At 69.7% G+C, this 165,651-nt stretch carries 159 protein-coding genes and 1 tRNA gene (1 of these 160 cut by a window edge); 71 read left to right on the top strand and 89 right to left on the bottom strand.

All coding sequences use genetic code 11. From position 1 onward, the window contains the following. The 11 genes from KXC43_RS23915 to KXC43_RS23865 form a co-directional block, all read left to right on the top strand. Nucleotides 1–857, top strand: an 857-nt coding sequence (locus KXC43_RS23915; RefSeq protein WP_255644636.1) for a MarR family transcriptional regulator, incomplete at its 5' end; no start/stop codon positions are given. Between the two features lie 78 nt (nt 858–935). Beyond that, nucleotides 936–1,571, top strand: coding sequence for a hypothetical protein (locus KXC43_RS23910; protein ID WP_221378344.1), 636 nt, complete (start codon nt 936–938; stop codon nt 1,569–1,571). Beyond that, nucleotides 1,568–2,140 carry a hypothetical protein gene (locus tag KXC43_RS51175; RefSeq protein ID WP_308129221.1) on the top strand — a complete coding sequence of 191 codons (573 nt, stop codon included), beginning with the start codon at nt 1,568–1,570 and terminating at the stop codon, nt 2,138–2,140. Before KXC43_RS23910 ends, KXC43_RS51175 begins: the two co-directional genes overlap by 4 nt. Nucleotides 2,141–2,312: 172 nt before the next feature. Further along, nucleotides 2,313–3,299 (top strand): DUF932 domain-containing protein, encoded by a 987-nt coding sequence (locus tag KXC43_RS23900; protein WP_221378343.1) that lies wholly within the window; start codon nt 2,313–2,315, stop codon nt 3,297–3,299. 269 nt (nt 3,300–3,568) lie between these two features. After that, nucleotides 3,569–4,129 (top strand): hypothetical protein, encoded by a 561-nt coding sequence (locus KXC43_RS23895; RefSeq protein WP_221378342.1) that lies wholly within the window; start codon nt 3,569–3,571, stop codon nt 4,127–4,129. Nucleotides 4,130–4,212: 83 nt separating this feature from the next. Further along, nucleotides 4,213–4,683 carry a hypothetical protein gene (locus tag KXC43_RS23890; RefSeq protein WP_221378341.1) on the top strand — a complete coding sequence of 157 codons (471 nt, stop codon included), beginning with the start codon at nt 4,213–4,215 and terminating at the stop codon, nt 4,681–4,683. Continuing rightward, on the top strand, nt 4,680–5,018 hold the full coding sequence (locus tag KXC43_RS23885) for a hypothetical protein (protein WP_221378340.1): 339 nt from the start codon (nt 4,680–4,682) through the stop codon (nt 5,016–5,018). Before KXC43_RS23890 ends, KXC43_RS23885 begins: the two co-directional genes overlap by 4 nt. 16 nt (nt 5,019–5,034) lie before the next feature. Next, nucleotides 5,035–5,439, top strand: a complete 405-nt coding sequence (locus KXC43_RS23880; RefSeq protein WP_221378339.1) for a hypothetical protein — start codon at nt 5,035–5,037, stop codon at nt 5,437–5,439. A gap of 99 nt (nt 5,440–5,538) precedes the next feature. Then, nucleotides 5,539–5,937 carry a hypothetical protein gene (locus tag KXC43_RS23875; protein ID WP_255644635.1) on the top strand — a complete coding sequence of 133 codons (399 nt, stop codon included), beginning with the start codon at nt 5,539–5,541 and terminating at the stop codon, nt 5,935–5,937. Further along, a complete protein-coding gene (locus KXC43_RS23870) occupies nt 5,934–6,302 on the top strand; it encodes a hypothetical protein (RefSeq protein ID WP_221378337.1) in 369 nt (122 codons plus the stop codon). Before KXC43_RS23875 ends, KXC43_RS23870 begins: the two co-directional genes overlap by 4 nt. Before the next feature lie 250 nt (nt 6,303–6,552). Continuing rightward, a complete protein-coding gene (locus tag KXC43_RS23865) occupies nt 6,553–7,191 on the top strand; it encodes a hypothetical protein (protein ID WP_438870909.1) in 639 nt (212 codons plus the stop codon). Nucleotides 7,192–7,256: 65 nt separating this feature from the next. Here KXC43_RS23865 and KXC43_RS23860 read toward each other — a convergent pair whose 3' ends face one another. The 16 genes from KXC43_RS23860 to KXC43_RS23785 form a co-directional block, all read right to left on the bottom strand. After that, nucleotides 7,257–7,427, bottom strand: a complete 171-nt coding sequence (locus tag KXC43_RS23860) for a hypothetical protein (protein ID WP_221378335.1) — start codon at nt 7,425–7,427, stop codon at nt 7,257–7,259. An 80-nt stretch (nt 7,428–7,507) separates the two neighbouring features. Further along, nucleotides 7,508–7,924, bottom strand: coding sequence for a DUF6907 domain-containing protein (locus KXC43_RS23855; RefSeq protein ID WP_221378334.1), 417 nt, complete (start codon nt 7,922–7,924; stop codon nt 7,508–7,510). A gap of 51 nt (nt 7,925–7,975) precedes the next feature. Next, the gene (locus KXC43_RS23850; RefSeq protein WP_221378333.1) at nt 7,976–8,929 is read right to left on the bottom strand and encodes a DUF2637 domain-containing protein; all 954 of its coding nucleotides are present in this window, start codon (nt 8,927–8,929) and stop codon (nt 7,976–7,978) included. After that, nucleotides 8,926–11,817 (bottom strand): BTAD domain-containing putative transcriptional regulator, encoded by a 2,892-nt coding sequence (locus tag KXC43_RS23845; protein ID WP_221378332.1) that lies wholly within the window; start codon nt 11,815–11,817, stop codon nt 8,926–8,928. The genes KXC43_RS23850 and KXC43_RS23845 overlap by 4 nt, the downstream gene beginning before the upstream one ends. A 29-nt stretch (nt 11,818–11,846) precedes the next feature. Further along, entirely contained in the window at nt 11,847–12,236 is a 390-nt protein-coding gene (locus KXC43_RS23840; protein ID WP_221378374.1) for a pilus assembly protein TadG-related protein, read from the bottom strand. A 65-nt stretch (nt 12,237–12,301) separates the two neighbouring features. Then, nucleotides 12,302–12,760, bottom strand: a complete 459-nt coding sequence (locus tag KXC43_RS23835; protein ID WP_221378331.1) for a TadE/TadG family type IV pilus assembly protein — start codon at nt 12,758–12,760, stop codon at nt 12,302–12,304. 131 nt (nt 12,761–12,891) lie between these two features. Beyond that, on the bottom strand, nt 12,892–13,371 hold the full coding sequence (locus KXC43_RS23830; protein ID WP_221378330.1) for a TadE family protein: 480 nt from the start codon (nt 13,369–13,371) through the stop codon (nt 12,892–12,894). Between the two features lie 3 nt (nt 13,372–13,374). Next, a complete protein-coding gene (locus KXC43_RS23825; RefSeq protein WP_221378329.1) occupies nt 13,375–13,566 on the bottom strand; it encodes a hypothetical protein in 192 nt (63 codons plus the stop codon). A 33-nt stretch (nt 13,567–13,599) separates the two neighbouring features. After that, nucleotides 13,600–14,496, bottom strand: a complete 897-nt coding sequence (locus tag KXC43_RS23820; RefSeq protein WP_221378328.1) for a type II secretion system F family protein — start codon at nt 14,494–14,496, stop codon at nt 13,600–13,602. Further along, the gene (locus KXC43_RS23815; protein ID WP_221378327.1) at nt 14,493–15,398 is read right to left on the bottom strand and encodes a type II secretion system F family protein; all 906 of its coding nucleotides are present in this window, start codon (nt 15,396–15,398) and stop codon (nt 14,493–14,495) included. Before KXC43_RS23815 ends, KXC43_RS23820 begins: the two co-directional genes overlap by 4 nt. Next, complete coding sequence (locus tag KXC43_RS23810; protein WP_221378326.1) at nt 15,386–16,807, bottom strand: TadA family conjugal transfer-associated ATPase; 1,422 nt, start codon at nt 16,805–16,807, stop codon at nt 15,386–15,388. Before KXC43_RS23810 ends, KXC43_RS23815 begins: the two co-directional genes overlap by 13 nt. Then, nucleotides 16,807–17,607, bottom strand: coding sequence for a CpaE-like family protein (locus KXC43_RS23805; protein WP_221378325.1), 801 nt, complete (start codon nt 17,605–17,607; stop codon nt 16,807–16,809). The genes KXC43_RS23810 and KXC43_RS23805 overlap by 1 nt, the downstream gene beginning before the upstream one ends. 1 nt (nt 17,608) lies before the next feature. After that, nucleotides 17,609–18,208: an SAF domain-containing protein gene (locus KXC43_RS23800; protein WP_221378324.1), complete on the bottom strand. Its 600-nt coding sequence runs from the start codon at nt 18,206–18,208 to the stop codon at nt 17,609–17,611. A gap of 168 nt (nt 18,209–18,376) precedes the next feature. Next, the gene (locus KXC43_RS23795) at nt 18,377–19,300 is read right to left on the bottom strand and encodes a hypothetical protein (protein ID WP_221378323.1); all 924 of its coding nucleotides are present in this window, start codon (nt 19,298–19,300) and stop codon (nt 18,377–18,379) included. Next, nucleotides 19,294–19,719: a hypothetical protein gene (locus KXC43_RS23790; protein ID WP_308129220.1), complete on the bottom strand. Its 426-nt coding sequence runs from the start codon at nt 19,717–19,719 to the stop codon at nt 19,294–19,296. Before KXC43_RS23790 ends, KXC43_RS23795 begins: the two co-directional genes overlap by 7 nt. Before the next feature lie 89 nt (nt 19,720–19,808). Beyond that, nucleotides 19,809–20,033, bottom strand: a complete 225-nt coding sequence (locus KXC43_RS23785) for a hypothetical protein (protein ID WP_221378322.1) — start codon at nt 20,031–20,033, stop codon at nt 19,809–19,811. Nucleotides 20,034–20,382: 349 nt separating this feature from the next. On the opposite strand from KXC43_RS23785, the gene KXC43_RS23780 reads away from it, so the two are divergent. Together KXC43_RS23780 and KXC43_RS23775 are read left to right on the top strand one after the other, a co-directional pair. After that, a complete protein-coding gene (locus KXC43_RS23780; protein WP_308129219.1) occupies nt 20,383–21,612 on the top strand; it encodes an SAM-dependent methyltransferase in 1,230 nt (409 codons plus the stop codon). A 360-nt stretch (nt 21,613–21,972) separates the two neighbouring features. Beyond that, nucleotides 21,973–22,449 (top strand): prepilin peptidase, encoded by a 477-nt coding sequence (locus tag KXC43_RS23775; RefSeq protein ID WP_308129218.1) that lies wholly within the window; start codon nt 21,973–21,975, stop codon nt 22,447–22,449. A 205-nt stretch (nt 22,450–22,654) separates the two neighbouring features. On the opposite strand, the gene KXC43_RS23770 is transcribed toward KXC43_RS23775, so the two are convergent. Both KXC43_RS23770 and KXC43_RS23765 read right to left on the bottom strand, forming a co-directional pair. Next, entirely contained in the window at nt 22,655–23,107 is a 453-nt protein-coding gene (locus tag KXC43_RS23770; RefSeq protein ID WP_308129224.1) for an SLOG cluster 4 domain-containing protein, read from the bottom strand. Nucleotides 23,108–23,151: 44 nt separating this feature from the next. Further along, on the bottom strand, nt 23,152–24,567 hold the full coding sequence (locus tag KXC43_RS23765; RefSeq protein WP_221378319.1) for an NsdA family TPR-like regulatory protein: 1,416 nt from the start codon (nt 24,565–24,567) through the stop codon (nt 23,152–23,154). 311 nt (nt 24,568–24,878) lie between these two features. Between KXC43_RS23765 and KXC43_RS23760 the strand changes: the two genes are divergently transcribed. The 15 genes from KXC43_RS23760 to KXC43_RS23690 all read left to right on the top strand — a co-directional run bounded on the left by KXC43_RS23760 (nt 24,879) and on the right by KXC43_RS23690 (nt 39,331). Further along, a complete protein-coding gene (locus tag KXC43_RS23760; protein ID WP_221378318.1) occupies nt 24,879–25,502 on the top strand; it encodes a hypothetical protein in 624 nt (207 codons plus the stop codon). Between the two features lie 244 nt (nt 25,503–25,746). Continuing rightward, nucleotides 25,747–26,568 carry a GPP34 family phosphoprotein gene (locus KXC43_RS23755; RefSeq protein WP_221378317.1) on the top strand — a complete coding sequence of 274 codons (822 nt, stop codon included), beginning with the start codon at nt 25,747–25,749 and terminating at the stop codon, nt 26,566–26,568. Between the two features lie 121 nt (nt 26,569–26,689). Then, nucleotides 26,690–28,180: an APC family permease gene (locus tag KXC43_RS23750; RefSeq protein ID WP_308129217.1), complete on the top strand. Its 1,491-nt coding sequence runs from the start codon at nt 26,690–26,692 to the stop codon at nt 28,178–28,180. 18 nt (nt 28,181–28,198) lie between these two features. Continuing rightward, complete coding sequence (locus tag KXC43_RS23745; protein ID WP_221378316.1) at nt 28,199–28,849, top strand: GNAT family N-acetyltransferase; 651 nt, start codon at nt 28,199–28,201, stop codon at nt 28,847–28,849. A gap of 202 nt (nt 28,850–29,051) precedes the next feature. Further along, nucleotides 29,052–29,816, top strand: coding sequence for a hypothetical protein (locus tag KXC43_RS23740; protein ID WP_221378315.1), 765 nt, complete (start codon nt 29,052–29,054; stop codon nt 29,814–29,816). Next, complete coding sequence (locus KXC43_RS23735) at nt 29,813–30,640, top strand: SAM-dependent methyltransferase (RefSeq protein WP_221378314.1); 828 nt, start codon at nt 29,813–29,815, stop codon at nt 30,638–30,640. Before KXC43_RS23740 ends, KXC43_RS23735 begins: the two co-directional genes overlap by 4 nt. A 308-nt stretch (nt 30,641–30,948) precedes the next feature. Continuing rightward, nucleotides 30,949–31,980 carry an NAD-dependent epimerase/dehydratase family protein gene (locus tag KXC43_RS23730; RefSeq protein WP_221378313.1) on the top strand — a complete coding sequence of 344 codons (1,032 nt, stop codon included), beginning with the start codon at nt 30,949–30,951 and terminating at the stop codon, nt 31,978–31,980. Further along, the gene (locus KXC43_RS23725; protein WP_221378312.1) at nt 31,968–32,933 is read left to right on the top strand and encodes a thymidylate synthase; all 966 of its coding nucleotides are present in this window, start codon (nt 31,968–31,970) and stop codon (nt 32,931–32,933) included. The genes KXC43_RS23730 and KXC43_RS23725 overlap by 13 nt, the downstream gene beginning before the upstream one ends. Next, on the top strand, nt 32,933–34,651 hold the full coding sequence (locus tag KXC43_RS23720; RefSeq protein WP_221378311.1) for a carbamoyltransferase family protein: 1,719 nt from the start codon (nt 32,933–32,935) through the stop codon (nt 34,649–34,651). The genes KXC43_RS23725 and KXC43_RS23720 overlap by 1 nt, the downstream gene beginning before the upstream one ends. Then, the gene (locus KXC43_RS23715) at nt 34,645–35,679 is read left to right on the top strand and encodes a CgeB family protein (RefSeq protein WP_221378310.1); all 1,035 of its coding nucleotides are present in this window, start codon (nt 34,645–34,647) and stop codon (nt 35,677–35,679) included. The genes KXC43_RS23720 and KXC43_RS23715 overlap by 7 nt, the downstream gene beginning before the upstream one ends. Nucleotides 35,680–35,732: 53 nt before the next feature. After that, a complete protein-coding gene (locus KXC43_RS23710) occupies nt 35,733–36,251 on the top strand; it encodes a P-loop NTPase family protein (RefSeq protein ID WP_221378309.1) in 519 nt (172 codons plus the stop codon). Nucleotides 36,252–36,255: 4 nt separating this feature from the next. Next, on the top strand, nt 36,256–37,098 hold the full coding sequence (locus tag KXC43_RS23705; protein ID WP_221378308.1) for a class I SAM-dependent methyltransferase: 843 nt from the start codon (nt 36,256–36,258) through the stop codon (nt 37,096–37,098). After that, nucleotides 37,095–37,811 (top strand): phosphotransferase, encoded by a 717-nt coding sequence (locus tag KXC43_RS23700; RefSeq protein ID WP_221378307.1) that lies wholly within the window; start codon nt 37,095–37,097, stop codon nt 37,809–37,811. Before KXC43_RS23705 ends, KXC43_RS23700 begins: the two co-directional genes overlap by 4 nt. A gap of 12 nt (nt 37,812–37,823) precedes the next feature. Continuing rightward, nucleotides 37,824–38,477 carry a histidine phosphatase family protein gene (locus KXC43_RS23695; protein WP_221378306.1) on the top strand — a complete coding sequence of 218 codons (654 nt, stop codon included), beginning with the start codon at nt 37,824–37,826 and terminating at the stop codon, nt 38,475–38,477. After that, entirely contained in the window at nt 38,474–39,331 is an 858-nt protein-coding gene (locus KXC43_RS23690; RefSeq protein ID WP_255644632.1) for a phosphotransferase family protein, read from the top strand. The genes KXC43_RS23695 and KXC43_RS23690 overlap by 4 nt, the downstream gene beginning before the upstream one ends. A gap of 105 nt (nt 39,332–39,436) precedes the next feature. Here KXC43_RS23690 and KXC43_RS23685 read toward each other — a convergent pair whose 3' ends face one another. The 5 genes from KXC43_RS23685 to KXC43_RS23665 all read right to left on the bottom strand — a co-directional run bounded on the left by KXC43_RS23685 (nt 39,437) and on the right by KXC43_RS23665 (nt 45,156). Continuing rightward, nucleotides 39,437–39,655 (bottom strand): hypothetical protein, encoded by a 219-nt coding sequence (locus tag KXC43_RS23685; protein ID WP_221378305.1) that lies wholly within the window; start codon nt 39,653–39,655, stop codon nt 39,437–39,439. 61 nt (nt 39,656–39,716) lie between these two features. Beyond that, complete coding sequence (locus tag KXC43_RS23680; protein WP_221378304.1) at nt 39,717–41,171, bottom strand: type I restriction-modification system subunit M; 1,455 nt, start codon at nt 41,169–41,171, stop codon at nt 39,717–39,719. Then, on the bottom strand, nt 41,168–42,031 hold the full coding sequence (locus KXC43_RS23675) for a hypothetical protein (RefSeq protein WP_221378303.1): 864 nt from the start codon (nt 42,029–42,031) through the stop codon (nt 41,168–41,170). Before KXC43_RS23675 ends, KXC43_RS23680 begins: the two co-directional genes overlap by 4 nt. Nucleotide 42,032: 1 nt before the next feature. Next, nucleotides 42,033–43,685 carry an AAA family ATPase gene (locus tag KXC43_RS23670; protein WP_221378302.1) on the bottom strand — a complete coding sequence of 551 codons (1,653 nt, stop codon included), beginning with the start codon at nt 43,683–43,685 and terminating at the stop codon, nt 42,033–42,035. After that, a complete protein-coding gene (locus tag KXC43_RS23665) occupies nt 43,672–45,156 on the bottom strand; it encodes a restriction endonuclease subunit S (protein WP_255644683.1) in 1,485 nt (494 codons plus the stop codon). Before KXC43_RS23665 ends, KXC43_RS23670 begins: the two co-directional genes overlap by 14 nt. 1,557 nt (nt 45,157–46,713) lie before the next feature. On the opposite strand from KXC43_RS23665, the gene KXC43_RS23660 reads away from it, so the two are divergent. Continuing rightward, entirely contained in the window at nt 46,714–46,914 is a 201-nt protein-coding gene (locus KXC43_RS23660; protein WP_221378300.1) for a hypothetical protein, read from the top strand. Here KXC43_RS23660 and rlmB read toward each other — a convergent pair. Genes rlmB through KXC43_RS23640 form a run of 4 tightly spaced genes read right to left on the bottom strand, consistent with a single transcriptional unit; the run spans nt 46,908 to nt 53,840 of the window. Beyond that, nucleotides 46,908–48,026: a 23S rRNA (guanosine(2251)-2'-O)-methyltransferase RlmB gene (gene rlmB, locus KXC43_RS23655; protein WP_221378299.1), complete on the bottom strand. Its 1,119-nt coding sequence runs from the start codon at nt 48,024–48,026 to the stop codon at nt 46,908–46,910. The genes KXC43_RS23660 and rlmB overlap by 7 nt on opposite strands. Further along, complete coding sequence (gene cysS, locus KXC43_RS23650; protein ID WP_221378298.1) at nt 48,026–49,438, bottom strand: cysteine--tRNA ligase; 1,413 nt, start codon at nt 49,436–49,438, stop codon at nt 48,026–48,028. Before cysS ends, rlmB begins: the two co-directional genes overlap by 1 nt. Before the next feature lie 29 nt (nt 49,439–49,467). Then, on the bottom strand, nt 49,468–50,823 hold the full coding sequence (locus KXC43_RS23645; protein ID WP_438870911.1) for a class II fumarate hydratase: 1,356 nt from the start codon (nt 50,821–50,823) through the stop codon (nt 49,468–49,470). 38 nt (nt 50,824–50,861) lie between these two features. After that, nucleotides 50,862–53,840, bottom strand: a complete 2,979-nt coding sequence (locus KXC43_RS23640) for an AfsR/SARP family transcriptional regulator (RefSeq protein WP_221378296.1) — start codon at nt 53,838–53,840, stop codon at nt 50,862–50,864. Nucleotides 53,841–54,140: 300 nt separating this feature from the next. Between KXC43_RS23640 and KXC43_RS23635 the strand changes: the two genes are divergently transcribed. Both KXC43_RS23635 and KXC43_RS23630 read left to right on the top strand, forming a co-directional pair. Next, nucleotides 54,141–54,653 carry a hypothetical protein gene (locus tag KXC43_RS23635; RefSeq protein ID WP_221378295.1) on the top strand — a complete coding sequence of 171 codons (513 nt, stop codon included), beginning with the start codon at nt 54,141–54,143 and terminating at the stop codon, nt 54,651–54,653. A 99-nt stretch (nt 54,654–54,752) separates the two neighbouring features. Further along, complete coding sequence (locus tag KXC43_RS23630; RefSeq protein WP_221378294.1) at nt 54,753–54,863, top strand: zinc-binding dehydrogenase; 111 nt, start codon at nt 54,753–54,755, stop codon at nt 54,861–54,863. Between the two features lie 135 nt (nt 54,864–54,998). Here the strand turns inward: KXC43_RS23630 and KXC43_RS23625 are convergent, their stop codons facing one another. Beyond that, nucleotides 54,999–56,108 (bottom strand): ROK family transcriptional regulator, encoded by a 1,110-nt coding sequence (locus KXC43_RS23625; protein ID WP_221378293.1) that lies wholly within the window; start codon nt 56,106–56,108, stop codon nt 54,999–55,001. Between the two features lie 50 nt (nt 56,109–56,158). Here KXC43_RS23625 and KXC43_RS23620 point away from each other — a divergent pair, with 50 nt between their 5' ends. Beyond that, nucleotides 56,159–57,376 (top strand): MFS transporter, encoded by a 1,218-nt coding sequence (locus tag KXC43_RS23620; RefSeq protein WP_308129215.1) that lies wholly within the window; start codon nt 56,159–56,161, stop codon nt 57,374–57,376. Here KXC43_RS23620 and hisC read toward each other — a convergent pair. From hisC to hppD, 4 genes are read right to left on the bottom strand one after another with little or no spacing between them, the layout of a single operon-like run. Beyond that, nucleotides 57,373–58,455 carry a histidinol-phosphate transaminase gene (hisC, locus tag KXC43_RS23615; RefSeq protein WP_221378292.1) on the bottom strand — a complete coding sequence of 361 codons (1,083 nt, stop codon included), beginning with the start codon at nt 58,453–58,455 and terminating at the stop codon, nt 57,373–57,375. The two genes, KXC43_RS23620 and hisC, sit on opposite strands and share 4 nt — an antisense overlap. Nucleotides 58,456–58,494: 39 nt before the next feature. Next, entirely contained in the window at nt 58,495–59,607 is a 1,113-nt protein-coding gene (locus tag KXC43_RS23610) for an RDD family protein (RefSeq protein WP_221378291.1), read from the bottom strand. Further along, nucleotides 59,604–60,197, bottom strand: a complete 594-nt coding sequence (locus KXC43_RS23605; protein WP_308129214.1) for an RDD family protein — start codon at nt 60,195–60,197, stop codon at nt 59,604–59,606. The genes KXC43_RS23610 and KXC43_RS23605 overlap by 4 nt, the downstream gene beginning before the upstream one ends. Before the next feature lie 10 nt (nt 60,198–60,207). Further along, nucleotides 60,208–61,362: a 4-hydroxyphenylpyruvate dioxygenase gene (gene hppD, locus KXC43_RS23600; protein WP_221378290.1), complete on the bottom strand. Its 1,155-nt coding sequence runs from the start codon at nt 61,360–61,362 to the stop codon at nt 60,208–60,210. Between the two features lie 207 nt (nt 61,363–61,569). Here hppD and KXC43_RS23595 point away from each other — a divergent pair, with 207 nt between their 5' ends. From KXC43_RS23595 to KXC43_RS23580, 4 genes are all read left to right on the top strand, one after another. After that, on the top strand, nt 61,570–62,874 hold the full coding sequence (locus tag KXC43_RS23595) for a PQQ-binding-like beta-propeller repeat protein (RefSeq protein WP_221378289.1): 1,305 nt from the start codon (nt 61,570–61,572) through the stop codon (nt 62,872–62,874). A gap of 70 nt (nt 62,875–62,944) precedes the next feature. Further along, nucleotides 62,945–64,612 (top strand): fumarate hydratase, encoded by a 1,668-nt coding sequence (locus tag KXC43_RS23590; RefSeq protein ID WP_221378288.1) that lies wholly within the window; start codon nt 62,945–62,947, stop codon nt 64,610–64,612. 106 nt (nt 64,613–64,718) lie between these two features. Further along, nucleotides 64,719–64,792, top strand: a tRNA-Arg gene (locus tag KXC43_RS23585). Between the two features lies 1 nt (nt 64,793). Further along, nucleotides 64,794–66,983 carry a hypothetical protein gene (locus KXC43_RS23580; protein ID WP_221378287.1) on the top strand — a complete coding sequence of 730 codons (2,190 nt, stop codon included), beginning with the start codon at nt 64,794–64,796 and terminating at the stop codon, nt 66,981–66,983. 7 nt (nt 66,984–66,990) lie between these two features. Here KXC43_RS23580 and KXC43_RS23575 read toward each other — a convergent pair whose 3' ends face one another. Together KXC43_RS23575 and KXC43_RS23570 are read right to left on the bottom strand one after the other, a co-directional pair. Beyond that, complete coding sequence (locus tag KXC43_RS23575; RefSeq protein WP_221378286.1) at nt 66,991–67,575, bottom strand: dihydrofolate reductase family protein; 585 nt, start codon at nt 67,573–67,575, stop codon at nt 66,991–66,993. Nucleotides 67,576–67,651: 76 nt separating this feature from the next. Then, nucleotides 67,652–68,536: a LysR family transcriptional regulator gene (locus KXC43_RS23570; protein WP_221378285.1), complete on the bottom strand. Its 885-nt coding sequence runs from the start codon at nt 68,534–68,536 to the stop codon at nt 67,652–67,654. Nucleotides 68,537–68,611: 75 nt separating this feature from the next. Here KXC43_RS23570 and KXC43_RS23565 point away from each other — a divergent pair, with 75 nt between their 5' ends. After that, entirely contained in the window at nt 68,612–69,922 is a 1,311-nt protein-coding gene (locus KXC43_RS23565; RefSeq protein WP_221378284.1) for an aspartate aminotransferase family protein, read from the top strand. Here the strand turns inward: KXC43_RS23565 and KXC43_RS23560 are convergent. Genes KXC43_RS23560 through KXC43_RS23545 form a run of 4 tightly spaced genes read right to left on the bottom strand, consistent with a single transcriptional unit; the run spans nt 69,915 to nt 73,422 of the window. Further along, entirely contained in the window at nt 69,915–70,976 is a 1,062-nt protein-coding gene (locus tag KXC43_RS23560) for an outer membrane protein assembly factor BamB family protein (protein ID WP_308129213.1), read from the bottom strand. The two genes, KXC43_RS23565 and KXC43_RS23560, sit on opposite strands and share 8 nt — an antisense overlap. Nucleotides 70,977–70,990: 14 nt before the next feature. Further along, on the bottom strand, nt 70,991–71,449 hold the full coding sequence (locus tag KXC43_RS23555; RefSeq protein ID WP_221378283.1) for an SRPBCC family protein: 459 nt from the start codon (nt 71,447–71,449) through the stop codon (nt 70,991–70,993). A gap of 33 nt (nt 71,450–71,482) precedes the next feature. Next, on the bottom strand, nt 71,483–72,580 hold the full coding sequence (locus tag KXC43_RS23550; RefSeq protein WP_221378282.1) for a fumarylacetoacetate hydrolase family protein: 1,098 nt from the start codon (nt 72,578–72,580) through the stop codon (nt 71,483–71,485). Further along, the gene (locus KXC43_RS23545) at nt 72,577–73,422 is read right to left on the bottom strand and encodes a hypothetical protein (protein ID WP_221378281.1); all 846 of its coding nucleotides are present in this window, start codon (nt 73,420–73,422) and stop codon (nt 72,577–72,579) included. Before KXC43_RS23545 ends, KXC43_RS23550 begins: the two co-directional genes overlap by 4 nt. 75 nt (nt 73,423–73,497) lie before the next feature. Here KXC43_RS23545 and KXC43_RS23540 point away from each other — a divergent pair, with 75 nt between their 5' ends. Continuing rightward, nucleotides 73,498–74,655, top strand: a complete 1,158-nt coding sequence (locus KXC43_RS23540; RefSeq protein WP_221378280.1) for a homogentisate 1,2-dioxygenase — start codon at nt 73,498–73,500, stop codon at nt 74,653–74,655. Here the strand turns inward: KXC43_RS23540 and KXC43_RS23535 are convergent. Together KXC43_RS23535 and KXC43_RS52385 are read right to left on the bottom strand one after the other, a co-directional pair. Continuing rightward, nucleotides 74,652–75,320, bottom strand: coding sequence for a hypothetical protein (locus KXC43_RS23535; RefSeq protein WP_221378279.1), 669 nt, complete (start codon nt 75,318–75,320; stop codon nt 74,652–74,654). The two genes, KXC43_RS23540 and KXC43_RS23535, sit on opposite strands and share 4 nt — an antisense overlap. A gap of 836 nt (nt 75,321–76,156) precedes the next feature. Continuing rightward, a complete protein-coding gene (locus KXC43_RS52385) occupies nt 76,157–77,365 on the bottom strand; it encodes a chitosanase (RefSeq protein WP_221378278.1) in 1,209 nt (402 codons plus the stop codon). 202 nt (nt 77,366–77,567) lie between these two features. Here KXC43_RS52385 and KXC43_RS23525 point away from each other — a divergent pair, with 202 nt between their 5' ends. The 6 genes from KXC43_RS23525 (at nt 77,568) to KXC43_RS23500 (ending at nt 84,250) form a co-directional block, all read left to right on the top strand. Then, nucleotides 77,568–78,749 (top strand): ROK family transcriptional regulator, encoded by a 1,182-nt coding sequence (locus tag KXC43_RS23525; RefSeq protein ID WP_221378277.1) that lies wholly within the window; start codon nt 77,568–77,570, stop codon nt 78,747–78,749. Between the two features lie 96 nt (nt 78,750–78,845). Next, on the top strand, nt 78,846–80,114 hold the full coding sequence (locus KXC43_RS23520) for an ABC transporter substrate-binding protein (RefSeq protein ID WP_255644631.1): 1,269 nt from the start codon (nt 78,846–78,848) through the stop codon (nt 80,112–80,114). 50 nt (nt 80,115–80,164) lie between these two features. Then, nucleotides 80,165–81,100 carry a carbohydrate ABC transporter permease gene (locus tag KXC43_RS23515; protein WP_221378275.1) on the top strand — a complete coding sequence of 312 codons (936 nt, stop codon included), beginning with the start codon at nt 80,165–80,167 and terminating at the stop codon, nt 81,098–81,100. Continuing rightward, a complete protein-coding gene (locus KXC43_RS23510) occupies nt 81,097–81,981 on the top strand; it encodes a carbohydrate ABC transporter permease (protein WP_221378274.1) in 885 nt (294 codons plus the stop codon). The genes KXC43_RS23515 and KXC43_RS23510 overlap by 4 nt, the downstream gene beginning before the upstream one ends. Further along, the gene (locus KXC43_RS23505) at nt 81,978–83,234 is read left to right on the top strand and encodes a family 4 glycosyl hydrolase (RefSeq protein WP_221378273.1); all 1,257 of its coding nucleotides are present in this window, start codon (nt 81,978–81,980) and stop codon (nt 83,232–83,234) included. Before KXC43_RS23510 ends, KXC43_RS23505 begins: the two co-directional genes overlap by 4 nt. Further along, on the top strand, nt 83,231–84,250 hold the full coding sequence (locus KXC43_RS23500) for an N-acetylglucosamine kinase (RefSeq protein ID WP_221378272.1): 1,020 nt from the start codon (nt 83,231–83,233) through the stop codon (nt 84,248–84,250). Before KXC43_RS23505 ends, KXC43_RS23500 begins: the two co-directional genes overlap by 4 nt. Here KXC43_RS23500 and KXC43_RS23495 read toward each other — a convergent pair. From KXC43_RS23495 to KXC43_RS23480, 4 genes are all read right to left on the bottom strand, one after another. Beyond that, nucleotides 84,237–85,409, bottom strand: coding sequence for a tetratricopeptide repeat protein (locus KXC43_RS23495; RefSeq protein WP_221378271.1), 1,173 nt, complete (start codon nt 85,407–85,409; stop codon nt 84,237–84,239). The two genes, KXC43_RS23500 and KXC43_RS23495, sit on opposite strands and share 14 nt — an antisense overlap. A 67-nt stretch (nt 85,410–85,476) precedes the next feature. After that, entirely contained in the window at nt 85,477–85,953 is a 477-nt protein-coding gene (gene ispF, locus KXC43_RS23490; RefSeq protein ID WP_221378366.1) for a 2-C-methyl-D-erythritol 2,4-cyclodiphosphate synthase, read from the bottom strand. A gap of 6 nt (nt 85,954–85,959) precedes the next feature. After that, on the bottom strand, nt 85,960–86,655 hold the full coding sequence (gene ispD, locus KXC43_RS23485) for a 2-C-methyl-D-erythritol 4-phosphate cytidylyltransferase (RefSeq protein WP_221378270.1): 696 nt from the start codon (nt 86,653–86,655) through the stop codon (nt 85,960–85,962). Nucleotides 86,656–86,702: 47 nt separating this feature from the next. Beyond that, nucleotides 86,703–87,188, bottom strand: a complete 486-nt coding sequence (locus tag KXC43_RS23480; RefSeq protein WP_026206027.1) for a CarD family transcriptional regulator — start codon at nt 87,186–87,188, stop codon at nt 86,703–86,705. Between the two features lie 335 nt (nt 87,189–87,523). On the opposite strand from KXC43_RS23480, the gene KXC43_RS23475 reads away from it, so the two are divergent. Then, nucleotides 87,524–88,294, top strand: coding sequence for a hypothetical protein (locus tag KXC43_RS23475; protein WP_221378269.1), 771 nt, complete (start codon nt 87,524–87,526; stop codon nt 88,292–88,294). Nucleotides 88,295–88,306: 12 nt separating this feature from the next. Here KXC43_RS23475 and KXC43_RS23470 read toward each other — a convergent pair whose 3' ends face one another. The 4 genes from KXC43_RS23470 to KXC43_RS23455 are packed head-to-tail and all read right to left on the bottom strand — an operon-like array spanning nt 88,307 to nt 91,745. Continuing rightward, nucleotides 88,307–88,765 carry a DUF6023 family protein gene (locus tag KXC43_RS23470; protein ID WP_221378268.1) on the bottom strand — a complete coding sequence of 153 codons (459 nt, stop codon included), beginning with the start codon at nt 88,763–88,765 and terminating at the stop codon, nt 88,307–88,309. After that, nucleotides 88,762–89,823 (bottom strand): type III polyketide synthase, encoded by a 1,062-nt coding sequence (locus tag KXC43_RS23465; RefSeq protein ID WP_221378267.1) that lies wholly within the window; start codon nt 89,821–89,823, stop codon nt 88,762–88,764. The genes KXC43_RS23470 and KXC43_RS23465 overlap by 4 nt, the downstream gene beginning before the upstream one ends. 45 nt (nt 89,824–89,868) lie before the next feature. Next, entirely contained in the window at nt 89,869–91,023 is a 1,155-nt protein-coding gene (locus KXC43_RS23460) for an acyl-CoA dehydrogenase family protein (RefSeq protein ID WP_221378266.1), read from the bottom strand. Then, on the bottom strand, nt 91,020–91,745 hold the full coding sequence (locus KXC43_RS23455; protein ID WP_221378265.1) for a methyltransferase domain-containing protein: 726 nt from the start codon (nt 91,743–91,745) through the stop codon (nt 91,020–91,022). Before KXC43_RS23455 ends, KXC43_RS23460 begins: the two co-directional genes overlap by 4 nt. A gap of 46 nt (nt 91,746–91,791) precedes the next feature. Between KXC43_RS23455 and KXC43_RS23450 the strand changes: the two genes are divergently transcribed. The 6 genes from KXC43_RS23450 (at nt 91,792) to KXC43_RS23425 (ending at nt 97,747) form a co-directional block, all read left to right on the top strand. After that, complete coding sequence (locus tag KXC43_RS23450; RefSeq protein ID WP_221378264.1) at nt 91,792–92,619, top strand: UbiA family prenyltransferase; 828 nt, start codon at nt 91,792–91,794, stop codon at nt 92,617–92,619. A gap of 87 nt (nt 92,620–92,706) precedes the next feature. After that, nucleotides 92,707–93,447 (top strand): hypothetical protein, encoded by a 741-nt coding sequence (locus tag KXC43_RS23445; protein WP_221378263.1) that lies wholly within the window; start codon nt 92,707–92,709, stop codon nt 93,445–93,447. Between the two features lie 29 nt (nt 93,448–93,476). Next, nucleotides 93,477–94,895 (top strand): DNA repair protein RadA, encoded by a 1,419-nt coding sequence (gene radA / locus KXC43_RS23440; RefSeq protein WP_221378262.1) that lies wholly within the window; start codon nt 93,477–93,479, stop codon nt 94,893–94,895. 73 nt (nt 94,896–94,968) lie between these two features. Then, on the top strand, nt 94,969–96,159 hold the full coding sequence (gene disA, locus KXC43_RS23435) for a DNA integrity scanning diadenylate cyclase DisA (protein WP_221378261.1): 1,191 nt from the start codon (nt 94,969–94,971) through the stop codon (nt 96,157–96,159). 292 nt (nt 96,160–96,451) lie between these two features. Next, entirely contained in the window at nt 96,452–97,018 is a 567-nt protein-coding gene (locus KXC43_RS23430) for a hypothetical protein (protein WP_221378260.1), read from the top strand. 111 nt (nt 97,019–97,129) lie between these two features. After that, the gene (locus KXC43_RS23425) at nt 97,130–97,747 is read left to right on the top strand and encodes a DUF6518 family protein (RefSeq protein ID WP_221378259.1); all 618 of its coding nucleotides are present in this window, start codon (nt 97,130–97,132) and stop codon (nt 97,745–97,747) included. Between the two features lie 58 nt (nt 97,748–97,805). Here the strand turns inward: KXC43_RS23425 and KXC43_RS23420 are convergent, their stop codons facing one another. From KXC43_RS23420 to KXC43_RS23405, 4 genes are all read right to left on the bottom strand, one after another. Continuing rightward, a complete protein-coding gene (locus KXC43_RS23420) occupies nt 97,806–98,321 on the bottom strand; it encodes a 2'-5' RNA ligase family protein (RefSeq protein ID WP_221378258.1) in 516 nt (171 codons plus the stop codon). Beyond that, nucleotides 98,322–99,101: an adhesin gene (locus KXC43_RS23415; RefSeq protein WP_221378257.1), complete on the bottom strand. Its 780-nt coding sequence runs from the start codon at nt 99,099–99,101 to the stop codon at nt 98,322–98,324. Between the two features lie 83 nt (nt 99,102–99,184). Continuing rightward, complete coding sequence (gene def, locus KXC43_RS23410) at nt 99,185–99,721, bottom strand: peptide deformylase (RefSeq protein WP_221378256.1); 537 nt, start codon at nt 99,719–99,721, stop codon at nt 99,185–99,187. Then, entirely contained in the window at nt 99,718–100,221 is a 504-nt protein-coding gene (locus tag KXC43_RS23405; RefSeq protein ID WP_221378255.1) for a glycine cleavage system transcriptional repressor, read from the bottom strand. Before KXC43_RS23405 ends, def begins: the two co-directional genes overlap by 4 nt. Nucleotides 100,222–100,242: 21 nt before the next feature. Here KXC43_RS23405 and KXC43_RS23400 point away from each other — a divergent pair, with 21 nt between their 5' ends. The 3 genes from KXC43_RS23400 (at nt 100,243) to KXC43_RS23390 (ending at nt 105,202) form a co-directional block, all read left to right on the top strand. Continuing rightward, nucleotides 100,243–101,139: an HhH-GPD family protein gene (locus KXC43_RS23400; RefSeq protein ID WP_221378254.1), complete on the top strand. Its 897-nt coding sequence runs from the start codon at nt 100,243–100,245 to the stop codon at nt 101,137–101,139. 149 nt (nt 101,140–101,288) lie between these two features. After that, nucleotides 101,289–103,790: an alpha-L-arabinofuranosidase family protein gene (locus KXC43_RS23395; protein ID WP_221378253.1), complete on the top strand. Its 2,502-nt coding sequence runs from the start codon at nt 101,289–101,291 to the stop codon at nt 103,788–103,790. Between the two features lie 11 nt (nt 103,791–103,801). Then, nucleotides 103,802–105,202 carry a glycoside hydrolase family 43 protein gene (locus KXC43_RS23390; protein ID WP_221378252.1) on the top strand — a complete coding sequence of 467 codons (1,401 nt, stop codon included), beginning with the start codon at nt 103,802–103,804 and terminating at the stop codon, nt 105,200–105,202. A gap of 122 nt (nt 105,203–105,324) precedes the next feature. On the opposite strand, the gene KXC43_RS23385 is transcribed toward KXC43_RS23390, so the two are convergent. From KXC43_RS23385 to KXC43_RS23340, 10 genes are all read right to left on the bottom strand, one after another. Further along, nucleotides 105,325–107,847, bottom strand: a complete 2,523-nt coding sequence (locus tag KXC43_RS23385) for an ATP-dependent Clp protease ATP-binding subunit (protein WP_221378365.1) — start codon at nt 107,845–107,847, stop codon at nt 105,325–105,327. Between the two features lie 363 nt (nt 107,848–108,210). Then, nucleotides 108,211–108,567, bottom strand: coding sequence for a histone-like nucleoid-structuring protein Lsr2 (locus KXC43_RS23380; RefSeq protein ID WP_221378251.1), 357 nt, complete (start codon nt 108,565–108,567; stop codon nt 108,211–108,213). A gap of 165 nt (nt 108,568–108,732) precedes the next feature. Continuing rightward, nucleotides 108,733–110,241 carry a lysine--tRNA ligase gene (gene lysS, locus KXC43_RS23375; protein WP_221378250.1) on the bottom strand — a complete coding sequence of 503 codons (1,509 nt, stop codon included), beginning with the start codon at nt 110,239–110,241 and terminating at the stop codon, nt 108,733–108,735. A gap of 94 nt (nt 110,242–110,335) precedes the next feature. After that, nucleotides 110,336–111,094, bottom strand: a complete 759-nt coding sequence (locus KXC43_RS23370; RefSeq protein WP_221378249.1) for a type III pantothenate kinase — start codon at nt 111,092–111,094, stop codon at nt 110,336–110,338. Nucleotides 111,095–111,168: 74 nt separating this feature from the next. Further along, nucleotides 111,169–112,020 (bottom strand): carboxylating nicotinate-nucleotide diphosphorylase, encoded by an 852-nt coding sequence (nadC, locus tag KXC43_RS23365; RefSeq protein ID WP_221378248.1) that lies wholly within the window; start codon nt 112,018–112,020, stop codon nt 111,169–111,171. A 14-nt stretch (nt 112,021–112,034) separates the two neighbouring features. Then, on the bottom strand, nt 112,035–113,678 hold the full coding sequence (locus tag KXC43_RS23360; RefSeq protein ID WP_221378247.1) for an L-aspartate oxidase: 1,644 nt from the start codon (nt 113,676–113,678) through the stop codon (nt 112,035–112,037). A 61-nt stretch (nt 113,679–113,739) separates the two neighbouring features. Further along, nucleotides 113,740–114,645 carry a septum formation family protein gene (locus KXC43_RS23355; protein WP_221378246.1) on the bottom strand — a complete coding sequence of 302 codons (906 nt, stop codon included), beginning with the start codon at nt 114,643–114,645 and terminating at the stop codon, nt 113,740–113,742. 72 nt (nt 114,646–114,717) lie between these two features. Beyond that, on the bottom strand, nt 114,718–115,155 hold the full coding sequence (panD, locus tag KXC43_RS23350) for an aspartate 1-decarboxylase (protein ID WP_221378245.1): 438 nt from the start codon (nt 115,153–115,155) through the stop codon (nt 114,718–114,720). Beyond that, nucleotides 115,155–115,982, bottom strand: coding sequence for a pantoate--beta-alanine ligase (gene panC / locus KXC43_RS23345; RefSeq protein ID WP_221378244.1), 828 nt, complete (start codon nt 115,980–115,982; stop codon nt 115,155–115,157). The genes panD and panC overlap by 1 nt, the downstream gene beginning before the upstream one ends. Next, nucleotides 115,979–116,845, bottom strand: a complete 867-nt coding sequence (locus KXC43_RS23340; protein ID WP_221378243.1) for a Rossmann-like and DUF2520 domain-containing protein — start codon at nt 116,843–116,845, stop codon at nt 115,979–115,981. Before KXC43_RS23340 ends, panC begins: the two co-directional genes overlap by 4 nt. Before the next feature lie 304 nt (nt 116,846–117,149). On the opposite strand from KXC43_RS23340, the gene KXC43_RS23335 reads away from it, so the two are divergent. Both KXC43_RS23335 and KXC43_RS23330 read left to right on the top strand, forming a co-directional pair. Next, on the top strand, nt 117,150–118,118 hold the full coding sequence (locus KXC43_RS23335; RefSeq protein WP_221378242.1) for an SAM-dependent methyltransferase: 969 nt from the start codon (nt 117,150–117,152) through the stop codon (nt 118,116–118,118). A gap of 62 nt (nt 118,119–118,180) precedes the next feature. Then, on the top strand, nt 118,181–119,305 hold the full coding sequence (locus KXC43_RS23330) for an NADH-quinone oxidoreductase subunit D (protein WP_255644630.1): 1,125 nt from the start codon (nt 118,181–118,183) through the stop codon (nt 119,303–119,305). A 28-nt stretch (nt 119,306–119,333) separates the two neighbouring features. Here the strand turns inward: KXC43_RS23330 and KXC43_RS23325 are convergent, their stop codons facing one another. From KXC43_RS23325 to KXC43_RS23310, 4 genes are all read right to left on the bottom strand, one after another. Continuing rightward, nucleotides 119,334–120,950 (bottom strand): hypothetical protein, encoded by a 1,617-nt coding sequence (locus tag KXC43_RS23325; RefSeq protein WP_221378241.1) that lies wholly within the window; start codon nt 120,948–120,950, stop codon nt 119,334–119,336. A gap of 93 nt (nt 120,951–121,043) precedes the next feature. After that, on the bottom strand, nt 121,044–122,042 hold the full coding sequence (locus tag KXC43_RS23320; protein ID WP_255644629.1) for a glycine betaine ABC transporter substrate-binding protein: 999 nt from the start codon (nt 122,040–122,042) through the stop codon (nt 121,044–121,046). A gap of 126 nt (nt 122,043–122,168) precedes the next feature. Then, on the bottom strand, nt 122,169–122,882 hold the full coding sequence (locus tag KXC43_RS23315; RefSeq protein ID WP_221378240.1) for an ABC transporter permease: 714 nt from the start codon (nt 122,880–122,882) through the stop codon (nt 122,169–122,171). Next, entirely contained in the window at nt 122,879–123,598 is a 720-nt protein-coding gene (locus tag KXC43_RS23310) for an ABC transporter permease subunit (RefSeq protein WP_221378239.1), read from the bottom strand. The genes KXC43_RS23315 and KXC43_RS23310 overlap by 4 nt, the downstream gene beginning before the upstream one ends. Before the next feature lie 2 nt (nt 123,599–123,600). On the opposite strand from KXC43_RS23310, the gene KXC43_RS23305 reads away from it, so the two are divergent. Beyond that, entirely contained in the window at nt 123,601–124,608 is a 1,008-nt protein-coding gene (locus KXC43_RS23305) for an ABC transporter ATP-binding protein (protein ID WP_221378238.1), read from the top strand. 5 nt (nt 124,609–124,613) lie between these two features. On the opposite strand, the gene KXC43_RS23300 is transcribed toward KXC43_RS23305, so the two are convergent. From KXC43_RS23300 to folP, 7 genes are all read right to left on the bottom strand, one after another. Next, nucleotides 124,614–125,105 (bottom strand): hypothetical protein, encoded by a 492-nt coding sequence (locus KXC43_RS23300; RefSeq protein WP_221378237.1) that lies wholly within the window; start codon nt 125,103–125,105, stop codon nt 124,614–124,616. A gap of 61 nt (nt 125,106–125,166) precedes the next feature. Continuing rightward, the gene (locus KXC43_RS23295) at nt 125,167–125,451 is read right to left on the bottom strand and encodes a hypothetical protein (RefSeq protein ID WP_251797252.1); all 285 of its coding nucleotides are present in this window, start codon (nt 125,449–125,451) and stop codon (nt 125,167–125,169) included. A gap of 31 nt (nt 125,452–125,482) precedes the next feature. Beyond that, nucleotides 125,483–126,730 (bottom strand): ABC transporter permease, encoded by a 1,248-nt coding sequence (locus KXC43_RS23290; protein WP_221378235.1) that lies wholly within the window; start codon nt 126,728–126,730, stop codon nt 125,483–125,485. Nucleotides 126,731–126,882: 152 nt separating this feature from the next. Continuing rightward, complete coding sequence (locus KXC43_RS23285; RefSeq protein WP_221378362.1) at nt 126,883–127,362, bottom strand: DUF3180 domain-containing protein; 480 nt, start codon at nt 127,360–127,362, stop codon at nt 126,883–126,885. A 35-nt stretch (nt 127,363–127,397) separates the two neighbouring features. Beyond that, nucleotides 127,398–127,925: a 2-amino-4-hydroxy-6-hydroxymethyldihydropteridine diphosphokinase gene (gene folK, locus KXC43_RS23280; RefSeq protein WP_221378234.1), complete on the bottom strand. Its 528-nt coding sequence runs from the start codon at nt 127,923–127,925 to the stop codon at nt 127,398–127,400. Then, nucleotides 127,922–128,284, bottom strand: coding sequence for a dihydroneopterin aldolase (folB, locus tag KXC43_RS23275; RefSeq protein ID WP_221378233.1), 363 nt, complete (start codon nt 128,282–128,284; stop codon nt 127,922–127,924). Before folB ends, folK begins: the two co-directional genes overlap by 4 nt. A 5-nt stretch (nt 128,285–128,289) precedes the next feature. Then, the gene (folP, locus tag KXC43_RS23270) at nt 128,290–129,141 is read right to left on the bottom strand and encodes a dihydropteroate synthase (protein WP_308129223.1); all 852 of its coding nucleotides are present in this window, start codon (nt 129,139–129,141) and stop codon (nt 128,290–128,292) included. A 341-nt stretch (nt 129,142–129,482) separates the two neighbouring features. Here folP and KXC43_RS23265 point away from each other — a divergent pair, with 341 nt between their 5' ends. The 7 genes from KXC43_RS23265 (at nt 129,483) to KXC43_RS23235 (ending at nt 138,043) form a co-directional block, all read left to right on the top strand. Further along, on the top strand, nt 129,483–129,776 hold the full coding sequence (locus KXC43_RS23265) for a hypothetical protein (RefSeq protein ID WP_221378232.1): 294 nt from the start codon (nt 129,483–129,485) through the stop codon (nt 129,774–129,776). 1 nt (nt 129,777) lies between these two features. Continuing rightward, the gene (locus KXC43_RS23260; protein WP_221378231.1) at nt 129,778–130,140 is read left to right on the top strand and encodes a hypothetical protein; all 363 of its coding nucleotides are present in this window, start codon (nt 129,778–129,780) and stop codon (nt 130,138–130,140) included. 103 nt (nt 130,141–130,243) lie between these two features. Further along, nucleotides 130,244–133,798, top strand: coding sequence for an ATP-binding protein (locus tag KXC43_RS23255; RefSeq protein ID WP_308129212.1), 3,555 nt, complete (start codon nt 130,244–130,246; stop codon nt 133,796–133,798). 1 nt (nt 133,799) lies between these two features. Further along, nucleotides 133,800–135,779 (top strand): MraY family glycosyltransferase, encoded by a 1,980-nt coding sequence (locus tag KXC43_RS23250; RefSeq protein WP_221378229.1) that lies wholly within the window; start codon nt 133,800–133,802, stop codon nt 135,777–135,779. A 4-nt stretch (nt 135,780–135,783) separates the two neighbouring features. Then, a complete protein-coding gene (locus KXC43_RS23245; protein ID WP_221378228.1) occupies nt 135,784–136,326 on the top strand; it encodes a hypothetical protein in 543 nt (180 codons plus the stop codon). Further along, the gene (locus KXC43_RS23240; protein WP_221378227.1) at nt 136,323–137,441 is read left to right on the top strand and encodes a M23 family metallopeptidase; all 1,119 of its coding nucleotides are present in this window, start codon (nt 136,323–136,325) and stop codon (nt 137,439–137,441) included. Before KXC43_RS23245 ends, KXC43_RS23240 begins: the two co-directional genes overlap by 4 nt. Further along, entirely contained in the window at nt 137,438–138,043 is a 606-nt protein-coding gene (locus KXC43_RS23235) for a hypothetical protein (RefSeq protein WP_221378226.1), read from the top strand. Before KXC43_RS23240 ends, KXC43_RS23235 begins: the two co-directional genes overlap by 4 nt. Here KXC43_RS23235 and KXC43_RS23230 read toward each other — a convergent pair whose 3' ends face one another. After that, entirely contained in the window at nt 138,044–138,454 is a 411-nt protein-coding gene (locus KXC43_RS23230) for a hypothetical protein (protein WP_308129211.1), read from the bottom strand. Nucleotides 138,455–138,734: 280 nt separating this feature from the next. On the opposite strand from KXC43_RS23230, the gene KXC43_RS23225 reads away from it, so the two are divergent. After that, a complete protein-coding gene (locus KXC43_RS23225; RefSeq protein WP_438870910.1) occupies nt 138,735–141,320 on the top strand; it encodes an FtsK/SpoIIIE domain-containing protein in 2,586 nt (861 codons plus the stop codon). Then, the gene (locus KXC43_RS23220; protein WP_221378225.1) at nt 141,317–142,000 is read left to right on the top strand and encodes a hypothetical protein; all 684 of its coding nucleotides are present in this window, start codon (nt 141,317–141,319) and stop codon (nt 141,998–142,000) included. The genes KXC43_RS23225 and KXC43_RS23220 overlap by 4 nt, the downstream gene beginning before the upstream one ends. On the opposite strand, the gene KXC43_RS23215 is transcribed toward KXC43_RS23220, so the two are convergent. From KXC43_RS23215 to KXC43_RS23205, 3 genes are all read right to left on the bottom strand, one after another. Then, nucleotides 141,993–142,394 carry a RidA family protein gene (locus KXC43_RS23215; RefSeq protein ID WP_221378224.1) on the bottom strand — a complete coding sequence of 134 codons (402 nt, stop codon included), beginning with the start codon at nt 142,392–142,394 and terminating at the stop codon, nt 141,993–141,995. The genes KXC43_RS23220 and KXC43_RS23215 overlap by 8 nt on opposite strands. Before the next feature lie 97 nt (nt 142,395–142,491). After that, nucleotides 142,492–143,115 carry a chloramphenicol phosphotransferase CPT family protein gene (locus tag KXC43_RS23210; protein WP_308129209.1) on the bottom strand — a complete coding sequence of 208 codons (624 nt, stop codon included), beginning with the start codon at nt 143,113–143,115 and terminating at the stop codon, nt 142,492–142,494. A gap of 21 nt (nt 143,116–143,136) precedes the next feature. Further along, a complete protein-coding gene (locus KXC43_RS23205) occupies nt 143,137–143,604 on the bottom strand; it encodes a MarR family winged helix-turn-helix transcriptional regulator (RefSeq protein ID WP_221378223.1) in 468 nt (155 codons plus the stop codon). A 79-nt stretch (nt 143,605–143,683) separates the two neighbouring features. Here KXC43_RS23205 and KXC43_RS23200 point away from each other — a divergent pair, with 79 nt between their 5' ends. Then, nucleotides 143,684–144,187: a carboxymuconolactone decarboxylase family protein gene (locus KXC43_RS23200; RefSeq protein WP_221378222.1), complete on the top strand. Its 504-nt coding sequence runs from the start codon at nt 143,684–143,686 to the stop codon at nt 144,185–144,187. 5 nt (nt 144,188–144,192) lie between these two features. Here the strand turns inward: KXC43_RS23200 and folE are convergent, their stop codons facing one another. The 6 genes from folE to dacB all read right to left on the bottom strand — a co-directional run bounded on the left by folE (nt 144,193) and on the right by dacB (nt 151,367). After that, nucleotides 144,193–144,840, bottom strand: a complete 648-nt coding sequence (gene folE, locus KXC43_RS23195; protein WP_221378357.1) for a GTP cyclohydrolase I FolE — start codon at nt 144,838–144,840, stop codon at nt 144,193–144,195. Further along, a complete protein-coding gene (gene ftsH, locus KXC43_RS23190) occupies nt 144,837–146,852 on the bottom strand; it encodes an ATP-dependent zinc metalloprotease FtsH (protein WP_221378221.1) in 2,016 nt (671 codons plus the stop codon). Before ftsH ends, folE begins: the two co-directional genes overlap by 4 nt. Nucleotides 146,853–147,153: 301 nt before the next feature. Next, the gene (gene hpt / locus KXC43_RS23185; protein WP_221378220.1) at nt 147,154–147,729 is read right to left on the bottom strand and encodes a hypoxanthine phosphoribosyltransferase; all 576 of its coding nucleotides are present in this window, start codon (nt 147,727–147,729) and stop codon (nt 147,154–147,156) included. Between the two features lie 137 nt (nt 147,730–147,866). After that, a complete protein-coding gene (gene tilS, locus KXC43_RS23180; protein WP_221378219.1) occupies nt 147,867–148,796 on the bottom strand; it encodes a tRNA lysidine(34) synthetase TilS in 930 nt (309 codons plus the stop codon). Continuing rightward, on the bottom strand, nt 148,796–149,857 hold the full coding sequence (locus tag KXC43_RS23175) for a zinc-dependent metalloprotease (RefSeq protein ID WP_221378218.1): 1,062 nt from the start codon (nt 149,855–149,857) through the stop codon (nt 148,796–148,798). Before KXC43_RS23175 ends, tilS begins: the two co-directional genes overlap by 1 nt. 52 nt (nt 149,858–149,909) lie before the next feature. Beyond that, nucleotides 149,910–151,367: a D-alanyl-D-alanine carboxypeptidase/D-alanyl-D-alanine endopeptidase gene (dacB, locus tag KXC43_RS23170; RefSeq protein WP_255644623.1), complete on the bottom strand. Its 1,458-nt coding sequence runs from the start codon at nt 151,365–151,367 to the stop codon at nt 149,910–149,912. Between the two features lie 998 nt (nt 151,368–152,365). Between dacB and KXC43_RS23165 the strand changes: the two genes are divergently transcribed. Further along, entirely contained in the window at nt 152,366–152,869 is a 504-nt protein-coding gene (locus KXC43_RS23165) for an inorganic diphosphatase (RefSeq protein ID WP_221378216.1), read from the top strand. Between the two features lie 110 nt (nt 152,870–152,979). Here KXC43_RS23165 and eccD read toward each other — a convergent pair whose 3' ends face one another. Then, the gene (gene eccD / locus KXC43_RS23160) at nt 152,980–154,416 is read right to left on the bottom strand and encodes a type VII secretion integral membrane protein EccD (RefSeq protein ID WP_221378215.1); all 1,437 of its coding nucleotides are present in this window, start codon (nt 154,414–154,416) and stop codon (nt 152,980–152,982) included. Nucleotides 154,417–154,578: 162 nt separating this feature from the next. Here eccD and eccCa point away from each other — a divergent pair, with 162 nt between their 5' ends. Further along, a complete protein-coding gene (gene eccCa, locus KXC43_RS23155; RefSeq protein ID WP_221378214.1) occupies nt 154,579–158,529 on the top strand; it encodes a type VII secretion protein EccCa in 3,951 nt (1,316 codons plus the stop codon). 174 nt (nt 158,530–158,703) lie between these two features. Beyond that, the gene (gene mycP, locus KXC43_RS23150; RefSeq protein ID WP_255644621.1) at nt 158,704–159,939 is read left to right on the top strand and encodes a type VII secretion-associated serine protease mycosin; all 1,236 of its coding nucleotides are present in this window, start codon (nt 158,704–158,706) and stop codon (nt 159,937–159,939) included. Between the two features lie 531 nt (nt 159,940–160,470). Here the strand turns inward: mycP and KXC43_RS23145 are convergent. The 5 genes from KXC43_RS23145 to KXC43_RS23125 form a co-directional block, all read right to left on the bottom strand. Further along, nucleotides 160,471–161,649, bottom strand: coding sequence for a MarP family serine protease (locus KXC43_RS23145; protein WP_221378212.1), 1,179 nt, complete (start codon nt 161,647–161,649; stop codon nt 160,471–160,473). Nucleotides 161,650–161,683: 34 nt separating this feature from the next. Further along, nucleotides 161,684–162,409 (bottom strand): NUDIX hydrolase, encoded by a 726-nt coding sequence (locus tag KXC43_RS23140; protein WP_221378211.1) that lies wholly within the window; start codon nt 162,407–162,409, stop codon nt 161,684–161,686. Between the two features lie 64 nt (nt 162,410–162,473). After that, the gene (locus KXC43_RS23135) at nt 162,474–163,088 is read right to left on the bottom strand and encodes a TlpA family protein disulfide reductase (protein WP_308129208.1); all 615 of its coding nucleotides are present in this window, start codon (nt 163,086–163,088) and stop codon (nt 162,474–162,476) included. After that, a complete protein-coding gene (nth, locus tag KXC43_RS23130) occupies nt 163,085–163,879 on the bottom strand; it encodes an endonuclease III (RefSeq protein WP_308129222.1) in 795 nt (264 codons plus the stop codon). Before nth ends, KXC43_RS23135 begins: the two co-directional genes overlap by 4 nt. Before the next feature lie 53 nt (nt 163,880–163,932). Then, the gene (locus KXC43_RS23125; RefSeq protein ID WP_221378210.1) at nt 163,933–165,120 is read right to left on the bottom strand and encodes a CapA family protein; all 1,188 of its coding nucleotides are present in this window, start codon (nt 165,118–165,120) and stop codon (nt 163,933–163,935) included. 205 nt (nt 165,121–165,325) lie between these two features. Here KXC43_RS23125 and KXC43_RS23120 point away from each other — a divergent pair, with 205 nt between their 5' ends. After that, nucleotides 165,326–165,651, top strand: the beginning of a protein-coding gene (locus tag KXC43_RS23120) for a Crp/Fnr family transcriptional regulator (protein WP_020515203.1). 352 nt of this gene lie beyond the right edge of the window; only the first 326 of its 678 coding nucleotides appear in the window; the start codon lies at nt 165,326–165,328; the stop codon falls past the right edge of the window.

Raw genomic sequence — 165,651 nt, 5'->3', positions numbered from 1 at the left:
CGGCCGATGAGACCCCGGCGGACAGCCCGGCTGACACGGCGGCGGAGGTTGCCCCGGTGTCGGGTGCGCCGGTCGGCCCGCGTCAGCCCGATCTGAGGGTTCTGATCATGGCCGGTGTGCTGGGGGGTCACCCGGACGGCATCACCGCCGACGCGGCGATCAACGAGAGCGGCCTGTCGGTCGCGATGGGTGACACGGTCCTCGCCGCGATGGAGGCGGCCGGTGCCGCCCGCCGCCTGCCCACCGCTGAGGACGGCACCGAGTTGTGGGTGGTGGTCGCCGACGCCGACCTCGCCACGGTGGACCCGGCGAACGCCCCGACGACCAGCACGTGCCCGACGTGCGGGCACACCCGCAAGATCCGCCGCCCGTCGGCGCGGCGCACCACCGGTACCGGCACCGGCCGCACCACTGGTGAGATCAACTCCGACGGGTCGGCGAAGCTGGCGAAAAACGGGCTGCGCAACCAGGTTGAGGCGTTCATGCGCGACCTCGGCACCGGCCACGACGTGACCCCCGGCATTGTCGCCCGGCAGCTCGGCGGGCGTAGCTCCGGCGCGGTCGGTAACGCCATGGCCCGGCTGACCGAGCCCGGCGTGCTGGTCCTGGTCAGCGAGGCCCCGGTGAAGTACGCCCTGGCCGAGGCCGCGCCCGAGCCGACCGCCGACGTGGTCGCCTTCATGACCCGGCCGCTGACCGACGAGGCCGAGACCACCACCGCCGACACCGCCGACGCGGGCGAGGCGGGCGAGGCGGGCGAGGCGGGCGAGGCGGGCGACGTCAGCACCGCCGCCGGGGCGGCAGATGACGACGCCCCCGCCGACACCGAGGCCCACGCCGTGCCGGTTGCGGCCTGACACATCACCCCCGCCGGGGCCGGGCACCACGCCCGGCCCCGGCACCCGCACGCCCACCCCGAACGGAAGGCAGCAACGATGACCACCCCACCGCACCACCACGACCGCCCCGCCGAGCCGGGCTCGCTGCGCTGCCCCGAATGCGGCCAACCGGCCCGCCCGGTGCCGCCGCACGAGTGGCCCCTCACCGGATTCGCACCCCGCCCCGGCGCATCGCACCTCGACGGCACACCGTTGTGCCCGGTGTACGGCCCGCATGGCGCGCGACCGGCCGAGCCGGTCGGCGCACCGGCCCGGCTCACGATGTGGCAGGCCGTGCGGCAGAGCTGGCTCGTCCATCCCGAGTGGACGAGCGCGGATCATCTGGCGTGGCTCGACGGCGAGGGATACGACACCGACCTCGTTGACGGTGATCCGGACGAGGTCATCGGCCGGTGGCTGGCCGAGCACGGCCGTACGGCCCGGCTGATCGTGCCGCCCACCGCCGCCGACGGGCGGGTGTACGTGGTCGCCGGAGGCGACATGGTGGCCGTGTTCGCCAACCCCGACGCGGCCGGGACTCAGCGCATGGTGATGGAGGCGGCGGGGCTCGACACCATCGCCTCAGCGATGACCCCGGCACAATGGGACACCGCGCGGGCGATCCTGCGCGCCGAACACCCGCACCTCGTCATCAGCGACGCACGCCCCGACGTGACCGGACCGACGGCGTGACCGGGCCGTCTGCCCCGCCGCCGGGCATACCCGCCGACATGCCCAAGGCGCTGGCCGCGCGTCCCCGCGACGTACGGCGTGGCCTGCCGATTCCGCCGGTCAACGTGCACCCCGACCCGCGCGGCGGTCGTCGGGCGCACGTCGACTTCACGACGATCAACACCTCGATCTCGACTCAGCTCGCCGCCGGCCGCCGGTGCTCGTTGTGCGGCGAGTCGATGGAGTACTGGGTGGCGTTCCTGGGCACCCCTCGTGCCGCCGAGCTGCTCCGGTACACCGACCCGCCCGGACACCCCGAGTGCCTTCGCGCGGCATTGACGTTGTGCCCACATATCGCCCTCGCCCGGCACCGCCGCGCCCGCGCCGACCGGCCGAGCGCGGGCACTATGCCGCCCGGCGCGCACGGGAGCAAACCCGACGGGTGGACATTGGGCATCACCCGGTCGTACCGGTCGATGATCCTGTCCGCGCACGGGTTCACCGTGTACCTACCGGCCCCGTTCCGCACCGTGCACGCCTATGTGTACGGCCCGGACGGGCGACTGTCCGCGCACCCGGCCACCGGGTGACCCGGCCGCGACGGCGGGGCGTCACATTGCTGCCAGAAACCTCGATCGACTCCAGCCGATCGCCTTGATCGGCCCGTGGAGGTAGGAAACATTACCTGTGACGGCGTCGCCGGGCGCGAAACCCCGGCGTCGCCGCCGCCACCCGAACGCTCTACGAAAGGAAACACCCGTCATGGCACACGAACTCGAAACCCTTGCGAACGGCCAGACCGCCTTCGCCTCTGCCCGCCTGTCGGCCTGGCACCAGCTCGGGCAAGTCACCGACGACTGCATGACCGCCGAGGAAATCATGGCGAAGGCGTGGCTCGGCGGCTGGGAGGTCCGCAAGATCGCGTTGCAAGGCATGGAGATCACCGACAAGGGCGTCACGAAGGTCGACTGCCCCGACAAATGGATGACCGTGCGGACCAACCCCCAGACCGGCGTCACCGAGTATCTCGGCGTGGTCGGCGACGACTACACCACCGTGCAAAACGAGCAGGTCGCCGAAATGCTCAACCTCCTGGTCGACGAGTCCGGGGCGCACTTCGAGACGGCCGGCTCGATGCGCAAAGGCAAGAGCGTCTTCGTCACGATGAAGCTGCCCAACGCGATGGAGATCGCCGGAGTCGACCGGATGGACCTCTACCTGGCCGCGACGACCTCGCACGACGGCACGGCGTCGCTACGGGTGGACGCGACTCCGGTGCGGATCGTCTGCGCGAACACGCAGCGCATGGCCTACGCCCGGTCGGAAGGTTCGTACACATTCCGGCACACCTCGAATGTCCAGGTGCAGATCACCGAGGCGCGCCACGCAATGAATCTGGTGTGGAAGCACTTCGGCGACTGGCAGGCCGACGCGGAGAAGATGCTCAACGAGGCGATGACCATGGGCGAGTTCGAGAAGATCGTCGCCCAGGTGTGGCCGATCGAGGACGCGGCCTCGGACGTGGCGAAGAACAACGCCAAGAAGCGCACCAACACGTTGCGGTACCTCATCCGCGATGCGGACACGCAGAAGGCGATCAAGGGCACCCGGTGGGCCGGGTTCCAGGCCATCACCGAGTACGTCGATCACTTCGCCCCGGCCAAGACCGACGCGGTCCGGGCGACTCGGGCGCTGACCGGTGCGGGCGCGGACGTGAAGGCCCGCGCGTTCGATCTGCTGGCTGTCTGATGGGCCTGCGGCACCGGGGCCGCCACCGCCGCCACTGGTGGCGCACGGCGGCCCCGGCCCCCGCCCCGGCGGACACCACCGCCCGGCGTCCCGCACGCGGCCCGGCTGCCGTCCGGCCGCCCAGCCCGTCCGGCTCACGCCGCCCACCCGGCCCGATCGGCGGCGGCCCGGCACCCGCACCGGCGCGGTTACGACCGGCCGCCCCGGGCCTGCCTGCGACTTCACCTGTTCAACCTCGATCCGGCCCTGCGCCGACGGAGGCACCCGCCATGACATCCGACGAGCTGATGAACCTCATCGGCCACCTGGTAGAGGCGTACCAGAACAGCACCGCGCACCGCGTCATCGCCTCGTACGAAACCGACTACGACGAGCAAGGCGTACAACTCGCCCACCAGCAGCAATGGGACGAGATCGCCGCGCACCGGCTCCGCGAGGTCGAACGAGCAGTCCGCGCGGCCTTCCCCCTACAGGCCACCGTCGAAGGGTTCATGCCGGTCCGGGCACTGCCGGACGGCAAAGTCGAACTCCGCGCGATCGACACCGCCTCCCGGCCCATCGCGGTCCACTTCACCGGCACCGAGGCACTCAACCTCGGCGGCCGGCTCACCGCCTGCGGAGCCGTGGCCCTCGACCGCATCGGCTTCAAACCCGACAACGAACTCCGCCCCGTCTCCGGCAGCCCCGTCTCCGGCGGTCCTGTGTCCGGCATGCCGGTCTCGGACGGTCCGGTGTCCGACGGTCCCGCGTTCACCGGTCCGGCCATCGGCACCGCACCGGTACGGCCGCCGGTCGTGCCCGGCCCGGCCACCCCGGCGCACCGTCGCTAACCCGGTCGGCCCCGCCGCGCGGCCAGACCCGGCCGCGCGGCCCGCACGCCGCACCCGCAACCCCTCTACTCGAAGGAATCGCTGTGAGAGAACTGATCGCCCTCGTGCAGGAATACGCGACCGCACACGGCGCCGCCGAACGCCACCGCGCCCTCCTCGAATGCCTCATCGACGACAACGACGGCTTTCTCGCCGCGAAGATCGCCGAATACGAAGGCGCTGCCACCACCGCACACGCCCGGCTGATGACCGCCTATGACCAGCTCACCCGCACCACCGTCCGCGCCGTCGCCGACGAGCAGCTACCCGTGTGCACATGGCAGAAAGGCGTGGTGGAGGCGCGCGGCGTCCTGCCCGACGCCACGCGCAGCGTGCGGGTGCGCTACACCCCCGGGCAGGCCATCGCCGCCGGAGCCGCGTTGATCGCCTGCGCCGCCCTCGCCGACCGAGACACCGGCGGCACCCTCACCCCGCTCCTGCCGCCGTTCCCGATCAATGACCTCGGCCACGACTCGACCGCGGCCGGCACCAGCACGAAGGACACCGAGTCATGACCATCAACCCCGACCTCACCGCACGCCCGGACACCATGAGCGACGGCCAGCACGCCCTCGCCGGTGCGCGCCTGCTCGCCGCATTGACCCTGATCGGTGACCTCGATCCGGTCATCGCTGGCGTCCTGCGAAACCTGCACTTGCGGGTCTACCCCGGTCAGCCGGGCGACGGAGACCGCAGCGACTACATCGTGCTTGACCTGCACGGCGTCTCCATCGGCGCCCGCCGCCGCGAACACGACTTCTACCTGCACGCCGACACCACCGAAACCTCGGATCGCGTCATCGCGTTCGAGGTCAACGGCTCCGGCGAACACGACCACCCCACCCGATAGCGGCGAAGGAGCCCCGATGACCAGCACCGACCCTGCGCCCGCCCCGGCCCTGCTCGACGTCGTGTCCACCCGCCACTCCCTCGAAGCCGCGCACAGCCATCCCGGCGTCGTGATCGACATCTTCCGGCAGTCGCGCATCATCGACGGAGACCGGTACCGCGTCGAGTTTCGCGGCGGGATCACCGAGTGGTTCTGGCGCGACGAACTGACCGTGCACCCGTGGGCCGACGAGCGCGACATCGTGCTCACCGACCTCGCCGCCGTGCGCACGATCCTGCACCACGCCATCACCACCGCTGAACACCACGACGTGCTGCACACCAAGCTCAGCGAGATCTTCGACGCCCTCAGCGCCACCGCGAACACCTACCTCGGCGGCAACCTCGACACCCTGACCCCGGCCGCCGCACCCGCCGACTGAGCAGCGAGGCCGAGACCGCGTCACCAGCTACCCACGCCCCGGCGGTCTCGGCCCGCAACCCACCGTCACCACCCCCAGAACTCGTTAATGGAGCTTCCGATGGACCTCAACGACACCGCCCGGGTACGCCAGCCCCGCGACGGCATCGAGTACCGCCTCGCCACGATCACCGACATCACCTACTCGACCCCGCACACCACCCACATCCGCCAGCTAGAGCTGCGCTTCCCCAGCGGCGAGCACCGCACCTACACCCCGGCCGAGGTCGTCGCCTGCACCCGCACCGACGATCACGCCGCCCTCGTCGCTGCCTTCACCGACGCCTGCCGGTCGCTGCGCGACGCCTGCCGCATCGCCCACGACTACGACGAAGGGACCAACACCGACGTCATCGGCCTCCTGCTGGCCATTCACACCACGGTTGCCACGCGGCTCGGCGTCAACCTCGACCCGGCTCACTTCGATGCGCCGGCCACCATCGAGCAGGCGAACTCGTGACCGCCCGCTGGACCCACGGCCGCTCCGCGCGACACGACGGAGCCGTCTGCGGAGCCGACGGGCCGCGTACCCGCATCACCGACGAGCCGCATCTGGTGACCTGCCCCGACTGCCCCGACGCCGCCGAGAACGAGACCATCCCGGACGACGCCGCCACCGGCGACCCGCACGTGATCGACATGCTGCGCGAGGCGAAGGCCGGAAACGCCCGCAAGATCAGCGGCGTCATCGTGGACGCCACCACCGCGAACGCCATCCTCACCGTCTACGACGCGGCCACGCCGAAAACCCAGGCGAAGATCGCCTCGCTGCCCATCGCCATCATGGCGTCGTTCGCGTGGCGGGTACTGAACCCGGACTCCTGACCGCCACCGTCGAACACGGGGAGTCTTTGAGCAGCCGTAGGCGTGGGTCGGTGGCCGGTGGGACACACCGGAATTGGTGGTGTGGCGAAACCCCACCGGCCACCTCGCTCGCGTCGGGCCACCCACGGCCCCTACGAGGCCGTATCTTCCCTCAGCGGGCGTAGCGGCGATCCTAGCGAGCCACAGCACCCGATGGGCGGCCCACCGAACAGAGGGCATCGAGGAACAGAGGGCAGGGAGGATGGTCATCGTGAGTCGACACACCTTCGACGGCCGGGTTGCCCTCGACCGTGCCGGGGTCGCCGCGCACACCGGCGCGGCGCGAAGGACCGTCAACCTCTGGCACCGCAACCGCGCGACCACCGGTTTCCCCGACGCCTTCACCGACGAGGCCGGCCGCGAATGGTTCTGGCTCGACCGCATCGACGCCTTCCACACCGCCCACCAGAAGGCGAAGCTCGCCGTACTGACCGCCGTCGACCGTAGCGGCGACCCGAACGAACTGGTCGGTTCCGGCGAGGCCGCCAAAATCCTGCACTACGGCTCGTACCGCAACCTGCCCGACGAGCTTCGGGACCGGCCTGACGACGTGGAGATTCTCTCCGATGGCAGGTTGCGGCGGCGTTGGTACCGGCGCACGGTGTGGGCCATTGCCGCCGCCCGGACCGGTCGTCAGTCCACCGGGCGTACCCCCGGGACCGCCACCGGCCCGCTCAAACCGCACCCGTACGCCGACGATCCCCGCCTCCAGGTCGCTGTGGAGCTGCTGGCTGAGGCGCGGCAGGACGGCCGGGATCGGCGTGGTCTGGGCGTGGAGCTGGCCCGCCGCCTCGGTGTCGCGCAGCGGACCGCGCAACGGTTGCTCACCGTCGCTGACGCCCTCGACTAAACGCGTTCGTCAAGCACAGGGGGCGCCGCCCGGTCCCCCGTCCGGCGGCGCCCCCTCGTGTGAGCTCACTCCTCGTCGTCGTCCTGCGAGGACACGGCGGTGACCACGGGGGCTTCGAGCAGGTACTTCAGCACACCGTTGATGTCGGTGTCCCTCGACCTGGCGGTGCGGGCGAGTACGTCGTAGACCTGCTCATCGACCTCGATCGTGCGGGCAGCGGGCGCGGGTGATGCCATGTCGGGTCCTCCTGATGATCATGGCGGGTGCCCGACGGCCGGGCACCCGCAACCCATCCATGCCGACTAGTGCCGAGGCATCAAGGCTGCGGTAACGGCGCACTGGCGGGCACAACGGTCGAGGTCACGCCGGGCGGCACCGGTGTGCGGTAGAAGGCTTCGGTCTCGGCGGCGTCAGCGGCGCGCCCGAGGGCGGCTGCGAAGCTGCGGGCCTGCCCGGGGGTGAGATACATCGGCACGCCGCCGCCTCCGCCGGGCACGCTGACCAAGACGTGGGGGCGTTCCAGGTCGGCCGGGTCGGTGCCGATCCACTCCGGTGCCTTGTCCCAAAACGCGGCCCGTACGTGCGCGGCGACCAGCTCACAAGCCTCGTCGTACACGGCCACGGTCGCGGGCGGGTCGAGGTCGGGGTGCAGGCCATCGGTACACCACGGCGGGCAGGACACCGGACGTGGCCGGGCCACGGCGGCGTCGAGCGCGGGAGCGGACTCGTCCATGTGCGGTCTCCTCAAGTCCATCGAGCGGTGGGGGTGTGGGCCGGTGCGGCGTCACGCCAGCACCTTCAGGCTTGCACCGTCGGCCTCTTCCCGGCGCAGCGCGTTGAGCAGCTCCGACACGCGGTTGTTGCGGATGGCGGCGCCGTTGCGGCGAAGACGTTGCGCGAGGGCGTCACGGCTGACCGTGCGACCCTCGCGGATCAGCTCGTCGCGGGCCGTGCGGGCAGCGGGCAGCAGCGGGACGAGGTCGGGGGCGAGATCGACACCGTCGTCGTCCTCGTCACCGTGGTCTTCGTTCTCTCCGTCCGGGTCCTGGTCACCGTGGTCTTCGTCCTCGCCGTCCTGGTCTTCGTCGTGGTCCGGTGATAGGTCAGGCCGGTCACCGGGCGGTGGATCCGTTCTAGCTGGCGAGTTGCTGTCCACGGTGACACTCGGCTGCTCGGGCTCGGGTGCAGTGGCAGGCTGATCCACTGGTTCGGCTACCGGCTCGGGGTCGGCTTGTGCCGTCGGGGACGGCGGCGTGGTTGCTGGTGCTGGGAGTGGCGCGGCAGGCATGGGCGTGGCAGGCGTCTCGGCCGCGGTCGTCGTCGTGCCAGCCGGAGCCGGTGGGGGCGGCGGGTCGGGGCGGCCGGAGAGTTCGATCAGGGATATGGAGGCGACGACGATGAGTCCGTCGACCGACAGGGGCAGCAGGTACGGCACCGTCCCGGTCTCGCCGTAGCGGGCGACCACGCCGACCATGTGGTGATAGCTGATCCACGCGGCGATGGCGGCGATGGCGGAGGTCGCGGCGATCCGCAGCACCCCGAGGGTCTTGCGGAGGACGGGAATGCGGGTGACTAGCTCGACGGTGACCAGCAGCGCCAGGGGTGGCCATGCTGCGATGGCCTGCGAGATCAGATTGTCGCGGGCGTGCAGGATGTTGGCGGTGACGGAGGCGGCGACTCCGGCGGTGAGGGTGAGCCGAACGGCCCACCGTGTCCACCGTTGCGGCGACGGGGTCATGAGCGTGCTCCGCTGGTGGCGGCGGGGCGCAGTTGGCGTTCGGCGACCCGGCGGGTGGCCTCGGACGGTTCGGCGTCGCCGAGGTCGGCAAGGCGTTCCTCGAGGCGGCGCAGGGCGCGCCGGACCGCGTCCGGGCGTCCGGCCCGGCCGTGGATCCGCATGACGCGCTGGTACAACTCCTCGTTGACCGGGTCCAACTCCAGCGCGCGTTCCAAAGCGGCAACGGCCTGGTCAGGGTGGTCGGGTTCGAGGATCTCGGCGATGCGGGCGAACACGGACAGGATCTGGTGGCGGTAGGAGTTGGCGTAGTCGGTGATCCAGGTCTGGTCGACGCCGTCGGCGAAGTCCCCGCCATACAGCTCGACCACCTCGCGAAGCAGGGCAAGGGCCTGGAGGTCGTCGTCGGAGGTGTTCGCGGTCTCGATGGCGGTGAGCATCTGCCACAGGTCCACAGCAATGAGCTCCGCGTCGAGGCGGTAGCGGCCGGTCGCCGGGTCGTAGACGACGAACATCGCCTCCGAGTTGCCGGTAGCGGCTCGCAACACCCGCCGGGTGGAGCTGATGTCGGTCCGGATGCGTTTGCCTGCGGTGCCCGGGTCGGTGTCGGGATGCAGGTCGGCGGCGAGCTGGCCAAGGGTGCGCCCGCCCGGGTGCACGGCCAACGAGGCGAGGACGGTGTAGGAGCCGCTGCGCATCCCGGTCGCCACCGGCCCCGCCAGTGTTTCGAGCAGGACCGGGCCGAGGACCCGCAGCCGCACCGGGGCCGCCGCCTCGTGTGCTTGGGCGGGCACCGGCTCCGCCTGTTCGGTAGGAGCCTCGTGCCCGGCCGCGGCCGGGTCGCTCGGGTCCGGGTCGAGGTCGATGTCGTGGCCGGGCTCCGGCCGGGGGGCGGCGTCGGTGAGCATGGCGAGAACGGCGGCGAGGTCGTGCGCCGCGAGGGTGGACAGCCGCGCCAGCCCGGCAGCCTCGCTCCTTGTGGTTCCGTCGGCGGCGATCTCGACGGTGGGCAGGCCGTCGAGTCCGCCGAGGACGACCGGGTGCAGGTGCAGCGCCCGGCGGTGCGTGCCGACCGCGCGCAGGCGGGCGGCGTGCCGGGTGGTGGCCTCGATGAGCAGCACGTACGGCGGCTGCATTTCGGCGTGGTCGGTGCGCTCGTTCAGTGCGGTGACCGTGTCGAGGTTGAAGGTGTCCAGTAGCCGGCGCCGCACGATCATCTCTTCTTCGGCGTGGGTGGTGGCCGCGGTGGCGTCGGAGAGCACGATGAGGCGTTCTCCGTCGTAGCTGGTGCCGTCGGGGTCCAGGCCGACCAGCGGTGCACCGGCGGGCAGGAGCCGGGCGAGGACCTCGGTGGTGGTGACCGCCACCGGCCGCGCCTCGGCGCTCTGCGTGGCGCCGGTGGCGAGCACAGCGGCCAGCACTGCACGGGCGGCCGGTTCAGCGCCGTCACCGGTGAGGGCAAGGCCGGGGCCGGGCAGGTCGAACAGGCTCACCTCGCTTCCGGCGTGGTCGAGGCCGACGGGGGCGGGCACGACCGGTGCGGCGGGCCGGTGCGGCTCCTCGTCGGTGGTTGGGTGGCGGGCACCGACCACGTCGACGGGGGCGAGGATGTCGAGTACCGGCGCAGGCTGCGGGCCGATCCGAGACGGGATGGGATAGATCAGCCGGGCGCGGCGGCGTCGTTGCAGGCGCAGCAGAGAGGCAACGGCGGCGATGAGCGCAGCCAGGCCGAGGCTGACCCAGCCGTCCGAGGGCAGGCTGATCCCCACCTGGCCGTCGTCTGCGCTATCCGAGCCGTTGTCGGGTGCAGCGGGCTCAGCCGCCGGCGGGCGCCCCTCGGTGGGTGTGACGGTTGCCGAGGCGCCCGGCGACGGGGTAGCGCTGACCGTCGGGGAGGCCGGGGTCGCGGTGGCCGGTGGGGTGCTCGGCGTACTCGTCGCCGGGGCGGGGGAGGCGTTCGGGGCAGCGCTTCCCGACGGGGGCTCGGTTACGCCATCGTCGGACGGAGTCGTGTCCGATGGTGGTGTGGGGGTGGCCGAGTTCGGCCGTGCGGGTGTGGTGTCGCGGGCGGGCATGGCGAGGACCCAGCCGACGTGGATCTCGTCGGGGTCGGTCAGGGCGTAGCCGTTGGCCTGCTGATGGCCCCGGTTCAGGGTGTAGATCTCGCGCCAGCGGTGCGGGTCACCAAGCTTGTCGGTGGCGATGTCCCACAGGTTGTCTCCGGCCTTGACGGGGTGGATCCCGCCGGGGGCGTCGCGCGCCCATGAGGGGACGCCGGTGCCATGGTGGGCGGCAGAGGCGAGCCTCGGCATCGCCGTGGCCGCGTCGCGGTGGACGGTGATGGCCGGGCGCGGGCCTATGTGCGCCACCGTCGCGGCCACGGCTGGGGCCGGTGCCCCGACGGTGACGGCGGGGCGGCGCGCGGCGGCGTCAGCAGCAGCGGCGGCGCTGGTGCCGGTGGTGCCGGTGACGGCGCGGGCGGCGTCGAACAGCACCGCGCCGATGATCGCGCCGACCAGCACGGCGGCCACCCAGCGGATCGGGCCGCGCCCGCCGACCGGCGCTCGGAGCTGTCCGCGCCGCGCGGTAGCGGCGTCCGCGCTCGCCTCAATTGTCTCGATGATGACGTGGCGGACGAAGATCAGCCACAGCACCCAGCCGATCGAGGCCAGCATGGCGAGGATCATCTGATCCGACCAGGGATTCGTCACCGCGCCGATCAGGTCGGCCAGCCCGGGGACCTGGGCGGGGTGCGGCCAGCCGACCCAGCTCAGCGGCCACCCGGACGAGGCGGTCAACAGCCACGGCACCCCGGCGGTGAATCCGGCCAGCACGGCTAGTGCAGCCACGGCCCGAAGCAGCCGGCCGACCGTGGCGAAGGCGCGCATCATGCTCGAACCCCCTTGTTGTCGAGAGCGGGTCAGGCGTTCGGGCCGGTGACGCCATGCACAGCGGTTGCGGTCGCAGTAGCGGACACGTGCAGGCCGCTTACGCCGACCAGTTGCAGGATTTGAGTGCGGCTGGTCCGCCGGACGGCGACGGTGACGGTGGTCGCCGTCGCGGAGGCGTCCCCGGAAACTCCGGCCGACGCAAGCCAGGAACGGGCGGTCGACGTGGCGCGGCCGGTGTCCAGGCGGGTGATACCGCTGGTGCGGTAGGCGTACAGGTCGAGCTGCTGGGCTCCGGCACGGGCGGCCGACTGTGCGATGTCGAGGGCCTGCACCTTGGCGGAGATGGCCAGTCCGGCGTCGAGGACCAGCCCGGCCACCGCGAGCAGGGCGACGCTGAGCAGGACCACGAACGGGGTCACCTGCCCGGCGTCTGATCCTCCAGTGCGGTCCTGCAGCCGCCGGGTCACCGTGCGGATGCGTCGCCTCACGGGGCGCCTCCAATCCACTGGTCGATGGGCGAGGTAGCGCTGGACTGGACCACCCGGCTCCCCGGCACGTTCAGCAGCACCAGGTCCGACAGGCGAACTCGGCATGAGACGGTGACGGTGACCGCCCCGCCCGGCCGCAACCCGCCGGTGCTCACGCTTACCTCGGTGGATTGGCACGTCACGCCTTGGGCGGCGAGGCTGGCGCGGGCGGTGCGTTCCGCGCCCGCGACCGCCGCCGCCTGGCTGCGCGCCAGCGACCCGGAGCGGGCGCCGCTACTCGCGGCGGCGTCCGTGTCGATCTGCGCGGACGCCAACCGGCCACACAGCACCACCAGCAACAGCAGCATGATCAGTAGCGGGGTGAGCAGCGCCATTTCGGCGGTGCTGGCTCCGGCGTCGGGTGTCGCGGCCAGCGTCCGCCACCGGGCGGACACGGTGGCTCGAAGTCGAGTCATGACACCGCCCACAAGTGCGTTTCCGGGCATCGGTGACCTTCCTCGGTGTGATCGTGGGCGTGGGCCGCGACGAACGCGGCGAAACTCCACGTCGTCGGATGCGCCGGGCGACTGCTGGGAGCCCGGGGTCGTCATTGGTCGGCTCCGGTCCAGCGCTCGACGGGCCGCACGACCACGGTGGACACCCGCCAGCGGATGCCGGGGACGACTGTTTGGGCGGTCCCTCGGATCTCGACGCGGGCTTCGGTGGCGGTGCGGGTGACCGACACCTGCGGGTTCTTCAGCACGCCGCTGCCGATCGCGGCGAGGGTGTCGGCCCCGGCGCCCTGCCCGGCTCCGGCATTGGATTGGTAGGCGGCGGCGGTGCTCGCTGCCCTGGTCGCTGCGGCCTGGGCGATGTGGGTGGCGTGCATCCACACTCCGGCCTGGATGACGAACATGACGATGAGCAGCAACAAGGGCATGGCGATGACCAGCTCGGCCGTGGCCGCGCCCGCGTCGGGTTGGTCGGCGACGCGCCGCCAGCGAGCGCGTAGCCGCCCGGCCGTGCCGCGCGCTCGGGAGGAGGTGCGCGCGGCATGGCGGTCTCGGAAGGTGGTCATCGTGGGCATGGTTCAGCCGAGGTTGATCGTGTTGGCTTTGCCGGTGACCTTGGTGACGATGATGCTGATCACTGCGATGGCCGCGAGGACGAGCAGGGCGGTGACCAGGACGGCTTCGGTGGAGTAGCCGCCGTCTTTGGTGTCGCGGACCGCCGTCCAGCGGTGCCGGATCTCGGCAGTCAGGTAGCTCAACAGGGCGGACATGACAGGACCTCCGGGATGGGTGAACTGACGGGTTCAGAGGCCGCCGAGGACGGCGGCCAGGGCGGGATAGCCGAGGAAGATCAGGAACCCGGCGAACAGGGCGACGATGGGTAGGCTCATGCGTTCGGTCGCGGCGTTGGCCTCACCTTCGGCGTCTGTGATCCGCCGGTCGCGCATCGCGACCGCGCGGGAGCGCAGTGACGAGCGGACCCGAGCGCCCTCGCTGCCGGCCATACCGACGGTCGCGGCGAGCTGCTGCAACTCCGGCACCGCGAGGCGTTGCCCGAGCAGGGCGAGGGTGTCCCACGGCGGAACCCGGGCCAACCTCGCTTCGGTGAGGGCGTAGCGCAGCTCCGCGTACGCCGGCCCGGATCCCACCGAGGCGGCCTCGTCCAGGGCCTGGTCAACGCCGGATCCTGCGGCGAGGCTGATTACCACCAGATCCAGGAACGAGCTGAGGGCGTCACGAAACGCCATCCGGTGCTGTGCCGCCTCGCTGCGGACCGACAGTTCCGGAGCCAGGAACCCGGCTACGCCAAGGATGAGACTCGCGGCGGCGGGCAGGGTCAACCCGGGGCCTGTCCCGGCGAGGGTCAGCAGCATGGCGAATACCGGCGGGACGAGCAGGCCGAAGACGGTGGCTGTGGCCTGCTCCGCGAGGTGGATATCCACAGGCTTATCCACAGTCGCCAGGTCGCGGCGGGTGCCGGTGGTGGGCAGGCCGAGGCGGCGTAGCCAGCGCACCGCTGGGCGGCCCCACCGTCCGGCCCACCCCGCCCCGGCGGTCTCGGCGTCGACCTGCGCCTGCCGGGTCAGCCCGTACGGGGCGTCGAGGGCCTGATCGAGGCGTGGCGGGCGGGGAAGCCAGCCCACGACGATGAGCCACAGCCCGACGCCGGTGCCGAGGCCGAACACCAAAGATCCGATCACGACCGCACCACCGCCTCCCCGTGCGCGTCACCGGCGACGTTCTGCAGCACCCGCGCGTTGTCGCGGTCACGCATCAGCTTCGCGAGCCAGAAGAACGCGAATCCGAAGCAGCCTCCGGCCGCGAGCAGGACGAGTTGCCCGGTCGCGGTGTCGAACGGTGCCAAGTAGCCCCGGTTGGCCAGAGTGAGGAACGCGGCCATGGCCAGGGTGACCCCGACGATGACCCGGGCACTCGTGCGGTTGCTTTTGCGGCTGGCCGCGATGCGCTGCCGGGAGGCGACCTTCGCCCGCGCGGAGGCGGCCAACTCGCCCAGCACCTCGCCGAGCTGCCCGGCGCTACCCCGCGCGGCCATGAGCAGGCCGGCGACAACGAGGTCGGCGGTCGGGTCGGCCAGCTCGGCGGCGAACGCCCGCAACGCTGCCGTCAGCCGCCAACTGCGCTGCAGGCGGGTAGCCAGCCGGGTCACCTCGTCCCGGATCGGCTCCGGGGATTCGATGGCGCTGGTGGTGATGGCCTGCTCGAGCCCGGCCGCGCCCGACAAGTTGTCCCGTAGCGCCTCGGTCCAGGTGGCGATGGCTTCGATCCGGGCGACCCGCCGGGCGTGGTCACGGTCCGGACCGATGACCGCCGGTAGTACCCAAGCCCCGATAGCGCACAGCACGGCCGCGACCGGCCAGCGGGTCAGCACAGCCGCCAGCACACCCACGGCCACACACACCGCTACCCGGCGGCGGTCGACCGGGCCACGGCCAGAGGTGAACCTCGACAGCCACGACTCGGTGTCGAGGTCCGCGGGCCCGTTGTCACGGCCCGACAACCCGACCGCCACCAGCATCGCCCCGAACGCGGTGCCGAGCCCGAGCATCGCGGCCAGGGGCACCGTCAACGTCACCACGCCCACCCCCAGCCCGGTGCGGCGCGGGCCTCGTCGAACAGGCGCGGGTCGAACCCGGCACTCACCAGAGTGCTCAGCAGGGCGGTCGACGGCGGCGAGGCGGGTACGGCCCGCCCGTCCGGGCCGGGCCGGAAGATCTCGTTCGAGGCCACCGACAGCCCGTCGGCGTCCACGACTTCGCGGACCGAGGTCACCACGCGGCGGCTGTCGGCGGTGAGGCCGAGGTGCACCACCAGGTGCACCGACTCCGCCACCAGCAGGTTCGTGGTCGCAGGGTCAAGGCGCTCCGGGGACTGCGCCGCGTACAGGGCGAGCTTCTTGAACACCCCGGCCGACGACGAGGCGTGGATGGTGCCCAACGATCCGTCGTTGCCCTGACTCATCGCGTTGAGCATCGGGATGACCTCGTGGCCCCGAATCTCACCGACGATGACCCGGTCCGGCGACATCCGCAGACCGGAACGGAACAGCTCACTCATGCCGATGGCGCCTTCGCCTTCGACGTTGGCCTCGCGCGACTGCAACGGCACCACGTCGGGGTGCAGCGCCTTGTCCGCGTTGAGCGCGAGCTCGTAGGTGTCCTCAATGGTCACGATCCGCTCGTGCTGTTCGATATGCGTGGCCAGGGCACGCAGGAGCGTGGTCTTGCCGGCGCCGGTACGGCCAGCGGCGAGGGTGTTCAACCGAGCGCGGACCGCGGCGGCGAACAACTCGCGCAGCACCGAGTTGAGGGTGCCGAGCTGTTCCAGGTCAGCGAGGGTGACCTTGATGTAGTGGTGACGACGGATCGACAACGCCGGGCGCGGGGTGACCGACATGATCGCGTGCAGGCGAGAACCGTCGGGCATCTGCAGCTTCAGGATCGGCGCGGCTCGGTCCCAGCGGCGTTCCTCGCCGCCCTCCCCGCCGGTCTCAGCGCGGCCGGCGTCGGCGGCGAGGCGGCGGATCAACTCCACCATCTCCGCGTCCGTGTCGGCGATCGGGGCGACCTGACGGCGAGTGCCGTCGGTGTAGCGCACGAAGACCTGGTCGCAGCCGTTGGCGTGGATGTCCTCCACCCGCTCGTCGTTGAGCAACGGTTGCAGGCCACCCGCGCCGAGCAGCATGTCCGCCACCGCCCGCCCGACCCGCGACTCCGCATCGGGGCGCAGCGGCGGGCGGCCCGCCCTCATCTCCTCGGCGGCGTACGCGTCCAACGCGGCGGTGATCAGGTCGCGGGTGGTCGCCTGCTGCTCAGCGGCCGACATCACCTCGCCCGTGACACTCTCGTGCGCCCGGGTAGCGCGGGTCAGCCGCTCGGCCACCTCCCGGCGGATGCGACGGACCACGGTGATCTCACTGGCATCCGGGGCCAGCTCGGACGTAAACCCGTCCCGACGGCCCGAGGGCTGCCGAGCTGCGAGAGAGTAGCTCATCAGGCGGCCTCCCCACTGACGGCAGGCTGCGGGCTGATCGGCAGGTCGGCGGCAAGGTCGTTGAGCAGATCGGCGTAGGCGCGCATCAGTGGCAACCGCCGCCATTTCCGTCCGGCAACCAGCTCCCCTGCGAGCACGCCCGCCGCCTTATGGTCGGTCGGCAACGGCCCGAGCACCCCCAGTGACGCGGGGTCGCGGGCCAGTTCCTCGGCCACATGGGTCGACAGCACCTCAGCCACGTCAGCAGCCGGATACACCCCTCCAGCGGCCAGAAGCACCACGAGGCGTCCCGCGCCGACGTCCACCAGCTCAGCCAGCGCCTCGCGCAGATGGGCCAGCTCGTCCGTGCGGGCTCGAGTCATCACCAGGACCACGTCAGCCAGGCGCAGCAGCGGCCACACCGCCGAATCAGGGGTAAGGCGCCCGCAGTCGGCGACGACGAGGCGCTCGGATGTGGTCAACACCGCCCGTCCGGCCCCGGTCAGCTCCGGCAGCGCGGCGCGGGTCTGCGCCCCGCCTGCCGGGGCCACCACCAACGGCACCAATTCCCCGGCCACCATCGCCGTCTGTCGGCTAGCCACGATGGCGGACTCGACGTTCGTGGCGCCTCGCGCCGCAGCCGCCAGATCCACCAGGCTTGGTGCCGCGGCCAGCTCGAGGCGACGCATCAAATCCCCACCCGCAGGGTCGCACTCCAGCACGACCGGCCGCGCGTCGGCCGGGGCGACGGCGGCCAGCCCAAGCGCCGTCGTCGTCGCACCAGGACGCCCCTTGACGTAAGTCACGGCAACGAGCGGCATGTCAGTCACCTCCGGGAGCGGCCTGCATCAGCACCACTCCACCCGCCGGCGCCGCAGCGAGGCGGCCACCGTCGGAGGCGTCCAGCAACAGCGTGATCACGGTCGCGCCCTGACCGTCACCGGCCAAGTCGACCCCGAGCACTACCGCCTGCAGCCGGGTCGAAGCCGACCGCGCCCGGGAGGCGTTCGACGGGGCGGCCTGCCCGTCGCCGCTCGACCCGGCAGCAGAGACGTACACCGCGACCCGCGACCCGTTGGCCAAGCCCTGCGGGTACTGGCCAGGCTTGAGCGCCAGAGAAGCGGCGACCTTCCCGGCGGGCGGGAACCCCGCCTCGCCCACCAACGACGGCGTCAACAACGTCCCCGGCAGCAACGGCACCACCGCCATACGGCCGATCACCTGCTGCGCCTGCCCAGCGGGGATCAGCTGCACCCCCGGGCCCTGCGCCGCCGAAACCTGCCGAAGGTCAGCACCGGTCAAGGCCTGCCCGACCGCGACCGACCGAGCCACAGCCAGTACCTGGACCCGATCACCGAGACGCACCGCACCCCAGGCGTAACCCAGCACACACACGACGACCAACAGGCCGCCCAACGCCACGAACGGCAACCGACGGCGACGGCGGGCCGCCCGCCACGGTCCCCGCCCCGCACGCGGCGCGGCAACCGTCGGACGATCTTCCGGCCCTGATTTTGGGCGCACGGAATCTAGCGCCATGACTAATGTCCTCCCCGACGTGGCGCGCTTCGACAAATGAACTTGCTGGTACTAGCGGCTGACGACCGCCTGAGACTCCTGCACGCGGGTCTGTACGCGACCCGTCGTCTCCAATCCCGGCACCGTGCCGGACTGACCTGCTCCCACCCAGGTGACCTCCCACCTCACCGTGGCAGCAACCGTGTACGCGCCGCCCGATGCGCCCGCCGAAGATCGCCTGTAGACATGACCGCAGTCCGGCGACACAGCCTTCGGATCGGTGCCCGCCGACCACACCGTCCCCGGCCCCTCGCAGGTGCGCGTCGTACCGTCGCCCATCGACCAAGCCACCTGCACCGGCCGCGCCGTCGCGGTCACACTCACTCCGGGCACGGACGCGGTCGCCGACTGCGGCCTCCACGACGCCGGACTGAGGGCCAACCAGATCGGCAAGTTGACGAGCTGATCACCCGGCGGGTTCATGCGAATCGTGACCTCGGGCAACCGCAGCTTCGCCCGCGCCCGCCGGGCAAGGATTTCCGGTGATACCGAAGGAGGAGCTCCCGCGATCCATTCCGGCCCGCCGAAACCGGTTGTCACCTGCCCGTCCTCGCCGTAGCAGACCTTCTGGTACCAGCCGCCCTCCCCAGCGGGCTGACCACCGAGGTTTTCAATCATGGTCGGTGACAGGTCGACCGGCTTGTAGTAGCAGCCGTCCGACCCGGCCCAGCCCCCGTCACGCTCGCACGGGATTACCTTGCCTTCGGGATCGCGGCACTTGCCGTCGCCGCCCCGGCCACCGCTGCCACCACCATTGCCGCCGTTGCCGGGCCGTCCTGGAGTGCCTACACCTACATTGCACTCGGGACGAGGGTCGCCGGTGCTGCACTGGACGCCACCTGTGCCCGGATCGGCGTAGGCCGCAATCGGCGCAGCCACCAGAACGGCTACAGCGATGATCACAACGACAGCCATACGGCGGCCGAGCTTTAGCATGTCCCCTTCTCTCTCAAGATGAAGGAAGCTACCTTCCAGCCGTCGGTGGTGCGCTTGACCGTGGCGGTGGTGCGGTGCTTGCCGCCCGGCACGTCGTTCACGAGTTCTCCGGACGCCTTGTACTTCAACCACTTCTCGTCGTTGACGCAGTCGACGATCGTCGCTTCGGTCGGCACGTCGGTGGGCTTTAGCGCGGTCACCTTTGGATCGGTCAGCAACTCGCCCTTGGTCACCTGCTCGTTGCTGCGGTCGGCGTACAGCGAGCCGGAGATCAGCTTCAGCGCCTGCTCCGAGGCGTACTTGCGCAGGTCCGGTGCCTCTGGATCCGACGATTTCGCCGCCTCCTGAAACGCCTGCCACATGCCGCGGTAGGCGGCAAGGGCATCCCGTTCGCCCGTGGCGCTCGGTGCGAGACTCACCGAAACAGAGGGCGCAGGTCTAGCCGAAGCACCTCCACCTTTGACGCCTTCTGACTGACAGCCTGCCGGCGCCAACGCCAAGACCGCCGTCAACCCGATAACCCCCGCGCGTCGGTGCACGCATCCACCTCCGTCGTCTCCGAATCGATGTTCGCCTTCCGGTGTACCCCACCGCCGACGATCGTGCTACGGCGTTGATATTGCGCAGGAAGATCGACGCAACTTGAGTAGCGCTCTTTGATCAGCGCATTGGGAATTGCGCATTCGGCAGTGCGCATCCCGCCGTTGGGCGGCCAGTCGTCGAACGGCTCCACTTTGGGGTGTCGCGGGTGCGCACAAGATGATCTTGGGTGGAGCGCGCTAGCCGTCGCACGAACAATCTCGTCTTGACGGGTCGGGCCATAGCCCGACCCGTCCCCACGTCGTCCCCCGCGTGGCCTTTCCGCATCTCACTTCGAACGGAGGTTCGCTGAGGTGCACGAAGCGGACATAGCTGACGAAAGGCCGGAAGGCTGAGTTATGGCCATCTCATATGCCTTGACAGGCACTCGGGTCCTTGGTGGACACTGTTCGCTTCCGCGAGATCAGCATTGGGTGATCAGGCGTTCGGCAGGGTGACCCGGCGGGGACCTGCGGCCTGCGACGGGGGGATGGGACGACGGCGTGACGCTTTCACCCGAAGATCTAGTCCGAGAAGTTCTCACTCACAAGTGGCGTGCGCCGATCCTGCGTGTCATCACGAGCGGACCGGCGCGCTATAAGGAGATTCGCACCAGGTTGATCGAGCAGAAAGGCGAATCGCCTGGCGATGGCTCCATCAGCGCAGAGCTTCGCGGTCTGCACGAGCTTGGACTTGTGAGCCGCAAGCATGTGCCAGGCTCCCGCCGACCCGCGTGGATTCTAACTGACCTGGGTTCGATGGCTGTTAATATCGTCGACAACATCGGGCGTCCAGGTAGCGGCGTGTCCGATAAGTCCAACGACGATTCAGGCGATCATGCGAGGGTGGCTTCGGCCGACCAAGGCCCAGCGGGCGGGGTCGCGCCTCACCGAGGTTTGTGGGGGAAGCCAGTGGATGAGTCCAACCGGGTTGCCGCGATCGATCCAGACAAGCCTCACCCGGCGCGGCGATACAACTACTGGCTCGGAGGAAAGGACCACTTCGCCGCCGACCGCGCTTCCGGCGATGAATTCGAGCGCATCCTCGGGCCGGGGGTACGCATCGGGGTCCGAGTCAACCGTGATCTGTTACGTCGAGCGGTGCGATACCTGGCCGCCGAAGAGGGGATACGTCAGTTCCTCGATATCGGCACGGGCCTACCAACCGCAGACAACACTCACGAAGTCGCGCAATCCGTGGCACCCGAGAGTCGCGTCCTATATGTCGATAACGATCCGCTCGTATTGGCGCACGCCCGGGCTCTGCTGACAAGCAGCGCAGAGGGTAAGACTGCCTACGTCGAGGCAGATCTGCGTGATCCGGACGCGATCTTGCAGAATCCGGCATTGGCCGACACGCTGGATCTGACACAGCCAGTAGCGTTGATACTGGTCGCCGTCCTTCACTTCATCCCCGGCCACGGAGCGGCCCAGCCTATTGTCCGACGTCTGATGGACACACTCCCGGCAGGTAGCTTTCTGGTCGTCACGCACGCCACGACCGATTTCGTCCCTCCGGAGATAGCGGCGGCACATCAGAAGATGTACGACGAGGGCCGGTCCGACATCTGGGCACGCGACAAGAAGGAGGTCACTGCCCTGTTCGAAGGCTTGGAACTCATCGAGCCGGGGATCGTCCCGAACAGTGAATGGCGGCCTGAGCCTGACGCTCCGGAAGTCGACCTTCGGCACGTGGCCGGATGGACCGGCGTCGGGCGCAAAGGAACCTCCTGACCGAGCGGAAGCTAACGCTCGCCTTCCCCCGGAGCACGACCTCGTGGCAGACCAACAGGATGAACAAAGCCCCGGACTATCGGGTGACGACCGGTGGCTCCGGTCTCGTCGAGCTGTCGGAACTCGAGCGTTGGACTTCCCGGCACCGCAACTCCGACGAGCGTTGACACGGCACCACGAGTGAGCTGCCTGGCCGTCAGCGCCGGCGTAGCGGGCGCAATCGCCGGAGTCCCTATGGCCGCAATCGCGTTCGCCACGCCACGGGAAGGCCGCTTACGTTTACCTCCGGGATGGTGGCGTGCGGCGTCCACGCGACCTGCCGCAGTTGCTGCCACCGTAACGCTCACCGGCGCAGGGACCGTGTCCGTCGTCGCCATGCTGCCAAACTCACCGGCTCTACCCGCGTACTGGCTCTTCGCCGTCGTGGGAGTCGGTCTGGCCATCATCGACGTACGTTGCCAGCGGCTGCCCTACGTGTTATCCGGAACGTTGTTGATCATGAACGTCAGTGCCTTCAGTGTGACTGCGGCAAGCGCGGGGGACGTCAGCCCCCTATTGCGCGCGGTGGTCGCCGGTGTTGCAACTGCCACAGCCATGTTGATGATCGCGCTTCTGCTTCCAGGCCAGCTCGGCCTTGGTGACGTGGTGCTCGCGGGTGTGATTGCCACCAGCCTCGGCCCGCTGGGCTGGCAAGCCGTTCTTCACGGCGTCGTCAGCGGCTTCGTGGCGCAGGCCGTCGTGACGCTCGCCCTCCGAAGTAGGCGGAGGGACGCCTATCCGATGGGACCGGCCCTGATCGCTGGCTGGTTAACCGCTATTCTGCTGCACTCTATGTAGGTGGCATGACGACCACACCCCAAGCATCCCCCACCAGTGACGAAACATTCGGACGCGCGCCGCACTCTGCACCCCGGGAGTGCTCCGAGACGGCCAGATGGAACCTAGACAAGTCCCGTCGTTCCATATAAGAAAGCAATTTTCGGGTTCTCGGCCACCGCCGCCCTTACCGAAGGGCCGTGGCTAACTCTTAATGATTGTCGGCTTAGGACCCGAGCGCTTCGGCAATTGCCTCTTCCGGTGTACCCACATGGCGGATGCCGGGTACCGCCGTGCCGTCCGCTTCGACGACCCGCCAGCCGCCAAGCGCTATCACTGGCACGTCACCACGGCGCATGGCCAGGGCCACCTCGCTGAGTGTGCCCCAAGAGCCCCCGATGCTAATCACCACGTCCGCGCTCCAGACGATGATGGCATTTCGTGCCTCGCCCATGTTTGTCACGATGGTGGCCGACAGGTCAGCTGACGCGCCCTCCTTGGTGCCATTCGGCCGTATGCCGATGACCAGGCCGCCCTTCGCGCGTGCGCCGGCTGCTACTGCGGCCATGACGCCCACTCCACCACCGCAGACAGTCACGGCACCTCGCTCTGCAAGTAGTTCCCCCACGCGCCGAGCATTTTGAGCATCCTCTTCCGTGCAGTACCGAGGTCCACACACAGCTACTTGAAGAGCCACGTTTCGATGCCTCCATAGGGCAGTGGTCAGTTGGGCAGGGCTGGCACGTCGCGGGTGGCGGTATAGGCACAGAATAGGTGGATCCGCTCACGCAGCTCAGCGCCAAGTGCGACCTGGGCGAATCGTTGGCTAGCAAGTGCACGATCCGTTGTTTTCACGCGCTCCACCACGGGGAGTGTTCGGCTCTCAGTCGGCAGCGCGAAGACAGGCAGTAGATGCTGCCCTGCGCCATCGAGATCATCCAACGCCAAGTGTGCCGCTACAAGGTCAAGTTGAGCTGCGGCGAAAAACTCAGGCGATCGGTCACTATCGGGTTGAGCTTCGAACAGGTCTAGGGCGTCCTGGGCGTGTGACGCGGCTTGCTGGAAGTTGCTTTTACCGCCAAGCGCTAGGCACACCTCACTGGCGTAGTACGCAGCCTTGCCAGCGGGGAAGTGAAAAACGCCACCCGGCCCATCCCCGCCTATTCCGAGGTGCGACCGAGCCGCTTGGGCTGTGGCGAGTGCCCTACTGGCCTCACCGTGGTCCGCTGCTGCGGCATATGCGCGCGCCTCCTGGCTCGCAAGGCGAAGCAGGCTCGTACCTGTGGTGGCATAGCGCTGTCCATTATGGGCTAGTTCGGCGGCTCGCCGGTACTGACCGTTCCAGTAAGCGACGTTCGATTGAACCCATCGGACATAAGCACGGAGGGGGTCGTCCTCGGCTAGATCCGCACAGAGCCAAGCCGTGCGGGTGTGGGTGTCGGCGGCATACGCCTGCCCGAGATCCGAGGAAGCGTGTCCGAGCAGGGCGCACAGTTGGCCCGCGACTCTATAAAGACCCGGCAGAACCGTGGGTCTTTGACGTTCATCAAGCAGCTCGAACACCTCCGCTCTCAGTTCCGAGAGAGGGCGGAACATCACGAAAGGCGGCCGGACTAGATAGTCGTGCGCCATCCGGCCTACGTCGGCGTCCAGTTGGTCGAGGACATCTTGGTCTACAGCACCGCGCGCCTGTCGCACGAAGCGTGCGGACTCCTCCGCAGCCATTGCGATCTCCTCGGTCAGCGTACCGTCAGTGGTCTGGCGCACCTCTTCGATGTGCACGCTTTCAGACGGTACGTCGCGCGGAGCAGTCAGTGTCCCGAAAGTCGACGGCATCACAGAGTTATGCCCTGATTGTTCCGTTTTGTCTTGGGAGCGGGCGGCATTGCTAGTAGCGAAGAGCTGAGCGGCAGCCAAGCCTGGAAAGAGGCCCTCGAGGATTCGGCATGCGTCCGGATGGGGCAAGGTCTTCAGTTCACCGGCTTGCCAGCGGGCGAGCTGCGAGCGGCTTGGGTACGAGCCGACAAGGTCACCGTCGATTTTGCGCGCGACTCTGTCCCACTCCTTGCAAAAGGTGGCGTACTTCTGCCAGTGCCGCTCTCGCAACAGCGCCTTCAGCAAATTCGGTGCCTTGGTCACGGTATCCGTCCTTTGGCCGCCCTCGTCCGGTGTCCACAGCGTAACGGCGCCGTAGCTCATCGGTCGCCGTCGACAGCCCTCATGCGCAAGGTGCCACACAAACGCGACAAGAGCGCGACAGTAACGCGGTGGCCGCGACTAAGGCGCAGTCGAAAGGAAGCGCAGTGTCGATCCACTGTGTGATGACGCGGCTACGTCGCCGTTCCACTGCTGTCCACGGTTTGCAAGTTGGGTCGAGTCTGTGTCAGTCCCAACGGCCGACTGCAGCCGCGTTGGTGGGTTCACGAAGGTAGAGACATCGAGGAGATCCCATGCTGACTTCATCTGCGGCGTTGGTCGTTCGTGATGCCACCGTCCGGGACGCGTTCGAGGTGACTCAAACGCTCGTTGCCGCGCTCACGGATAGTCGGTTGGGTAGCTGGCTCGGAATGGACGACGGATCTCTCTCGGGCAGTCTGCTGCCGTGGGTCGCTGCGGTGGTAACTCAGGCGACGGACTCTGGCATCGTGCGAGTGGTCGAGGAAAACGGGCGCGTTGTCGCTGCTGCCCTATGGTCGTTGGAGACGGCTAGGCCGGTCGGCGTGAGGCGTGCCTTCTGGCCTGTAAACAACGCTCAACCGGACGTGCGGAGTCGGTGGAAGCTGCTGGAAGAGGTGGCTCAGACCCGCCGGCCGCTGCATCCGGCGCATCAGCGCCTTGCGCTGCTCGGTGTTCACCCGGATCGGCAGGGCGAGGGTTTGAGCAATTACCTGCTTATTGGCCATCACGCGCTGTTGGATGTCATGGGCGTTGCGGCGTACGCGCTGGCCGACGAGTCGAGCCGCGGGTTGTTGTCGCGGCACGGCTACACGGCAGTCGGTGAATCACGTTTGCTGCCGGGGCGGATGCCTGTGTGGGCAATGTGGCGTCCCCCGGCGCCTGCCGATCGCGGATGAAGACTCCTCGGTGCCTGTTCTGGCCGGATGAGGCGAGTGCGGGCCTGGCAGGCAGGAGTCCAGTTGTGCATCGGGCCGCGACGTTACTGAAACGCATCGGATGCGGGCGGGACTCGAGCCTGCTGTCAGCGCCGCGATCGTCCAGGCGCCCTGGCTCGCATCTTGCCTCTCGTTTGCTAACTCGGTTGCTTTGTAGAAGGGGTTGGTCATGCCGTCAGCGGAGCCGATGAGGCTCACCGATGATTTGTGGCTCACGGCGTACGACAGCGTGAGCGGTAGGCCACGCATTGGTGCTTGGCCGTTAGGGGTGGGGCTGGCGGCGGGTTTGATCGCTGAGCTGATCGGCGGCCGGTTCGTGGACTTGCGTGAGGGGGAGTTGTTCCGCACCGGGGCCGAACCGCCGGATGATCCGGCGTTGGGTCCGGTGCTGGTCAAGATGCAGGCCGAGGAACAGGACCGGGCGGTTCCGGCCTCGTCGGCGATGGCGAGCAGGCATGCGTGGGCGTTGGGGCAGCCGACGGTGAGCGGTGAGGGCTCGGTGTGGCCGCCGCGGCAGCGAGACAACCGAGACGCCGGATGGCGGGACTCGGACGAGTCTCTGGCATGGCCGGCGACGCTGCGCACGCAGCAGCGGTACGAACCAGACACTCGGCATCGCCAGCGTGGCCATGAGCTGCGGATGTGGCTGTCGTATCTGGCGTATGAGGGCCGAGCGGAGCAACGGGTCCTTGATCGGCTGACCCGGACGGGTCTGGTTCGTAGAGAGGAACGCCGCCGGTTGCTGGGCGGTAGGTCGGTGCGGTTCGAGCCGTGCGACTCGGTGGCCGCCGGGAATCCGGCGAACAAAGTGTGCATCGACGTGCAGGGCCGGCGCCGTCTGACCGACACGCAGGTGCTGCTCGCAGGTCTATACCTGGCGACGGGCTTGCACCACCATGCCCTCGCCACCCTGAGCCCGAACGAATGGTCGTGGCTGGCCGACGAACTAGGCCGCCGCCTGGACGACACCTGGCGGGAACTGCTGCAGGCTGCCGACTCCGCTGTTGGTGAGGCCGCCATGCGCTGACCCCGCCCGAAGGAGTCACCCACCGATTCCGTGGCGGTACAGCCCGCTGCGCTGCTCCGCCCATCCCTGTGTTGGCCGGCCCCCCCTTTTCATCCCCTCGTTTGTGCAGGAGGACCTCGTAGTGCCCGTCACCTCCACCCCTGTTTCCGCGCAGGGCAGCGTGTCGCACGCGCTGGCCCGGAACCGGCTCGGCCCGTTCGCGATCGGATCGGCGATCGCCTCGTCGGTGGCGCCGCTGACCGTCATCACCCTGGTCGTACCGCTCGCGCTCGCCGCGACCGGCCTGATCGGTTTCCCGATCGCGATCCTCGCCGTCGCCGCCATCCTGATGATCTACGCGGTCGGCTATCTCGCGATGGCCCGGCACATCCCGAACGCCGGAGCCTTCTACGCCTACGTCGCTCACGGCCTCGGCCGCCCAGCAGGTGTGGGAGCGTCCTGGTTCGCGCTGCTGACATACAACAGTTTCCAGCTGTGTTGCTACGGCGCTTTCAGCGCTGCCATCGGCGCCCCTTTGCTCAGCGAGTGGACCGGTCTGCAGATCCACTGGCTCATCCCGGCGTTGCTGGCCTGGGCGCTGGTCGCGGTCCTCGGCGCGAACGAGGTCAAGCTCTCCGGTCACATCCTGGTGCTGCTGGTCATCGCCGAGACGATTCTGGTTGTCGTCAACAGCATGGCGATCATGCTGACCCCTGGGTTCGCGTTCAATGTCGCAGCAGTGTCAGTCAGCGAACTGTCCGGGCCAACCCTGGGTGTGCTGATCGTGCTCGGCGCGACCTCGTTCGCCGGGATCGAACAGTCCGTGGTGTACATCGAGGAAAGCAAAAACCCGAAACGGACCATCCCGGTAGCCACCTACGTCACGATCGCCATCATCGCCGCGGTGTACGCACTGGCCTCGTGGGTGCAGATCTCCGCCGCCGGCCCGAACCCGGTCGAGACCGCGGAGAAGCAAGGCCCGGAACTGTTCTTCAACCAGGCCGCCGTCGTGCTCGGCCAAGGCTCCATCACCATCGGCAAGATCCTGCTCGGCACCGGCACGTTCGCAGCAGCGCTGGCGTTCCACAACGCCATCACCCGCTACACCTTCGCCCTGGGCCGCGAAGGTGTCCTGCCCCGGCTGTTCGGCCGGACCACGGCCAGAAACGCACCCCGCAACGCCTCGTTCGCCCAAACCGCGCTTGCGTTCGTGGTGCTGATCGTGTTCGCGGTGGCCGGCTGGGACCCGCTCATCCAGTTGTTCTACTGGGGCTCCACCACCGGAGGCCTCGGCGTGTTGCTGCTCTACACCCTGACCAGCGTCGCCGTGCTCGCCTTCTTCGCCCGCAACTCCCGCGGCGAAAACCTGTGGCAACGCCTGATCGCCCCGCTGATCGCCTCAGCCGTGCTGCTGGTCGTCTCGGTCCTGTCGCTGAACAACCTGGCCCTGCAATACGGCGTGGATCCCGGCACCGGCCCGGCCCGGATCGTGCCCCTCGCCATCCTGACCATCTTCGCCGCCGGGACCTGCTGGGGACTGATCCTCAAACGCCGCAAGCCTGAGGTCTACCAGGGCATCGGCCGCGGCACCCGCAGCACCACCGCCGCAACGGGCCTGTCCGCCATCCTCTGACTCGAAGGACATCACGTCATGACCAACACCGACGCGACCGGCACGAACACCGGCACCATCCCGGCCCTGCGCGTTGCTGGACCCGACGACATCGACACCGTCGCCGACATCGTCACCGAGGCGTTTGACCACCTCGAGGTGATCCGCTTCTTGGTACCAGACGCGCACCGACGCCGGGTAGTCGTCCGGGATTGGTATCGGCTCTACATCGCCCACGCCATCAGCGGGGCCGGGCAGGTCGTCATGACCGACGACAACACGGCCGCCGCTGTCTGGTTCGACCGCACCGGCCAGCCGAGCGAACCGGACGGATACGCCACACACCTGGCCGAGCTCGCCGGTGACGACCTGCCACAGTTCCAGCACCTCGACGCACTGATGGACGCCCACCACCCCAGCGACGCGCACTGGCACCTGCTGTTCCTCGCCGTGCGCCCCAGCCGGTGGAGCCATGGCTTGGGCAGCCAGTTAATGGACTACACGCACACCCGGCTCGACGCCGAGGACATCCCCGCCTACCTGGAAGCCACCGGCGAACAGAACCGGGCGCTGTACCAGCGGCACGGCTACACCAACATGAACCCGCCGACCATCCCGGTCACCGGCGACACCGTCCTCTACCGCATGTGGCGACCCGCCGGCCAACCCGAACCTGACTCCACCCGATAAGCGGGAACGCCGCCCGGGGTGGGTGAGCTCCACCCGCCTGCCCGGACGGCCCAGCTGCGGGGTCCCGACCGTTGCGACCCCGCACCCGGGCGGTGCACCCAGACCGCTGCCCACGCCCACTGTGGTGCACCGCCCGGCCCGACGCGATCACCTAGTCACCTAGCCCGCAACCCGACATTCCTGCTGGAGACCAGTGAGTTCGATGGCATCTGACCGCAACACCGACTCCAACGCCGACGCGAGGCGGGCCAGGCTGACCCGCCTCGATCCCGCCACGGCGACACCCGCGGTCGAGTTGATCGATGCTGCCCTGGGGTTCGTCGGTGAAGACCGCACCTACGGCCAGTTGTGGCTGCCCTGGGCGCACTACGCCTATCGAGCCGCCCGGCAGCTCCACCATGCCGGATACGACCGGGTCGTGGCGGCCACCCGCACCTACGCCGAAACACTGCGCGGCGAAGGCCATCGGCAACACGCCATCGGAATCTGGCAGGAACTACTCGGCCTGCGCGGGCAGTCGGCCGATCCCGCTGACGTCGAGGACCGGATCGCCCTGGCCGCCGACCTGCACGCGGTCGGCCGCTGCGGGCAGGCCACCCGCGAGATGGGTGACGCCCTCGCCCACGCCTACAACCACCACGGCCAGCAACTCGGATTGGTGGTCAGCTGCACGGTCGTCTACCAGGCGATGCTGGCCGCCTGCCGACGTGACGGTGAGGCGGCCCGCGTGCGCGCTGGGCTGCCCGATGTCTACCAACCCGGTAGACCGCGGTATCGGCTGCTGGTCACCGATTACCTGCCCGGGCTGGAAGAACACCGCGACGTGTGTGCGGTACGCCTCGACGCGCTGATCGACCACGCCCCAGCCGCCTCACCCGGGCAACGCCGAGCGGTACTGGCCCGCCTGACCGCCAACATGAACCCCGACCACTGCTACGGCGGCCTGTGCGAAGGCGAGCAGTCATGACCCCGCCAGGGTTCGACTACGACCGTCCCGCACCCGCGCGTCGGTACGACGTGCTGCTCGGCGGCAAAGACAACTTCCCAGCCGACCGCACCTCGGCCGCAGAAATCCGCGAAGAACTGCCCTCCGTCGGTCAGGCCGCCCGCGAGCTACGCGCGTTCCTGCACCGTGCCGTCAACTTCCTGGCCGACGACTGCGGCATACGGCAATTCCTCGACATCGGCTGCGGCATGCCGCACAAGCCCAACGTCCACGAGACCGCCCAAGCCGTGCACCCCGACGCGCGGATCGCCTACGTCGACCCCGATCCCCTGGTCACTGTCCACGCCCGCGCTCTGATGATCAGCGATCCGCTCGGCGCGGTCTCCGTCACCGAAGGCGGCCTCGACGACATCGACGCTGTCCTGAACGCGCCCACCGTCCGCGAGTTCATCGACTTCGACCAACCAGTCGCGGTCCTGCTCCTCGCCGTCCTGCACTTCGTCGTCGACGACCAGCACGCCCAACGAGCCCTCACCCGGATCATCGACGCGCTACCACCCGGCTCCTACCTTGCCCTATCGCATGTCACCTTCGACCCGCTCACCCCTGAGCACATCGAACGGCTGACCAAGCTCGCCGAGCCCGGCGCCGGCCATGGCCCCTTCCGCCCCCGCACCAAGGCCGAGATCACCGCGTTGCTCGGCGGTCTTGAGCTCTTACCGCCGAGCCTGGTCTCGGTCGTGAACTGGCACCCCGACCGCCAACCTCATCCGCGCATCACCGAACAGGAGGCAGTCGCCTACGGCGTCATCGTTCGCAAGCTCAAAGACCCCCGAATGTCATAGCGGCCATTGAACCGGATCGCCCATAGTCGCCGATCGCTTGTACTCGCAACGTGTGCGACTACGGCGCCACGACATCGACTGCATAGATGATCGCCAGCCTCACCAGTGCGCTCACGACCTGGCGAGCTGGCGTACGCGCCGACCCCGTGCACCTACCACCCGACGACCCCAGCACACAGCAGCGACCACAACCTTGTCATCGCGGCTTTCGACCATGTGAGAGAGCGGCGATCCGGTGGGTCACGTGTTTCCTCGCTCACACCCATACCGCCAATGACGAACCGGTCCCAGGAAAGGCAGCCCCGTTGATGACTAGTAGATCCATTCAAGGGCCAAGGGTTGTGGTCACAGGTGCGGCAGGCTTCATCGGCTCCCATCTGGTTCAGGGCCTTCTCGACAGCGGTTTCGATGTTGTCGGTATCGACCGCCGGAGTCCGGGGACGGACACGGTGGCCCGCCTGAACTTGCACGACGTCGCGTCCCATCCACGATTCTCGTGGGTGGACGGCGATCTACGCGATACCGACATGAACGTCCTGGTGAGGGATGCGGCGTGCGTGTATCACCTGGCGGCGGTGCCGGGCGTACGGTCCTCGTGGAGCGGGTTCGAGCGTTATGTCGCGGCGAACGTCGTCGCGACGCAACTGCTGCTGAGCGCGTGCATTCAGACGGGCGTGCCCAAGGTGGTCTACGCCTCCTCGTCCAGCGTCTATGGCGAAACCGCTTCGCCGAGCAGGGAAACCGATCTGACTCAGCCGATTTCACCGTACGGAGTCAGCAAACTCGCGGGTGAGCAACTCTGTCTGGCCTACGCGAAGCGGCCCGGTAGCCGGCTATCGGTGACGGCGCTGCGGTACTTCACGGTGTACGGGCCGAGGCAGAGACCGGATATGGCGATCGGTCGGATTCTAGCGGCGGCTCTGACGGGAGAGCAGTACACAATCTTCGGCGACGGTGCGCAGCGGCGGGAGTTCACCTACGTCGGTGACGTCGTGGAGGCCACCATGGCAGCGGCCCTCGTCGAGGTACCCGCGGCAGTGACCAACGTCGGTGGCGGCTCCAGCGTCGCCATGATCGATGTCATCGGTATGGCCCAGCAGATCACCGGCAACTCGGTGCCGTTGACTGCCGTCCCAGCTCAGGCTGGCGATGTACCGGCCACATCCGCCGACCTGACCCGCGCCCGACTTCTGCTCGATTATCAGCCACGCACCGATCTACGTACCGGCATGACGCGACAAGCGGAATGGCTGCGCGGGCTTCCTCCGGACCTGCTTCGCGCCTACGCGTCACCGCCCACGACAAACGAGGACCAGAAGGTACCGGCATGTTCGTCGTGACCGCCGATTCAGCAAACGATCTGTATACGGCGGTATGCCGCGGGGTACTCGAGCAGGGCCGTCGCGCAGCGCCTCGCGGCATGGCCACTACGGAGGTGCTCGACGCGCACCTGAAGCTCACCCAGCCACGCCGCCGGTTCGTAAGCGTGCCGCCAGCGCGGGTGCTCAATCCGGCCTTCGCCGTAGCAGAGGCGCTGTGGATCCTGTCCGGCTCGGACGACCCCTGGATCTTCACGTACAACCGAAGGCTGGAGCAGTACACCGACGAGGGCCGGTTGCAGGGTGCGTACGGGCCGCGAATGCGCCGCTGGCAGGGGGCGGTCGACCAGCTCGACCACGTCCGTCGGCTCCTGGGTGCCGACCCGGACAGCCGTCAGGCCGTCATCCAGCTCTACGACCCACAGCGCGACACCGCCGGGCACCGTGACGTGCCCTGCACGCTGAACTACCGGTTCTTCGTCCGGCGCGGACGGCTCGATATGCACACCACCATGCGCAGTAACGACGTGTGGCTCGGCCTGCCCTATGACCTGTTCACCGCCACCATGCTGCACGAACTCATGGCCGATTGGCTCGGTGCGGAGCTGGGGACCTACCACCATCACGTCGACTCCCTGCACCTGTACGCGCAGCACGACGACGCCGCCGCCGAGGTGGCCGCCTCGGTGGCCATGCCGTCTCCGACGATGGCGGCGCTCTCGGCCCCCATCGACAGGCTGACCGAGTTTCTGACGGCTGTCGTGACCGGCGGTCTGTGCACGGATGCTGGTGCACCGTGGCGCGAGATGGCCGCGGTCCTGGCCAGCTACCGGCGGTGGACGGCCGAGGACCGGCCCACCGCACGTGCCCTTGCCGCCGACATCGACGGTGACCTGGGAGAGGCGCTGCGCGGCTGGTACGCCCACCTCATTCGCACGGCTGAACTAGCCGCCCTGACGACGGGAGGTGCCTGATGACCGGCGCCCAAGTCGTGCTCGGCCTGTGCGCGTTCACTCACGATTCGGCTGCCGCGCTGCTGGTCGATAACCGGCTAGTCGGGTTCGCCGAGGAGGAGCGCCTCACCGGCGACAAACACACCGCCGCCTTCCCCGAGAAGGCCGTGGAATGGCTGCTCGATACCGCCGGCCTGGAAGCATCGGTGGTCAACGTGGTGGCTTATAACTTCGACGGGCGGCACTACCTCGACGCTCTTCCCGCCACCGACCTGTACGCCCAGCTGCCCGCGACGCGGGATCGGGCGAAGCCACGAGCCGAGAGCTTCCGCAAGGTGTACGACCGGTTCGGCACGCGCATGGCGGATCTCCGCGAGCGGTTTCCCCTAGCTCAGGTGGCGCCGGTACTGCACCACCGTGCTCACGGCCTGTATGCCTTTGCCTCCAGCGGCTATGACGCCGCCGCTGTGCTGGTCGTGGACAGCCTCGGCGAGGTACAGACCACGACTATCGGCACCGGCCTACGGCTGAACGGCGGAGGCTGCCGGACCAGCATCGCCGAGGACATTTCTGATCCGGCCTCGCTCGGCTATGCCTACGGGGCGGTTACCGAACACCTCGGCTGGCGCCGCGGTGATGAAGAAGGCACCGTCATGGCCCTGGCCGCCCTCGGCGACCCGAGCCGATTCCGCCTCTTGATGCGGGAGGCGATCCCGATCACGGATCGCGGGTTCAGGCTCGATCCGCAGTGGTTCCCGCTACGCGTCCTGGCCCGCGACTACCCGCGCGTGAGCACCGCCTTCGCCGCCGCCACCTGCCCGGCCCGAGACCCGGCTGCACCCGTCGAGCAGGTTCACGCCGACCTGGCCGCCGCGCTTCAGGAACGCACCGAACAGGTCATGTTGCACCTGGCCCGCCGCGCCCGCGCGGTGACCGGCATACGGCTGCTGTGCCTCGGTGGCGGCGTCGCCGCCAACTGCGTCGCCGTGGGCAAGATCGTGGAGGCTGGCGTCTTCGACGAGGTCCACGTGCCACCCGCACCTGGCGACTCTGGCACCGCGATCGGCGCCGCACTGGCCGCCAACCTCGACACAAGCCGCAACCTCGCGACCGGGGTAACCGACCGCTGCTACCTCGGTCCGGCCTACCCACACGTGGAGTTGCCCCAGCATCCCCGCCCGGGGCTGACCGTCCACCGGCCCACCGCACCGGCCAAACATCTCGCGATCAAGCTCGCTGAGGGGCAGACGGTCGGGCTGTTCCAGGGCGGGCTGGAAGCCGGGCCACGGGCGTTGGGAAACCGATCCATCCTGGCGTCGCCGCTGCTGCCCGACGTTGTCGCAAACCTCAACGCCACGGTGAAGTTCCGCGAGCCGTTCCGCCCGTTCGCGCCGGTAGTGCTCGCCTCGGCGGCGGCCAACTATTTCACGCTGCCGCAGCCGGCTCCGTTCATGTCCATCGCCTCGAGCGTGACCGAGCTGACCCGCGAGCATCTCTCGCCGGTCGTGCACGTCAACGGCACTGCCCGAGTCCAGACGGTTACTCCCGAGGCGAATCCGTTCCTGGCCGAGGTGCTGACCGAATTCGCCGCGATCACCGGCCACCCGGTCCTGATCAACACCTCGCTCAACATCAAGGGCAAACCGATCTGCGGCACCCCGGACATGGCGCTGGACTGCCTGACCAGCAGCGGCCTCGACGCGCTGATGCTGGAAGGCTGGTGGGTGGCCAAATGCTGATCGGCTACAGCTTCTGGGGCTTCCTCGGCGACGGCATCACCGACACCCCCGACGGTGGACGCAGCCACCGCCGGACACTCATCGACGGCCTGCGCAGCTACGGCCGCGAGATCGTGTTCCTCCAAACCAACCGCGACCTTGCCGAAGCCGGAGTGGACCTCACCAGCACCTACCAGTGGGATGATCAGCTTCCCGAAATCGAGGCGCTGTTCCTGGAGTGGCGATGGCCCATCCCCGGCCGTAACGCCACCGAGTGCGGCGCCCCGGGACACACCTGTGACCTGCACCGCCAGCAACAGCTCCTCGACCACTACACCACCGCTGGCATCCCGACACTGCTGTGGGACAAAGACCGTCGACTGCCGGTCGAGGATCCGCTGCGCCGCGCCGCGAACGTGGCGGTGTGTGAACCGGCGCTGCATCCCACGCCCGGCGCAGTGACGTTGCTGTTCCCCGTCGGCGACGAGGCTCTTGATAGCGCAGACCCTGTGGCGTTGACCGCTTTCGAGCGGGATCTGCCGTTGGTCTACGTCGGCAATCAGTACGACCGGGACGACGCCTTCGATCGCTACTTCGTTCCGGCCGCTGCCGGGCACCCGCACCTGGTCGCAGGCAAGTGGACTCGCACACAGCGGTGGCCTGACGTCAACTTCCAGGGTCGGATGCCGTTCACCCAGGTCGACTCCCTGTACCGCCGCTCAGTGTCCACCATCCTGCTTCTGCCCGATCGGTACGCCCACGTCGGGCACATGACGCAGCGACTGTTCGAGGCAGTCCTGGCCGGCTGCCTGCCGCTGACGCCGAGCACGATTCGCGATGCGGCCCGCTTCACCCCAGCCGAGCTGCATGTCAGCGATGGTGCCGACGCCGCACGGACGATCACTGAGCTGTTGACCGTCATCGGCACGGACGCCCATGCTGAGCTGTTGACGGCCTGCTTGCAGCGGTTGGACCCGTTCCGCCTCTCCGAACAGCTCGACGTCATCGACTGGCAGTTGTCGGGCCTGCGCCGTAGCCCGGTCGGCTGATGCCCGGCCTGCCGCCCCGCACCCGTAACGGTGGGGGATTACCGTCACCGCCCATGAACAGAATCGCCATCATCGGCTGTGGCGGCTCCGGGAAAACCGTCCTCGCCCGCCGCCTCGCCGACCGGCTCGGATTGAGCGTCACCAACCTCGACGCGCTGTACTACGACGACGCCTGGAATACCCTTCCGCAGGACAAGTTCGCCGCCCTGCAACACGAACTCGTCGCCGCCGACCGGTGGCTTATCGAAGGCAACTATGCGTCCACCCTGCCGATCCGGCTGGCCCGCGCCGACACGGTGATCTTCCTCGACCTACCGGCCCGAACCTGCCTCTGGGGCATCGCCCAACGGCGATGGCGCTACCGAGGCGGCCAGCACGCCGACGGCGTCTACGACCGCATCACCTGGTCCTTCGTGAAATACATCCTCGGATACCGGCGCACCATGCGTCCGCGCGTGACCAACCTGCTCGCCGAGCATGGCCGACACGTGCGCTTCCTGCAATTCACCAGCCGCAGGCGCGCCAACCAGTTCCTCCACCAACTCGACACCGCCGCCCAACCTGGCCCGTGATCCCTTGGAGGCGACCCTGTCCACCTCGCGCGCGCCCTTCACCGACCCCGCCCTCATCCGAGGCCCCCTCTACGCCACCGCGCACCGCCTCGCCCAGCGCACCCGCGCCCTGCACCGAGCAAAGACCACCGGCGCGGACGCCACGACCACCATCACGACCTTGGCGGCAACCACCAACCCGTTCCCGGACCGGCTAGCCGACATCGGATGCGGGCGGGGCACCACCACCGTCGGGCTGGCCCGCCAATACCCGTCAGCGGCCATCGTCGCCGTCGATCAGTCCCCGGCCCTGCTGGCGGTCGTCGCCGACCGATTACGCGCCCAGAATCGCGAAGCGCTGCTCGTCACCGCCGACTTTCACCGGCTTCACGGGATCGTCGCCGACATCGACCTGGCCGTCGCGGGGTTCTGCCTCTACCACTCCGCCCACCCCGAGCAGGCGCTCGCGGAGATCGCCCGCTGCCTCACGCCCGGTGGGTCCATCATCGTCACCACCAAGTCGGCCAACAGCTACCACGAGATCGACACCGCCCTCGCCACCGCCGACCTGGATCCCGGGGTACCCCAACGACCGAGCCTCTACCAGAGCTTCCACACCGACAACGCGGAAAGCGTTCTCACCATGGCGGGGCTGGTCCTGGACCGTCGGGTCGATCAACAGCACACCTTCCGATTCGCCGACGCCGACCACCTTGCCGACTATGTGGCCACCTGTCCGAAGTACCAGCTCGGCCCCGAGCTGACGGCGGACTCGAAAGCTCTGGCCGCCGCCCTTCGCGACCGCTTCCCAGATTGCGCAGTCACGGCAACATCCACCGTGACGTACCTGGTAGCGAGGCGCCGATGAGCCCGGCGGTGGTCGTCAAGCGCTACACCGACCCCGCTCGAGGCGTCGCCGCCCAAGCACACCTGCGGTGGTTTCAACAACTCGACAGCGGCGTCCGGTTACCCCACCAGTACCCCAGCACCGCCACACACCTGCTGCTCGAACGGCTCGACGGCCGCCCACCCGAACCAAACGACCTGCCCGACCTGGCCGCCGCTCTCGGGAAACTACACGGCAGCGCCTACGCCCGGGAATTGCACGTCGCACGCCTGGACCGGCCCTTCGACACCACCATCGGCACCACCATCCCGGACTTCGGCGCCAACCGCCGACACGTCCTGAGCCAGCTTCGCTTGACCTTCACTCACCTGCCAGCAGCCGTCTACAAGGACGCCAACGTCCGCAACTTCATCCTCACCGCGTCCGGGCCGGCACTGGTGGACTTCGACGACCTCACCCTGGCCCCGTTCGGCTACGACCTGGCCAAGCTCGTCGTCTCCACTGCCATGACCTACGGCCTGCTCTCCGGCACGCAGATCGAGCAGACCCAGGCCGCTTACACCCAAAGCGTCGAGAGCGCCGGCGGTCCCGCCGACTCGTGCACGCCCGCGCAGCTCGCCGACTACGCCGAGGTCCACCACCGGCTCACCGCTCGATACCTGCACCGCAACGGCTACCAGCACTCCTGGCCCACCGTGCGCCCCTGGACAACCCCGGAAACCCGCCCCCGGTAAGGAGCGCCTGCCATGGCCATCACCACCGAACTCGTCCTCGCCCGACACGGCGAGGCAAACAACAACGCCACCGGCACCGTCGGCGGTGAACGCGGCTGCACCGGCCTCAGCCCGCAAGGCCGCGAGCAGGCACACCGCCTCGCCCTACGCCTCGCCGACGAACACGCCGAGCACCCCTTCGAAGCGTTCTACGGCACACCACGCCGCCGTGTGCGCGACACCGCAAACATCATCGGCCAAGCCCTATCCCTCACCGCCACCGTGGTCGACGCGCTACGCGGCCCCGACCACGGCGACGCCGATGGCCGCCCCTGGCACGAGATCAAAACCGCGTTCGGGGGACCACCTCAACACGACCCAGACCGGCCGTACGCCACCGGCTCCGAAACCTGGAACCAGTACCTCGAACGGGCGACCACCGCCCTACGGCAGATCCTCGCCCGGCATGCCGGGCGACGCATCCTCATCGCCGCCCACGGCGAGACCATCGAAGCCGCGCACGTGTTGCTTCTTCAACTGCCTCTCGAAGTCCGTCTCGGGCTCGGGTTCGTCACCGACCATACCGGCGTCACTCGCTGGCAGCACCACGTCAACCGGTTCGACCGACGCGTCTGGATGCTGGCCGCCCACAACGACATTCGCCACCTCACCAACCCGCAGGGATGAACGAGGTCGACGTCCTGCTCGCCCTATGCCGGCGGCTGGTCGACCCCCACGCCGAGCCCAGCACCGTGCATGCCGGGCACAACGGCACCGTCGCCCTCCGGGCCATAACCGCCGTCGGCGAGGTCATCATCAAGCTTCATCGCGGCCCCGACCGCCACCGACAAGAGGTATACGCCTACCGCTACTGGGCACCAGCACTAAACGATCAGGCACCGCGCCTGCTGGCCATCAGCGAACAACCGCTCGCCATCGTGATCAGCGCACTACCTGGCCGACCCCTCGCCGAAACGCAACTCACCTCCCGATCTGAGGTTAAGGCGCACCGTCAAGCAGGCGAATTGCTCTACCGCCTCCACAACGCCGCACCTCCCGACACCGAGAAGGACATACCCGGCTGGCTGGCCGAACGCGGCGAACACTGGCTCGCCCTGGCCAAGGCACTCCTACCCGCCAAACGACGCGCCGAGATCCACGCCCACCTGCGCGCCCTGAGCACCCTCGGTCCCATTCCAGCCGTTCCCTGCCACCTCGACTACACGCCCCGCAACCTGCTGTGCGTCACACCGAGCCCACGGGAACAGCGGCCTCGGGATCAACAGCACAGGGCGGGCACCTCCGGGGCGCCCAGAATCTGCGCGATCGATTTCGAGCACGCCCGGTACGACCTTGCCGCCCGCGACCTAGTCCGCTTCGCTACCCGCACATGGCACCATCGCCCAGACCTCCAACACGCGTTCCTTAAGGGCTACGGAACTCTCAGCGACCTGGACAAGCAGGTAATCGAACACTGCTCGCACCTTGACTCACTAACCAGGACAGTCCGCGCTGCCCAACAACGCGAACAGAGAAAGTGACCAGCGTCAGAACTACCTTTCCAACCCGCCCACCCACGCAACGATCAACGGCGGGGGCCGGGCTGGCGGACGCAGCCATTGTGCCGTGCGTCCGGTGTACAGCAGTTAGGCGGCAGCTCGCGTCTTGCTGACCGTTTCCACGTCTCGACGGCTCATCCCAAACGTAGCGCTCGGGCCGCCGTCGTACCGCATGGGATAACCAGCCATCAGGGCGGCGGCGATGAGTTCGCCATTAGCAACGTACTCGCCGAGTACATCCTCAACCACGTGTTTCATCCCGTAGCTGCCCGTCGCCGGAGTCTTGATCGCGGCGACGTTGATCACGAGCCGGTCCTGGATTCGCCATACCATCTCCTCGCCAGGTCATCCCTCCACATGCATGAAGTCACTCTCCCCGGCCTGCACTACGAATGTGCGCCAAGGCCCGTTCTAGGTCATCTTCGATCATCATCGAAAGCTCATCGAGCCGGCCTACCCCGCGGTCTGGCGTCGCCTGTACTTCGCTTTGCCATTTAAGGTCAAGCGACGCGTCAGCCGACATTGTAAGCGACTGAAGGTCGAACGCACGCCAGCGCGTGGTTTGTCGGGAGAGGTCGCGCTTCCTCTCCCGTCCCCCGTACAACTCAACGAAATCTGCAAGATCTTCAAATCCGATTGGACGGGTTTTCAAAGAAAATCTGTTATCGGAACGCAAATCATATACCCACAGATTTCTAGAGTTGGTCATCTTACGCTTTGGCTTATCGAAAAATAGGACGTTGGCTTTAACGCCCTGAGCATAGAATAAACCGGTTGGCAACCGCAAGAGAGTATGCACGTCGAAGTCTTCAAGCAAGCGACGACGAATTGCGACAGCTGGCCCGCCATCATAGAGAACGTTATCTGGCAGAACAACCACCGCTCTGCCGCCGGGACGAAGAAGCGATACTACGTGCTGAACAAAGTTGAGTTGCTTATTTGCTGTCCGGACCCAAAAGTCGGGACGAGCCACCTGCAAGTCCTCGCCAGCACGATACAGCTTAGCCTCATCGGACCCGTACGTGACACTTCCCTTTATACCAAAAGGCGGATTTGTAAGGACGACGTCTACCAACGCATCGGGCATCCGCTCAAGGCTGTCGGCACACGTTACCGGCAATTCGCTATCCGACCGGCCACCTACGCCGTGCAACAACAAGTTCATCGCAGCAAGCCGCGCGACTTCTTGCACCAGTTCGACGCCGTGGATCGCCCTTGTCCTGAGGTGAGCCAACTGCGACTTGGTCAAACCGGGATTGGCCTCTTTGATATGCGCATGTGCCGACAACAGGAACCCTGCGGTCCCGCAGGCTGGATCGCAAACGACCTCACCCGGCCTGGGGTCAACGCATTTGACGATCGCATCAATCAAGGGCCTCGGTGTAAAGTATTGACCCGCGCCGCTCTTCGTGTCACGGGCATTCTTTTCGAGTAGCCCTTCGTACGCATCACCCTTGAGGTCCGAAGAAAGGCCACTCCATTCCAGCTGGCCGATCAAATCATTCACTAAGAGCCGAAGCTTAGCCGGATCACGAATCTTATTTTTCGCGTCACGAAAAATGAGACCGAGCATCCCGTCCATTTTGCCGAGCGCCGCTAGCGTCGCATCATACTGGTCTTGCATTTCCGATGCATCAAGGCCCGTAAAGGACTGCCAGGAATATTGAGGGGGTACAAAGCCGTCCGGTTGCTCGTCAGCCATCTTCAGAAAGAGGAGATAGGTGAGCTGCTCGACGTAGTCAGGATACGACAAGCCATCGTCCCGCAAGACGTTGCAGTACTGCCAAAGGCGGCGAACGAGACTAGCAGCAGAAGTTTTCAATTTAGACCACCTGGAACATATGGAACTACGTTTCGCTTGACCCAATCGCGATCGCGATAGTGTAAGACATAAGTCTGCGCGGCTCTGGAATATGGTTGATCGTCACGTGTTAGCCGGATCAGGTCCCGAGCTATAGCTTTTAGCGTTTCTTTAGCGGTAACGGGTTCATGAACCAACCGCGCGACCGCTCGATCGCCATCCGCGATCTTCGTATAGATCAAGGTATAAAGACGGCGGCGCGCCGCCACGAATGCAGGCCAATCCAGATGTAGATAGATGCGGCTGTCTTCCACTTTGCGGTGTGCGACAGGATCATTGCGATAGGCGGTCGACAGCGCGGTGTAGCCATTAGTGTCGAAGGTCAACAGAGGCGGATCTTCTGGATCAGTTGGATCCAACAGCGTTGGCGCTTCACAGCAGATATATCCTGGCCCGGCCCACCGATGCGCCTCATCAAGAAGCGGAAAATGGTCCGCCTTACCATGAGTCCTACCGGTATCCGGATTGATGCGCATACGGTTCGCACGATGGGAGCTCAACCGAAAGTTGCGCCAGCTTAGCGCTTCCCACCAGTAGCCGCCGTGCGCTCGCGACTCCGCGATACGGCCCTTCGGTCGATAGTGGTCAACATCTTCGTCGGTTCCCGGATTCTCCGACTCGGTGTACCAGCACTTCTGTCCAAATACCGCGTGGAAACGTTCCCGAAAAGCAACCCACTTGTCTCTGTTCTCATCTATCAGCTTCTTACGCTCTGCCGGATCAGGCTCATCCAGGACCTTCTGTAACGCGTCATCCGCTGACATAATCAAAGATTGCGACTCTGCATCAGCCAGAAGAAGGTCCAAGTCGATGTACCTCATCTCAAATCCTCCTCTCGGCGGCCATCTCGGCGGCGATCTCCTCCGCAATTTCCGCAGCGAGCGCTTCACGCGCCTCCAACTGAGCGGAGGATAGCTGAACGTTGAGATCCGTCTCCCGCATCGGATTGCGGGCAGTCCACGCGGGGATAAACCTTTGAAGGAATGCTTGATAGACAGGATCGCGATCGCTTTTCCAGAAGTCGAGCTCGTTGAGCTCATCTGTTACGCGGCGAAGTAGGGACTCTTCGGCCGGCGTTAAGTCATCCCGAGTCGACAATTGATGTTGTTGGTCCAGCAACCGAAGGGTGTCAGCGTCAAGGCCACCGGATCGAAGCCGAAAGAGGTCACTTGCCAAAATCGCCTGGATTCCCATTCCTCGAGGATCGTTAAGCGGCTCGTCCGCCCACGCCCATCCAGTATCGTTCCGGCCGAACAAACGAACTTGGGCCCGAGTTAACCGCGAGAACACGAGCGGGTCATGGGTGGTCATCAGAATATGGCAAGAATCGCGGTCAGCGATGAATCTATCGAGGAAGTCGAGATACTGCGTACTCCATGCCGGATTCAAATGCGTATCCGGTTCATCCAACAGAAACAAGGCCTCAGCGCGTGCGGTGAACTTCAAAAGGCCGAGCACCAAGAGAAGTTGCTGCTCCCCCTCACTCAAATCTCGGTATGTAACTTCTCCCCCGCCAGCGTCAGCGGTCATCCTGATGCGGGTTCTTACTTCTGCAAGTAGCTTTGAGAGATGGGTGCTTTCGAGCGCCGAGAAGAACGCATATTGGTTTGCATACTTCTGATAGACAGCTTCCAGCGAAACGGCGGAGGGTAAGAAGAGGTACAAACTCTCGACCGACGGATTTTTAGTGAGATCCACCGAGATGCGGCGCTCCATCCTGAGGGGCAGCAGCGCAGTTTCATAGAGATTGCTTAAAAAGTCGCGTACCTCACCGACGGCGTTCCAGAAGCGTTGGTCCCCACCTTTGCGACGCCAAGGTGGCCGCTTCAAGGCGAAAAGAACACTGTCCAAACCCTCGATCTGCAGGAATTCCCTCAGGAACTCTCTGTCACTACGGGCACTCTCTGTTGAATCCATGAAAAAAGCGATGAGCGCAAATTGCCCATGAAGGTTTTCAGCATAGAATAGGCGCCGCAGTGCGTTCGGGTCTGTGAGCGCCCGCGTACGTTGCTCACGCGCCTTGATGATGAAATTGTAGTATCGTTCTCGATGCTTCTCGTAAAGAGACGAAAGCCGATCACTAGGCCCAGAATAGTAACCGAAAACAAATGCCGGTCGATATTTTGGGGCCCCATCCGACGCATTCTCCATGAACCGCCGGCGAGGCAGCTCCTCGTATACGCCGTCGGGATCAGTTAAAGTCGGGCCGCGAAGGATGCTGAACTTCGGAATACGATTTGCCTCCGCATCAACTCTCAGCTGCGTACCGCGGCATTCGTACCAGAGTTGATACGCGAAGGGAGCTTCGATATCGAGGTCCAAGTTCCGAAAGATTAAAGTTATGGCCTCCAGTAAGTTGGACTTACCCGCACCATTCTCGCCAACCAGCACCGTGTACGGCGAAACCTCGTCAAACATGACCTCGAAGTCGCGAAGGTTTTTGAAGTCTCCAATATGCAGCTTATTGAGGCGCATCGTCGATCATCCTCAGGGCGGTGTTCTCCGGTCGATCGTCTGCGGCCGTGACGGCGGAACCATAGGCCTCTCTGACCCCGAGGTAAAAGGTCTCCACGTCGGCGATAGAGTCGCGACTGTACCCCGCCTTCGTGAATAACTCCGAAAGTGGCATTGGACCCTCAGCGTCTTCAAGGGCGCCGACAATGGCCGAAGATGCTGACTGACCTTCGCTTTCCGTTGCCCTCGTATCCACTTTCTCCTCCGCTGATTGAGTTTCGGTTTGCGTCGACTGCTCAGCCGGTGGAACTGCCGCTTTAGGAGGCTCGCCGAGCCGATCTAAGAGGTTCGCCGCTGGCTCATCGTCGGGACTTTGCGGAAGCAGTTTCCCTCTCACCGCGGCTGTCAACACTTCCTTCAACATGTCGGGAATCCGGGCCAAGGAACTTGCGATAAGTTCTTCCTGGACTCTCAGACTTTCCATCCTGGTCTTGAACTCCGCCACAATTTGGTGTTGCTCCGGTAGCGGCGGAACCGGAAACTGCATCGCGGATAAGCGTTTCCGAGAAAGATGGACGATATTTGTGGAGCCCTGAGCTACTCTACGAAACTCGCCAGCGTGGAGATAATGTCTAAAAACAATGAGCGCGAACTCCGGCAACACATCTAAGTTGGCTCTGAATCGGAGAAGTGTCATTTGGAAGCACGCATCACTAGGATCACCCCGATACATTGCGGGCCGACCGACAAGTTCAGGACTCTGTCCCTCGTTCAAAAGCACGTCGCCAATCTGAAGCGAGAGCTTATCAAACTCGTCGGGAGAGAAGTTCATTTCCTTGACGTCGGTGGTATCGATGTAGTCTTCGTGAACGTTAGCAACGCGGAGATATGGCCGCATATTAGGGCCATGATGGCTGGTAGGCTCGCGCTTCTTCCCCAGGTCTACGTACCCGGCCTCGTCTACTCTGACCCAGCGCCAACCGTTAGACGGAGCGCCAGCAACGTGGGCGGAGCTTTCTGACTTGCTGTCTTCGGCACCGGAAAGGAGCTGTCCGCCAACCGCCAAGCGAAGGATCTCGCGTCGTTGCTCTGCGATCCGCTCCTGAGCACTTCGTAGCGCTGTCTCGGCCTTACGAAGCTCGGTCCGACGCCGATCTACCTCCGCTGCGATACGCTCTTGTTCTGAAAAAGGGGGTACTGCAATGGAAAGGGAGGACAGTCGGATCGCGCCCAGATGCAAAATCCCGACACCACGTGCTAGCCGGCCAAAAATACCGCTCACGCTGTTGTACTCGAACCACATGAGGGCAAAGCGAGGGGCAACCGCATGAGGGCGGAAGCGAATAACGGTGTTCTGAAAACAGCATTCCGGGATCTGTTGCTCCCAAAGGGCGGCTCTTCCCACATGCGCCGCGCTTCCCGAGGCCTCCGTCAGGACTACATCCCCACGCTGGAGTCCGTACACCGCCCGCTCGTGCGGCGTGAAATCCATCTCGAGCACGTCTGAAAGATCGAGCCCGCCTGGCGCAATATTAGCGGCTCTGAGATACTTTGTTGAGAATAGTCCGCTTTGCCTATCTGGGGAGCGTTGCCTTCCAGCCCGGATAGAACCCACCCGGCTGAGCGCTACTCGGACCCACCCGGCCGGAAGTGCGTCTTGATCTGCGGACACGTTAGGTACAGTAACGGGCTATCCCAAGATCAATGCGCCAGCACACCCCCTCCACGCCGTGTAGTTTGCACCGGCCGAAGCGCAGGCGAACGAGTTGCGGCGCATCAACCGCTTCGCGTGCTCAGTCGACGAAGGCCGCCTCCGCCATCTGTCTTCGTTTCTGCTGGGTATGGGGCGCGGCGAAGCCTACGACTACCGGCAGTCGGTGCCTAGCGTGCCGTAGATCAGGAGGAGGCCAAGAGGCCCCCGACCACACTATCGAAGCGGTCGGCACCGGGCACCGGGCACCGGGCACCGGGCACCGGGCACCGGGCACCGGGCATGGTAGGGACCTTGGTAGGTAACCGTACGGAACGATCCGCCCGGCCCTGGAACGCGCCGGAACATAGCTGGAACGAACAGCACGTCATGGGCGCTATCAGGGTCCGGGCGGGACCATCCGGGATGATCGACTTCCTTCTTGTAAACGGGAGGTCGTCGGTTCGATCCCGACCGGGGGCTCGTCGGGGGTCTTCCTGTCCGCAGAAAGCGCGGACGTGCCTCCTCGCATTTCTTCCTGGGGGCCGAGCCCCCAGACCCCACGTCACGGTGCCTGCGGTGGTTGGGGGCTGGGCTGGAAAGCCCTTCGGGCTCTGGGGTGGGGCTTTGGCGGCTGCGCCGCCTTGCCACTGGGGCGGGAAACAAACCAACTGACGGGCCTGCGCCGCAAACGCAATCGCGGATCTGTACCGGCTCGCTTGATAGTCGCGCGAGCGGGGGCAAGGCCCGGTGTCGGGTGCGGCTCGGCCAAGGGCGGAACTGCCCGGCACGCAGCGCGCCCTATCAGGCGACTCGACCCGCGCGTGTTCAACAGGGTCTTTTCGCCCATAGCGCCCACTGGCTTGGGGATCTCGTTGCGACGGCGGCCTTGGCTCATCGTGAGGTGAGGGGAGCCGCAACCGGGGTGTGGTTGCGGTTCCCCTCACCTTGCGATTCGCTACGGCCGCCGTCGCAACGAGATCCCCAAGCCCACCCACCGCAACCATCGCCAGGGAGATCTCCGCAGCGATGGCCGGGGTTTGGGGCAGCGCCCCAAGGTCTTCGCCCGATAGGCAACAGCCCACCAAAGCGCTCGCCGCGATGAAGCAACAGCCCACCAAAGCGCTCGCCGCTATGAACCAGCTACCTGTCAAAGCGCTCGCCGCCACCGGAGCAGTAACCACCCGTCGAGGTGCTCGCCGCGCTTGGGGCGGCCTCGGCCAGAACGTGAGTCAGGACCGGAAGCGGCGCAGACCTAGCGCCCATGAGGGACAAACCCGCAGGCCACCAGCTCCATGCCGGGTCAACCGAGGGGATCTTGACCGGCACCACGATCGAGGGATCGTCGTTGGGCTGGACATGAAGATCAAGTTGTATGTGGCGGTCGTGACGCTGGTTCTGCTGCCGGCGCCGGCGGCGGCGATGGCCTCGTTCAGCGAACCGGCGACCACCTTACGAGCGGGCAACAGCTACGGCTGCTGGCAACGGGCGGCTGCCGGCGATTTTCCGTTTACGGGGCCACCCGCCCGTGATCCCGGGCGGGTGGCTCTATGTCACTGACCGTACGTGCGGCGGCGGGAAACCTCGGCCAGGGTCACCGCGGCGGCGACGCTGGCGTTGAGGGATTCGACGTCGGAGGCCATCGGGATGCTGACTCGCAGGTCGCACGTCTCGCCGACCAGGCGGGACAGGCCGCGGCCCTCGGAGCCGACGACCACCAGCAGCGGGCCGATCGCGGCTTCCAGGTTGTAGAGGTCGGTCTCGCCGTCGGCGTCCAGCCCGATCGCGGTGAAGCCGGCCTGCTGCGCCGTCTTGATCGCGCGGGTCAGGTTGACGACCTGGGAGACCGGCACGCGGGCGGCCGCGCCGGCGCTGGTGCGCCAGGCGGTCGCGGTGATGCCGGCGGCGCGGCGCTCGGTCATGAAGACGCCGTGGCCGCCGAAGGCCGCGACGGAGCGGATGACCGCGCCGACGTTGCGAGGGTCGGTCACGCCGTCCAGCGCGACCAGCAGCGGGGCGGTCTGCTCGAGCGCGGCCGCGACCAGGTCGTCGAAATTCTCGTACGCGAACGGCGGAACCTGCAGACCGATGCCCTGGTGCAGGACGCCGCCGGTCATCCGGTCGAGCTCGTTGCGCCCGATTTCGAGGATCGGGATGCCGCGGTCGCCGGCGGTGCGGATGATCTCGTTGATCCGGTCGTCGATGTCGATGCCCTGGGCCACGTACAGGGCCGTGGCCGGCACCGCGGCGCGCAGCGCTTCGACCACAGGATTGCGGCCGAGCAGCAGCTCGGGGCCCTCTTTGGTGGGGTTGGAACGCCGGCCCGGCGCGACCCGCGGGCCGCCGCGGCCGGGGACCTTGCCCCGCTGCGGGGCCTGCTTCCCGTACGCCCGGCCGCCGCCCCGGCCCCAGGTGGTGTCCTTGCTGCCGGGGACGCCGACCTTGGGGGCACGCCCCTCAGCGGCCGCCGCGCGGCGCTCCTTGTCCTGCTTGCGGGCCGTCTTGTCGGGCAGCTTCTCGGTGCCCGAGTAGCCCTTGTGCCACGGACGCTCGTCGGCCGGGAGGGTCTTGCCGCGGCCCTTGAGGCCCGACCGGTTCTTGCCGCCCGAGCCTGCGGGGGCACCCTTCTTCGACACGGTCCGCTTGCTCACGTTGCGCGAATTTCCTGGCATCAGTGCTCTCCTACCGTCCAGCGCGGCCCGGCCGGAGTGTCCTCCACCTGAATTCCCGCGTTCTTGAGCTGGTCGCGGACCGAGTCGGCCGCCGCCCAGTCCTTGCGTGCCCGCGCCTGCGTACGCTGCTCGAGCGCGAGCTTGACCAGCGAGTCGACCACCGGCTTGAGGTCGTGCTGGGGCGCGTCGCCGGTCCACATCCCGTCGAGCGGGTCGAGGCCGAGCACGCCCAGCATCGCGCGGACGGCGGTCAGCGCGCCGCGGATGCCAGCCTCGTCGCCGGCGGCGAGCGCGGTGTTGCCCTCGCGGATGCAGTCGTGGACGACTGCCAGCGCGGCCGACGTGTTGAGGTCGTCGTTCATGGCCTGGGCGAACGCCGGCGGCACGTCCTTGGGGCGGCCGGGGCCGACGACCTCGAGGGCACGCTGCACGAAGCCCTCGATCCGGCGGTAGGCCACCGCCGCCTCGCGCAGCGACTCGTCGGAGTAGTCGATGCGGGAGCGGTAGTGCGGGGTGCCCAGGTAGTAACGCAGCTCGACCGGGCGGATGCCCTGTTCCCGTACGGAAGCGAGGTCGATGACGTTGCCGAGCGACTTGCTCATCTTGGCCTCGCCCAGGTTGAGCAGCGCGTGGTGCACCCAGTGACGGGCGAACGGCAGCCCGGCCGAGCGGGACTGGGCGATCTCGTTCTCGTGGTGGGGGAACGTGAGGTCGAGCCCGCCGCCGTGAATGTCGAACTCGTCACCGAGGTAGCGGCGCGCCATCGCGGAGCACTCGATGTGCCAGCCCGGACGGCCCTGACCCCACGGCGACGGCCACGAGGCATCGGCCGGTTCGTCGGCCTTGACGCCCTTCCACAGAGCGAAATCGCGGTAGTCGCGCTTGTCGGGCTCGCCGCCGTCGCTCGGCGGGCGCATGTCGTCGGGGTTCTGGCCGGACAGGGCGCCGTACTGCGCGTACGAACGCACGTCGAAATACACGTCGCCGGTGCCGCCGGCCGCCGGGTAGGCGTGGTCGGTGCGGATCAGCTCGGTGATCAGCTCGTGCATCTCGGGGATGTGGCCCGTGGCGAGCGGCTCGTACGTCGGCGGCAGCACGTTGAGCGCGCGGTAGTCGGCGTCGAGGGCCAGCCTGTTCTCGTACGCGATGGACCAGAACGGGCGGCCCGTCGAGTGCGACTTCTCGAGGATCTTGTCGTCGACATCGGTGACGTTGCGGACGAAGGTGACCTCGTAGTTGGTGTGGAGCAGCCAGCGGCGCAGCACGTCGTAGTTCACCGCGGACCGCAGGTGACCGATGTGTGGCCTGGACTGCACGGTGAGCCCACACAGGTAGATACCGACCTGGCCAGGCGTCATCGGGACGAAGTCCCGGACCGATCGGGTCGCGGTGTCGTACAAGCGCAAACTCACCGCACAAGACTACCGGCACTGGGAAATTGCTAGGGACGCGTCATCCTCAGGACATCCAGAGCCTCGTCGAGCTGCTGTTCGGTCAGCTTGCCGCTCTGCAGGTGGCCCCGCTCGACCACGACCTCCCGGATCGTCCGGTTCGAGGCGAGGGCGGCCTTGGCGATCGCGGCGGCCTCGTCGTAGCCCAGGTACCGGTTGAGCGGGGTGACGATCGAGGGCGAGCCTTCCGCGTACGCCAGGGCGACCTCGACGTTCGGTTCGAGGCCGGCGATGCAGCGGTCGGCCAGCAGCCGCGCCGAGTTGGCCAGCAACCGGATCGATTCCAGCACGTTGCGCGCCATCACCGGCAGCATCACGTTGAGCTCGAAGTCGCCCTGCGAGCCGGCGAAGGACACCGTGGCGTCGTTGCCGATCACCTGGGCGCAGACCTGGCGGACCGCCTCGGGCACGACCGGATTCACCTTGCCGGGCATGATCGACGAGCCCGGCTGCAGGTCGCGCAGGCGCAGCTCGCGCAGGCCGGCCCGCGGACCCGAGCCCATCCAGCGGATGTCGTTCACGATCTTGTAGAGCCCGACGGCGATGACCTTGAGCTGACCGGACGCCTCGACCAGCGCGTCGCGGGCGCCCTGGGCCTCGAAATGGTCGCGGGCTTCGGTGACGGGCAGGCCGGTGCTCTGGCGCAGCCGCTCGATCACGGCCGGGGCGAAGCCGGGCGGGGTGTTCACGCCGGTGCCGACCGCGGTGCCGCCCAGGGGCAGTTCGCCGAGGCGCGGCAGGGTGGCGGTGAGCCGCTCGATGCCGTTGGCGACCTGTCGCGCGTACCCGGAGAATTCCTGCCCCAGGGTGACCGGCGTGGCGTCCATCAGGTGGGTGCGCCCGCTCTTGACCACCTCGGACCAGGCCTCGGCCTTCTCGAGCAGCGCCGAACCGAGGTGTTCCAGGGCCGGGATCAGCTCGCTGGTGACCGCCTCGGTCGCGGCCAGGTGGATCGACGAGGGGAAGACGTCGTTGCTGGACTGCGACGCGTTGACGTGGTCGTTCGGGTGCACCGGACGGCCCAGCTCGCGGGCGGCCAGGGTGGCGATGACCTCGTTGGCGTTCATGTTGGACGAGGTGCCCGAACCGGTCTGGAAGACGTCGATCGGGAACTGGTCGTCGTAGCCGCCCTCGGCCACGTGCGCGGCGGCCTTGGCGATGGCCTGGGCCAGGTCGTCGTCGAGCACGCCGAGCGCCGCGTTGACCTGCGCGGCCGCGCCCTTGATCTGGGCCAGCGCCTTGATGTGGGCGGGCTCGAGGCCGCGGCCCGAGATGGGGAAGTTCTCGACCGCCCGCTGGGTCTGCGCCCGCCAGAGGGCGTCGGCCGGCACCCGGACCTCGCCCATCGTGTCCTTCTCGATCCGGTAACCGCTCGCGTCAGTAGTCACCGCTCCATCGTCCCTCCGACCGCGCCGGACCGCAGATGATCCTCGGCACGCAGGGCGGCCAGGGACTTCTCGACGTCGTGCAGTTCCGGGGCCTCGAGGGCGGCCAGACTGGTCGCGGCCTGTTCGAGCAGCCGCCGGGCCTCGGCCTCGTCGTGGCCGATGAGGGAGTCACCCAGCCGGGCCTGGGCCACCGCGATCGAGTGCGGCACGCGCGACTCGTGAGCGGCTCGCAAGGCCTGCTCGAACATGGCCCGGGCGCCCGTGACATCGCCGGTGAGCAGCAGTGTCGTGCCCAGGCCGCAGCGCATCCTCGACTCCTGCTCACGGTTGCGCATCTGTTCGGCGATCTTGAGGGCCTGTTGGTGAGCGTTCACCGCCTCGGCCGGGCGGCCCGCCGAGGCGAGCAGCAACGCCAGCGCATGCTGCGCCTCCGCCTCCCCGTGCAGGTGGCCCGCCCGCTGCGTCAGACGCAGCGCCACCCGTACCTGGCGGCACGCGACAGCCACGCTCACTTCGCCCAGTTGATGCTTGATCACGGCGATGTTGAGCAGCGTGTCGCCCAGCTTGGTGGGCTCGCGGATGTCGAGCTGGGCCATCAGGCGCAGGCGGTGGTAGCGCAACGCCTCTCGGTAGAGGCCGAGCCGCTGATAGTTGTTGGCCAGGACGTTGAGGTCGTCGCGGCCGTGCTTCACCGTGACCGTCCGGCGCACTCCGAGGGCAAGCTCGATGCTCCTCCGCCACCGTCCCGAATCGGAATGCACGACGGCCAGGTTGATCTCCACCGAGGCCAGGGCGTGCTGGTCGTCCATCTGCCGGCGCAGGGCGATGCACTGCTCGAGCAGCCGGGTCGCCTCGTCCATCCGGGAGTGCCGGTAATGCACCGAGGCCAGATAGTTGAGCACCGTCGCGGTCGCCGCGCGGTCATCCGCACGTTCGAGGACCTTCAGGGCGCGCAGGTTCATCCGGTAGACGTCGTCGAGATAGCCCCGCATGAAGAGCTGACGCCAGGCGGCCCGGGCCAGCCGCCAGGTGAAGTGCGCGAGTTCGGGCACGAGAGCGGCCGCGTCGACATAGTCGCTCAGGCGGGGCTGCTCGCGTTCCAGCCGGGCGTACGGATCGGTCACCGCGTCGAGCAGGTCACGCCGCAACGGCGTGAGCCGGCCGATGTCGCGCTCGACCGCCTCCCGATAGACCGGCAGGTTGGTCGCCGCGGCCGCGTTCAGTTGCTGGTCGAGCAGTCCGCGGAGCGCCTCGACACGAACCGGCGGCGGGAGCTCGGCGGCCAGCGCGGCCGCGTACTCCCGCAGCAGGTCGTGCAGTCGGTAGACGCCCGGCTCGGGCTCGTCGACCAGGTGCACGTCGACCAGGTCGTCCAGCTGGTCCTGCGCCTCCGGCAGCGGCAGCCCGGTGAGAGCAGCCGCGGTTATGGCGTCGAACTCGTTGGCCGGGTTGATCCCGAGCAGGCGGAACACTCGTCGGGCGGGTTCCGGAAGTTGCTCGTAGGACACCGCGAACGCGCTCGCCACCGACCGATCCTCCGCTGCCAGCTCGGGCAGGGCCGACTCGCCGAGGCGGCGCACCAGATCGGCGACCCGCCAGCGCGGGCGGTGGGCCAGTCGCGAACCGGCGATCCGGATCGCCAGCGGCAGGCAGCCGCACCGGCGCACCACCTCGGCGCCCGCCTGGGGCTCGGCCCAGACCCGGGCGCCGGCTATCCGGGCCAGCAGGGTGACCGCCTCGTCCGGGGTCAGCACGGACAGCGACACCGGGTGGACGCCGTCCAGGCCGAGGAGCCGCCGCCGCCCGGTGACCAGGGCCAGGCTGCCCGGCGCGGTCGGCAGCAGGTCGGCCAGCTGCGCACTTGAGGCAGCGTTGTCGAACAGGATCAGAGCCCGGCGCCGGGCCAGCTCGGTGCGCCACAGGCCGATCCGGTCGACCAGGGCGGACGGGATGCGTTCGGTCTCGACCCCGAGCTGGCGCAGCAGCACGAGCAGCGCGGCCGCCGGATCGAGCGGCTGCTCGGCGTCGTGGCCGTGCAGGTCGACGAAGAGGTGCGCGGGGTAACGGTCGCCGAGCAGCGCGGCCACGTGCAGAGCCAGCGTGGTCTTGCCGCTGCCGGCCATCCCGTCGATCACGGCCACCGTCGGACCGTCCGCCGCGGAAAGGTCGATGGCGGTGACCAGCCGGCGGACCTCCTCGATCCGGCCGGTGAAGTCGCCGACCGTACGCGGAAGGCAGCGGATCACCGCGCCGGACACCGACGGCGCCGGGAGCTGACCGGTCAGGATTGCCGTGTGCAGTTGCTGGAGCTCGCGGCCGGGGTCGAGGCCCAATTCGTCGCGCAGCGCAAGCCGGACCCGCCGGTATTCGGCGAGCGCGTCGGCCTGCCGTCCGGACCGGTGCAACGCCCGCATGAGCAGGCCGCTCAGCCCCTCCTGCAGCGGGAAGCGGTCGACCGCGGCGGCCAGCTCACCGGTCGGATCCCGCTCGAGCCCGGCGGCCATCTCGAGCTCGGCCCAGCTCTCGACGGCGGCCACATGCTCCTGGTCGAGGACGGCGGCGGCCAGGCGTACGGCGTGCGCCTCGATGCCGGCGGCCGCGTCGCCGTGCCAGAGGTCGAGCGCCTGCCGATAGAGCCTCGGATCGTTCCGGGCCCGCGCCTCGGTCACCAACCGGCCGAACTCGGCGGCATCGAGCTCACCCGAGCCCGGCGTGAGGCTGTAGCCGGCCGGGTCGCTGCGGATCGCCCCCGTCGGAAGAGACCGCCGCAAACGGGACACACAGGTCTGCAGCTGGCCGCGGGCCGTCGCGGGTGGATCCGCGCCCCAGACCGCTTCGGCAAGGGCGCCGACGCCGAGTACGCGACCCGGGTGAAGCAGCAGCATGGCCAGCACAATGCGATCACGGCCCGCTGTGATCGCGACGTCCCGCCCGTCGACGGTGACGGACAGTGGCCCGAGGATGCGATACCGCATGCCGTCCCCCACAGCCTCGGTGAGGCATCGAGCCTAGCCGAGGTCGTGAGAGCGGAACGAGAGCCGGACGACAGCGTGGTCCGCGACCCTTGACCAGGGCCGCCGCACCGGGGATGTATCCACATCGCCCCAGCTCGGTGCGGCGGTCGCTCGAGATACGGGGGATGTGCGGCCCGCCCGGGTTCCCAGGCCCGGGCGGGCGGCTCGTATCCCGGCGATGACTGTGGGTTGGACGATGTGGCAGCCGGAACGTACCGTCGGCGGAGCGTGCCCCCGTCCCCGACTGAACAGGATCACCCCATGCGACGCGCCCTCCTGGCCGTGCTGGCCGGCAGCGTCATGCTGACCGGCGCCGCCTGCGACAGCGACGCTGAGAGCACCGGGGCAGCCCCCGAGGCCACTCCCGCGAGCACCGCCCCGAGCAGCCCGCCCCCGCCGGACTACACGGCCAACACCAAGGTCGTCTGCAGCAAGCTCCAGAGCCTCTACACCGTTGAGCTGCGCGACTTCGGCGCCGCGATGGGCAAGATGATCACCTACCGCGAGGCCAAGCAGACCGCCGAGGCCACCAAGGCCCAGGCCACTGCGGTGACCGAGCTCAAGCAGGTGGCCGCGAAGATCCGCAAGGAGACCGCCGCGGCGCAGAACCCCGAGTTCAAGGCGGCCGGCCTGACATCGGCCGCGAAGGTCGACGCGAGCGCGGCCAACAAGGCGTACATCAAGAAGGCGACCACCCTGAAGGTCCTCAACTCGACCATCGAGGGCCAGTTCAAGGAGTGGCTGAGCCCCGTCGCCGGCTACTGCGCCGCCTGACCGGCGGCGGCGCGCACCTGACCGCGAAGCAATCGGGACGACGCGTCCTCGTCGAGCCGACGGTGACATCGACGGTGGGCAGGGCCACGGGATACGGCCGTGAAACTGCGTGTCGTCGTCGCCGCCACCTATCCCCTGGCCCAAACCGCCGAAGCCCACCGCGGCGGCCAGGCCGGACACGCCTCCGGCAAGCTGGCCCTCATCCCCTGAGCGCTGGTCGATCGAGACGATTTCCTGGAACCGATCGCACAGCCAGCCGGCCGCCAGGCTGCTCAGGTGTCAGCGGATGTGAAGAAGTACCGGATCCCCGGCGTTGAGGCGCCCCTAGCGTCTTGTCGACGGGCCTCAGGCGAGTTGACGGAGCAACGTGCTCCAAGCGGCTTCGGCGGCGCCCGCTATCGGGCCGTCGGCGCCGAGGGCGGCGGGTAGCAGCGGGGGTGGGGAACTGCGGCGGATTGCCATCAAGCCTGACTGGTAGGCCGCGTGGAGTTCGGCGGGGGCAGCGGCCAGCAGGTCGGCGGCGATGCTGCCCAGAACCACCAGGTCGGCGTCCAGGCCATTGACCAGGCCGGCGATTCCCCGGCCCAGGGCGGCGGCGGCCATCGCTACGGCGGCCCGTTCGGCGGGAGCGGGGGAAGCGATCACAGCTTTCGCGTACGAGACTGGATCGGCCGGCGAGGGCTGGCCGAGGTGGCGGGCCAGGGCCGTGCCGTCCACGGCGGTGCCCCAGCAGCCGCGGGCTCCGCACGGGCAGATGACTGCGGGGTCGCCGAAGGGCATGTGGCCGAACTCGCCGCTCGCACCGTGGGCGCCGATCACCAGGCGGCCGTGATCGACCACCGCGCCGCCCAGGCCGTATTCGATGAGCAGGTGCAGGGCGACCGCGGCGCCGGCGGCAGCGCCGCGGGCTGATTCGGCGGTGGCGGCCAGGCTGGCGTCGTTGCCGGCGACCAGCAGTGGCGCTTCGGGCCACAGGTCGTGCAGGTCGACGTCGTGCCAGCCCGAGGTCGTGGCGTCCAGTCGCCGGTCCGATGTGACGGGGCCGGGGGCGGCGATGCCCAGGGCGCGCACCCTTGCGCCGTACGTCTCGCGCATCCGCTTGATTCCGCTGGTCACGCCGGCGACCACGTCGGGCCACGCGCTGCCCGAGTGGCCGGCGGAGACGGTCGCTACGACTTGGCCGCCCAGTTCGACCGTGTCGAGCCGCCAGGCGCGGTGGGTGATCTGCGCGGCCAGCACGACCGGGCCGGACGGGTGGGCGACCAGCGCGGTGGTCGGGCGGCCGCGGGCGCCGCTGCGGGCGGCCGGGGCCTCGGCCAGCAGGGACGCCTGGGTGAGGCGGGCGACCAACTCGGTGGCAGCGCCGGTGCCTATGCCCAGGTGGCGCGCGGCATCGGCCCGGGTGACACCGGGATGGGCGTGGACCACCCCGAGCAGTTCGGTCGTGCGCGTCACAGTCGGTCGCTCCTCTTCTTTTGCTCTGGATCAGAGCTTATTCTGCGAAGGTGACACTGAACCGCCCGGCCCTGGCCGTTCTCGGCGCCTCCTCGTTCTTCTACGTGACCGCGGAGACCATTCCGGTGGGGCTGCTGCCCGAGATCGCGGTGGGGCTCGACGTGGCTGAATCCGACGTCGGCCTGCTGCTGACCAGCTACGCCGTGGTGGCCGCGGTGAGCACCATCCCGCTGACCGCGCTGACCATGCGGGTGCCGCGCCACCTGCTGCTGGCGATCACGATGGCGATCTTCGTGGTGTCGCAGGCGGCGGCCACCTTCGCGCCGACCTTTCTGGTGCTGGTGCTGGCCCGGCTGATCTGCGCGCTGGCCCACGGCGTCTTCTGGTCGGTGATCGGGCCGGTCACCGCCCGGCTGGCGCCGCCGGGGCAGGCCGGGAGGGCTACCGCGCTGGTCTTCGTCGGCAACTCGCTCGCGATCGTGCTGGGTGTTCCGCTCGGCACCGCGCTGGGTCAGTGGCTGGGCTGGCGGACGGCGCTGGGCGCGATGGTCGCCGGCGGGGCGATCTGCGTGATCGGGCTGATGAGGGTGCTGCCCAAGCTGCCGCCGCGGCCGCACGACCTGAACGTGCGCCCGGTGGCTCAACTGCGCGCCGCGATCGCCCTCGGCCGGGACCGGCAGGTGCTGCTGCTCTGCCTGATCACTGCCGTACTGGTGATCGGCCACTTCTCGGCGTACACGTACATCGCCCCCCTCGTGCGGCGCGACGCCGGGCTCGAGGGCGCCGGGCTGAGTGTGCTCCTGCTCGGGTACGGCTTTGTCGGGCTGATCACCAACTACGCGGTGGGCCGCTTCGTCGACCGGCGGCCGGGCACGATGCTCGTCGGCCTGCTCGCCGTGCTGGCCGTCTCGGTCGCGCTGCTCGCTCCGGTGCTGGGCCTGGCGCCAACCGTGATCGTGACCCTGTTGTGGGGCGGCGCCTTCACCGCCATCCCCGTGCTGCTCGCTGCGGCCCCGCTGCGCATCGCGCCGCGGGCCCGGGACGCGGCCTCGGCCCTCTACGTGGTCGCCTTCCAGATCGGGATCGGCGGCGGAGCCTTCCTCGGCGAGCGGATGATGCGCACCGGCCACCTGGGCGTCCTGCCCCTGGTCACGGCCGGCTTCGCGGTCGTTGCGATCGCGGTCATCGTGACCGTCGGCCGGCGGACCTTCCCCGCTCGGCTGAGCGAGGAGGACCACCACCGGACCGAGGCGCAACTGATCGGTTAGCTCTTCAGGGCCACTTCCGCCGCCGCGAGGAAGGCGTCATTTTCCTCAGCCGTGCCGATCGTGACGCGGACGCCGTCGCCCTGGAACGGCCGGACGATGACTCCGCGCGACTCGCAGACCTGGCCGAACGCGATCGCGCCGTCGCCCAGCGGCAGCCACACGAAGTTGGCCTGACTGGACGGCACGTCCGCGCCCATCGACCGCAGCGCCTCGGTCACCCGGTCACGCTCGGCCACGACCAGGGCGCAACGGCGGCGGACCTCCTGCTCCTGGGCCAGCGCGGCGATCGCCGCGGCCTGCGCGACCAGGCTGGTCGAGAACGGGGTGAGCACCTTGCGGATGGCCGCCGCCACCTCGGGCTGGGCCACCAGGTAACCCATCCGCAGGCCGGCCAGGCCCCACGCCTTGCTCATGGTGCGCAGCACGAGAACGTTGGGCCGGTCGCCGTACGTCTCCAGCCCGTCCGGCACCTCGGGGTCGGTCACCAGTTCGCGGTACGCCTCGTCGAGCACGACAAGCACGTCGGAGGGCACCGAGGCGAGGAACCGGTCGAGCTCGGCCTTGCGGACGCTCGTGCCGGTGGGGTTGTTGGGGTTGCAGACGATCACCAGCCGGGTCCGGTCGGTGATCGCGCCGGCCATCGCGTCGAGGTCGTGCCCGTGGCCGTCCGTGTTCGGCACCCGCACGCTGGTCGCGCCCACCCCGGCCGAGATGATCGGGTAGGCCTCGAACGAGCGCCACGAGTAGACGATCTCGTCGCCCGGCAGGCAGGTCGCCTTGACCAGGATCTCGGCCAGCGCCACCGACCCGCAGCCGGTCACGATGCGCTCGGTGGCGACCCCGAGCCGCTCGGCCAGCGCGTCCCGCAGGGCCGTCGCGCCCATGTCGGGGTAGCGGTGCGAGTGCAGCATGGCGTCGGTGACCGCCTCGACCACGCCGGGCAGCGGGCCGTACGGCACCTCGTTGCTGGCCAGCTTGATCGCCTCGGCGATGCCGAGCTCGCGGGTCAGGTCGGCCAGGCTGCGGCCGGGCACATAGGCGGGCAGGCCGTCGAGGTCGGCGCGGGTGAGGCGGGTCATGGCATCAGCCTTCGGTCCGGTTGGCGGGCGGTGTGTAAGTCATCCCTGATGGGAGGTGCCGTTTCCGCCGCCGCTGGTGGTGGCGTCGACGGGCCGGCGGTCGTCGGGCGGCAGCGCGACCACGACCGTGCGCGCCGTCTTGTCGTGGAAAGCCTGGCGCAACTGCTGGTCGAAGACCGGCGACACGCAATCGATGAGCTGCAGCACGAAGCCGATCCCGGCGCAGCCCCAGGCCGGGGTCCACAGGCCCAGGCGGGCCCAGCGGCCGAACGCGCGGCCGAAGCCGAGTGGCTTGGTGTCCTCGACGGCGACGACCTTGATGCGCATGAGGCGTTTACCCAGCGTCTGGCCGCTGCTGCCGATCGCCGGGGCCTCATAGGCCAGCCAGAGCAGGGTGGCGATGATCAGCATGGCCCAGAGCAGACCGTCCATGCGGCCCGAGGCCTGCACGTCCCACGCGCTGCCGCCGTTGGCCATCTCGTCGATGGTGGCCCGGTACATCGGCACGAACTCGCGGGCCCACTGGTACGCGAACCAGCCGTTGATCACGATGTTGAGCAGCAGCACCGCGAGGATGTCGATGAGCCGGGCGAGCAGCCGCGGACCCAGCCCGGCCAGCGCGAACCCGTGCGGGCGGGCCTGGATCGGCGGGTACATGCCCGCGCGCATGCCGGGCGGCATCTGCTGCCAGCCGGGCGGCGGCTGCCACCCCGGAGGCGGCTGCCAACCGGGCGGCGGCTGTGAACCTGGCGGCAGTTGCGAGCCGGGCGGCGCCTGCCAACCCGGGGGAGGCTGCGCGCCGGGCGGCGCCTGCCAACCCGGGGGAGGCTGCGCGCCGGGCGGGGGCTGCCACGCCGGTGGCGGCTGCCAGCCGGGGGGAGGCTGCCAGCCCGGCGGAGGCGGCGGCTGCGGGCCCCAACCGGGCGGCGGGGACTGGGGGGTTGTCGACGCGGGCGGGGTGGCCTGAATCCCCGACGTCGGAGTTTCCGATGCCGGGGCGGCCGGCGGCGGCTCCTCCTCGACCGGGGGCGGCCCTTCGGGCGGGACCGCGTCGGCTGGGATGGCCTTGCCCAGCCATCCTTCCCCGTCCCAGTAACGCTGGGTATCGGGCTCGGCGGGGTCTTTGTACCAACCGGCGGGCAGCGAGCTCATGGAGAAACCTTAACGACCACCGTCTGGGCGAACTTGTCGTGCAGGGTCTGCTGGTACGGCTTGTCCCACAGTTGCCACAATCCGTCGATCCAGCTGAAGGCCGGCACGAACATCCCGGCGATGTACTCGATGAAATAACGCTTGGCGGCGATGCCCCGGGTGAGCGTGCGGTTCGGGTCGAGCGGCACCACGCGGATCTTCATGGCCTTCTTGCCCAGGGTCTGCCCGCTCCGGTGCATGTACTCCACCACGTACAGGTAGTAGAGCAGCAGCGAGACCACCAGGAAGCCCAGCTCGAACAGCAGCACCGGCAGGAAGAAGTCGTTGAACACCTCGCCGAACCCGGCCTCGGGGCCGTACGACGCGGGATCGGTGGCGTCGAGCTGGTTGATGAAGACCAGGAAGGCGGGGAGGAACAGCACGATGCTCACCACCAGGAGCAGCCCGACGTCGATCATGTACGCCAGCAGGCGCTGAGCGAAGTCGGCGAGGGGAACGCCGGCCGGACTCAGGAGCGGCGGCGGGGGCGGCAGATAGCCGGGCCCCGCCGGATAGCCCGGCGGCGGCCCGTACCCAGGTGGCTGGTTCACGCGAACAGTGTCACAGATTGCCGCGGAGCTCCTGCTCCCGCTCGATCGCCTCGAACAGGGCCTTGAAGTTGCCCTTGCCGAAACCGAGCGACCCGTGCCGCTCGATCAGCTCGAAGAACACCGTCGGCCGGTCCTGCACGGGCGAGGTGAAGATCTGCAGCAGGTAGCCGTCCTCGTCCCGGTCGACCAGGATCTTGCGGGCCTTGAGCTCCTCGATCGGCACCCGCACCTGGCCGATCCGGGCGCGCAGCTCGGGGTCGTCGTAGTACGAGTCGGGAGTGTCGAGGAACTGGACGCCGGCCGCGCGCATGGCGTCCACGCTGGCGATGATGTCGTTGGTGGCCACGGCGATGTGCTGGGCGCCCGGGCCGTCGTAGAAGTCGAGGTACTCGTCGATCTGCGACTTGCGCTGCGAGACGGCCGGCTCGTTGAGCGGGAACTTGACCTTGCGGGTGCCGTCCGCCACGACCTTGGACATCAGCGCCGAGTAGTCGGTGGCGATGTCGTCGCCGATGAACTCGGCCATGTTGGTGAAGCCCATGACCCGGCCGTAGAACTCGACCCACTCGTCCATGCGGCCCAGTTCGACGTTGCCGACCACGTGGTCGACGGCCTGGAAGAAGCGCTTGGGCTGGAGGCCGGCGTTGATCGCGGGCTGCCGGTCGACGATCGGCGCGCGGGTGACGAAGCCGGGCAGGAACGGCCCGTCGTAGCCGGACCGGTCGACCAGGGAGTGCACGGTGTCCCCGTACGTCGCGATGGCCGCGATCCGCACGGTGCCGTGCTCGTCCTTCAGATCGTGCGGTTCGGTCACGCCGCGGGCGCCGGCCGCGATCGCGTGGGCGTACGCCTTGTCGACGTCGGGCACCTCGAGCGCGATGTCCTGGATCCCGTCGCCGTGCCGGGTCACGTGGTCGGCCCCGGGCGCACCCGCGTGCACCGCGCCGGTCAGCACGAAGCGGGCGCCCCCGCTGACCAGAACGTATTCGGCGTGGTCGCGGTAGCCCTGTTCGGGCCCGCGGTACGCCACGCAGGTCATGCCGAAGGCGGTGGAGTAGTAGTGGGCCGCCTGCTTGGCGTTGCCCACGAGGAACTTCAGGTGGTCGACGCCCTTGACCGGAAAGACGTCGTCGGTGCGGGTCCCCTGTGCCATCGTCTGCGTCATTGACCGAGGTTGTCGCAGGTCATGGCCCGATTCAACATGTGCTCGCGCAACTGCGCAGCCTGCCCGGTCGGGCCCGGGCCGGATGGTTCGCCCGGTGCAACTTGCACAATCCCCGACCGGCCATGGCCGCTATATCCGGCAAATACCATCGACACGGGCAAATCAAGATCCTTCGTCCGGGTGATTGACCTGGCTAGCGTGTCGCGCATGGCGTCGGGTGGCAGCCCCTGGAAGGGGTACGCGCTGGTCGCGATCGTGATCGTGATCGTGCTGGCCACCACCGGCGTGTGGAATCCCTGGCCACAGGTCTGGGCCTGGGTCAACACGAGCGAGCCGATCGCCGGCGGGGCGGCCCGGTGGCAGCAGCGCATCGGCGGCAGCCCGCAGAGCGTCGCGGTGGTCGGCGACGCGGTCGTCGTTGAATACCGGACGTCGATCGAGGCGTACGGGATCACCGCCGGGATCAAGCTCTGGGACAGCGACGCCGACTGGGCCTCGATCTCGGGCAGCGGCAACGACGCGGTGGTCGCCACCGGCCGGCTGCTGACCAAGGGCTACCAGGTGCTCGACCCGCGCAGCGGCGCCGTGCTGCGGGCCGACACCGAGGCCACCGCGGTCTGGACCTACCGCGACGCGCTGCTCGACCTGCACTGCGCCGGGGGTGGTGACTGCCGATTGACCTCGTGGGCCCCGCGCGGCGCCAAGCCTCTCTGGACCGTCGACACCGGCGGCATCGGGTTCGTGCTCAATGCGGCCAACCCCGACCTGCCCGACACCAAGCAGCTCACGGCCGACCGGGTCGACGACGATGTGGCCCGGCCCCGCCTGATGCCCAGCCTGATCGGGCTGCCCGACGACGGCAAGATCCGCGTGATCGACACCGCCACCGGCAAGGTCGTGCAGGTCGCCGAGCCGGGCGCCGATCAGCGCGTTGCCATCGCCGGCGGACGGGTGCTCACGGTGACCGGCACGGCACAGGACGGCACCTGCTACTACGGCGTGGTGGCGACCGACCCGCCGTCATCGGCGGCGGTCTGGCGGCGCGAAGGGCTCAATCTGCGTACCGCCGACAACGGCTCGAATTGCAAGCAGGAACACGACCCGGCGGGCGGCGAGGACGTGATCCTGGGCGTCGACCCGACCGGCCGGCAGGAGCTGCTGGCGGCGCACGACGGGCGGCTGCTGTGGCGCGGAGCCAAGGGCGAGACTGTGCTCGCGGTCAACGACAACCACGCCGTGATCCGCAGCGCCGACGGCCGGACGCTGCGCGGCTACGGCTTCAGCCGGGGCCGGACGACCTGGTCACGGCCGGTCGGCGAGGGCGGGGCAGCGGCGATCACGCCGTACGCGGCGGTGATCACGAGCCGGAAGCCGGAGCGCGTCGTGGCCGTGGCGCCCGGCACCGGGCGGGTGCTGGCTGATCTTCGTACGGGCGCGGAGGTCTTCGCCGTCGGACCGGGCGGCCTGATCGCCGTCGCCGGGCGCGAGATGGCCTATATTCCGTTTACTTGACCGAACTGGTATGCGCGCAGGGGCGGAGTGGTTCGCCGATGCCCCGGTGGCTTGTCTAGGCTTTCCGCTCATGAGCAAAGGGGCCGCATTCTCGTACTCGCCGCTGTTGCCCATCGGCGACGACCTGACCGAATACCGACTGGTCACGGACGAGGGTGTCGACGTCGTGCACGGGCCGGGCGGGCGCCGGTTCCTCACCGTCGAGCCGGCCGCCATGACGCAGCTCACGGCCGAGGCGATGCACGACATCGCGCACTATCTGCGCCCGGCTCACCTGGCCCAGCTGCGCGCCATCATCGACGACCCCAAGGCGTCGCCGAACGACCGGTTCGTCGCGATCGACCTGCTGCGCAACGCGAACATCGCGGCCGGCGGGGTGCTGCCCATGTGTCAGGACACGGGCACCGCGATCGTGATGGGCAAGCGCGGGCGGCACGTCCTGACCGACGGAACCGACGAGCGAGCCATCGCCGAGGGCGTCTACCAGGCCTACACCCGGCTCAACCTGCGGTATTCGCAGCTCGCGCCGCTCACCATGTGGGACGAGCGGAACACCGGCTCGAACCTGCCGGCCCAGATCGAGCTGTATGCGGAGGACCCGGGCGGCGCCCCCGACGCGTACAAGTTCCTGTTCATGGCCAAGGGCGGCGGCTCGGCCAACAAGTCGTACCTCTATCAGGAGACGAAGGCGCTGCTCAACCCGGCGCGGATGATGGAGTTCCTGGACGAGAAGCTGCGGCTGATCGGCACCTCGGCCTGCCCGCCCTACCACCTGGCCGTGGTCATCGGCGGCACCAGCGCTGAATACGCTCTGAAGACCGCCAAGCTGGCCAGCGCGAAGTACCTCGACAACCTGCCCCGGCACGGCACGATGTCGGCCCACGGCTTCCGCGACGTCGAACTGGAAGCGGCCGTCCTCGAACTGACCCGCGACTTCGGCATCGGCGCCCAGTTCGGCGGCCGCTACTTCTGCCATGACGTACGAGTCATCCGCCTGCCCCGGCACGGCGCGTCCTGCCCGGTCGCCATCGCCGTCTCGTGCTCGGCCGACCGCCAGGCCCAGGCCAAGATCACCCCGTCCGGGGTCTGGCTGGAACGCCTCGAGACCGACCCGGCGCGCTTCCTGCCCGAGGTCGACCTGGACAACGAGCCGGTGGTCAAGGTCGACCTCAACCGCCCGATGGCCGAGATCCGGTCCGAGCTGGCGAAATACCCGGTGAAGACCCGCCTCTCGCTGACCGGTCCCCTGGTCGTGGCGCGCGACATCGCCCACGCCAAGATCGCCGAGCGCCTCGATGCGGGCGAGCCGATGCCGCAGTACATGAGGGACCACGCGGTCTACTACGCCGGACCGGCCAAGACCCCCGAGGGGTACGCGTCGGGCTCGTTCGGCCCGACCACGGCCGGCCGCATGGACTCGTACGTCGAACGCTTCCAGGCCGCCGGCGGCTCCCTGGTCATGCTGGCCAAGGGCAACCGCTCGGCCCAGGTCACCCAGGCCTGCAACTCGTACGGCGGCTTCTACCTGGGCTCGATCGGCGGCCCCGCGGCCCGCCTGGCCCAGGACTGCATCCGCCACGTCGAGGTGCTCGAATACCCGGAACTCGGCATGGAAGCGGTCTGGAAGATCGAGGTGGAGGACTTCCCGGCCTTCATCATCGTCGACGACAAGGGCAACGACTTCTTCGCCGACGTGACCCGCCCCAACCCCCTGCTCCGCATCGGCGCCCGCCCCTGATCCGGGCCGAGCGGCCCGTTCTGCTGACGCCCCATTGCCGTGCGGACAGTCGGCGGTGGGGCAAACTCGATGACAGCGAGTAATGCTCTGTCTTAAGGTCTGCGGGCGGCGTGTAGCTCAGTCAGCCAGAGCATCGGGCTACGGACCCGGAGGGCGCAGGGGCGGAACCTGCCACGCCGGCATGCAGAGTGAGCAGGCGGGCGAGTCGTACCCGCAGGAGCAGCTGGCGGCCGCGTTCGTCACCGCGCTGACCCACGAGGACGCGGCGACCCGGTCGCGCGCGGAGACGCGGGTCGCCCGCTGGATGCGGGTGCTGACCGGGATGGCCGCCGGCGCGTTGCGGATCGGCTCGCGTACGCCAGTGGCGGGGCTTCCGGCCTGGGTCACGCCGGAGGTCGTCCGAGGTGGCTTCGCGACCGGCACGGCGGCTGCGGGCGGGCCGTTGCGCCCGCACGAGGCGGCGGTCGCCGACGATCGAGCAGCGGTGTTCGCGTACTACCTGACCAACGTCGGGCAGGCCGAGTTGTGCTCTCGGCTGGATACCGGCCACTACCGGCTCGAGTTCGCGGAGCAGGCGGCCCTGCTCGCGGTGGCCTGGCTGCTGCGCTCTGGTGACCGGACGCGCGCGCTCAGCCTGCTGGAGGAGATCGGTCCGTACGGCGGGCAGTTGAGTTTCAGCCCGGTACCGGCGGACGCGGGCGAGCAGGACCCGTCCGTGGTGTGGCGGGCCGACGCCGGCGAGGTGCGGGCGGCCTTGGCCGCTCGGCGCGAGAACTCTCAGGTCGAGGCGATGCGCGAGGCCATGACGGTGTGGAATCCGTTCGCCGACGAGCTGCTGACCCTGTGGCTGACGACCGGCGACCCGGTGGCGACGGTCTTCCCGGCCGGTTGGCACGGTCGCGCCGAGGAACTGCTCGCTCGCTACGACGCTCTCGCGGTCGCGCACACCCGCTGCAGCAAGCACCGGAAGCCGAAGGAGAACCTGCCGGTCCTGCGTGCCGCGGCTCACGACGTCGTCCGTGGTAACGAGCTCACACCCAGGCAGCTTGGTCTGCTGCGATCCGTCGTGACCGCCATGGTGTCGCGCCGGGGCCGGCCCGGGTCGCCGGAGCACACCGCGCTCCGCCTCGTCCAGGCCCGGGTGGCCGCCCTCCCCGGCCATCACCAACTGGCCCGGGTGGTGGTGTCCCGGGTGGCGGCCCTCGACCCCGCGATGGGCATTCGCAACGTGGTCGCCGTGTGCGAGCCGCCCGACGAGGTCGAGGCCCGCGAGCACGGGGTGGTGGCGGGCCGGCCGATCCCCATGTCGATCCAGCGGGTCGTCCGGCGCGCGACGGCCGGTCGGGTGGACGATCTGATCGCGGCCGGGGTGCTGCCCTCGGCCGAGGTGCTGGCCGAGCTCGTGCCTCAGCTCGCGGCACAGACGAGCGCGGCGGCGTATCCGGATCCGGCCTTGCAGACGTTGATGGCCGCGACGTACCGAGCCTTCCGCCAGCGGCGCTCCCTGCTGCTGGTGAACCTGCAGCACCAGGTGCGGCTGACCGAGCTGCCCTGGGTGCAGGCCCTGCGCCCGTACCGGGAGGAGGGTGACGAGACTCGCCGCGACGCGCACGAGACGTTGCGCCGGCTCGGGGAGCTCGCGGTGGACGGGTTCCCGGCGACGCTGCTGCCCAACCCGCTCATGCGGGAACTCGCGGGCCTGTCCCAGGAGGCCGGTCTGCAGCTGCCGTGGGTGGAGGAGCTCGCGGCCGACATCTTCATGGGACGGTTCTCGCTCAAGTTCCTGCGTGCGGCCCACCTGGCCGGGGATCTCCTGACCGGCGGCCTGTACGCCCGCTACTACGGCATCGACTACCGGGTCCTACCGGCGCCGGACAACAACGGCGCCGCGTTCGACGCGTTGTGCCGGGCCCGGGCCGCCGTGCCCCGCCGGGAATTCTCCGTGGCGGCCAACGGCATGGTGATCGAGCAGGCGCAGATCCTGACCACCCACAACCTGGCCACCCTCGTCCACGCGGTCGGCATCGACTCGGCAGGCGGCTGGGCCGGGCCGGCACGGCGTAGTTTCGCCACCGTGCTCAGGCTGGCCGCCCGGATCGAGCGCAATCCCCGCCCGCTACCGGTGATCAAGGACGTCGCGTACGCGTGGCGGCACTTGATCTTCTTCTTGTCGCTCCCCGACGCCGGCGACCCCGGGCCGCTGCTCGAGGAGTTCCAGGCCGAACTGGCCAAGGCGCCGGCCGGCGTGCGGACAAGGATCGAGCCGGCTCTGACTGGGCTCCGGCGCGTCGCCATGGGCGGCCGGATCACCGACGAGTTGCGGCTCCTCGGCTGGACCACCGGTCGCCACCGGCTGCTCACGTCCGCCTGAGTGGGGGTCAGCCCGCTCGGCGGTAGCGGATGTGGGTGGTCAGGGGTGAATGCAGCACCTCGACCGGCTCGAAGCCGAACGACTCGACCCCGTCGAAGATGCGCTCGCCCGAGCCGAGCAGGACCGGGGCGATGTCGAGGGTGAGCTCGTCGATCACGTCGGCGATCAGGGCCTGCCGGACGGTCGAGGCGCCCCCGGCGATGTCCACGCCCTTGCCGTCAGCAGCCTTGAGCGCCGCCGCATACGCAGCGTCGAAGCCCTCGGTGACGAAGTGGAAGGTCGTCCCGCCCTCCATCTCGATCGGTTTGTGGGCGTGGTGGGTCAGCACGAACACCGGCGCGTGGTACGGCGGTTCGGCGCCCCACCAGCCCGACCATTCCTCGTCCCAGTCGCCACGGATCGGGCCGTACATGTTGCGGCCCATCACGTACGCGCCGCGGGGGCGCATGAGCCAGGACGCCGCGAGCTTGTCGGCCTCGGTGGCCCGTGGGTCGCCGATGTGCCAGCCGTGCACTTCGCGTCCCCGCACACCCAGGGGGTTCTCGCGGCTCTGGTCCGGCCCGGCGACGAAGCCGTCCAACGAGATCGACATGTGGCAGGTGGTGTCGAGCACCGCGAACCTCCAGAGCGATTGCGATCTGCAAGCGGTTTCGAGGACCATAGCAAACTTATCTACTGCGCAGGGCGGTCAGCACCGCGGTGACTTCGGGCCGGCTGTCCACTCCGCGGCGAGCCGCGGCCGTGATGCGCCGGGAGACCGCGGGCGTCAACGGCCTCGTGACCACCCGGTAGCGCGGATCCACGGCCAGGGCGGGCAGCAAGGCGATCGAGCGGCCGGCTTCCACGTGCCGCAGCGTCAGCATGTAGTTGTTGAAGCGACAGATCACCGTCGGCTCGAAGCCCGCCTCGCGGCACAGGCGGGTGGCCAGTTCCGACATGTACGAGCCGGCCACGTCGAAGGTCCAGCGCTGGTCGGCGCACGCTTCCAGGCCGACCGCCTCCAGCGCGGCCAGCGGGTGCCCGGCCGGCAGCACCAGAACGACCTCGTCCTCGGCCAGGGGCACCAGATCGATCGCCGGGTCGAGTTCGGCGCCCACGAAGTCGGTGGTCGTCACGATGACGTCCACGTCGCCGCGGCGCAGGGCCGGCATGCTCACGTGCGGTTCCATCTCGAGCAGCACCACGGTGACGTCGGGATGCCGTGCGGCCAGCCGGGCGACGGCCGGCTCGGCCAGCGCCGGGATCGCGCTCTGAAAAGCCCCGAGCGTCACCGTGCCGGCCGGCTCGTCCCGCAGGCCGCGCAGCGACGCCTCGGCCGCGTCCATGGCGGCCAGGATCTCGCGGGCCCGGCCGGCCAGCAGCACCCCGGCTGCGGTGAGCCGCACGCGGCGGCCGGTGCGTTCCAGCAGGGCCGTGCCGGTCTCCCGTTCCAGGGTGGCCAGCTGCTGGGACACCGCGGACGGACTGTGATTGCCGCGCTGGGCGACCGCGCGGACCGTGCCGTACATGGAGAGGTCGACCAGCAGCCGAAGGCGCCACGGATTGAGCGTCACTGTGCGGCTCTCCTTAACAGCAGGCGCGGAAATGTGAGATGGACCCGATGCTAGATCACCTCTTAGCGTCGAGACATGACAGACACGTTCTGGTCGGACGCCGAGCGCCACCTCGTCCGCTACTCCGGCGCTGGGCGGTTCACCCCCGAGATCATCGAGCGCGCCGAGGGCAGCTTCGTCTTCACGGCGGACGGCCGGCGACTGCTCGACTTCACCTCGGGGCAGATGAGCGCGATCCTCGGGCACTCGCACCCGGCCGTGGTAGCCACCGTGCAACGCCAGATCGCCTCGCTCGACCACCTGTTCAGCGGCATGCTCAGCCGCCCGGTGGTCGACCTGGCCCGGCGCCTCGCCGAGTCGCTGCCCGATCCCCTCGAGAAGGTGCTGCTGCTGACCACCGGGGCCGAGTCGAACGAGGCCGCCATCCGGATGGCCAAGCTGGTCACGGGACGGCACGAGATCATCTCGTTCGGCCGCTCGTGGCACGGCATGACCCAGGCGGCCGCCGGCGCCACCTACAGTTCCGGGCGCAAGGGGTACGGGCCGGCGGCGCCCGGCAATTTCGCGATCCCCACGCCGAACGCGTATCGCCCCGACTTCACCGACCCGAACGGTGAACTGGACTGGCGGCGGCAGCTGGACTTCTCGTTCGAGCTGTTCGACGCGCAGTCGGTGGGCAGCCTGGCCGCCTGCATCGTCGAGCCGATCCTCAGCTCGGGCGGCGTCCTCGATCTGCCGCCGGGCTATCTGGCGGCACTGCGCGACAAGTGCCACGAGCGCGGCGGCCTGCTCATCCTCGACGAAGCACAGACAGGTCTGTGCAGAACGGGCGACTGGTACGCGTTCCAGCGCGACGCCGTGACGCCGGACATCCTGACGCTGAGCAAGACCCTCGGCGCCGGGCTGCCGCTGGCCGCCGTGGTGACCACCGCCGAGATCGAGCAGACCGCACACGAGCGGGGCTTCCTGTTCTTCACCACGCACGTCTCCGATCCGTTGGTGGCCGCCGTCGGCAACACGGTGCTGGACGTCCTGGAGGCCGACAAGCTCGACCACCGGGCCGCCGAGCTGGGCACGCACCTGGCCGACGGCCTGCGCGAGCTGCGGACCCGCCACGCGGTGATCGGCGACGTGCGCGGCCGCGGCCTCCTGGTGGGCCTCGAACTTGTGCTCGACCAGCAGACCAAACAGCCGGCCGACGAGCTGGGCGCGGCGGTCACCCGGCGCTGCCTCGAGCTCGGCCTGCACATGAACGTGGTGCAGCTGCCCGGCATGGGCGGCGTCTTCCGGATCGCTCCGGCGCTGACGTCGTCGGCCGACGAGCTCGACCTCGGGCTGGGGATCCTCGATCAGGCAATCGGCGACGTCGCGCCGCGGTTCACCTGATCGACGCGATGATCACGGTGTCGACGGTGAAGTAGCCGTCGGCGCTGTCCTCGTCCAGCCGCTCGATCGCCACATAGTCGTCGGTGACCTGCGACAACCCGGGCTTCCAGGTGAGCGCTTCGGTGCCGACAGCCAGCGGGAAGTCCGGCCCACCGTCGATACGCAGGTGCCGATCGGCGGTGAGCGTCACCAGCCGCCCGCGAGAAACACCCAGCGCCTGTACGCCGGGAGGAACGCTGACAACGCGACCGTCGATCACGGTTGCGTCCGTTTTGTCCAAACTGGGAACTCGGCGAAGTGCTGGGCCATCGGCCAGATAGCCTTGCCCGCCCTTGTCGCGCAGCCCGGCGCAACCGGAACGCCCAACCTCGCAAGCAACAGGGACAAAAGGCCCAACTGGGTACGGCGTGAGTGCCGCCCCGCTGGACAACGAGTACCCGCCGCTGGAGCAGAAGAACTGCCCGCCCAGCGTGGTGAAACCGTCCGCGCAGGGCACGTCGGCCGCCCAGCGCTGCGCTCCGCTCGCCACCTCGTACGCGACCAGCCGACCACCCCCGGCGACCAGCACCGCCCCGTCGCCGACGTACAGCCCCACCGGCGCCCAGACGATCGAGGCTCCGGTTCGGTGCCCCTCGGCGGCCGGCGCCGGCAGATCCGTGCCGACCCGCCACGCCTCCCGCCCGGTACGCCCGTCGATCGCGATCAGCTCGCCGTCCGACCACCGGGTGATCACCGTCGGCCCCGACGCCACCACGCCCACGACCCGGGCCGGCCAGCGCCGCAGCGACCAGCGCGCGGTGTTCACACTCTTCGCGTCGACCGGGGAGTCGGCCCGCACCTGCCGCTTGCCGGCGTACACCCGCAATCGCCCGTCGACGATGAGCGGCGCCATGTTCGTACGCCCGGTGACTCCCGGACCGCTGCTGACCGGATCGGGATAGGCCGCCGACGCGGGCGACAGCACCTCGGCCGGGCCCAGCACCCGCCAGCCGACCAGAGCGGCCGCGGCCACCAGCACGACCGCCACCAACGATCGCAGCAGCACCCGGGACACCCGGGCAGCCTATGTCAGGCGACCGCGGCCAGATCGTCGAGGTCGCGCCGCAGGGCGCCCTCGGCCGTCTCGGCGGCCAGACCCCCGAAGATCAACGCCAGGATGCGGCCGGCGGGGGCGGTGGCCGAGCCGTCCTGCTTCACGGTCACCATCGTGCCGCCGCGATGACGGCCCGACATGATCGGCACGAACGAATACGTCATGCGATAGTCGGCCCCGATGCCCGGCGACGTCACCACGAACCGCTCGGGCACCTCACACTCGCGGACCCGGAACTCCTCGGTGACCTCGCCGCCGTCGGCCATGCTGCGGGTCTCGCGCCACACCGTGCCCGCGCCGAACGGCCCGTGGCTGCGCACCTCGACCCTGGTGACCGCGGTGAGCCACTCGCGGCGCCGGCCCAGATCGGTGAACACCTGCCAGACCGCCGCGACCGGCGCGTCGATCAGGCGGGTCACCACGACCGTCGACATAGCGTCACCCCCGCGTACACCGTACGACAGAACTCAGGCGACGACCGTCCCGGAAACCGAGCCGAGAGATATCTCTGTGCCGGCCGCCGAGCGCGCAGTGCCCGCGATCCGCACATGGTCGCCGTCTTCGAGGAAGCCACGACGCGTGCCGTCGGCCAGTTTGACCTGCTCGGTGCCGTTCCAGGTGAGTTCGAGGAACGAGCCGGCCTGGTCGCGTTCCGGGCCGCTGACGGTGCCCGACGCGTACAGGTCGCCCGTCCGCACGGCGGCGCCGTTGCTGGTCAGGTGGGCCAGCTGCTGGGCCGCCGTCCAGTACATCGAGGCGAACGGCGGGCGGCTGACCGGGGTGTCGTTCCATTCGACGCTCAGGCGCAGGTCGAAGCCGGGGCCGGACGGACGCAGGTAGTCGAGCGGCTCGGGATCCTGCGGAACCGCCGGGACGGTGGCCAGCGCGTCGAGCGGCACGACCCACGGGGAGATCGACGTCGCGAACGACTTGGCCAGGAACGGGCCGAGCGGGCGGTACTCCCAGGCCTGCAGGTCGCGGGCCGACCAGTCGTTGACCAGCGTGAGGCCGAAGACGTGCTCGGCGAAGTCGGTGGTGGCGAGGCGCCGGCCGGGCACGCCGACCACGAAGCCGACCTCGGCCTCGACGTCGAGCCGCCGGGACGGACCGAAGACCCCCTCGGCGATCTGGCCCGACGGCCGCCGGATGGGGGTGCCGGAGACGACCACGGTGGCCGACCGGCCGTGATAGCCGATCGGCAGGTGCTTCCACTGCGGCGGCAGGCCGGGAGCGTTCGGCCGCAGAATCTTGGAGACGGTCAGCGCGTGCTGCTCGGACGAATAGAAGTCGGTGTAGTCGGCCACCTCGAACGGCAGGTGCAGGGTCACCGCGCTCAGCGGGATCAGCGGCGGACCGGCCGTCACGTGCGCGATCACGGCCTCCCGCGCGGCCCGCCATTCCGCGCGCCCGGCCGCCATCAGCGGGTTGAGCGAGCCCGCGGCCAGGTGCCCGCCCAGGCTCGAAAGATCAACGACGTCGGTCCCCAGCCGTACGCCGAGACGCCGCTCACCCCCGGGCCGGCTGAACACGCCGTACGGCAGATTGTCGAGCCCGAACCCGCTCACTCGTAGCCCCCGTTGATCAGCCCGAGCCGCACCAGCTCGGTGAGCGGCTCGACGACGCCGACCGCCCCGAACCCGGCGAACAACGGCCGCGGCTCACCACGCCGGGCGCGGCAGGCCTCGACCAGCGGCACCGGGTGGGTGGCGGCGAGCACCTCGGCCACCTCGGCCACCTCGCCGCCGTCGTGCGCGCTGATCGCCGCGGTGAGCACGTTGAGGAAGCCGTGGTGGGTGAAGCCGGTCTCGGGGTCGGTGTGCCGGATCGCGTGGCGCAGGCCCGCGGCCAGCCGGAACGGCAGCTGCCGGTCGCGGCACGCGCAGAGCACAGCGGCCAGTTCGACCGGGGTCGGGAACAGTTCGGCGGCGAGCCCGCCGACGCGGAACTTGGGCGCCATCGGCAAACCGGCGGCGCGGGCCTCCATCACCGTGTCCAGGGCGCCCAGCAGGCCCCAGCTCAGCGGGATCTCGGCGTACACCAGAAGCTCCCGATCGCCCTCGGACACCGTGCGCAGACCGGCGAGACCGGGTTGCGGGTCCTCACCGCGGCGCGCCACGGCGGCCTCGATGTGCAGGACGCGCCCGCCGGCCGCCCGCAGCTTGTCGACCGCGATGGGCAGCGCGCCCAGGCTGACATCACCGACCAGGGCGAACGGCACGTCGTGGGCGATCAGGTCGGCGCCGATCAGCGAGGCGGGCACGAGCAAGGGACCGAGCAGGCCGGCGAACCAGCCTGCACGGTGCTCGTCGTGCTTGGCGACGGCCTCGGCGACGCCAGTGGGGCTCGGCGGCAGCAGGGACGCGTCGTCCACCAGCCCGGCGAAGAGCGGAGGAACCAGCGTTGACACGAATCCGAACCTAATGGAGTCTTCGAGAAGCGGACAACCACGTCCTGAATGTCGTAATTAAGGTGGGTGGCAACGATGCCCTACTACCGCAGCGTCGGCGAGGTGCCCCACAAGCGGCACACGCAGTTCCGGCGACCTGACGGCGGCCTCTATTCCGAGGAGTTGATGGGACAGGAAGGCTTCTCGTCCGACTCGTCGCTGCTCTATCACCGGCACCCGCCCACAGCCATCGCTTCGGCCGAGGTGTACGAGACCCCGCCGCTCGCCCGGTCGGCCAACCACCCGCTCAAGCCGCGCCACCTGCGCACCCACAAGCTGGATGCCGGACCGGCCGACGCGGTGCTCGGCCGCCGCCCGCTGCTGGCCAACGACGACGTGCGGATCGGCTACGCGGTCGCCGACCGGCCGTCCCCGCTCTACCGCGACGCCGTCGGCGACGAATGCCTCTACGTCGAGGACGGGCGGGTGATCGTCGAGACCAGCTTCGGCGCGCTCGAGGCCGGCCCCGGCGACTACGTGATCATCCCGACCTCGGTCGTCCACCGGATCGTCCCGCAGGACGGACCGGCTCGTCTCCTCACCATCGAGGCGACCGGCCACATCGGACCGCCGAAGCGTTACCTGTCGGTGCGCGGCCAGTTCCTCGAGCACGCGCCGTTCTGCGAGCGCGACCTGCGCGCACCCGCCGCGCCGCTACTGGTCGACGAGACCGACGCCGAAGTGCTGGTGAAACACCGTGCGGGCTGGACGAAGCACGTCTACGCGCAGCACCCGTTCGACGTGGTCGGCTGGGACGGCTGCCTCTACCCGTGGGCGTTCTCGATCCACGACTTCGAGCCCATCACCGGCCGCGTGCACCAGCCGCCACCGGTCCACCAGACGTTCGAGGGCCCGAACTTCGTGATCTGCTCGTTCGTGCCCCGCAAGGTCGACTACCACCCGCTGGCCATCCCGGTGCCGTACAACCACCACAACGTCGACTCGGACGAAATGATCTTCTACACCGGCGGCAACTACGAGGCCCGCCGCGGCTCCGGCATCGAGCAGGGTTCGATCTCGCTGCACCCGTCCGGCTTCACCCACGGCCCGCAGCCCGGCGCGGTCGAACGGGCCCTGGGCATCGAGGCCTTCGACGAGCTGGCCGTCATGGTCGACACCTTCCGCCCCCTCGACCTGTGCGACGCCGCCGTCGCCGTCGAGGACACGGCGTACGCCTGGACCTGGAACCGCTAGACGCCGATCACCGACATCTCGACGTCGATCCTGGCCGGGAGTGGCTTCTCGGCCGGGAACGACGGAATCCGGAAGACGAACAGTTCACCTTCGTCGCCGGTCTTGTGCAGGCAGTAGGCGCGCCCCGCGGCCAGCTGAAGATACCCGTCCTGATACTTGACCCCGTTGCTCTCGGCACAGGCCGCCGGATCGGCGAACGGATCGCCGCCGGCCACCCCGATCGTCGCGCGCCCCTCCAACGGCTCGGCGCTCCAGACCCGCTCATCCCCGCCCGTGCAGTTCTGCACCTTCTCAGCCTTGCCCGGCGTAGCGCACAGCAGCGAGATGTCGCCGGTGTAGGCGTCGGTGCCCGGCCGCGGCGGCTGAAGCCAGAGCGCCCCCTGTGGATACTTGTCGCCCGTACCCATCGGAACCTGAATCTTCAGAACCGCCGTGCCCAGTCCCTGCTGGGCCGGTGCCGTTGACCCGATGACTCGCGGCAGTTCCTGCGCGGGGTCATCGGCCTGGCTGCGATAGAGCGTGACCGCAAAAGTGCCCGCGGCGACGACAGCCACCGCCAGCGCCGCCGAAATGCCGGCCCGGCTCAGCCGCCGCGCCCGCACGAGCACAACCGCCACCACAACCAGCACAACAACCGCACCAACAGCGACCACCAGATCCACCATGGCGGACAAGGTAGCCGACCCTTCACCGACCTGATGGCATGCGATGGGCAGCAACGAGGACGCGGCTATGTCGGCTGCCCCATCTCGTAGCAGCGCCCGGTCAGCTAATCAGAGTCAAGACCCTGGGGCTCTGCCCCAGACCCCGGCCATCGCTGGAGAGCATCTCTGGCGATGGTGACGCTGGGTGGGCTTGGGGGCTCTCCGACCAACGGCCGCCAGAAGCGAATCGCAAGGCCGGGGAGGACGCAAGCAAAGAGCGGCTTGCGTCCTCCCCACCCTCACGATGAGCTGCGACTGCCGTCGCCCGGAGAGCCCCCAAGCCAAGGGCCCACTGTGGAGAAGAAACGGAAGGGCAACAACCCGCCATTCCACCACCGATGTGAGGCCAAGTAGCCACTGAGCACCACAGGCCTCCCCAGCACTCAAATACTTCCTTCCCCTACCCTCCCTCCCTCCCCATGCCCGCCGCAGGCCATGCCGAAGGCAAGCGCAACCGGCACGGTGCGAACGCGCGCCCCACCACCCAGCCCGGCCCGAGTAAGAAAAAGTCCTGGTTCCGTCCCCAACGCGGAAGCCAGACCACCAACCCGCACGGGTTTCCCCAGCTCAGCCAGGCACCCAGAGAAGCGCCAACCCCTCACTCACCGCAAGGTGAACCCCCGGCAAGGCCGGGGCCGAGGGTGTTCTATCACTGCGTAAAAACGCTCTTAAAGCAGTGATAGAACACCCTCGGCCCCGGCCGTCCCACCGCAAGAAAGCCGCGGTTTAAAGCAGCAAACCGGCGGGGCCGGAGCCGCCAACAGGCAACCCCGACCCCAGATCCCCGGAACAAAGACTCAGCCGATGCGGAAATTCTCGCCGTAAACGGCGAAGTCCAACGGCGTATTCAGATCGAAATTGCCGGCGTTGAGGAAGCGGCGCTGCGCGGTGTCCACACGGGACGTATCCGAGTGCGCCTCCTCCTTTTTCATCTCGATGACGCGCTCGTCCAGGAAGACGTTGAGCCACGCCCTTTCGTCGCCGCCCTGGGACGGGGGCTTGGCCCGCTTCAGCGCCTGCGTACGAATGGCTCGCATGCCCTCGTACCCATGCATCACCGCCGCGTCGTAGTAGGCGAACTGGCCCAGGGCGCGCACCCCGTCGTTCTTGCCGTCGCGTACCGAGGGGTTGAAGTAGACGCGGTCGCGTTCCGATTCCTGGGCTGCCTGGAAGCGGCTGTCGTTCGCTGCCGTACGCCAGTCGTTGGTGAAGTTGGGGTCGAGTCCGGCGTGTGAGTCCGTGCCGTTGACGTTGCGCAGCGCGGGCAGGTATTTGGCCAGCACGTTGCCGGGCGCGGCGTTGGTGTACGCCTGCACGAGTTCCAGCATGTCGCCGGTGCCGGAGCAGAAGCCGATGATGCCGGCCGTGTAGCCGCGCCCGTCGTTGATGTCTTCGATGTAGCGGAACTGGGCCCGCCAGTCCAGCGACGAGTTCTCGGCCGCGGACACGAGTTGCATCGCGACGTCCTTCTTCGCGGGGTTGTCCAAGTTGACTCCGGACGGGGTGGTCGGCGGCGTGGTCGGGGCGGAGCCGCCGGGCAGGGTCCAGCTCTGGTTGGCCGTGGCGGAGCACGTCCAGATCTGGAGCCGGGTGCCGTTGGCGCTGCTGCCGCCGGTCACGTCCAGGCATTTTCCGCTGCCCGAATTGACCAGGGCATTGCCCGAAACGGTCCATTTCTGGGCGGCGGTGTTGTTGCAGTCGTACAGCTGGATCTTGGCGCCGTTGGTGGTTGCGGCGGCCGTGACGTCCAGGCATTTGCCTAGCGCACGGATGCTGTTGTCGGTGTTGCCGACGGTCCACTGCTGGGCGCCGGTGTTGTTGCAGTCGTAGAGCTGGATGGCGGTGCCGTTGGCCGAACTGGCGGCCGCTACGTCGACACACTTGCCGCCCAGGCCCTTGATCGGACCGGCCGTCGCGGCGCTGGCCGGGAGCAGCCCATAGATCAGGGCGGCGCCGGGGACGGCCAGGGCGACGGTGGCGTACAGGACTCTTCTTGCGCGGATCATGGCGCTCCTCGAAGAGGGTGATCGTGGGGGATGGATCGCGCGATGAGTCGAGACGCTACAACTGTTAAAAAGCTTTATCAATAGGCCTCGATGGACTGCTCTAGGCTGGCGGCCGGACCCTTGACACCGGAATGTGGTCCGCCTACCGTCCGGGCTAACTGTTAGCCAGTTTGCCTATCGCTACTTCGCACCGGGAGCCGCCGTGACCCGTCTGGCCGGTTCGTCCAAACTGCTGCGTGCCATGAACGAGAGCGCGGCTCTGGCCCACCTGCTGGACCCCGGCATGCTCACGCGGGCCGACCTGCGCAAACTCACGGCGCTGTCGACGCCGACGATCTCCGAGGTGCTGCGCCGGCTGACCGACGCCGGCCTGGTCAACGTCGTCGGCCACAACAGCGGGCGGCCCGGGCCGAACGCCGAGATCTACAACGCGAACCCCGACGCGGCCTATGCGGCCGCCGTCTCGGTGCGCGACATCGGGGCGAGCGGCGCCCCCTCGGTGGTCGCCGCGCTCTGCGACCTCACCGGCGAGGTGCGCGGACGCATCGAGTCGTCCATCGACTTCCTCACCACCGACCCGCTGACCGCCCTGGTCGAGGTCGTGGCCCGGCTGAGCGACGAGGCCGGCGTCCCGGCCGAGCGCATCCGGCACGTGCAGTTCGGCGTGGCCGGCTCGTACGACCCGCACACCGCCACGATCCGGCACGTCGACGTGCCCGGGTTCGGGCGTACGGGCCTGGTCCCGCAGCTGGCGGCGGCGCTCGGCACCCACGTGGGCGTCGACAACGACGTCAACCTGGCCGCCATCGCCGAGCGGCAGCGGGGCGTGGGCCGCGACGCCGACGGCTTCGCCCTGCTCTGGCTGGGCGAGGAGGGCCTCGGTCTGGCCATCGACATGGCCGGCACCCTGATGCGCGGCGCCCGTGGTGGCGCCGGCGAGATCGGCTACATGCCGCTCTACTCCCCCGATTCCTCGCATCGCAAGCTCGACCTGCAGGACCTCTTCGGCGGCGCCGCGATCCTCGAACTCGCCCGCGACAGCGGCGTTCCGGGGCGCACACCGGCCGACGTGGTCCGGGCCGCGGCGGCCGACCCGGCCAACGGCGGCGACTTCCTGATCGCCCTGGCTGACCGCATCGTGATCGGCCTGGCCGCGGTGATCGCCGTGCTCGACCCCTACCTGGTGGTGCTTTCCGGCCCGATCGCCCAGGCCGGCGGTGCGCCGCTGCTGTCCGCGGTGACTTTCGCGGTGCGCCGCGCGGCCCCGCTGGAGAGCTCGATCGCCGTGACCGCCATCGACGACGACGCGGTGCTGCTCGGCGCGCTCGACGCCGGTCTCACGGCGGTGCACGAAGCCCTCATCGACTCGATCCGCTCTTCATAAGCCTCATCTGAGATCCGCTCCTCTTAACCCCCACCTGAGAGGCCCACAGTGAACAAACGGCTCCCGCATGTCCTTTTTGCCCTAGCAACGACCGCTTTGCTGGCGACCGCCTGCACTCCGGCGCCCAAGGAAAACAAGATCGCCGACCCGGGTACGGAGGTGTCCGGCACCGTCGAGCTGTGGCACTTCTTCACCGAGCGCGAGGCCGACGCGATCGACCAGGTGATCAAGGACTTCGAGAACAGCCATCCCAAGATCAAGGTGACGGTCAAGCCGGGCCAGGACGACTCCAAGGTCACCCAGGCCATCGGGGCCGGCAACGGACCGGACGTCGGGCTCTCGTACTCGACCGACATCGTCGGCAAGTTCTGCTCGTCCGGCGCGTGGGTCGACCTCAAGCAGTACATCGACCGCGACAAAGTGGACCTGACCAAGCTCAACGCGACCACCCGGTCGTACACCGAGTTCGACGGCAAGCGCTGCGCGATGCCGTTCCTGGCCGACGCGTACGGCATGTTCTACAACAAGGACATGTTCGCCAAGGCCGGACTGACCGGGCCGCCCAAGACCCTCGACGAACTGACCGAGTACGCGAAGAAACTGACCGTCAAGAACGCCGACGGCTCGCTCAAGACCGTCGGGTTCCTGCCGCTCTACGACTTCTACGAGAATGCGGCCTCGCACCTCGCCCCGGCCGTCGGCGCCAAGTGGCTCACCGACGACGGCAAGTCGGCGGTCGGCAGCGACCCGGCCTGGAAGACGCTGATCACCTGGCAGAAGCAGCTCGTCGACTGGTACGGCTACGACAAGCTCCAGAAGTTCCGGGCCGGCCTGGGCGACGAGTACAGCGCCGACAACGCGTTCCAGAAGGGCCAGGTGGCGATCAACATCGACGCCGAGTACCGCCTGGCGTTCGTCAAGGACCAGGCCCCCGGCCTCAAGTACGGGGTGGCGCCCATTCCGGTCAGCGACCCCGCCCACTACGGCGGCGGCTACGTCACCGGCAACATCCTCGGCATCAGCAAGAACGCCAAGAACCCCGAGGCGGCCTGGGAACTGATCAAGTATCTGACCACGGACGACCAGGCTGTCATCAAGCTCTCCGGGCTGCTCAAGAACATCCCGACCACGACCGCGTCGATCGCCGACCCGGGGCTCAACGCGGACGCCGACTTCAAGACGTTCATCGACATCTTCAACAATCCGAACTCGTTGACGACGCCGCCGTCCGCCTCCGGCCCGGCCTACCAGGAGACATTCGGGCAGTTCCTGAACAGCTACCAGGCGGGCAAGGTCAAGGACCTCGACGCGGGGCTGGCCGACGCGGACAAGCAGGTCAACAGCGTCATGACGCTGGGCGGCTGACGAAGGTGGCTGTGCTGATCCCGCGGCGGAAAACAGAAGACCAAATCGCGATGAGCAAACCCCTGGGCATACGAGTCAGGAAGGGCGCGACCACGCTCTCGTTCCTCGCGCCCGCCCTGATCGGCATCGCCGTGTTCTTCCTCTACCCCCTGGGTTCGGCGGTCTACTTCTCGTTCACGAAGTTCGACCTGCTCTCGGTCCCGGAGTGGGTGGGGCTGGACAACTACCGGCGGATGGCTGACGACCCGTTCCTGCTCCAGTCGATCCGCAACACGTTGTGGATGGTGGTGGTCTTCGTCCCGGTACGGATCATCGGGGCGATCGGGCTGTCGATGCTGCTCACCCAGCTGCGACGCGGCGCCGGCTTTTTCCGGACGCTGTTCTACCTGCCCGCTCTGGTTCCGCCGGTGGCCGCCACCATCGCCTTCGTCTACCTGCTCAAACCGGGCACCGGGCCGGTCAACCACTTCCTGGCGACGATCGGCATCGAGGGCCCGCTCTGGTTCAACTCTCCGACGTGGGCCAAGCCGTCGCTGGTGCTGCTCGGCCTGTGGGCGATCGGCGATCTGATGGTGATCTTCCTGGCCGCGGTGCTGGGCGTGCCGGCCAGCCTCTACGAGGCCGCGTCACTGGACGGCGCCAATGCGTGGCAGCGCTTCCGGTCGATCACGCTGCCGACGATCCAGCCGGTAGTGCTGTTCGCCGCCGTCACCGGCGTGATCTACACGTTGCAGTACTTCGACCAGGCGGCGGTGGCCGGCTCGATCGCCAGCGGGCAGGCCACCGTCGGCGGCGGGATCTCGTCGAACTTCGGCTTCCCCGAGGGCTCGACGTTCACGTACCCGCTCTGGCTCTACACCGTCGGTTTCCGGTACAGCGCCCTCGGCTACGCGAACGCGCTGGCCATCGGGCTCTTCGTGGTCGCCTTGGCGGTCACGCTGATCCTGCTGCGCCGGGCCAAGGCCTTCTCCGGGGAGGAATCGTGACAGCCGTCCTCGACACGCCGCCGGTGCTGAGCGCGCCGGCGCCGGACCGGCGGATCAAGCGGCAGCGGCGGCTCGCCTGGATCGCCAAGCACAGCATCGCGATCGCGATCGGCGTCATGTTCCTGACGCCGGTGGTCTATCTCGTGCTGCTCTCGCTGATGACCAGCGACCAGGCGCTGACCGCCGACTACTGGCCGAACTCGTGGCACCCGGAGAACTACGTCCGGGTCTTCGAGGTCACCCCGCTGCCGCACTACCTGCTCAACACGGTGGTCTACGCGGTGTCGTCGACGGTGCTGGTGCTGCTGTCGAGCGTCCCCGCCGCGTACGCGCTGGCGAAGTTGAAGTTTCGCGGCAGCAACGCGCTGTTCCTGCTGGTGATCTGCGTGATGATGCTCCCGCCGCAGGTCGTCACCGTGCCGCTGTATCTGATGTGGGCCAACGCCGGCCTGACCGGGTCGCTGTGGCCGCTGATCATCCCGGCCCTGTTCGGGGACGCGTTCTGCATCTTCCTGCTGCGCCAGTTCCTGCTCACGATCCCGAGCGAATACCTGGACGCGGCCCGGGTCGACGGCTGCGGCGAATGGCGCACATTGCTGCGGGTGGTGCTGCCGATGGCCCGCCCGGGGATCGCGGCGGCCGGCCTGTTCCAGTTCTTCTACTGCTGGAACGACTACTACGGCCCGTTGCTCTATACCAGCGAGAATGAGAGCTCGTGGACGCTCTCGCTCGGGCTCGCCTCGTTCCACAGTGTCCACCACGTCGACTGGAACCTGGTCACGGCAGCAACGGTGCTGGCGATGGCCCCGCTCATCGTCATCTTCTTCTTCGCTCAGCGTGCCTTCGTCCAGGGCATCACACTGACAGGATTCAAAGGTTGAAAATCGCTGTTGTCGGGGGTGGGTCCACCTACACCCCGGAACTCGTCGACGGATTCGCCCGGCTCGGCTCGATGGTCACCGAACTGGTGCTGATCGACCCGGCCGCCGACCGGCTCGAGGTCGTGGGCGCGTTCTGCGCCCGCATCCTCGAGCACTACGGCCATCCCGCCAAGATCTGGTGGACCACCGACCTCGACGCCGGCGTGACCGACGCCGACGTGGCGGTCGTCCAGTTGCGCGTCGGTGGCCAGCAGGCCCGGATAGGCGACGAGACGTTTCCGCTCGACTGCGGCTGCGTCGGTCAGGAGACGACCGGCGCGGGCGGTCTGGCCAAGGCGATGCGTACGGTGCCGGTGGTCCTCGACGTCGCTTCACGCATCAGGGACAGGGCCAAACCGGGCGCGTGGATCGTCGACTTCACCAACCCGGTCGGCATCGTCACGCGGGCGCTGCTCGACGCCGGCCACCGCGCGGTCGGGCTGTGCAACGTGGCGATCGGCTTCCAGCGCCGCTTCGCCGCCCACCTGGGGGTGGAGCCGTCGGCGGTCACCCTCGAACATGTCGGCCTCAACCACCTGACGTGGGAGCGCGCGGCCTATGTGGACGGTGTCAACCGGCTGCCCGAGCTGCTCGAATCGCACCTGTCGGAGCTCGCGGCCGAGGTCGACCTGCCCGCACAGGTGCTGCGCACGCTGGGCAACGTTCCCTCGTACTACCTGTCCTACTTCTACGCCCACGACCGGCACGTCCGGGAACTGCTGAACTCCCCGACACGCGGGCAACGGGTGGCCGAGATCGAGGCGACCCTGCTCGAGATGTACCGCGATGTCGCGCTGGTCGAGAAGCCGGCGCTCCTCGGTGAGCGGGGCGGCGCCTACTACTCCGAGGCGGCGGTCGGGCTCATCGCGTCGCTGCACGGGTTCGACGACCGGGCTGTGCACTCGGTCAACGTACGCAACCAAGGAACTCTGCCCTTCCTGCCGGACGACGCGGTCATCGAGGTCTCGGCCCGCGCCACCACGGCCGGCCCCGCGGTGCTGCCGCTCAACCCCCTGCCACCCGACCTCTCCGGTCTTATCGCGCACGTCTGGGGGTACGAGGAACTGGCGCTCGACGCCGCGCTGCGGGGCGGACGCGAGCGGGTCTACCACGCCCTGCTGGCCCATCCGCTGGTCGGGCAGCACGAGAAGGCCGAGCAGCTCACGGACCGCCTGATCGCCAGCGGCCGCGCCCATCTCGCGTGGGCCCGATGAGAGCGCTCTATCTGGCCATCGACGGGGGCAATTCCAAGACGGACGTGGTGCTCGGCACGGCCGACGGTGACGTGCTGGCGTCAGTCCGCGGCGGCACGTCCTCGCCGCACAACATCGGCCTGGCCGGCACGGTCAGCGTCCTCGACCAGCTCGTCGAGACCGCCCGCGAGCAGGCCGGACTGCCGGACGACGAACCCATCGAGGTGGCCGCGGCCTACCTGGCCGGCGCGGATCTTCCGGCCGAGGTGGCCGAGCTCCAGACGGCCCTGTCCGCACAGGCGTGGGCCCGGCGCATCGTTGTCGACAACGACTGTTTCGCCCTGCTGCGATCGGGCACGTCGATGCCGGACGCGGTCACCGTGGTCTGCGGCGCCGGGAACAACTGCGTCGGGCGGGCGGCCGATGGCCGTACGGCCCGGTTCGTGGCCTTGGGCCCGATCTCCGGCGACTGGGGTGGCGGACATGACCTGGCCGATCACACCCTGCGCCTCGCGGCGAGGGGCGAGGACGGCAGGGGGCGGCCCACCGCCCTGAGTGCCGCGGTGGCCGCACACTTCGACCGGCCCACGGTCGAGGCGGTCTCCATCGCGCTACACGTGGGCGAGATCGACCGGGACGAGATCCCGCACCTGTCGCATCTGCTGTTCGAGGTGGCCGCGAGCGGTGACGAGGTGGCGGGCGCCCTGATCACCCGGCAGGCCGAAGAGATCCTGGGACAGCATCGGGTCGCCGCCGGTCGCCTCGGCCTGCTGGACCGTCCGCACGCGCTGGTGCTGGGCGGCAGCGTCCTGCGGGCCCGCCACCCCCAGTTGCACAGCCAGGTGCTGGCCGGGGCTCGCCGCCAGGCCCCGCCGGTCGAGATCTCGGTCCCCGAGGTTCCGCCCATCACCGGCGCGGCCCTGCTGGCTCTGGACGCGCTCGGGCCCACACCGCCCTCCGTCGAGGCCAAGCTGCGGGCCGGACTGGCCCGGCCGCGGACGCCGATCGGTTCCGTCAGCGGCCTTACCGCCGGCTGAGGATCAGCAGTTCCGCCACCGCGGCCAGAACCAGGGCCGCGACCAGCGTGACGACGCCACCCACCAGCGCATAGACCAGGAGGACGAGCGGCGCCACGAAGCCGATGTAGGTCGCGCCCGCCAGGGGCCGGTTGTGCGCCCGCAGCCGGCCCAGGGCGGCCCCCAGCGGCTCGGGCACCATCCGCTTGAGCGCGATCAGGACACCCACCACGATCAGCACCCCGACGGGGCCGGCCCACACCCGCGAGATCCCCTCGCTGGTCAGCGTCATGAACCCGGCCATGACCCCGGTGACCAGGGTCGCGTTGGCGCCGTAGAGCACGCCCCGCCGCACGGCCTCGGCCGACGGCTCGGACGGGTCGAGCACCGGACCCGACGGCCGGCTGATCGCGGGCTCCCCGGTCCAGCTGCTCGAACCGCGCTTCGGCTCCTCCGGCTCGGGCCGGTCGGGCGCCGGATACTTGCGCGGGAACGGCTCGGGATAGTCGCCGACCTGCTCCGCCTGCGCCTCGGGTTCGCCCTGGGCGGGCAACGCGGCCTCGTCGGCCAGCGACTCGAGGGCCTTGGCCCAGCGCCGCCGCTCGAACCGCACGATCCCCATGTCGTGCTGGGCGTCACCGATCGCCGAGTCCAGGTCGAGAGCCTGCGCGTACGCCCGTTGGGCCAGGTCGAAGAGCCGCAGCCGCGCCGCCACGACGGCCAGCACGAGGTGTGCCTCGGCCTCGTCGGGCGCGACCCGGACGGCGTTCCAGGCGGCGTTCAACGCCTCCTGCCCGTTGCGTGACTCGCTGAGCAGGGCGGCGCCCGTCCGCTGGGCGTAGGCGTCGGCCGGCCACTGGCGCAGGATCTCGCCCGCCACCCGGGCCGCGTCGCCGTACTGCCGGCTGTCGGTCAGCGCCATGGCCCGGACGACCAGGTTGGTGATCGTCTCGGGACCGGCCGCCACGGCCTTGTCGGCGGCCCGCAGAGCCTCGCCCGGTTGCTCGGCCGCGAGGTGGATGCGGGCCAGGGTGGCCAGCAGGCTGGGTTCGTCGGGCGCGGCCGTCAGCCCGGCGGCGACCTCCTGGGCCGCCTCGTCGTACCGGCCGAGATCGGCGAGCAGAAGCGCACGCTGGCGGTACTCCTCGGGGGTGGTCTCTGGTTCCAGGGGCGCGGCCACACTTCGAGCGTAGGCGGTACCACGAAATGCCGCGGTCCGGGGCTTGCCTCGGATCGCGGCTTCGTGCTCAGACCCGGGCGATCAGGGCAATAGCCGTCGCGGCCAGGCCCTCGCCGCGCCCGGTGAGCCCGAGCCCGTCGGTCGTGGTGCCGGAAACCGTGACCGGCGCCCCGACCGCCGCCGACAGCACGTCCTGGGCCTCGGCCCGCCGCCGGCCGATCTTGGGGTGGTTGCCGATCACCTGGATCGACACGTTGCCGATCTCGAACGACGCCGCCCGAACGAGCCGCGCCGTCTCGGTCAGCAGCGCCACACCCGACGCACCCGCCCATTCCGGCCGCGAAGTGCCGAAGTTGCTGCCGAGGTCACCGAGCCCGGCCGCCCCGAACAGCGCGTCACAGGCCGCGTGCGCAGCAACGTCGGCGTCCGAGTGCCCGGCCAGCCCCACCTCGCCGGGCCAGACCAACCCAGCCACCCAGCAGGCCCGCCCCGCCTCGAAGGCGTGCACATCCGTCCCGATCCCGACCCGGTGGTTGATCACCAGGTCAGGCTACCCAGGCAGTTGGAGCAGGGCTTCGGCCAGGATCAGGTCGAGCGGACGGGTGATCTTCATGGCCAGTTCGGAGCCGGGGACGCAGGTGACCGGGAGGCCCGCCTTCTCGACCAGACCGGCGTCGTCGGTGAGCGGGTCGGCCGCGGCCGCGTGGGCGTCGGCCAACACGCTGTGACGGAAGCCCTGCGGGGTCTGCACGCTGCGCAGCACCGAGCGGTCGACCGTGCCCAGCACGGTCTCGTCGGGGGTGACCTCTTTGATGGTGTCGACCACCGGCAGTACCGGGATCACCGCGGGACGGCCCTCGCGTACGGCCGCCGCCACCGCCTCGATGACAGCCGGTGGGGTGAGGGCGCGCGCGGCATCGTGAACAAGCACGATGTCGATCTCGGGCGGCACGACGGCCAGGGCCCGGGACACGGATTCCTGCCGCTCGGCCCCGCCGGCCACCACGGTGACCGGCGCGACCGGCGCCAGAAGGGAACGCACCGCCTCGACCTCGGCCGCGGGAGCGGCGACCACGATCAGGCGGACCGACGGCGAGGCCGCCACCCGGCGGACCGCGTGGACGAGCAGCGGCTCGCCGGCGAGCAGGCGCAGAGCCTTGGGCCCGCCCGGGCCGAGCCGCAGGCCGGCACCGGCCGCCGGAACCAAGACCGCGACGTCACCGCGGGCATTGAGCTTCGCGGTCACGTCGCGGTCCTGTGCGCACACATGTTGTTGCGCCGAGGCGGGATGGATCAGGCCTCGGTGAGGACCTTGTCGAGGAGAACCTCGGCCTCGTCCTTGGTGCTCTTCTCCGCCAGGGCAACCTCACCGACGAGGATGTCGCGAGCCTTCGCGAGCATGCGCTTCTCGCCGGCCGAGAGGCCACGCTCACGCTCACGACGCCAGAGGTCACGAACAACCTCGGCAACCTTGAGGGGGTTGCCGGAAGCAAGCTTCTCGAGATTGGCCTTGTAACGCCGCGACCAGTTCGTCGGCTCCTCGGTGTGCGGAGCGCGGAGGACGTCGAAGACCTTGCCCAGGCCTTCCTCGCCAACCACTTCGCGCACGCCGACGATTTCGGCGTTCTCAGCGGGCACCCGCACGGTCAGATCGCCCTGGGCGACGCGCAGCACGAGATACTGCTTCGGCTCGCCCTTGATGACCCTTGTTTCGATTGCCTCGATGAGTGCGGCCCCGTGGTGGGGGTAAACAACGGTCTCGCCGACACTGAAAACCATAGGTTCGAAGCCCCTTTCGCTGTGTCTAGGGTAACACGCTCAGGCAGCTATGTCCCGCCCAGCCGGTGACTGTTAGTGCAGCTCAGAGGCCCTGTGATGGGCGTTTCTGCGGCTTGACATAAGCGCCGCAAGCTGCCTCAGTAACACACCGTGACGAGTTGGTGACGGCATTACCGCCGGAGTCGGATATTTCGCACCTACGGCGTTTGTGTGGTCAAGCTTATCGCTAAGGTCCGGAAGCGCACACCACTGGCGGTCAAGCCCCGCCGGATGGAAGGCTGGGCGCAAGGTCCCCGACCGAAGAACGACTGGTCGGCCCGGGGGGAGGGTGAGTCATGGCTGGTGCGGGCGACAACGGCGCGTGGTCGTCGGATGGTGGTTCGCCGGACGACCTGCCCGACCTGCCTGAGGAGTGGGGCGTGATCGTCATTCCCGACGATCTGTCCGAGCTGTCCGACGAGGTCGACGCCGTCCGGGCCGAGCTGCGCCTGACCGGGCCGCCGACCCGCTGGCAGCGGTTGATGCGCCGGCCCGCGGCCCGCCGGCTGCGCCGCGTCGCCGCCACCGCGCTGCGCGCTCCGGTCCTGATCATCTCGTTGGCCGTGCTGGTCACCGTGGCCAGCCTGTTCGCCTCCGCGTGGCCCGGCCCGCCCCGCCAGCCCGCGGCCCAGCGCACGGCCACCACCACGCCCGAGCGGGTCACGACCCTGCCCGCACTCGAGCTGCTCGCCGCCGACGGGCAGACGGTGCCTCTGCGAGGGCGGCTACCGGCTGTCATCCTGCTGACCGACGGTTGCGCCTGCACCGCGCTGATTTCCGACACGATCGACGCGGTCGGCCCCGAGATCGCTGTGATCGCCGTCTCCACCCTGACCGCCTCCGCGTCCGCCGCCGGCACGCCGCCGACCGGCGCCACGCCCCCGGCGAATGGCAAGACTGTGCGCATGCTGAACGATCCGGCAGGCAGCCTGCGCACCCATCTGCGCCTCGCCGACCCCGACACCACGGCCGCGGCCGTCCTCGTCGACCGTGGCACCAACATCCTCCGGGTGGTTCCGCGCACCCTGTCGATCGAGGATTTCCGGTCCGACCTCGCCCGGCTCTGACCGCCGAAGGCCTCAGTCGAACACAGGCTGTACGTGATAGCGGAACACCACCGGGCCGTTGTCGCTGACCACGACGTTGAGGCGCACCACGTCGCCCAGGCCGACCTTGAAGCTGTCCGGCGGGCGCTCCCCCGAACAGCGCAGGCCCCGGCCGGAATCCCGCCCGAACTGGCTCAGGCTGACCCGGACCAGAGACTCGGGGCCGCCCCGGCAGATCATCGACACCAGGTATTCGCCCGTGGCGACCGACGTCTCGAAGGACTGGTCGGCCCCGGCCCGCAGCACCGACGTCGCCGCGTCGGCCTGGTTCTCGGTGTCGGGCAGCTGCTCCTCGACGGTCGCGCGCCACTCGTCGACCTGGCCGTTGTCGCGCCCGGGCGGCGCCGACCCGGCCCACCAGGCCGCTCCGCCCGCGACCAGCAGGCCGGCCGCCGCATAGAGGACGACACCCCGCGCCCGCTCACCCGTCACGCTGTGACTGTAGAGGCCTCGAGCAGGGTGCCATAGAGCGTGAGCCCCGGCCCGAACGCCAGCATCACCACCCGTCGCGGCGGGGCCGGGCGGCGGCGCAGCGCGTCGAGCACCAGTAAGACAGTGGGCGACGAGCAGTTCCCGTACGCCGAAAGCACGCCCCGCGAGGCGGCCAGGGCCGCGTCATCGAGACCGAGTTGTTGCTGAACCACATCCAGGATCTTGGGGCCGCCGGGGTGGATCGCCCAGCCGTCGACCTCGGCGATGCTCAGCCCGTGCCGGCCGAGCAGGTCGTCGACGAGCTTGCGGACGTGCAGCTCGAGCACCGCCGGCACGCGCGGGGACAGGCCCATCCGGAAGCCCAGGTCGGTCACCTCCCACGTCATGTGGTCGGCAGTGGTGGTGTCGGTGACGGCCACGACGTCGCGCACGGCGTAGCCGGGGCCGCCCGGCATGACCACGACCGCGGCCGCCGCGTCCGAGAACAGCGCGTGCGACACGATCTGCTGCAGATCGGTGCGGGCGCTCGCCGGCTGCAGGTGCAGGCTGGTCAGCTCGGCGCAGAGCAACAGGGCCGGGCGGCCCCGGGCGACCACGAAGTCGGCCGCCGTGCCCAGGCCCGGCAGCGCCGCGTAGCAGCCCATGTGCCCCACGAAGAGCCGTTGGACGGACGGCGACATGCCCAGGTCGCGGGCGAGCAGGATGTCGAGCCCGGGGGTGGCGTACCCCGTGCACGAGCAGACCGCGAACAGCCCGAGCTCGTCGGCCCGGATGCCGGCGTCGGTCAGCGCCCGGCCGACCGCCTCCTTGCCCAGCGGCACAGCCTCGACCTGATAGCGGCGCATCCGCTGCTCGGTCGTCCACTCCGACACGTCCTCAAGCAGCGGGCTGACCGCCGCCTGACGGGTGCGCACCCCGGAGTTGGCGAAGATGCGCTTTCCGAGTGCCCGCTTCTCGGCGGTGTAGTGCTTCGCGAAGAAGCCTTCCCACAGATCTTCCTGCACGGCAGGCGGCGGCAGCGCTGTTCCCAGCCCTGCGATGGTCGCGTTGCGATTCACTTGTGCCTCCCCGGCCTGAACCCCGCCGCCCTGCCTCTGTTGGTGTTACCAGCGCGGCGCCGAACCCTCGGAATCCGCGTCTCCGCCGAGGGCATCTACCCCCAGCCAGTCCGCACACACATCACTGGTCGCCGGCTGTAGTGATCCGGCTCTCGCGTCCCGGTAGAGCCGCTCCAACGGATGGCCGCGGCGCATGGCCGACGTGCCTGCCGCCTCCAGCATCGAGGCGGCCACCTCGGCCGCGGTCGTGCCGGCCAGCAGCTTGGCCCGCCACACCCAGCGATTGGTCTCGGCGTCCCCGGGCTGCTCGTCGACCCGGCGCGCCGCCTCCTGGACGGCCAGCCGGGCGGCGGCGACGGCGGCGTCGGCCCGCCCGATCCGCGACCGGATGGCCGGCAGGTGGCCCAGCTTGCGCTCGTTGACGTGCTCGACCGCCGCATCCACGGCCGCGCGGGCCACCCCGACGTAGACGGCGGCGTAGCTGGCCACCATCCAGTGCGGGGCGAGCTGGGCCACGACCAGCGCCAGGCCCTCGACCCCGCCGAGCAGCGCACCGGGCGGCACGGTGACGTCGACGTGCAGGTCGTGCGAGCCGGTGGCGCGCATCCCGAGCGCGTCCCAGGTCGGCTCGACGCGCAGACCTTCGCCCGCCGGCACCAGGAACTGCGAGACCTGGGACGGGTCGGCGGCGCTGCGCGCGGCGACCAGGTAGGCGTCCGCGTGCCCGGCCCCCGAGCAGAACGTCTTGGCGCCCCGGATGCGGTAACCCCCGTCAACCACCTCGTACGACGTAGTTAGCTGCGACAACCGGGAGCCGGCGCCCCGCTCGCTCATCGCCACGGCGTACCACTTGCCCTCGGCCGCGGCCCGCAGCGCGTCGTCGCGGGCCTGGAGCGCCTCGGGCGGCAGGCCGAGGGTGTCGGCCAGTTCGTCGGTGACGCCGGCCAGCGCGCCGGTCACCGAGGCGTGCATGTTGAAGACGAGCGCGGTGGCCCCGTTGCCCCGGGCCAGCTCGTAGGCCGTCGCCGCGTACTCCGCGAAGCCGGCGCCGGCGCCACCCAGCCGGGCCGGGACCATCAGCCCGAACAGGCCGGCGGCGCGCAGGTCGGCGAAGTCGTCGGCGGGAAAGCTGCCGTCCCGGTCGTGAGCCGCGGCACGGGCCGCGAACCGGGGCGCGAGCCGGCTGGCCGGTGAGCTCATGCGTACTCCTCTGCCTTGCGACCGGAACCCTGGTAAAGCACGGCCGTCGAGCGGGTGGGGACGATGCGGCCGAGCGGGCGGCTGTCCGGTCGCGGGCGTGGCCCGAGCCAGCGGATCAGGCCCGGCACGCTGGGGCGGGCGCCGCGCACCTTCAGCCGTACGCCGTGGGAAGCGCACTCCGCGGTCAGCCGGCGCGGGTCGACGAACAGCGCCGGATCGTGGAGCCCCACCGGGGCGAGACCGATCAGCTCGCCCAGCGTGACCGTCACGAAGCGACTGAGCGGGTTGTCGTTGACGGTGTCGACCACGAGCAGCCCGCCCGGCTTGAGCACCCGGCACAGCTCGGCCACGGTGCCCGGCAGGTCGGTCACGTGTTCGAGGATCTCGCCGGCCGCCACCACCTCGGCCGAGCCGGTGGCCAGGGGCAACGCCGTCACGTCGCCGCGCACCGCCGTCACGCCGCGGGCGGCCGCATGCCGCAGGCCCGAGGAGCGGAGGTCGACGCCGACGTGCCGGTAGCCCTTACCGGCCACATGCGGCGCGAGCAGGCCGCCGCCGCAGCCGGCGTCGACCAGCAGCGCCCCCGCGGAGCGGGCGGGCGGGATCAGCTGGGCGCGGGCCGCCGCCAGCCAGTGCAGCAGCTCGAAGTGACCGCCGCGACGCCACCACTCGCCGGCCAGGTCGTCATACTGACGCGGATCGTTACGCGGCATCGACGGCATGTGATCGAGCGTGGCATGACAACGGCACACCCGCCACACTGCTCGCATGTCCCGTGCGCTGGCAGTGATCAAGTCGTCCCACCCGGAGCCCGGCGGCGCCGTCACCGTGGCGATGACTCTGCTCGCCGTCGGCGTCGGTCACCGGGGCTGGTCGATCCTGGGTGTGTTCCTCGCCGTGGGGGCCACGCAGCTCGCGGTGGGCTGGGTCAACGACTGGCTCGACGCCGACCGCGACCAGGTCGCCGGGCGCACCGACAAGCCGGTCGCCTCGGGGGCGGTCTCCCGGCGCACGGTCGGCGTCGCCGGACTGGTCGCCTCGCTGGCCATCCCGCTTCTCGGGCTGCCCTTCGGGCTGTGGCCCACGGTCGTGATCACCCTGGTCGGCGTGTTCGCGCTGCTCTACGACTGGCCGCTGAAGTCCACCGTGCTGTCGGTGGTGCCTTACGTGGTGGCGTTCGGACTGCTGCCGGCGTTCGTCGTGGTGTCGCTGCCGGGCAACCCGGCGCCGCCTGCCTGGCTGGTCGCCGCGGGGTCGCTGCTGGGCGCGGGCGCCCACTTCGCCAACGTACTGCCCGATCTTGCGGATGACGCGGCGACGGGCGTACGAGGCCTGCCGCACCGCCTCGGCGCGACGGGATCGGCCGTGGCCGCCGCCCTGCTCCTTCTCAGTGCGACACTCACGCTGGTCTTCGGGCCGCCCGGGCCGCCGTCGTGGGCCGGCTGGGCGGGCGCCGCAGCCGCCGTCGTGGTCCTTCCGCTCGGGTGGTACGCCACCATGCGCGCGAAGGGACGCGGTGTCGCCATGTTCCGCGCCGTGATCCTGGTCGCGCTCATCGACGTTCTGCTGCTCATCTCCAGCGGCCGGGTGGTGTGATTGGACGGGTCGCCGCACGCGCTCGATCACCGACCTCTAGGCTGAGGCTGTTTGAGATGTCGAGCTTCATCAGCTTGGAGGATCGTGATGCGCTCGCTGGGAACCCGCCGCGTCGCCCAGGCCGCGGGGGCCGCCACGGTCGCCATGATGGCGCTGGTCGGCTGCTCGGCCGGCCAGGTGGCCGAGACCGCGCTCCTGGACGCGCCGATCTCGGGCCTGAGCACGCAGAGCCCCGACGGTCGCGTGCTGATCCGAAACCTTCAGGTCCTCTACAACGACCCCGAGGGCTACCCCGCGAACGGTGACGCCGCCCTCGAAGTGTCGTTGTTCAACCAGACCACCGAGCCGGTGACCGTCCTGATCAGCAGCAAGCCGCTGCAGGACGAGGTCGAGGGCGTCGTCTCGGCCCAGCAGATCGGGCTCACCGGGGGCGCTGCCGCCGCGTCGCCCAGCGCCAACCCCGAGCCTTCCGGCAGCCGCCCGGCCGCCTCGATCCCGCCCGGTGACGTCACCCAGGCCAGCAGCATTCCCGACCCGTCGGTGCAGCCCAGCCTGCCCAGCGCGCCGGCGTCGGCCCCGGCGGCCGAGGCCCTGCAGCCGGCCCGCATCACCATCCCGGCTCTGAGCAGCACGAGCTTCCTGCCCGAGGACACCTCGAAGCTGTTCGCCGCGGGCCTGAGCGACGAGCTCAAGCCGGGCAACTCGCTCAGTTTGATCTTCGAGATCAGCGGCTACTCGCAGCCGCTCGAGGTCAACGCGCCCTTCGCGATCCCGTTGTCGCCCGCCTCGCGCGGCCCGGTCGAGGCAGAGCCGGAAGAGCACGAGTAATTGTCGTACCGCCCCGCTAGCTTTGCGGGGTGACATCGTCCCGCACGGCCGCCAAAGCCGCCCGCCCCGCCTACGTCTGCGACGCCTGCGGCCACCAGCCGCCCAAGTGGCTGGGCCGCTGTCCCGAGTGCGGCGAGTGGGGCTCGGTCATCGAGTCCACGGTGAGCACCCCGCTGGGCGCCGGTCGGGTGGTCAGCTCGCGGCTTCCGTCCGAGCCGGCGCGCCCGATCGCACAGATCAGCGCAGCTCCGGCCAAGGCCGTGCCGACCAACGTGGGCGAGCTCGACCGGGTGCTCGGCGGCGGCCTGGTGCCGGGGGCGGTGGTGCTGCTGGCCGGTGAGCCCGGTGTGGGCAAGTCCACTCTGCTGCTCGACGTGGCTCAGCAGTGGGCCGCCGGCGCCGGCACACCGTCCCTGGTGGTCAGTGGCGAAGAGTCGGTGAGCCAGGTGCGCCTGCGCGCCGAGCGGCTCGGCGCCCTGCACGACAAGCTCTACCTGGCCTCCGAGAGCGACCTCAGCGCCGTCCTGGGCCACCTCGACGCGGTCAAGCCCGGCCTGCTCATCGTCGACTCGGTGCAGACGATCTCGGCGCCGGGCACCGAGGGCGTCTCCGGCGGCGTCACCCAGGTGCGGGCCGTCACCGCCGCGCTGGTCGGCGTGGCCAAGGAACGAGGCATCGCCACCGTGCTGGTGGGCCACGTCACGAAGGACGGTCAGGTCGCCGGCCCGCGCGTCCTCGAGCACCTGGTCGACGTCGTGCTCCACTTCGAGGGCGACAAGCACTCGTCGCTGCGCCTGGTCCGCGGCGTCAAGAACCGCTACGGCGCGGCCGACGAGGTGGGCTGCTTCGAGATGAACGAGAACGGCATCACCAGCCTGCCCGACCCCTCGGGGCTGTTCCTGACGCGCTACAACGAGCCCGTGCCCGGCACCTGCGTGACCGTGGCCATGGAGGGTCGACGCGCCCTGGTCACCGAGGTGCAGGCCCTGATCGGGGCCGAGGTGCAGGGGTCACCCCGGCGTACCGTGTCGGGCCTCGACAGCGCCCGGCTGGCCATGGTGCTCGCGGTGCTCGAGCGTCGCACCAAGCAGCTCAAGCTCTACAACCGTGAGGTCTTCGCGGCCACGGTGGGCGGCATCCGGTTGATCGAGCCGTCGGCCGATCTCGCGATGGCGCTCGCGGTGGCCTCCGGCGGCCTCGATCTGGCCATGGCGCCCCAGCTGGTGGCGATCGGCGAGGTGGGGCTGACCGGCGAGATCCGGCGGGTCGGCGCCGTCGGCCGGCGGCTCGCCGAGGCGGCCCGGCTGGGCTTCAAGGTGGCGCTCGTTCCGCCCGGCTGCGCCCCCGAGGCGCCGCGCGGCATCGAAGTCATCGAGGTGAGCGACCTGCGCTCGGCCCTGCAGTCGGCAGCCCGGGCTTCGGCCGCGGCCGGCGGTGACCGACGGTGACCTTTAATCACGCTACGGAGCATTCATCGAACCACGGCTCGTTGCCCTGGATGACAGTCCGTAGAATGTCCAGGTGCCGTTCGACCGCGATGGTTCCAAGCCCTCCGCCGCCAACCCGACGCCACGACCCGGCGTCAACGGCTCGGCGCATCGTCCGGCGGCCGCCGGCGCCGGTCCCGGTCTCACGGGCGGCGGGGTGACCGCCGATCCGCTGCGCGCCAATCTGGCCCTGATGGCGCCCGGCACCGCGCTGCGCGACGGCCTCGAGCGCATCCTCCGCGGGCGCACGGGCGCCCTGATCGTGCTCGGCCACGACGCGGTGGTCGAAAGCATCTGCACCGGCGGCTTCCCGCTCGACGTCGAATTCTCCGCGACCAGGCTGCGTGAGCTGTGCAAGATGGACGGCGCGGTCGTCATGTCGAGCGACGGCACCCGGATCATGCGGGCCGCGGTCCATCTCATGCCCGACCCGGCGATCCCGTCCGAAGAGTCCGGCACCCGCCACCGCACGGCCGAGCGGGTGGCCAAGCAGTCCGGCTTCCCGGTCATCTCGGTGAGCCAGTCGATGCACATCATCGGCCTCTACGTGAACGGTCAGCGCCACGTCCTCGACGACTCGGCCGCGATCCTGTCCCGGGCCAACCAGGCCCTGGCCACCCTCGAACGCTACAAGCTGCGCCTCGACGAGGTCTCGGGCACGCTCTCGGCGCTCGAGATCGAAGACCTGGTCACCGTGCGTGACGCGGTTGCCGTCGTCCAGCGGCTGGAAATGGTCCGCCGCATCGCCGACGAGATCTCGGGCTACGTGGTCGAGCTGGGCACCGACGGCCGCCTGCTGGCGCTCCAGCTCGACGAGCTGATGGCCGGTGTCGACTCCGACCGCACCCTCGTCATCCGCGACTACCTGCCCACCGGCCGCAAGGCCCGCACGCTCGACGAGGCCCTGGTCGAGCTCGACCTGCTCACCGCCACCGAGATGATCGACCTCGTGGCCGTGGCCAAGGCGATCGGCTACCCCGGCGCCAGCGACTCGCTGGACGCGGCGGTCTCGCCTCGCGGCTTCCGCCTGCTGGCCAAGGTGCCTCGGCTGCCCACCCAGATCGTCGACCGCCTGGTCGACCACTTCGGCAGCCTGCAACGCCTGCTGGGCGCCACGGTCGAAGACCTGCAGGCCGTCGACGGCGTGGGCGACGCGCGGGCCCGGGGCGTACGCGAGGGCCTGTCCCGCCTGGCCGAGGCGTCCATCCTCGAGCGCTACGTCTGACCCTCCGCCGCTCATGCCCCCGGGCGTGGCCGGTCGGTGCTTCAGACTTCGAACCCGCGATCGGCTCGCTACGACGTGTGCCTCTTCTCTGGCGTGGCCGCGCCCGGCGCCGCGGTGGTCTTCTTTTACGGCACGGTGGTCCATGTGTGCAGTTGACGGTCGGTGGGCCCGCTGGGACTGAGCAAAACCGGTCGCGCTTCGGTAGGAGCGGGCACACCGTGGTGAGATGTTGCTGTCGGTTGCGGGGTCCAGTTGTTCCGGGAAGACCACTGCCGCTCGGGGGTGCGCCTCGGTGGCGGGGCTTGTGGTGCACGACTTCGACGAGGTCGGGGTGCCTTCGGGGGCCGATACGGCTTGGCGGCAGCGCAGCTTGGAAGGTTGGGTGCGGCGCGCGGTCGGCTATCAGCGGGACGGGCTCGACATGCTGTTGCTGGGGCAGTCGCCGCTCGGTGAGGTGTTGGCCAGTCCGTCGGCGGTCGAACTCGACGGCATCGTGACGTGCGTGCTCGACGTGGCCGATGACGAGCGGCTGCGGCGGCTGGAGCAGCGCGATGCCGGCAAGTGGTCTGATCGGGCGAAGAAGGCCTTTGTGGGGTGGGCCCGCTGGCACCGTGGACACGCCGCCGACCCGCGCCATGCGCCGGTTGTGCTCACCGAGGGCGGCTGGCCGGGGATGCGGTGGGAACGGTGGTCCGGCTGGCGGGCCGGCGATCCCCGGTGGGTGGTGCCCATTCTCAATACCACCGATCATCGGGTCGAGCAGTCGGGCGCGGACCTTCGGCGGTGGGTGGCCGAGGCCCGCCGGTCTGCTCCGGCGCAGCCGCTGAAAGCTTGCTTCCGGGGCGGCCTCGACCGCTGACCACGGCCGGATGCGGCACGGGCCGGATCTGTCTTTGGGCTGATCGCCAGGGGATCGGGCCTGTCCAGGGTTCGATGTGCGCCGGGGGGAAGGCTCTTAAGATCGACTTCCATGGTGAGGAACCGGAACGTCGTAGTGGTGGCACCCTTGGCGGGCCTGTTGCTGGGGGTGCTCGACTTCGTCTGGATCAAGTATGTGCCGTGGCCGTTCGGGGACCTCGGCAACTCGATGGCCGTCTGGGCGGTGGCGGCGTTCCTGCTCACGTGGGGTTTCCGGTGGTCGCTGCCGGTCGGCACGGCCGGGGCGATCGTCTGCCTGATCGTGGCCGTCCCCAGCTATTACCTGGCCGCGGCGCTGATCCAGAACGACGACTGGTCCAACCTGTTCAACGCCAGTGCGCTCGCCTGGATGGGCTTCGGCGTGGTGGCCGGCGCGGTCTTCGGCGCCGCCGGCGTGATCGCCCGTACGCCCGGCCGCCTGCAAGCCGTCGCTCTGGGCATGCCCGTGGCCGTCCTGTTCGCCGAGGCGGTGATAAAGGCCGGGCGGATCGGCGACCCCTCCTACGACACGACCGACCAGCTCGAGGCCGTAGCCGTCCTGGTCACTCTGGGAGTGCTGATCACCCTCGGGGTCGGCGGCTCGTGGCGCCGGCGCGCGCTGGGGCTGGTCTTCGCGCTTCCGCTGACCGCAGTCGGCTACGCCCTGCTGTCCGTCACCGGCTTCCGCTGACCAGCGGCGCTCAGCGGGCAGCGGCTGGTCGATGCCGTTCGCGTGTGATCGGCGGCGCTCAGGTCAGCGGCTCGTCGATGGCGTTCGCGTGATCGGTGACCGAGGCGCCGATGACCGTCGCTCGCAGCGGGAGCATCTCCAGACAGCGACGGATCGCGTGACCCATCTGGGGGTTGGGCACCCGCATCGATACCGTGCAGTGGGGCACCCAGCGCCCCGGCCGGTAGAGGTCCCACACTTCGACCCCGGCCGCTTCCAGGCGCTCGTGCACCTCGCGATGGTGGTCGAGCAGCGCGGCCGTCGGCGTGACGCCCAGCCACAGCACCCGTCCCACGAACTGGCCCACGAAGTCGAGGTCGAGCGTCAGGCCACGGCCGACCGGTAAGCCGCTGAGGGCCTCGGCCAATGCCGCCGGGGCCAGGCTGCGGGCCGCGGCCAGCGATACGTGCGGGCGATGTTTCTCCTGCAGCAGCGAGGCCAGCGTCGGGATGCCCTCGGCCTCGAGGGCGCGCCACAGGGTGCGTACCCGGCGGGTGGCGTCGACGTCCAGGTAGAGCTCGAGAGCGGCGACCACTTACTGCGTGATGGTCAGCGCGATCGGCTTGCTGACCAGGGTGCCGAGACGGGCGCGCAGCTCGAACTGGCCGGGCGGCGGGTTGGGGCCGGAGGGCGAGCCGCCGGCGCAGGTGCTCGACTGACGACCGTTCCAGGTGACCTTGTACGTGAGTTCCTGCCCGGCCGGCAGCTGGCGCACGTCGCCGCCCTTGGCGGTGCTGCACGTGTCGGACGACCAGTACTTGTGGGCGCCCTGGTCGATGTAGAGCTCTTGCGGGTCGGCTCCGACATCGCGGGCGCAGGCACGCTGGCTGACGTTCTTGATTTTGAGCTCTATCTGGACCGGTGCGCCGCGCTTGAGGTTCGTGGCGGCGGGGATCGGGGTCACGGCGAGCTCGCCGTCGGCGCAGGAGCCGTCGGCGGGGATGTTGACGTTGTTGTTCTGGCCGGTGCCTGTTCCCTGGCCAGTCCCCGTGCCCGTTCCGGTGCCGCCGGTCGGGGGCAGCGTGGGCTGCGAAGCGTCGTCACCGGGCGGCTGAGTCTGCAGGTCGCCGGGCGCGGGCAGCGAGGGGCCGCTGTTGCCGGGCACTCCGTCGATGAAGGACGGCTCGGGCGATTCCGGGGCGGAACTGGGCAGCTGCGTCGAGGCCGACGTCGGGCTCTGGCTCTTCTTCGAGTCGTCGTCGCCACCGGTGCAGGAAACGAACAGCACGATGATGCCGAGCAGCACTGCGCCCAGCACGACCGCACGACGCCGCCAATAGACGGCGGATGGAAGGGGACCAACCGTCGCTCGCATGATGGGCAACACGTTAAACCCGCGCGCCCGCGCGGAACGCCGCGACGCGCCGGGGCGTATGCGACAACGACTCGCAAAAATATCTAGAGGTAGACCTTGCGCTGGTAGATCGCGTGCGCCCCGGCGACACGATCGAGGAACAACTTTCCGGCGCAGTGATCGATCTCGTGTTGCAGGGCGCGGGCTTCGAAGGCGTCGGTGGTGATTTCGACCGCTTCGCCACTGCCGGGCAGCGTCGCCGACACCACGATCCGCCCGGCCCGCTTCACGTCGCCGGTCAGGTCGGGAACGGACATGCAGCCCTCGCGTCCGGCCTTCCAGCGGCTGGCCTCGATGATCTTGGCGTTGCAGAGGACGAACGCGCCGTGCGTGGTGGCCGCCTTGGGGTGGCCGGTGACGTCGACGGCGAAGATCTGGGCGCCCACGCCGACCTGCGGTGCGGCCAGGCCGACGCAGCCGGGCGAGACCCGCATGGTGGCGACCAGGTCGGCGGCGAGCCGCACCACCGCCGGGTCGGCCGGGTCGACCTCGTCGCCGACCGTGCTCAAGACCGTCGCCGGGGCGGTGACGACCGGGAGGACCTTGCCCTCCGGCCCGTCCCAAGCCACGGGCGCGGTCACAGGATCTCCGACTCGGCGCGGCGCAGGGTCACCTCGACGCCCAGCTCGGCCGCGGCCACCGCGAGCTGCTCGGCCAGTTCGTCGGCCGAGCCGGCGGGCAGGTCGGCCTCGGCGATGAGCACGTAGAGCGCTCCGGTCAGCCGGGTGCTCAGATCGGTGATGTTTCCGCCCGCGGCGGCGACCACGCGGGTCACCGCGGCGACGATGCCGAGCCGGTCGGCGCCGTGCACGCTCACCACGTACGGGTCTCCGCCGTCCGGCTTGTCGGACTCGGGAGCAACCGACCGCACCGAGGTGACGACGTCGCCCAGGGACGACAGCGCGGCGCTCGCCTCGTCGACGGACGGACCCGTACAGATCAGGGTCATCGTGAAGTGGCCGCGCAGGCGGGTCATGGTGGAATCGGTCAGGTTGGCCCCGACGCCGGCCAGCGCCTCGGACACGTCGGCGACGATGCCGGTCCGGTCGGGACCGATGACGGTGATGGCGAGCTCATGCACCTGCCTACAGTAAGACCTGCCATGACTCTCGCCGATGACGCCATCACGTGGTTCGACCAGAACGCCCGGGATCTGCCCTGGCGACAGCCCGCCACCACTCCTTGGGGTGTCCTGGTGAGCGAGGTGATGCTCCAGCAGACGCCGGTCGTCCGCGTGGAGCCCGCCTGGCGCTCCTGGATGACCCGCTGGCCCACCCCCGCCGACCTGGCCGCCGATCCGCCTTCGGAGGCTATCCGCATGTGGGGGCGGCTCGGTTATCCCCGCCGGGCGATGCGGTTGCACGCCTGCGCCGTGGCGATGGTCGAGCGGCACGGCGGCCAGGTCCCCGCCGATCTGGAACAGCTGCTGGCGCTGCCCGGCGTGGGCACCTACACCGGGCGGGCGGTGGCCACTTTCGCGTACGGCCAGCGCCACCCCGTGGTCGACACGAACGTCCGCCGCGTGGTGTCCCGGGCCGTCGAGGGCAAACCCGACGCAGGCCCCTCCACCACCGCGGCCGACCTGGTCGCGATGGCCGACCTGTTGCCCGAGGAGCCGGCGCGGGCGGCCCGGGCCAGCATCGCGTTCATGGAACTGGGCGCCCTGGTCTGCGTGGCCCGCTCCCCCCGCTGCCCCGAGTGCCCGTTCGAGCAGGTCTGCGCGTGGCGGCTCAACGGCTCCCCCGCGCTCGAGGGGCCGAGCCGCAAGCCGCAGCGGTACGCGGGAACCGACCGGCAGGTACGCGGCCTGCTGCTCGAGGTGCTGCGGCACGCCACCGGCCCGGTGCCCCGGCAGCGCCTCGATCTGGTGTGGAACGACGATGTGCAGCGGGCCCGGGCGCTGGCCGGCCTGGTCGAGGACGGGCTCGTCGAGCCGCTCGACGCGGAGGTCTTCGTGCTCGCCGGGGACGCGCCGCGCGTACCGCCGCAATCTCTGTAGCCGCCAGCTGACTTTCCGAAGGCTTGCGTCTAGAGTGAACGCTCACATAGATGGTTATCACGCATGCAGCGCCTTCCAAGTGCAGCTATGGATTCACCGCCTGAGCACTGAGTTGCGACGTTGTGCGCGCGAACAACGGGAGGATCCCGGTGTCCCGCTTCCGAGCCCGCACGGCCGGCATCGTCGCTGCCGTTGCCGCCCTGCCCCTCGCGGTCGCCCCACCGGCCGTCGCCGCCGCCGATCCCGACTACACGATCACCGTCGACTCCGGCGCGACCGGCGCCGCGATCAGCGACGAGATGTACGGCGTCTTCTTCGAGGACATCAACTACGCGGCCGACGGCGGGCTCTACGCCGAACTGGTCCGCAACCGCTCCTTCGAGTTCCGGAGCGCGGACAACCAGTCGTACACCGGCCTGACCGGCTGGGCGGCAACCGGCACGGTCACCACCGTCGACGACGACGCCCGCCTCAACGAGCGCAACCGCACCTACCTGCGGCTGACCGGCCCGGGCAGCATCACCAACGCCGGGTACAACAGCGGCATCGCGGTCGAGAAGGGCAAGCGCTACGACTTCTCGGTCTGGGCGCGCAGCGACACCGCCGGCACCCCGCTGACCGTCACCCTGGCGACGACCGGCGGCGCCGCGCTGGCCACCCCGATCAAGATCAACCTCAAGGGCGACACCTGGGCCCGGTACGCGGGGTCGCTGCGCGCCACGGCCACCAGCGACATCGGCCGGCTCTCGGTGAACACCACCGGCGCCGGCACGACGCGGCTCGACATGGTGTCGCTGTTCCCGCGTGACACGTACAAGGGCCATGGGCTGCGCCGGGACCTGGCCGAGAAGGTGGCGGCGCTGCGCCCGGGCTTCGTCCGGTTCCCCGGCGGATGCCTGGTCAACACGGGCAGCCACTACGCGTACGACGCCACCGCGAACTTCCCGCGGGCCCGCTCGTACCAGTGGAAGGACACCGTCGGTCCGGTCGAGACGCGCGCCACCAACGCGAACTTCTGGGGCTACAACCAGAGCTACGGCCTCGGGTACTTCGAGTACTTCCAGTTCAGTGAGGACATCGGGGCGGCTCCGCTACCGGTCGTGCCGGCGCTGGTCACCGGCTGCGGGCAGAACCGCGCGACCGACGACCCCGCACTGTTGCGGCGGCACATCCAGGACACCCTCGACCTGATCGAGTTCGCGAACGGCCCGGCCACCTCGACCTTGGGCCGGGTGCGGGCCCAGATGGGCCACCCGAAGCCGTTCGGCCTGACCATGGTGGCGGTCGGCAACGAGGAGAACCTGCCCGAGGAGTACTTCGCCAACTTCCTCCAGTTCCGCGACGCGATCAAGGCGAAGCACCCGGGCATCACGGTGATCAGCAACTCCGGGCCGGACGACATGGGCGTCACCTTCGACACCCTGTGGGCCAAGAACCGGGCCGCCGGCACCGAGATGGTCGATGAGCACTACTACAACAGCCCGAACTGGTTCCTGCAGAACAACGACCGCTACGACTCGTACGACCGGAACGGGCCGAATGTCTTCCTCGGTGAGTACGCCTCGCAGGACGCCAAGTTCTTCAACTCGTTGTCCGAGGCGGCCTACATGACCGGGCTCGAACGTAACGCCGACGTGGTCAGGATGGCCTCGTACGCGCCGCTGCTCGCCAACATCGACAACGTGCAGTGGCGGCCGGACCTGATCTGGTTCGACAACGACGAGTCCTGGGGCTCGACCAGCTACCAGATGCAGAAGCTGTTCATGAACAACGTCGGCGACCGCGTGGTCCCCTCCTCGGTGTCGGGTGGCCGGGTCGTGCAGCCGCAGCCGGTCACCGGCCGGGTCGGGCTCTCGACCTGGCGTACCGCCGCCCGCTACGACGACCTGAAGGTGACCGCGCCGGACGGCACGGTGCTGCTCGAGGACAAGTTCGACGACGGCAACGCCGACGGCTGGAGCCCGATCGAGAACCGCGGCACGTGGACGGTCACCGACGGCGCGTACACCCAGACCGACGCGGCGGCCGAGAACACGATGGTCGCCGCGGCCGCGAACATCACGGCGACCGACTACGACATCAGCGTGAAGGCCACCAAGACCGCCGGCGACGAGGGCTTCCTCATTCCGTTCGGGATCAAGGACTCGGGCACCTGGTACTGGTGGAACCTCGGCGGCTGGAACAACACGCAGGGCGCGATCGAGAAGGCCACCGGGTCCGCCGCCGCCAAGGAACAGCTGCTCACCCGGTCCGACACGGTCAACACCGGTCAGACGTACGACCTGAGGATCGAGGTCCGGGGCACGAAGGTCACCCTGATCCGCGACGGTCAGGTGTGGGGCAGCTTCGACGACAACAAGGTCACCGAGCCGTTCGCCCAGGTGGTCACCCGCGACCTTCGTACGGGCGAATTGATCGTCAAGGTCGTCAACGCCTCCACCGCTCCCGCACTCACGAAGGTCGACCTCGGCCGGCTCAAGGTGGCCTCGACGGGCCGCATGACCGTGCTGGCGGGCGACCCGGGCGAGCAGAACACCCGCTCGGCCGAGCCGATCCAGCCCGTGACCACCACCGTCCGCGGCCTGGGTTCGTCCTTCACCCGCGAGTTCCCGGCCAGTTCGGTCACCTTCCTGCGCCTCAAGACCCGATAGGGAGCCACCGCATGTCTTTCCGCCTGAGGCGACGCACGCTTCTCGGGGTGGCCGCCGGCACCGGAGTGGCCGGGCTCGGCCTGGCGTCCTCATCACCGGCAACGGCCGCTCAGCCGCGCTCCGACGCCGAGATCTACGGCGTTCCGACCGTCCAGCCCCTGGTCACTCAGCGAGCCGATCCGTTCATCACGCCTCGCACCGACGGCCGGTACTACTTCACCGGCTCGGTCCCCGAGTACGACCGGATCGCCCTGCGCGGAGCGTCCACCCTGGCCGGACTGTCCGGCGCGGCCGAGAGTGTCATCTGGCGGCGCCCGGCCAGCGGCAAGATGGCCGGGCACATCTGGGCGCCGGAGCTGCACCGCATCGACGGCCGCTGGTACGTCTACTTCGCCGCCGGTGACTCCGACGACGTGTTCCGCATCCGCACGTACGTGCTGGAATCGCCGTTGGCCGACCCGTTGGACCCCAGTGGCTGGCAGCTCAAGACCCAGCTGATGACCGAGTGGGACGGCTTCACGCTGGACGCGACGACCTTCGCGCACCGCGGCCGCCGCTACCTGGTGTGGGCGCAGAGCGAGCCGGAGATCGCCGTCAACACCAGCCTCTACATCGCCCGGATGGGCACGCCGTGGTCGCTCGCGAGCAAGCCGACCCGGATCACCACGCCCACCCGCGACTGGGAGATCCAGGGCTTTCGGGTGAACGAGGGGCCGGCCGTACTGATCCGCAACGGGCGGGTGTTCCTGACCTTCTCGGCCAGCGCCACCGACGCCCGGTACTGCATGGGCCTGCTCACCGCGGACGCGGACGCCGACCTGCTGCGGCGGGAGTCGTGGGTGAAGATGCCGGACCCGATCTTCGTGACCAACGCTTCGACCGAGAGATTCGGGCCGGGGCACAACTCGTTCACGGTGGCCGAGGACGGGCGCACCGACGTGCTCGTCTATCACGCCCGCGACTACCGGGACATCACCGGCGACCCACTCTACGACCCGAACCGGCATGCCCGGGTGCAACGGCTCTACTGGCATCCGGACGGCACACCGCTGTTCGGCGTGCCCGTGGGCGACGGCGGCCCGATCGTGCGGATCACGCCGGCCGACCGGCCGGACGACTACGTGCGGCACTCGGCCGGCGGCACCGTCGTGGTGCAGCGCGCGCCCCGCGACCTGGCAGCCACCCAGTTCCGCTTCGAGGCGCGGGCCGACGGGACCGAGGTGCTGCGCTCGGTCGACCATCCGGCACAGTTCGTCGGACCCGACCTGCGCCTGGGCACCACCCCGCTCGCGGTTCGGCGGGAGGCCGTCCGCACCGGGCTCAAGCTGCGCGTCGAGGGCGGCGGCTACCTGCGGATCACCGGCTCCACCATCTCCGTCGGCTCGGCCGGAACAGTTTTACGGCTGAGCTGACAGCATCCGCCCGCGTACGCGTTCCCCCCGACGCGTGCGCGGGCTCTTCCCGGATGTCGCCCCGGGACGCGCAACGGCCCGGCTGCGTCGCAGCCGGGCCGTTGTCGTGAACTACGTGGCGCCTACTCCTCGGTGGTCGCAGCCCCGAGGTCGGCCGGAACCGCGTCGGGAACCGCGATTCCCCGGTCGGCGCCCTTGAAGACCAGCTTGGACTTCTCGATGTTCTCCGGGTCGCCCTCGCAGTCCACGACCACGATCTGGCCGGGGCGCAGCTCGTTGAAGAGGATCTGCTCGGAGAGGGTGTCTTCCAGGTCGCGCTGGATCGTGCGACGCAGCGGCCGCGCGCCCAGCACCGGGTCGAAGCCCTTCTTGGCCAGGTACTTCTTGGCGTTGTCGGTCAGCTCGAGACCCATGTCCTTGTTCTTGAGCTGACCCTCGATGCGCGCCGTGAAGATGTCGACGATCTGGAGGATCTCTTCCTGGCGGAGCTGGTGGAAGACGATCGTGTCGTCGATGCGGTTGAGGAACTCCGGGCGGAAGTGCTGCTTCAGCTCGTCGTTGACCTTGACCTTCATCCGGTCGTAGTTGCTCTCGACGTCCTCCGAGGCCTGGAAGCCCAGGGAGACCGCCTTGGCCACGTCGCGCGTGCCGAGGTTGGTGGTCAGGATGATGACCGTGTTCTTGAAGTCCACGATGCGGCCCTGACCGTCGGTCAGGCGGCCGTCCTCGAGGATCTGCAGGAGCGTGTTGAAGACGTCCGGGTGGGCCTTCTCGATCTCGTCGAAGAGGACCACGGAGAACGGCTTGCGACGCACCTTCTCGGTCAGCTGGCCACCCTCGTCGTAACCGACGTACCCGGGAGGGGCGCCGACGAGGCGGGACACCGTGTAGCGGTCGTGGAACTCGGACATGTCGAGCTGGATCAGAGCGTCTTCCGAGCCGAAGAGGAACTCGGCCAGCGCCTTGGAGAGCTCGGTCTTACCGACACCGGACGGGCCGGCGAAGATGAACGAGCCGGACGGGCGCTTCGGGTCCTTGAGGCCGGCCCGGGTGCGCCGGATGGCCTTGGAGACGGCCTTGACCGCGTCCTCCTGGCCGATGACCCGCTTGTGCAGCTCATCTTCCATGCGGAGCAGCCGGGACGTCTCTTCCTCGGTCAGCTTGTAGACCGGGATGCCGGTCCAGTTGCCCAGGACCTCGGCGATCTGCTCGTCGTCGACCTCGGACACGACGTCGAGGTCGCCGGCCTTCCACTCCTTCTCGCGCTGCGCCTTCTGACCCAGCAGCTGCTTCTCCTTGTCGCGCAGCTGCGCGGCCCGCTCGAAGTCCTGCGCGTCGATCGCGGACTCCTTGTCGCGGCGCACCTGGGCGATGCGCTCGTCGAAGTCGCGGAGGTCCGGCGGCGCGGTCATCCGGCGGATACGCATCCGGGCGCCGGCCTCGTCGATCAGGTCGATCGCCTTGTCCGGCAGGAAGCGGTCGGAGATGTAGCGGTCGGCCAGCGTCGCCGCCGCGACCAGGGCCGCGTCGGTGATGCTGATGCGGTGGTGGGCCTCGTAGCGGTCACGCAGGCCCTTGAGGATCTCGATGGTGTGCGCCAGCGACGGCTCGCCGACCTGGATGGGCTGGAAGCGGCGCTCGAGAGCGGCGTCCTTCTCCAGGTGCTTGCGGTACTCGTCGAGGGTGGTGGCGCCGATGGTCTGCAGCTCGCCGCGGGCCAGCATCGGCTTGAGGATGCTCGCGGCGTCGATCGCGCCCTCGGCGGCACCCGCACCCACCAGGGTGTGGATCTCGTCGATGAACAGGATGATGTCGCCCCGGGTGCGGATCTCCTTGAGGACCTTCTTCAGGCGCTCCTCGAAGTCACCGCGGTAGCGGGAACCGGCGACCAGCGCACCGAGGTCGAGCGTGTAGAGCTGCTTGTCCTTGAGCGTCTCGGGCACCTCGCCCTTGACGATCGACTGGGACAGGCCCTCGACGACCGCGGTCTTGCCGACACCGGGCTCGCCGATGAGCACCGGGTTGTTCTTGGTGCGGCGGGACAGCACCTGCATGACCCGCTCGATTTCCTTCTCGCGCCCGATGACCGGGTCGAGCTTGCCCTCACGGGCGGCCTGAGTCAGGTTGCGCCCGAACTGGTCGAGCACTAGGGACGTCGACGGCGCGGCCTCGCCCGCCGCGGCGCCGGCCGCGGCCGGCTCCTTGCCCTGGTAGCCGGAGAGCAGCTGGATGACCTGCTGACGGACCCGGTTGAGGTCGGCGCCCAGCTTCACGAGGACCTGGGCGGCGACGCCCTCGCCCTCGCGGATCAGGCCGAGCAGGATGTGCTCGGTGCCGATGTAGTTGTGGCCGAGCTGCAGCGCTTCCCGCAGCGACAGCTCGAGAACCTTCTTGGCGCGGGGCGTGAACGGGATGTGCCCGCTCGGCGCCTGCTGACCCTGGCCGATGATTTCCTCGACCTGCTGCCGCACCCCCTCGAGGGAGATGCCCAGGCTCTCGAGGGCCTTGGCGGCGACGCCCTCGCCCTCGTGGATCAGGCCGAGCAGGATGTGCTCGGTCCCGATGTAGTTGTGGTTGAGCATCCGGGCCTCTTCTTGGGCCAGGACGACAACCCGTCGCGCTCGGTCGGTGAACCGCTCGAACATGCCCTCGTGCTCCTCACGTGCCGTGCGCCATGTGAACTGGCGGGGCCAGCGCACGGGCATCGGTGATACCCGTACTGACAACTCTATCGCCGCCGGGTGGTCTTTCTGGGCCCTCGTGGCCCCTCGAAACCTTCCGCAACGTTGATTTAGCCAACTTCGCACGCTCAGCCGCTGTTCCCCCAGTGGAACGGCTACGCGGACAGCGAAATCGCGGGAACGACCATCCACAGGCTGTGGACAACGTCGTCCCACCTGTGGATAACCCTACGGCGGACGACCGAAGAGCGAGCGAAAAGCAACAGGCCCGCCGCACGAGGTGCGACGGGCCCTGCTGCATCTGTCCGGGGGCTGGAAGTTCGTGGGTCAGTTGCGCCCCGGGCCCTTGGCGTGGAACTCGTCCACGATCTCCTGCGGGATACGACCCCGGTCGGAGATGTCCTTGCCGGCCTTCTTGGCCCACTCCCGGATCGCCTTGTTCTGCTCCCGGTCGGCGGTTGCGCCGCCCCGGCCGCGGGCGGCCCGGCCACCCACGACCACACCGCCGCGGGCGACCTTGGATCCGGCGTCCACGTACGGGTCGAAGAGCTCCCGCAATTTGGCGGCGTTCTTCTCCGAGAGGTCGATCTCGTACTGAATGCCGTCGAGGGCGAACTTCACCGTCTCGTCGGCGTCGCCTCCGTCGATGTCATCGACCAGCTTGTGAATGATCTGCTTGGCCACGCGCCGTTATCCTCCCGAACACAGGTTCTCCCCAATGCGACGCACAGACAATAACGCCACAGCGGCATCGTCCGTCAATGGCGGTCAGAACATTTCCGGCACGGGCCTGTTCCGGCGCCCTCGCACGTTGACCGGGAGCTATCCCGTCATGCTATCCCCGGATGCTTACTCGGGGCGGACGAGCGGGAAGAGGATCGTTTCCCGAATGCCCAGGCCGGTGAGCGCCATCAAGAGGCGATCGATTCCCATTCCCATCCCACCGGTGGGCGGCATTCCGTACTCCATGGCCCGCAGGAAATCCTCGTCGAGCTGCATCGCCTCGGGATCGCCCCCGGCCGCCAGCAACGACTGGGCCAGCAGCCGGTCGCGCTGCACGACCGGGTCGACCAGCTCGGAATAGGCGGTGGCCAGTTCGAAACCGGAGACGTAGAGATCCCACTTCTCGGTGAGACCAGGGGTTTCCCGGTGTGCGCGGGTCAGCGGCGCGGTCTCCTCCGGATAGTCCCGCACGAACGTCGGCGCCTGGAGCGTGTGCTGCACGAGGTGCTCGAACAGCTCCTCGACGAGCTTGCCCGGGCCCCACTTCGGATCGACGGAAAGGTCGTGCTTTTCGGCATAACGCAGCAGTTGCGAGATATCGGTGGACGGGGTGACTTCCTCGCCGAGCGCCGCGGAGAGAGATCCATAGAGCGTCACCGATGTCCACTCACCGCTCAGATCCAACTCGGTGCCGTCAAAGTGCGTCACGACGTGTGACCCCGCGACTGCGAACGCGGCTTCCTGAATCCACTCCCGCGTCTGCTGCTGCATGACGTTGTAGTCGGCGTACGCCTGGTAGGCCTCGAGCATCGCGAACTCCGGCGAGTGCGTCGAGTCCATCCCCTCATTGCGGAAGTTGCGGTTGATCTCGAAGACGCGATCGATGCCGCCGACGACGGCCCGCTTCAAAAACAGTTCCGGCGCGATCCGCAGATAGAGATCGGTGTCGAGGGCGTTGCTGTGTGTCACAAAGGGCCGGGCCGTGGCGCCGCCGTGCAGCAACTGCAACATTGGCGTTTCCACCTCGAGATAATTGCGGCGGAACAGCGACTCGCGAAGGCTGCGCACGGCCGTGGCGCGCGTGCGAACCATGTCGCGAGCCTGGGGCCGGACGATCAGATCGACATAGCGCTGGCGTACCCGCGTCTCTTCGGAAAGCGGCTTGTGGGCCACCGGAAGCGGCCGCAGGGCCTTGGCGCTCATCGCCCACGAGTCGGCCAGGACCGAGAGCTCGCCACGGCGGCTGGTGATCACCTCGCCGGTGACCGAGATCAGGTCGCCCAGATCGGCCAGCTGCTTCCAGGCGGTCAGGCGCTCCTCGCCCACCTTGGCCAGCGAGAGCATGGCCTGGATCTCGGTGCCGTCGCCGTCGCGGAGCGTGGCGAAGCACAGCTTGCCGCCGTTGCGCACGAAGATGACCCGGCCGGTGATCGACACCTGGTCGCCGGTGGCCGCGTCGACGGGCAGGTCGGCGTACTGCTCGCGGACCTGCTTCAGCGTCGCCGTCCGAGGGACGGTCACCGGATAGGGGGACACCCCTTCGGCGAGCATCCGGTCCCGCTTCGACCGGCGGACCCGCATCTGCTCGGGAAGGTCCTCGGCGGGATCAGGGACGGCGACATTCTGCTCGGTCACGGCACGACTCTCTGTAAGAGTGGGTTGGGCCCCAGAAGCCTACTCAGAGCCTTCCCGCAGCGGAAAACATAAACGGAACCCCGGAACCATTCATTCAAACGTTCCGCTCATATACCATCCGCAGCCCGATCAGCGTGATCATCGGCTCGTGGGCGGTGATCGTCCGGCACTCGTCCTTGACCAGCCAGGCCAGGCCGCCGGTCGCGATAACAGCCTTGACCGGGCCGATCTCGTCGATCATGCGGCTGACGATGCCGTCGACCTGGCCCGCGAAGCCGAAGTACATGCCGGACTGCAGGCACTCGACGGTGTTCTTGCCGATGACCGACCGCGGCTTGGCCGGTTCGACCTTGCGCAGCTGGGCGGCCCGGGCGGCCAGGGCGTCGAAGGAGATCTCGATGCCCGGGGCGAAGGCGCCGCCCAGGAACTCGCCCTTCTCGCTGATGACGTCGAAGTTGGTGGTCGTGCCGAAGTCGACGACGATCGACGGCCCGCCGTAGAGGGCGTGCGCGGCCAGGGTGTTGACCACCCGGTCGGCGCCCACCTCCTTGGGGTTGTCGATCGCCAGCTGGACGCCGGTCTTGACGCCCGGCTCGACGATCACGTTGGGCAGCTCGCCGTAGTAGCGGCCCAGCATGGTCCGCAGGCTCCGCAGCGCCGCCGGCACGGTCGAGCAGGCGGCGACGCCGGTGATCTCGACCGCGTCGCCGGCCAGCAGGCCGCGGAACATCAGGCCCAGCTCGTCGGCGGTGGACCGGGCGTCGGTCTTGATCCGCCAGTTGTGGACCAGTTTGTCGCCGTCGAAGGTGGCGAGCACGGTGTTGGTGTTACCGATGTCGATGCAGAGGAGCACGGAAATCCTCCAGAGGGGGTTTCGTCCATGGTTCCAGGTCGTCCCGACCGGTCACCGCCGCGCCCCGCTGCGTCCTAACGGGGACGCAGGTCCATGGCGATGTCGAGGATGGGCGACGAGTGGGTCAGGCCGCCCACCGAGAGATAGTTGACGCCCGTGGCCGCGTACTCGGCGACCGTCTCCAAGCGTAGGTTGCCGGTGGCCTCGAGCTCGGCGCGGTCGCCCACCTCGGCCACCACCTCGCGCAGGCGGTCGGGCGTCATGTTGTCGCAGAGCAGGAACGTCGCTCCGGCCTCGACCGCCTCGCGGGCCTCGGCCAGCGTCGTGACCTCGACCTGCACGGGCACCTCGGGGAATCGCTCGCGGACCAGGCGGTAGGCGGCGGTGATGCTCCCCGCGGCCAGCTTGTGGTTGTCCTTGATCATGGCGACGTCGTACAGGCCCATACGCTTGTTGGTGCCGCCGCCGATCCGCACCGCGTACTTCTCGAGGTAGCGCAGGCCCGGCGTGGTCTTGCGGGTGTCGAGGACGGTGGCCTTGGTGCCCGCCAACGCGTCGGCCCAGCGGCGGGTGTGTGTGGCCACGCCGGACATGCGGCTGAGCAGGTTGAGCGCAGTGCGCTCGGCCGTGAGCAGGGCCCGGGTGGGCCCGGTGACGACGGCCAGCACGTCGCCGCGGGTGACCCGGTCGCCCTCGGCCACCCGCTGCTCGAAGACGTCGGCGCCGCCGGAGGTGTCGTTGAAGGCCACCGCGGCCACCGGCAGGCCGGCCACCACGCCGTCGGCCCGGGCCACCAGTTCGGCCGTGTCGACCTGGTCGGCGGGAATGGTGGCCTCGCTGGTCACGTCGTGCGGCGGCGAGCCCAGGTCTTCCGCGAGCGCGGTGCGTACGATCAGTTCGACCTCGGCGACGTCCAACTCGTTCATCGTTCCCCCTGTGGTCAGGCCATCTCTTCGAAGGACTGTGTCAAACGGGCCCGGCGGTCGAGGGTGTGCAGCAGGTGGCCGCGCCACTCGTCCTCAGCCCCGGGAAAGTCCTCACGCCAGTGACACCCGCGGGTCTCGCGGCGGGTGCGCGCGGCCGCGACCAGCACCGTCGCCACCGTCAGCAGGTTCGTCGCCTCCCAGGCGGCGTTGCGCGGGGTGTCGCGCTGCTCGGCCAGGCGGGTCAGCTCCTTGGCGGTGGCCGACAGCGAGTCGGCCGAACGCAGCACGCCCGCGCCGCGGGTCATCGTGCGTTGGAGCTCGGGGCGGACGGCGGGGGCGACCACCCAGTCCTTGCGGGGCCCGGCAGGCGCGGGATCGGCCTGCGGAGGCAGCTCACGGGCGATGTCGTCGGCGATGCGCTTCGCGAAGACCAGGCCCTCGAGCAGGGAGTTGCTGGCCAGGCGGTTGGCGCCGTGCACGCCGGTGCAGGCGACCTCGCCGCAGGCGTAGAGACCGGGGATGCTCGTGCGGCCGGCGAGGTCCGTGCGGACGCCGCCGGACGCGTAGTGGGCGGCCGGCGCGACCGGGATCAGGTCGGACGCCGGGTCGACGCCGGCGGCGCGGGTGGACGCGACGATCGTCGGGAAGCGCTGCTCGAGGAACTGGCGGCCCAGGTGACGGGCGTCGAGATAGACGTGGTCGGCCCCGGTCGCGCGCAGCACCCGGTGGATGCCCTTGGCCACCACGTCGCGCGGGGCCAGCTCGGCCAGCTCGTGCTGACCGACCATGAACCGCGCGCCAGTCTCGTCGACCAGGTAAGCGCCCTCGCCGCGCAGCGCCTCGGAGATCAGCGGACGCTGCACCGAGTTGACGCTCGCGGTGACGAACGAGGTGGGGTGGAACTGCACGAACTCGACGTCACTGACCAGCGCGCCGGCTCGCAGCGCGAGAGCGACGCCGTCGCCGGTGGAGACCGACGGGTTGGTGGTGGAGGAGTAGATCTGGCCCATGCCGCCGGTGGCCAGCACGACTGCGCGGGCCAGGATGGCGCCGACGCCGTCTTCCGAGCCCTCGCCGAGCACGTGCAGGGTGAGCCCGCAGGCCCGGCCGTCGGCGGCGCGCAGCAGGTCGAGGACGAGCGCGTGCTCGACCAGGCGGATCCACGGGTCGCGGTGCACAGCCTCGTGCAGGGCACGCTGCACCTCGGCCCCGGTCGCGTCGCCGCCCGCGTGCACGATGCGGTCAGCGCGGTGCCCGCCCTCGCGGGTCAGCATCAGGGAACCGTCGGCGTGGCGGTCGAAGGCCGCACCGAGCCGGATCAGCTCTCGTACGCGGGCCGGCCCCTCCTCGACGAGAACGCGCACGGCCGCCGGGTCGCACAGCCCGACGCCGGCGATCTCGGTGTCGTTGGCGTGGGCGGCCGGGGTGTCGAGCGGATCGAGCACCGCGGCGATGCCGCCCTGGGCCCACCGGGTCGAACCGTCGTCGATGTTGACCTTGGTGACGACGGTGACGTGCAGGCCCTGCTCGCGCAGATGCAGCGCGGCGGTCAGGCCGGCCACGCCGGAACCCACCACCAGCACGTCGGTGGTCTCGCTCCAGCCCGGGTCGGGCGCGGCGAGCCGACTGGGCAGTTCCGGAAGGTCGGCGACAAACATCCGCTCAGTACACTCCGCCGGTACGGCACTTCGGCGCCGGGGTGGACATTCGTGGCCACCGTTACTTGTACTGCACGGGCAGGCTCTTGACGCCCTTGCCCTTGACCGTCGACGTGAGCTCCACGCCGTCGAGCCAGAGGTAACAGCGCACGCCACGGTCGCCCAGCGCCCAGACGTCGGCACCGCCCGGCAGCGACACCACGCCCGTGCGGTACTGCAGGTCGGCGTCCTTGGGCACACCCACGTAATCCGCGATCAGCTCGCGGCAGCCGTCGTGGAACTTGGCCCAGGTCGCGTCGTCCTTGGGATAGTCGAGGTCCTTGGCGTACCAGACCCCGGCGAACTCGCCGTTGTGTTTGGCCGCGCAGCTCACCGCGGGCATGGTGGCGATGGCGCCGTTGCCGTCGAGCTGGATCGCGTAGCAGGTGAGCATCAGGTCCGAAGCGCCGGTGGCGAGCACGTTGCGCAGGCTGCCCTCGCGCTGCACCAGCCCGCCGTCGTCCTCGACCGAGTTGAGCTCGAGCACCTCGCAGCGGTACCAGCGGGCGCCGCCGTTCCAGGCCGCCTCGGTCGGGCGGGTCACGCCGATCCACAGCCGGGCGTTGCGCCACGGGCCGCCGGCGAAAGTCGTCGTCTTCTGGTCGCAGACCGAGTACGCGGCCTTGGCCCCGGCCGAGCCGTCCGCCGGTGGGACGTCAGCGTCGGCCGCGGGCGATTCGTACGTGCCGACGTACACCGTCTCGGTCCGGTGTTTCGCCGCGCAGTCGACCTCTTCGTACGTGCCCCGCGGGCCGACCGGGCTGAAGTTGGCGTTGTGGCAGGCACCGGTGTTCGGCTCGAAGCCGGACGCGGGGGCCATCGCGCCCCAGCCGTTGGTCAGGTCGCCGTCGACGCCGCCGGGCTTGCCGCAGCCGGCCGCGAGCAGCACCAGGCCCAGGACAGCAGTGAGCCCGAGCCGGTGTCGCATGAACCACACCTTCCCTCGCGCCGCGATGTCCGTTTTCAGATCATATGGTGATCGAAACCGGATCGGCGGCGTTCAGGAAATCGCCACCCCGGTGGCGCTCAGGTCGCCCCGGGTCAGGCCACCCGCCATGCCGTCGGCGGCCGCGGCCGGATCGGCCCCGAGCTCGATGATCCGGTTGCCGGCGTCCACATGCACGACCCGCGGCCGGTAGGTACGCGCCTCGGCGTCCTCGAGCTGGGCGTACGAAATGAGAATGACCAGGTCGCCGGGGTGTACGAGATGGGCAGCGGCGCCGTTGATGCCGATCACGCCACTGCCCCGCTCGCCCGGGATGACGTAGGTCTCGAGGCGGGCCCCGTTGGTCACGTCGACGATCGCGACCTGTTCGCCCGGGAGCAGGTCGGCCGCCTCCAGCAGGTCGAGGTCGATCGTCACCGACCCGACGTAGTGCAGGTCGGCCTGGGTCACGGTCGCCCGGTGAATCTTGGATTTGAGCATGGTGCGGACCATCAGGCGACCTTCTCCAGAGTCAGCGGAACGTTGTCGATGAGCCGGGTGGCGCCGACACGGGCCGCCACCAGCAGGCGGGCCGGGCCGGCCGCGGGAGCTCCGAGGTCGGCGCCGGTGAGCGCCAGATAGTCGATCCGCACGCCGGGCTCGTCGGCCAGGATCTTGCGGGCGGCGGTCAGCGCGGCGTCGGCCTCGGTGTGGGTGGCGCCCTCGCGCAGCGCCCGGCTCAGTGCGAGGGCGGCCTGACGCTCGTCCGGCGACAGGTAGCGGTTGCGGCTCGACATGGCCAGGCCGTCCGGTTCGCGTACGGTCGGCACCCCCACGATCTCGACGCCGAGCTCGAGATCGACGGCCATCCGGCGGATCAGCGCGAGCTGCTGGAAGTCTTTCTCGCCGAAGAACGCCAGGTCGGGGCGGGTCAGCATGAGCAGCTTGTGGACGACCGTGAGCATCCCGGCGAAGTGGCCCGGACGGCTGGCGCCCTCGAGGATCTCGCCCAGCGGACCGGCGTTCATCGTGATCGACGGCGGGCCGCCCGGGTAGACCTCGTCGCGGGCGGGTGCGAAGACCACGTCGACGCCCTCGGCCCGGCACGCCTCGATGTCGGCCTCCAGCGTCCGCGGGTACTTGTCGAAATCCTCGTTCGGGCCGAACTGGAGCGGGTTGACGAAGATCGTGACGATCACTTCGTCAGCGCGCCTGCGGGCCTCGCGCATGAGCTGCCGGTGGCCCTCGTGCAGGGCGCCCATGGTCATCACGACGGCCCTCGTGACGGCCTTGCGAGTTACGCCGGCCAACTCGGCGCGGGTGTGGATCACGTACGTCATGACGGACTCCCCACCGCGGCGCGGGACAGGACGTCGAGCAGCAGAGCAGCATCCTGCGGTCGCAGGCGCCCGGAGGCGATGGCCCGATCGGCAGTGCGGCGGGCCAGGGCCAGGTAGGCGGGCACGGCTTCGACCGGCATGCGATCGAGATGCTTGCCGACGGTGCCGGCGTCGCCCCGCGAAACCGGACCGGTCAGCGCGGCGTCGCCCAGCCGCAGCGCGTTGTCGAGCGCGGCGTGCAGCAGCGGCGACAGGATGCGGGACGGCTCCCCGATGCCCGCGGCGCGCAGCAGGTCGGCGGCCTCGTTGACCAGGGTGACCAGGTGGTTCGCCCCGTGGGCGAGTGCCGCGTGATAGACCGGGCGGGCGTCCTCGGCCACCCACTCGGGGACGCCGCCCAGGTCGGCCACGAGCCGGGCCGCGAAGACCCGGTCGGCCGTGGTGACGCCCCAGGCGATGCCGGGCAGGCGTTCGAGGTCGATGGCGGTGCCGGTGAAGGTCATCGCGGGGTGCAGGGCCATGCCGCGCCGGTCGCCGAGCACCGCGAGCCCGTGCGCGCCCGAGGTGTGCGCCACGACCTGGCCCGGACGCAGCGCGCCGGTGGCGGCCAGGCCGGAGACGACGCCGGCGAGCGCGTCGTCGGGCACGGCGAGCAGAAGAAGGTCGTCCGCGGCGCGCGCGACCTCGTCGGCGGGCAGGATCGCGGCGCCGGGCAGCAGGCGGGCAGCCCGGCTGCGGGAGGCGGTGGAAACGGCAGCGGCGGCGACCACGTGGTGCCCGGCGGCATTCAGGGCGGCGCCGAGAACGGCACCCACCCGGCCTGCCCCCACAACGCCGACAGTCAGGGGCGACGATGCGCTCATATCAAGATCCAGTCCTCAAGCACGGGGTACCGGTCGGGGCAAGTATGCGCCGCCGTAACACACCGGTGACAAGACCGTGTGAACAAGACCATCACCGCTCAACTCGGACCGGTCCGCCCTCGCCGCAAGATCAACGCTGCTGGTTCGCGCGGCCATCCCCAGCCCCCGCCCGCCAAGGGGCAATGGGGGTGAACGTACGCCTCGTCAAGGCCCGGCGGCCGAGCTGTCCACAGGCATGACCGGTGCGGGGAAGCGTTGTCCACAGGACCCTCCGGCTCGGGTCGGAGCGCCTAGGGTGGCGGGTGTGAAAGCTGGGTGGCGGGTGGCGATGGAGGCCGGGCTCTACGGGCCCGGGGGCTTCTTCGTTCGTGCCGGGGAGGGGCCGGGCGACCACTTTCGGACCAGCGTGCACGCCTCCCCGCTGTTCGCCGGGGCGTTGCTGCGGCTGATCGAGCGGATCGACGCCGCCCTGGGCCGGCCCAAGGCGTTCGACCTGGTTGATGTGGGTGCGGGGCGTGGTGAGCTGCTGGCTCGACTGCGGTCCTTGCTGCCCGAGCGGGTGCACCTCACCGCCGTCGAGCTTGCCCCGCGGCCTCCGGATCTTCCGGACGGCATCGAGTGGCGAGCGGACATCCCGGACCATCTCGTCGGGCTGTTGATTGCTACCGAGTGGCTCGACAATGTGCCGCTCGACATCGCCGACCTCGACGACGAGGGGCGGCTGCGGAAAGTGCTGGTCGAGCCCGCGACCGGTGACGAATCGCTGGGTGGGCTCGTCGACCCGGCCGACCTGTTCTGGCTGCGGCGGTGGTGGCCGCAGGCGGGGCGGGCCGAGATCGGGTGGCCGCGCGACGCCGCCTGGGCCGACGCTGTCGGGCAGGTGCGGCGGGGGTGCGCGCTGGCCATCGACTACGGGCATCGGCGTGCGGAGCGGCCGCCGATGGGCACGCTGACCGGGTTCCGGGCCGGCCGGTCGGTGGTGCCGGTGCCGGACGGGTCCTGCGATGTGACGGCGCACGTGGCGATGGATGCCGTGGCGGGTGCGGCCGGGACGCCGTACGTACTGGTTCGCCAGCGTGAGGCGCTGAAAGCGCTCGGAGTCGACGGTGGGCGGCCCCCGCTGGACCTCGCACGCAGCGACCCGGCGGGATACGTGCGCGCGCTGGCCGCGGCCGGCGCCGAGGGCGAGCTGATCGAGCCGTCGGGGCTGGGCGGCCACTGGTGGCTGCTGCACAGCATCGGGCTCGGCGAGCGTGGGAGCATGCTGTTGTGACGGATCCCCATCCAACCGCCCCGCCCGCCATCCGAAACCGGACTGAAGACAGTCTGAAGGAGATGACGGTCGGGACCGGCGCCGGGCTCGATACCGCCGACATGGTGCTCAACATCGGCCCGCAGCACCCCTCCACACACGGCGTGCTGCGGCTCAAGCTCACGCTCGACGGTGAACGGGTGGTCAGCTGCGAGCCGATCGTCGGCTACATGCACCGCGGCGCCGAGAAGCTGTTCGAGGTGCGCGACTACCGGCAGATCCTCATGCTGGCCAACCGGCACGACTGGCTGTCCGCCTTCAGCAACGAACTGGGCGTCGCGCTGGCCGTCGAACGCCTCATGGGCATCGAGGTGCCCGTGCGGGCGACCTGGCTGCGGATGGCGCTGGCCGAGCTCAACCGGGTGCTCAACCACCTGATGTTCCTCGGCTCGTACCCGCTCGAGATCGGCGCGATCACGCCTATGTTCTACGCGTTCCGCGAGCGCGAGACCCTCCAGGCGGCGATGGAAGAGGTCTCCGGCGGCCGGATGCACTACATGTTCAACCGGGTCGGCGGCCTCAAGGAAGAGGTGCCGGCCGGGTGGACGGGCCGGGCGCGCGAGGCGATCCGGACGGTCCGCACGCGACTGCCCGACCTCGACCACCTGATCCGGCGCAACGAGATCTTCCTGGCCCGCACGGTGGGGGTCGGCGTGCTCACGGCCGAGCAGGCGGCCGCGTTCGGGGCGTCGGGGCCGGTCGCACGGGCCAGCGGGCTCGACTTCGACCTGCGTCGCGACGAGCCCTACCTGGCGTACGACGAACTGGACGTCCCCGTGGTGACCCGGAGCGCCGGTGACTGCCACTCGCGGTTCGAGGTGCTGCTCGAGCAGACGTACGTGTCGCTCGATCTCGCCGAGGAGTGCCTGGCCCGGGTCGACCAGCTCTCCGGGCCGGTCAACGTGCGGCTGCCCAAGGTCGTGAAGGCCCCCGAGGGGCACACTTACGCCTGGACGGAGAACCCGCTCGGCATCAACGGCTACTACCTGGTGTCACGAGGCGAGAAGACGCCGTGGCGCATGAAGCTGCGAACCGCGTCCTACGCCAACGTGCAGGCGTTGTCGACGCTGATCCCGGGCTGCCTGGTGCCCGACCTGATCGCCATCCTGGGGTCGATGTTCTTCGTGGTGGGCGACATCGACAAGTAGGTCGCCGGGGCGCTTTGCCTGGCGGTGCCTAGCGGCGTCCGTAGGTGCCCTGGTCGGGGGTGTAGCCGCCGTACTGGGCGAAGTCGCTGAGCGAGCCGACGTTGGTGTCGTTGGCCGACGGGCGGTGGCGGCGGGCCTTGTAGTTCGGGTCGCCGGTCGCGGCGTCCGGCTCGTGCGAGGGGTCGTAGCCGCCCTCGCCGTAGCCGCTGGCCTCGCCGTAGCCGTAGTCGCTCTGGTCGGCGCCGTACTGAGGGGCGCCGTAGCCGTTGTACTCGTCGGAGTCGAAGTCGTCGTTCGAGGTGCCGTGGGTGTTCGCGGCGCCGTAGGTGTTGCCGCCGGGCGGGGCGCCGTAGACGCCGGACGCCTGGCCGGCGTAACCGTTGCTGGCGCCGAAATCGTCGGCGAGTGACTCCGGCTGACCGCCGAAGACGGTGGGACCGCCCGGACGGACGGCGGCCGAGGCACGCGGGGGCGCGGGCGGCGGCACAGAGGCTGCGCCGCGCTGGCGGGGAACCTGCGGGGGCAGCGGTACTGCGGCCGCGGCGGCGGGCCGGCCTCCGGTCGAAGTGCCGGGTTCACGGCCGCCGGGACCGATTGGACGGCCGCCCGTGGTCATGCCCGGGCCGGTGCGAGCCGGGGGGCGGACTGCGGCCGATGCAGCTGGGATCCCGGCGCGGCCACCGGCGGGAACGGGCGGACGCGCCGTCCCCATAGGCGGCGGCAGGCCGGCCGATCCAGTCGGAGTCGGGCCCGCGGAACCCATCGCAGGCGGACCCGCAGAACCCATCGGCGGCGGACCCAGAGGCCGCCTCGGCGGCGGGCCGGCGGGCCGCTTCGCCGCCGGACCAGCAGCCTGCATCGGCGGCGGGCCGGCAGGCTGCATCGAGAAGTCGTCGGACGGGCGGGAGAAGTCGGACTCCTCCTGGTAGTCCGACCTAATCGGGTAGTCCGAGCCGCCTTGGTAGTCGGACCCGCCCGGGTAGTCAGACCCGCCTGAGTAGTCGGCGCCATCCGGATAATCGGCCTGGTCCGGATAGTCGGCCGAGCCCTGGTAGTCGGCGGAAGCCGGGAAGTTGCCGCGCACCGGGAAGCCGGAGGGGTTCGCGAACGGGTCGTCCTCCGGGTACATCGGCGGGACGTCGGCGAAGAAACCCGCCTCATCATCGGCCGGCGGTGGCGGTGCGACGACAGCAGAGGCGCGTTGCTTGCCGCCGCCGTGGAGACTGCCGCCCGGGCCGCCGACCGCAACCCCACCATGGAGATTCCCGCCGGAGCCGCCGACCGCAGCTCCGCCATGGAGGCCACCGCCATGAGGAACCGCGCCGTGGCCGCCACCGTGCACAAGACCGCCCGCGCCGGGGCCGCCTACGCCGAACTCGGCCCGTAGTTCGCGGCGCAGCTGTGCGACCTGGTCGGCCACAGCGTCCTCGACGTCCATGCGGCCCAGCACAGGGTCGCTGCGCACCAGGGCGGACGCGCCGACCAGCACGACAGCGACCGCGATGACGAGCACGGCGAACCGCACGGCGTTGGAGCTCTGGCCGAGCAGCACCACAGCCGCGGCCAAGGGAGCGAGCAAAACGCCCGCCCAAATGAGGCCGCGGAGCAGTCGTGCGTTACCCGCCACGGAGTCCAGTTCCGGCATGGCCGCCGATATTACCCAGACTCCCCGATCGAGCAACTGTTCGAGCGCCGGGCTTCAGATGACCTGAAACCCGGCGATCTCGGACAATAAGCCCTAGCTGCTGGCCAGAGCCGGGTCGGAGCTGAACACCAGGCCGACGCTGACCGTGCCGGTCTTGAGGGCGGTCAGCGTGAGCGGGCCACCCGCGTCCAGGCTGCTGAACTTGCCGGCCTTGAAGTCGTACGTGTCGACCAGACCCTGCTGGCACTTGGGACGCTGCGGGCATTCCGCCGGGCCGCCCAGCACGGTAGCCGCGCCGGAGCATTTCGCGGCCAGGTCGGAGAGAGTTCGCAGACCGTTCTTGTCGGCGAACGCGGTGGTCACCGCGAACGCGTTCTGGTCCTGCGCCTCGGACGGCTTGCCGAAGACCAGGCCACGCTTCTCGCCGAGCGCGGTGAGGTTGGTGATGGTGGTCTGCAGCTCGGGCGAGGACGGATCCTTGGCGTTCTTGCCCTCGACCTTGCCCGCGAGGAAGGTCGCGAGGGTCGCCGCGTACTCCGGGACGACGTCGAGGTCGCCCTTTTCCAGCGCGGGTTCGTAGAGCTCACGGTTGCCGATGGTCTGCACCTTGACGGTGTAGCCGGCGGCCGTCGCGACCACGCCGTAGAGCTGGGCGAGGGTGGCGCTTTCGGGGAAGTCGGCGGCGCCGATCGTCAGATTGCCGCCGGGGCCCTTGGCGAGGCCGGCCGTCAAACTGTTCGCAGTTGCGAACTCTTCGGCCGCGGCCTTGGACGACTTGCGGTCGACCGCGACCGCCTTGTTGAGCGCGATGAGCTTCGTGGTGTCGAGCGCGGCCGACGCCTTGTCGAGCGCAGCGATGAGCTCGGGGGACGAGGCCTTCTTGTTGATCGCGGGGAGGACGTTGTCGGTGTTCTGGAGCTTCTTGTCGTCCTCGAGCACGACGAGCTTGTCGCCGGCCACCGGGGCGCAGCCGGCCCCGGACGCGGCCGAGGGCGGCGCTTCGGTGCCGGAGGAGCCGGCGCCACCACAACCGGCGAGGGAGACGACGGCCGCCGTCGCGGTGGCGGCCATCCAGATCAGGTGTCGACGCATAGTGCCGCCTTCTGTGTCCCGGCGCGATCCAGGATGGTCGCGCCGCGTGTCCGACGGGCGGAGGAACCGCCTGCCCTGCCATCTCTACCCGCAGGGTGTGACAACTTCCAGGATTACGCTCTTCCGTTACCCGGCCGGGGCCGCCGCCGTCGGCCGGCGGCGCTTGGCGGCCCGCAGCGCACGGGGTGTGACCAGGCGTTGGACCAGCGCGAGGAGCCCCTCGACGACAAGTGCGAGGAGCACCACAAAGATGCCGCCCGCCACGATCTGGTTGCCGCCGACGCTGATGCCGAGCCCGAATCCGGCGCTGATGATCTCGCCCAGCCCGCCGCCGTTGACGAAGGTGGCCAGGGTGGTCGTCGCGACCACCTGCACCGCGGCGGTGCGCAGGCCGGCGGCCAGGTAGGGCACGGCCAGCGGCAGTTCGACCCGGAACAGCACCTGCGAGCCGGACAGGCCCATCCCCTTGGCCGCGTCGCGCACCTCGGGGTCGACCGAGCGCAGCCCGGTGTAGGCGTTGGAGAGCAGGGGCGGCACCGCGAAGACGGCCAGCGCGGCCACGACCGGCGGCTTACCGAAGCCGAGCGGGGTCAGCGGCAGGATCGTGAGCAGGGCCAGCGTGGGCAGGGCGAGGGTCAGGTTGGCGAAGGTGATCACGGCCGAGCCGCCCCGGCCGCGGTGGCCGAGCCAGATGCCGACCGGCCAGCCGATCAGGCAGCCCAGGAGGACGGCCCAGAAGCTGATCTGCAGGTGCTCGCCGAGACGGTCGAGCAGGCCGCCCGGGTTGGTCCAGTTGAGTGGGTCGTTGAGCCAGACGACGGCTTCGCTCAGATAGTTCACGCGGCCCTCCTGCGCGCCCAGGGGGTGAGCAGGCGGCCCAGGCCGGCCAGCAGCAGGTCGAGGACCAGGGCCAGGACCAGGCAGAGGACCGAGCCGGTGACGATCTCGGCCTTGTAGAAGTTGTTGCGGAAGCCACCGAGGATCAGGTCGCCGAGGCCGCCCTGACCGATCAGCGAGCCCACCGTGACCAACGCCACGGTCGAGACGGTGGCCAGTCGCAGCCCGGTGATGATGCCGGGCAGCGCCAGCGGCAACTCCACCCGCAGCAGCCGGCCGAACCGCCCGTAGCCCATGCCGGTCGCGGCGTCCCGCACCTCGTCCGGCACCTGGGTGAGGCCGGTCAGAGCATTGCGTACGAGAACCAGCAGCGCATAGAGGACCAGCGCGATCAGCACCGACGTGTCGGTCGTGGTGCCCACCGCGGGCGCCAGCAGAGCCAGCAGCGCGAGCGACGGAATCGTGTAGAGCACGCCCGAGAGTGCGAGGATGGGGCCGGTCAACGGTTTGATCCAGTAGGCGAGCACGGCGAGCGGCAGGGCCACGACCAGGGCGAGCACGACCGCCCGGGCGGTCAGACCCGCGTGGAACTCGAGCGCGCCGCGCAGGGTCTCGGCGTTGTCCCGGACGTACTGCCAGGAGAACCACGGATTACCTGGCCCGTCATCGGCGGGTGCGGCCAGCGGCACGGCCGCCGGGCCCCACGACAGGAAGGACATACGTGGACGCTACCGCGATCAACGAGTCCGGGCGCGACAGCCGGAGCGCGGCCTCGATCACGCTCGAGGGCGTCGGCAAGACGTACTCCGACGGCACGGTCGCGGTCGGCGACTTCAGCCTCGACGTGCACGCCGGCGAGCTGACGGTGCTCATCGGGCCGTCCGGCTGCGGCAAGTCCACGATCCTCCGCATGATCAACCGGCTGATCGAGCCGACCCACGGGCGGATCCTGATCGACGGCCAGAACGTGCTCGAGCGCAACCCGGTCGAGCTGCGCCGGCACATCGGGTACGTGATCCAGAACGTGGGCCTGTTCCCCCACCAGAACATCCGCGCGAACGTCGGCACCGTGCCGCGCATGCTCGGCTGGGACAAGGCGAAGATCTCGGCCCGCTCCGACGAGCTGCTCGAGCTGGTCGGCCTCGACCCGGCCCGCTACTCCAAGCGCTACCCGCACGAGCTCTCCGGCGGTCAGCGGCAGCGCGTGGGCGTGGCCCGGGCCCTCGCCGCCGACCCGCTGGTGCTGCTGATGGACGAGCCGTTCTCGGCGGTCGACCCGATCGCGCGCGGCCGCCTGCAGGAGGAGTTCCTCAAGCTCCAGGCCACCGTCCGCAAGACGATCGTCATGGTCACGCACGACATCGACGAGGCCGTGCGGCTGGGCGACCGGATCGCGGTCCTCGGCAACGGCGGCGTCCTGCGGCAGTACGCACCCCCGGCCGAGCTGCTGAGCCGGCCGGACTCCCCCGAGGTGGCCGACTTCGTGGGCGCCGACCGGGGCGTCCGCCGGCTCGCCGTCACTCCGGTCCGCTCGGCGATGAAGCCGGGCGCGACTGCGGGCGACCACCCCACCGTCGACGCCGGCGGCACGCTCTACGACGCGCTGGCGGCGATGCTGGCCGCCGACGTCAGCGAGGTGGTCGTGGTCGAGGACGGGAAGCCGATCGGAACGGTCTCGCAGGCCGGGCTGTTCGAGGAGCACAGCCGCGAGACCCGTCCGGCAGCCTGAGCGGCCTATCTCGTGCCGCGGTAACCACCCAGCGTGGCGAGGCCGATGATCCAGCCGACGAAGAGCCCGTACGAGGCGCCGTTGCCGGCCGCCCGGAAGGCTTCCACCAGCGAGGGGTTGGCCAGGAACAGCGTCGTCAGCAGGGCGGCGAAACCGGCGGCGAAGACGTAGGCGCCCCAGCCGGCGAAGAACTGGCTGATCGTGCCGCGGGCCCGGGCCAGTTGCGATCCGGGCAGCAGGAACAGGAAGAGCGCGGTCAGCACGACCAGCAGGATCGCCTTGAGGTCGCCGACGATGATCGCGCGCAGGGAGTCGTCGGAGTCGAAGGACCAGCGCGGCCAGGCGAGCAGGTTGAGGAACCAGCCGCCGGCCGTTTCCGGGTCGGTGTTGTCGATCGCCCAGTCGGCATACCAGGGGCTGCCGAAGACGAGAACCAATATGAGCGCGGCCAGCGTGCCCGCACCAGGCGCAGATTTGTAACGGTTACCGAGAGCCATGCGCCGCTATTTCCCAGAGCAGCGCTCAGTTCAAACGACGGCGGTGGATGCCACCGAAGCGTCAGTGTTTCTGCAGGTAATCGATGAACGCGGCCCGCAGCAGGGGCTCGTTCTCGCCGTACCCGTGGCCCTCGAGCTCACGCCAGAGAGCGACCGCCTCGTCGACCGTGGGGCCGATCGAGTTGGGCGCGCCGTCGAGCTGGGCCGCCTCGTCGGCGTCGGGCAGGTGCTTGAAGACCGACCAGAAGAAGCCGACGTCGCGCCGCTCCCGCGCCCGGTGGAACGCGCGTTCGCGCAGCTCCTCGGTCGGCAGGGCGTCCAGCTCGGCGAAGCTCGGAGAGGTCATGACCAAGAGCATAAGCCGAGCGGGCGGACCGTCATCGGCCAGTGCCCGTACCCCACGGGCCGGCGTCCCAGCGGTCGCCGCGCGGGGTCGTGGTGGCCGTCGACCAGGTCTCCGGCAGGTCGGGTTGCCAGTTGGCGCCCGTCGCGGGAGCGGCCGCGTTCCAGTCGGCCTGGCCGGCGACCGGCAGGGGCCGCCCGTACGTCTCGACGAGCCGGGTGACGACCAGGCCGCCCGCGAAGACGCAGGCCGCGATCGCGAACAGCGAGATGTCGAAGTTGCGCCGCTCGGCGTAATCGAGGAAGAGCGTCAGGGCCGCCACCGCGAACAGCGTGCCGAAGATACCGCCCCGCCGCCCGTACGCGCTGGTGCCGGCCAGCATGGCAAGGCCGAGGGCGATGCCGCTCCACTCGAGACCGGTGGCCGGCACGATCGGCCCGTCGGACTGCGTGGCCAGTAGCGTGCCCGCCGCGATCGCGAAGAGCGAGGACAGCAGCAGGGCGCCGATCACCGGGAAGGCGACGGCCGCGCCCCGGCGACGGGCCGGGTCGCCGGCCGGGCGCAGGCGGCCCAGCCAGCGCCGGATGGGTGTGACGGTGCCCAGGGCGCCGCCGAACACGGCGAGCAGGGCGAACCCGCCGAACAGGAAGAAGGCCTGGCCGGTCGGGTCGTACGTGCCCTGCACGGCGACCGGGGCGACGCGCAGCTGGTCGAAGACGATCACACCGAGAGCGGCCGCGAGCGTGGCCGCCCAGCCGGGCACGTGCAGCACCAGGATCACCACGGCGAGCACGATCGCGCCCGCGGCCGCGAAGATCAGCGCCGGAACCATGGCCTTGACCAGACCCTGGTCGCCCTGCTCGGCGTACTGGAGGGAGGCGGCCAGCGCGATCGGGCCGAGCGCCAGGTTGGGCACGCCGGCCCGCAGGCTCAGGCCCGCACCGAGGGTCAGCAGGCCGATCGCGGCGCCTGTGACGAGCAGGTCGTCGAGGCCGGGACGGCGCAGGCTCTCCGGATCGAGGCGCCAGAGCAGGAAACCGATCGCCGCCGCGGCGACCAGCAGCACGACCTCCCAGCCGAGGTGGATGCCGAGGCGGTCGCGGCCGTCCTCGTCGGCCTCGGAGCGGCGCAGCACGTCGGCCGTGGTCTCCCCGACGCCGTCGAGTTCCTCGGCCCGCCGCCGCTGCTCGGCCGCGGCCAGCGTGTTGGCCCGATAGGCGGCAGGGTCGGTCGGCGTGGGTTCGTCGGTCTGCCGGCGGTAGGTCGAGTCGTCGTACGCCATCGTCGCGCCTCCTCGTGTGCGCCCCCCGTGCGGTGAAAGAGACGCACGCCGGAATCCGCCGGGCGCGTGCCCCGCGTCCAGAGCATACGGATACGAGTCGGTCTCAGTTCAAGGCCGAGATACCGGGGGTGGACCCGGATCTCGTCGTGGTCTCAGAGTAGGCCGGTGGGTCGACCCAGATCGTTCTCGTCCTCGGAGTCGGGCTGCTCGGGGATGCGGCACGACCGCTCGAGCCAGAGGGCCGCGCCGACCAGGGCGGCGGCCGAGACCGCGCTGCCGACAGCAACCGGCAGATCGTCGTGCGCGGCCTGCGTGGGCTCCATGGCCAGGAAGGCCAGCAGGCCGGCCGAGAACCCGGCCGAGATCGCGCCGACCAGCGCGGACGCCTTGGCCAGCGCGACATAGCGGGCGACCGCCAGCGGGTCGACGCGCGGCGTGCCCGGCTTGCGCTGGATGCGGGCCGCCGTGTTCTGCGCGAGCAGGCCCTCGGCGACGGCCAACACGGCGAGCACGATCACCGGCGACCAGGGCAGCTCGGGCAGGGTCGAATACGTGAAGCTGAGCAGCAGCCAGCCCACGGCAGCGGCGGCAAGACCCGCGACGACCAGCACCGAGATACTGGTCGGGCGCATCGACGGGTCCGACTTGGGCGCCTGCGGATTGCTGCTCACACCGACAACTCTAGTGTCAGATCGGGCCGCGGGGTCAGACCGGCGAGGTCGTCCGCCGGGCCGGGCGCGACCAGCAGCGCGGCGACCGGCCCGTGGCCGGGCAGCTCGGCCGCCGGTTCGATGTCGAGCCACGGCCGCAGCACGAAGGCACGCAGGTGGGCGCGGGGATGCGGCAGCGTCAGCTCGGGATCGTCGCTGAGCACGGGCCGGCCGCCGGCGTCCCAGACCGCGATGACGTCGACGTCGAGGGTGCGCGGGCCGAACCGGCGCTCCGGATCGCGCACGCGTCCCGCCTCGGCTTCGGCCGCCCGGGCACGCTCCAGCCAGTCGCGCGGCTCCGCTTCCGGGTCGGAGACGAGCACGACCGCGTTGAGGTACGAGGGCTGGTCGGCGTCCCCCCACGGGGGCGTCTCGTAGATGCCGGAGCGCGACACGACAGCCGGGCCGAGCCGGCTGACCGCCCGGCGCAGGTGCTGCTCACGGTCACCCAGGTTGCTGCCGAGCGAGAGCAGCGCCCGGGTCATGCACGGCTCCGGCGCAGGGTCACCGCGACGTCGGCGAACTCGAGCGGGATCGGCGCCTGCGGCTTGTGGACGGTGACCTCGGCCGCGGACACCCGCGGGTCGTCCAGGCAGGCGGCGAGCAGCCGGTCGGCCAGCGTCTCGATGAGATTGACCGGCTCGCCGCCGATGATCTCGGCCAGGCGCCCGGCGAGCTCCCCGTAGTGGACCGTGTCGGTAACGTCGTCGCTGGCCGCGGCCGGTCCGAGGTCGAGGTCGAGGCGCACGTCGACGACGAAGTCCTGCCCCTGTTCACGCTCGAAATCGAAGACGCCGTGCCGGCCCCGTACCCGCAGCCCGGTCAGCGTGATCCGTCCTTCCACCCCGTTCACTCCTTCTCACTCGCGGACACGGTGCGCAGCCGCGGCGACCCGGTCGCGCGCCACACGGCGAGCGCGTCGGCCGTGGCTGTCACGTCGTGCACCCGTACGCCCCAGGCCCCGGCCGCCACCGCCAGCACCGACGTGGCCAGGGTCGCGGCCTCGCGCTCCTCGACCGGTCGCGGCGTGCCGTCCGGCCCGGCCAGCAACCGGCCCAGATAGGTCTTGCGACTGGCCCCGAAGAGCACCGGGTAGCCCAGGCCGACGAGGACGTCGAGGTGGGCGCTCAGGGCCCAGTTGTGCTCGGCGGTCTTGGCGAAACCGAGGCCGGGATCGAGGATGACCTGCGCCGGGTCGACGCCGGCAGCGAGGGCCTCGCCGACGCGTTCGAGCAGCTCGGCGCGTACCTCGGAAACGACGTCGGAGTAGACCGCGAGCTCGGTCATGCGGCGGGAGTGCCCGCGCCAGTGCATCAAGATCCAGGGGCAGCCGGCCTCGGCCGCGACCGTGGCCATGCCCCGGTCGGCCAGCCCGCCCGACACGTCGTTGATCACGACGGCGCCGGCCTCGAGGGCGGCCCGCGCGACCTCGGCCCGGGTGGTGTCGATGCTCAGCGGCACACCGGCCCGGGCCAGCCGCTCGATGACGGGGACGACCCGGGCGATCTCGGTCCCGGCGTCGACCCGCTGGGCCCCGGGACGGGTCGACTCGCCGCCCACGTCCACGATGTCCGCGCCCGCCCCGTGCAACTCGATCCCGTGCCGGACGGCGGCTTCCACGTCCGTGTATTTCCCGCCGTCCGAGAAGGAATCGGGCGTGACGTTCAGGATGCCCATCACGACCGGGTGATCCATCTGCATCACTGCGCGCCCCGCGACCAGCGCATCCGTCGGCTCCGTCGTCACGGACCGAGGGTACGGCGGGCGGGGTTGTCGCACGTGCGTACGATGGCCCGTAACTCAATTTCACGCACGCCATCACCTTGCGTAACGTTTCGGACGCTTGTAGCCAAGAACGGCGGGCCGTACTCTTCGGAACTAGGCATCATTTGCAGGAACCGAAGAGAGCAGACGAGCATGGCTGTGCCCGAACGGCTCACTCGACGCGCAGGGTGGGAAGTTGCACGATATGGGCGGTGCCGTGAAGCTTCACAACTGCAGCGTGCCCGGAACCCCCTAGCCGGGCACGGGGAGGTTTACCGATGATCGCCACTGAGCTCGCCACGCAGGCGGCAGCCATGCTTCAGCAGGCCACGCTCGCCGCGCCCGAACCCAAAGGCATCAACACCGAAGGCATCGTCACCTTCTTCGCCAGCAACATCGCACCCATCCTGCTGGCCGTGCTGGGCGTGATCTTTATCGGACGAGCCAGCCGCGGTGAGATCTCGAAGGTGCTGACCAGCTCGGCCATCGCCATCGTGGGCCTGGCCTTCATCGCCGGCGCCGCGACGCTGTTCTTCGTCGGCGACGCCCTGATCAAGCTGATCTTCAACTGAGATGCGGCTGCGGACCGACGACGACATCTACCGGGCGCGCCTCGTTTACCTGGGCCCGCCGGGCTACACCCTGCCCATCCACCTGCCGTACGCGCAGTACGGCATGTTCGTGGTGCTGGTGCCGTTGTTCATGTTCCTGCACTACCTGCTGACCTTCGAGTTCGATCCGTTCCCGGCCTGGGAGATCGCGCTCGCCATGGTCACCACGTCGTACGTGTTCCGCCATGTCGACCCCGACCGTCCGGCCCGGGTCGTCATCCGGACCGCACTCACCGACTGGCGCCGCACGCGCGAGCCGGCGGTCGAGCAACGCGACCCGAGACTTGTCGCCACTCGCATCCGGGTTCGGGAGGAGTTGGTATGACCAGTTCATTCGCATGCTCCCACGGGGACGGCGCATGACCGGACCCGTTCCGCACGGTCATCCCCGCGCGGATGCCGACACGCAGGGCAGGCAGAGTAACGGAGTGCGCTCGAACCACTACTCCTCGTCAGATTCCGTGGACGAGCCGGCCGACGAGTTCGTGGCCGCGCCGGGGCACGGCGCGGTCGGTGTCTTCCAGTCCCCGCAGCCGCTGCGCCCGCGGGGTGCCGGGGTGGACACCACGCTCGACATCGATTCGCCGTTCCTCGACCTTTTCGGCGGCGCCGCGCCACCGGCGCCGGTGGCGGCTCGTCCACCGGCCGCCGACGCGCCGGCCGACCCGGAGCTCGACTTCGACTTCGGGTTCGACTTCGACGACCGGGCCACCCCGCCGGCGCCGAAGACCTTTCCCACCCCCGAGCCCGTACGACCGGAGCCGGTCCAGCCACAGCCGGTGTCCGCGGCCCCGGCGCCGGCCCCGGTCGTTGAACCGCCCGTCGCCCTGCCACCGGCTGAGCCGCCCGTGGCCCTGCCACCGGTCGCCGAGCGGCCGGTCTCGGCGCCGCCGGTTGCCGAACAGGCCGTTTCGTCGCCGCCGTTCGCGATGCCGCCGGCGCCGGCCCCGCGCCCGTCCGAACCGGAGCTCGCCGGGCCGGTCCTCGACGAGCCGGATGGCCCCTGGGGCACGCCCGAGCCGGGCGCGCCGTTCAGCCGGGCCCCGCTCGGACCCAAGGCCGACTACTTCCAGGAGTCCGGCGGCGCCACCGCCGATGCCGACTTCGAGGATTGGCCCGACTTCGACAACTGGCCGCCCACGCCGGCGTCCGCGGACGCCGGCCCGGCCGCGCCGGTGTCGACGCCGCCGCTGTGGCAGACCGTGGGCGGCGCGGCTCCCGCACGCCGCGAAGAGATCGCACCGCAGCAGGCCGGGCCGGTTGAGGCGTACGCCCCGCAGGCACCGCCGGCCGAGGCGCCCCTGCCCGTGCCGGCGGCCGACCGGGCCCCGGCCAAGCGCAAAGAGAAGTCCCCGGCCAAGCGCAAGAAGGAGCCCAGAAACCTCCCGGTCCGCCAGGACAAGGCGTTGGCGCTGCGGCCGCACAAGCTGAAGTTCAACGACCGTGACCCGGTCATGGAGCTGGAGATCAGCGAGATCGCCGGCCATCTGACCTTCACCCAGAGCACGGTCACGGCCTGGTACTACCTGCCCGAGGTGCGCTGGGCCTTCCGGCCCGACGCCGAGCGCGAGGCCCTGCTCAGCGCGATTTCCGAGCAGTACGCGGGCCTGGCCGGCTTCCGGCTGCACCTGCGCCGCACCAACCGGCCGTTCCCGGCCGACGAGTGGGCCCGCACGGTCGACTCGTTCACCGCGAAGCCGCTGCCCGACGTGCGCGGCGGCACCTCGTGGTCCGACCACCTCGTGGCGGCCCAGCGGCACCTGCTCTCGGTCAACCACGCCGAGGGGCAGACCTACCTGGGTGTCACGTTCGCGCGGCGGTCGCTGGGCGACACGTTCTCGGAGCGCGTCCTGCGGATCTTCGGGCGCGGCACCTCGGACGGCGAGCGGCGCAAGCTCAACCGCGCCGTCGAGCAGTTCGACGAGGTGCTGAACGCGTTCGGCATGCGCGGGCGCCGTGTCACCCCGCAGGAGCTGGAATGGCTGCTGTTCCGTTCGGTGGCGCTCTGCATGGCCCCGCCCGGGCCGCTCTCGCCGGTCACGAACGGGCAGTGGGACACCGGCGACCTGCTGGCCCTGACCGAGCAGGTGGAGCGATACCGCACCCCGTACGGTTCCACCGTGAAGCTCGTCAACCGGATGACCGGGGAGGAACGGCACGTCGCCGTGCTCTCCGTCGGCCGGATGGAGCCGCTCGAGATCCCCGAGAAGCACGAGCCATGGATGCATTTCCACGAGCGGCTGCCCTGGCCCATGGAACTGTCGTCGCGGCTCGACATCCTCGGCTCGGGCAGCTCGTTCAAGAATCTGGAGCACCGACTCCGGATGATCCGTTCGCAGCAGCTCGACTACGCCGAGCACGGCATCGACGCGCCGCCCGAACTGGAACGTCTGGCCAAGCGCGCGCTCGTGATCGGCGACGAGATGACCACCGGCCTCCCGGTCGAGTCGGCCCGCGCGCACGGCTGGCACCGGATCGCGGTCGGCGGCGCCACCCGCGAGGAATGCCTGGAACGGGCCCGCCGCCTGATCCAGCTCTACTCACGTGAGCTGCGCATCTCGCTGCAACACCCCAAGAACCAGGACCAGCTGGCCCGCGAGTTCATCCCGGGTGAGCCCATCGCCAACACCGGCTACGTCCGCCGCATGCCGGTCAAGCTGCTGGCCGCCGCCCTTCCCCAGGCGGCGTCGACGGTCGGCGACCGCCGGGGCGACCTGATCGGGCGCACGTCGGGCACGTGCCGCCGGCCGGTCTTCCTCGACCTGCACTTCCCGATGGAGGTGCGCGAACGGTCCGGCCTCGGCGTCTTCGTGGCCGAGCCCGGCGGTGGAAAGTCGACGCTGATGGGCGCCCTCGGCTACCTGAACGCGCGCCGGGGCGTGCAGGTCACCCTGCTCGACCCGTCCGGTCCGCTCGCCCGGCTGTGCCAGATGCCGGAACTGCGCCCCTACTCCCGCGTCCTCAACCTCACCGGCTCGGAACAGGGCACCCTGGCGCCGTACGCGCTGATTCCCACCCCGATCCGGTCGGAGTTCGCGACCGGGCCGGGCGGCGACCGGGAGTTCGAGATCGCGGTCTCCAACGCCCGCGCCGAGCGCCGCATGCTGGTGCAGGACATCTGCTCGATGCTGGTGCCGCCGCAGGTGGCCAAGGAAGCGTCCACGGCGACGCTGCTGCGGCACGCTGTCCGCCAGGTGCCGGCCGAAGAGACGTCCACCCTGGACGACGTCGTGCGCACCCTGCAGGGCCTCGACGACGAGGGTAAGGAACTGGCCAACCTGCTGCTCGACACGGCCGAGATGCCGCTGGCGCTGCTGTTCTTCGGCTCGCCCCCGCAACACCTGCTCGGCGCCGACGCGGCCCTGACGGTCATCACGATGGCCGGCCTGCGGCTGCCCGACCTGAAGATCGAGCGCGAATACTGGTCGGCGGAGGAATCGCTGGCCCTGCCGATGCTGCACACGGCCCACCGGCTCGCGGTCCGGCGCTGCTACGGCGGCTCGATGTCGTCGCGCAAGATGGTCGGCCTCGACGAGGCCCACTTCATGGAGGGCTGGCGGTCGGGGCGCTCCTTCCTCGTACGCCTGGCCCGCGACTCTCGCAAGTGGAACCTCGCGGCCCTGGTCGCCTCGCAGAACCCGCGCGACATCCTCGGCCTCGACGTGCAGAACCTCGTGTCGACGGTCTTCGTGGGCCGCATCGCGGAAGACCAGGAGATCGCCTCCGAGGCGCTACGCCTGCTGCGGGTGCCGGTGCACGACGGGTACGAGGCCACGCTGGCCTCGCTGTCCCAGGTGGACACCTCGTCCTCGTCGCGACTCGGTTTCCGCGAGTTCGTGATGCGGGACGTCGACGGTCGCGTGCAGAAGGTACGTGTCGACGTGTCGTACGTTGACGGCCTGCTGGAGCACCTCGACACGACGCCGACGGCCGCCAAGGCGGCGCCCTCGGTCCCGATGTTGCCGTCCGACCTGGAGGTTTGAGATGGTGCGGCGGGGGTTGGCGCTGCTGGCGACGATGGCCGTCATGATGGTGGCGTCGATCGCCTGGGCGGTGGCTGCGCCTGCGGCTTCGGCCGCGCCGGCCGGGCTGCCGTCGCGGGCGCCTGGTGGGGCTTGCAGCGTCGAGGAATGGCAGCAGGACTTCAAGGGGTGTGCTGGGCGGCTCGCCAATGTCGGGGAGAGCCGGGCCACCTGTTTGACGCCGCCTACGCCGAGCACACCGGATTCGGGGCTGGCCGGATGGTTCGCCGAGCGTCCGGCGTCGTCCACTCAGAACGGACCGCAGGGTCTCTACAGCCAATACGGGTACGCCGGATACAGCTACACCACCTACGACCTCGATAGCGGATGCGCCTCCACTCTCGTCGATCCGGACTACAAGTTCGAAACGACGATTGCCAACGGCGAATTCATGATCGCAACCGCTGTGATCGGGGCTTCCAACGCCTTGCGCGAGCGAGCCTGGAACCCGGCGTCGCTGTGGGGTTGGGCTGATCCCCTCGTCGACCAAGCCACCAAAGCGGTCTACGAAAAGGTCTTCAGTGTCTTCGGCGTGATCACGCTGGCTGTGGTCGGCCTCTACTTGATGTGGCGCTCCCGGCAGGCCGAAATGGGTGCCGCGACCACCACAGCCGGCTGGGCGATTCTGGTCATGGTTGCCGTCACGGCCATCGCCTATTGGCCGGTCCGGTCGGCCAACATCGCGGACAACACGCTTGTCACCACCCTCAGCGTCGTTCATGACGCAGTCGGGCCTAGGCCGGAGAATCCCACCGACTGCGCGCTCGGCGGCGACGCATGCGAGGACAAGCGGCCGCCCGCCGTGCGAGCTAGCGACACTGCAACCGACACGATGCTTTACCGCAACTGGCTTCGCGGTCTGCTCGGATCAGCCGACAGTGAGACCGCCAAGAAGTACGGCGAGGCTCTCTACGACGCGCGTTCGCTCTCGTGGGAAGAGGCCGAACGGATCCGCGAGAATCCCGCGACTCGCGACGGCGTTCTGGAAGGAAAGAACACTCAGTGGGAAAGGGTTGCTGAGCAGATCAAGAGCGAGGACCCGGAGGCTTACCAATTCCTTCAGGGCCAGAACGGCATGGACCGGATCGGGGCCGGCTTCATTGCCGTCCTGGCGGCAGTCATGTTTGCCATGTTCGATCTGACTGCATCCATCCTGGTGCTCCTCGGCTTCCTGATCTTCCGGTGGGCGGTCATCGCCGCGCCGATTCTCGGAACCGTCGGCCTGCTGCGCCCGGCGAACTCCGGAATCAAGCGCCTTGGCAATGCCGTGGTCGCTGCCGTCTTCAACATTGCGATCTTCGGCACCGGTGCGGCCATCTACCTGTTTGCGGTCGATTTGATCATGAATACCGCAACGTTGCCCGGCTGGCTTCAAGTAGTGCTTGTGTGGCTGTGCGGAGTGGTCGGCTGGCTTCTGCTGCGTCCGTACCGGCGTATCACCCAACTCGGTGGTAAGGACAACGCTCGCACGATCGCGACCGGCTCCTGGCACCGCAATTTCTTCCGGGACATGCGCGCAGCCTCCAAGCTCGAGGGCTCTGACGCGGTCGACGACCGTGGCCAAGTGATCGGCAAGGGCGGGCGCACCGTGTATGTCGATCAAGGCAACTTGCGACCCGAGGCACGCCTGGAGGATCCGGCGCACTCGGCGAATCGGAGCACTTTGTCGCCTGTGACGTCGGGTACCTCCGACGGGGGGTCGCGTCCGACCAGACCCGACGGCAACGAGTCGGTACGCGACGACACCGGCACACCAGCGACTGCCGCACCCGCTGCGAATACTTCGCCGAACCCAGGGCGGGCGAACCGATCGCGCGGGGCCACCAGCTGGACTGAACCGGACGTGGCCGAGCAGCCGTCGTCGTACGCGATCTACCGGCCCGAGACCGGTAGCACCACGGCCGAACCGGCCACCCCCCGTATCCGTTCCGAGGCCAAGTGATCGCATGCCCCGCTCCCTCGAACTCGGCCTGAACAGAGTCTTCCGGTCCCGCTGGGGCGTCGCCATCGTCCTCGGCGTCATCGTGCTGGCGATCGTCGGTCTGGCCCGGCTGTTCTCCGACGGTGACGACTCCCGGCCCTCGCTCGGCACCGCGTCGCCGGGTCCGGTGGTGAGCGCCGACCCGAAGGATGATGACAGCATTCTTGAGACGGACCCGCCGCCTAGCCCGTCCACCACCCCCGGACGGGCCAAGCCGGAGGCGGTCGCCTACGCCTTCGCCTCGGCCTGGGCCGACCATCAGAACGTCACGCCGAAGGCCTGGCGGGCGCAGCTGCTGCCCAACTCGACCACCAAGCTCGCCGACGAGCTGGACGGGGTCGATCCGGCTGGTGTGCCGGCCGAGCGGGTGATCGGACGGCCCAGCCTGGTGCCGGTGAGCGCAACCGTGGTCAACGCCGTCGTCACGATGGACACCGGCAAGCTGAACCTTCGCCTGATCGCCCCCGACGGGCACTGGCGGGTCGACGGGATCGACTGGTCGTCATGAACATCCCCCGGCCGCGCAGGATAGTTCTGCTTGTCGCCCTGGTGGCGACGCTGGCTCTGTTGTGTTGCGGCGGTGGCATCACCGCTCTTTTTGTCGGCGGACTCACCGACGAGGGCAAGGACAATCTGAACGCGTCGTCGTTCGGATGCGGCAAGGGCGGTCCGGTCGACCCGGACACCAAGTTGCCCCGGATCCGGCCTTACGGCGCCGAGCAGGTTCGTAACGCTGCCGTCATCATCAATGTGGGCGCCCAGCTCAAGATGCCGCCCCGAGCCTGGGTCATCGCGGTTGCCACGTCGATGCAGGAGTCGCGGCTGACCAACCTGGGCAACCTCGGCGCGGAGAACGACCACGACTCGCTGGGCCTGTTCCAGCAGCGGCCCAGTTCCGGCTGGGGTTCGACGAAGCAGGTGCGCGACCCGGTCTACGCGGCCACGAAGTTCTACAACAAGCTCAAGACGGTCCAGGGCTGGGAGAAGATGCCGCTGACGCGCGCGGCACAGCGCGTGCAGATCAGCGCCTACCCGGACGCGTACGCGAAGCACGAGCCTCTCGCCACCCGGATCGTGAACCAGCTCGCCGACGGTGCGGCCAACGCGGCCGGCGACTCGGTCGCGATGGTCTGCGCCTCGGGCCGGCAGATCGCGGCGTCGGGCTGGACACGGCCGGTCGGCGCGCTCGTGGGCTCCGGGTTCCGTACGGCGTCCCGTCCGACGCACCAGGGTGTCGACCTGATCGCCGGCAAGCAGACACCGATCACGGCCGCCGCCAGTGGCATCGTCTCCATGGTGAAGTGCGACGAGGACCACAACGGGCGGCGTACCTGCAACGCCGACGGTTACCCGGGTAAGGGTGGATGCGGTTGGATGGTGGAAATCCAGCACGCCGGGGACGTGATGACGAGGTATTGCCACCTGATCGTGAAGCCGCTCGTCGTCGAGGGCCAGGAGGTCGCGGCCGGTGAGCTGATCGGCCGGGTCGGCAGCAGCGGCAACTCGTCGGGTCCACACCTGCACTTCGAGGTTCACATGAACAACGACCGGTCCAGCGCCGGAGCCATCGACCCCGTCCGGTTCATGCGCGAGCAGGGCACACCGCTGGGGGACGAGGGATGACAGGCGAGTCGCAGCCTGATCCCTTTGCCGGGCACCCGGACTGGCAACTCGACCCGCCCCGGCCGCTGGTGCCTACTCCCGCGACGATGACCGGGCAACTCCGGGGCAGACGCGTTCTGATCGGGCTTCCCGGTCACGGGTGGCGGTCGGACCTCCGCGCCGACGAGAAGGTCGTCCAAGGCAGCCGCACCTACGTGCCGGTGATGTCCGAGGGTGAGTGGTACCGCGCCGAAGCCGAGCAAACCGAGATCTTCGCTCCGCTCGTGCCGGTGGAACGAGTCTGGGTCGAGGAGTACGGAGTGGCCGGGATCTCGTTGCCGGCCGACGACATCGCATCCCGGTTGGTTTCACTCGACGAACCGGCGCGGCGCACGCCCGTGCCCGCGTTGGACGCACCCTCTCTCTCCGGCCGCCGCGTCGTCCGCATGCGCGACGAAGGCAGCGAAGAGCGTGAGCTCCGTGCGGTGACCGAGTTGCACACCAACGCCCAGGGCGACGTTTGCGCACGCGTCACGACGGAACTCGACTGGTACCGCTGGGGCTGGAGTGGCCACGTACCTCGAACGCTCGAGGTGCTGGTACACCGCCTCTGGGTCGAGTGACTACGGAACTTCTGTCGCTCCGCAGACTCGCCAACCATCCTGGTCAACAAGACTCAGGCGCCAGGTGTCGGTGATACGGCCGGACTGTTTTGCAGCCGTCTTCACCAGATCCGTTTCCGCCTCCGCACGATTGGCGTTCGTCTGAACGGCGATCGTTCCCCAAGAGACGCGGATACCTACCGAGAACTGCTTTTCGCGGTTGACGATGTCCGCGCGGTAGGCAGCGATGTTTTGAAAGTCACCGCCCGACTTGCACTGGTACAGCGAGGCTTGTTCGTCGTCACGGTCGACTAGATACGCCCGGAGAAAGTTGTCGGCGACTGCGTCTGGCTCTGCCCGCTCGATCTTTGTTTCCTCGTCGTAGAGCAGCACGGCGATCCCGACGCCGCCCAAGCAGAGCAGCGTCAGCACGCCCGCCCCCAGCGCCAGCCACAACCGCAACCGACGGTTCCGGGGCTTCCTCGCCGGCTCGGCAGGCGGCGTCCCGGCGCCCAAAAGCGGGGGCGTCGGTCCGGTCACGGGCTCCTGCGGCTGCACACATACGACAGTAGTGCCTCCGCACACGTGTCACCCCAACCACACCTGGAGCGGGACGATCCGTACGACGCGGACACCGAACCAGGCACCGGGAACGCGATGCCCCGGCCCGTCTGGGATAAGTTTTACCCGCACACAGGAGGTGAGAGCGGTGGTGGATTCGGCTTTGCGGGTCCAGCAGGCTGCCGCTTTGCACCGGCAGGCGGCTGCGCTGACCGATGCGGCGTCGTCCGCGCTCGACGCCGAGGCCGCCGGCAGCGACCCGCTCGAACAGCATCGCCTGGCCGAAGAGTTGCGGGCCGCTGCTGGTGCGCTCGCGCCGGGCTGGCTCGGCTCGCCGCTCGACGCGCAGTCGGCGAACACCCCGCTGGGCGGCGTCTACCCGCCCCAGTTCGTACGCCTCGGGGTTGCCCAGCCGCTCGACGACGCGCGTTTCCCGGCTGTGATCCCGCTGCTCGGCACGGGCCACCTGACGATCGACGCCACCGCCACCGACTCGCGGGTCTTCGGCCTGCTGCGGTCGATCCTGTTGCGTCTGCTCGCCGCCGCGCCGGCCGGGTCGCTGCTGGTTCGTGCGGTCGACGGCACCGGCGGCGGTGAGGTCTTCGCGCCCTTCACGGGCCTGCAGGACGCGGGCCTTCTGTCGCCGCCGGCCACCGACCGCCAGGGCCTGCGCGACGTGCTCGCCGAGGCCGAGAAGTGGCTGCGCCCCGGCCGCGGCGCTGCCCCTCGGCGCACCCGGCGGGACCGCATGATGCTGGTGGTCATCGCGAGCCTGCCCGAGCTGACCGAGGGCGAAGAGTTGCGCCGCATCGCCGCGCTGGCTCAGCAGGGGCCCGATTCCGGCCTGCATCTGATCGTGGCGGGCTGGCCGCCGCCGCCGTTGACGGCCGAGACAACCCAGGCGCCGCTGCCCCGCACGACGATGGTGTCGGTCCGCAACCCGTACGCGGTGATCGGCGACCCGCCCGGCGCCACGTACGGCTCCACCTCGGATGTCTCCTGGCTCAACGCCCCCGTCTTCCTCGACGACGACCCGCCGCCCCACCTGGTCGACGCCGTGTGCCGCGAGCTGGCCGCCCACTCGGTCGCCGACACCCGGGTCACCCTGGCCGATCTGCTGCCCGAGCCGGGCGAACCGCTGTGGGCCGGTGACGCCGGCGAGGGCTTGAGCACGGTCGTCGGTCACGACGGCGAGACGCCGCTGGCGTTGCGCTTCAACGACCTCACACCACATTGGATGGTCGGCGGCCGGGCCGGCGCCGGCAAGACGGCCTTCCTGGTCAACGTGCTCTACGGCCTGTGCGCCCGCTACAGCCCGACCGAGCTGTCGCTCTATCTGCTCGATTTCAAAGAGGGCGTGACTTTCGCCGAGTTCGTGCCGACCCGGCGCGACCGCACCTGGCTGCCACAGGCCCGCGCGGTGGGGGTCGAGGCCGACCGCGAGTACGGGCTGGCCGTGCTGCGTGAGCTGAACGCCGAGATGTCGCGCCGCAACACGGCGTACGAGCGTGCGGGTGTCTCCCGGCTGCCGGAGCTGCGCGCCGCGGCGGCCGCGGACGGTCTGAAACGCCCGCTGCCGCGCATCCTGTGCGTGATCGACGAGTTCCCGGTGCTGCTGGCCGGCAACGACCCGGTGACGACCGAGGCGACGACGCTGCTCGAGTCGCTGGCCCGCACCGGCCGCTCGTGCGGCATCCACCTGATCCTGGCCAGTCAGAACGTCGCCGGACTGGAAGCGCACTACGCCAAGCGTGACTCGTTCTTCGGCCAGTTCCCGGTGCGCATAGCGCTGCCGGGCGGCGGCGACGTGCTCGAACCGGCGAACGACTCGGCGGCCGGCCTGCCGCTGGGCACCGCGGTCGTCAACACGGCCGGCGGGCTGGGCGGGCCGCGCGGCGCCACCCGCGGGCACGAGCGCATCATCCGCTTCCCCGACCCGCACACCGACGACGAGCTGCTCAGCGACCTGCGCCACCGGCTCTGGGGCGCCCGCGACCCCGAATCGCAGCCGCCCCGGGTCTTCGCCGGGTACGCGCATCAGCACCTCGCCGACGACCCGACCTACCGGGCCGCCCTGGCCGGTCGCGGCGCCGTTCCCACGGCCCTGGTCGGCCGGCTGCTCGACGTCGGTCTCACCACAGCGGCGTTCCCGCTCGACGGCGCCCCGGGGCGGCATCTGGCGATCTTCGGGTCGCAGGCGTCGGCGTCCGAGGTGCTCGACGCAGCGGCTCGCAGCGTGGCCGCGTTCCACCAGCCTCGTACGGCCCGGTTCGTCATCGCCTCACTGGTCGCCGAGGGTGACCGGCTCGCCGAGGCCCTGGCCGCCGAGATCGGTCACCGCCAGGAGGTGACGCTGGTCGACGCGGCCGGGCTGGCCGGCGAGCTCGACCCCGGCCGTCCCGGCTACCGGGTGGTCTTCGGCATGGACGCGGCCGCCCCCGGCACGCTGACCGGCCTGCCCGAGCTGCTGCGGGACGGCCCGACCGGCGGTGCTCACCTGCTTTCCTGGTGGCGTGACCCGCATCGGTTCGCCGACAGCGCGGGGCGCGACGACGTGTCCGGCCTGCTGTTCCTGAACGTGCCGCCGGCCGAGGTGGCGGCGATGATCGGACGGCCGGTCGCCTGGCATCCCCGGCCGAACCGGGCGCTGCTGCACGACCGCCGCGACGAGCGCACACTCACCGTCGTGCCGTTTCTCGACCCCGGCGTCACCGACGATCAGGGTGATCTGCCGTGACCGACCAGCAGCAGGCCACCGGCGCGATCCCGGCCCAGCCGACGCCCCCGGCTCCCGGTCCGTGGGCCGACTATCTGGCCGCGGCGCAACAACTCGACGCGGTCCGCCGCGCCGCGAGTGCCGCCGCCACCGAACACCAGGCGGCGGTCACGGCCGCGAGGCAGGAGCTTTCCGTCGTACGGCCCCGGTTGGCCGCCCAGAAAGCCCGTCTGACCCGAGATCTGGCCGTACCCCTGCCGGAGCTGACGCCGATGCCGGCCGACCGTGACGTGGCCGCTCAGGCCGTCGCCAGCGGTCCCGCTGCCGCGCTGGCCGCCCTGCAACAGGCGCGCCGCACCGCCGATGCCGGCGACGCGCTGCTCAACGAGACGGCACCCGCCCGTCAGTGGCGTCCGTGGGCGCGGAACCTGTTGATCTACGGCCCGTTCGCCGCGGTCGTCCTGATCGTGCAGATCGTGCTCTACCTGGTCGCGTCCCCCGGCTCGGTGCCGACGTACGCCCTGCTGTGCGGCCTGAGCATGCCGGTTCTGGCCTTCGGCCTGGGCTGGGTCACGATCGGCTTCGTCTACGGCGGCGATCCCGAGGGGGTCGACCGCACCCCCATAGTCGGCGCCGTCGCCTGCCTGACCCCCGTGCTGCTCACCTGCATGGGCGTCGGCCTGACGTCGTTCTTCAACTGAGCGCGGCCGTCAGGTCGACCTCGACCAGCTGCCCGCCGAACCCCAGCGCAGCCACCCCGAGCAGCGTCGAGGCGGTGCTGAAGGCCGGCGCCAGCGGCGAGGCGTTGAGCCGGTCCCACACCGAGGCCAGCACGGCCGTCTCCGAACTGACCACATAGATCACCGAGCGCACGACGTCACCCGGCTCGGCCCCCGCCGCCGCAAGCACAGCCAGGCAGTTGGCAATCACCTGATCCGTCTGCGCGTCGAAGTCCCCGGGCTCGCCCACGACCTTCCCGCTCAGATCGAGCGGGCACTGCCCCGCCAGATGGGCCAGCCGCCCAGCCGACGAGACAGTGACGTGCGAGTAGCCCGGCGGCTCATGAACGGTGGCCGGGCTGAACTTCTCGATCATCCGGCCAGTATCGCGAGGCACAAGCGCCGAGAACACTCATTAACGAGCCCGCCACGCCCTGAGTTCGGGCGCTTCCCCCTGTGCCGGATGACTACGCCTACGGCAACGCGACAATGCGCTGAAATGCCCGGGGCGGTGGTCCGTCCGTGAGGCGAGTCGCGATGAGATCGGCGCATTCCTCCGGCGTGAGCGACGCCGTGTCGACCTCGAGGTCGTAGATGCCTGGCTGGTGAACTGCCTCGTGCCACAAGCGCACGGGGTCCTGGTCCGTGCCGCCCTGGTTATAGCCGACGCCACCCCAGGTAGCGCGGCGGCGTTCCATGACGACACCGAGCGGGCATCGCACGCCGACAAACAGCACTGGTAGGCCCTGAAGCTGCTGCGCACATGTGCGCAGAATCTGCCGGGAAACGGAGTAGGCGTCGTGGTGGACTGCATCGACGACAACGTTGATACCCAGCCGGCTATGCGTCGCTATCGCCTCATACATCGCGCGATACAGTCGGACGACCAGCGGCTCGAGATCCGGCCGCTCACCTCCCGGCCGTAACCCGATCCCCGGCTGGAAGCGGGCCGGGGTCATCTTCTTGAAGTGGTCGACCCCTAGGTTCATCCACACGCCGTCGAACCTGGCCTGGACCGCGACGACGATGCTCGATTTGCCCGAACGAGGCGGCCCATTGAGGATCACGATCTGGCCCGGTCGGTCCAGCTTCTGCACGGACTCTCCCCTGTCTTTCGCCTAGCCGAACCAGCCTGGCACGTCGACGGGGAAAGCCGTCGCCGGGACGACTCTGCGTAGCGAAGACTCCAGCTGGGCGACCTGGCCGGCGCCGAGCTGGTGGACCCAGTTGGCGCGCAGGCGGTCGAAGATTTCGGCGGAGCGGGTCAGCATGTCGAGGCCGCGGGGGGTCAGGCGGACGAGTTTGCGGCGGGCGTCGGAGGGGTCGTCGGCTCGTTCGACGTAGCCGAGGGCGGCCAGGCGGTCGACCGTCTTGCCGGCCGCCTGCTTGGAGACGCCCAGGCGGCGGCCGATCTCGGTGGCCGAGGCGCCGTACGGGCCGATCGCCTGTAGCGCGAAGCCGTGCACCGGGCGCACCTCGGTGTGGCCGAGCGCCGCGAGTTCGGTGTGCAGCTCGTCGATGAGGGAGCGGAAGCCCGCGAACAGCAGCAGCGGCAACTCGTAGCCGGGCGGGTCGGCCTCAGTCATGCGTTTCCCCACCCTTGGCAAACTCGACAACCCGGTTTACTGTTTCGACAACCACGTTGACTACTTTACCGGAGGAACGATGTTTGCTCAGCACACCCTCGAATCGGCGCCGGCCGGCTCGCGGCCGCTCATGGAACAGACGGTCGAGCACCTCGGCCACCTGCCCGGCCCGGTCGCCCGGCTGGCCGAGTCACCCGAGATGCTCGGCGGGTTTCTGCGGGCCAGCGAGCTCTTCGAGCGCAGCACCCTCGACCCGCTGGCGCGCGAGGTGGTGGTGATGGTGATCGCCGCCCGCAACGACTGCCGGATCTGCCTCGCCATGCATACCGGGCGACTGCGAGGGCTCGGCGCCGACGCCGCGCTCATCACCGCCCTGCGCGCGAAGACGCCGCCGGCCGACGAACGGCTGGCGGCACTGTGGACCTTCACCCTGCGGGTGCTGGAGACGGCCGGGGAGGTGCCCGACGACGAACTGGCCGAGTTCCTGGCGGCCGGCTTCACCACCCGCAACGCGCTCGAGGTGGTGCTGGGCATCGGCACGTACACGATGTCGACGCTGGCCAACCGGCTGGTGCGTGCCTGAGACGGTCAGCGGGCGTTGATCAGGGCCATCGCCTCGGCGCGGACCTTGGCGTCGGTCTGGTAGGCGCCGCGGACAGCCGAGGTGACGGTGCGGGCGCCGACCTTGCGGATACCCCGCATCTCCATGCAGAGGTGCTCGCATTCGAGAACCACGATCGCGCCGCGGGCGTCCAGCTTCTGCATGAGCAGATCGGCTATCTGAGAGGTCAGCCGCTCCTGCACCTGGGGGCGCCGGGCGAAGACCTCGACCAGACGGGCCAGCTTGGAAAGTCCGGTGATCCGGCCGTTCGGGCCGGGGATGTAGCCGATGTGCGCCACGCCCTTGAAGGGCAGCAGGTGGTGCTCGCACATGCTCATCACTTCGATGTCGCGGACGAGCACCATCTCTTCGTGGTCGGCCTCGAAGCTGGTTCGCAGCACGTCGGCCGGGTCGACCCGCAGGCCGGCGAAGAGTTCCGCATAGGCCCGGGCGACCCGGGCCGGGGTGCGCTCGAGCCCATCGCGATCAGGGTCTTCCCCGATCGCGATGAGGATCTCTCGAACTGCCTTCTCGATCCGCCCGAGGTCGACGGCCTGCTCGACCGGAGCCCCGGTGAGCTTGCCGTCGACCAGACGGGCGGCGAGATAGTCCAGTTCGTCGTCGTCGCTGATCAGTTGGCGCCTTCCGGGCTGCTTCCGTTCGAGTTGGGTCCGACGGCGATCTGGCCGTCCGCCTCGGCCTGCGTCCGCAGCTTCTCCCGCTCGGCGGGGGTGAGCACGGGCGGGGCCTCGGAGGGCAGGCGCTTGCCGAAGCCGTTGAACGGCGACATCGGCGGGCGCTTGACCACGCGGGCACAGATGCGGTCCATGTCTTCCCGGGTGATGGTTTCCTTCTCCATCAGCTCGAGAACCATGCTGTCGAGCACGTCCCGGTATTCGACCAGGATCTCCCACGCCTCGTCGTGCGCCAGCTCGATGAGCGCGCGCACCTCGGCGTCGATGTCGGCCGCGACCGAGTCGGAGTAGTCCCGCTCGTGGCCCATGTTGCGGCCCATGAACGGCTCGTCGCCGCTGGTGCCGTACTTGACCGCACCGAGCTTGAAGCTCATGCCGTACTGGGTGACCATGGCCCGGGCCAGACCGGACGCCTTCTCGATGTCGTTGCCGGCGCCGGTGGTGGGCTCGTGGAAGACGAGCTCCTCGGCGGCCCGGCCACCCAGGGCGTAGGCCAGGGTGTCGATCATCTCGGCGCGGGTCTGGGTGTACTTGTCTTCCGTCGGCAGCACCAGCGTGTGACCCAGCGAGCGGCCACGCGGCAGGATCGTCACCTTGTGCACGGGGGCCGAGTGCGGCAACGCGTAGGCGACCAGCGCGTGTCCACCCTCGTGGTACGCGGTGATCTTCTTTTCGTTGTCGCTCATCGCCCGGGTGCGGCGCTCGGGGCCCGCGATGACCCGGTCGATCGACTCCTCGAGGAAGTAGTTCGAGATCGCCCGCTTCTCGTTACGAGCGGTGAGCAGCGCGGCCTCGTTGATCACGTTGGCCAGGTCGGCGCCGGAGAAGCCCGGCGTGCGGCGGGCCACCGAGTCGAGGTCGACGTCGGGCGTGAACGGCTTGCCCTTGGCGTGCACCCGCAGGATGGCCTTGCGACCCTCCATGTCGGGGTTGTCGACCGGGATCTGGCGGTCGAAACGGCCGGGACGCAGCAGCGCGGGGTCGAGGATGTCGGGCCGGTTGGTGGCCGCGATCAGGATGACCCCGCCCTTGGTGTCGAAGCCGTCCATCTCGACGAGCAGCTGGTTGAGCGTCTGCTCGCGCTCGTCGTGACCGCCGCCCATGCCGGCGCCGCGGTGGCGGCCGACGGCGTCGATCTCGTCGACGAAGACGATCGCCGGCGCGTTCGACTTGGCCTGTTCGAACAGGTCGCGGACGCGGCTGGCGCCGACACCGACGAACATCTCGACGAAGTCGGAACCCGAGATCGAGTAGAACGGCACCCCGGCCTCACCGGCGACGGCCCGGGCCAGCAGCGTCTTACCCGTTCCGGGCGGGCCGAAGAGCAGCACACCCTTCGGGATCTTGGCGCCCAGAGCCTGGTACTTCGCCGGGTTCTGCAGGAAGTCCTTGATCTCGTGCAGCTCCTGGACAGCCTCTTCCGAGCCCGCCACGTCGGCGAACGTCGTCTTCGGGGTGTCCTTGGTGATCATCTTCGCCTTGGACTTGCCGAAGTTGAGCACCCGGGAGCCGCCGCCCTGCATCTGCGACATGAACAGCAGCAGCAGGATCACCAGAATGGCGATCGGCAGCAGGTTGATCAGCAGGCTGAAGAGAATGTTGTCGCCCGAGACCGTGGCGTTGATCGTGCCCGTGATCCGGCCGGCCGTCTTGGCCTCCTGGACCTCGGCCCAGATCTCGCGCGTGACCTCGTACGGGTATTGGGTCTCGATCTTGTCGGTCGATTTGCCCTCGAACCGTTCCGGCGCAGCGAGGTCGATCTGGAGCGTCTGCTCCTTGTCCTTCTGGACGACCTTCTTGATGCCGGGCTGATTAAGGCGCTCGAGCGCTACCGAGGTATCTACGCGCTGGTAGCTCGGACCACTGGTGAAAAAGGAGCTCAGCGCAATCACGCCGATGATCACCAGAATGATCCAGACCACCGGGCGGCGGAAGAAACGCGTACGTTCCATACTGTTGTCGGGCGCCAAGCGCCCGGACCCTCCTGATCGGCGTCCTGGTCACCTCAACGTGCCGCTCACCGGCGGCCCCGGGCCTGATCCGCACTGCCGTCGAACCGTGGCGGTGAAATCTTCCCGGTCCCTCCGGCGCCTGTGACGCTGCGCCATCGGTCACTCGACGGTACACCGTGGGTGCCGGTTGCGAACCCGTGAGCCCGTTGCCCGGACACTTCCCGGCCGCCGCCCGTTCAGTCAGCTTTGCTGGCAAAACCGCCCATAAGGACTGAATTCTGAGAAGGGGCTGAGAAATGGTTCAGCTACGGGCGTACACCTCGGGCTTCAACACCCCGACGTACGGCAGCTCACGGTAGCGCTCGGCGAAGTCCAGGCCGTAGCCGACGACGAACTCGTTGGGGATGTCGAAGCCGACGTACTTGACCGGCACCTGCACCTTCACGGCGTCGGGCTTGCGGAACAGCGCGACCACCTCGACGCTGGCCGCGGAGCGCGACTGAAGGTATTTCATCAGCCACGACAACGTGAGACCGGAGTCGACGATGTCCTCGACGACGACCACGTGCCGGCCGGTGATGTCGCGGTCGAGGTCCTTGAGAATGCGCACGACGCCCGACGACGTGGTGCCCTGCCCGTACGACGAGACGGCCATGAACTCCATCTCGGTGGACGGTCCGGAGTTGCCCAGCGCACGGGCGAAGTCGGCCATGAACATGACAGCGCCCTTGAGCACGCAGACCAGCAGAATGCCGTCCTCCGCCTCGGCGTGGTCGGCAGCGACCTGCTTCGCCAGTTCGGCGATCTTTTCCCGGATCTGCTCCTCAGAGATGATCACGTGGTCGATGTCGGCGGCGTACCAGGTGCCCTCAGCCATGGCCCAAGACTGCCGCATCAAGGTTGCGGCTCGTCGAACGGGTCAGCGATCACGAGGGCCGGAACCGCAGGGAATCGGGCAGTTCCACCCATGGCGCCCGGCCGGCGCCTACACGGAGTGACAACTCTCACAGCGCCTCAGGGCACTCGAACGAGTGCTCCCCGGTCGCGCCCGACCTCGATGCCGCCCGGCAGATGAACGGGCCCCTGCCCGTGCCAGTCCGTGACGAGAGCGTCGAGCGCCGACACGTGCCGATGCGACAGGGCTCCACCCGGCGCCCCGAGCTGCAACGCCCACGAGCGCAACACCCGCCGCCGGATCGCCCTGCTCATGACGGACAAGTCAGAGACGTTCACGGAGAAGGCAGCGGCGGCGAGGCGGTCCAGCTCTTCGTTGTCGGCTGCGATGAGCTCGGCCGAGCGGGCGAGGTTGGCCACCACGGCCGGCCCCAGGGCCTCCACCAGCGCCGGCAGAGCGTCGGCGCGCACCCGCGAGCGGGCGTAGGCCGGGTCGCTGTTGTGCGGGTCTTCCCAGGGCGCCAGCCCCAGCGCCGCGCAGGCCTTGCGCGTGTCGGCCCGGGCGACGTCGAGCAACGGCCGCCAGAAGATCCCTTTGCGCGCGGGCATCCCGGACAGCCCACGCGGACCCGCGCCCCGGGCCAGCGCCAGCAGCACCGTCTCGGCCTGGTCGTCACGGGTGTGCCCGAGCAGCACGGCAACCGCCCCGACCCGCTCGGCCGCCGAGCCCAGAGCCTCGTAGCGAGCCGCCCGAGCCGCCGCTTCCGGCCCGCCCGGCCGACCCTCGACGGACACCGTCTCGACGATCACCGGATCGAACCCGGCCGCCGTGGCCCAGGCGGCCAGCTCGGTCGCCCGGGCGGCGGAACCGGCCTGCAGAGCGTGATCCACCGTCACCAGCCCCACCGCGGCGCCCACGAAGCGGGCTGCCGCCGCCAGGGCCAGCGAATCCGCCCCACCCGAGCACGCCACCAGCACGAGGCCCTCGGCGGGCAGCGTCCGCCGCACGGCCAGCCGCACCGCGGCGACAGCGGGCGGGATGCGGGCCATTACCCGCCGATCGCCGGCTGCGGGCCGTGCACGCGGGCCACCCACGCGTCGGGGTCGCCCAGCTCGTCGAGGCGCGGCAGGGTCAGCGGGGAGTCGAAGATCTTGTTGAACCCGGGCATGCCGACCCGTTCGACCACGCCGTGCACGAACTTGCGGCCCTCGGCGTACTGCCGCATCTTGACCTCGATGCCGAGCAGCCGCCGCATCGCCTTCTCGAGCGGGTTGCCGCTCTCGCGGCGGCGGTTGAACTTGGACCGGATCGACTCGACGCTGGGGATGACCTCGGGCCCGACCCCGTCCATCACGAACTCGGCGTGACCCTCGAGCAGGGTCATCAGCGCGGTCAGGCGGTCGAGCACGGCCTTCTGCCCCGGCGTCTGCACGATGTCGAGCACCGAGGAACGGGAATCGGGGTCGCGCAGCGCGTCGGACAGGGTCGCCACGCCGCGGCGCAGCCGCTCGAGGATGTGCTCGGTGCTCTGCGACGCGTCGACGAACGCCTGCACCTCGCCCAGGAAGTAGCCCCGCATCCACGGGACGGCGGTGAACTGGGTGCGGTGGGTGACCTCGTGGAGGCAGACCCACAGCCGGAAGTCGCGCGAGTCGGCGCCGAGCTTGCGCTCGACCTCGACGATGTTGGGCGCGTTGAGCAGCAGCTGGCCCGGATTGCTGGAGAAGACCTCGTACTGCCCCAGCACGCGGCCGGAGAGATAGGCCAGGATCGTGCCGGCCTGCACCCCGGTGACCCGGGAGCCGATCGCGTCGGCCAGCCCGCCCGGCTGCTTGTCGCCGGAGAGCCGGGTGACCAGCGGGATGATCACCTGTTTGAGGCCCTCGATGTTGACGGCGGCCCAGTCCTTACGGTCGACCACGCGGACCGGCGGCACCTCGACCTGTGAGGTCAGCCCCGTGTAGGCGGCGACGTGCCCGGCCGCCTCGTCGGTGAGATCACGCAGCTCGGACACCACCGCCATCGCGTCCTCGTAGGAGACCGAGGGGCCCGATTTCGACAGCGCGCCGGCGGTCGCGGCGGCCAGATCCCAATCAACGAACTGCGCCATCACCCCACCGTACCCGCGGAAATCCACCCCACCCTCGGGTAGAACCCTGAGATCAGCACCCGCACCGGACGAGTCTGGCCGCCACCGCATCCAAGGCCGCCCGGCCCGTGATCGCGTTCGCCGACCCGCTCGCCATGATCGCGAAGACCAGCAGCCGGCCGTCGGCCGTCGTCAGCGTCCCGGCCATCGTGTTGACCCCGCTCAGCGTGCCGGTCTTGGCCCGTACGACCCCCTGCCCGCCCTGATTGGGCTTGGGCGACACGAAGCGTTTGAGCATCGTGCCCGACCAACCGGCCACCGGCAGCCCACCGAAGATCGACGACAGCGCCGGCTGCTCCCCGGAGGCCGCCAGCGACAGCAGCCGGGTCAGCATCGTCGGGCTGATCCCGTTGTTGCGGGACAGCCCGCTCGCGTCGTACAGGTTGGCCTCGTCGGCCGGCAGCCCCAGGTCGCGCATGCGCCCGGCGATCGCCTCGGTGGTGTCGTCGAACGTGCCCGGCTTGCCGTCGGCGATCGCGACCTGCCGGCCCAGGGCCTCGGCCGCGGTGTTGTCACTCTGCTCGAGCATCCAGTCGGTGAGCTGCACCATCGGCGGCGACTGGACAGCGCCCAGCTCCTGCCCCGGCGTCACGTCGGCCGTCGCCGGGGCCGAGGACGGGCCGGCCGCCTTGGTGGGTGCCTTGCCCTTGCGTACGGCCGAGGAAGGCACCCCGAGCATCTTGGCGAACGCCTTCGCCGCCGCGATCGCTGGATCCGGCGATCGCGGATCACCGCCGAACTCGTTGTGGATCGGCCGGATCCGCCCGGCGTTGACCATCAGCGCCTGGATGCGCGAGACCTGCCCGAACGAGATGTCGCTGGGGTCCCAGCCCTTGGCCGTCTCCGGCCCGCTGAACAGCGACGTGTCGTAGAGCAGACGGGTCGGCTCGGCGCCGCCCAGCGACTTCTTGACCTGGGCCGCGAGCAGATCGAGCCGCGCCGCCCCGGGGAAGAGCCGGTTCTTCGTCGTCGCCAACGTCGGGTCACCGCCGCCGATGAGCACGACCTCGCCCGGCTGGGCCCCGGCCACCACCCGCGTGGTCAGCCGGTGCGAGGGTCCGCGCGCGTCGAGCACCGCGGCTGCGGTCAGCAGCTTCGTCGTCGAGGCGGGCGTGGTCATCGTGTCCGCGTTGCGTGCGTAGAGGACGTCGCCCGTCGCCACGTCGAGCACCGCGGCGTGCACCTTCGTGCCCATCGCGGCCGATTTCACCAGCGGGTCGATCGCCTTGGTCACGGAGCTGGGGGTGAGGGGGGCGCCGCCGCCGCTCGCCGCGACGAGGACGGGAGTGGGCGATGGGTCCGGCGTGGTGGGGGCGGGCGTCGGCCTGGTGCTCGGTTCGGCGGACGACAGCCACTTGTCGACGGGGCCGGGCTTGACCGCTACGCCGGCTGCGGCGCCGAGAACAACGACAAGGGCCAAGGCGAAGACCCATTTCGTACGGGATTTTCGGCCACCCGCCCGTGCGGGCATCACACCACTGTCACCGGGCGGCGGTCCCTCACCCGCCGCTGGACGTCCCACGGGTGGCAGAGCCGACGACGCCACAGCCGGCGCGGACGCTGCCGCCGGCGGGAAGGCAGGTGGCGTTGCGGGCGGGACAGCGGGCGGAGAAGCCGATGACCCGGCCGGACCGGGCGACGTCGGACGCACGGTGTTCAGCGGCACCGAGGCGCGCCCATAGGTGCCCCCGGCGGCCGGCGATCCAGGCGCGGTCGCCCACGCACCTTGAGCCCGCTCCTCAGACCGCGGCGCCTGCGAAGGCTGCGGTGACTGCCCTGTTGCTGATGGCAGGAACGGCTGCGACGGTTGCGTCGGCGGCGCCACCTGTGGCGCATACGGCAACTGCGACGGCTGCTGCGGTGACTGCGAAGACTGAGGTTTGCCGTCGTGCAGGATGCCGCCGCCGGAGGCCCGGGCGGGCGGCGGCGGGCCCAGGTCGCGCGTCTTCTCGCCGACGGTTCGGTCGGCGTCCCGGCCCGGCGGCTGCGGCTGCATCAGCCGATTTTCCGACCCGTTCGCACCGACGCGTGGCGATTGCCCCGATTGGGGGTCGGCCGCAGCCGGAATCTGTGCCCGTCCAGGCATCGCCTGCGGCCGAACGGCCGACGCCGGCACGGTCGCCCGACCGCCCGTTCCGGCCGATTCGGATGATTGCCGGGACCCCTGCGCCCCTGCGTGTCCGCTGAGGTCGGCGGTCGTGCCGGTTTGCGGCGAAGCGACACCCGGCGCACCTTCGCTCGGGTTACCGTTTCCAGAGCCGCGATGCGACTCGGACACGCCGTCGTATCCGGGACCATCGTGTGAATCTTGCCTCCCCACGAGCCCCTCCTAGAGCGCGGCGTAAGACTTAGGGGAGACTAGCGACATCCGGCACACCGTCGCGCGCGGATCCTGTCGGCCGCCAGACCGGCCGCAGTGTTTCTCGCCCGGCCCGGTTTCTCTCCAGCGGGCGAACAAGGGAGCACAAAATGGATTTCGACGTAGTGGTTGAGATCCCCAAGGGTCACCGCAACAAGTACGAGGTCGACCACAAGACGGGCCGCATCCGGCTCGACCGGACGCTGTTCACCTCGACGCAGTACCCGGCCGACTACGGCTTCATCGAGGGCACCCTGGGTCAGGACGGCGACCCGCTCGACGCCCTCGTGCTCATCCAGGAGCCGACCTTCCCCGGCTGCCTGGTGCGCGCCCGGGCCATCGGCATGTACCGGATGACCGACGAGAAGGGTCGCGACGACAAGGTCCTCTGCGTCCCGTTCGAGGACCCGCGTCAGGAGCACCTGCGCGACATCCACCACCTCGGCGAGTTCGACCGGATGGAGATCCAGCACTTCTTCACGGTCTACAAGGACCTCGAGCCCGGCAAATCGGTCGAGGGCGCGACCTGGACCGGCCGCGTCGAGGCCGAGGAGGAGATCCGGGCGTCGTTCAAGCGCCAGGAGGTCGCCGAGGCCGAGGGTCTCGACCACTGACGTAACACCCGCCGCGCCCCGCCGTCGCCCGCCGACGTCGCGCGGCTCCCGTACGCGGGCGGCTTCGAGCCGCCCGCGTGCTGCTTTTCCGGGGTTCAGTTTCCCGGGGCTCAGGCCAGGCTGATGCTGCCCACAGCGTCGTAGAGGCCGACGACCGCGCAGGCCACCGGGATGACCGAGACCACCACGAGCGTGTCGAACAGGTCGGCGGCCCGGCCCAGGTAGGGCGAGGGCGGCTTGCGCGAATAGGTCGCACCGGCCACGACCGTGATCAGCGCCAGGACGAGCGCGGCCGCTGTCACACCGAGCAGCATCGTCGCGTCCGACCCGCGCAGCAGGTCGGCGCCGAGCGCGGCCACACCGGCCAGGCCGCCCACGACCAGCGGCACCCGCTGGCGCAGCGTGATGAACAGCCGCGAGCGCAGCAGCAGCGCCGCCGCCGAGACGGCGATCAGGATGCGGGCCGAGAGGGTGCCCGCGACGGCCAGGACGGCGAACGCGCCCACAGCCAGCACGGCGTGACCCAGCAGCATGCCGGCCAGCAGTTCTTCGGTGCGGGTCACGGCGGCGAAGACGGTCGCCCGGTCGGGACGTTCGCGGGCCGCGTCGAGCGCGCTCGATGTGCTGGCCGTGGTGAAGCCCTCGGCCGCCTCCGCCCCGGTGGGCAGGGTGACCGGCGGGGTGGGCATCTTGCCGAAGCGGATCGCCAGGAGGGGCAGCGCGCCGATGCCGCAGACCAGGATCGAGATCAGCACGGCGGCCGCGCCCGCGGCCGTGGTGACCATGCTGACCAGCGCCGTGAGCGCGCCGAACAGACCGGTCACCGCGCCCGCCGTGAAGAGCCGCTGCTGAGCCGCCACCCCGACCGCGCCGAGCGCCGCGACCAGCAGCAGCGCGACCGATCCGGCGAGCAGTTCGGAGCCACCGAGCCAGGGCAGCACGCCGAGGACGCCGACCCGGTCGTCGGTGGCGACCAGGACCGCGCCGCCGGCGAAGCCGAACGGCATCGCGTAGGCGCCCAGCGCGGCCCCGGCGCGAGCATCGCCGTACGCCCGGGAAGCCGTCACCCCGGCCAGCGCGAGCAGCACAGCGAGTCCGAGGCCGGCGAAGGCCGCGCCGTTCCAGGCCGGGCCCGCGGCGAGCACCGCGAACAGGCCGAGGGCGAGCAGCACGCCCGCCCCGGCCAGGGTGGCCGTACGGGTCGAGGCAGGCGTCCAGGCGCTGCCGCGACGACGGGCGCCCTCGGCGATGGCCTCGACCACATCGTCGTACTCGAGCTCGGGCCACTCGTCGTGGGCCGGCACCAGATGCAGGATCTCCCCGTCGCGTACACCCTGCGGGAAAAGACCCTGCGCGGTGGCCAGCGCGACGCCGTCCGTGCGCCGCAGCACCCACCCGCCGTGTTTCTCGCCGTCGTCGGCCAGCCCCTCGCCGGCGTGACGCAGCACCTCGGGCAGCAGTTCGGCCAGCGGCACGTGCTCGGGCAGGGCCACGTCGATGCGGCGCTGCGGCGCGCTGATGGTCACCCGCGCCAGACCGATGCTCATGGATCGCCCTCCCCGTTGCGTGCCGCATATGAGATCGAAGGTGACGAGGCTGCGGACGCGAGCAGACTTTACCTACCATGGGCCCAACGCGACGTCCGGCGACGGACCGGCGCACAGGGAGTGACCATCACACCCTTGTCGACGAAAGGGACAAAACGCGGCATGAGCACGGTGGTGATCAAACGGTCGGCCCGGCGACCCGCGCCGGAGATTCCGACCGGGGAGATCGCTGTCGAGCCGCCGCCCGAGATCCCGCAGGCCACGGGTGGCCGCTGGCAGCAGGCGATGATGGCGCTGCCGATGCTGGGCGGCTCGGTGGCCATGGCGATGATGATGGGGCAGGGTCGCGGCGGGGCTTACTCCTATGTGATCGGTGGCCTGTTCGGCGTCTCGTCGATCGCGATGATGGCGACCAGCTTCGGCTCGAACGGCTCGCCCAAGAAGGCCGAGATGATGGCGGCCCGCCGCGAATACCTGCGGCACCTGTCCGGCCTGCGCAAACGCGTCCGCGAGACGGCCCGCAAGCAGCGCGTCGGCCTGCTCTACCGCCACCCCGACCCGACCAAGCTGTGGTCGACCGCCGGCAGCCACCGGGTGTGGGAACGCCGCACCAGCGACCCCGACTTCGGCGTCGTCCGGCTCGCGGTGGGCCCGCAGACGCTGGCCACTCCCCTGCTGCCACCGGTGACCCGGCCGCTCGACGAGCTCGAGCCGATGACCGCCGGCGCCCTGCGGCGCTTCCTCGACGCATACTCGGTGGTTCCCGACCTGCCCGTGGCGGCGTCCCTGCGCGGTTTCGGGCGGGTGTTCCTGCGCGGCCCCGAGTCCGACGCGCAGGCCCTGTCCCGCGCGGTGGTCACCCAGCTGGCCACCTTCCACGCGCCCGACGACCTGATCGTCGCGATCTGCGCCGGCCCCGAGCGACGCTCCTCATGGGAGTGGGCCAAGTGGCTGCCGCACAATCTGCACCCGTCCCGCACCGACGCCCTCGGTCACGTGCGACTCGTCGCCAGCACCGGCCCGGAACTCGAGAAGCTGCTCGAGGACGTGATCGGCAACCGGCCGCGCTTCGGCTCCGGCGGGCACAGCACGCCGCACGTGGTGATCGTGCTCGACGGGGCCGATCTGCGCGGCGCGACCCAGCTCGACGACGGCATCGACGGCGTCACCGTCCTCGACCTCGACGAGCAGCCGCCGCGCCTGCTCGACCGGTCGCTGCTGGTGCTCGAGGTCGCCCAGCACGGCGGCCGCCGGGTGCTCAACACCTACTCGATGGACCACGAGGCCGAGGTCGGCACGCCCGACCGGCTCAGCGTCGAGCAGGCCGAGGCGGTCGCCCGGCGGCTGTCCCCGCTGCGGCTGGCCGCGATGTCGAAGTCGGCCGACACACCACTGGCGGCCGAGATGGGCCTGGCCGATCTGCTCGGCATCGGCGAGCCCGACACGTTCAGCGTGGCCCAGGCCTGGATGCCCCGGCCCAACCGCGACAAGCTGCGGGTGCCGATCGGGGTCGGCGCCGACGGCGCGCCGATCGAGCTCGACCTGAAGGAGTCGGCCCAGGACGGCATGGGCCCGCACGGCCTGCTCATCGGGGCCACCGGCTCCGGCAAGTCGGAGCTGCTGCGCACCCTGGTGCTGGCCCTGGCCACCACGCACTCGTCGGAGTCGCTGAACTTCGTCCTGATCGACTTCAAGGGCGGCGCGACCTTCGCCTCGCTCGACCGGCTGCCGCACACCGCCGCCGTGATCACCAACCTGGCCGACGAGCTGCCGCTGGTCGACCGCATGGTCGACGCGATCGACGGCGAGATGATCCGCCGGCAGGAGGTGCTGCGCAAGGCCGGCAACTACGCCAGCCTGCGCGACTACGAGAAGGCCCGTGCCGGGGGCGCGGCTCTGCCCCCGCTGCCGTCGCTGCTGGTCATCTGCGACGAGTTCTCCGAGCTGTTGTCGGCCAAGCCCGACTTCATCGACCTGTTCGTCCAGATCGGACGGCTGGGCCGGTCGCTCGGCGTCCATCTGCTGCTGGCGAGCCAGCGCCTCGAGGAGGGTCGCCTCCGCGGCCTGGACACACACCTGTCCTACCGGGTCGGCCTGCGGACCTTCTCGGCGCTCGAGTCGCGGGCCGTGCTGGGCGTCCCGGACGCCTACGAGCTGCCGCGGTCCCCCGGGCACGGTTACCTCAAGTTCGGCACCGAGCCGCTGCTGCGCTTCAAGGCCGCGTACGTCTCGGGGCCGGTGCGCAAGGCCGGCACGCGCGCCGCCGCCGGCGGGGCCGGTGCGGAACCCCTGGTGCTGCCGTATTCGACGAGGTACGTCCCGGCGCCCGAGCCCGTCAAGCCGGTCGAGCCGCCGCCCGTGGAGACCCAGACCGGCCAGACCGTGCTCGACGTGATGGTCGACCGCCTCGGTGGGCAGGGGCCGCCGGCCCACCAGGTCTGGCTGCCGCCGCTGACCGTCTCGGCCGCTCTCGACGAACTGCTGGGCCCGGTGGTGGCCGACCCGGTTCGCGGCCTCGCCTTCGCCAACCCGGAGCTGCACGGAGCCCTCCAGGTGCCGATCGCGCTGGTCGACAAGCCGCGCGAGCAGATCCGCGACGTCATGTGGCTGCAACTGTCGGGCGCGGCCGGGCACGTCGCGGTCGTCGGCTCGACGCTGAGCGGCAAGTCGACGGCGCTGCGCTCGATGATCTGCGGTCTCGCCCTCACCCACACCCCGGCCGAGGTGCAGGTCTACTGCCTCGACTTCGGCGGTGGCGCGCTCGGCACGCTGCGCGACCTGCCGCACGTCGGCGGGGTGTCGGGCCGGCTCGACGCGGTGGGCGTCCGGCGTACGGTCGGCGAGATCTCCACCCTGCTGTCCGAGCGCGAGGCACGCTTCGGGGCGATGGGCATCGACTCGATGTCGTCCTACCGCCGCCGCCGGGCCAACCCCGCCAACCCGGGCACCGACACCGACCCGTTCGGCGACGTGTTCCTGGTGATCGACGGCTGGGCCACGCTGCGCAAAGAGTACGAAGAACTCGAACCGGTCATCACCGACATCGCCACCCGTGGTCTCTCGTACGGGATCCACGTCGTCGCCGCGACCTCGCGGTGGATGGACTTCCGCCCGGCGATCCGTGACATGTTCGGCTCACGGCTCGAGCTGCGGCTGGGCGACCCCAGTGACTCCACGGTCAACCGCCGCGCCGCGATGACCGTGCCCGAGCAGTCCGGCCGCGGCATCATCGACCACCCGACCGACAAGAACAAGTTCCTGCACCTGCTGACCGTGCGACCCGAACTGACCACCCTGGCCGACACGACCGACCTGGTGAAAGAGGTCGCGGCCAACTGGCACGGGGCGCCGGCGCCGCGCGTCCGGCTTCTTCCGGCCCTGGTTCCGTACGCGGAAATGGACCTGCACCGCAGCGGCGGCCTGCGCCTGCCGATCGGCATCAGCGAGGCCGACCTGCAGCCCGTCGAGATCGACTTCGCCTCGGACCCGCACTTCCTGCTCTTCGGCGACGCCGAGTGCGGCAAGTCGACGTTCCTGCGCGCCCTGGCCACCACGGTCACGCAGCGCTTCACGCCCGAGGAAGCGCGGATCATCCTGGTCGACTACCGGCGGTCCCTGATGGACCTGCCGGAATCGGAACACCGCATCGGGTACGGGATCCAGGCCCAGAAGACGCTCGAGCTCATGCAGTCGGTCGCCGGCTACATGGAACGCCGCCTGCCCGGCCCCGACGTGACGGCCCAGCAACTGCGCGAGCGCTCCTGGTGGACCGGGCCCGAACTGTTCGTGCTGGTCGACGACTACGACCTGGTCGTGGCCGGTCCGACCAACCCGCTCACCCCGCTGCTCGAATACCTGCCGCAGGCCCGCGACGTCGGCCTGCACCTGATCCTGACCCGGCGGGCCGGCGGCGCCGGGCGGTCGCTCTACGAACCGGTCATCCAGCGGCTGCGCGAACTGTCCGCGCCCGGCCTGGTGATGTCCGGGCCACCCGACGAGGGACCGCTGATCGGCAACGTCCGCCCCGCGCTGCTGCCGCCCGGCCGGGGCCGCTTGCTCACGCGGCGTGAGGGCGTGAGGCTGATTCAGTTGGCACACCTGGCGCCGTACTGACATGCGCCAGGAATTAACAGACAGCGAGTGCGATAGGCATAGACAGACAGCAGCCGCCGGGCCCCGTTTGGGAGTAATCTGCATCGACCATCCAGGATCCAGAATGGCGATGCGAACCGTGAGCGCTGAATGGGTGAGTGACCGGCCGGCCGCGCCGCGATGGCGTGGTGCCCGTTGGTGAGCGCACGCCGTCTCACGGCGGCGGCCACTGCCGGCCTGTTCGCGCTGGGTCTGCCCGCCGCCCCGGCTTTCGCCGAGCCCGCCCCGCTGCAAGGCGATTCGGTACGCGCCGACGAATGGCACCTGGGCACGCTCAACGTCGCCGAGGCCTGGACCTACTCCAGCGGTTCCGGGGTCACGGTCGCGGTCATCGACTCCGGGGTCGACGCCGACCATCCCGACCTGCAGGGTCAGGTGCTGCCCGGCCTCGACCTGGTCGACGACAAGGGCGACGGCGACACCGACCTGGTCGGCCACGGCACCACCGTCTCCGGCATCATCGCGGGCCGCAACGACGACACGGCCGGCGTGGTCGGCATCGCCCCCAAAGCCAAGATCCTTCCGGTACGCGTCCTCGACGAGGACAACCGCTACAACGACGCCCTGATCGTCGCCCAGGGCGTTCGCTGGGCGGTCGACCACGGCGCCAAGGTCATCAACCTCTCGCTGGGCGGCAACGGCAGCAGCGCGGCCCTGGCCGCAGCGCTCGACTACGCGTTCGCCAAAGACGTGGTAGTCATCGCCTGCACCGGCAACGCGAGCGCGTCGTCGTCGAGCGGGGTGTGGTACCCCGCTCGTGAGCCCGGCGTGCTCGCCGTGGCCGGCATGGAACGCGACGGCACCACCCTGTGGTCCGGCTCGATCACGGGCAAAGAAACTGTGGTCACCGCCCCCGCCACCCAGTTGGTCGGCGCGAACGCCGGCGGCGACTACTGGAAGGTCCAGGGCACCAGCTTCGCCGCCCCGATGGTCTCGGCCACCGCCGCCCTGATCCGTTCCCGCTGGCCCGACATGCCGGCCGGCGAGGTCATCAACCGCATCATCCGTACGGCGAAGGACAAGGGCGCCGCCGGCCGCGATCCCCTCTTCGGCTTCGGCCTGGTCGATCCCGTCGCCGCCCTGACCGCCTCGATTCCCCCGGTCTTCGAGAACCCGCTCGACACCTCCCCGTCGCCCGGCATCGCCCGCTTCGGCAGCGCTCCCGCTCCGGGCCAGGCCCTGTCCGCCCCCGACGGCGAAACGCAGGAGCTGCTCCCCGCCGCCCCCGAGTCCGACCCAGGCACGGGCGCAGCCCCCTTAGCCGCCGCACCGGCGTCCTCCCACAAGGCATGGTGGGCCACCGCGGCGCTGTTCCTGCTCTCCGCCGCCGCCGCAGTCCTGACAATCCGCCGCTTCGCCGGCACCACCTGACAGTTCCGCGCCATCACCCGGTCGGGGTTCCGCCGCCACCACCCAACTCGCCGTCCCCGTCCGCACGGTGCCGGCTTCAGAGATGATGACCCGGACGATGCGGCAGGCCGAGCAGCTTTTCGTCCCCGTCTGCGCAAACGCCTCGGGTACACCGACGGCAACGACCGGGCGGCCCGCTTCTCTGCGCCCGCGCATCCGTGCCGCTGTATCCGCCTGGTCCGGATGATCGACGCGGCCGTCCACCGGTGTCCAGGTGCGGCCGGTCGCTGGGTCGGGTGGACACCCGGAAGGCCTCGCGAAGTGCATCGACCGCCCGGCTCAAGACCCACATCGACGCCCGTTCCCAGCGGCGCCGAACGCTCCGATCCTACTGCCCGGTGTACTCGCCGATCCCATCACGGCCTGGATGTCGTCGGAGGCCAGAGGACGAAAGGCCGACGCGTTGCGCGCCCGGCTCATCCCCGATGATCTCGATCCCGGCCCGCAGGCAACGCTGGAGCGGAAGGCGGCCGAGAGCAGCCGCGACGCTGATCAGGCGCAGTCGCCGGTGCGGACGCCTCTGGTGCGGGACTCGCCGGCCTGGGCCACCGGGGCGGCCTCGTTGGCGGTCAGGGCGAAGCCCGTGTTCTTGTCGTCGGCGGCCGCGGCGAAGATGACGCCCAGCACCTGGCCGTTGGTGGTGATGAGCGGGCCGCCGGAGTTGCCGCTGCGGACCAGGGAGCGGATCGTGATGATCTCGCGGGTCACGTCGCCCGAGTCGTAGATGTCGGGGCCGGTGATCTTGCCTACGTCGCGGACGCGGGCGGACTGGGCGTCGTACGGGCCGTCCTGGGGGTAGCCCAGGACTATCGCGCTCGCGCCCGTGGCGGCCTGCTTGGCCACGAAGGGCATGACCGGCGCGGTCAGGCCGGGCACGTAGAGCACCGCCAGGTCGCGGTCGGGGTCGTAGACGACCACGGTGGCGTCGACGCGGCGGCCGCTCACCTCGACCGTTGTCTCGCGGGTGCCGGCGACCACGTGCGCGTTCGTCATCACGCGCTCGTCGGCGTACACGAATCCGGTGCCTTCGATGCGGCGCGAGCAGCTGGGGGCCGTGCCCAGAACCTTGAGCACCGAGCGCTTCGAGCGGGCGACGATCTGGGAGCCCTTGAGCTTCGGGTCGGGCGCCGCCACGTCCTTGGCCTTGGTGGGGGTCAGGCCGCCGAAGACAGCCGGGAAGCCACTCGTGTCGAGGGTGTCGCCCAGCGCCGACGACAACGCCTGTGCCTGCTCGGGCATCAGGCTGTTGATGCCGCCCAGGATGGCGCTGTTGCGCACCGCGGAGTTGAGGCCGGGGAACGGGGTCGAGCCGAGCGGCACCGCGATCAGCCAGGCGACCAGCAGCACCGCGACCAGCGAGACGGCCGCGCCGCCGGCGTCGTCGAGACGCTGCAGCGGCTGGCTCTGGATGGCGCGGCGCAGGTGGGTGCCGAGCCAGCCGGCCAGTGTCTGCCCGAGCACGGCGACCGCGAAGATGGTGACCAGCGAGACGACCAACCGCGCGGTCGGGTCGGTGAAGCGGTCGGCGATCAGCGGACCGAGCTGCAGACCGATCAGCACCCCGCTGAAGAAGCCGCCGAACGAGAGCGCGCCGATGACGAAGCCCTGGCGGTAGCCGCTGATCGCGAAGATCAGCATGAGCAGGATCAGGATGCCATCGACCACGGACACTCACCCACAGTAGAAGTCGCGGGCCACCATCGGCTCATGGCAGGACCTCGTCGGGCGCTCCGCCGCGCGTGGCGGGCACCGGGGCGCTCGCTTCCGGCAGTTCGACCAGGGGGCCCGGCTCCCACGGCTGCGCCCAGCCACCCATGTCGAGCACCGTCGAGATCACCCCTGCCGTGAAGCCCCAGACCAGCATCCCCCGAACCTGGAAGGCTGGGCTGACCCAGCCGCTGGGATGCCGTACCCGGATACGGTTGCGCGGGTCGACCAGTTCACTGATCGGCAGCCGGGCCACGTGCGCGACCTCGGCCGGCTGCCGCGGGCTCACCGGGTGCGGGCGCCGCCACCAGGCCAGCACGGGAGTGACCACGAACGAGCTGACCGGGATGTAGAGGTCGGGCAGCAGCGCCAGCGCCTCGGCACTCGACGGGTCGAGCCCCACCTCTTCGTTGGCCTCGCGCAGGGCGGTGGCCACGGCGTCGGCATCCTCGGGGTCGGTGCCGCCGCCGGGGAACGCGGGCTGGCCGGCGTGGTTGCGCATGGTCGCGGCCCGCTGGAGCACCAGCAGGTCGGGCCCGCCGGGGTGGCCGGCGTCGGGCTCGCTCTCGCCGAGCAGCACGAGCACAGCGCTGGGCCGGCCACCACTGGGCGGCGGCCGCAGCGGCGTGAAGTCTCTCGTACGGCTGTCACCAACCCGGCTCAGCAGCGGCTCGAACCAGGACGGCAACCCGACGGGCCGCTCGAGCACCTTGCCCTCGCTCACCACGCCGCCGCCCACGGTCGGTCGCCGCCCGCGGTGAAGTCACTGATGAGCCGCGCCGGTCGCCTCATGGTGTCACCGTCACACCGGTGTGCTTGCGGACCTGCTCGGACAATCCCCGGGCGTCCAGCGGCAGCGGGTGCACATAAGAACGACCGGCCGAGTCGAGGAAGACGGTGACGGGCAGGTTGATGCGGCCGAGGTTGTTCAGCAGGGCGCCCTTCTCGTCGAACAGCGTCGGCATGCGCACGCCCTTGTCGGTGGCGAAGTCGGCGCCCTTGTCACGCTGGTCGCCGGAGTCGACGCCGAGCACGGTGAGCCGCCCCGCGGCCTTGTCGGCCAGGCTCTGCATGACCGGCAACTCGGTGCGGCAGGGCTGACACCACGACGCCCAGATGTTGATCACCGCCGGCCCGCGCAGCGCACGCAGGGAGATCTCGTCGTCGCCGGTGAAGCAGGGGAGCTTCAGATCGGGCAGGTCGGTAGCGGTGGATGCTCCTGAGATGGGCGCGACCGACGGCGGTGGCGCGCTGAGGGCGTCACAGCCCACGAACGGCGAGGCCACGGCCGGCTCGTCGTCGCCACAGGCGGCGACCGCTGCCAACAGCAGAAGAACAAGCGGCGCCGCCAGCAACGACAGAACCGGTGAGCGCGGGGACCGGAGGTTTGCGGCCTGGCTCACGGGGCCTCCGGCGCAGCGACCGCGGCCGCCGGCACCAGCGCCGGGTCGACCCCGGCGGCGGCGGCCAGCTCGCGGGCCCGGGGCCCCTTGAGCAGCTTGGCCGCGGCAGCCGCCTCAGTGGGCCCGGTGCCGTAGGACGGGCACATGGAGGCCAGCGTGCACGCCCCGCAGGCGGGCTTGCGAGCGTGGCACACGCGTCGGCCGTGGAAGATCACCCGGTGCGACAGCATGGTCCAGTCGCGCTTCTCGATCAGGTCGGCGACCAGAAATTCGATCTTGACGGGGTCGTCCTCGGAGACCCAGCCGAAGCGGTTGGTGAGGCGCCGGAAGTGGGTGTCGACCGTGATGCCGGGAACGTCGAACGCGTTGCCGAGGATGACGTTGGCCGTCTTGCGGCCGATGCCGGGCAACTTGACCAGTTCGTCGAGCGTCGAGGGGAGCACGCCGTCGTGCCGCTCGAGCAACGCCTGCCCCAGCTTGATCAGCGAGTCGGTCTTGGCCCGGAAGAAGCCGGTCGGCTTGAGCAGCGTCTCGAGCGCCGTGCGGTCGGCCGCGGCGTAGTCGGCGGCCGACTGGTAGCGCTTGAACAGCTCGGGGGTGACCGTGTTGACCCGCACATCGGTGGTCTGTGCGGACAGGATCGTCGCCACGGCCAGCTCGAGCGGAGTGGTGAAATCGAGCTCGGCGTGCGCGTCGGGATGCGTGTCGGCCAGCACGCGGGCCATCTTGCGGGCCCGCCTCTTGCGCCCGATGGGCGTCTCTGCCGCGAACCGCTTGACCGACCGCACCACCTGAGTCACCGCTTTAGAGTACGTCGCCCCTACGACAAGGAATCCGGCTGTGACTACGGCTTGATCGAGCCGTCCGCGCCGAGCGTCGGACCCGTCTCGGGGAAGTCGGCCTTGGTCAGCTGGGCCACGAGCTTGCGCCCCCGCTCGGCGGATTCGTCGCGGGTCGGCAACCCGTTGGAGTTCATGTACGTCGACAGCAACTTCCCACCCACGTACGAGCCGTCCTTGCTCAACGTGACGTGCAGGACTCCGCCGTACTTCAGCACGCCCGTCCGCGACAGGGTGCGCCCGCCCCCGGCGAAGTTCCCCAGGCTGTACGCGATGAGTTTGCCCTTGTAGAACTCCATGCCCCGCAGCACGTGCGGACCGTGCCCGACCACCAGGTCGGCCCCGGCGTCGATCACCGCGCGGCTGAACTTCATCGGGTCGCCCCGGTTCTCGCCGAAGAACGTCTCGGTGCCCGGCTTCACGTGCTGCTCGTCGGAGCCCTCGGCGCCCATGTGCACCTGCACCACGACGAGGTCGCCCTGCTCCTTGGCCTTCTCGACCACGGACCGGGCCTGGTCGAGGTCGAGCAGGCTGTTGGCGCCGGCGTACGAGGAGAAGCCGACCACCGCGACCTTGATCCCCTTGACCTCGGCCACGGTGATCTCGTCGGTGTTGCCGGTGGCCTTGACGCCGGTCTCATCGAGCGCCTCGCGGGTGTTGCGCGCGCCCTGCGTACCGAAGTCCTTGGAGTGGTTGTTAGCCGTGTTTACCAGGTCGAAGCCGCCGTCCCGGAGGTGCTTGGCGTAGGACGGCGGGGACCGGAAGGCGAAGCAGTTGGTAGCGGCCGCTCCGCACTTGGAGGTGCCGGTGTCGGTGGTGAGCGGCTGCTCGAGGTTGCCCATCACCAGGTCGGAGGCGAGCGCCTTCTTGACCGAGTCGAAGAATCCCGCCCCGTCGGCGGGTGGCATGCGGCTGGGCGCGTTGCTCATCATGATGTCGCCGGTTGCCGACAGTGTGACGGTCCCGACATCGGAGGCCGACTCCTCGACCGGCTCCCGCGATGACGAAGAGGCGGGAGGGGCCGGGGTGGAACCGGTCGGCTCGGCCCAGGACGCGGCCGGCTTGCCGGAGTCCCGGTTCGCGAAAGCGACACTCCCGACACCGATCGCGGCCAGAACCGCCAGGACAATAGCGACAGTAAGGACGGGTCGCCCAAAAATACCCGGCCGTTGATGCGAGGGGTGGGAATTCATCGACGGCGACGATACCTTCAGGTGGCCACGCGGAAGAACCGTCGAAAGGCTGGTCGTCGACCACACCGGGCGACGAAAAATACTGCCCGTCACGGTCGGGGTGGTTACCCTGCGGTATCTGGATCAAGGGGTGCCCGCCCGATTCTTGCCCGCGTGCGCCTAGACTGATCGAGCGCAGGCGTTGCGCGTGTTCGGAGGTGCGGCGATGGATGAGGTACTGGCGCGCAGCGGGATCTTCCAGGGCGTGGACCCGGAGGCCGCCGAGGCGCTCGCCAAGGAGATGGACACGGTCGAGGTCCGCAAGGGCGACGTCCTGTTCAACGAGGGCGAGGCCGGTGACAGCCTGTATATCGTGCTGTCCGGGAAGATCAAGCTGGGACGCCGTGCCGCCGACGGCCGGCAGAACCTCGTATCGATCATGGGCCCGTCCGACATGGTCGGCGAGCTCTCGCTGTTCGACCCCGGTCCGCGCACGGCCACCGCGACGGCGGTGACCGACGCCCGGCTGGCCCGGCTCAAGAAGACGTCGCT

The organism is Paractinoplanes polyasparticus (genome assembly GCF_019710575.1).
Taxonomy (GTDB): Bacteria; Actinomycetota; Actinomycetes; order Mycobacteriales; family Micromonosporaceae; genus Actinoplanes; species Actinoplanes polyasparticus.
Note: the sequence above shows the minus strand (reverse complement) of the source record. Positions and strands in the feature narration are given on the sequence as shown.

What these genes read in the sequence shown, in the direction of transcription:
- KXC43_RS23910 (WP_221378344.1), top strand. Translation starts at nt 936, where the DNA reads ATGACCACCCCACCGCACCACCACGACCGCCCCGCCGAGCCGGGCTCG.
- KXC43_RS23900 (WP_221378343.1), top strand. Translation starts at nt 2,313, where the DNA reads ATGGCACACGAACTCGAAACCCTTGCGAACGGCCAGACCGCCTTCGCC.
- KXC43_RS23895 (WP_221378342.1), top strand. Translation starts at nt 3,569, where the DNA reads ATGACATCCGACGAGCTGATGAACCTCATCGGCCACCTGGTAGAGGCG.
- KXC43_RS23885 (WP_221378340.1), top strand. Translation starts at nt 4,680, where the DNA reads ATGACCATCAACCCCGACCTCACCGCACGCCCGGACACCATGAGCGAC.
- KXC43_RS23880 (WP_221378339.1), top strand. Translation starts at nt 5,035, where the DNA reads ATGACCAGCACCGACCCTGCGCCCGCCCCGGCCCTGCTCGACGTCGTG.
- KXC43_RS23875 (WP_255644635.1), top strand. Translation starts at nt 5,539, where the DNA reads ATGGACCTCAACGACACCGCCCGGGTACGCCAGCCCCGCGACGGCATC.
- KXC43_RS23860 (WP_221378335.1), bottom strand. Translation starts at nt 7,427, where the DNA reads ATGGCATCACCCGCGCCCGCTGCCCGCACGATCGAGGTCGATGAGCAG.
- KXC43_RS23855 (WP_221378334.1), bottom strand. Translation starts at nt 7,924, where the DNA reads ATGGACGAGTCCGCTCCCGCGCTCGACGCCGCCGTGGCCCGGCCACGT.
- KXC43_RS23850 (WP_221378333.1), bottom strand. Translation starts at nt 8,929, where the DNA reads ATGACCCCGTCGCCGCAACGGTGGACACGGTGGGCCGTTCGGCTCACC.
- KXC43_RS23845 (WP_221378332.1), bottom strand. Translation starts at nt 11,817, where the DNA reads ATGATGCGCGCCTTCGCCACGGTCGGCCGGCTGCTTCGGGCCGTGGCT.
- KXC43_RS23835 (WP_221378331.1), bottom strand. Translation starts at nt 12,760, where the DNA reads ATGACTCGACTTCGAGCCACCGTGTCCGCCCGGTGGCGGACGCTGGCC.
- KXC43_RS23830 (WP_221378330.1), bottom strand. Translation starts at nt 13,371, where the DNA reads ATGCCCACGATGACCACCTTCCGAGACCGCCATGCCGCGCGCACCTCC.
- KXC43_RS23825 (WP_221378329.1), bottom strand. Translation starts at nt 13,566, where the DNA reads ATGTCCGCCCTGTTGAGCTACCTGACTGCCGAGATCCGGCACCGCTGG.
- KXC43_RS23810 (WP_221378326.1), bottom strand. Translation starts at nt 16,807, where the DNA reads ATGAGCTACTCTCTCGCAGCTCGGCAGCCCTCGGGCCGTCGGGACGGG.
- KXC43_RS23805 (WP_221378325.1), bottom strand. Translation starts at nt 17,607, where the DNA reads ATGCCGCTCGTTGCCGTGACTTACGTCAAGGGGCGTCCTGGTGCGACG.
- KXC43_RS23795 (WP_221378323.1), bottom strand. Translation starts at nt 19,300, where the DNA reads ATGCTAAAGCTCGGCCGCCGTATGGCTGTCGTTGTGATCATCGCTGTA.
- KXC43_RS23760 (WP_221378318.1), top strand. Translation starts at nt 24,879, where the DNA reads ATGCTGACTTCATCTGCGGCGTTGGTCGTTCGTGATGCCACCGTCCGG.
- KXC43_RS23745 (WP_221378316.1), top strand. Translation starts at nt 28,199, where the DNA reads ATGACCAACACCGACGCGACCGGCACGAACACCGGCACCATCCCGGCC.
- KXC43_RS23740 (WP_221378315.1), top strand. Translation starts at nt 29,052, where the DNA reads ATGGCATCTGACCGCAACACCGACTCCAACGCCGACGCGAGGCGGGCC.
- KXC43_RS23735 (WP_221378314.1), top strand. Translation starts at nt 29,813, where the DNA reads ATGACCCCGCCAGGGTTCGACTACGACCGTCCCGCACCCGCGCGTCGG.
- KXC43_RS23730 (WP_221378313.1), top strand. Translation starts at nt 30,949, where the DNA reads ATGACTAGTAGATCCATTCAAGGGCCAAGGGTTGTGGTCACAGGTGCG.
- KXC43_RS23725 (WP_221378312.1), top strand. Translation starts at nt 31,968, where the DNA reads ATGTTCGTCGTGACCGCCGATTCAGCAAACGATCTGTATACGGCGGTA.
- KXC43_RS23720 (WP_221378311.1), top strand. Translation starts at nt 32,933, where the DNA reads ATGACCGGCGCCCAAGTCGTGCTCGGCCTGTGCGCGTTCACTCACGAT.
- KXC43_RS23715 (WP_221378310.1), top strand. Translation starts at nt 34,645, where the DNA reads ATGCTGATCGGCTACAGCTTCTGGGGCTTCCTCGGCGACGGCATCACC.
- KXC43_RS23710 (WP_221378309.1), top strand. Translation starts at nt 35,733, where the DNA reads ATGAACAGAATCGCCATCATCGGCTGTGGCGGCTCCGGGAAAACCGTC.
- KXC43_RS23700 (WP_221378307.1), top strand. Translation starts at nt 37,095, where the DNA reads ATGAGCCCGGCGGTGGTCGTCAAGCGCTACACCGACCCCGCTCGAGGC.
- KXC43_RS23695 (WP_221378306.1), top strand. Translation starts at nt 37,824, where the DNA reads ATGGCCATCACCACCGAACTCGTCCTCGCCCGACACGGCGAGGCAAAC.
- KXC43_RS23690 (WP_255644632.1), top strand. Translation starts at nt 38,474, where the DNA reads ATGAACGAGGTCGACGTCCTGCTCGCCCTATGCCGGCGGCTGGTCGAC.
- KXC43_RS23675 (WP_221378303.1), bottom strand. Translation starts at nt 42,031, where the DNA reads ATGAGGTACATCGACTTGGACCTTCTTCTGGCTGATGCAGAGTCGCAA.
- KXC43_RS23670 (WP_221378302.1), bottom strand. Translation starts at nt 43,685, where the DNA reads ATGCGCCTCAATAAGCTGCATATTGGAGACTTCAAAAACCTTCGCGAC.
- KXC43_RS23665 (WP_255644683.1), bottom strand. Translation starts at nt 45,156, where the DNA reads ATGGATTTCACGCCGCACGAGCGGGCGGTGTACGGACTCCAGCGTGGG.
- KXC43_RS23660 (WP_221378300.1), top strand. Translation starts at nt 46,714, where the DNA reads ATGAAGATCAAGTTGTATGTGGCGGTCGTGACGCTGGTTCTGCTGCCG.
- rlmB (WP_221378299.1), bottom strand. Translation starts at nt 48,026, where the DNA reads ATGCCAGGAAATTCGCGCAACGTGAGCAAGCGGACCGTGTCGAAGAAG.
- KXC43_RS23645 (WP_438870911.1), bottom strand. Translation starts at nt 50,823, where the DNA reads ATGGGCGAGGTCCGGGTGCCGGCCGACGCCCTCTGGCGGGCGCAGACC.
- KXC43_RS23640 (WP_221378296.1), bottom strand. Translation starts at nt 53,840, where the DNA reads ATGCGGTATCGCATCCTCGGGCCACTGTCCGTCACCGTCGACGGGCGG.
- KXC43_RS23635 (WP_221378295.1), top strand. Translation starts at nt 54,141, where the DNA reads ATGCGACGCGCCCTCCTGGCCGTGCTGGCCGGCAGCGTCATGCTGACC.
- hisC (WP_221378292.1), bottom strand. Translation starts at nt 58,455, where the DNA reads ATGACCCGCCTCACCCGCGCCGACCTCGACGGCCTGCCCGCCTATGTG.
- KXC43_RS23610 (WP_221378291.1), bottom strand. Translation starts at nt 59,607, where the DNA reads ATGAGCTCGCTGCCCGCCGGTTGGTACAAAGACCCCGCCGAGCCCGAT.
- hppD (WP_221378290.1), bottom strand. Translation starts at nt 61,362, where the DNA reads ATGACGCAGACGATGGCACAGGGGACCCGCACCGACGACGTCTTTCCG.
- KXC43_RS23595 (WP_221378289.1), top strand. Translation starts at nt 61,570, where the DNA reads ATGGCGTCGGGTGGCAGCCCCTGGAAGGGGTACGCGCTGGTCGCGATC.
- KXC43_RS23590 (WP_221378288.1), top strand. Translation starts at nt 62,945, where the DNA reads ATGAGCAAAGGGGCCGCATTCTCGTACTCGCCGCTGTTGCCCATCGGC.
- KXC43_RS23580 (WP_221378287.1), top strand. Translation starts at nt 64,794, where the DNA reads ATGCAGAGTGAGCAGGCGGGCGAGTCGTACCCGCAGGAGCAGCTGGCG.
- KXC43_RS23575 (WP_221378286.1), bottom strand. Translation starts at nt 67,575, where the DNA reads ATGTCGATCTCGTTGGACGGCTTCGTCGCCGGGCCGGACCAGAGCCGC.
- KXC43_RS23565 (WP_221378284.1), top strand. Translation starts at nt 68,612, where the DNA reads ATGACAGACACGTTCTGGTCGGACGCCGAGCGCCACCTCGTCCGCTAC.
- KXC43_RS23555 (WP_221378283.1), bottom strand. Translation starts at nt 71,449, where the DNA reads ATGTCGACGGTCGTGGTGACCCGCCTGATCGACGCGCCGGTCGCGGCG.
- KXC43_RS23540 (WP_221378280.1), top strand. Translation starts at nt 73,498, where the DNA reads ATGCCCTACTACCGCAGCGTCGGCGAGGTGCCCCACAAGCGGCACACG.
- KXC43_RS23535 (WP_221378279.1), bottom strand. Translation starts at nt 75,320, where the DNA reads ATGGTGGATCTGGTGGTCGCTGTTGGTGCGGTTGTTGTGCTGGTTGTG.
- KXC43_RS52385 (WP_221378278.1), bottom strand. Translation starts at nt 77,365, where the DNA reads ATGATCCGCGCAAGAAGAGTCCTGTACGCCACCGTCGCCCTGGCCGTC.
- KXC43_RS23515 (WP_221378275.1), top strand. Translation starts at nt 80,165, where the DNA reads ATGAGCAAACCCCTGGGCATACGAGTCAGGAAGGGCGCGACCACGCTC.
- KXC43_RS23500 (WP_221378272.1), top strand. Translation starts at nt 83,231, where the DNA reads ATGAGAGCGCTCTATCTGGCCATCGACGGGGGCAATTCCAAGACGGAC.
- KXC43_RS23480 (WP_026206027.1), bottom strand. Translation starts at nt 87,188, where the DNA reads ATGGTTTTCAGTGTCGGCGAGACCGTTGTTTACCCCCACCACGGGGCC.
- KXC43_RS23475 (WP_221378269.1), top strand. Translation starts at nt 87,524, where the DNA reads ATGGCTGGTGCGGGCGACAACGGCGCGTGGTCGTCGGATGGTGGTTCG.
- KXC43_RS23460 (WP_221378266.1), bottom strand. Translation starts at nt 91,023, where the DNA reads ATGAGCTCACCGGCCAGCCGGCTCGCGCCCCGGTTCGCGGCCCGTGCC.
- KXC43_RS23455 (WP_221378265.1), bottom strand. Translation starts at nt 91,745, where the DNA reads ATGCCGTCGATGCCGCGTAACGATCCGCGTCAGTATGACGACCTGGCC.
- KXC43_RS23450 (WP_221378264.1), top strand. Translation starts at nt 91,792, where the DNA reads ATGTCCCGTGCGCTGGCAGTGATCAAGTCGTCCCACCCGGAGCCCGGC.
- KXC43_RS23445 (WP_221378263.1), top strand. Translation starts at nt 92,707, where the DNA reads ATGCGCTCGCTGGGAACCCGCCGCGTCGCCCAGGCCGCGGGGGCCGCC.
- KXC43_RS23425 (WP_221378259.1), top strand. Translation starts at nt 97,130, where the DNA reads ATGGTGAGGAACCGGAACGTCGTAGTGGTGGCACCCTTGGCGGGCCTG.
- KXC43_RS23415 (WP_221378257.1), bottom strand. Translation starts at nt 99,101, where the DNA reads ATGCGAGCGACGGTTGGTCCCCTTCCATCCGCCGTCTATTGGCGGCGT.
- KXC43_RS23400 (WP_221378254.1), top strand. Translation starts at nt 100,243, where the DNA reads ATGACTCTCGCCGATGACGCCATCACGTGGTTCGACCAGAACGCCCGG.
- KXC43_RS23390 (WP_221378252.1), top strand. Translation starts at nt 103,802, where the DNA reads ATGTCTTTCCGCCTGAGGCGACGCACGCTTCTCGGGGTGGCCGCCGGC.
- KXC43_RS23385 (WP_221378365.1), bottom strand. Translation starts at nt 107,847, where the DNA reads ATGTTCGAGCGGTTCACCGACCGAGCGCGACGGGTTGTCGTCCTGGCC.
- nadC (WP_221378248.1), bottom strand. Translation starts at nt 112,020, where the DNA reads ATGAACGAGTTGGACGTCGCCGAGGTCGAACTGATCGTACGCACCGCG.
- KXC43_RS23360 (WP_221378247.1), bottom strand. Translation starts at nt 113,678, where the DNA reads ATGTTTGTCGCCGACCTTCCGGAACTGCCCAGTCGGCTCGCCGCGCCC.
- KXC43_RS23355 (WP_221378246.1), bottom strand. Translation starts at nt 114,645, where the DNA reads ATGCGACACCGGCTCGGGCTCACTGCTGTCCTGGGCCTGGTGCTGCTC.
- panD (WP_221378245.1), bottom strand. Translation starts at nt 115,155, where the DNA reads ATGGTCCGCACCATGCTCAAATCCAAGATTCACCGGGCGACCGTGACC.
- panC (WP_221378244.1), bottom strand. Translation starts at nt 115,982, where the DNA reads ATGACGTACGTGATCCACACCCGCGCCGAGTTGGCCGGCGTAACTCGC.
- KXC43_RS23340 (WP_221378243.1), bottom strand. Translation starts at nt 116,845, where the DNA reads ATGAGCGCATCGTCGCCCCTGACTGTCGGCGTTGTGGGGGCAGGCCGG.
- KXC43_RS23330 (WP_255644630.1), top strand. Translation starts at nt 118,181, where the DNA reads ATGACGGTCGGGACCGGCGCCGGGCTCGATACCGCCGACATGGTGCTC.
- KXC43_RS23325 (WP_221378241.1), bottom strand. Translation starts at nt 120,950, where the DNA reads ATGCCGGAACTGGACTCCGTGGCGGGTAACGCACGACTGCTCCGCGGC.
- KXC43_RS23320 (WP_255644629.1), bottom strand. Translation starts at nt 122,042, where the DNA reads ATGCGTCGACACCTGATCTGGATGGCCGCCACCGCGACGGCGGCCGTC.
- KXC43_RS23310 (WP_221378239.1), bottom strand. Translation starts at nt 123,598, where the DNA reads ATGTCCTTCCTGTCGTGGGGCCCGGCGGCCGTGCCGCTGGCCGCACCC.
- KXC43_RS23300 (WP_221378237.1), bottom strand. Translation starts at nt 125,105, where the DNA reads ATGGCTCTCGGTAACCGTTACAAATCTGCGCCTGGTGCGGGCACGCTG.
- KXC43_RS23295 (WP_251797252.1), bottom strand. Translation starts at nt 125,451, where the DNA reads ATGACCTCTCCGAGCTTCGCCGAGCTGGACGCCCTGCCGACCGAGGAG.
- KXC43_RS23290 (WP_221378235.1), bottom strand. Translation starts at nt 126,730, where the DNA reads ATGGCGTACGACGACTCGACCTACCGCCGGCAGACCGACGAACCCACG.
- KXC43_RS23285 (WP_221378362.1), bottom strand. Translation starts at nt 127,362, where the DNA reads ATGCGCCCGACCAGTATCTCGGTGCTGGTCGTCGCGGGTCTTGCCGCC.
- folK (WP_221378234.1), bottom strand. Translation starts at nt 127,925, where the DNA reads ATGACCCGGGCGCTGCTCTCGCTCGGCAGCAACCTGGGTGACCGTGAG.
- folP (WP_308129223.1), bottom strand. Translation starts at nt 129,141, where the DNA reads ATGCAGATGGATCACCCGGTCGTGATGGGCATCCTGAACGTCACGCCC.
- KXC43_RS23265 (WP_221378232.1), top strand. Translation starts at nt 129,483, where the DNA reads ATGATCGCCACTGAGCTCGCCACGCAGGCGGCAGCCATGCTTCAGCAG.
- KXC43_RS23260 (WP_221378231.1), top strand. Translation starts at nt 129,778, where the DNA reads ATGCGGCTGCGGACCGACGACGACATCTACCGGGCGCGCCTCGTTTAC.
- KXC43_RS23250 (WP_221378229.1), top strand. Translation starts at nt 133,800, where the DNA reads ATGGTGCGGCGGGGGTTGGCGCTGCTGGCGACGATGGCCGTCATGATG.
- KXC43_RS23245 (WP_221378228.1), top strand. Translation starts at nt 135,784, where the DNA reads ATGCCCCGCTCCCTCGAACTCGGCCTGAACAGAGTCTTCCGGTCCCGC.
- KXC43_RS23240 (WP_221378227.1), top strand. Translation starts at nt 136,323, where the DNA reads ATGAACATCCCCCGGCCGCGCAGGATAGTTCTGCTTGTCGCCCTGGTG.
- KXC43_RS23235 (WP_221378226.1), top strand. Translation starts at nt 137,438, where the DNA reads ATGACAGGCGAGTCGCAGCCTGATCCCTTTGCCGGGCACCCGGACTGG.
- KXC43_RS23215 (WP_221378224.1), bottom strand. Translation starts at nt 142,394, where the DNA reads ATGATCGAGAAGTTCAGCCCGGCCACCGTTCATGAGCCGCCGGGCTAC.
- KXC43_RS23205 (WP_221378223.1), bottom strand. Translation starts at nt 143,604, where the DNA reads ATGACTGAGGCCGACCCGCCCGGCTACGAGTTGCCGCTGCTGCTGTTC.
- KXC43_RS23200 (WP_221378222.1), top strand. Translation starts at nt 143,684, where the DNA reads ATGTTTGCTCAGCACACCCTCGAATCGGCGCCGGCCGGCTCGCGGCCG.
- ftsH (WP_221378221.1), bottom strand. Translation starts at nt 146,852, where the DNA reads ATGGAACGTACGCGTTTCTTCCGCCGCCCGGTGGTCTGGATCATTCTG.
- hpt (WP_221378220.1), bottom strand. Translation starts at nt 147,729, where the DNA reads ATGGCTGAGGGCACCTGGTACGCCGCCGACATCGACCACGTGATCATC.
- tilS (WP_221378219.1), bottom strand. Translation starts at nt 148,796, where the DNA reads ATGGCCCGCATCCCGCCCGCTGTCGCCGCGGTGCGGCTGGCCGTGCGG.
- KXC43_RS23175 (WP_221378218.1), bottom strand. Translation starts at nt 149,857, where the DNA reads ATGGCGCAGTTCGTTGATTGGGATCTGGCCGCCGCGACCGCCGGCGCG.
- dacB (WP_255644623.1), bottom strand. Translation starts at nt 151,367, where the DNA reads ATGCCCGCACGGGCGGGTGGCCGAAAATCCCGTACGAAATGGGTCTTC.
- KXC43_RS23165 (WP_221378216.1), top strand. Translation starts at nt 152,366, where the DNA reads ATGGATTTCGACGTAGTGGTTGAGATCCCCAAGGGTCACCGCAACAAG.
- eccD (WP_221378215.1), bottom strand. Translation starts at nt 154,416, where the DNA reads ATGAGCATCGGTCTGGCGCGGGTGACCATCAGCGCGCCGCAGCGCCGC.
- eccCa (WP_221378214.1), top strand. Translation starts at nt 154,579, where the DNA reads ATGAGCACGGTGGTGATCAAACGGTCGGCCCGGCGACCCGCGCCGGAG.
- KXC43_RS23125 (WP_221378210.1), bottom strand. Translation starts at nt 165,120, where the DNA reads ATGAATTCCCACCCCTCGCATCAACGGCCGGGTATTTTTGGGCGACCC.